We start from the raw sequence: 226364 nt of genomic DNA, 5'->3' as shown, positions 1-226364 counted from the left end.
GCAGCGAGCGGCACGACCTCCACCAGCAACTCGTCGAGCGGTGGCCAGACGATGGCCGGTGTCGTCGGGTTCGGTCACTTCACCGCGACCGATTCGGGCGCAGCGCTCGGCGCCGCCGGTGCAACGGCCGGTGGCGGCGCGAGCAGCTCGATCTCGTACACGAACCACATCAACACGTCGACGGTGAGCGGCTTCGGCTTCGGCGGCGCACAAGCTGGCGGTTCCAGCGGCGCGAACGCCGGTTCGACCGGCTGGACGATGTATCACTACTAAGCCGCGGCGCATAGCGTTCGTCATGGACAGGTGGCACGGATGCCGGGTTTCGTCCCGCGAGGGCGGACCCGGCGACCCGGCCACCGAACTTCCTCACAGCAAGGAATTGCTATGAAAGCCAACGTCATTTTAGCGACAGCGCTCACCGTCCTATCGTCAGCCGTGCTGGCGGCAGGTCCGACGACATTCAACCAGACGCAATCCGTCGCGGCAGGCGTCTCCGGTTCGGTGCTGGTCGGTACCGGCAGCTACACGAGCAACTCGACCTCGGTGGCGGGCGCGAACGCCGGAAGTACCGTGACACCCGCCGGCTCCATCGGCACGGCATCCGCCTATCACGACTCGACTTCGACGGCCAGCGGCTGGGGCACGAACGGAGGCGCGTTCGCGGCAGGCGGCGGTATCGGTGCCGCAGGCTCGTTCGGTGGAACCGGCAACACGAGCGAGAACGCCAATGCGCTGTCGGGAGGGGTGACCGCCACGATCGTACTCGGCGCGAACCACTACACGGCAACCGGCGCGAACGACAACGGCATTGCCAACGCAGGTGCCGCCGGCATGGCGGGCAGTGGGTGGTCGGGAACGGTCGCGGGCTCGAACCACTTCAACTCGTCGACGGTATGGGGCACCGGTCCGGCCGGATCGCCGTTCGCATCGGGCGGCAGCCAGGGCAGTTCCGGCGCGACCGCCGGAAGTCCCTGATCCGGGTGTCGGGGGGCCAGCTTCCCTACGACGCTGGTCTCTTTCCTCGCCTTGTTGTCACCGTAAGGAGTTGGCATGAAGCAGAAACTGATTGCCGCCGCTCTGATGCTCGCGTCTCTGACGGCGTATGGCGCTGACCGTGCTGCCGACGACGTGCAATCGAATGTGCAAACGTCAAACAACCCTGACCAGACAACCAAACCGTCACAACAACACACGCTTTCGTCGGGCAGTGCCATCGGCGCATCGGCGGCCCCGCAATGGCCGGGCATGTCGGGCGGTTCATGGTCCCAGCTGGGCAGTGGCTGGAAGCAGTTCGGGGAAGCAGGCAAAACTGAAGGAATTCAGGGGAATTAATACGGTTGCCTGGGTGGGAGGTCAAACCACGTCCGGAGATTGAAATGAACAGCAACAAGATCAGGGTGGCATGTGCGGCGATGTTCGCGATGGCCACGATCGGTGCCCAAGCGCAGACCGCCGACTCGACTTCAAGCGCGCAGTCCTCGACGTCGTCGACGGCGATCAGCCAGGGCGGTGGCTCGAGCATGAACACGAACACCACGAGTTCGCGCGGCGGGAGCGCCACCAGCAGCAGCGGGGTGCGTGGCAGCGGCAATTCGAGCGTGCAGGTGAACTTGAACTTGCCTTCTTCCACGAGCGGCGGCTCGAACGTGACACCGCAGAGCGTGAGCTCGCTCCAGTCGGCGGGCTCGCCGGGGACTAATCCGTTCAACACCCAGACGTCGGAAAACGTCAACTACTCGGGTACCCAGACGATCAAGACGAACCCCGCGATCCAGGCGCCGGGTCTCACGACCACGCTGTCCGATACCTGCATGGGCTCGGTGAGCGTCGGCGTGTCGTTTCCGGGCTTCGGCGCGACGGGCGGCACGACCCTGGTCGACCAGGCATGCGTGCGTCGTCTCGACGCGCGTGAATTCCGCGCGATGGGGCTGACCGACGTCGCGCTCGCGCTGCTTTGCCAGAGCGATGCGAACCGGCGTGCGGTGGAAGCGACCGGTCACCTGTGCCCGGGCACGACCGCGCCGCTCGCGCGCTCGAACGTGGCGCCCGCCGTCGAAGCGACCGTGGCCGACGACGTGAAGTATCGCGATCCGATCGTGCGCAGCCGCATGGGCCTGCCGCCGCTGGACGCCGCCGCGCCCGTGCAGACGCGCCCGGTGGCGACGACCGCGGTCCAGGCGGCGCCGATCCCGGTGTCGGTGCCCGCGCCGTCGATCGCCGCGCCGGCCGTCGGCGCGGTGCCTGCCGCAGCACAGGCGGCCGCCGTGAAGGCGACGCAAGCGGCTGCCGTCGTGCCTGCCGCCGTTGCCGCACCGGTTGCGGCGGCAGCACCGGCCGTGAGTGCCGCGCCTGCCGTTGCACCTGCCATGAGCGCTGCACCTGCCGTTGCACCGGCCGCGGTGAGTGCGGTGCCGGCTGCCGCCATCGTTGCGGCGCCGGCGGTTGCCGACAAGGCGCCGGCACCCGCGCCGGCCGCAACCGACACCACGGCGCAAGCCGCGGCGACGCCTGCGGTCGATACGAAGGCGCCGGAGCAACCCGCGCCGACGATTGCCGACAAGGCGCCGGAACCTGCACCGTCTGCAACCGACACCGCCGCGCAAGCCGCGGCAGCGCCCGCCGCCGACACGAAGACGCCGGACATCGCACAATCCGGACCGGCGGCGACCGACGCCGCATCGCGGACCGCGGACGCCGCAACGCCCGCGCCCGCAGCCGATGCGAAGGCCGCCGAACCGGCATCGCAGGCAGCAGCCGAGGCGCCCGCACCGGAAGCCGCGCAGCCCGCCGCAGCGGCCGCTGCCGACGCGCCGGCCGCCGATGCGAAGGCGACGGACGCGGTCGAATCCGCTGCCACGCCCGCACCGTCCGCCGACGTGCCGGCCACGGTTGACCAGCAGGCCGCCCCGGCCGCGCCGGTGATGCCGGTGCCGACCGTCATCTCGACGAGCACGTCGTCGTAAGCATGCGGACAAGGCGCCCGTGCGATCGGCATGCCGGTCGCACGGGCGCCGCCGGGATCCGCGACGCGACGCACGTCGCAAGTTTGACGGGTGTTGGTCCCTTCCCCGAGGTCAACACCTCTTTTTGCCTGACGAGGGTACAAGGAGGCCTCAATCATGAGGATCTTTTTGGTCGCGCTGCTGCTGGTCGGCACACAAGCCGCCGCGCAGTCGGTTTTCCAGAACCCTGCGGTCTTTGTCATCCTGAGCGAGCAGACCCTCGCGAATGCCGCGAGCGTCCAGCAGGCGCTGACGACGCTCGGCCGCCCGGACAACACGGCATGCGTGCCGATGATGATGGTCGGCGATCCGCAGATGATCTACATGATGCCGGCGGAGGGGCACGCACCGTCGTGGCAATCGCCGGTGTACGGTCGTGGCGCGCCGTTCGACGCGCAGAACGGGCCGACGCCGACCGGCAAGACGATCGGCGCGATGCAGCACGCGGAGGACATGCAGACGCAGCCGTGGAGCGACAGCAGCGCGATCACGCAGAAGATCGCCGGCGAGTCGAGCGTGTCGGCGTCGGCGCGGGTCAGCGACTGGCAGCGCAAAGGGCTGAACACGATCGAGACGGCGCCTGCGACGGCAGTGACGGTGAACGGCAAGACCTACCGTGCTTATCGCGAGGACCTCAACCAGGCCGCGAGGCCCGTCGTCGAACCGCAGATCTACATGCAGCGCGTCGTGTTCTGCCGATGACGAAACTTTCCCGAGCGGACATGCAGGCAGCGTCGCGCGTGGGCAGGGAGGCCTGCCGCGCATCGTTTCGCGCCGCCCGTTCCGCCAGACAACCCCATGCGGCGAGGCCATCGTGAACCATTGCTGCCCGATCAGACTGTCAGGCCCGCAGGAGGGTGAGCGGGCGCCGTGCACGCCACCGTTCGTCGCGGTCCGGCGTCACCATGGCGTGCCGTCACGCCCGCTCGTGTATCTGTCGCCGTGTCCCGATGCGGGGCTCGTCGACTGTCTCGCGTCGCGCGGCTGGGACGTGTGGCGCGCGAAATCCGTTGCGGACGCACTCAATCTCGTGAAGGCGAACCGCCTGCATGCGGGCATCGTCGATTTCGACGATTTCGCGTCGCCCGACGTTGCGTCGTTCGAGGCGCTGCTGCGCGATCCGCGGATCGGCTGGGTCGCGATCGCCGACGACGAGCGACTGCGCGACGCCACCATCGCGCGACTGATCCGCCAGTGCTGCTTCGGCTATGCCCGCGATGCGACGGCCGATACGACGATCGGTTATCTCGTCGGCCATGCGTACGGGATGCTGAAACTGGCGGAAGGCGATCCGGCCGTCGACGCCGCGCCGCCCGGCGGTACGATGATCGGCGCATGCGACGCGATGCGCCGTCTGTTCGCGACGATCCGCAAGGTCGCGAACACCGAGGCCACCGTGTTCATCGCCGGCGAATCCGGCACCGGCAAGGAGTTGACCGCGTCGGCGATCCATCAGCATTCGTCGCGCGCCGACGCGCCGTTCGTCGCCGTGAATTGCGCGGCGATTCCGACGACGCTGCTGCAGGCCGAGCTGTTCGGTCATGAGCGCGGCGCGTTCACCGGCGCGCATCAGCGCAAGATCGGCCGCATCGAGTCCGCGCACGGCGGCACGCTGTTCCTCGATGAAATCGGCGACATGCCGTTCGAGAGCCAGGCGAGCCTGCTGCGGTTCCTGCAGGAGGGCAAGATCGAGCGGCTCGGCGGACACACGTCGATTCCGGTGGATGTGCGGATCGTGTCCGCGACCCACGTCGATCTCGAGGCCGCGATGCAGGCGGGACGGTTCCGTGCGGACCTGTATTACCGGCTGTGCGTGCTGCGCATCGACGAGCCGCCGCTGCGCGCGCGCGGCCGCGACATCATGCTGCTCGCCGATCACATCTTGCGGCGCTATCGCGGCGACAGCGCGCACCGGATTCGCGGCTTCATGCCGTGCGCGATCGAGGCGATCCACAACTATGCATGGCCCGGCAACGTGCGCGAACTGATCAACCGGATCCGCTTCGCGGTCGTGATGACGAATGGCCCGCTGATCTCGGCCGTCGATCTCGAACTGAACCAGTACACGTCGCACCGGCCGCCGACGCTCGCGGAATTACGCCGCCAGGCCGAGCGGCGCACGATCGAGGAAACGCTGTTGCGGCATCGGCGCCAGCATGCCGACGTGGCGGCGGAACTCGGCGTCTCGCGCGCGACGCTGTACCGCCTGATGACCGCGCACGGCCTGCACGGCTGACGCGGATTGAGCGGGTAGCGCGGATTGCGCACGCGCGGACAGGTGGCCGGCATCGCGCGGGCGCCGGCCCGTGGCGTCAGGCCGGCCGTTCGAAGCCCGATTCGACCCAGCGTGCGGCACTGGCCTTGTTGAGCTTGAACCCGGCGGAGACCTTCGCGTCGGCCAGCAGCTCGCCGTACGGGTCGAACGCCTTCAGTTGCGCATACGGCTCGAACTCGTCCGGCACGATGTCGAGCGTGACCGATACATCCTGTCCGTCGTCGTCCTGCACTGTCACTTCCTTGTGCAGCATCGCACGGCGTTGCTGCTCGTGTCGCATCAACACCTCGGTCGCGGTCTTCACCAGCGTGCGGAACGCGTTCGCGTCCATCGGCTTCGGATTCTTCTTGTCGCGACCCATCGTCCACGGGCCGACGAGCGCGGGCTCGGCTTCACCGTCCTTGATCATCTCGACGGCCCAGCCGTCGTCGTCCTCATTCTTGATGATGCGGGCCGTCCAGCCGTTGTCGCGCCAGAGGCCGCCTTCGTGGATGGTGGTGTCGTCGGATTGCAGATCGGATTCGGTCATGGGGGAAGCGGGAGTACGGGCAGCCGGCGAACGGGCGGGCGCGCGGCCGGGAATGGCGCGCTGCCCCTGGCCGGTCGCCCGGAGTGGCATGCAAAGGCCGCAATTTTACCCCGCGGGCCGTCCGTGCGGCCCGCGCGACCCGCAACGTCGGCCGTCCGGCCGACCCCGGCTGCCGCCGGACGGTCTGACCGGTGCCGATATCAAACTCGTATCACGCAAGCACGGACCAATTCAGACGGCGCCCCATATCCCGGCCGTGCGTTGCTGCCTAGAATGATGTCCGGGATAAAAATATCCCGAACGTTGATTCAATGCCGATCCGCCGTGCACGCATTCCGCGACGTGCGGCCCGGCGAAACTTCTGGGACTGCGCATGGGGAAATTCAGAATTCGCACTGTTTTCGCGTACGACTCGCCGCTGACACTCGCGGGCATGGAGCACATTGCCGGCGACGCGTGCGCGATCGATCTGGTCGGCGTCTCCCGGACCCCGGGCGATCTGATCGAGGCGCTCGGCAGCGTCGACTGCGACATCGTGCTGGTCGACTATCCGATTCGCGGCGACGTGCAGATGGACGGTATCGCACTGTTCGACTGGCTGCACAGCACGCGCCCGAACGTCGGGGTCGTCGCGCTGGTGGGGAACGAGAATCCGGTGATTTTTCGCTCGATTCTCGCGAAGGGCGGCGCGAGCCTCGTCAGCAAGTTCGACGAAGTCGGTCACATCGTCACCGCGATCCATTCGAGCTACAGCGGCGGGCGCTATCAGTCGCCGCTCGTCCGGCGCGCGCTCGATGCGGTCGCCGAGCACGACCAGGCATCGGTGAAACTGTCGACGCGCGAGATCGAGGTGATGCGCCTTTATCTGGCCGGCCTGCCGATCAAGACGATCGCGCAGCGGTTGAACAAGGGCAAGCAGACGGTCAGCGCGCAGAAGATCAGCGCGATGAAGAAACTCGGCGTGACCAACGACATCGAGCTGGTCCAGCGGGCGGCCGGGATGGGGTTCGGCGGTTTCATGACCCTGAGCCGGCCGGGCGGAGCGGGGTAAGCGTGGAAGACGCGCGGAAGAGGCGACGTCAGGCCGGCAACGCGAATCGCGTGACGGCGTCGCGCAGCGCCTCGGCCTGGTCGCGCAGCGAATGCGCGGCGGCCGCGGCTTCCTCGACGAGGGCCGCGTTCTGCTGCGTGACCTGATCCATCTCGCCGACCGCGCGGTTGACCTGCTCGATCCCCGCGCTTTGCTCGCGCGACGCATGGCTGATCTCGTCGAGGATCTCGTTCACGCGCCGCACCGACTGCACGATCTCGGCCATCGTCTCGCCCGCGTGCGTGACGAGCGTCGCGCCGTGTTCGACAGTTTCGTTCGACGATACGATCAGCGACTTGATCTCCTTCGCGGCCGTCGCCGAGCGTTGCGCGAGCGAGCGCACCTCGGCCGCGACCACCGCGAAGCCGCGGCCCTGTTCGCCCGCGCGCGCCGCTTCGACAGCCGCGTTCAGCGCGAGGATGTTGGTCTGGAACGCGATCCCGTCGATCACGCCGATGATGTCGCCGATCTTGTGCGAGCGGTCGGTGATCTCGTTCATCGTCCGCACCACATCGTCGACCACCTCGCTGCCGCGCGTCGCGACCTGCGCGGCCTGGCCCGCGAGCGTCGCGGCCTGGGCGGCGCTGTCGGCGTTCTGCTTCACGTTCGCGGTCATCTGGTCCATGCTCGACGCGGTCTGCACGAGCGCGGCCGCCTGTTCCTCGGTGCGCTGCGACAGATCGGTGTTGCCCGACGCGATCTCGCTCGCGCCGACGTTGATGTTCTCCGTGCCCGTCCGCACGCGCGACACCATGTCGATCAGCCCGTTCTGCATCGTATGCAGTGCATGCAGCAGGCTGCCGCGGTCGTCTTGCTTTACGCTCACGCGCGCGGTCAGGTCGCCCTGCGCGATACGCTGCGCGGCGTCGAGCGCCACTTCGAGCTCGCCGCCGAGGTTCGCGCGCACGCTTTTCAGCACGAGCACCATCACGGCGGTCGCGATCGCGCCGAGCACGGCCGTGATCGCGAGCCAGCGGCCGACGCTCGCGAGCACGGCCGAACGCACGTCGTCCATGTACATGCCCGTCACGAGATACCAGTCCCACGGCGCGAAGCGCTGCACCGCGCTGGTCTTGTCCTGCGGCTTGTCGGCGCCCGGCTTCGGCCACAGATACTCGACGAAACCCTTGCCGCCGTCCACGTTGCCGGCCTTCACGATCTCGACGAACAGATGCTTGCCGTTCGGATCCGTGAAATTCGACACGTCCTTGCCGTTGAGCTCGGTCTTGATCGGATGCATCACGATCGCCGGCTTCGAATCGTTGATCGAGACATACCCGTCGGTGCCGTAGCGCATCGCCGCGATCGCCTCGAGCGCCTTCTGCTTCGCGTCGGCTTCCGGCAATGCGTTCTGTTGCGACAGCTTGTAGTAATGGTCGGCGACGTTCGTCGCCTGCGCGACCAGCGACGCAAGCTGGTCGCGGCGGTCCGTGATCATCGATGCGCGCGTCTGCCATGCGCCGATGCCGGCGATCACGAGCAGGCCGAGCCACAGGATGACGATCATCGAGGCGAGTTTCTGGTTCAGGGAAAGGGTGCGCATGGGTAGTGAGGTCGGTCGGTCGAACAAGCGCGCCGGAACGGCGTGACGGGATAATTCTTTGACGGCGTGAAACGGACGTTGCCGTAGGCGGGAAATCCCTTAGAAACGGCGGCGGCTCGATACCGCCGCGCGCGGTGCGGGTATCTATGCATATACATATTCGGCGTCGCTATACTGTCGGGCGATGGCGGTTGCGCGTCGTGCCCCGACGGTCGGGGCGAACGGCGGCGGCGTCGAACCAATCCGAAAGGAGGCAACGATGCGAATTCTGGTGGTGGGGGCCGGCGCGGTCGGCGGATACTTCGGCGGCCGGCTCGCGGCGGCGGGGCGCGACGTGACGTTTCTGGTGCGCGACGGCCGGGCGGCCGCGCTCGCGCGCGACGGGCTCCTGATCCGCAGCCCGCGCGGCGACCTGACGCTAGCGAACGTGCAGACGCTGCGCGCGAGCGACGCGGCCGCGCCGTTCGACCTGGTGCTGCTCAGCTGTAAGGCGTACAGCCTCGACGATGCGATCGCATCGTTCGCGCCGTTCGTCGGGCCGTCGACGCTGATCCTGCCGATGCTCAACGGGATGCGCCATCTCGACGTGCTGCGCGACCGGTTCGATGCCGCGCAGGTGCTCGGCGGCCTGTGCGTGATCGCGGCGACGCTCGATCGCGAGCAGCGGATCGTGCATCTGAACGACACGGCAGGGCTGTCGTTCGGCGAACTCGCCGGCGGAGAATCGGCGCGCGTGCGCGCGGTGGCCGACGTGCTCGGCGGCGCGGGTTTCGATGCGACGCTCAGCGACGACATCGCCGCGCGGATGTGGGACAAGTGGGTGTTCCTCGCGACGCTCGCGGCGAGCACGTCGCTGTTTCGCGGTTCGATCGGCGACATTCTCGCCGCGCCGGACGGCCGCCGCCTGCTCGAGACGATGCTCGACGAATGCAGCGCGATCGCCGCGCACAACGGTTACCGCCCCGATTCCGCCGCGGTCGAGCGGATGCAGCGGATGGTGCTGACGCCGTCGCCGCTGACCGCGTCGATGCTGCGCGACGTCGAAAACCGCGCACGGGTCGAAGCCGATCACGTGATCGGCGACCTGCTTGCGCGCCGCGACCCGCAGGCGGCGGATGCGTTGTCGTTGCTGCGGATCGCGTACAACCACCTGAAGGCGTACGAGGTGCGTGTCGCGCGGGAAAGCGCGGCGGCGTAGCCGCGGCAGCGGCCGTCGTCGACCCGCCTGGCGGCCGTGTTGCGGTGCGCGCGTACGTTCCGCCGGCGCTCGGTCGGCGAGGTGCCGCACTGCACAATTTTGCGTTTCGCGCCCCTTTCTACCCGCAACCCGCAAAAAAGTATCGAAAATCAGGCGTAAAGTTGGTGGAGCCGCGCACGCGATCGACCTACATTGCTTCCCATGCGACCGGTCGCGTTGCCGCACGACTCACGCGGCGAACGAGGCGAACCGCCGAGCGGCCCGGCCAGCGAGACATGGGAATGGAGACGCCAGGATGATGCATCCCGATCTGGAAGTGGTCGACGTGCGACGCGACGAGTCGTTCAAGGTCTGGTCGCACGGCTATCCGTATCGCACGATCCGCTGGCATTTCCATCCCGAATTCGAACTGCACCTGATCGTCGCGACGAGCGGCAAGTATTTCGTCGGCGACCATATCGGCTCGTTCGGCCCCGGCCATCTCGTGCTGCTCGGCCCGAACCTGCCGCACAACTGGGTCAGCGACATGGCCGAAGGCGAAACCGTCGAGCGCCGCAATCTGGTGATCCAGTTCGATCCGTCGTTCGTGCGCCGCTGCATGGACGCGTTTCCCGAATGCCGCGACGCGCAGGCGCTGCTCGACGACGCGCGGCGCGGCGTCGGCTTCGACGACGACACGAGCGCCGCGATCGCACCGCTGTTCGACGAGCTGCTGACCGCGCGCGGGATGCGTCGCATCGCGCTGTTCATGACGATCCTCGAGCGGTTGTGCGGCGCGGCCGAACGCACGCTGCTCGCAAGCCCCGCGTACGACCAGGCGCACGTGACGCCCACGCGGCTCAGCCACGCGCTGTCGTATATCGGCAAGAATCTCGCGTCCGAGCTGCGCGAATCCGATCTCGCGCAATTGACCGGGCAGAGCGTCAGCGCATTCTCGCGCGCGTTCCATCGCCATACCGGGTTGCCGTTCGTCCAGTACGTGAACCGGCTGCGGATCGAATCCGCATGCCAGATGCTGCTCGCCGACGACGCGAACATCACCGACATCTGCTTCCAGGCCGGCTTCAACAACGTGTCCAACTTCAACCGCCAGTTCCGCGCGGTGAAGGGGATGGCGCCGACCGAATTTCGCGCGCTGCAGCGGTTGAACGCACGCAGCCGCGAGCTGGCGCTGCATGCGGCGCCCACCGGCAACCCGATGCCGCCGCGCGTGGTCACGCCCGATGCACGCGGGCTCGTACCGCAGCCCGGATGATCGCCGGGCGTTCGCCCGACTGACTTTTCCTTGCCGTTTCACCCAGCCCATCGCGCCGTTCGCGTCGCGAGGGGCTCGCTCACCCACGAAAAAACCGCACATATCCGGAGACACCGTCATGACGCACGCATCGCCCGCTTCATCCCGCCGCCGCGCCGCACGCATCGCGGCCGTTGCCGCGGCAGCTGTCGCAGCCTGGTTCCCGATGGTCACGCATGCGGCGCCGCTGCGGATCGGCATGACCTTCCAGGAGCTGAACAATCCGTATTTCGTGACGATGCAGAAGGCGTTGAACGACGCGGCCGCGTCGATCGGCGCGCAGGTCGTCGTGACCGACGCGCATCACGACGTCAGCAAGCAGGTGAGCGACGTCGAGGACATGCTGCAGAAGAAGATCGACATCCTGCTCGTGAATCCGACCGATTCGACCGGCATCCAGTCGGCGATCACGCAGGCGAAGAAGGCCGGCGCGGTGGTTGTGGCCGTCGACGCGAACGCGAACGGCCCGGTCGATTCGTTTGTCGGCTCGAAGAATTACGACGCGGGCGTGATGTCGTGCGAATACCTCGCGAAGGCGATCGGCGGCAGCGGCGAGGTGGCGATCCTCGACGGCATTCCGGTCGTGCCGATTCTCGAACGTGTGCGCGGCTGCAAGGCCGGCCTCGCGAAATTCCCGAACGTGAAGCTGGTCGACACGCAGAACGGCAAGCAGGAGCGCGCGACCGCGTTGTCGGTGACGGAGAACATGATCTCCGCGCATCCGAACCTGAAGGGCATCTTCAGCGTGAACGACGGCGGGTCGATGGGCGCGCTCGCCGCGATCGAGGGATCGGGCAAGGACATCAAGCTGACCAGCGTTGACGGCGCGCCCGAGGCGATCGCGGCGATCCAGAAACCGAACTCGAAGTTCATCGAGACGACTGCGCAGTTCCCGGCCGACCAGGTGCGCATCGCGCTCGGCATCGCGATCGCGCGCAAGTGGGGTGCGACGGTGCCGAAGGCGATTCCGGTCGACGTGAAGGTCGTCGATCGCGGCAACGCGAAGGGATTCAGCTGGTGAGCGACGCGCAACGCGACGTGAAGGGCGGCGGCGCGGCCGACGCCCTTCGCACGGAGAAGCCGATGGACACGATACTGACGCTCAGTCACATCACGAAAAGCTTTCCGGGCGTGAAGGCGCTGTCGGACATTCACCTCGAGATCGCGCGCGGCGAGATTCATGCGCTGCTCGGCGAGAACGGGGCCGGCAAGTCGACGCTGATGAAGATCCTTTGCGGGATTCACCAGCCGGATACCGGCACGATCGAGATCGACGGCAGCGCGCGGCATTTCGCGAGTTATCACGACGCGGTCGCGGCCGGTGTCGGCATCGTGTTCCAGGAATTCAGCCTGATTCCGCACCTCGATGCCGTCGACAACCTGTTCCTCGGCCGCGAGCTGCGCACCCGCTGGGGCGTGCGCGATCGCGCGCGGATGCGGCGCGTCGCGGCCGGCATCTTCGCGAGGCTCGGCGTGACGATCGATCTCGACGCGCCGCTACGCACGCTGTCGGTCGCGCAGCAGCAATTCGTCGAGATCGGCAAGGCGCTGTCGCTCGACGCGCGCATCCTGATCCTCGACGAACCGACCGCCACGCTCACGCCGGCGGAGGCAGAACATCTGTTCTCGATCATGCGCGAGCTGAAGCGGCAGGGTGTCGCGATGATCTTCATCTCGCATCACCTCGACGAGATTTTCGCGGTGTGCGATCGCATCACGGTGCTGCGCGACGGTCAGTACGTCGCGACCACCGACGTCGCGCGCACGGACGTCGAGCAGCTGGTGCGGATGATGGTCGGCCGCCGGCTCGAAAGCAGCTTCCCGCCGAAGCCGGCGCGAGCCACGGATGCGCCTGCCGTGCTCGAAGTCGACGCGCTGCAGATCGAGCGCAACGGCCCGGTCAACCGCTTCGCGCTGCATGCGGGCGAGATTCTGGGCTTCGCGGGGCTCGTCGGTTCGGGCCGAACCGAGACCGCGCTCGCGGTGATCGGCGCGACGCGCGCGCACCGCAAGGACGTGCGCGTGCGCGGCGCGGCGGCGAAGCTCGCCGATCCGGCCGACGCGCTGCGTGCGGGCATCGGCCTTCTGCCGGAGAGCCGCAAGACGGAAGGGCTCGTCACGTCATTCTCGATTCGCGACAACATCTCGCTGAACAACCTCGGCAAGTACCGGTCGATGCGCTGGCTGATCGATCGCCGCGGCGAAGCGCGCACGACGCACGACGTGATGCGGCGCGTCGGCGTGAAGGCGCCGTCGATCCACACCGAGGTCGCGACGCTGTCCGGCGGCAACCAGCAGAAGGTCGTGATTGCGCGCTGGCTGAATCATCACGCGACGGTGCTGATCTTCGACGAGCCGACCCGCGGCATCGACGTCGGCGCGAAAGCGGAAATCTACGGGCTGATGCGCGAACTCACCGCGCGCGGCTACGCCATCATCATGATCTCGTCCGAGCTGCCGGAGATCGTCGGCATGTGCGATCGCGTCGCCGTGTTCCGGCAGGGCCGCATCGAGGCGACGCTCGAAGGCGACGAGATCGATCCCGACACGGTCATGACCCATGCCACGGCCGGCACGCGAGGAGCGACCCATGAACCTGCCTGATTCTTCTTCCCCGTCTTCCCCGACACTCGCGGCCGCGGCCGGCGAGATGCCGCCGCCGCGCGCGATGTGGACGCAACTGCGGCGCTCGACGCTGTTCTATCCGCTCGTCGGGCTGATCGTCGTGTGCATCGCGATGATGATCGCGAGCCCGAGCTTCCTGTCCGCCGCGAATCTCGAGAACGTGCTGCGCCAGGTGTCGATCAACGCGATCATCGCGGTCGGCATGACCTGCGTGATCCTGACCGGCGGGATCGACCTGTCGGTCGGCTCGGTCATGGCGCTGTCCGGTACGCTCGCGGCCGGGTTGATGGTCGCCGGCGTGAATGCGGTCGCCGCGCTCGCGATCGGTATCGCGGTGGGCTTCGGGTTCGGTTTCCTGAACGGCGTGTTCGTCGCGTTTGCGGGGATGCCGCCGATCATCGTCACGCTCGCGACGATGGGCATCGCACGCGGCCTCGCGCTGATCTATACGGGCGGCTATCCGATCGACGGGCTGCCCGACTGGGTCGCGTTCTTCGGCAGCGGCAAGGTGCTCGGCATCCAGGCGCCGGTGCTGATCATGCTGGTCGTCTATGCGATCGCGTGGCTGCTGCTCGATCGCATGCCGTTCGGCCGCTACGTGTATGCGATCGGCGGCAACGAACAGGCGACGCGGCTCACCGGCGTGCGCGTGGCGCGCGTGAAGCTGATCGTCTACACGCTGGCCGGGCTCACGTCGGCGCTTGCCGCGATCGTGCTGACCGGGCGCCTGATGAGCGGGCAGCCGAACGCCGGCGTCGGCTTCGAACTGGACGCGATCGCGGCCGTCGTGATGGGCGGCACGTCGATCTCCGGCGGGCGCGGCGCGATCCTCGGCACGCTCGTCGGTGCGTTGCTGCTCGGCGTGCTCAACAACGGGCTGAACATGATCGGCGTGAACCCGTATGTGCAGAACGTGATCAAGGGCGGAATCATCCTGCTCGCGATCTACATCAGCCGCGAACGGTCGCGGTAACGATTCATTCATCAGACATCCGAATCATCAACGGAAGAGACAACTCATGACGACACCCGAAGCCCAGCCGCGCATGACCGCGGTGGTTTGCCACGGCCCCGAGGATTACCGCGTCGAGCAGGTCGCGCAGCCGCGCGCGGGCGCGAACGAGCTCGTGATCCGCATCGCCGCGTGCGGGATCTGCGCGAGCGATTGCAAATGCTATACAGGCGCGAAGATGTTCTGGGGCGGCCCGAGCCCGTGGGTGAAGGCGCCCGTGATTCCCGGCCATGAATTCTTCGGCTACGTGGAAGCGCTCGGCGACGGCGCGGCCGAGCATTTCGGCGTCGCACTGGGCGATCGCGTGATCGCCGAACAGATCGTGCCGTGCGGCAAGTGCCGCTACTGCAAGTCCGGCCAGTACTGGATGTGCGAGGTGCACAACATCTTCGGCTTCCAGCGCGAGGTCGCCGACGGCGGGATGGCCGAGTACATGCGCATTCCGCCGACGGCCATCGTGCACCGGATTCCGCTCGGCGTGTCGCTCGAGGATGCGGCGATCATCGAGCCGCTGTCGTGCGCGATCCATACCGTGAACCGTGGCGACCTTCAGCTCGACGACGTCGTGGTGATCGCGGGCGCGGGCCCGCTCGGCCTGATGATGACGCAGGTCGCGCACCTGAAGACGCCGAAGAAGCTCGTCGTGATCGACCTGATCGACGAGCGGCTCGAACTTGCGCGGCAATACGGCGCGGACGTGACGATCAATCCGACGCGCGACGATGCGCGCGAGATCGTCCGCGCGCTGACCGACGGCTACGGATGCGACGTGTACATCGAGACGACGGGCGCGCCGGTCGGCGTGAACCAGGGGCTGGAACTGATCCGCAAGCTCGGCCGGTTCGTCGAGTTCAGCGTGTTCGGCGAGGACACGACCGCCGACTGGTCGATCATCGGCGATCGCAAGGAGCTCGACGTGCGCGGCGCGCACCTGGGGCCGTATTGTTATCCGGTCGCGATCGATTTGCTCGCGCGCGGGCTCGTCACGTCGAAAGGCATCGTTACGCACGGCTTCGCGCTGGAGGACTGGGACGAAGCGATCCGCGTCGCGAAGTCGCCCGAATCGATCAAGGTGCTGCTGAAGCCGGCGCGTTGAACGCCCGCTCGTGCGATCTCTCACCGGAGACATCATGGAATACGTGATAGGCGTCGACATCGGCACGCAGAGCACCAAGGCGCTGCTCGTCGACCGGCATGGCACGATCGTCGCGCGCCGTTCGGCCGGCTACCAGCCCGACACGCCGCGCCCGCTGTGGGCCGAGCAGTGGCCGCAGGTGTGGTTCGATGCGGTGCTCGACTGCATCGCGGGCTGCGTGAGCGACGCGCGCGCGCACGGCGTGCCGGCCGACGCGATCCGCGCCGTGTGCGTGAGCAGCCTGTATGGCGGCTCCGGCATTCCGGTCGACAGCGACATGCGGCCGCTGCACCCGTGCCTGATCTGGATGGACCGGCGCGCGACCGCGGAGGTCGACTGGGTGAACGAGAACGTGAACGTCGAGCGGCTGCGCGTGATCACGGGCAACGGCGTCGACAGCTACTACGGGTTCACCAAGATGCTGTGGCTGCGCGAGCAGCGCCCGGACGTGTGGGCGAACGTGCGTTATTTTCTGCCGCCGAACGCGTACGTGATCTATCTGCTGACCGGCGAAGTCGCGGTCGACCACAGTTCGGCCGGCAACATCGGCGGCGTGTACGACGTCGCGCGCCGCGAGTGGTCCGACGATGCGCTCGACATGCTCGGCATCCCCGCGACGATGATGCCGGAGCGGCTCGTCGAATCGACCGACGTCGTCGGCGGGCTGCTGTCGCAATGGACGGAACGGCTCGGCCTGCCGGCCGGCACGCCGGTCGTCGCGGGCGGCGTGGATGCGGCCGTCGCGACCTTCGCGGCCGGCGCGACGCGCACCGGCCAGCATGTCGCGATGATCGGCACCAGCATGTGCTGGGGCTACGTGAACCAGCACGTCGATGCGCGGCACGGGCTCGTCAGCATGCCGCACGTGTTCAACGGTCAGCGCGATCTGTACGTGTTCGGCGGCGCGATCACGGCCGGTGCATCGGTCGCGTGGTTCCGCGATCAGTTCTGTCATGCGGAGATCGATGCGGCGCGATTGCTGCCGCACGGCGACCCGCACGTGCTGCTCGAGGAGGCGGCCGAAAGCGTGCCGCCCGGCGCGGACGGCGTGCTGTTCCTGCCGTACCTGATGGGCGAACGCAGCCCGGTGTGGGACGCGAAGGCGAGCGGCTCATTCGTCGGGCTGAGCCTCGCGCACACGCGCGCGCACCTGTATCGCGCGGTGCTCGAAGGTGTCGCGTTCGCGCTGCGGCACAACATCGAGGCCGGCCGGCGCGGCGCGGCGGCGCTGGACGACCGGTTGATCGTCGTCGGCGGCGCCGCGCATTCGGCGCTGTGGATGCAGATCATCGCGGACGTGACCGGTTTCCCGGTATGGACGATCGAGCAGGACGTCGAAGCCGCGATGGGCGCCGCGCTGCTCGCGGGCGTCGGCGCGGGGCTGGTGTCGCACGACGACGCGCAGGGCGGCTGGGTCACGCTCGTCGAACGCGCGCGTCCCGATGCCGCGCGCGCGAATGCGTATGCGGCGCGCTTCGCGCTTTACACGGCGTTGTATCCGGCACTCAAGCCGATCATGCACGAACTGCGCACGTCATCATGAAGACACGATTCGATTTCAGCCGTGCGCGGGTGCTCGTCACCGGTGCGTCGAGCGGCATCGGGCGCGCTTGCGCGGTTGCGCTGGCCCATGCCGGCGCGCGGGTCGTCGCGGCGGGGCGCGATGCGGCCGCGCTCGATTCGCTGGCTGGCGAGATCGCATGCGAAACCTTGCGCATCGATATCGGCGGCGACGAACACGCGATCGATGCGGCGCTCGCCGTGCACGACGCGTTCGACGGGCTCGTCAACTGCGCGGGGATCGCGTCGCTCGAACCGGCGCTCGAGGTGAGTGCGGCGCACTTCGATCGCGTGATGGCCGTCAATGCGCGCGGCGCCGCGCTGGTCGCGCGGGCCGTCGCGCGGAAGATGATCGAACGTGCGGGGCGAGGCGCGGCACGCGCGCGGGGCAGCATCGTCAACGTATCGAGCCAGGCCGCGCTCGTCGGCCTGCCCGCACATCTGAGCTATTGCGCATCGAAGGCGGCGCTCGACGCGATGACGCGTGTGCTCTGCATCGAACTCGGCGCGCACGGAATTCGCGTGAACAGCGTGAACCCGACCGTCACGCTCACGCCAATGGCGCAGTTCGCGTGGAGCGAGCCGGAGAAGCGCGCGCCGATGCTCGCGGCGATTCCGCTCGGGCGCTTCGCGGAGCCGGACGAGGTGGTCGAGCCGATCCTGTTCCTGCTCAGCGACGCGGCGTCGATGATCAGCGGCGTGTCGCTGGCGATCGACGGCGGGTACACGGCGCGGTAGCAGACGGACGCTCGCGGCGGCACCGGCACGGCCGGTGGCCGTCGCGGGTCGGGGCGGACGCCGGCTAGACAGGGTCCTTGCTTGGCGGTCCGTCGGGTTGCTGCGGGTTGTCGTGAGGATGCCCCGGCGGTGGCGGTGACAACGGATCGTCTTCCGGATCGCGGTTCGGGTCGGCCGGGGGCTCGGGCATCGGGGTCGTGTGGTCCATGAGGAACTCGCGCAATGCGTGGCGGCGGTGGCGCGGCGGGCGCGCCTCGTCTCCGTTATAGGCAATCGGGCGGGTGTTTGCAGCGGGATTCTCGCGGCGGCATGCGGATTGCCGGCGACATGCGAGCCTCTGCAGGTATCGCGCCGGATCGCGCGAATGCCGGCATCCACGATGTGCGGTGCGGCCGGCGCGCGCCGATGTCAGCGCAGATCCGCGGGCGTGTCGACGTCGCGCAGGATGCCGGGATCGTCGACGCCGAGCAGGTTGACCGGTGCGCTCGCGAACAACGCGCGGGCGCCCGTATCGCCGTCGAGCGCGGCCAGTGCATCGTAATGGTGCGCGGCGAATCCGACCGGATGACCGCGCACGCCGCGATGAACGGGGGCGACGATCGATGCGTCGTCGGCGTCGAGCGCGCGCGTCACCGCTTCGTAGGTGGATGCCGCGATCCAGGGCATGTCGCCGAGCGCGACCAGCCAGCCGGTTGCTTCCGGCGTCGCGCGGACGCCCGCTGCGAGGCTCGCGCCCATGCCGCGCATCGCGTCGGGCGCATAGACGACCTGGCAGCCCGCTTCGTTCAGCAGAATCGCGAGTTTTTCCGCGCCGGGACGCACGACGGCGATCACGTCGGCCGTGGCCGCGGCGAGGCGACGCGCGGCCGCGACCGCAACCGGCGTGCCGTCGGGAAGCAGCGCGAGCAGCTTGCTGTGCAGACCGCTTGGGTCGAAGCGTTGACCGAGACCGCCGGCGAGCAGGACGCCGGTGGCGAGTGACGCATAGGACATCGGCGCGGGGGGAGGAAGGCAGGTGGCCCGATTGTGCGGGAGCGGGCGGGGATCGGCAAGTGCGGATGTTACCGATGCGGGGGCGTTGTCGTCGGAAAGAATGTCGGCGGGTGCGTTCGTTGCGGAAGGTTCCCTGGACGAGGCGTCATATCGCGGGCGATTCAACTTGCATCACGGCACAATGGCGCTCGCCGGACGACCCATGCCAACCATTCCGACGGTAATCGATGAAACCGTCGCCGGTGAATGCGGTGCAAGGCGCGTCGTCCGTCGTCGGCGATTTCGTTAGATGAATGCTGGCGCGCGGGGAGCGGGGCGATGGCCCGTGCACTTGCGCATGGCGCGTGCATAGCGGGCGTGATCGCCGCGACTACGCATCCGCCCACTTCCTCAACAGGTTGTGATAAATCCCCGTCAGTGAAATGACCATCGGATCATTCGCGCCTTTTTCCGCCGACAACGCCTGAATCTGCGTATCGAGCTGAAACAGCAACGTGCGATCGCCGTCGTCGCGCACCATGCTCTGGATCCAGAAGAACGACGCGACACGCTCGCCGCGCGTCACGGGCGTCACCCGATGCAGGCTCGACGCCGGATACAGCACGAGATCGCCCGCCGGCAGCTTCGCGCGATGCACGCCGTACGTATCTTCCACGCACAGCTCGCCGCCGTCGTACGCGTGCGGTTCCTCGAGAAACAACGTCGCCGACAGGTCGCTACGCACGCGAAAATCCGTGCCGCGCAGCAGCCGGATCGCGTTGTCGACATGCGTGCCGAACGCCTCGCCGCCTTCGTAGCGATTGAACAGCGGCGGAAACACCTTCAGCGGCAGCGCCGCCGAAAAGAACAGCGGATGTCGGGCCAGTGCATCCTGGATGGCATCGCCGACCGCGCGCGCGACCGGCGAACCTTCCGGCAACTGCCGGTTGCGTTTCGCGAGCGCCGACTGCGTGCCGGACGTCGCGTTACCGTCGACCCAGTCGGCGGCATCGAGCATCTCGCGGCATTGCGCGACCTGTGCCTGGGTCAGCACGCCGGGGATATGAAGCATCATGATTCGGATTCCATGCCATGAGACGGCAACTGCAGCGCCGCCGCGCGCAACGCGTCGAGCGGCGACGACGCGAGATACGCGCGCATCTTCGCGACGAACGCGGGGGTGGCGGTGGCCGGCACGCGCGCCAACCAGACGAGAGCTTCGTCGACGCGCCCGCGATCGGCGAGCAGCCGTGCGTAGTTGAACTGGCCGCGAAAATCGCCGGCCTCGGCGGCGCGGCGATAGTGGTCGAACGCGGCGTCGACATCGACGGCCACGACCCAGCCGTCCTCGTAGAAGCCGCCGATCAGGTTGATCGATTTCGCATGGCCGAGCGCGGCGGCGCGGCGAAACCAGTCGAGCGCGGCGGCGCGATCCTCGGCGACGCCGTTGCCGAGCGCGAGCGCCGTCGCAAGGTTGTACATGCCCCAGTCGAGGCCGGCCTGCGCGGCGAGCCGGTACCAGTACACGGCCACCGGCGCGCAGGCGGCCGTCCCCCAGCCGAACTCGTAGCAGCGACCGAGCATGTTCATCGCCATCGGGTGACCGGCCCGCGCCGCATGCCGGAACCAGCCGAATGCAGCGGCCGGATCGCGCGCGACACCGTGCCCGTCGAGCAGGTACTGGCCGTAGACGGCCTGCGCGTCGACGATCCCGTTGTCGGCAGCCGCCGCGACCCACGCGGCGGCGCGCTCGGGCGGGCCGGCCAGGATGTCGGCGAACGCGCGCGGCGACACCGACGCGAGCGCCTTCAGCGAGACGGTTTCCATCGATCAGTAGCGCGCGTTCAGCGTGATGAACGCCGAGCGGCCCGGCGCGATCGACGCGTAGTGCGCCGGATACGCCTGATCGAAGTACGTGCGGTTGAACAGGTTGTTCACGTTCAGCTGCAGGTCGAGCTTCTTGTTGATCCGGTATTGCGCCATCGCGTCGAAGCGCCAGTACGACGGCACCGCACGCAGGTTCGCGGGATCGCCGAACACTTCCGACATGTAGAACGCGCCGCCGCCGACGGTGAATTTCGGCGTCACGTCGTAGTTCGACCACATCGTCAGGCTGTGCTTCGGCGTATTGGGGAACCGGTGGCCGTTGTTCGCGGCATCCTTGCCGTTGTCGCGCAGCTCGCTCTTCATGTACGTGTAGCCGCCGAACACCTGCCACTGCTTCGTGATCTGGCCGGCGACACCGAGTTCGAGGCCCTGCACGCGCTTGTTGCCGACCATCGCGTACTGGTTGTTCGGCAGCGTCACGCGTGCATTCATCGTGTCGATCTGGAACAGCGCGGCGGTCATCGACAGCTTGTCGTTCAGCACGTTCCACTTCGTGCCGAGTTCGATGCTGCGGTTCTTCTCGGGGGCCATCTGATCGGCATTCGGGCCGACGCCGCCGCGGCCCGGCGTGAGCGACTGCGATTCGCTGCCTTCGCCGAGCAGCATGCCGGCCGGCGTCGACGACGTCGCATACGACGCGTAGATGCTGCCGTTCCGCGCGGGCTTGAACACGAGGCCGGCCTGCCAGTTGAAGAGCGTGTCGTCGCGCGTGTAGGTCTTGCTGCCGTTGGCCTTGGTGTCGGTGAAGCGGGTCGAATAATCGTCGACGCGCACGCCGGCGTTCACCTGCCAGCGCGGCGTGAGCTCGATCGTGTCGAAGCCGTAGATCGACTTGGTCGTGGTGCGCGCATGCGCATAGTCGTTGTTGCGCGTGACGGAACCGGCCCACGGATCGTTCGGGTTCGGTGACCACAGGCTCGTGCAGTTGTAGCCGGACGGCGCGCCGATGCCTTGCTGGCAGATGGTGCCCTTGTCGGTCGCGACCGTGTACGAATCGCGCTTGCCCCATTCGCGCGACAGCTCGATGCCGGTCGAGAAGCTGTGCTTGAACGGACCGGTGCGGAATTCGCCGAACAGTTCGGTCAGGTTCGCGAGGCTGTTGACCGAGCTGTTGCGGTTGTTGTTGCGGCGCCAGACCTTGCCGTTGACCACGTTGCCCTGGCTGTCGTCGGGCTGCGTCCAGATGTAGTCCTGCGTCGACTCCGTGTAGCGCGTGGTGTTGCGCACCGTCAGATTCTGCGTGATGTCGTGCTCGATCTTGATCGTGCTGATGTCCGACGTGGTCTTGCGGAAGTCGCGGTCGATCAGGCCGTAGAAATTGTGGCGGTCGACGGGCGCCGGATAGATCGTGTCGACGTTCGCGGGCTTGTTCGACGTCGTGTAGAAGTACGGAATGCCGCCGTCGGGCATGTCGTCGGTCGACAGGTGGTAGTAGCTCGCGGTCACGCGCGTCGGCGTGCCGAGACCGAACGCGATCGACGGCGCGACGCCCCAGCGCTCGTTGTTGACGGCGTCGCGGCCGGCGACGTCGTTGTTGTGGCTCATCAGGTTCAGGCGGAACGCCGCGTGGTCGGCGAACTGCCAGTTGCCGTCGGCGGTGAAGCGGCGGTAGCGGTCGGTGCCGAGGCCGGCGCTCGCGGCCGCCGTCGTGCCGAGGTGCGGCGCTTTCGTGATCAGGTTGATGCTGCCGCCCGCGCCGCCGCGGCCGCCGTATGCGCCGTCGGAGCCCTTGGTGATCTCGACGCGCTCGGTGTTGAAGATCTCGCGCGTGGTCGCGCCCGTGTCGCGCATCCCGTCGACGAACATGCTGCCTTGCGTGTCGTAGCCGCGGATGAACGGACGATCGCCGAGCGGGTTGCCGCCTTCGCCGGCGCCGAACGTGATGCCCGGCACGGTGCGCAACGCCTCGGTCAGCGTTGCCGCGCCGCTGCTCTGGATCAGCTCCTGCGGGATCACGGTCACGGACTTCGGCGTGTCGACGAGCGGCGCGGTGAATTTCGTGGAGGCGGAAAAGTCGGCCTTGTAGCTGTGCTCGGCCTTGCCCTGGACCTCGATCGGCGCGAGATGGCCTTCGGTGCCGACCGGTGCGGGCGGCGGCGTGCCGTCGGCGAACGCAGGGCTCGCGGCGAGCACGCTGCACAGGGTGGTGAATTTGCCGAGCTTCAGCTCTTCAGGACGGGACTTCATGATGCGCTTCGACCTCGCAGTGTGGCTCCCGGAACGACGCGCTACGGAAATGTGCACGCCGCCGGGAATTATTACGATTTGTTTTCAGGCGGCATTCTATTTAATTTTTCTTTAAATGAGAAGCGTTCTTGTTCGCATTTGTGATGAGAATGTTGACGAATGTTGCAGAGGGCTTGAACGCTTGCGGGGAGGGGCAGGATGGCCGAATGGGCGAGTGTGATGGGCGTGGCGGGCCGATTACAGTGGTCGCATCTTCGTTCGTTCAGAGTGACAGCAGGATGATAGTATGACTGCATTGAAAGCAATCTCAGTGAGGCGCATCATGCCCGTGATCACGGTTCGAAATTTGCCCGACGAGGTGCATCGCGCGCTTCGGGTCCGCGCAGCGCAACATGGCCGCAGTACCGAAGCCGAGGTGCGCGACATTCTGGAGCAGGCCGTGCAGCCCGACGGGCGGCCCAAGCTGGGCACGCTGCTGGCTGAAATCGGACGGGAGGCCGGCGGTATCGATTTCGAGGTTCGGCGTGACGGATCGCCCACCGACCCGATGAGCTTCGAATGATCCTGGTCGATACCAACGTCATTTCCGAGCCGTTGCGACGCGAGCCGAGCTTGGCCGTGATCGAATGGCTCGACGCGCAGAACGTCGAGACGCTGTTTCTTGCCGCAATCAGTCTCGCGGAAATGCGATTCGGCGTGGCGGCATTGCCCGAAGGGCGGAGGCGAGACTGGCTGCATCAAAGCATCGAGCAGCGCATCGTGCCGCTGTTTCGCGGCCGGGTCCTGCCGTTCGACGATGCAGCCAGCAAAGCGTATGCGAGCCTTCGTGCGAAGGCTCGTGCGACGGGCAACGCGCTGGCATCGGCAGATGGCTTTATCGCCGCAACAGCCGCAGCGAACGGTTTGATCGTGGCTACGCGCGACGTCGCGCCGTTCGAAGCGGCGGGCCTGCGCGTGATCGACCCGTGGGTCGGCTGACGCGGGGCCGGCCGCGCCCGCATCATCGGCATCGAAAATGAAAAACGCGCCGTGCAAGACGGCGCGTCGTGTGTATGACGTCCGCGGGTCAATCGATCCCGTGAAACACCGCATCCTCCGGCCCGAGGTACGCCGGCGGGCGCCATGTGGCGTCGCGCATCGAATGTTGAACCAGATTCTCGACGCCGAGCAGCACCGCGAAGATCGCCATCCGGACCGGAATGCCGTTGTCGGTCTGCCGGAAGATCGCGAGGCGCGGATCGCGGTTCAGGTCGACCGACAGGTCGTTCGCGCCGGGCCGGCTGTCGCGCGGCAGCGGGTGCATGATCAGCGTGTCGGGCTTGCAGACAGAGTCGACGAGCGCCTGATTGATCTGGAAATCCGGCGTGTAGCCTTCGAACGACTCGTCGGTGAAGCGCTCCTTCTGGATCCGCGTCGCGTAGACGACGTCCGCGCCGCGCAGCCCGGCCGCGAGGTCGTTCGTCTGCTCGATCACGTGGCCGTTCGTCGCGATCTGTTCGATGATGTATGCGGGCATTTCAAGCGTCGGCGGCGACACGAGCGTGAACTTGAGCCCGCGGTACAGCGCGAGCAGCTTGACGAGCGAGTGCACGGTGCGGCCGTATTTCAGGTCGCCGACGAGCGCGATATGCGCGCCGTCGACGATCTTGCCGAGGCGCGAGAACTCGCGCTGGATCGTATAGAGATCGAGGAGCGCCTGGCTCGGGTGCTCGCCCGGGCCGTCGCCGCCGTTGATCACCGGCAGGTTGGTCGCGCGCGCGAACTCCGCAACCGAGCCTTTCTCCGGGTGGCGGATCACGAGCGCGTCGACGTAGCCGGCCATCACGCGGCTCGTGTCATAGATCGATTCACCCTTGGCCATCGACGAGAACGTGAACCCGGTCGTGTCGCACACCGAGCCGCCGAGCCGGCAGAAAGCCGCGCCGAACGATACGCGAGTGCGCGTGCTGGCCTCGAAGAACAGGTTGCCGAGCACGGCGCCTTCGAGCACGCGCGAGATCTTGTGGCGACGCGCGATCGGCTGCATCACGTCGGCGACGCGGAACAGCGCCTCGACCGAATCCCGTGAAAACTGGTCCACGGAAATCAGTTGCGGCTTGCCTTCGAACAGGAATTGCTTCGCGAGCCCCTGCTTTTCTACGCTTTGCGTATAGTCTCCGCCATCCGGTGCCGGGCGTTCGACGATTTCCGACACGAAGCGCTCGACGATCTCGGGCATGCCGCGCGATTCCTGCGAGTCGTCGGGCAACAGCCACGTGTCCAGCGCACGACGGCTTACGCCGATGCGGTTCGCGAACGCTTCGCGGGTCATGTTGAGGCGGCGCATCGCGTCGCGCAGGAAGGCTTGTTGGGGAACGGTCATCGGCGGCACCTGATGAGAAATATACGCGGTGCGTATATTAGTTCGAGGCCCGCCGAAGTCAAGGAAAATCTGCGCGACGGCCCGTGTGGCCTGGGTTACGCCCGGCCCGGCGAACACTGGCGCGCGGCGGCCGTCTCCGTATAATCAGGTCAGGCCCCGTGTCCTGCGAGCCGCAGGGCGCCACGCCGCATACGATTCGCCCGGTCGGGCATGTTGACTCGAAGGAGAATGAGAATGACGCGTACGATTGCTGCAGTGCTGCTGGTGGTGACCGCCGCGCTCGCCGGTTGCAATACCGTTGCAGGCATGGGGCAGGACATTTCGAAGGGTGGTCAGGCAATTAGCGATACGGCCGAGAAGGCCAAGTAAGCCACCGGCTTCCGGAATGCAGAAGGCGCCGGGCCGTCCCGCGATCGCGGGGCGGCCCGGCGCCTTTTTCATGGCGCGCGGTCGACAGCGTCAGGCGCTTTCCACGAACGCGTAACGGCCCTCGACCTTGCGCGGCGTGAACCAGCCGAAGTCCGGGAACAGCCGGTTGCGGACGAACCAGACGTAGCCGACCAGGATGACCGTCACCCCGAGGGTCGGCAGCGCGGCCGACGGATCGCGGCCGAGATCGGCGATGGTCCTCGGCACTTGCAGCAGCGACAGAACGATGAACGCGTGATACGCGCCAACGCGATGAGTCGCGAAGCCCCAGATGAACAGCAGCGACAGCGGCACCGTCAACGCGAGGAACAGCACCGCGGCGCCGATGCTGAGCCCGTCCACCAGGAGCAGATAGGCGAGTGCGAGGCTGATCAGCAACTGCGCGATGCCGAGCGCGATCAGGATCCGGGTATGCACCTTGTTCTTTCGGCACAGTTCGGGGTCGGGGCGCGACGCGATCAGGCGCGCGAGCACGCGATCCTTGAGGCCCTGTCCGGCGAGCTCGGCGAGCACGTCGGCTTTCCTCGCGCCCGCGGACAGCAGCGCCGCGATTCTTGTTTTGGCTTCCTTCTTGTTCATGGCAATGCGAATTATTGTTCGATGGTGGTCAAATGGCCCGGCCACGCGAATATTGCATCTTGCGCGACGGTACGCAACGATTTTGCCGCGTGCGGACACATTCCTACAGTCGTCGTCGATGGCACGCGGTGACGGCCATCGATCGACGAACGGGTTAGCCATCGAGACAACCGGCTGACGCGATGCGTGCCGGCGGCTCGCGCCGCCGCGTCGCACCCACCAGCATTCCCGCGACGACGAGCGCGATGCCGAGCAATCGCGTGCCGCCGAGCGTCTCGCCAAACAGTGCGACCGCGAACAGCACGGCCGAGACCGGCGCGACCGCCGTGAACAGCGCGGCTTCGGTGCCGCTCGTGCGAGCCGAACCCGCGTACCAGCACAGATAGCCGAGCACGGTCGGCACCAGCGCGTAGTACGCGATCGCCGATACCGCGCCGATGTTCCAGCCGGTCGCGAGCGCGTGCCATTCGAACGCGGCCGGCACCAGCGCGAGCACGAAGCCGAGGCCCGACATCGCCGTCGACAGCACGAGCGGCGGCAACGGCGCCGACAGCCGCCGGTTGAGCAGGATGAACACGGCCTCGCAAGCGACGGCGGCCAGCACCAGCGCGTCGCCGGCGAGCGTCCGGAGCGACGGCATGGCCTGGCCGGGCGCGAACGTGACGAACAGCACGCCGGCGGTGGCCAGCGCGGCCGCGCCCCAGTCGCACGGCGTCTGCCGTTCGCGCAGCACGACCGCCGCGATCAGCGTCGACATCGCCGGCAGCGTGCCGAGCATCACGCCTGCATCGACGGGCGACGACAGCTTCGTGCCGCTGATCAGCAGCACCGTATAGCCGACACCGCCCGCCGCGGCCTGCACGACGAGCAGCACGGCGTCGCGTGCGGAGACCCGCGGCCATCGCATTCGCTGCGCTCGCATCAGCCCGAACAGCAGCGGGGTTGCGATCAGGAAGCGCAGCGCGGTGGCCGCGAACGGCGGAAGGCCGCCGGCCGCGAGGCGGCTCGCGATGACGGTGCTGCCGACGCCGGCCATTGCGGCGGCGAGATAGAGATAGCCGATCAGTCGTGTCTTCATGTGCCGCATCGTCGCGTGCGGCGGCGCGGGCGTCTTGAACGAAATTGCAGCGGAAATTGCAGCGGCGTCGGTGAGCGGGGCGGGTGAGCGGGAACGGCGATGTGTCCGGCGCCTCCGGTTGACCGGTAGCGCCGTCATCCGGAGCCGTTGCTGCCGGGCGGCGTAGATCGACATCGCCGCGCACCGGGTGGCCACGCCGCGAGGCGAGCCCGTCAGCCTGCCTGCGTGAATCGTCCCGGCGTGATCCCGAACTGGCGTGCGAATGCGCGCGTCAGGTGGCTCTGGTCGGCAAAACCGGCTTCGGCCGCGGCATCCGCGATCGGCCGGCCGCTGGCGATCAGGGCGCGCGCGAGCCGCGTGCGCGACTGCATCAGATACGCGTGCGGCGTGATGCCGAGTTCGCGCGCGAATCCGCGCAGCAGCTGGAAGCGGCTCACACCGCTCAGGCCGGCGAGTTCCGCCAGCGAAACGGGTGCGGCGGGCGCCGCATCGAGTCGCTCGCGGGCGACGCGGATCGCCGGTGCGACGCCGGCGGGCGGCAGCGCGCGGTTCGAGTGCCGCGCAAGCAGCCCGGCGACCAGCGTGACGAGCGCCTCGTCGCGGGCGAGCGGCAGCGTGTCTCCTGCGACGAGCCGTGCATGCAGCCGGCCGAACGCGGCCGCGAGCCGTGCGTCGCGCACGGCCGGATGCGCGAGCTCGACACCGCCGAGGCCTTCTTCCGCGGCGACGCCCGCGACCAGCGCGGGTGCGAGGTACAGCATCCGCCAGCGCCGGCCCGTGCCCGTTTCGATCGGCATGCCGTCGTGCATCTCGCCGGGATTGACCATGATCGCGTCGCCGGCCAGCGCATCGACCTGCCCGCGGCCGCTCCAGGACCGGTGCGCGCCGCTGACGATCACGCCGACCCCGAATTCGTCGTGCGCGTGCCGCGGAAACGTGCGGTCGGACTCGAGGCTGATTGCCTCGATGCCTTCATCGGTGCGTCGGTAATGGGTGACACGGTGCATGGGCGCTCCTCGCGCCGGCGGCGGCGCGGATCACGTGCACTTTAGCGCGTTCCGGCGCCGCGCGCCCTTCATCCTTTTGGCCGATACCGCGCGGCGCGCGCAGCCCGCACCATGTGCACATGAGCAGCGTACACGGCCCGCCGGGCCTGAAGCTGCGCGGGAGACGGCAGGTGGAACGACAGGACCCGGTATTCATTCAGGTTGGCGCGCTCGCGGACGGCTTCGCGCCGGACGCGAACGTCCTCGCGCCCGTGGACGCGCTCGTCGGGCGATCGCTGGCCCTCGGCGACGCATCGGGCGCATGGCGCGTCTATACGTTCGAGGCGGGCGCGCTGCAATTTCGCGACGCGGCGACCGACGCGGGCGGCCGTGCGCCGTGCCGTGTCACGCGGCTGCGCGACGACCTGTACTTCGTCGATTACATCGACCCGGCAGCGCGCGCGACGTCGGTCAGTCTCGTGATCGACGTCGGCGGTGGCGTGTGGACGTCGGTGATCGGCACGCTGCCGACCGAAGCCGACACGCAGGTCGACGCGTTCACGCGCGTCGCGCGCGGGCTGCCGCTGACGGGCGTCGATGCGACATTCAGGCACGGCACGCTCGGCGGCCATGCGCGGCCGGGCCCGCTGCACGGGCCCACGCGCGAATTGATCGGCAAGCGCACGATGTATCGCTACAGCCCGACCGAATGCTACGAGCACATCTACCTGAACGAGAACTTCTACGCATGGCAGTGTCTGCAGGGCGTCGAAGGCGGGCTGGCCGACGTGGACCGCTGCCATTACTTCAGGATCGCCGAGCAGCTGTATCTGTTCGTATGGCGCGAGAAGGTGGTGCCGACGCTCGGCGTCGTGCTGATCGACCTCGCGCAACGCAAGACGGACGGCAAGATCTTCGGCTACCAGGGCGGCGATTTCGGCACGCTGTCGAACTTCCCGATCGGCGCGCATGCGCAGGTGCTGAACGAAACCGTGTATCCGCTCGCCGGCGAGGCGCAGCGATGAGTGCCGTGCCGGGCAGCGGCCGCCTGCGTGCGGATTTCAGTGGCCGTGTCGTGCTCGTCACGGGCGCGGCGCAGGGAATCGGCGCGGCGATCGCGCGCCGTTTCGCGCAATCCGGTGCGTTCGTCGCGCTCGCCGATCTCAACGGCGATGCCGCTGCCGCGCAGGCGGATGCGCTTGCCAGCGCGGGCGGCGATGCGTGTGCGTATCGCGTCGACGCCGCGAGCCGCGACGAACTCGTCGCGCTGGTCGACGCGGTCGAGCGCGACGGCGGCCGGATCGACGTCGTCGTTCACAACGCCGCGTACTTCCCGCTGACTCCGTTCGAGCAGATCGATGTGCCGATGCTCGAGCGAACGCTGTCGGTCAACCTGTCGGCGCTGTTCTGGCTCGCACAGGCCGCGCTGCCGGCATTCGAACGTGCGGGGGCGGGGCGGCTGCTCGTCACGTCGTCGGTGACCGGGCCGCGCGTCGTCTATCCGGGGCTCGCGCACTACGCGGCGTCGAAGGCAGGCGTGAACGGCTTCATTCGCGCGGCGGCGCTCGAACTCGCGCGCCGCAACGTGACGGTCAACGGCGTCGAGCCGGGGATGATCCGCACGCCGGCGGCCGGCAATCTCGGCGATGCGTCGGTCGCCGCGCAGATCGCGCGCGACATTCCGCTCGCGCGAATGGGCGAGCCGGAGGACATTGCGAACGCGATGCTGTTTCTCGCGTCGGCCGATGCGGCGTACATCACCGGGCAGACGATCGTCGTCGACGGCGGGGCGACGTTGCCGGAAAGCGGGGCCGTGCTGGGTGACGGTTAAGAGGGCGCGTGCGCGATCGTGCGATCAGGGCCGTCGAGTGGGCCGGCGGGGGCCTCGCCGACGCGTCGCGCGCATCGTTGTGCTTACAGCCAACCGTTGTGAATGAACTCGACGATCGAGTACCGGCGAGGTTCGAGCTCGTGCTGCCGGACGGCCTCGACGATCCGCGACACGCCATCCGCGTAAGGCGACGCGCCGTATACGCGGGATTCGAATTGCAGGCTGCATGCGCCGTCCTCGATGCGGATCCGGTGGAACGCATGGCGGCCTAGTTGGTCGTCGGGAATCTGCAATGCGTCGCGCTGCTCGGCGGGGTCCCGCACGGAGTGGATGTCCTGCGCGGAAACGCCGAGCGACTGACCGATGCCGACCGCGGTGCCGGGCACGGACGTCTTGCTGGCCTGGTGCGATTCCGTCACGCTGATGTGGCAGTCGCGAAACAGATGCCCGCTGGTTTCCAGCATGCTCATGAACTTGAGCATCAGGATGTTCGTATTCGGACAGAGCACGACGGGGAAGTCGTGCGATCCGGTTTCGAGGTCTGAGCCGGTGGACAGCTCGACGAGCGGCGACCCCGTTGCGCGGCAGAATTCGATCGCGGCAGGCAGCTCGCGGCCGGAGCCGGCGTGAACGACGATCGAACGGACGTCGCCGCGTGCGGGGTCCGACCAGGCCATCACGCGACAGGTTGCCGGGTCGAGCCGGTGCGAGCCGAGCAGTTCGGTTGCCAGCTTGCCGGTGCCAACGACGAGTACTTGCATGGGATAGACGGGTTGAGGTTCGGGGTTCGGTACGCAAACGGCGCGATCACGGTGCATCGTGCGGCGCGCCGTGATCGCGCATTATGCCCGGCCACGCCGTCACGCGTGGTGTGCACCAGCACGGCCGCGGCGGATCGACGGATCGGCTCCGTCGGCGGCGACGCCTGTGTCGCCGTGCGCATGGAGGCGTGAACGGCGCTACGCTGTCGAAACGCCGGCCGTGGACGCCCGTGTCGCGGTCGGCATCGCACCGAACCGCGTATCATCCAACCCCCTTCGACTCAGGAGAGCACATCGATGGAACACGACCTGAAAGGCAAGGCAGTCGCGATCACCGGCGGATTCGGCCATCTCGGCGTCGCAACCGCCGCCTGGCTCGGCCGGCACGGCGCTCGCGTCGCGCTGATCGGCCGTGGCACGGCGCCGGACGCGCAGGCGTTGCCCGGCGTGCCGGCCGATGCGCTGCGCCTCGGCGGCATCGATCTCGTCGATCCGCAGGCGGCTGCGCGCGCGCTTGACACCGTGAATCGCGAATTCGGCCGGGTCGACGCGCTGCTGAACATTGCAGGCGCGTTCGTGTGGCAGACGATCGCCGATGGCGACGCGGCCACGTGGGACCGCATGTACGAATTGAACGTGAAGACGGCGCTGAATGCATCGAAGGCCGCGCTGCCGTATCTGGTGGCGAGCCCGGCGGGCCGCATCGTCAACATCGGCGCGGGCGCGGCGTTCAAGGCAGGCGCGGGAATGGGCGCGTATGCGGCCGCGAAGGCGGGCGTCGCGCGACTCACCGAGGCGCTGGCGGCGGAACTGCTCGATCGCGGCGTGACCGTGAATGCGCTGTTGCCGAGCATCATCGACACACCGCCGAACCGCGCGGACATGCCCGACGCGGATTTCACGCGCTGGGTCCAGCCCGAACAGATTGCCGCGACGATCGGGTTCCTGCTGTCGACTGACGCGCAGGCGATCACCGGTGCATCGATTCCGGTGAGCGGCCGCGTGGCGTAGCGGATGGCGGACGGTCGCACTCGCGTATGACGTCAGGGCATGCGAAATCGCGCACGCGGCGGTTGCGCGATCGTCGCGATTTCGATCAGCAGGTGGCGCGGCTGCATACGGTCGGCATGCCTGCATGCAACGGACCATCACCGTATACTGAACGTTCGACATCATGTGACTGAAGCCGTGACCAAGCCTGCCTCCGCGGAAACGCTCGCCGACGATCCGCGTCCCACCCCGCCCGAACAACCCGAACTGGAAGACTGCTGCAACAGCGGCTGCTCGCCGTGCGTTTTCGACCTGTACGACGAAGCGCTGGCGCGCTATCGCGTCGAGCTGGCCGAATGGGAAGCGCGGCACGCGCAACCCAGGCACCCCAAGTGAGCTCGATGCCGGCAAGCGATCGCGCATGCCCCGATTCGCTGCCGGCGATGTGTCGTCCGACCCGCGTCGTCACGCGCCGGCCCGCGCCCGGCGATGCATCGGCCCCAGCGCGGCCGACAACGCGGCGCACACGAGCAGCACGACCGTCAGCGCCCACATCGCCGTCCTGAACCCCTGCACGTAGTCGAGCGCGCCCGGCTGCGCGCCGAGCCGCGCGAAGAACAGCCCGCCGAGTGTCGCCGCCCCGACGGCCGCGCCGATCTGCAGCATCGTGCTGACCATGCCCGATGCGACCCCGGCGCGCGCCGCGTCGACTTCCGCGAGCACGATCCGTACGACCGACGGCAGCACGAGGCCTTGCCCGATGCCGATCGCCGCGATGCCCGCGTAAAAGCCCGGGCCGGGCGCGTGGTCGCCGGCCAGTGCGGCGGCGGTCGCGACGCCGGCCGCGAGCATCGCGAAGCCGAGCGTGAGCACGCGATGGCCGCTGAACCGGTCGACGAGGCGCGGCATCAGCAGCGGGCTCGCGAGGAAGCCGATGCCGAGCGGCAGGATCGCCAGCCCCGACGCGAGCGGCGACCAGTCGAAGCAACCCTGCAGATAGATCCCGTAGCTCAGGAAGAACGCGCTCAGCATGTAAAACAGGAACGCGAGCGTGAGCCCGAGCGCGACGACCGGATTGCGCAGCAGGCGCACGTCGAGCAGCGCATCGCGGCCGCCGGCGAGCCGGCGCGCTTCGACCGCCAGCAGCGCGCCGAGCATCGGCAGCGCTCCGGCGATGCACGCGATCATCCACAGCGGCCAGCCTGCCTCGCGTCCGTGCGTGAGCGGATAGACGAGCATCAGCAGGGACAGCGACAGCAGCACCGTGCCGGGCACGTCGATACCCTGGCCGCGCGGCGGCCGGCTTTCCGGGATGAAGCGCCAGCTGCCGAGCAGCGCGAGGATGCCGATCGGCACGTTGACCAGGAAGATCGCGCGCCAGCCGAGCCCGAACGGATGCAGGCTGATCAATGCGCCGCCGCCCAGCTGGCCGATCACGGCCGCGAGGCCGAACACGAAACCGTAGAAACCCATCACGCGCACCTGCTCCTGCGGGCTGAACACGCTGCGGATCGTCGCGAGCACCTGCGGCGCGAGGATCGCGGCGAACAGGCCCTGCAGCACGCGGCCGCCGACCAGCACCGCGCCGCTGCCGGCGAGCCCGCACAGCGTCGATGCGACGACGAAGCCGGCCATCCCGATCATGAACATCCGCTTGCGGCCGTACAGGTCGCCCAGACGCCCGCCGGTGATCTGCACGACCGCGTTCGCGCACGCGTAGGCCGACACGACGAGCTGCAGCTCGGACGGTCGTGCGCCGATGCCGTCGCGGATGGCCGGCAGCGCGAGATTCACGATGAAGTAGTCGAGCGGCGGCAGAATGGCGCCGACCAGCAGGACCACGAGCGCCCAGCCGTGATGGCTGCGCGGCGGCGCCGCGGCGGCCGTGCCGGCCGGCGCGCAAGGGGCGAGGGTGTTGTCGGTCATGAACGGAAGTCCGAAAGAATGAGGGCCGCACCGTAGGTCGAAACCCGTTGAACCGACATTCTGCGGATTGCCGATGAATCGGAAAAGCGGGAATTTGTGGTAGCATCCATCGGGTTATTCGATGGATGGAGAAGGCGATGCGCGGTTTCGATCTGGATCAGTTGCGCACTTTCGCGGCGGTGGCGGATGCGGGCAGCCTTACGGCGGCCGCGCCGTTGCTGCATCTGTCACAGTCGACGGTGAGCGAGCAGGTGCGCAAGCTCGAATCGCGCGCCGGCGTGCCGCTGTTCGTGCGCAGCAAGCGCGGCGTGGAGCCGACGCCGGCCGGCGCACGTTTGCTGCAGCATGCGCGCCGCATCGTCGCGCTGAACGAGGCCGCGTTCGACGAAGTCCGCGGACAGGCGATCAAGGGCGAGTTGCGCGTCGCGATCACCGATTACTACCGGACGCATGAAGTCGCGGGCCTGCTCGCGCGGTTGCGGGAGTGCTACCCGCAACTGAGCCTGCACGTGAGCGCGATGAAGAGCGCGGAGATCGAAGCCGCGCATGCGCGCGGACAGATCGATCTGGGCGTCGTGATGAACCTGTCGAGCGGGCCGTTCCGGCCCGCGTCGGCCGATACGCGCTGGGTGCTGCGGCGCGAGCCGCTGTCGTGGGTCGCGTCGCCCGCGCTCGCCGAGCAGTTGCCCGAACCGTTGCCGCTCGTGCTGCTGCCGGACGACTGCATGATGCATCAGATCGCCGTGCGCTCGCTCGACGAGCAGCACGCGCCGTATGTGCTCGTGCACAGCGCGTCGGGTGTCGCTGGGCTGCAGTCGATGCTCGCGGCGGGGCTCGGCGTCGGCTGCCTGTGCGCATCGGCGATCGGCGAGGGTCTCGTGCGGCTCGGCGCGAAACACCGGCTGCCGGCGCTGCCCGACGCCGTGTTCTCGCTGACGCCGCCAATGCCGGGCGAACGCGAGACGGTCACGCAGGCGCGCGAGGTGCTGTCGCGGCAGTTGCTGATGTGAAGCAGGCATGCGCATCGGCGCAGAGGCACGTATTCGACGCGAGTCGGTACCGATGAAAATATCGGGAGATTTCGGGATCATCGTTCGAGCGGCTCGGGCGGGTCCATTTCGACGATTTCTTCATCGTCGAGGAAACGTATCCCGGTTGGTGCGAGGTGGAAGCTTTCCGAACGTTGCGTAGCAGGGGGCGAGACGCATGAACGACGAACTGAAAAGCGAGATGGCCGCGCGGCTGCAGCACGCGCTGGAGCGGGTGGTCGACGAGCGCTCGCTGATCCACTTCCTGCGCGTGCTCGGCCACGACTGGCAAAAGGAGCGCCAGCTCGACGCCGACGTGCCGCCGTCGCCGTTCGCAGCCGCCGCGCTCGGCTGGGAAAACCGCTCGATCGGCGAGTACCTGGAGGCGATGGTCGACTGGGCCGAGGCGTCCGAGGACGGGCTGCGCTGCTACGACCTGCCCGACAACCCGTGGCGGCGCATGGCCGACATCCTGTTCGCCGGCAAGATCTACGAATAGCGCGTCGCGGCGATGCGCGGGCGCGGCGGGTTGGAGCGGCCTAGTCGGCCGTCCCTTCGGCATATGCGCGCAGCCCGTTCGCCAATGCATCGAACACGGCCCGGCAACGCGGGCTCGCCCGCAGATCCTCGTGCATGACCACCCAGGTTTCCAGTTTCGTCGCGGGCCCGTCCGGCAGCACGCGCACGAGCCGCGCATCGCGCTGCGCGAGCCGGTTCTGGCAGAAGCCGATCCCGTAGCCGGCGCGAATCATCGCGAGCTGCGCGAGATTGCTGTCGGTGCGCAGCGCGAACGCATCGCGCTTCCACAGCGGCATCCCGCGTCCCGCCGAACGGATGAACGGCGTCACCGTATCGAAACCGATCAGCGCGTGATGCGCGAGTTCGTCCGTCGACGACGGCGTCCCGTTGCGCGCCAGGTAGTCGTCGCGGGCATGCAGCGCGACGTCGATCTCGCCGATGCGCCGTGCGACGAGCGCTTCCTGCGCGGGCGGCGCCATCCGCACCGCGATGTCGGCCTCGCGTTTCAGTACGTCCTGGATGCGGTCGGTCGGCACCAGTTCGATGACGAGCCCCGGATGGTCGCGCCGCAACTGCGCAAGCATCGGCGGCAGCACCTCGACCGCGATCACGTCGCTGGCCGAGATCCGCACGGTGCCGCGCACGCCCGCGCCGTGACTCGCGGCCGCGCGCTCGAACGCGGCCGCCGCGCTGCGCAACGCCTCGGCATGGCCGCGCAGCGCGAGCGCTGCCTCGGTCGGCAGCAGCCCCGACGGCGAGCGCGTGAACAGCGTCTGGCCGAACGCGGCCTCCAGCGCCGCGACGTGACGGCCGGCCGTTGGCTGCGTGATGCCGAGCGCGCGCGCCGCGCCCGACAGCGAGCCTTCCGTCAGCACGGCGAGGAAGGTGCGGTAGCGTTCCCAGTTCAGATCGATGGTCATACATAAATGTATAGCTGATCGATTGGGTTCGGCAATTCCTTGTTAGGCGGCTCCGCGCCAGAATGCGTGCAGACAACGGTTCATTCACGGAGAGCGGCCATGACGGCAAACGCAGGCGGAACACAACGACAGGCACTCGTGCTCGGCGCGAGCGGAGGCATCGGCGGCGAGGTCGCGCGTCAGTTGCGCGATGTCGGCTGGCAGGTGCGCGCGCTCAAGCGCGGGCTCGACGCCGGGACGGTGGAACGCGACGGGATCGCATGGATGCGTGGCGACGCGCTCGACCGCGACGCGGTGGTCCGCGCGGCGCGCGGCTGCAGCGTGATCGTGCATGCGGTGAACCCACCCGGCTACCGGAACTGGTCGACGCAGGTGTTGCCGATGCTCGACAACACGATCGCGGCGGCGACGGTGGCGCAGGCGACCGTCGTGCTGCCGGGGACGATCTACAACTACGGCCCCGACGCGTTTCCCGAGTTGCGCGAAGACGCGCCGCAGCATCCGGTGACGCGCAAGGGCGCGATCCGCGTCGAGATGGAGCGGCGGTTGCAGGCGGCGACCGCGCAGGGCGTCCGGACGATCATCGTGCGGGCCGGCGATTTCTTCGGGGCGCATGCGGGCAACAACTGGTTCGGGCAGGGGCTCGTCAAGGCCGGGCGGCCCGTCGCGGCCATCAGCGTGCCGGGCCGCCCGGGCGTCGGCCATCAATGGGCGTACCTGCCGGACGTCGCGCGCACGATGATCGAGCTGCTCGAGCGACGCGACACGCTGGAGCCGTTCGCGCGCTTCCATTTCGGCGGGCACTGGGACGCGGACGGCACGCAGATGGCGCAGGCCGTGCGCCGCGTCGCGCAGCGGCACGGGATGCGGCCGACGGTGCGGCGCTTCCCGTGGTGGCTCGTGTGGGCCGCGGCGCCGTTCGTCACGACGATGCGCGAGATGCTCGAGATGCGCTATCTGTGGCGCGAGCCGCTCCGGATGGACAACGCGCGGGTGACGGCGGTGCTGGGCCGCGAGCCGGTGACGCCGCTCGATACCGCGGTGGAGACGGCGCTCGCGGGGCTGGGCTGCTTGCGATGACGGCGGGCCCCCGCATGCGGTTCATCCGCTCGATCGCATGCGCACCGGCCACCTTGCATTACGCGACTACCGGCACCACCTCGACCGCATGCCGATGCCGAAGACTGCGCCCGCGCACCGGATCGAGGCGCCACGCATCGCGGCCGAGCGGTTTCGCGCATAGCTGCCGGACACCGCGACGTGCGGGGACGAAGGCGGTCGTCCGAATGCCGGAAGGCACGCGCGCTCGACGTTGCGCGGCGTTCGCAACGCGGTGTCACGTGGGCTGCGTGTCTCCCGGCGTCACGGCGTGTCGAACGCGAGCGTCGGCACATCGACGACCATCGCGCCGCCATCCGCGACGAGCGTCGCGCCGGTCACGAACGACGCGTCGGGCGACGCCAGGAACGCGCACACGGCCGCGATTTCGTCCGGATCGGCCGCGCGCCGCAGCGGCACGTCGGCGCTCACGCGGGCATACGCGCCGTCGAGCGTATCGCCGTGAGCGGACATCAGCGGCGCCATTTCCGCATCGGCCATCGGCGTGCGGACCCAGCCCGGGCACACCGCATTCGCGCGCACGCCGTGCGGCCCGTAGTCGCGTGCGAGCGAACGCGCGAACCCGAGCAGCGCATGCTTGCCGACCGTATAGCCGCATACGCCGGGCCCGGCCGCCAGCGCGGCGATCGACGCGACCAGCACGATGCTGCCGCGCCGCGCGATCAGGTCGGGCAGGCACGCGCGTGCGCTGACGAACGCGGTGTCGAGATTCGCATGCAGCGCGTCGCGCCATTGCGCGTCGTCGGTTTCGTCCGCGCGGCCGAGACCGTGGCCGCCCGCGCATGCGACGAGCGCATCGACGGAGCCGAACCGTGCGGCGATCTCCGGCAGGAAGCGGGCCCAGTCGGCCGTGCTCGCGGCGTCGCCGGCGAGCGCGAGGCCGCCCGTCTCGGCGGAGAGCGCGTCGAGCAGCGCGCGACGCCGCCCGATCAGCACGACGCGATCGCCGCGGGCGGCGAAGCGGCGCGCGCACGCGGCGCCGATGCCGGTGCCGGCGCCGGTGATGGCGATCGTGCGGGGTTGCGGGTGCGTCATGGCGTTCTCCGGAAGGTGTCGTTTCCGGTCACTTTAGGCGGCGCCGACGCTCGCCGGTATCCGCCGAAAGGATGAACGCGCACCGGGGCGACCGGCCGGATCGCGGTCATTTTGCAAAGGCTGACGATGTTCGGCGCCGAATCGCTCTATCCTCCGTATTTTTGCGATGAGTCGCAAAAGCCCGGCAAAATGGCGCGGGCGCGCCCGCGCATCGGTGCGGGGCGCGACGGCCGCCGATTCCGTCGTGCAAGCGGAGCGGCAGGCGGCGAGATCGGCGCGGGCGTGCGACGGATATGGATACACCGCGTCCGCCGATGGCGCAGGCGCGATGGCTGATCGCCCGGTCGCGCATCGCGCGGCCGGACCATCGACAAGAACAGGGAGGGGCCGGCAATGAGGCTGGACGACGAAAGAGAAAGCGTGAACGTCGAGGATCGACGCGGTGGCGGCGGGTTCGGCGGCGGGCGCGCGACGATCGGCATCGGCACGATCGTGGTCGCGCTGGCCGCATCGTATTTTTTCGGGATCGACCCGCGCGTCGTGCTCGAAGGCGCGTCGGCGCTGCAGGGCCGGCAGCAGCAGGCGCAACCCGCGCCGACGCAGCATCAGGGCGCGCCGGCGAACGATCCCGGCGCGGTGTTCACGCGCAAGGTGCTCGGCAATATCGAGCGCACGTGGACGGGCGTGTTCAACACCCAGTTGCATGCGCAGTACCAAGCGCCGAAGCTCGTGATGTTCACGAACTCGACGCCGACCGCGTGCGGCACCGGCCAGACCGCGATGGGGCCGTTCTACTGTCCGGGTGACCGCAACGTGTACATCGATCTCGGTTTCTACGACGAACTGCGCAAGCGGTTCGGCGCGGGCGGCGATTTCGCGCAGGCCTACGTGATCGCGCACGAAGTCGGCCATCATGTGCAGAACCTGCTCGGCATTTCCGACAAGGTCGACGCCGCGCGCCGCCGTTCGAGCGAAGCGCGCTCGAACGCGTTGTCGGTGCGGATGGAACTGCAGGCCGACTGCTTCGCCGGCGTGTGGGCGAACAACGCGCAGCGCGCGAACCAGCGGCTGATGGAGCCCGGCGATTTCGAGCAGGGGCTGAAGGCGGCCGCCGCGATCGGCGACGATCGGCTGCAGCAGCAAGGCCAGGGCTACGTCGTGCCGGAGAGCTTCACGCACGGCACCAGCGAGCAGCGCGTGTACTGGCTGCGGCGCGGGATGGAGTCGGGCGAAGTGAGCGCCTGCGACACGTTCGCCGCGAACGCGCACTGATATTGACCGACGGGGCGGGGCGTGCACGTCGCCGCGCCTTCGTTTCGAGGCCGCACGCGCGGCCGCTCCGGAAATTTCGTCGATCGTTCCGATCGCGCCTGATCGGCGCGCGCGATGTTCCGCACCGTCTTCGACGTCCATTCCCGGTCCCGCGGCTCGCGGCGCATGTCTTCCCGATGCAGATTCCGTCGTCGAGACACGGCCAGCGCGTGCGATGTCTCGCGCGACCCTCGACGGCCATCGTCGACCGCAGGGTTCGCGGCGCATGATTGCCTGACGTGAATTCCGTTGTCGCAACACGGCCGGCGCGTCCGCCATCCACCTCGCAGACGAATTGCCGATTTGTGCTCACCGGCCCATTTCGGCGCCGGTAGGCTGGCCCGAACTTCGACGCGTTCGGCCGCCGGCCGCTCCCATCATGCCGACCTCACCCGTTCCCTCCGATCACGAAGCCGCCGACTGGCAGCGCGCGCTGCGCGCGTGCGTCGACGCGTTCGACGCGTTCGTGAGCCCGTCCGCGATCGTGTTCTACCGGCTCGACCTGAGCGGCGAGCCGGCCGATTTCGAGCTGTTCGGCATGCCCGAGTCGATGCATCGCACCTACATCGCACGCTACCGGATGCTCGATCCGCTGCATCCGTCGCGCTGCGCGGCAGGCGCTCAGGCGGTCGTGACGCTCGCTTCCCAATTGCCTGACGAAAGACGCGATGCGTCCGCATACTGGACCCGTTTCCTGCGGCGGCACGATGTTGCCGACGTCGTCGAGATCTGGCTGCGCGACGACGCGGGCCGGACGATCGGTGCGTTTTCGCTGCTGCGCTTCGGGAAGGGTGACGCGGGCGGTGGCGCGGGCAATAGCACGGCGGGCCGGTTCGCGCCGGGCGAGATCGACGCGCTGGCACGGTTGCAGCCCGTTGTCGAAGCCGCGCTGTGCCCGCTGCTGCGCGCGCGGCGCGGGATTCACCGGATCGATTGCGAGGAGCGGCTGACCCATCGCGAGGAGCAGATCGCCCGCCTCGTACGCGACGGCCGCTCGAACAAGGAGATCGCGCGCGATCTCGCGCTCGGCCAGCCGACCGTCAAGACGCATCTGATGCGGATGTACCGCAAGCTCGGCGTGTCGAACCGCACCGAGCTGGTCGGCACGTTGTTCCTGTAGTTTTTTCGCACCCGCCTCGCACCCGCATGCCCCCCGCGCGATTCATCCGACGATAGCGCGGCCCTCGCACGCCGCCGTTCCACGATCCCGCCTCGCGCGCGTGTCGATCCTCCGCGCGTTTGCCAATTTGCGCTCACAGGGCGCGATCCCTCGTCGATACAGTGGTTCGACACCCGCATGCCGGCGCGCACGCGGCCCAGCCATGACAATCATCGAGACGCCCATGAGCACCACGAACTTCGTCGCGGTCAGCGACACCGTGCGCACCTTCGTCGCACGCGATTTCGGCCTTTTCATCGACGGCGCCATGCAGCCCGCGCACGCGGCCGCGCGGCTCGACGTGTACGACCCGGCGACCGGCGAGCGGCTCGCGACGGTCGCGGATGCGGACGCGCACGACGTCGACCGCGCCGTCGCCAGCGCGAAACTCGCATTCGACACGCGCGTGTGGAGCGGGCTGCGCCCGGCCGACCGCGAGCGCATCCTGCTGAAGCTCGCCGACCTGATCGAAGCCGACGCCGAAACGCTCGCGCAGCTCGAAACGCTGAACCAGGGCAAGTCGATCCACGTGTCGCGCGCGATCGAGGTCGGCGCGAGCGTCGAATACGTGCGCTACATGGCCGGCTGGGCGACCAAGATCACCGGCCAGACGCTCGACGTGTCGATCCCGTTCCCGCCCGGCGCGCGCTATACGGCCTATACGCGCAAGGAGCCGGTCGGCGTGGTCGCCGCGATCGTGCCGTGGAATTTTCCGCTGATGATCGCCGTGTGGAAGCTGATTCCGGCGCTCGCGGCCGGCTGCACGATCGTGTTGAAGCCGTCGCCGGAAACGCCGCTCACCGCGCTGCGCCTCGCCGAACTCGCCCTCGACGCCGGCGTGCCGCCCGGCGTGTTCAACGTCGTCACCGGCGGGCGCACGTGCGGCGCCGCGCTGGCGAGCCACCCGTCGATCGCGAAGATCTCGTTCACGGGCTCGACCGCGACCGGCAAGCGGGTCGGCGCGGCGGCCGTGCAGAACATGACGCGCTTCTCGCTCGAACTCGGCGGCAAGAACCCGATCGTGATGCTCGACGACGTCGACGTCGCGCAGGCGCTCGACGGCGTCGCCGCCGGCGCGTTCTTCAACCAGGGACAGGTGTGCGCGGCCGCGTCGCGCATCTACGTGCATCGCAGCAAGTTCGCGCAGCTCGCGGACGGCCTCGCGGGCGTCGCGCAGTCGATGAAGCTCGGCGCGGGCCTCGACACGACCGCGCAGATCAACCCGCTCGTCTCCGCGCACCATCGCGACACGGTCGTCCAGCACATCGAGGGCGCGCGCCGCGCGGGCCTCACGTTCCTCGCGGGCGGCACGCCGGCCGACGACCTGCCCGGCTACTACGTGAAGCCGGCCGTGATCGCCGATCCGCATCCCGACAGCGCGATCGTGCGCGACGAGGTGTTCGGTCCGGTGATCGTCGTCGTGCCGTTCGACGATGCGGCCGATGCCGTGCGTCTCGCGAACGCGTCGCCGTACGGCCTCGCCGCGAGCATCTGGAGCAACGACCTGAAGCGCGTGATGAATCTCGTGCCGCAGATCGAGGCCGGCACCGTATGGGTGAACTGTCACATTCCGCTCGACCCGTCGATGCCGTTCGGCGGCTACAAGCAGTCGGGCATCGGCCGCGAGTTCGGCCAGTACGCGATCGAAGGCTTCACCGAAACCAAATCCGTGTGCATCGCGCACTGACGCGCGGCGCCCGTTCCGAACACCCCGACAACCTCGAACCTCGCCCGTCCACGGCCGAGGTTCGAACGATCCGAAAGTGGAGACTGCAATGAGCTACAACGAAGCGAAGTTCTGGCACCCGATGCTGCACCCGAACGAAATGAAACGGCGCAAGCCGATCCGCATCGTGCGCGGCGACGGCTGCTACGTGTTCGACGAAACCGGCAAGCAGCTGGTCGACGGCGTCGCGGGCCTGTGGAACGTGAACGTCGGGCACAACCGCCAGGAAGTGAAGGATGCGATCGTGCGCCAGCTCGACGAACTCGAATACTTCCAGCTGTTCGACGGCATCTCGCATCCGCGCGCGGAAGAACTGTCGAAGAAGCTGATCGACATGCTGGAGCCGGAAGGGATGCGCCGCGTGCTGTACAGCTCGGGCGGCTCCGACTCGATCGAGACCGCGCTGAAGATCGCGCGCCAATACTGGAAAGTGCGCGGCCAGGCCGACCGCACGAAGTTCATCTCGCTGAAACAGGGCTATCACGGCACGCACTTCGGCGGCGCGTCGGTGAACGGCAACACGGTGTTCCGCCGCAACTACGAACCGAACCTGCCCGGCTGCTTCCACGTCGAGACGCCGTGGCTGTACCGCAATCCGTTCACGCAGGATCCGGAGGAACTCGGCCGGATCTGCGCGGAAATGCTGGAGCGCGAGATACAGTTCCAGAGCCCCGACACGGTCGCCGCGTTCATCGCCGAGCCGGTGCAGGGCGCGGGCGGCGTGATCGTGCCGCCGGCCAACTACTGGCCGCTCGTGCGCGAGGTGTGCGACCGCTACGGCGTGCTGCTGATCGCCGACGAAGTCGTGACGGGCTTCGGCCGCAGCGGCAGCATGTTCGGCAGCCGCGGCTGGGGCGTGCGCCCGGACATCATGTGTCTCGCGAAGGGAATCTCGTCGGGCTACGTGCCGCTCGGCGCGACGGCCGTGAACGCGCGGATCGAGGATGCGTTCGCCGCGAACGCGGACTTCGGCGGCGCGATCATGCACGGCTACACGTACGCCGGGCACCCGGTCGCGTGCGCGGCCGCGCTCGCGAGCCTCGACATCGTCGTGAAGGAAGACCTGCCGGCGAACGCGGCGAAGCAGGGCGCGTATCTGCTCGAAGCGCTGCAGTCGTTCCCCGAACGCTTCGCGGCCGTCGGCGAGGTGCGCGGCAAGGGGCTGATGCTGGCGCTCGACCTCGTCGCGAACAAGCAGACCCGCGAGCCGATCGACCCGCTGTCCGGCTATGCGAACGCGGTCGCGGAAGTGGCGCGCGAGCACGGCGTGCTGGTGCGCCCGGTCGGCACGAAGATCATCCTGTCGCCGCCGCTCGTGATCCGGCGCGAGCAGCTCGACCGGATCGTCGACGCGCTCGCGGCGGGCTTCGAGGCCGTGCCATTCGCGTGAGGCCGTGACGGCTGAGCGCATGACTGCGAACCGGCGGTGGAGGGCGGGATAACCCGTTCGCCACCGCCGGTTTGCCGATTTGCGCTATGACCGGATTATTTTGCCTGCGTATTTTCTCGACATCGGATCCGGATTGGATCGACAGGGGCCGGGTGGCGACGCGCCGAAGCGCCGCCCCGGGCCGACCGCGAAGCACGGAACGGAGCGGGCGCCGCAGCGCCGGCGCCGGCCCAAAAAGGAAGGAGACGAAGATGTCGGGATGGTCTGGAGTGACCGGCGCCGCGGGCGAGACGCCCGCCGGTGCGTCGGCTGAAGCGGGCGGCGGCACGGTGCTGAAGGCGGGCGCGGTCGGTTTTCCGACCGCGCTGGCGAGCGCCGTCGGCCTCATCATGGCGAGCCCGGTGATTCTCACCGCGACGTCGGGCTTCGGAATGGGCGGCTGGGCGTTCGCGGTCGCGATGATCATCGCGTTCGTGATGATGCAGGCGCAGGCGACGACGTTCTCCGAAGCCGCCGCGATGCTGCCGACGGCGGGCTCGGTTTACGATTACCTGTCGTGCGGGCTCGGCCGCTTCTGGGCGATCACCGGCACGATTTCCGCGTATTTCCTCGTACACGTGTTCGCCGGCACGGCGGAGACGATCCTGAGCGGCATCATGGCGCTCGTGAACTTCGAGTCGCTGAACGCCGCGTTCGAGAAGCACAACAGCTCGTGGCTCGTCGGCGTCGGGCTCGTCGTCACGTTCGCGATCACCAACGTCGTCGGCATCAAGGTATTCAGCAAGCTCGAGATCGTGCTGACGGCCGGCATGTGGCTGTCGCTGATGATCTTCGGCATCCTGGGCCTCGCGGCGGCGCCGGCCGTGCATCTCGACGGCTGGTTCGGCGGCTCGGAAGTCGGCACGTCGGTGCCGGCGGTGCTGTCGCTGGTCGGGATGGCGATGTTCATGTTCGTCGGGTGCGAGTTCGTCACGCCGCTCGCGCCGGAAATGAAGGCGCCGGGCCGCACGATTCCGCGCGCGATGGCGCTCGGCCTCGTCGGCGTCGCGATCTGCATGTTCCTGTACGGCGCGGCGATCCGCCGCCAGGTCGCGAACGTGCCGGTGAGCCCGGACGGCCTCACGCATCTGCTCGACACGCCGGGCGCGATTCCCGCGTTCGCGTTGCAGGTGCTTGGGCCCTTCGGCCGCGTGTGGTTCGGCATCGCGTTCCTGTGCGCGGGCGCTGCGACGATCAACACGCTGATGGCCGGGCTGCCGCGCATCCTGTACGGGATGGCGATCGACGGCGCGCTGCCGCGCTGCTTCGCGTATCTGCATCCGCGCTTCAAGACGCCGGTGGTCGGCATCGTCGCGTCGGCGATCGTGCCGATCTTCCATGCGTGGTTGATCAACGGCAACCTCGACAGCATCCTGCATCTCGTGCTCGCCGCGACCTGCGCGTGGGGTACCGCGTATCTGCTCGTCACCGCGTCGGTCGTGATGCTGCGCATCCGCCGCCCGGACCTGCCGCGTCCGTATCGTTCGCCGTTGTTCCCGCTGCCGCAGATCGTGTCGAGCGTCGGCATCGTGCTCGCGATCTGGTACATCACGCCGCCCGGCATGAACGCGCGCGACATCTACGTGCCGTTCGGCGCGATGCTCGGGCTCACCGCGCTGTACGCGCTGTTCTGGACGCTCATCGTGCAGCGCCGGCATCCGTTCAAGCCGGTGCCGGTCGAGGAAGTGCTGCGCAACGAGCACGTCGCGTCGTGAGGCTCGCATTCGCCCGGTGGCGCGCGGCGACCGACACGCCGCCGCCCGGCCACCGGCCCGGTGCGATTGCCGCGCGCGTGCTGGCCGACCTCGGTGCGGCGCGCGATGCGAGCAGCGGCGCCGCCGAACCTCTGGCACGGCTGCCGAATGGCGTGCACGTGGCCATCGAAGAACGCGTCGACCGTCAGTTCCTGATGCATACGGTCAGCGTGCAGGTGTCGACCAGCGCGGACGGCCCGGCCGGGCAGGGCCATGCCCGCGTGCTGCAGACCGGCTGGCTGCGGCGCACCGGGGTCGCGGCCGAGCCCGCAGCGGGATGCAGCCCCGGATTCGTGCGGGCGGTGGCCGCGCTCGTCGCCGATTCGTCACTCGCCGACGCGCTGCGCCCGCTGCACCTGACCGACTGCACGATCGCCGCGCGCGACGGGCGCTGGACGCTCGCCGTCGTGCCGTTCGGCGGCAGCGAGATCGTGAACCGGATGCCGTCGTTTCGCCGCTATGTCCGCCTGACCGGCGAGCAGGCCGCCGCGCTGTCGGCGGCCTGCCTTGCATTCGAAACTGCACTGCGCGGAATTTTGCGGGGGTAAGCTGTGCCGTTGCGCGCCGTGCGGCGCAACGTGGATCCAGGGTTTCACCGGAGATGCCGATGCTGTTCCAGTCACGCTCACACGAAGACGTGCATGACCACGGGCTCGCGATCGCGGGTTGGCATCAGGTCTACCGCCAGATGACGCCGGGCCGGTTCAGGGGCACCGTCACGCAGGTGCTGTACGACGAGTTCCATTTCTTCCGCGAGACGACCAACCGGCGTGTCGCACAAACCGGCCTCGCGCCGGCCGGGCGCACGTCGCTCGCGGTGCCGCTGTCGATGCCGCTCGCCGGCACGTTCCAGGGCCAGCCGGTCGATGGCTATGCGCTGCTCGCGCTGCGTGCCGGCGAGGATTTCGAATTCCACACGCCGGAAGGGATGGGGCTCGTCGGGATCAGCGCCGCGTCGGACATGATCGACGAGCTGTGCGAAGCCGAGTTCGGTGCGGCCGGCGCGCGCAAGCTGCGGCACGTCACGCGGTTGTCGGACGCGCAAGGCGTCGCGCTCGGCGCGCGGCTGTCGTCGCTGATCGACGACGCGCAGCGCAACCCCGGCTGCCTCGAATACGCGGCCACCCGCAAGATGTTCCGGGACGCGATGCTCGGCATGTTCCTCGATGCGCTCGACCAGGGCATCGGCGTCGAGCGCCGCGACATCACGCACGCGACCTACAGCGATATCGTCAGCCGTTGCGAGAAACACCTGCGCGACCGGCCCGAGGAACCCGTCACCGTGCTCGAGCTGTGCCGCGCGCTGCGCTGCAGCCGCCGCACGCTGCAGACGAGCTTCCAGCGCGTCGCCGACGTCACGCCGGTCGGCTATCTGCGCACGATCCGGCTGAATGCGGTGCGGCGCCTGCTGCGCACGACCTCGGCGCAGCAACTCGGTGTCGGCGAGGCCGCCGCGAGCTGGGGCTTCACGCATCTCGGCTATTTCGCACGCGAGTATCGCGATTTGTTTGGCGAGCTGCCGTCGCAAACTTTGCGTCCCGAATGACGTCTGCGCATCGCGACGGTGCCGCGGGGCACGGTCGCGTGTCGCCCGTTCGCTTCATCGTTTGCTGATTTGGGATAGAGGTCCCGAATTTTCGCTGGATAGAGTCCTGTCACCCATATCGACAACACAATCGATCTGCACTGCGAATCGATGACATCAGAGGGGCGGGACATGAAGATCGGACGAAGACTGGCCGCGAGCGCGGCCGCGCTGGGTTGCATGCACGCACACGCGCAAACCTCGGGCAGCGTGACGCTGTACGGCACCGTGGACACCGGCATCATCTATTCGACAAACCAGCAGTTCACGCGCGCCGACGGCAGCACGGGCGGCGGCCACGCATGGCAGATGGGCGGCGGCAACCTCGTGCCGTCCCGCTTCGGATTCCAGGGCGCCGAGCCGCTCGGCGGCGGGCTGAACGCGGTGTTTTCGCTCGAGCAGCAGTTCCTGTCCGCGAACGGGCAGGCGCTGCAGGGCGGCACGGCGTTCAGCCGGCAGGCGTGGGTCGGGCTGCGCCAGGATTCGATCGGCACGCTGGGCGTCGGCCGCCAATACGACTCGTACACGGACATGCTCGGCGCGTACGTGTCGAGCAACAACTGGGCGACGCCGTACGGCTCGCATCTCGGCGACGTCGACAACCTGAACGCCGCGTTCAACTTCAACAACGCGGTGAAGTTCACCAGCGCGGACTTCAACGGCCTGACGTTCGGCGGCACGTTCAGCTTCGGCGGACAGGCCGGCGATTTTTCCGCGAAGCGCGGCTATGCGGTCGCCGCGACCTATACGCGCGCGCCGGTCGCGTTCTCGGTCGGCTATCTCGACCTGCACCAGCCGCTCGACGCGGCGCTCGGCGGCGCGAGCGGCTATATCGGCGACTTCGCGTGCAGCAATCCGGGCGCGATGTACTGCCTGCTCCAGGACGCCGGCTCGATGCGCGCGTTCGGCGCTGGCGGCTCAGTGACGCTCGGCGCGGCGACGGTCGCGCTGACCTACACGCACACGCGCCTCGGCGACAGCCGCTATTTCTCGACCGGCGCGCAGCCGCGCACGCAGGCGTTCACGTTCGACGTCGGCGAGCTGAACGTCACGTATATGTTCACGCCCGCGCTGCAGGGCGGCGTCGCGTACATCTTCAATGCCGCACACACCGACGGGCGCGGCACGACGCGCTTCCATCAGGTCAACGTCGGCACGAACTACAGCCTGTCGAAGCGCACTGCGCTGTATGCGGTCGCGATCGGCCAGATCGCGAGCGGCACGGGGCTCGGCACCGACGCGAACGGCAATGCGGTGAACTACGCGCAGATTCCGGTGCTCGCGAACAGCAATTCGAGCCGGCAACTCGCGGTGATGGCCGGGATTCGTGTGAACTTCTGACGGCGCGCACGTGGCGAAGCGGGCGGGGCGGCCGGCTGCGATGGCCGGCCGGTTCCGCCGCCTGCCACAAATTCTTAACGATCGACGTGAACAATGGCGTTCGCTTCAGGACGCCCGAAGCGTCGCCGGCGTTGCACACGTGTGCAACGCGAGGCCGACTCGCCACCACGCCGATCGAGAGAGACCACATGACCTTGCTGAGCCGCCTGCGCGCGCTGTCCGCCGCCGTTGCGCTGTCCCTTGCCGCCTCGCACGCCTTCGCGGCGGATCTCGTCATCGCGGGCCGCGACGACATCTACGGCAAGGGGCTCGCCGACGCCGTCGCCGGCTTCACCAAGCTGCATCCGGGCACCGACATCGAGCTGCTCAAGCTGCCGAACGCGAACCTGTACCAGAAGCTGAAGCTGTCGATGCGCGAAGGCACCGGCATGTACGACCTCGTGATGATGGACGACACGTGGGCGCCCGAATTCATCGGCAACGGCTGGCTGAAGCCGCTGCCGGCATCGCTCGCGGACGCCGATCTCGTGCCGTCGGCGGTCGCGCTCGGGCGCAACGCGGCGGGCGCGCTGTACGCGCTGCCGATCGTCGGCAACGTCGAGATGTTCGCGTACCGGAAGGATCTGCTCGCGAAATACAAGCTGCAGCCGCCGCGCAACTGGGACGACGTGCTGAAGATCGCGCAGACCGTCGGCGGCGCGGACAAGAGCGTGTCGGGCGTCGTGTTCCGCGGCACCAAGGGCAACCCGGTCGTGACGGGCTTCCTGCCGATCCTGTGGGCCTACGGCGGCGACGTGTTCGACCGCGCCGGCAACGTGACGATCGATTCGCGCGAGTCGCAGGCCGCGTTGAAGACGTTCCTCGCGCTGAAGGCCTCCGCGCCGAAGGACGTCGACGTGTACGGCGCCGCCGAAGTGCGCGATGCGCTTCAGCGCGGCACGGCCGCGCAGTCGATCGAGGTGTGGCCGGCGTGGATTCCGGCGCTCGACGATCCGAAGCAGTCGCGCGTGGTCGGGCAGATCGCGCTGCAGCCGCCGCCCGGGCAGACGGCCGGCCCGGCGCCGATGCTCGGCATCTGGCAGATGGGCATTGCGAAGGACGCGCCGCACGCGAAGCTCGCGCAGGACTTCCTGGCCTACCTGAGTTCGCGCGATACGCAAACGCGCCTCGCCGGGATCGGCATTCCGCCGACGCGCCGCAGCGTGTTCGCCGATCCGGCGCTGGTGCGCCAGTACCGCTGGTATCCCGATCAACTGAAGGCGCTCGAGGCCGGCCGTGCGCGGCCGCGCGTGAAGGACTGGCAGCAGGTCGAGAGCATTCTCGGCGACCAGCTGCAACTCGCGCTGACCGGGCAGGCCGCACCCGACGCCGCGCTGCGTCAGGCGCAGCAGAAGATCGCGCAGGCGATGGCCGCGGCCGGCAAGTGACGGCTCGTCGCCACGCTTCAGCCGGAATCCGCGCATGAAAGCCCTCGGCCGCAGCCTGCCGTTCGTCGCGCTGCTCGGACCCGCGCTCCTGGTGCTGGCCGCGCTCGCGCTGTACCCGGTCGCGCAGGTGCTGATCGACTCGTTCTGCCAGGTCGACTACACGGCCGGCCGCCGCGCGTTCGCGGGGCTCGCGAACTATCGCGCGGTGCTCGGCGACGACGCGTTCGCGGCCGGCTTCGGCAACACGCTGCGTTTCACGATTGCGGCATCGTTCGTCGAAGTCGCGCTCGGCTTCGGCCTCGCGCTGCTGTTCGTGCGCGCGTTTCCGGGGCGGCGCATCGCGCTGCCGCTCGCGATCCTGCCGATGATGCTGTCCACGCTCGTGTGCTCGGCGATCTGGCGCAACTGGCTCAATTTCGACGGCTTCCTCAACGCGCTGCTCGCCGTGTTCGGCATCGAAGGCGTGCGCTGGCTGTCCGATCCGCATCTCGCGCTGTGGTCGCTCGCGCTCGTCGACGTGTGGCAGTGGACGCCGATGGCGTTCCTGATCGTGCTGGCCGGGCTGCAATCGATCCCGCAGGAGCTGTACGAAGCCGCGCGCACCGACGGCGCGAGCGAGTGGCAGTGCCTGCGCGACGTCACGCTGCCGCTCGCGGCGCCGCAGATCGGCCTCGCGTTGCTGCTGCGTTCGATCGACACGTTCAAGTTGTTCGACAAGGTCTATGCGTTGACGGGCGGCGGCCCCGGCAACGCGACGCAGACGCTGTCGACCTACATCTACGACACGGGCTTCCGCTTCTTCAACGTCGGGCCGGCGAGCGCCGCGTCGGTGCTGATGCTCGCGGCGTCCGCGCTGCTTGTTTCGGGGTACGTATGGCAGACGGTTCGCAAGCGGCGCGCATGACGGCGCGATCCGCGGGTATCGCGCACGCGCGAACGGGGGCCGCATTCGGTCGCGCGGCGCCGTGGATTCTGCGCGCCGCCGCGCTCGCGCTGTTGCTGCTGCCGTGCCTGTGGATGGCCGGCGCGGCGTTCATGCCGACGCTCGAGCGCCTCGATCATCCGCTGCGGATCGTGCCGGCCGCGCCGACGCTCGAGCATTTTGCGTCGGTCTGGTCGAACGGCATCGGCGCGCCGCTCGCCAATTCGCTGCTGGTCGGGTTTGGCACGACGCTGCTCGCGCTGACGCTCGCGTTTCCGGCCGCGTATGCGCTCGTGCGGCTGCGGTTTCCGGCCCGGCTGGACTTGCTGTTCCTGATGCTCGTGCTGGCACTGAAGCTGATGCCGCCGATCACGATCGCGGTGCCGTTGTTCGCGCTCGCGAAGCGGCTGCATCTGCTCGATTCGACGCTCGGGCTGATGCTCGCTTACCAGATCTACGCGTTGCCGATGGCGATCTGGATGCTGCTCGCGTTCGTACGCGACGTGCCGGTCGAATACGAGGAGGCCGCGTGCATCGACGGTGCGGGGCTCGCGCGGCGGCTCGTGCAGATCGTGCTGCCGCTGTGCGCGCCGGGGTTGATCGCGACTGCGATCTTCGTGTTCATTGCCGCCTGGAACGAGTTCCTGATCGCGCTGCTGTTCGTGTCGACGCCGAGCCGCTTCACGCTGCCGCTCGCCATCGCCGGCTACGTGACGGAGAACGGCATCGACTGGGGCGACCTGATGAGCGCGGGGCTGCTGGCGTCGCTGCCGACGCTTGCCGTGGCCGGCTACGTGCAACGCTACCTGCTGCGCGGCTTCGCGGGCGGGCTGAAGTGACGCGACACGTTACGCGCAGCTGTGCCGGACCACGTGCGTAACCGGCACGACACGCGTGCGCGATACGCCGTCGAACGTCTGGATCCGGTCGGCGAGCAGGTCGACGGCCGCGTGCGCGAGGCCTTGCGTGTCCTGGCGCAGCGTCGTGAGGCGATACGCGCCGTATTCGGCGGCGGGAATGTCGTCGAAGCCGATCACCCGCACCTCGTCGGGCACGTGCAGGCCGAACGCGTCGCGGGCGGCGTCGATCACGCCGAGCGCGAGCAGGTCGGACGAGCAGAACACGCCGTCCGGGCGCTCGCCGGACGCGAACAGTTGCCGCGCGGCATCGATGCCGCATGCATGCGTATCGGAGTGCGTATCGATCACGTGGACGAGCGCCGCATCGAACGCGTCGCCGCGTTGCAGCGCCTGCTCGAACGCATCCGCACGTGCGCGTGCGCTGTAGCTCGCGGTGCGCGGCCCGACGAACGCGAGCCGGCGCGCACCGGCCCGCACGAGCCGTTGCGCGGCATGGGCGGCACCCGCCGCGTTGTCGCTGATGACGACGTCTGCGCCCGGCAGGTTCGCTTCTCGATTGATCATCACGACGGGAATCCGGTGATCGAGATACTGGCGCGCGACCGACAGCGGCGGCGACGCGGACGTCATCACGAGGCCCGCGATCCGGTAGCTGAGCAGCCGCTCGAGCGATTGCCGGACTTGATGCGGATCATCCGCATTGGTGACCAGCGGCGTGAACGCGCGCTGGCCGAGCGCGGCCATCAGGTCCGACAGCAGCCGCGCGCGGAACGGATTCTCGAACCCGGCCGTCACGACGCCGATCATGCTGCTGCGCTGCGTGATCATGTCGCGTGCGATCAGGTTGACCTGGTAGCCGAGCGCACGCGCGGCCACCATCACGCGTTCGCGCGTTTCGGGTGCGATGCTCGCCGTCGGCGAGAACGCGCGCGACACCGCGGAGCGCGACACGCCGGCCCGCACGGCGACATCCGACGCGGTCACCCACGTTTTTCTTTCCTTGTCAGTCATCGATTCATGATCCCTTCGCGATACGAAGCTTCCACGCCGCTGGCCGACTGGATGTCGGCGCTCGACGACGCGCGGCCGCTGCATACGCTGACCCTACCGGGAAGCCATGACACCTGTGCGTATACGGTCGACGATCCGCTCGTGCGCACGCAACGCGCGCCGCTCGCCGCGCAGCTCGCGCACGGCGTGCGGCTGCTCGACATCCGCTGCCGGCACCGCTGCGATGCGTTCGACATTCATCACGGCGGGATCGCGCTCGGCATGTCATTCGACGACGTGCTCGCGGACTGTGCGCGTTTTCTCGATGCGCATCCGCGCGAATGCATCGTGATGTCGGTGAAGGACGAATGGCCGGCGCAGGCGTGCACCCGCAGTTTCGATGCGACGTTCGATGCGCATCGTGCGCGGCACCCACGGTTGCGATGGCACGCGGGCGGCGCGCTGCCGGCGCTCGGCGACGTGCGCGGCGCGGTGGTGTTGCTGCGGCGGTTCCGCAGCAGCCGGCCGCTGGGCGTCGACCTGACCGCGTGGCCCGACAACGCGACCTTCACGATCGATCATCCCGATGCGGCGTTCGTGATCCAGGACGAATACCGCGTGCCCGTTGCCGGGTCGATCAACTACAAGTGGCGCGCGATCGATGCACTGTTGACCGGCATGCCGTCGCCGGAAAGCGGCCGCTGGGCGATCAATTTCTGCAGCGGTACGGGGATGGGCGCGAATCCGTCGGTGGTCGCGCGTGGCGACGGCAGGGTGCAGGGGATTCAGGCGCGGCTCGCGGAGCGGTTGAGCGCGCAAAGTGGTTCATATGGCGCGATGCTGCTCGATTTCTGCGACGACGATGACTGGGCATTGGTGCGGGCGCTGGTTGCGTGCAACGATCACGTGCCCGAGCCGGGTGGCGCGCGCAGGCTGGCCCGCAATTCCCGCTTCCCGTGAAGATCGGCACGTTGCCGAATGTGTGACGAGCGGTCCATGTTGCGAAACGAGGTGGATGGATAAGGTTGAACCGTCCGTGGCCGGCGCGGTTCGATCGAGTCCGTCGCGGATATCCGGATGTTTCTCAACTCGGCGGGAGGCAACGGGCACGTGTGCCCGGCATCGCGCCGGCCCATGAACGTCGTCGTGGCAAGCAGCGCCCGATTCGCCGCGAACCGTCCACGACGCAGGACTGCAAGGAGAGAGGTCATGGCAACGCTCGTCAACATCATGCAGGGCACCCCGAACGCGGTGCAGATCTGGGGCTTTCACGGCCCGTGCAATGTCAGGGACGTCGCAGCGGCATTGAATACCATCGCGTCGGGATTGAGCGGTGACGGCCACACGATTCACATCATGTCGGGAACGCACGGCTATTGCGCGGGGCAGGTCGGTGCAGTCGCCACGCGCGAACAGCGATTCGCCGCGGAAGACCGGGCGCTGGCTTCACCGAAGACGAAGGACAACAAGCCGGTCGCGGTTGCGGTACACGACTTCAATACGGCGAAGCTGCCCGCGCCGGATTACGTGACGGCGGCGATGGCGAAGCTGAACGGCGACATGCGCGCGATCGTGCAGGGCGACGCGGGCACCGCAACGTTCCTGCTTGCGTATTGCTGCAGCGCCGGGACGCCGTAACGCGCCGTCGTGCGCTGACGGGCGGGCGTGGCGGTCCGCCCCGTTTCGCAACGACGAGACGTCGTGCGGATGCGCGTGCGACCGCGCCGTTCAGCGCGTCGCGATCGCCACCGCCGCACCGGCCATCGCCGTCGCGCTGGTGCGGTTCGCGATCCGCTTCGCGCGTGCCGACGTGAGGAACGCACGCGCACGCGACGCGAGCAGCGACCAGAAGCAGTCGGCCAGGATCAGGACCGCGAGCATCGTGCCGACGAGCTCGGCCCACGCGATGACACCGACGTGCGTCAGGTCGACGATCGTCGGCAACAGTGCGAGATAGAAGAGCATGATCTTCGGATTGCCGAGCGTGACCAGCGTGCCCGCGACGAACATGCGCCACGGCGACTGGCCGCGCGGCAGGTCGCCGGCCTTCGTGTCGGTCGGCGCGGTCCACATCTTCCACGCGAGGAACAGCAGGTACGCGACACCGAGCAGCTTCAGCACGAGCAGCCCCGTCTCGAACGTGTGCGCGAACGCGGACAGCCCGGCAACCGCGAGCGTGAGCCACAGCGCCTCGCCGATCCACATCGCGGCGAGGAACGGCAGCACGTCTCGCACGCCGTTCGTCAGCACGCGCGCGACGAGCGCGGCGACGCTCGGGCCGGGCGTGCCGGCGGTGACGAGCAGGGCGATGGCGAACACGGTGAGCGCGGACAGCGTCATGACGAACCTCGTGGGCAGGGCGTTCGAAACGTATGAACTTTCGATTATAGTGACGGCCGTTCCCGCCTGCCTACCTCGTCGTGATGACAGTATCGATCTGGATTCGTCCCGCCACGCGGGAAGACGCGGCCGCGATGGCCGCCGTGGAAGTGGCCGCCGCCCAGCGCTTTCGCGACATCGGCATGCCAGACATCGCCGAAGGCGAGCCGACCGATGCGGCCGACGTGCGGATGCGCATCGACGACGGTCGCGCGTATGTCGCGACGGACGAAGCGGGGACGTGCGTGGGTTTTGCGTTCTACCGGCTGCTCGATGCGCAGCGGTTTTATCTGGAGGAGCTGGATGTCGCGCCGTCGCACGCGGGGCAGCGGATCGGCGCGCGCCTGATCGAACGGATCATGACGCGCGCCGCGCAAGACGGCATCGCCCAGGTCGTGCTTTCGACGTTCCGCGATGCGCCGTGGAATGCGCCGTACTACACGCGCCTCGGCTTCGGCATCATCGACGACGCATCGCTCGACGACACGTTGCGCGCGATTCGCGCGCATCACGTCGCACGCGGGCTCGACGAGACGCAGCGCGTGTTCATGCGCGCGGACGTGCGCGCATGAACACGCCGCCGGCCGTCAGGCCGCGTCGCTGAGCGCCGGGTAGTCGGTGTAACCCGTTTCGCCTTCGGCGTAGAACGTCTCCGGCACCGGCTTGTTCAGCGGAGCGCCGAGCTCGAGGCGGCGCGGCAGGTCCGGGTTCGCGATGAACAGCTTGCCCCACGCGATCGCGTCGGCGTGGCCGCTCGCGAGCGTTTCCTGCGCCGATTCGAGCGTGAACTGCTCGTTCGCGATCAGCGGGCCGCCGAACGCCTCCTTCAGACGCGGGCTCAACTGGTCGCCCGAATACGATTCACGCGTGAAGATGAACGCGATCTTGCGGCGGCCGAGTTCGCGCGCGACGTAACCGAACGTCGCGGCTGGGTCGGAATCGCCCATCGTATGCGCGTCGCCGCGCGGCGCGAGATGCACGCCGACACGGCCCGCACCCCACACGTCGATCGCCGCGTCGACCACTTCGAGCAGCAGGCGCGCGCGGTTCTCGATCGGGCCGCCGTACGCGTCGGTGCGGAGGTTGGTGCTGTCCTGCAGGAACTGGTCGAGCAGGTAGCCGTTCGCGCCGTGGATCTCGACGCCGTCGAAGCCGGCCTTCTTCGCGTTTTCGGCGCCCTTGCGGTATGCGGCGACGATGCCCGGAATTTCATCGAGTTCGAGCGCGCGCGGCGTCACGAACGGGCGCGGCGGCCGCACGAGGCTCACGTGACCGCCCGCGGCGATCGCGCTCGGCGCGACCGGCAGGTCGCCGTTCAAAAACACCGGATCCGAGATCCGGCCGACGTGCCAGAGTTGCAGCACGATGCGGCCGCCGGCCGCGTGCACGGCCTGCGTCACGCGCTTCCAGCCTTCCACCTGCTCGTCGGACCAGATGCCCGGCGTGTCCGCGTAGCCGACGCCCTGCGGCGTGACCGAAGTTGCTTCGCTGATGATCAAGCCGGCCGACGCGCGCTCGGCGTAATAGCGGGCCATCAGGTCGTTGGGCACGCGCGCGCTGCCTGCGCGGGCACGGGTGAGCGGCGCCATCACGACGCGGTTCGGCAGGGTCAGGTCGCCGAGGGTAACGGGATCGAACAGGGTGGGCATGGCAGATAACCTTTTCAGAAAGGCGGGCTTACGGCCGCGTCGTGCGCGGCGTGCGGCCCGCGCGGCCTGGGTCAGAGTTCGCGGCGCAGGGCGTCGAGAAATGCGTCGATGACGGCCTCGTTGCGCTGGAAGAACGCCCACTGGCCGATCCGCGTCGACGTCACGAGCCCCGCGCGCTGCAGCGTCGCAAGGTGCGCGGAGACGGTCGACTGCGACAGCCCGCAACGCGCGTCGATCTGCCCGGCACAGACGCCGTGGTCGTACGGCAGCGTCTGCTCCGGGAAATGCGCGCCCGGCGTTTTCAGCCAGACGAGGATTTCCCGGCGCACGGGGTTCGAAAGCGCTTTCAGGATCGCGTCGATGTCGAGTTCGGTCGGCATGGAAAGGTGTGGTGTTCGGAGCGTTCGGTCGGAAAGCCGGCGCAAACGGGTATCGTCGATGGGCGAATCATATATCGGAAAATTGCGATATGCGTGAAGGCACTGACGCGAGTGGGGTTGTCGATCGGCCGGAGCATCAGCGAATCACGCGCCCCCGTATTGCGCGAACAGCCAGCGGCGCATGGCCTCGAGCGCTTCCGAATGCGCATTGGCCTGCGGAAAGACGACGTAAAACCCGAGCGACATCGGAAACGAAAAATCGAACACGCGGCGCAGCCGGCCTTCCGCGATATCGCGTTCGACGAGCGGCTCGCTGGTCAGCGCGATGCCTTGACCCGCGACGGCGGCGTCGATGGCGAGCAGCGACTGGCTGAACCGCGGCCCTTTCGTCGGATCGGTCTGCCCCGTTCCGCCGAGCTTCTCGATGAACTCCGGCCACAGGTCGTGCGCGTCGTGCAACAACGCATGCTTCGACAAGTCCGCGGGAGTGCGGATCGGCGGGCCGCTGTCGAGCAGTGTCGGGCTGGCGACCGCGAAGATGTCGAGCGGAAACAGCAATTGCGCGACCAGGCCGGCCGGGAACGGGGGCTTGCCGAGCCGGATCGCGATGTCGACGCCGTCGGCGCGGAACGACGCAAGGCGCTCGTCGGCGATGACGCGAACCTCGATGTCGGGGTGCAGGCGACCGAAGTCCGACAGGCGCGGGATCAGCCACTTCGACGCGAACGACGGCGTCGTGCTGACCGCCAGGACCATGGGGCGCTGGCCCAGGGCGTCCGTGGCATCGGCGATGATCTGCAGCGCGCGCTGGACCGACGAAAAATACTCGAGCCCTTCGCGCGTCAGCGCCAGCCCCCTGGGCAGCCGCCGGAACAGCTGAATCTCCACGACGTCCTCCAGATGCCTGACCTGCTGCGCCACCGCGCCCTGGGTCACGCCGAGTTCGTCGGCGGCCAGCCGGAAATTGAGGTGGCGCGCGGCGGCCTCGAACGCGCGAAGCGCGTTGAGCGGCGGGAACCGGCGGGTACGCGATAGAGCTTTCATGCAGTAGAAAATCTACAGGGTGTGTGGAGAAATCATCGTTCGACAAGGCGATTATAGAGTTCTAGAGTTGGCGCTTTGGAACGACGATTGCGGCATTGGGCCGACCTATCCGGGAGAACAGCATGACTGTAGAGAAAGTGGCATTGGTGACGGCGGCGGGCAAGGGCATGGGCGCGGCGATCGCGCGGGATCTTGCGAGCAACGGTTATCGTGTCGCGCTGATGTCGCCGTCCGGCAGCGCGGTCGAGCTTGCCGGGGAACTCGGCGGTTTCGGCATGGCGGGGTCCGTCACCGAAGACGCCGATATCGAGCGCTTCGTGAACGGGACGCTCGCGAAGTACGGCCGCATCGACGCGGTCGTCAACAACACCGGGCATCCGCCGAAGGGAGACCTGCTCGCCATCGAGGACGACAAGTGGCACGCAGGGCTCGACCTGATCGTGCTCAACGTCGTTCGCGTGCTGCGCCGGGTGACGCCCGTCTTCCTGAAGCAGGGCGGCGGCGCGGTGGTCAACATTTCGAGCTTCGCGGCCGACGCGCCCGAGCAGGCGATGCCGGTGTCGTCCGCGCTGCGCGCTGCGCTGAGTTCCGTCACGCGCCTGTACGCCGATCGGTATGCGAAGGACAACATCCGCATCAATTCGGTGCTGCCCGGCTTCATCGACAGCTGGCCGGAGACGCCCGAGATCGTCGCCCGCATTCCAGTCGGCCGCTTCGGCAGGACGCAGGAGATCGCGCAGACCGTGACGTTCCTGCTGTCGGAAGGCGCCGGCTACATCACCGGGCAGAACATCCGCGTCGACGGCGGGATCGTGCGCGCACTGTAAGCGGAGGGCGGGGCGCGACGCCCGCGCCATCAGTTGTGCCGCTCGCCGATCCGGTTTTCTTCCGGACTCCAGACGCTGAGCCCTTCCGTCGGGTCCATCGGCACGTCCCAGGGCCGCGCGGCGATCGCCTGCATCGTCGCGTCGAACCCGGCCTGCCGGCGCGCCGCGATGCCGGCGGGTGTGAAATCGATGTCCTTCCACTGATCGTCGCCGTCGAGCCGCGGCGCCGCGAGCTTGATCACGTGCATCGTGGTCTGGCAGCCCCACGCGGCGAGTGCCTTCACATCGGCCGTCGTGCGCTCCGCCTCGGGCAGCCGCATGACCAGTTCCCGGATCACGTGGCGCAGCCGGTGAATCTGCTGCTGCCGCGCGATGTTGCTGTCGGTGCGGCTCGCGTACTGGATGTCCTTCTGCCGCTCCGACACCTGCCAGATGCTTTGCGGCTCCGGCCCGACCGGATTCCACATCTGCACCGAGAAGATGATCGAGCTGCGGCGCGGCGCGTCGTCCAGCACGACCTCGACCGGCGTATTCGAATAGATGCCGCCGTCCCAGTAGGGCGTGCCGTCGACCCGCACGGCCGGGAACGCGGGCGGCAGCGCGCCCGAACTCATCACATGGTCGATGCCGAGCGGCCGGTCGCGCGAATCGAAATAGCGCATCGTGCCCGTGCACGCGTTGACCGCGCCGACGGTCAGTCGCGGCCGGCCCGCGTTCAGCAGGTCGAGATCGACGAGCGACGCCAGCGTGTCGCGCAGCGGCTCGACCACGTAGTACGACGCGCGCTCGACGCCGACCCGCGCCAGCGGCCCGAACCACGCGGCGGGATTCGGCCGGAAGAATCCCGGGAGGCCCGCGCCGATGACCGCGAGTTCCGAGCCGATCTTGTCCCAGCTCGTCGGGAAGCCCGGCACGTTCACGGCGGGCCGTTCGGTGACGTGTCGCCAGAATTCGGCCATCCGTTGCGCGCGGTGTCCGGGCGCGTTGCCGGCGATCAGCGCCGCGTTGATCGCGCCGATCGACGTGCCGATGACCCAGTCGGGCTGAATGCCCGCCGCATCCATCGCCTCGAATACGCCGAGCTGGTACGCACCGAGCGCGCCGCCGCCCTGGAGCACGAGCACGACCTGGCCCGGCAGTTTCGGGTGTGCGGGTTGACTTGCCGTCATCGCTTGCCTCGTGGTCGGTGACGGCCGGCGGGGGCCGGCCGGATGGAACCAGTGTAGGCGATCGTCGGGCTTCGCTCCGCGATGTCGGATCTTCGCGCGTATGACGCGGCGCGCCGCGTCATTCCACGGTGATGGTCTCCTTCATGTACGGATGAATCCCGCAGAACACCTTGTAGACCCCCGGCTTGTCAAAACGGAACGAGTAGGTTTCGTCCTGGTCGAGCGCTTTCGAATGGAAGATGCCCGCGTCGTTGACGACGGTATGCGGTTCCGCGTCGAGGTTTTTCCACGTGACCGTCGTGCCGGCCTTGATCGTGGTCGACATCGGCGAAAACATGAAATTGCGGATCGTCACGAGCGGGCCGGCCGGAGTCTGCGCGCATGCGGCGACCGGCGTGCCGACGGCGGCCGCGCTCAGGATCAGTGTGGCTGCCAGCGTCGAGGGCTTGAGGAAGGTCATGTCGGTCTCCTTGTGTGTCGGCATCAGGCCAGCGTCGTGTCGTGCAGCGATGCCGCGACGGGATGGCCGGCGAAGTCGACGGTTGTCACGCCGAGCATCGCGGGCAGCCGGTCGCGCGGCACCGTGAGCGGCACCGGGCCCGGGCCGTTGCCGGCGGTCGGCTGCGGGAACGCGGTGGAGCGCGCGGTGTGGAACGTCACGTTGCCCTCGACCTTCGACACGATCTGGTGGATGTGTCCGTTCAGCACGGTGACCGAGCCGAAGCGGCGCAGCAGGGCCATCGTCTGCGGCGCGTCGCCGGTGCCCCAGCCCCACGGCTCGTAGATGGTCCACATCGGCATGTGCGAGAACACGACGATCGGCGTGCTCGACGATTGCCCCTTCAGATCCTGAGCGAGCCACGCGAGCTGTTCGTCGCCGAAGCTGCCGAGCCCGTTCGGCTTGAAGTGCATCACGTTGACGAGTGCGACGAAGTGCACGCCCGCGTGATCGAAGCTGTAGTAGCCGCGGTTGTCGGACGCCTTGCCGAACCGGCTGAAATATTCGGCGCCCGAGCCATCGGTCACGTCGTGTTCGCCGGGCACCGTGTGCAGCTCGGGCACGCGCAGCCCGGACAGCAGTTGCGACGCATGGTCGAATTCTTCCGCCTTGGACAAGTGCGTGATGTCGCCGGTATGGATCGCGAGCGCGGGCGTGGCAGGCATCCCATTGACCAGATCGATCGTCTGCCGCAGCGTGGCCGCGACGTCGGGATTCGCGTCCTTGTTGAAGCCGATGTGCGTGTCGCTGATCTGCACGAACAGCGGCCGGCCCGCATTCGCGGGGAGCGCGGCGCCGCTTTGCGCGAGCGCGAGATCGAACGGCGTGAGGATGCCGCCCGACAGCGTAAACAGCGTGCCGAGGCCGCCGAACGCCATGCATTGCAGGGCCTTGCGGCGCGACGGGCGGGTAGGAGTCGATGAAGACATGTTTGCCTCGCATTCGTATGACGGAACCGGACGGCCGGATCGTCCTGGAATTAGCCGGCGCCTTCGCATGCCATACCAATGCGGCGACGGATTTATTCCCGTTTATTTGCGAGGCCCGATGCGGCCGTTCGAGGCTTGCGGCGCGATGACGGATCGCTGACGGATGACCTGTCAATGTCCTGTAAGTGACACGTCACGTTTGCGTCATGTTCGCCCGATAGCCTGCGACACCGAATCACCTCTCCGGAGCCCCTCATGCCGAATCTCGCGGCAACGGAAACCCGTGGTGCGGGCGGTCGAAGCACGCGCACCATCGGCCTCGCATCGTTCTTTCCGAGCGTTGCCTGCGGCATCGTTCATGTCGACGCTCGCCTGAGCGCGGATCCCGGTCCCGTCAAGGAGCGTTCGGTCCTGCCGATCGTGCTGCGCTTCGTCGCGCTGTCGGCGGCACTGTACTGGGCGATTCACACGCTGTTCTGAGCCGCGCCGGCCGATGCCATACCCGGCCGTGCGGCACGCGGCCGATCCCATCGATTTTCAATTCGAACCAGACGCTACCGATGGATATCAGTTTCTTCGATCCGAATCGCACCGCCAACGCGTCCGCGTGGCGCGTGCTCCCCAACCGCTGGGATGCGGTCGCGTTTCCGCTGATCATCGGCCTACTCGCGATGGCGATCGTCGGCTTCCACGAGACGATGGCGCCGATCGCGACCCTGCAGACGCAGAAGATCTCGCTCGATCCGTCGAACCTGCCCGAATACGCGTTGCGCACCACGCTGCGAATGCTCGCCGCGATGGTCGCGTCGCTCGCGTTCACGCTCGTCTACGGCACGCTCGCCGCGAAAAGCCGTCGCGCCGGCATGGTGCTGATCCCGATTCTCGACATCCTGCAGTCGGTGCCGGTGCTCGGCTATATCTCGTTTACGGTCACGTTCTTCCTTGCACTGTTCCCGGGCCGCGTGCTCGGCGCCGAGCTCGCGGCGATCTTCGCGATCTTCACGAGCCAGGCCTGGAACATGACGTTCAGCTTCTATCAGTCGCTGCGCACGGTACCGCGCGACCTGAGCGAAGTGTCGCGCGGTTTTCACCTGACGTCGTGGCAGCGCTTCTGGAAGCTCGAGGTGCCGTTTTCGATGCCGGGGCTGATCTGGAACATGATGATGTCGATGTCGGGCGGCTGGTTCTTCGTCGTCGCATCGGAGGCCATCACCGTCGGCAACCAGACCATCACGCTGCCCGGGATCGGTGCGTATCTCGCGCAGGCGATCTCGGACAAGAACCTCGGCGCGGTGGGCTGGGTGATCGTCGCGATGTCGGTCGTGATCCTCGCGTACGACCAGTTGCTGTTCCGCCCGCTCGTCGCATGGGCCGACAAGTTCCGGATGGAGAACACCGCGTCGGGCGACGCGCCGCAGTCCTGGCTGCTCGACATGCTGCGCCGCACGCACCTGATCCATCAGCTGCTGGTGCCGGCCGGCTGGCTGCTGTCGCAGGCCGCACGGATTCCGCTGCGTGTGCCGTCGCTTGCGGGCAAGCGTTCGCGCGGCACGTCGGCGCGCGGGTCGTCGCGTGTCGGCGACATCGTGTGGGGAACATTCGTGATCCTGATGACCGTGTACGTCGCGTGGCGCGTCGTCAGCTTCGTCGCGACCGGCGTGACGATGAGCGAGGTCGGCCACGTGCTGACGCTCGGGTTGATCACGCTGCTGCGTGTGATCGTGCTGATCGCGATCGCATCGGTGGTCTGGGTGCCGCTCGGCGTGCTGATCGGGCTGCGCCCCGCGCTGGCCGAGAAGATCCAGCCGCTCGCGCAGTTCCTCGCCGCGTTCCCGGCGAACCTGCTGTTTCCGGTGTTCGTGATCGTGATCGTCCACTTCCATCTGAACGCGGACATCTGGCTGTCGCCGCTGATCGTGCTCGGCACGCAGTGGTACATCCTGTTCAACGTGATCGCGGGCGCGATGTCCTATCCGAACGACTACAAGGAGGCGACGAAGAATTTCCGCATTCGCGGCTGGCAGTGGTGGCGGCAGGCGATGCTGCCCGGCATCTTCCCGTATTACGTGACCGGCGCGATCACCGCGTCGGGCGGCGCGTGGAATGCGAGCATCGTGTCCGAGTTCGTGCAGTGGGGCGACACGAAGGTCGTCGCGCACGGCCTCGGTTCGTATATCGCACAGACGACCGCGGCCGGCGACTTCCCGAAGATCATCCTGGGCATCGCCGTGATGTCCCTGTTCGTCACCTTGTTCAACCGCCTGCTGTGGCGTCCGATGTATGCCTATGCGGAATCCCGGCTCCGTCTCGATTGAGAGTAAGCGCGATGCAAAATTCGATCGTAATCAACGCCCCCGCCCAGACGTCCCAGCCGCTTCAGCCGCCGCGCCTCGGTGAGGAAATCCTGCGCGTCGCACACGTGAACCGCGGCTTCAACAAGACGCAGGGCGAACTGCTCGTGCTCGACGACGCGAACCTGTCGCTGCGCGAAGGCGAGATCGTCGGACTGCTCGGCCGCTCCGGCTCGGGCAAGTCCACGCTGCTGCGGATCATCGCCGGGCTGATCGAGCCGACCGGCGGTGAAGTGACCTACCTCGGCAAGCCGCTGACCGGCCCGGCCGAAGGCGTCGCGATGGTGTTCCAGACCTTCGCGCTGTTCCCGTGGCTGACCGTGCTGCAGAACGTGGAGGCCGGGCTGGAAGCGCTTGGCGTCGGCGCGCGCGAGCGGCGCGAACGCGCGCTCGCCGCGATCGACCTGATCGGTCTCGACGGCTTCGAGAACGCATACCCGCGCGAGCTGTCGGGCGGCATGCGTCAGCGCGTGGGCTTCGCGCGCGCGCTCGTCGTCGACCCGACGATCCTGCTGATGGACGAGCCGTTCTCGGCGCTCGACGTGCTGACGGCCGAAACGCTGCGTACCGACCTGCTCGACCTGTGGACGCAAGGCCGCATGCCGATCAAGTCGGTGCTGATCGTCACGCACAACATCGAGGAAGCGGTGTTCATGTGCGACCGGATTCTCGTGCTGTCGTCGAACCCGGGCCGCGTGATCGCCGAGATCAAGGTGCCGTTCAAGCATCCGCGCAACCGTCTCGACCCGGCCTTCCGCAAGCTCGTCGACGACATCTACGCGAAGATGACCGCACGCCAGACCGGCGAGGCGACGAAGAAGGGGCTCGAGCTCGGCAGCTGGATGCCGCGCGTGTCGACCAACCTGATGGCCGGCCTGATCGAGACGCTCGCGATGGCGCCGTACCACGGTCGCGCCGACATGCCGGAAATCGCGCGCACGCTGCATCTGGAAGTGGACGAACTGTTTCCGATCGCCGAAGTGCTGCAATACCTCGGCTTCGCCGACGTGCGCGAAGGTGACGTGTTCCTCACGCCGCCCGCGCGCGTGTTCGCGGAGTTCGGCACGCAGGAGCGCAAGTTGATGTTCGCGGATCACCTGCTGAAGCACGTGCCGCTCGCCGCGCGAATCAGGAAGGTGCTGAACGAGCGCCCCGGACATCGCGCGCCGCGTGTGCGTTTCGAGCAGGAGCTGGAGGATTTCCTGTCGGACGAGGCGGCCGAGGAAACGCTCGACGCGGTGATCGACTGGGGCCGTTACGGCGAAGTCTTCTCGTACAACGACAAGACGGAGGTGTTCAGTCTCGAGGATGTCGAGAGCTGACGCCCGCGCCCGAATGATGGCCGACCGTCATTCGGGCAAATCCCACTGATTCGCATCCTGCTCGATCCCGCCCGTGCTAAGCCGCTCGATCTTTTCCATCCGCTGCCGCGCCAGTTCGGGAAGCCGGTTCGTCACGCCGATCACCAGCGCTTCGGCGAGTGCGAGCGCCGGCACATTGGTCTGCAGCATCGCGAACGGGCGCCCCTGGATCCGCAGCACGATCTCGGCGAACGCGCTGATCGGCGAGCGCCATTCGTCGGTGATCAGCAGCACCCGCGCGCCGAGCCGGTGCGCGGCCTGCGCGAACCGGATGCTGTCCTTCTGATAGCGGCGAAAATCGAAAATGACGAGCACGTCGCCGGGCCCCATGTCCGTCAGCGAGACCGACGCGAGATTCACGTTCGGCTCGACGTACTGCACATGCGGGCGCGCATACGCGAGCGTGAAGGAAAACAGCGACGCGAGCGGGGCGGTATAACGTCCGCCGCCGCAGAACACGCGGATATCCGGATCGGCCAGCAGCGTCACCGCTTCGTCGAACGCCGCCGCATCGAGTCCTTCGATCGTGGTGGCGAGCGATTGCGAAAGCCGCTGGAAGATCGCCGCATGGCTGTCGCGCATCCCCGATTCCGAGTGGAAGGCGTCCATCCGCGCGAGCGGCGAATTCATCGCGGTGTCGATCTCGTCGTGCAGCGCTTGCTGAAACGACGGGTAGTTCGGAAAGCCGATCCGCACGACGAAGCGAAACACGGTCGGGTCGCTGACTTCGGCTTGCTTCGCGAAGCTCGCGATCGGCCCGAGCCCGAGGCTCGGATAGCGATCCAGCAGCGCGTGCGCGACCTTCTGTTCCGACGGCGTGAAGCTATCCATCTGGGATAGCAGCAACGCCCTGATGCTTGTCCCCATCGGGCACTCCGGCTTGCTCTTATCTGAATGAACGACAAACGGCAGACATGCGTCTGCCGGCGACTCCATGCATGTTAGCCCATCGACAGGCCGCCAATCGCGTGAGGTAGCAGATTAGAGGGACGCATCACCCCGGGCATCAAACATTCATATGTGTAATAAAACGAACATCCCACGCAGTCGATCAGCGCGTGATCTCGCGCATAAGCTGAGTGATAACCCTAGGTTTTGAGATCAAAATGCCGATGTATGATCGCGGCCTCGCCGGAATGTATCGTTCATTACATGCCGGATCAGCAACGTCGACCGGCAAGGCCCGGTCATTCGTCTGGAGGATTCCGTCATGAGGCGGCTCGTCGTACTCACCCTGTTGTCGGCCCTGAGCGCAGGCGCGCTCGCCGCTTCGGAACCCGCGGTGGAAGCGAAGAACGGCATGGTCGTGTCGTCGCAGCACTTCGCGTCGCAGATCGGCGTCGACATCCTGAAGGAAGGCGGCAACGCGGTCGACGCCGCCGTGGCGGTCGGCTACGCGCAAGCGGTGACCAACCCGTGCTGCGGCAACATCGGCGGCGGCGGGTTCATGACCCTGCACCTGGCGGACGGCCGCGACCGCTTCATCAACTTCCGCGAGACCGCGCCGGCCGCGGCGTCCGCGAACATGTATCTCGATGCGAACGGCAACGTCATTCCGGACGACAGCCTGTACGGTTATCGCGCGGTCGGTGTGCCGGGCACGGTCGCGGGTCTCGACCTCGCGCAGCGCAAGTACGGCAAGCTGACGCGTCGGCAGGTGATGGCGCCGGCGATCCGGCTCGCGCGCGACGGCTTCGTGCTGACGCGCGGCGATACGGACATCCTCGACACGACGATCGACCGTTTCAAGAAGGACCCGGAAGCCGCGCGCATCTTCCTGCGCCCGGACGGTACGCCGCTGCAGCCGGGCGACCGCCTGGTGCAGAAGGACCTGGCGCGCACGCTCGAGCGCATCGCGGAGCAGGGCCCCGACGCGTTCTATCACGGCGAGATTCCGAAGATCGTCGAAGCGGCCGCGAAGCGCGGCGGCGGGCTGATCACGGCGGCCGACTTTGCGTCGTATCGTGCGCAGGACATGGCGCCGCTGACCTGCACGTATCGCGGCTACGAGTTCGTGTCGGCGCCGCCGCCGAGCTCGGGCGGCGTGACGATGTGCGAGACGCTGAACGTCCTCGAAGGGTATGACCTGCGCAAGTTCGGCTACCAGTCGGCTTCGGTGGTCCACTACATGACCGAAGCGATGCGCCACGCGTACGAGGATCGCAACACGCTGCTGGGCGACCCGAACTTCATCGACAATCCGGTCGCGAAGCTGACGAGCAAGACCTATGCGGCCGAGATCCGCAAGCAGATCAGCGGCGATACGGCGACGGCGTCGGTCGATGTGCAGCCGGGTGTCGGCGTGCACGAAAAGCCGGAGACGACTCACTATTCGATCATCGACCGCGACGGTAACGCGGTGTCGACCACGTACACGGTCAACGGCCGCTTCGGCGCCGTGGTGATCGCGCCGGGCACGGGCTTCTTCCTGAACGACGAGATGGACGACTTCACGGTCAAGGTCGGTGCGCAAAACCTGTTCGGCCTCGTGCAGGGCACGCGCAACTCGATCGCACCGGGCAAGCGTCCGCTGTCGTCGATGGCGCCGACGATCGTGAAGAAGGACGGCAAGGTGTTCATGGTGGTCGGCTCGCCGGGCGGCTCGCGCATTATCACGATCACGCTGCAGACCGTGCTGAACGTGATCGACTACGGAATGACGCCGCAGGATGCGGTCGGGGCGCCGCGCATCCATCATCAATGGCTGCCGGATCAGGTCTATTACGAAACCCGCGGCCTGTCGCCCGACACGCTCGCGATCCTGCGCAACATGGGCTACAAGATGGTCGAGCAGACGCCGTGGGGCGCAGCGGAGCTGATCTTGGTCGGCCTGCCCGGCACCGAGGCGGCGAGCCGTCAGAGTTCCGGCAACGACTCGTCGGTGTCCGGCAACGTGCGCGTCGGCTACATCTACGGCGTCAACGATCCGCGCCGGCCGGCCGGTTCGGCGATCGGCTACTGACCTGAGCGGATGAGATTCGATTTGATTGCATCAGGCTGAACGGTTGCCCCGGCGTTCGCCATCACGCGAGCGCCGCGGCAGCGACAGCGCGTCCGTTCTCGGACGTTCGCAGTATCGAGCGTGGCGGGTGCCCGGAGTCCCGGGCCCGCCTTGCTCGCAACGTGCGCCGTGGCACGGCATCGGTGCGCGTATTTTTTCTTTCACTCCTGCACCGTGCGTCGAGTTCCGTTATGAACAAACGAATGTCTGCGGCAGTCTGGATCCTGCTCGCGATGGCGGCCGGCATCTTCATCGGCTACATGATCTACACGCAGTTTCCCGACAAGCAGGCGGCGACTGAAATCGCCGGCTACATCTCCCTCGTGTCCGACGTGTTCCTGCGCCTGATCAAGATGGTGATCGGGCCGCTGGTGTTCTCCACGCTCGTCGTCGGCATCGCGCACATGGGCGACGCATCGTCGGTGGGGCGCGTGTTCGTGAAGGCGTTCGGCTGGTTCGTCACCGCGTCGCTGATCTCGCTGCTGCTCGGGCTGTTGATGGCGAACCTGCTGCGCCCCGGTGAGAACCTCGGCCTGCCGCTCCCGGACATCGGCGCATCCGCGCATCTCGCGACGTCCAAGTTCACGCTGAAGGATTTCGTCAGCCACATGGTGCCGAAGTCGATCGCCGAGGCGATGGCGAACAACGAGATCCTGCAGATCGTCGTGTTCTCGATGTTCTTCGGCGTCGCGCTCTCGGCGCTTGGCGAGCGCGGCAAGATCCTCGTGGCCGCGATCGACCAGCTGGCGCACGTGATGCTGAAGATCACCGGCTACGTGATGAAGCTCGCGCCGCTCGCGGTGCTGGCGGCGATGGCCGCGACCGTCGCGGTCAACGGGCTGTCGGTGCTGCTGAAGTTCGCGGTGTTCATGGGCGACTTCTACGTCAGCCTGTTCCTGCTGTGGAGCACGCTCGTGATCGCCGGCCTGCTGTTCCTCGGCCGCCGCGTATTCAAGCTGCTCGTGCTGATCAAGGAAGCGTTCATGCTGTCGTTCGCGACCGCGAGCTCCGAGGCCGCGTATCCGAAGATCCTCGACGCGCTCGACCGGTTCGGCGTGCGACGCAAGATCTCGAGCTTCGTGATGCCGATGGGCTATTCGTTCAACCTCGACGGCTCGATGATGTACTGCACGTTCGCGTCGCTGTTCATCGCACAGGCGTACAACATTCATCTGTCGCTCGGCACGCAGATCACGATGCTGCTGGTCCTGATGCTGACGTCGAAGGGGATGGCCGGCGTGCCGCGCGCATCGCTCGTCGTGATCGCGGCGACGCTGCATCAGTTCGATATCCCGGAAGCGGGGCTGCTGCTGATCCTCGGTGTCGACACGTTCCTCGACATGGGCCGCTCGGCCACCAATGCGGTCGGCAATTCGATCGCCAGCGCGGTGGTCGCGAAGTGGGAAGGCGAGCTGATGTCGGAGTCCGAAGCGCTGGCGCATGCCGCGCATCTCGATGCGGAACTGGAACGGCAGAACAGCGAACCGGCCTATGGTGCCGGTCAGGCGACGTCCGTTTAAGCGGCGCACGCCTCGTCGATGGACGCCGCCAGCACCATCGCGGCGGCGTTGCCCGGCGCCGAGCCGAGCAGTTGCGGCGCATACACGCTGTCGCCGGGCGCGATCGGCTGCCCCGACAGCGCACAGACGCCGCGCTTGCGCGTCGTGAACAGCCGCCACTTCTGATAACCGTAGTGGCCGGTGCACGCGTCGCGCCACGAAATCATCACGGTGTCGGTCGTGGGACGTTCGAGCACGCTGATCGTCGGTTGGCTCGTCGCGTCCCACGACGGCAGGCGATCGCGCGTGATGCTGCGCCGTCGCGGTGCGGCCCATGAGACGGACGGCATGTCGAAGCAGCCGATCGCGGCGACCGTCTTGAGCCAGGCTACTGCACTGTTGCTCATCTTTGTTTGTTTCCCTCGAAACGTTACGCGATGCCGCGACGTGCGGCATCACGACAGGCGGATGCGCGGCTGCACGCAGCCGTTGATCCGTTCGGCGATCCACAGCAGCGTCGCCTTGGAAAATCCGTGCAGCGCCTGCTGGTGGCGCCGATACAGCATCAGATGGCTGAATTGCGCGAAACGCCCCTGGATGAAGCCGCCGCGAAAGAACCCGAATTGCCCGAGTGTGCCGAACGCGTCGTAGTCGCTGATCGACACGAGCGCGCCGAAGTCGTGGAACGCGAACGGCGGCAGCGGTTTGCCGTCGAGCCATGCCGGCAAGTGCTTCGCGAGATGCTCCGCCTGCTGGGCCGCGACCTGCGCGGTGGGCGGCAGCGGCCGCTCGTGGCCGTCGAGCTGCAGGCTCGCGCAATCACCGATCGCGAACACGTGCTCGTCGACCGTGGCCTGCAACGTGGGCCCGACCAGGATCTGGTTCGCGCGGTTCGTGTCGAGCCCGCCCAGCGCCTGCATGAAATCGGGCGCCTTCACGCCGGCCGCCCACACCATCAGATCTGCTTCGGCAAACGAACCGTCGCCATGGTGGAAGCCGTTCGCATCGGCCGCCGTCACGCGCGTCGACGTCAGCACGTGAAAGCCGATCTGCTCGAGCCGCCGTTGCGCCGACGCGGAAATCCTCGGCGGAAACGCGGCGAGGATGCGCGGGCCGCTTTCGAGCAGCGTCAGCCGCAGCCGTTCGCGCACCGTCTCGTCGCCATATGCCTGCGCCACTTCCAGCAGCCGGCTCAGTTCCGCCGCCAGCTCCACGCCCGTCGCGCCCGCACCGACGATCGCGACGCGAAACGGCTCGTCGCGCGCGATGCTGCGAAACACGCGCATCCGCAACGCTTCGTTGAAGGTTTCGGCTTGCTGCTGGCTGTCGATGAAGTAGCAGTGCTCGCGCACGCCCGGCACGCCGAATTCGTTGGCCTGGCTGCCGAGCGCGAGGATCAGCACGTCGTATTCGAGCTCGCGCGCGTCGATCATTCGTTCGCCGTCCTGCGAGCGGATCTCGGCGAGCTGCACGCGGCGACGCGCACGATCGAGCCCCGTCAGTTCGCCGGGCTGGTACGTGTAGCCGTGATCGCGCGCATGGGCGAGGAAGATCACCTGCTGTTGCTGCACGTCGCGCGTGCCGGCCGCGATCGTGTGCAGCATCGGCTTCCAGATATGGGTCGGGCTGCGGTCGACGACGGTGACCTGGGCGCGCCCGGTGCGGCCGAGACGTTCGCCGAGGCGGGTCGCGAGCTGCAATCCGGCGATGCCGCCGCCGACGATCACGATGCGAGTAGGGGTTGTCATGGATAAATCATCACGTGATGAATAATGTATGATCCTAGCGCTTCCCGGCTTCGCGTGTCAACGGAGCGGGGCAGGCGACCCGGTTCTGGCGATGTGGAACCGGGGTCCGAACGCGGGCATTCGATTCATTCAACGGGAGCAGGAAAACGTGGCTGAAGTCACTGAGCGCGCGCCGTCGAAGCGGCGTACGCGGGGGCGGCCGCTGGCGGAGGCGTCCGTCGGTCCGGACGTGATATTGCGGGCCGCGCGTCGCACGTTCGCGAAGCGCGGCTACGATGCGACGAGCGTGCGCGAGGTCGCGCGCGAGCTGGGCATCGACGCCGCGCTGATCGCCCACCATTTCGGCGCGAAGGAAACGTTGTGGCTGGCCGTCGTCGAGCAGATCGTCGATCTCGCCGAGCCGCTGTTTAAAGCGTTGCGCGCGCTGCGCACGTCGTCATTGCCGCATCGCGAGCGCGTGCGGCGCGCGATCGAGCTGTGCGTCGACCACGAATTCGAGGAGCCGGACATCGGCATGTTCTTCTCGACGGCGGCGACCGAAGAGGGCGGGCGGCTCGACTGCCTGCAGCAGCGGATCGTGCGCCCGTATCACGACGCGATGTTTCCGCTGCTGGCCGACGCGGTCGAGGCCGGCGAAATCCGTCCGGTCGATCCGAACGTGCTGTTCTTCATGATCGCGAGCGCGGTCGGCACGACGGTGTCGTACAGCCACATGATGTTGGAGTTCACGTCGCTGCCCACGCGGCAGGATGCGTTCCGGCAGGCCGTGCTCGACGTCGCGCTCAGCATTCTGCGCGTCTGAGCGCCGCGCGCACGACGCGCGGTCACGTTGCCGCCACCAGCCCCAGTGCGTCGACCGCGTGCCGCGCGCTCTCGCGCAGCGCGTCGACGAGCGGCGACGGCGTCCGGTAGGCGATCGCCAGTTCGTATGCGAGCGGGCTGCCCGCGCCCGTCAGTTCGCAAAACGTAATGCCTTGCGGCTGCATCGGCACGAACAGCCGCGGCATCAGCGCGACGCCGATGCCGCCCGCGACGAGTCCGGCCGTCGTCTGCATCTGGCGCGGCTGCTGGATCACGCGCGGCGCGAAGCCGGCCTGCGCGCATGCCGTCACGATTCGCGCGTACATGCCGGGCCCGTGATGCGCGGCAAACAACACCCACGGTTCGTCCGCCAGCTCGGCCAGCGCGATGCGGCGGCGGCGCGCGAGCCGGTGACCGTCGGGTAGCGCGGCGACCATCCTGTCGCGCAGCAGCGGCTCGACGTGCAGCTCGCCCGCATCGGCTACCGGCAGCACGACGAGACCGACGTCCGTGCGATCCTGCCGCAGCGCGAGCACCTGCTCGGCGGTCGTGCCTTCTTCCAGCTGGAAATCGACATCCGGATGCCGTTGCTGGAACGCGCGGAGGATCAGCGGCAGCAGCCTATTGACCGTGCTGTCGACGAACCGCAACCGCAGCGTGCCGCCCAGCCCGGCACCGGCGCGGCGCGCCACTGCCACCGCACGCTCGGCCTGCTCGATCGCGCGGCGCGCTTCGAGCAGGAACGCATCGCCGGCCGGCGTGAGCGTCGAGCCGCGGTTGTCGCGCTCGAACAGCGCGACGCCCAGCTCTTCCTCGAGCTTGCGGATGGCCGCGCTGAGCGGCGGCTGCGCCATGTGCAGGCGCTCGGCGGCGCGCCGGAAGCTCAGCGTTTCGGCGACGGCAATGAATTGCCGGAACTGGCGCAGATCGATCATAGCGATACCTTTTACGTATCAGACGGTCATCGAATTCGTATTTTACCTATCGTCGTGCGTTGCCCAGACTGCCAGTGTTATCAACCGTCAACACCGAGGAAAGGAGGGTAGGCCATGACAGACGGCGAAATGCAACGCACGGCGATCGTCACGGGCGGGGCGAGCGGGATCGGCTTCGCGATCGCGAACCGGCTGGTGGAGGAAGGGTATCGCGTCGCGATCGTCGGACGCGACGCGCGGCGCCTGGAGGCGGCCGTCGCGCGCCTCGGCAATGCGGCGATCGGGCACGCGGCCGACCTGAGCGTGCGTCGCGACGCGGCGGCGGCGGTCGCCGCGATCGTCGCGCGCTGGCCGCGCATCGACGTGCTGGTCAACAACGCGGGGCTGACGGGGCGGGTCGGCGCGGACACGGACGCGGGCGATGCCGAGGCCGTGTGGGACGCCGTGCTCGAGGCGAACCTGAAAAGCGCGTTCATCACGACGCTGACCGTGCTGCCGCATCTGGCCGAGCGCGCCGCGCGGATCGTGAACATCGGGTCGATCGCGGCGCGCGCGGGCAGCCTGCTGCCGGGCGGCCTCGCCTATGCGGCGGCGAAGGCCGGTGTCGAAGGGTTCACCGTCGCGCTTGCGCGCGAACTCGGGGCGCGCGGCGTCACGGTCAATACGGTCGCGCCCGGCTATGTCGCCGATACGCGGTTCTTCGGCGATGCAGGCGTCGCGCCGGCCATCGCGGCGACGATTCGCGAACAGACGCCGGTCGGCCGCGCCGGCCAGCCGGACGACGTTGCGGACGCGGTCGCGTGGCTCGCCGGCCCGCGCGCGTCGTTCGTCACGGGCGCGACGATCGCGGTGAACGGCGGCTGGCGGGTCGGATGATGCGTGGAGCCGACGCGGCGACGGGCATCGCGTCGGCCGCCCGCGTCAGTCGAGATCGGGCGGCGCGTCGCCGAGCCAGCGCCGCGCGCCGGGCCCGTTGCGGCCCGCGCGGTCTTCGGGGTTGGTCAGCTTGCAGCGCTTCAGCGACAGGCAGCCGCATCCGATGCATTCGTCGAGGTTGATGTAGAGCCGCTGCAGTTCCTCGATCCGGTTCGCGACGCGCTGCTTCCAGCCGCGCGACAGCCGCTGCCAGTCCTTGTTGGTCGGCGCGGTGTCTTCCGGCAGGCTCACGAGCTGTTCGCCGATCTCGTCGAGCGAATAGCCGATCTTCTGCGCGAACACGATGAACGCGATCAGCCGCAGCACCGCACGCGAATAGTGACGATGGCTCGAGCCGTTGCGGTGCGACTTGATAAGCCCGCGCTTCTCGTAGAAGCGCAACGTCGATGCCGGCACGCCGCTGCGTGCGGCCACTTCGCGGATCGACATCAGCGGCCATTGCGGGGTTTCGTCGATACCCATGACGCCCTCCGGGAAAGCTTGACTTGAAGTTAACTTCAACTTTTATGCTACGCGGCAGTTTAACCCGTCGCGAGGCATCATGCTCTTCTTATCCCTACGCAGGACGTCGCCTTTGGGCGCGGCCTGCGCATTGCTGCTGGCGTTGTCGGGCTGTCACGACGGCAAAGGCGAATCGTCGGCCCATCCGCTGCCCGAAGTCGGCGTGACGACCGTCGCGCCGCGCACGATCCGCCTCGCGGACGAATTCAACGGACGCGTCGAAGCGGTCGACGCGGTCGAGCTGCGGCCACGCGTGAGCGGCTATCTGCAGCGCATCGCGTACAAGGAGGGCGACCTCGTCGCGCAGGGCGCGGTGCTGTTCGAGATCGATCCACGCCCGTACCGGATCGCGCTCGACCGCGCGAACGCGCAGCAGCAGCGGGCGCGCGCGGCCGCGAGCCTCGCGGATGTACAGCTCAAGCGCGTGCGGACGCTGATCGATGCGCATGCAACCTCCCAGGAGGAACTCGACAACGCGCGCGCGACCGCGGAGCAGGCGCGCGCCGACCTGCAGGCGGCCGACGCGGCCGTCGCCGACGCGAAGCTCAATCTCGGCTTCACCGAAGTGCGTGCGCCGATCGCGGGGCGCGTCGGCCGTGCGATCGCGACCGCCGGCAACCTCGCGCGCGCGGACGACACGCTGCTGACGACGGTCGTGTCGCAGGACCCCGTCTACGTGTATTTCGATTGCGACGAGCAGAGCTACCTGCGCTACAACACGCGGCGCGCCGACCCGAGGCATCGGGCGATCGGCGCGGATCCGGTGCGCGTGGGCCTCGCCAACGAGACGGGCTTCCCGCATGCGGGAACCGTCGATTTCCTCGACAACCGGCTCGATCCGCAAACCGGCACGATCCGCGCGCGCGTGCGGCTGACGAACGCGGATCACACGTTCACGCCGGGCCTCTATGCGCGCGTGCAGCTCGTCAGCGGCCGCGACCAGGATGCGCTGCTCGTCGACGACAAGGCAGTGCTCACCGACCAGGATCGTAAGTATGTCTACGTGATCGATGCCGGCGACAAGGCGATGCGTCGCGACGTGACGATCGACCGTGTGCTGGACGGCGAGCGGATCGTCGAAAAGGGGCTGCAGTCGGGCGATCGCGTGGTCGTCGACGGCGTGCAGCGGATCTACTATCCGGGTGCGCAGGTGAAGCCGAAGGCGCTGCCCGCACGCGCGGATGCGGGCAGCGGCGCCGGGCCGGGCAGCGGCACGCAGGCCGTGGCCGACGCCGGCGCGCCGGCCGCGCAATAACGGGAGACCTGCGATGGATTTCTCCCGATTCTTCATCGACCGGCCGATCTTCGCGGTCGTGCTGTCGATCGTCATCTTCGCGATCGGCCTGATCTCGATCCCGATGCTGCCGGCCGGCGAGTATCCGGAAGTCGTGCCGCCGAGCGTCGTGGTGCGTGCGACGTACCCTGGCGCGAACCCGAAGGAAATCGCCGAATCGGTCGCGGAGCCGCTGGAAGAAGCGATCAACGGCGTCGAAGGGATCATGTACATGAAGTCGGTCGCGGGCTCGGACGGCAGCCTGCAGGTCGTCGTCACGTTCCTGCAGGGCGTCGATCCCGACACGGCCGCCGTGCGCGTGCAGAACCGCGTGAGCCAGGCGCTGTCGCGTCTGCCCGACGAGGTGCGCCAGTACGGCGTGACCACGCAGAAGCAGTCGCCGACGCCGCTGATGTACGTGAGCCTTTATTCGCCGGACAACAGCCGCGATTCGCTGTATCTGCGCAACTACCTGACGCTGAACGTGAAGGACGAGCTGTCGCGCCTGACCGGCATCGGCGACGTCGGCGTGTACGGCTCCGGCGATTACGCGATGCGGCTCTGGCTCGACCCGAACCGGCTCGCATCGCGCGGGCTGACCGCGAGCGACGTGATCGCCGCGGTGCGCGAGCAGAACGTGCAGGTATCGGCCGGCCAGCTGGGTGCGGAGCCGACGCCGAAGAAGAACGATTTCCTCGTGTCGATCAACGTGCGCGGCCGGCTGCGCACGGTGCAGGAATTCGGCGACATCGTGCTGCGCAATGGCGACGACGGCCAGGTCGTGAAGCTGTCCGACGTCGCGCGCATCGAGCTCGGTGCGGGCGACTACACGCTGCGCTCGTATTTCAACGACCGGCATTCGGCCGTGGTCGGCATCTTCCTGTCACCGGGCGCGAACGCGCTCGACGTCGCGAAGTCCGTGTATGCAAAGCTCGACGAGCTGTCGAAGCGCTTCCCGCCGGGTATCGCGTATCGCCCGGTGTGGGACCCGACCGTGTTCGTGCGCGAATCGATCCGCGCGGTGCAGCACACGCTGATCGAGGCCGTCGTGCTGGTCGTGCTCGTCGTGATCCTGTTCCTGCAGACCTGGCGCGCGTCGATCATTCCGCTCGTCGCGGTGCCGGTGTCGGTGGTCGGCACGTTCGCATGGCTCTACCTGCTCGGCTATTCGATCAATACGCTGACGCTGTTCGGGCTCGTGCTCGCGATCGGGATCGTCGTCGACGATGCGATCGTGGTGGTCGAGAACGTCGAGCGCAACATCGCACAGGGGCTGAGCCCGCGCGACGCTGCACATCAGGCGATGCGCGAGGTGTCGGGGCCGATCGTCGCGATCGCGCTCGTGCTGTGCGCGGTGTTCGTGCCGATGGCGTTCATGTCGGGCGTGACCGGCCAGTTCTACAAGCAGTTCGCGGTGACGATCGCGATCTCGACGGTGATTTCCGCCGTCAATTCGCTCACGCTGTCACCCGCGCTCGCCGCGAAGCTGCTGCGCCCGCACGGCGCGCCGAAGGATGCGCTCACGCGTGCGCTCGACCGCGCATTCGGCTGGCTGTTTCATCCGTTCAACCGCTTCTTCGAGCGCAGTTCCGGTCGCTATCACGGCGTCGTCGCGCGCACGCTGAAGCGGCGCGGCGCGGTGTTCGCGGTCTATGCGGCCCTGCTCGCGGCGACCGCGCTGCTGTTCAACGCAGTGCCGGGCGGCTTCATTCCCGTGCAGGACAAGTTGTATCTGTTCGCCGGCGCGAAGTTGCCGGAAGGCGCGTCGCTCGCACGCACCAGCGCGGTGACCGAGCAGATGACGAAGATCGCGCTCGGCACCGACGGCGTCGAGATGGTGCCGGCGTTCGCCGGATTGAACGCGCTGCAGGGCGTGAATACACCGAACATCACGAACTCGTACGTAATCCTGAAGCCGTTCGACCAGCGTCACCGCAGCGCCGCGCAGATCAACGCGGACCTGAACGCGCGCTTCGCGGCGATCGGCGGCGGCATCACCTATGCGCTGATGCCGCCGCCGATCCAGGGCCTCGGAAACGGTTCGGGCTACTCGCTGTATCTCGAGGATCGCGGCGGGCTCGGCTACGGCGAATTGCAGAAGGCGTTGACGGCATTCCAGGCCGCGGTCGCGAAGACGCCGGGGATGAGCTACCCCGTGAGCGCGTACCAGGCGAACATCCCGCAGCTCGAGGTGAAGGTCGACCGGCTGAAGGCGAAGGCGCAGGGCGTCGCGCTGACCGATCTGTTCAACACGCTGCAGGTCTATCTGGGCTCGATGTACGTGAACGACTTCAATGCATTCGGCCGCGTGTACCGCGTGATGGCGCAGGCCGATGCCGGTCACCGGCAGACGGCCGCCGACATCGCGAACCTGCGCACGCGCAACGCGAAAGGCGAGATGGTGCCGATCGGCTCGATGGTGACGGTCGCGCCCGCGTACGGCCCGGATCCGGTCGTCCGCTACAACGGCTATCCGGCCGCGGACCTGATCGGCGACGCGGACCCGAAGGCGATGTCGTCGTCGCAGGCGATCGCGAAGCTGCAGCAGATCGCGAAAGACGTGCTGCCGCCGGGCATCACGCTCGAATGGACCGACCTCAGCTACCAGCAGGTCACGCAGAGCAACGCGGCGATCGTCGTGTTCCCGCTGGCGGTGATGCTCGTGTTCCTCGTGCTTGCGTCGCTGTACGAGAGCTGGACGCTGCCGCTCGCGGTGATCCTGATCGTGCCGGTGTGCATGTGCGCGGCGCTGTTCGGCGTATGGCTGTCCGGCGGCGACAACAACGTGTTCGTGCAGGTCGGTCTCGTCGTGCTGATGGGTCTCGCGTGCAAGAACGCGATCCTGATCGTCGAGTTTGCGCGCGAGCTCGAAATCCAGGGCAAGGTCGTGATCGACGCGGCGTTGGAGGCGTGCAGGCTGCGGTTGCGGCCGATCGTGATGACGTCGGTCGCGTTCATCGCGGGCTCGGTGCCGCTGCTGGTCGGCAGCGGCGCGGGCAGCGAGGTGCGCGCGGCCACCGGCGTCACCGTGTTCGCGGGGATGCTTGGCGTCACGTTGTTCGGGCTGTTCCTCACGCCGGTGTTCTATGTGGCGATCCGCAAGCTCGCGGGCGGCACGCCGGCCGTGTGGAGCGAACAGCATGGCACCCTCGAAGGAGAAAACCGATGAGCGCCGCTTTCCGTCTTTCCGCGCTCGCGATGTCGGTGACGCTCGCCGCGTGCGCGGTCGGCCCCGACTTCAAACGGCCCGACACCGCGGCTGCCGCGCGCTTCGCACGCGACGCGCATCCGGCCACGCAGGATGCGTCGTCGCCGGATGCGTCGGCGGCTGCCGATGCCACATTCTGGCGCGGCTTCGGCGACCCGGCGCTCACGCAGTTGATCGACGCGGCGCTCGCGGCGAACCAGGACCTGCAGGTCCTGGTTCGCGCTACGACGCATCGAACGCGCTGTTGTCGCAGGCCACGTTCGACCGCTATCCGACGATTACCGCGAGCGGCCGGATCGGCCACCAGCTGACGAGCAAGGACCAGGCGTTCGGCGCGCCGCGCAGCCAGCGCGATACGCCGATCTCCAATCTCGGGATCAACGCGGCGTGGGAACTGGACCTGTTCGGCCGCGTGCGCCGGTCGATCGAGTCGCAGCGCGCGGAAACGGCCGCGAGCGCGGCCGACGTGCGCGCGGTGCGTGTCGCGATCGCGGGCGAGGTCGCGAGCACGTACGTGGATCTGCGCGGCTCGCAGGAGCGGCTTCGGATCGCACGCGAGAACGCCGACAACCAGAAGCAGACGCTCGCGCTGATCAATGCGCGCGTCGGCGCGGGGCGCGGTTCCGAACTCGATGCGGCGCGGGCGCGCGCGCAGTTCGAATCGACGACGTCGCGGATCGCGGTGTACGAAGCGGCGATCGGCGTCGACGAGCACCGGCTCGCGGTGTTGACCGGACAGACGCCGGATGCGCTGATCGGCCGGTTCGACGTGCCGAACGCCGACGCATCGAAAGGCACGCCAGTGCCGCTGCCGGCGCTTGCCGTCGACGTCGATCCCGGCACGCCGGGCGACCTGCTGCGCAGGCGCCCCGACGTCGCGGCTGCCGAGGCGCGGCTGCATGCGGCCACCGCGCGGGTCGGCGTCGCGACGGCCGACTTGTTTCCGCGCTTCACGCTGTCGGGGCTGCTCGGCAGCGCGACGAGCAGCTATGGGTTCTTCCGTGCGGGCAGTGACACGAACCTGATCGCGCTCGGCGTCGACTGGTCGTTCCTCGACGTCGGCCGCGTGCGCGCGCGGATCGCGGCGAGCGACGCGGAGGCAGCCGGCCAGCTCGCGCAATACCGTCAGACCGTGCTCGGCGCACTGGAGGAAACCGAGAACGCGCTGCTGCGTGTCGCCCGCACGCGGGACGAGACCGCCCACCTCGTGCGGGCGGCGGACGACAGCGCACGCGCGGCGCAGCTCGCGCAGACGCGCTTCTCGGCGGGCGCGATCGACTATTACGAAGTGCTCGACGCACAGCGGACGCTGCTGCAGGCGCAGGACGCGGCGGCCGACGGGCGGATGCGCAGCGCGGCGTCGACGGTCGCGCTGTACAAGGCGCTCGCGGGCGGCTGGCCGGCGGGAACGGCGCAGGCCGCACCGGGGCCGCTCGCGCGATCGGTGCAGTAGCACGCCGGGCCGCGCGGCGGGCGGGCGCGGTGCGTCTGCCCGCCGTTCAGCAGGAGTGAGCGCCGGGCTGCGGTTCCGCTGTCCGCTGGCGGCGGCCCCGCGCTTCGCCGTCGTACCTGCCTTGCATCGCCCGCACCGCATGCGCGGCGCGGCACGCGGCCGATTTCCGGCCGAGAAACATTGTTCTCCTTCGTCGTAAACGTCTCGAATGCGTGATATTTGCGCCGCCCGATCCGGTTTAGAGTGGCCGCAAATTGATGACGATGTGTCGTATGGCCGAAGTCGCAGGCCGTACCGATGCACCAGAGGAGTTGGAGACAAATGGCTGAAGGCAGGATTACGCAAGTTGAATCGTTCGGTTTCGAGCGGATTCCCGACGCATCGCGCTATGCACGTCCGATCGATCTGTTCCGGTTGCTGTTCGGCGGCTGCAATACGTTTTCCACGTCGGTGCTCGGCAGCTTCCCCGTGCTGGTCGGGCTGTCGTTCAAGGCGGGCGTATGCGCGATCGTGCTCGGCGTGCTCGCCGGCACCTGCATCCTCGCGCCGATGAGCCTGTTCGGTCCGCGCAACGGTACGAGCGACCCCGTGTCGTCCGGCGCGCATTTCGGCATCCACGGCCGGATCGTCGGTTCGTTTCTCGCGCTGCTCACGTCGATCGCGTTCTTCTCGCTCGCGGTGTGGAGTTCCGGCGACGCGCTCGTCGGCGGCGCGCACAACATGGTCGGCGCGCCGGTCAACGGTTTCACGCTCGGCGCCGCGTACATGGTGTTCGCGGTGCTCGTGCTGATCGTCTGCGTCTACGGCTTTCGCTTCATGCTGTGGGTCAACAAGATCGCCGTGTGGGCGGCGAGCCTGTTGTTCGTCGCCGGCCTGTTCGCGTTCGCGGGGATGTTCGACATGAACTACGCGGGCACGCTGAGCCAGGGCAGTGCGGGTTTCTGGGCCGCGTTCGTCGGCGCGGTGCTGGTCGCGTTGAGCAACCCGGTGTCGTTCGCGTCGACGCTCGGCGACTGGGCGCGCTACATCCCGCAACAGACGCCGAAGCGGCACGTGATGGGCGCAGTTTTTGCCGCGCAGATCGCGACCTTCGTGCCGTTCTTCTTCGGCCTCGCGACCGCGACGATCATCGCGTCGAAGGCGCCCGCGTTCATCGCATCGAACGACTATGTCGGCGGGCTGCTCGCCGTATCGCCGCGCTGGTTTCTGCTGCCGATGTGCCTGATCGCGATCATCGGCGGGATGTCGACCGGCACGACCGCGCTGTACGGCACGGGCCTCGACGTGTCGAGCATGTTTCCGCGCGTCCTGAACCGTGTGCGCGCGACGCTGCTGATCGGCACGATCGCGATCGCGTTCATCTTCGTCGGGCGTTTCTGGTTCAACCTCGTCGAAAGCGTCGCGACGTTCTCGACGCTGATCGACACGTTCAGCTGCCCGTGGATGGCGATCATGGTGATCGGCTACGTGACGCGTCGCGGCTTCTATCTCGCCGACGACCTGCAGGTATTCAATCGCGGGCTGCGCGGCGGCCACTACTGGTTCACGCGCGGCTGGAACCTGCGCGCGATGGGCGCGTGGCTGCCGGCGGCGTTCATCGGGCTGTCGTTCGTGAATCTGCCGGGCCAGTTCGTCGGGCCGCTCGGCGCCCTGGCGGGCGGGCTCGATCTCAGCGTGCCGGTGTCGTTGCTGGTCGGCGGATTGCTGTATTTCGTGCTGCTGACGGTGCATCCGGAAGCGGACGGCGTGTACGGCCCAAACGGACGCTTCCTGGTGCGCGGCCGAGGGCAGGCGGCGCGTGCTGTCGGCGCGCCGGCGATCCAGCCGAAGGGGTATTGAGCGCCGCATCGTTGGCTGCTTCGTTTCGGAAACCATCATGCCGCCGCGCGGGAAAGCCGCCGGCGGCATGGTCGTTTTCGGACGCTTGATGGTCGGTGCGGATGAGCGGCCGGACCTGCCCGTCGATCCCGCTGCGGATCAGTGGAACGTGCTGCCCGCGAGCATTCCGCCGTCGACGATGAATTCCGAGCCCGTGCAATACGCGGATTCGTCGGACGCGAGAAACAGCACGAGGCTCGCCACTTCGTCGGGTTTGCCGATGCGCGCGATCGGCAGCCCGCTGTAGATCGAGGACGGGTCGAAATCGGCGTATTCCGGCGGGCGTGCCATCACGGTGTCGATGCCGCCCGGATGGACCGAGTTCACGCGGATTCCGTAGCGGCCGAACTCGAGCGCGGCGGCCTTCGTCATCCCGCGCACGGCGAACTTGCTCGACACATACGCGCTGCCGCCGGCCACGCCTTCCATCCCGGCCGTCGACGACACGTTGACGATCGAGCCGCCGCCCGCGTCCTTCAGCGCGGCCAATGCCGATTTCATGCCGAGCCAGCAGCCGACCTGGTTCACGTCGATCACCCTGCGATAGTCGTCGAGCGAACAGGACTCGATCGGCACGAGCTTCAGGATCGCCGCGTTGTTCACGAGGACGTCCAGCCGGCCGAAGTGCGCGAGCGTCGTGTGAACGGCGGTGTGCCAGTCGTCTTCGTTCGTCACGTCGAGATGCTGGTAGCGTGCGGCGTCGCCGAGTTCGGCCGCGACGCGTTGGCCGGCGTCGTCCAGCACGTCGGCGATCACCACGCGTGCGCCTTCGGCGACGAACCGGCGTGCCTCCGCCTCGCCCTGGCCGCGGGCACCGCCCGTGATCAGCGCCACTTTGCCTTCGAGTCGTTTCATCGTGTTGCTCCAGTGAGTGAAGGGGGACGCACGAGCCCGCTCATGCGGCGGCCGGCGCGTCGATGATGCGGACCGGATCGGCGCCATCCCATGCGCGTGCTTCGGCGATGCCGCGCGCGATCATGTCGCGCATGCCGGCGCCTTCGATCACTTCGACGCGCACGCCGGGATCGTCGGCGTCATCGAGGTAGGCGACGCGCGTGGCCGGGTTGCGCGCTTCGAACACGACGCGCAGGCCGCGCGCCGTGAGCCGCGCCACCGCGGCATCGAGATCGTCGACCACCCATGCGACGTGATGCAGGCCCGCGAGCGGTTGCCCGTGCGCGTCGCGGTATGGCGACGGCGCATCGTTCGTCACGTGGATCAGTTCGATCTGCACGTCGCCGAGATACGCGAGCCCGACATCCATCGTGACCGTCACAGCTTCACCGAGGTAGCGGCCGTCGAGACGCACGTCGCGGAACACGGTCCACGGGCCCGCATCGTGGCGGGCGCGCCAGCGCGCGATGCTGCGGTCGAGATCGGCGACCACGAAGCTGATCTGGTCGACGGGGCCGAGGACGGGGGCGTTCATGATGTCTCCGTGGCGGGGGCGCGAGCGTGCGCGGCGCCGTTCGATGCGGCATGCGGCGTGCGACGAATGACGGCCATGATGGCAATAAACCTGGCGCTTCGTGCCATCCAAACGGACTAGCCGCGGGGACGCGGCGCGGTGGGGGAGAAGCGAGTGGACGCGTCTGCGCGTTGTCGCGCGTTCGGGGCCTTGACCGTCAGCCCGCAGTTTTCGGGCGAGCCGCTCACGAACCTGCTGCCCGTATTCGGCGAGACCGGGCTGTTGTGGATCGGCGGCTCGGGCTTCCCGCTCAGCTTCGTGACGATGGTGCGCTAAGGGCGCGCGGCCGCGTTGTCGCAGACGGCTGTGTGCAGGTTGGCCCGATCCTGTCGGACGTTGTCCTGCGGGCCGCTGTCGCGCGGAGTCGCACGGCACGACACTGGCGCCTCGCGGTCACAGCAGGCCAGCCCACGCACGGTGGCGACCTGCCGCAAGGCTGCGTGCGGTGGCGCGGGCCTTGCCGGGCCGCCGTTTCGTTCGATGTGCCAACCTTGAGTAGAGAGCGACCCATGCAACATCTGACCATCCGTACCCTGGCCGGCGCGAGCGCGCCGACGTCGATCGATGCCGCCCGCACCGCGCTGCTGGTGATCGATTTCCAGAACGAATATTTCAGCGGCCGCCTGCCGATTCCGGAAGGGCCGCGCGCGTTGGGCAATGCGCGACGCGTGATCGCGTTCGCCGATCGCGCCGGCATCCCGGTATTCCACGTTCAGCACGTCGGCGCGGCCGGCGACCCGCTCTTCGCCGACGGCAGCGACGGCTTCCGCTTTCATGCGGACCTGCAGCCGGCGCCGCATCACGCGGTCGTGAAGAAGACGTCGGTGAGCGTGTTTCCGACGACGGACCTCGACGCGCGCCTGAAGGCGGCCGGCATCGACACGCTTATCGTCACCGGGCTGATGACGCATGCGTGTGTTGCCGGCGCGGCCCGCGATGCCGTGCCGCTCGGCTACGCGGTGATGGTCGTCGACGACGCGTGCGCGACGCGCGACCTCGATGTCGCGGACGGCGGCACGGTGCCGCACCGCGACCTTCACCGCGCCACGCTGGCCGCGCTGTCGGACACGTTCGGCGACGTGTTGACGACCGGGCAGGTGCTCGCGCTCGACGTCGCCTGATGCGCGCGGCCGGGCCCGAGCCGTGCTCGGCCGCGCGCAGGCGGATGACGGCCCTGGCACGGTCGGACGGGCGTGGCGGCGAAGCCCGATGTAGGGGCGTTCGCGCGTGCCGGGCAGCGTCGTGTCGCGAGGTCGGCCGGGCATCGGTCCACGGGCCGCCCGATCAGAACATCGTGTTCGCGTTCGCGGCCTTTTCGGGCACCGACTGGATCACGTCCCAGTGCTCGACGATCTTGCCGTCCTTCACGCGGAAGATGTCGACCACCGCGTCGCCGCGATCGCCCGGCCGCTCGGTCGCATGCACATGCAGATAGACGAGGTCGCCATCGGTCGAGCTGCGGACGATCTGCGCGCGTGATTCGGGGTTCTTCTGAAACGCGCCGACGAAGTACGACACGAACGGCTTCTTGCCGTCGGGCACGTGCGGGTTGTGCTGCTTGTAGTCGTCGGCGACGACGGCGGCAGCCTCGACCGCTTCGTGCTTGTTGAAGAAGCGGTCGTAGAACGTCAGCACGAGCTGGCGGTTGGCTTCCTCGGCGGCCGGGTCGCGCGTGACATGACCGGCGGCCGGCGCGGCGGTCGATGCGGCAAGCAGGACGAACGCGGCAACGGCGCGGACGGGGGAGCGGAGCGGTGACATGTGGCGGGTTCCTTGTCTGGGGGTTCGTGGGTGGGCGCACGGTGTGCGATCGCGGATGACGCCGATCGTCATCATCGGCGGGCGAAGGAGTGCCGACTGTGCGCATCCGTATGCTTCGCAGAACTTGAAAATCCGTGCGGCCATCGGGTCGATCGAATGGTACAGTTGCCGCGAACCCGTCACAAGAAGTCACCGCGGAGTGAGCAGGTCACGCCGCGGTGACCGTGCATCGCCCGTGAAAGAGAATCCCGTCATGCCGTTTACGTCCGCCGACGAATCCGTCGAACTCGATCAGCCGTGCCCGATCCGCGATGTGCTTGATCGCATCGGCGACCAATGGAGCCTGCTCGTGCTCGAGGCGCTGTCCGGCGGCACGATGCGTTTCAATGAACTCGCCCGCGCGATCGGCGACGTATCGAAGCAGATGCTGTCGCGCATGCTCAAGCGGCTCGAGCAGGACGGCTTCGTCAGCCGCACGCTGTATGCCGAGGTGCCGCCGCGCGTCGAATATGCGCTGACGGACCTCGGGCGTTCGTTCCTGACGCCGATGGACGCGATGATTCGCTGGGCCGACGAACATCATCGTGCGATATGCGCCGCACGTCGCCGCGCGTGCGAGCTGGAGAGCAACGGGCGTTGAGCGGAGTGCGTCGTGCGGGCGTGTGGCGATCCGCGACTGTATGCGTGTGTTGCGGCAGCATCGGATGATTTCGTTATCCGAATGTCTTGAGCGAATTGCTCACGCATGCGGCGTCGCGATGGGTGCGACGCACGCGCGGCGACCGGCGTATGACGGATATGAACTGTTGTGGCGGGGCGATCCGCCTCCGCTTGGTCGGTCGGTCGATTCGTATGCAGGACGGCGCGACGTGTCGATCGACAAGGCCGTGGAAGCAGCGGCACTGCGCCGGCCGATGGCCGGCGCGGGCGACTTATCGCCAGGTACCGTCGACGTAGACCCACACTTGCCCCTGGCGACGCCAGTATCCAGGCACCCACCTGCGCCCGGGGCGGCGAGCGACCCAGCGTCCGGGCACCCATATATAGCGGCCGCGCTGCCAGCGCCAGTAGCCGTCGGTCCAGATATAGCCATGCGGCCGCGGCGGCGGTGGCCGGCGATCATGTCGCAGTGCGGGTGGCGCGAAGCCCGGGCGATCGGAATAAGGCGGCCTGCCGGGGCCTGGAGGCGGCCCGGGAGGCCGATACCCGGGCGGTGCGGGTTGGGCCGAGGCGGTGCGCAGCCAACCGCCGGTGGCGGCGACGGCGGCGGTCAGTCCGATGGCGCGCAACAGCGAGCGTCGATTCATGGCGAGTCCTCTATCTAATAGGTATTCGGGCTGCCTTACGTTAGCTGGCTGGTCGCGGGGCCGGGTTACGCGGGGCGTTAAGGCTGTTACCGCATGTCACGACGACCTGCGGGCAGCCGGGGCGCCCGCCACCGATCCCACTCTGCAGGCGCTGGCGGTCCAACAGGGACGGCAAGGGCTGCACCGCCGCGTGTTTACAGTTCAGTCGCAGCGTTTTAGGCGGGTAGGCCCAATATTTGAGACTGATTCGGGTAAAAATTACCGGTTTTGCGTGGTTCCATCGATTCCGTTTGTTGTTTCTATGCAACCGTCAAGACGATGACATGAAAGAATGGTGCGATGAAAGCCTCCAAAAAGCATCCGTCAATCAGTCAAAAAAAGACGTTAAAACAAATACTTATAAGGTGCGCCCACTTTCATTATTTCTAGTTCTGGAAAAGCTTATTTCTTTATTTGCAGATCGCGGCCCTAGGGTACACCCCTAAACTCACGGTTCCCAAACGGGCAACTATCCGGGCGCGGCCAGAAGGACCGATGGCGCTCCCGGGCGGTTGCAGACCGTTTATGAACAAGGTCGCGAGACCTGCCTCTTTTTAGAAGGGAGCTCCACGAATGAACAAGACTCTGATCGTTGCAGCAGCTGCAGCATCGTTCGCTACCGTCGCTCACGCGCAAAGCAGCGTCACGCTGTACGGCGTGCTGGACGCAGGCATCACCTACCAAAGCAACGTCGCCGGCAAGTCGCTGTGGTCGATGGGCTCGGGCATCGACCAGAGCCGTTTCGGCCTGCGTGGCTCGGAAGACCTCGGTGGCGGCCTGAAGGCAATCTTCACGTTGGAAAGCGGCTTCGGCATCGGTAACGGCAAGCTGGGCAACAACGGCGGCATGTTCAACCGTCAAGCATTCGTTGGCCTGTCGAGCCAGTACGGCACGGTCACGCTGGGCAAGCAGTACGACGCAACGCAAGACTACCTGGCGCCGCTGACGGCAACGGGCACGTGGGGCGGCACGTACTTCGCGCACCGCGGCAACAACGACCGCCTGAGCACGAACGGCGACGTCGCACTGAACAACTCGGTCAAGTTCACGAGCGCTAACTACGCTGGCCTGCAGTTCGGCGGCACGTACTCGTTCTCGAACAACCAGAACTTCGGCAACAACCGTGCTTACAGCGGCGGTCTGTCGTACCAGTTCCAAGGCCTGAAGCTGGGTGCAGCGTACTCGCAAGCCAACCTCGGTGACGGTACCAACGCCAACGGCGCGACGAACATCGCTTCGCAAGGCCGTATCCGTACGTACGGTGCTGGTGCTGGCTACGCATTCGGCCCGGCACAAGTCGGTGCTGCATGGACGCAATCGCGTATCGATAACGTCCCGGGCCTGACCGGCGCGTTCCGCACGGACAACTACGAAGTCAACGCAAAGTACAACCTGACGCCGGCTCTCGGCCTGGGCGCAGCTTACACGTACACGAACACGAAGGTCGACGGTGGCAGCTCGCACTGGAACCAGTTCGGCGTGCAAGCTGACTACTCGCTGTCGAAGCGCACGGACGTGTACGCACAAGCTGTGTACCAACGTGGTGCGAAGGGCAACGCGATCGGCACGTCGATCTACAACGGCGACAACACGACGCCGGCAAGCTCGTCGATCAACCAAACCGCAGCAACGGTTGGTCTGCGTCACCGCTTCTAAGCGTGACGGCTGGGCAACCAGCTACGCAGCATCGAAAAAGGCGCCTTCGGGCGCCTTTTTTTCGCGTGTGAAATACGATGACGACAGTCCGGATCGTTGAGATGCAAAAAAGCGAGGCACAGGCCTCGCTTTTTGCATTCCGCGCAGGTTGCGGTTGAACGGTGGATCAGCGCGTGTATTCGCCATTGGCTTCCGGCTGGAACACGATCGCCGCGACCTTCATCAGCTTTTCAGCGCCGCTCGGCTGCAGCACCTTCACCAACTGGCCGCGTTGCGTGCCCAGCAGCGCCATGCCGACCGGCGAGAACACGTTCAGGCGTCCGAGTTCGAGATTGGCTGCATCCGGATAAACAATCGTCCAGGTGGCCTGTTCCTGGGACGCTTCGTCGAGCAGTGTGATCTGCGAGTTCATCGTGACGACGTTCGACTTGATGGCGTCGGGCTGCACGATGTCCGCGCGCTCGAGCAGCGTGTCGAGCATCGTCTGGAAGCGCGGGTTGTGTTCGGCGTGCTTCTCGAGACGAGCGACGTCGAGTTCGGTCAACTGATAAAGGCGTTGTTTCATGGCAGTTCTCCAAATGATCGGCATGGGGCAGGCGTGGCGTGCCTATGGGGATCGCCCGGAGCCTGTCTGACCTGGCTCCGGGAGGAGGCCGTGCTGTCAGATCAGGCGCCGGGCAGGGGCGAGCGGTGCCTGGGCCGTGCGTCGAAGGCAGGGGTGCGCCGGGTGGCCGGCGCGCGCGCGCACGCCGGACGGGCCGGACGGGCCGGACGGCGAAACCGAAAGAGGCGTGGGCGCGTGCATGGTGAATGGGGTATCGACAGGCGAATAAAACCTTTCGATTCTACAACACAACCTTCCGGGTCGGTGATCAGGCTGTCGGCTTTTCGTCAGGCATTGTTGTGGAAATGATTGAAGTAATCGCGATCTTGCGCGAGGGCACCGGTCTATTTTTTCCGAAAATGCAACGCTGTATGTTCAAGCCAAGGGTTTCCCCTTGGTATCGCGAGCACTACACTTGATCCATCGCTTCAGACAGTCCCGCCGGAAGCGACGCCAAAAGAGAACATATTTCGGAGGTCCCCATCATGAAGTCGATCATCTACGCAGCGATCGCTGCATCCGTCCTTGCCGCCCCGATCGCATCGTTCGCGCAGTCCGAGCAGGGCTTGACCCGCGATCAGGTCCGGGCCGAACTCGTGCAACTCGAACAGAACGGCTACAAGCCGCTCGCGAGCGACGCGCAATATCCGCAGAACATCCAGGCCGCAGAACAACGGAGCCAGCCGAATCAGCCGATGCTCGCCCAAGCCGACACGAGCGGCTATGGTGCGGTGGCGACGGGCGCAGGCCAGTCGGGCCGCCGCATGACGCGTGAAGCCCCGAATCCCGTGAACTCCGTCTACTTCGGCAACTGAACATCCCCGGGTCTGCCCGCGCACAGCATGTGACCGACGGGGCGCGCGCCACTCGCGCGCGTCCGCGTCAGCAGAGCAGAACCTCCGTCGCCGCATTCCGGCGGCTTTCCCGCCCAGACGCTCGCGCGTTTGGGCCTTTTTTGCTGGGATGGGTCAGGCGGACGTGACCGTCGGTGTGCCGTGGATGTAGTGTTCGAGCTGGCTGATCGTGAATTGCTGGTCGGCAATCACACTCTTCACGAGGTCACCGATCGAGATCAGGCCGATGAGCTTGCCGTCCTGCAGGACGGGCAGGTGGCGCATCCGGTGTTCGGTCATCAGCGCCATGCACTCGTCGGTGGATTGCGACGGCTCCACGTAGCGCACCTTGGCCGTCATGATTTCCTCGACGCGGGTGGCCTTCGACGAACGGTCCTGCAGCACGACCTTGCGCGCGTAATCGCGCTCGGTGACGATGCCCGCGATGTCGTCGCCGTCCATGACCAGCAATGCGCCGATTCCCTTTTCCGCCATCAGCTTGATGGCGTCATAGACGAAATCGGCTTTCGTGACGGTGTAGATCGTGCGGCCGGAATCCGGCTTGGCTTTGAGAATTTGCGCGACAGTCGTGCTCATTTGCTTTCTCCGTGTGCGGGACGATGCAGGGAAGGCAGGGCGTGATGCGCGGCACCCGACGGGCCCAGTATAGCCGGGCCCGTTGCGGCAGTCGCGTGACGTTTCCAGATTAGCGGTAAACTCCGGTCACGCACCATCCACACAATTCCTACATTCCTGATCGTTTCGATTGAATTCATGATGTCTTCGCGTCCCCAATCGCCCACGCCGGGCAATGGCCAGGCCGACGAGTGCGTGACGCTCGTCGCCACGGCGTCGCTGCCCACGCGCTACGGTACGTTCACGTCGTACGCCTTCCGCGTATCGGGCAGCGATGCCGAACATCTCGCGCTCGTGATGGGTGACGTCACCGGCGAACAGTCCGTGCTGACGCGGCTTCATTCCGAATGCCTGACCGGCGACGTGTTCGGTTCCTACCGCTGCGATTGCGGCGAGCAACTCGACCTCGCGCTGCGTTACATCGCGGCGGAAGACCGCGGCGTGCTGCTTTATTTGCGCGGCCACGAAGGGCGCGGCATCGGCCTGAGCAACAAGATCCGTGCATACGCGTTGCAGGAGCAGGGGCGCGACACCGTCGAGGCAAATCTCGACCTCGGCTTGCCCGACGACGCCCGCGAATACGACTCGGCCGCAGCGATCCTCCGGATCCTCGGCGTGACGTCGGTGCGACTGATGAGCAACAACCCGAAGAAATTCGATACGCTCGTGAAGCACGGCATTCCCGTCTGCGAACGCGTGGCGCTCGCGGTACCCGTACGCGAGGAAAACGAGCGTTACATCCGGACCAAGCAGGCGAAATTTGGGCATTACTTCGAGGAAAACGAGTAACGGAAACAAGGGGCTCTGCGGAGCCCCTTGTTCCATCTGGCTCCCACACATCGGAGCCTTTCTGGTAAAGGATTTGATCCGAAAGTTGCGTTTGTCAGGTGGCTTGTCTGCATTTGACGAAATGGGCGAAAACTTGGCACTTTGGCGTAACATTTTCCTACGCCAGACCAAAAAGCTACGCTGCGGTCTCGGCCTCCAACAAAAACCTACGCCGACCGCTGATGAGATTCGACGCACGAACTGCGAGCAAGCTTCCTGCGGGCCAGCATATGACCTTTGACGGATTCCCGGGGCTCCGCTTCCAGGCCAGCGAGAGCCGTCGTTCCTGGATCCACCGATACAAATCCCCCATTGACGACCGGATGCGTCAGGTGAAGCTCGGCGAGTGGCCGGCCATGGGGTTTCCCGCGGCGATTTCCGAATGGGAGCAAAGGCGAGCGGAGCGCGATGCGGGGGCCGATCCTGCTGCTGCAAAGCGCGAGAACCGTGCTGCGGTTGCCAATTCGCGCGCCGTCGACGCATACACCGTCAAGCAGGTGTGCTTCGACTATATGGGCGGCTATCTGGAGCCGAACCGCAAGGGCAAGGGCGTGATCGAGGTTAGACGGATGTTCAAGGCGATGCTCGGCCCGATCGAGAGCGTTCCGGCTGCGTCGATAACTCGTGCGCAGGCATTCGAATTCTTGAATTCCTATCGTGCCACGCCGGCGCTCGCTGCGCGCCTCCGCATGGAGTTAGGCGGAGCATGGGACTATGAGACGGACGCTGGGGGGCTGCCCGACGGCACGCCGAACTGGTGGCGAATGATCCTGCGCGGCAAGCTTCACAGCAAGGGGCGCACGATCGACGGCGTCGCCATGGGCACGAAAAAGCGGGTATTGAGCGAGGATGAGATCGGCACGCTGCTCCGCTGGCTGCCGAATATGAGCCTAACGGTTTCCGACGCGATCACGTTGTATCTGTGGACGGGCGCCCGCGGCGGCGAAATCATTTCGATGGAGTCGCACGAAATCGCCGACGAGGCGGACGGGCTCTGGTGGACGGTGCCGAAGGAAAAAACCAAGAACTCGTGGCGTGCGAAAGCAGGGGATCTGCGGGTGCCTCTCGTTGGTCGAGCCGAGGCCGTTGTCCGTCGACGCAAGGACCAGGCCGTGAACGGCTATCTGTTCCCGACGTCGACCGGCGAGATGATGAAGCAGACCGTCATTTCGCACGGCATTTACTATCATCAGCCGTACTGTAGGCAGGCGCCGAATCATAATCGGCCGCGGCTACCTATCACGCACTGGTCGCCTCACGATTTGCGGAGGACTGGACCGGCCAGAGTTTCATAGACACTCACGAGCCGTTTAACGCGTAGCGCCGCTCAAACTCAATCGGTGAAAGATCGCCGGCGGAACCATGCCGACGAACCGGGTTATAAAACATTTCGATGTAATCGAACAGGTCCGAGGTCGCCGTCGCCCGACTCGGATAGATGCGCCGCTTGATTCGCTCCTTTTTTAGGGTGCTGAAAAAGCTCTCGGCCACGGCATTGTCGTGGCAATTACCGCGCCGACTCATGCTTGGCACCATTTGGTGCGCCTCCAGGAATGACTGCCAGTCATCGCTCGTGAATTGACTGCCCTGGTCGGAATGCACCATGACACCGGGTCGCGGTTTGCGTTTCCAAACCGCAGCCAACAGCGCCTGTAAAACCAGATCGCCGGTCATCGTCGAGCGCGTAGCCCAACCGACGATCTGGCGCGAGTACAGATCCATAACAGCCGCCAGATACAGCCAGCCCTCGTAAGTCCGGATGTACGTGATGTCCGTTGCCCAGACCCGGTTCGGTGCAGTTGGCGCGAACTCACGGTTCAGCACGTTGGCGATTATGCCGACCGGACCATCCCGATAGCGGGGCTTGCTGCCATAGCCCACTTCTGCCCGCAGACCTTCGCCTTTCATGAGGCGATGGACGCGGTGACGGCTGCACGTTTCGCCCGATTCACGCAAATCCACCGTGACCTTGCGGTAGCCATAGACGCCGCCGCTGGCCAGCCGGGAATGCTTGATCAGACCAAGCAATCGATCATCCTCACGCTTGCGGACACCGACTGTCTGCCGCTGCCAGACGTAATAACCGCTGTGATGCACGCCAAGGACTCGGCACATCGAGTGCAGGCGGAACTCGCCGAGATGGGCTCGCATGAACGCGTACCTTGCCGCTATCCCTTTGCAAATCCGGGGCAGACCATACATTTTTTAGAATGTCGCGCTCCTCGGTCATGCGCTTGAGCTTGGCCTTCAGTTGCCGAACCTCGGCGCTCTGATCCGGTTCCGCCTGCCGCACGACGTCGGGCCTGCCGAACTTCAGTTTCCAGGCGTAAAGGCTATGGGGCGTGATGCCCAGCCGCTGCGCCACATCCGCCACCGAATGACCCCGTTCGGTTACCTGTTTGACTGCCTCGATCTTGAACTCATCCGTGTACCGCTTGCCGCTCATCCTGACCTCCTCGGTTGCCATAAATTATGGCTCGAAGATGTCTACGAAAGGCTGGCCGGTCCATTTTGCACAGGCGAATTCATATTTTTCTGACTTGTCAGATTGAATTTTATTGGAATGCACGCAACAGTGTACATTCTTTAAGTAAAATTTAGAATATTTGAATGAGCGAGAAGAATTATCAGAATTATCTCATTGGGTCTTGGTGCACTGATCGGCTACTTAATCTGACGGTCGCTTTCATGCTGCTTCTCGTCACATTTGGTGCGAGAGCGGATGATTGCTTCACACTTTATGCGAAATCGGGAGCCAGGCCAGGATCGCAGACGTGCGAGCTTGATGTGGCCAGCAATACTCCTGGCGGAATGGGAAATTATGCTTGTATAAACAATCTTGATCTGATTCGGCATTGGTGCCATGCAGGAGAGTCGGATCCCACACCGGAAAATACTTGTCCAGTTGCCGATCCAGTTTTTCCCGGGAGTGGCGCAGTTACGTTGGAAGCGACTGACTTCGTCAGCGGCGATGATTGGCCAATGTTATTTGCACGCACGTATAACTCGAAAGGAATCACAAAAAGCGGTGGCTCGATGGGAGCCGGCTGGTTTCATCGCTGGCAACGTCACCTCGATCTAACGAATGCGAACGGTGATAACTCGTCAAAGGTCATTGCTTACCGCGAGAATGGCCAGCCTGTTACATTCAATTGGTCGGGTGGTGCGTGGCGGGTTTCTGGAGTTCCTAGTCTGACTCTGGTGCAAAATTCGTCGGGGAACTGGATTCTTAAGGATCTTGAAACGGAATCTGTCGAATCATATTCGTTGCAAGGGATTCTCTTATCGGAGACAACATATTCCCACGCCACACGAACTTTGACCTATGACTCGTCGGGCCTTTTAACGACACTCACGCAACATGAGGCGGCCACAGCCGCTGGCCAAGACGTTACGCTTCGGTTTGAGTACGACAGTAAGCGTCGTCTATCACGTCTTACTGACCCTTTAGGGTATGTAACCCAGTACGGCTATGACGCAGACGATAATCTAATTTCCGTTACATGGCCGGATGGCTATGTATACCGGTATGTCTATGAAGATTCACGCTTCAAGAACGCTATAACCGGAGAAATCAACGAGATCGGCACACGAGTCGCAACATGGACGTATGACACGCAAGGCCGCGCAGTGACTGTCAGCCATCCTGATTCAGCTCGCGACGTGCAGTTTACATACAACACCGGTTCCACCGTAATCGCAGGTAGAACGGGCGCTACCACGCTGAACATGTCGTCGATTGGCGGCGTGCTTCGCCCCACTACCAGTACGTCGAACGTAGGCAATTCTAGCAATGAATGGGACGCATCCGGAAAGCTTACAAAGGATACTGATGCAAGCGGCGGTACGAGGGAATACAGCTACGATGACATCGGGCGCCCTATTCAGGTGACCTTTAAGAATGCATCGGCCAAGTCGATTACCACGATTCGCTATGCCGATGCCACGAGTTTGCGTCCTTCGATGATTGCGTCGCCGCATCTGATTCAGGCATTCGTGTACAACCCGTACTTCGGAAACGTAATGGCCATCAGCGAGACCCCGACCACCGATGCGACCGGGGCTAGTGGCTTTGGCGCGTTGAAGGCTGGCGGCGCTGCAACAATGGCTTACGGGATCGAATACGGTTCAGTCAATCGGCTTCAGGGTGTTCGCGAAACGGCGGACGGGAGTGAAACCAGACGATGGAGGATCATCCGGGACTACACCGGCAACGTATACAGAATCGATCAAACCATCGGCAATCGCTCTGCGTCGACAACGATGGAGTTGCGCGACGCTGCACACCGAGTCCTAAGAGGTAAGAACCCAACGGGAGAGTTCGATCTTAAGTACGACTCGCGGGGGCGAATCACTGATTTCAAATTTGACGAATATGCTAATCCGGCAAACGGCAACGTACGACGTGTATTCAAGGTTTCGTTCAGTTTTTCACCTGACGGTCGAGTCACCTCGCGCATCGGGACAGTTGCCACGAATGGCAGCGCGATCGGCGTTCCGATCAGTGACGAAGAGATTAACCAGTGGATCGATAACTATAACTATGGCGATTCGCCAATATGGCCGCTTGCCAACCTCCAAAGTGCCCGTCAACGCATGGGCAGCCCTTCGCTTCCCACTTCGACTGTCTGTAGCGACTGCCATTTCTCGGCGGGAGGTGGTGCGGCGCGTGGGATTGCCTTCATATGGAAGCTCGTCAAGAACCCAGCCATCAAACACGGTATCGGGCAGGGAGCAAGGAAGGCCAAGGAGGCTATCGCGCGCCTCAAGGCGAAGTGCCGGCCCGCCGCTGAGCAAATCCCCGGAATTCCGCCGGGACGCGCTGTCAAGGATATTACAATTGGACGAAGCGTCAGGAATGTTGAAACAGACGTTGGCCGAGCAGAGTTTGGGGCAAACTTGACCAAAGACGGATGGGCTCATAACCTCGCCAAAGATGGAAAGACCGACATCTTTGCGAAAAATGGTGAACGTTTCACGATCCGGAACGATTCGAATGCCGGCATGCCGACTGCCGAGTACATTCCCGCTGGCGCGAAGAAGGCCACACTCAAAATACGACTTCCCAATCCATGAATACAATTAACTTTCTGAGCGAACGAGCCGACTTCGTGCCGCTTTGGCAACGCGCGATTGCTGCTGTCGAAGCACTTCGTGACAAACCGTCAACAGATCTACTTTACTTCGATGCTATTGATCTACAGACCCAGAAATTTTTTGATCTAATTCAACACCTACTCGCGTTAACGGGAGCCACTGATTTCGCAACGTTGGTATTGAAGCCAGATCCATTTCGCTACTTCCATTTTCATTTCGGCAAGTACCCGGGCTTCATTCACCACTCTCACAACACCGCCGACGAGTTCTTTGAATTTTTGTTGGAGGATCCTGGAGCCAGTCCCGCAGACGCGCTAGGATCCAATTCTCAGCAATACGTTGTGTTGCCCTTGCCAGGTGACTGGATTGTATTTGGCGACAGGTGGTGGGAGACTGCTGTTTTGTCGGGGCCGCCGGATATCATGGAATGCGCGAAGCGCTTCTACCCGTTCTTCCTTGAGCCGCCTAGCGGCTTTCGGATCGAGCTATAACGACGTCGGTACCATTCCTTGTTGGGGCGTAGGAAGCGCCGTGTGGGCTCCTGAGGTCAGCCATCAAGCGGAGGACCGATATGCAACGTAACATTGAGCGTAGGTTTTTTGTTTATGCCTGCCCAGTAAAGGTGTGGTCATTACTTCGAGGAAAACGAGTAATCGCATTCGACGCGCTGGCGCCCGCGCGCGGGCGTCGTGCGCTCGTTCGGCGAACGACGGGCGGGACGACGCGTCGCGCTGCATTCAATTCCTGTCGCCGGTTCTTGCGGCCGTCGACGTTCCTTGCCGGCGCAGGTGGCGCTCGTGATTGACTCGTCTCGCCGCTGCGCCTTCGGGCGTGTTCTTTCGCTGCGAGAATTGCGTGCGCACGGCCCGGCGCATCCCGTGCCTCCTGCATATCCCGATCTCGGTTGAACCGGCCAGTGAAGATTGAAACCGAACGTTTGACTTTGCGTCGCTGGCGACCGGACGATGCCGGTGCGCTGGCTGCGATGCATGCGGATCCCGATGTGACCGCGTGGCTCGCGCGTGGCCCGATGTCCGTCGATGAGGCGGCGGCCACCATCGTGCGCTTCGAAGCGCATTTCGATGCGCACGGTTTCGGTGTGTGGGCGATCGAGCGTCGTGCGGATGGCGCGTTGATCGGGCTCTGCGGTTTGTCGCGCGAAGTTCGCGACGAGCACCCGATGGCGCCGTGTATCGAGATCATATGGCGCCAGGCCCGCTCATCGTGGGGGCATGGCCATGTTGGCGAAGCGGCCGCCGCGGTATTGGTCGACGGATTCGGCCGGATCGGGCTCGGCGAAATCTTCGCGTGGACGGCCGCCGCCAACTTGCGATCGCGGCACGTGGCGCAGCGGCTCGGGATGGCGCGACAGCCCTTGCGCGATTTCGATCATCCTGCGTTGCCGCGGGGACATGCCTTGCGGCAGCATGTGGTGTTCGTCAAGCATGCAACGTCCGTTCGTCTCGACGGCCACGTCAGCACATAACGGCCCGGGCATCTGCGCCCGTCAGCGCCACTGCGCGTTCTGCAGCGCGATCCGGTAACCGTTCGCATCCTCGAACGCCTGTCCGGATGCATCCAATACAGATTGAATGACGCCACTCGCATGAAGCCGTGCGCGGCGGCGCATGCGCGTGCATCCAGACATCTCGAAGGGCAATACACAGGTGGGCGCATGACGACATCGGCTATGTGTAAGCCGTTCGCCGATGGTAAGCCGCCGGGGCAGGCCCGCGCGTACTGGTAGCGGATGACAGGGCGCTTTGATGCGGCCCTCATAAATCGCGCAGGCAAGAAAAAGCCCGCTACTGGAGCGGGCTGAATCCATGTTTGGAGACATGGAGGAGACAGATGTAACTTTAAGGGAAAACCCGAGGGCTGGCAAGCCCTAGTTGTAATTGTGCAACGCAGCGCTGCCGGGCCTTCCCGACAAGGGTGGAGTGGCGCGCCATACAGCCCTTGCGGGTATCCCGCAGTGTCCTGCCGAAAAAACGGCGTCCCTCGGTGCGGCGACCTTCGCGTAACCGCGAAGCCGCCGGCGCATTCACATTCCGACCGCCCGCGCGTGCGCGGCAAACGCGCCGAACCGCTCCTGCGCGACCGGCACCGCGTACTTGTCGCGCATTTCCGTCTCGATCCACACGCAGGCCTCTCGCGCGCAGTCGGTCAGCGCGTGCCGCGTCGTGTGTCCGTCGATGTCGTAGACGAAGCGCACGCCCACCTCATCGTCGGTGACTTGCCGCTGCAGCTGCTTGAGTTGCAATTGCGGCCCGTGCCGTTGCGACAGCGCGCGCAGCTCGTCGAAGTGATATTCGAGCCAGTCGGCGAAGAACAGCGCATCGCTGTGGCAGCGCAGACGGAACGCCGCACTGCGCGACGGATGCTGCGCGGCGCCGCCGACGGCCTGGGGCTCGCCGTTCGGCGCCATGGCCGCATCAACGGGCGCAAGCGGCTGCCCGATCTGCCGGTATGGTTCGCGGTCGCGCAGCGCGTGCCACAGCAGTTCGTCGCCGGCGGCCCCGGACGGCTGCATCGTCAGGTCGTGCCGGCCGTCGCCGACAGCAGCGACGTCGCGGATCACGAGGCGCAGCGAGCAGAGCGGCTCGTCCGCAACCAGCAGCGTCGCCGCGCGCGGCAACCCGCACACGAGCGGTGCGGCGCCGGCCGCCCGGAACACGAGCCCGTGGCGATCGAGCCGCACGAGCGGAAGCGGCCGCGGAAACGACGGGTAGGTGACTGCGATGCGGGCGCCGCCTGCACCCGTCAACCCGGGCATCATCGCGCGAAAGACCTGAGACTGGTCCACGGTGGTTCTCCTTCGTTACGATGCCGCCCGGCCGGACTACGCGCGTTCCGGCTCAGGCGGCGATGGCCTGCCGGGTGGCCCGTCCCGGCTCGATTCCAAGTGCGGCAAACGTTTGCGGATCGATATCGATCCAGCACGCGACAACCAGACGACCGTCCACCGGTTTCGGGGGGCCTGCCCGGTGCGCGTGCACGCCGATCCGGCGGAACAGCCTTTCCATGCTCGCGAACGTCACGCCGATCAGCTGCCGCGCGCCCAGTTGCGCCGCGCATTCGACGACCGCGGCGAGCATCGGGCGGACGGCCCACTCGGCATTGCCCGGACCGCCTTCGTCGCCGGTCGCCGCGAACCGCGACAGCTCCCAGACGGCTGCCGATTGCGGCAGCGCGACGTCGTCGGCGATCAGGTCGGCGAACAGCGACTTCAGCAGATACGGGCGCGTGGTCGGCAACAGGCGCGCACATCCGCACACTTCGCCGCCAGCGTTTCTCGCGAACACGTAGACGGTATCGTCGCGATCGAACTGGTCGCGCTCGAAACTTTCGTTCGCCGACGGAAGCGCCCAACCGAGCTGCTCGACGAACACGCGGCGCCGATAGCGCCCGAGATCCGCTGCAAGTTCGTGTGGCAACCGCCCTTCCTCGTGAACGAAGGTCCGCATGGTGTCCTCGGATCTGTACTTTGGTATGCACGCATTACATCGCGCGTCCCGAGGGGGCGGTAACTGGTAACTCTTACAGGGTGAGGGGAGGCCGATACCATTCGACCGGTGGTATCGGTTTCTTGATCGGCGGGATTGAAATACGGGCGGCTTTTGCTTATAAAGAGCGCCAGTCTTGCGGAAATGTCAGAGGAAAGCGCGGCCGGTTGTCACTGGAGCGTGGGACCGGCATGATAGGCGTCGTTGCGACCGAGCAGCGACGACGCGACCGCGGCCGGCCAGTCGACGTGTACGAGCCGCGCGGCGAGCACGGCGGCGGTGCGGAACATGCCGAGGTCGGCGCCGGTGGCATCGACGGCCATGATGTTGCTGCGAACGTCGCCGCCCGCGATCACGAACGTGCCCGTCGCGCGCTCGAGATACCAGTCCCAGCCGACCGTCAGGTATGCGACGCCGGCACTGGCCGGGCGATGCCATTCGGTATAGCCGGCCAGGCGTGCGTCGATGGCGCTGTCGCGCAGTTCCGCGAGCAGCGATGCATCGAGGCCGCTTGCGACGTGGTCGAGCACGAGCGCGGCCAGTGCACTTTCGGACAGGCGCACGTAGCCGTCCGGAGACGGGCCGCGGACCGGATGCAACAAAGGTGAAGTCATGCGCGGAATGTATCAGCCCCGAACCGGTGCTGGCACCTGACAGGTATGACAGCGTAACGTTGTCGGAGAACGAATGGAACTGCGCTGGCAGGATGCCTACCAACAATTCAGCGCCGCGGAAGACGAGCAGCAACTCTTCCAGCGGATCGCCGCTTATTCTAAACGCCTCGGCTTCGAATATTGCTGTTACGGCATTCGCGTGCCGCTGCCGGTGTCGAAGCCGGCCGTCGCGATCTTCAATACTTATCCCGACGGCTGGATGGCGCACTATCAGGCGCAGAACTACATCGAGATCGATTCGACGGTTCGCGACGGCGCGCTCAGCACCAACATGATCGTCTGGCCGGACGTCGACCGGATCGATCCGTGCCCGCTGTGGCAGGACGCGCGCGATTACGGGCTGTCGGTGGGTGTCGCGCAGTCGAGCTGGGCGGCGCGCGGCGCGTTCGGGCTGTTGAGCATCGCGCGTCATGCGGACCGGCTCACGCCGGCCGAGATCAACATGCTGACGCTGCAGACCAACTGGCTCGCGAACCTGTCGCATTCGCTGATGAGCCGCTTCATGGTGCCGAAGCTGTCGCCCGAGTCGAGCGTCACGCTGACCGCGCGCGAGCGCGAGGTGCTGTGCTGGACGGCCGAAGGGAAGACCGCGTGCGAGATCGGCCAGATCCTTTGCATCTCGGAGCGCACGGTCAACTTCCACGTGAACAACATCCTCGAGAAACTCGGCGCGACCAACAAGGTCCAGGCGGTCGTCAAGGCGATCGCGGCCGGACTCATCGATACACCCTGACCCGGCGCTGGAGGCGGGGTGGTCGTGCCGCGCCGGCGGCCGCCGCTCACTCCATCATCGGCTCCGCTTCCTTCGCGGTCCAGCTCACGCTGGAAATGCTCTTCTCCATGCTCATCCGGCTCGCGATCTGCTCGAGCTTCTGCTGATCCTTCGGGTGCAGCTTCAGCGTCGCGGTCACCTTCAGGCGGTCCGGCTGCTCGGGCACGTCCTCGCTCGTCAGGCTCTGGAACGACAGCGGCTTCGCATACATCGCGTTCGACAGCAGCGTGCGGATGTGCACTTCGTCGTCGGCCAGGCAGATCACGGTGATCTGGTATTCGCGCACGAGGTCGGCGTTCGACACGGGGGTCGCGTTGATCGCCTGGCTGACGCCGCGCAGCACCGTGTTGGTGAGCAGCACGACGCCCGTGCCGGCCAGCGCCGGAACGAAGTGACCGGAGCCGGCCAGCACGCCGACGGCGGCCGAGCACCACAGCGTCGCGGCCGTGTTGATGCCCTGGATCGAGCCCTTGTCGCGCATGATCACGCCGCCGCCGAGAAAGCCGACGCCCGACACGACGTAAGCGGCGATCTGCGTGACGCCGGCCACGCCGTTGCCGGTCAGCACGCCGAGCGTGACGAACAGGCAGGCGCCGCTCGCGACGAGCGTGATCGTGCGCAGGCCCGCCGTGCGTTGCCGCATCTGGCGTTCGAGGCCGATCGCGACGCCGCAGGCGAACGCAGTGAAAAGACGGAGTGCGAAATCGAGAGTCATGTTTGTCCTGCCGTGCCAAGTGCGCATGCCGGCCCGCGTCGCGGCGGCGCGAGGCCGAACGCGGCACGATGGCCGTCATCGCGCGGTACTGTACCGCGCGAATGCGTCATTCAGTGTGAAACGGGGGGCGTGCGGGCTCGCGGAACGCGAGCCGCGGCAGGAGAACTGCGTCGGACAGGCGTTCAGGCGGCAAGCGGCGCACGCAACGGAGTGCTGCAACTGTCCACGATGGTTCCTGAAGGAAGAATGGGCGGCATTCTAGTGGCCCGCCCGCGCAGGCGTCAACCCGTCCGGCGGCCGGCCGCGAACGGCCGGTGCGTCACGGCGACGGTCATTGCGACGCGCCGATCGTCCCCGTCGCGAGCGCGAGCGCGGCGGCAGCCGACAGCGCGCCGGCATAGCTGTCGACTTCCGCATTGCGGGCCGCGAGCAGCTGGCTTTGCGCGATCGTCGCATCGGTGACCGAGCCGACGCCGTTGCGGTACGCGGTCAGCGCCGCGTCGTAGCTCGTCTGCGCGGCATCGACGAGTGCCTTGGCCGCGTCGTGCGACGCGAGGCTCGTCTGCACCGCGTTCTGCGCGGCGACGACCTGGCGGACGGCTTCCTCCTTGGTCCGCGTGAGGCGTGCGGATGCGCTTTGCGCATCGTTGCGCGCCTGCATCAGCACCGCCGAGCGCAGGCCGCCGTCGTACAACGGTATCGTCACGCCGAGGAACACGCCGCCGCCGTAGCGGCTGCCGTTCAGGTTCACGGTCGGCGCCTGGTCGCCGATCGCGGGCAGCGCGGTGATCGCCGTGCCGCCGCTCGCATACGACGTCGAGGCCGACAGGAAAATTTTCGGCATGAACGCGGCTTGCGCGGCCTTGATCTTCGCGCGGTTGGCCTGCTCGAGCGCATACGCGCCCTGCAGGTCGGGGCGGCGCGCGATCGCGTCCGACACGATCGCGTCGACCGACGAAGCGAGCGCGGGCGGCAGCGGACGCTTGGGCAGCGCGGCGATCGACGGCTTCGACAGCGGCGAGATGCCGAGTGCGGAAACCAGCGCGAGGTAGCCGTCGCTTTCCGCGCCGTTCGCCTGCACGAGCGCGAGATTCGCCTGCGCGCGATTCTGCGTCGCCTGCGCGAGTTCGACGACGGTGCCGACGCCTTGCCTGAGCCGCGCGCGCGACGCCGCGAGGATCGCGTCGGCGTTCACCAGGCCCTGCTGCGCGCTGGCCGCGCGCGAGCGGGCGGCTTCGTAGCGGTAATAGGCGACGGTCACGTCGTGAATCACCTGCTGGTGCACGGCCGTGAACGCGACGTTCGACGCGACCGACGCCTGCTCGGCCGCCTCGACACGCGCCGCGCGGCCGCCGAAATCGAACAGCAGCCATTGCAGCGACAGCGCCGAGATCGTGCCGTGCACGGTCGTGTTGCTCGACGCGTCGCCGAGGAGCGTCGACGTCGAGCCGTGGCTCGTCTGGTACGCGCCCATCGCGGTCGCGGACAGGTTCGGCAGGTACGCGGCCTTCGCGATGCCGACCGCGAGTGCGGCGTTGCGCGCGTCGTTCCATGCGATGCGGGTCAGCGGGTTCGTCGATTCGGCGAGATCGATCAGCTCGGGCAGCGTGTACGGATGCGCGGTGTCGAGCGCGGCGGGCGGCGACACCGACGCGAGCGCGGGCGAGGCCGGCAGCGTGTAGTCGTGCGGCGCGCGTTGAGCGGAAGCGAGCGGCGGGGCCGGCACGATGTCGCCGGCGGCCGACGTTTGCGGCTGCCACGGGCGGTCGGGTGCCTCCGGCGCCAGGTCGACCGACGACGTGGCGCAACCGGTCAGCGCGATGGCGGTCGCGAGCACGGTGGCGGCGATCGGCGCGGCCGGCGGTTCAGGGACGCGCATGAGGGGCAGACTCCTTCGGGGGGGCTGGACGCGCGGCGTCGGCGATGTGCGCGAGCCGCGTGTCGATCAGGTTGAGCAGCGCGTCGCGTGCAGGATCAGTGGAGGTGGCGGCCGGCGCGATTGCTGCGCCTGCCGTCGACGACGGTGGCGCCGAAGCGGCGTCGGCAATCGGGTCGCCGTCGCGCAGTTCGACCACGCGCGCGAGCCGCGCGCCGATCGCCGCATCGCCTGGCGTGCGTTCGGCGAGCAGGAACAGCGGGCCTTCGAGCGCGCCGAGTTCCGCAAGTGCGCGTCGCCGGGTCGCGAGCCACGCGGCGGCGGGGCGCACCCACGACGGTTCGTAATGGATCAGCCCGAGTTCCTGCGCGATCGCGCCGTGGCGCGCGAAGGCTTCAGCGGCGAGCGTGCGGCGTTCGGCCGGCTGCACGACCTGCGCGATACGGCGCCACTGGTCGAGCAGCGCCGCGAACGCGACGTCGATCTGCTTGCCGATGCTGACGGGCCAGATGCGTGTGAACACGAGATACACGACGACGTTGCCGAGCAGGATGCCGATCGTGCGATCGCGCGCGAGCGTGAGGTCGAAGCCGGGGCCTGCGCCCTGGATCACGCACAGGAAGAACGCGAACGCGACCTGGAAGCCTGCGTACGCGATGCGCGGCGAACCGAAGGCGACCCACGCGGACAGCCACGCGCCGACGAACACGAGGGCCATCAGCTCGCCGATCGACGACAGCGCCGGCACGACGAACACGAGCGCCGCGGTCCCGATCAGCGCGCCGACGATGCAGCCGGCGATCCGCAGCGTGAGTTTCTCGACCGTTTCGGCCGTCGAGCCGAGCGACACCATGTAGCAGGTGATGAAGCACGTGTGGATGCCCGACCAGTCGAGCTGCGAATACAGCAGGTAGCAGAACATCGCCGCGACGGTCGTCTTCAGTGCGTAGCGGATGTGGTCGGGGTTGGTGCGGGCGTCCGGCAGGAAGAAGCCGCCGCGCGGCGCGGGCGGTGCGGCGGGTGCGTTCGTCGGCGAAGCGGATGCGTCGGTCGGTGCCGCGGCCGGTGTAGCCGGTGTGGCCGGTGCGGTCGGCTCGGCGAAATGCGTGACGGCCGCGTGCAGGTCGGTTGCGACGACGCGCGCGAGCGGCTGCAGCGTATCGGCCGGCGGCAGTGCGAGCGTCACGTCGACCGGATAGCCGCCCTGATCGAGGATGCCGGCCATTTCGTCGAGCGTCGCCGCGGCCGGTTCCGCGAATGCGGTGGGCAGCCGCGCGTCCGGTTCCCGGTCGGCGAGCGCGACCGCGACGAGCAGTGCGGTGCTCGATGCGATGGCCTGTCGTAGCGCCGGTGCATCCGCGGCTCGCGTCGAGCCTTCGAGCGTCGACAGCTTGAGCCACGTGAGCAATTGCTTGTCGCCTTCGCGCAGGCTCGCGTCAAAGGCCGTGCGTGCGTCCTCGTCGCTGCGCAGCCGCCGCGCGGCGAGCCGCAGCCGTTTCGCGAGCTGCGCGAGCGCGAGCTTGCGCGGCGACGGCGCGATCAGCAGGTTGACGACGATCGCGACGCCGACCGGAATCGCGACCATCAGCCATGCGTAGAGCAGCGCGCGCGTCGCGGCTTCGCCGACCGGCGCGAGGCCGAGCTCGTCGAGCCCGAAGCCGACGATCATCGCGAGGATCGCGCCGACCGGGCGCAGCTTGCTCGCCGACGTGAGATACAGCAGCCCGACCGACAGCACGGCCATGCACGCGACGCGCAGCACCGAATACTCGATGCTGAAGATCGCGACGCCGATCACGAGCGCGATCACGACCGTGACGAGCAGCAGCATCGCGACCGCGAGCACGACGCTCGTCACGCGGTCGGCGCGATTCAGGAAGAACACGACGTAGGCGGAGATCGCGGCTTCCGGCGTGCCGTAGCCGCTCGTCACGAGCACGACGAGCGCGCAGATCAGCGCGACCCGCACGGCCATCGCGGCGCGCCCCGGAAACGGCGCGAGCAGTCGCAGGACTTCGCGCGGGCCGGGCGAGCGGACTTCAGCGGCAGGCCGAGCCATGCCGGACCTCGACGATCGCGCTCGCGCCGACACGCACGAGCTTGCCGTCGGGTTCGTCGAGCTTCACGCGCACCGGGAAGCGCTGCGCGACGTGCACCCAGTTCACCGAGCGCTGCACGATCGGCAGCGTGCGCGGCAGGTTGATGCGATCGCTGTCCGCGATGCCGGCGCCGATGCCGACGACCTTGCCCGTCAGCGGGCGGCTGCGGTCGATCATCGAATAGACCGTCGCGCAGTCGCCGACCGCGATGCGGTTCAACGACGTTTCGCGGAAATTGCCGACGGCGAACCATTCGCTCGCATCGATCAGCGTGAAGATCGACTGGTTCGGCGCGAGGGTTTCGCCGGCGAGCACGGTCAGGCCCGTCACGAGCCCGTCGTGCGGCGCGCGCACGACCGTATCGTCGAGCGCGTGCTGCGCGCGGGCGAGCGCGGCTTCGCGCGCATGGAGCGTGGCGATCGCGTCGGCGTCGTCGCCGATCGTCTGCGCGGACGAGCGCTGCAGTTCCTGCGCCTGCGCGAGCGACACGGCCGCGTCGCGCTGCCGGACCTTCGCCTGGTCGAACTGCTGCGCGCTGACGTAGCCCTGCGCGGCGAGCGGCGCGAGCCGGTTCACGTCGCGCGTCGCGAGATCGTGATTCTGCGTCGCGCGCTTGACCTGCTCGGCGGCCACGGCCGCGTTCGAGCGCTCGCCGATCAGCGACCGGCGGCGCGTGTCGAGCGACGCGCGCGCGAGCTCGAGATCGGCCTGCGCCTGCGCGACCGTCAGCCGGTACGGCACCGGATCGATTGCGTACAGCAGGTCGCCTTTCGCGACGCGCTGGTTTTCGTGTACCGCGAGCTGCACGATGCGGCCGCCGACGGGCGACGCGACGTGCACGACGTCCGCGTCGATCGACGCGTCGTCGGTGGACGGGTAGGCCGTCGTGCGGTGGTACGCGTACGCGAGCGCCGCGATGCCGAGCGCGACGATCGCCAGTGCGATCACGCGGCCTTTCGTGGACGGGTGGGCGATGCCGGCGGCCTTCATGCGAACGGCCCCGTGCCGGCGAGCCACACGATCACGGCGACCACGAGCCCGATCGCGGTGCAGACGGCGAGCTGGTAGGGCACCGTGGCGGCCCAGCCGGTCGCGACGAACACGCGGTGCGCGACGATCGCGCCGACGATGCCGACGATCGCGCTGACGAGCCAGAGCGGGAAATACGCGCCGAACAGGACGTACGACGGTGCGCCGCGCGACGTGCAGCCCGCGAGCGGCAGGGCTGGCACCAGGACGGCGGCGACGCGCAGGGGCGCGCGCGGCGTTGTTTTTCTCATGGTGTGACGAGCTCGACGTTGGGGGTGAATGCCGGGCGCGGCGCAATGCGGTGCGTCGCCGCGACGGCGATTCCGCGATACGGAGCCGATCATAAATCAGCGCGATGTGGACCGCCAGCGATGCCCGATGTGCCTGTCGCGCGCACGGGGCTGCCCGGTGGGTGCTTCGCTGCGATCGATGGCGGTTCGCGATTCTGCCAGCGCATGCCCTGGCAGGGTTGCTGACGAACTGTAAAGGATCGTCAGACGAAACCGGGCCGATGCCGTTTGTCTGCCGATGAAGCGGGAATCGGCGAGCCGAATGCGGCATTGACGCGCAGTCGCGGATGAATCCGCGTTCGGGCCGCGCCGTGCGTCCGCCGCGGCCGTGACCGGTCGTGCCGGCCGGTATCTGTGTACCATCGTGCGAAGAGCGCGACGCGTGACGTGTGACGAGGCCTGACGGCACGGTCCCGTCCGATGCGCGGCGCGGAAGCGGTACCGCAACGAGGAAGAGTGTTCCATGCGAAGTTTCTTTGTCCGGTTCATTGCGATCGGCGTGCTGTTCCACTTGTACGTCGGGCTGCGGATCATTCCCGACGCCTTCGCGTCGCCGCTCGCGCGCACGATCGCGGCGTTGGTGCTGGCGAGCTTCGTCGTGCTGATTCCGGTCGGCATGTTCTCGCGCCGCTTCGACGAAGGCTGGGCGGCGACGCTGGCCGGCTGGGCCGGTTCGATCGCGATGGGCTTCTTTTCGTCGCTGCTGGTGCTGACGTTCCTTCGCGAGCCGGTGCTGCTCGGCGTCGTCGCATGGCGGCATCTGGGACATGACGGCGCCTGGGGCGGCGCGGCGTCCGACACGGCGCTCGGCGTGCTGGCGGGCGCGGTGCTGATCAGCGCGATCGGATTCGTCGGCGCGCGCCGCACGGCCGCGGTCAAGCGCGTGTCGATTCCGGTCGACGGGCTGCCGGCCGCGCTCGACGGCCTGACGATCGTGCAACTGTCGGACATTCACGTCGGGCCGACGATCAAGCGGCCCTATATCGAGCGGATCGTGCGCGCGGTCAATGCGCTCGAGGCCGATCTCGTCGTCGTGACGGGCGACGTGGTCGACGGCTCGGTCAAGCGGCTGCGCGAGCACACGGCGCCGCTCGGCCGCATGCAGTCGCGGCACGGCAGCTTCCTCGTGACGGGCAACCACGAGTATTACGCCGGCGCGCACGCATGGATCGACGAGTTCCGGCGGATCGGTTTGACGGTGCTGCTCAACGAGCACGTGCTGATCGAGCACGACGGTGCGCGCGCGGTGCTCGCGGGCGTCACCGATTTCACGGCGGGCGGGTTCGATCCCGAACATCGCAGCGACCCCGAGCAGGCGCTCGCGGGCGCGCCGCACGACGTCGCCACGAAGATCCTGCTCGCGCACCAGCCGCGCAGCGCGGAAGCGGCGAGCCGCGCCGGGTTCACCGTGCAACTGTCCGGCCATACGCACGGCGGCCAGTTCCTGCCGTGGCCGCCGTTCGTGCGCCTGCAGCAGCCGGTGATCGGCGGGCTGAACCGGTTCGGCGCGATGTGGCTGTACACCAGCCGCGGCACCGGCTACTGGGGGCCGCCGAACCGTTTCGGCGTGCCGTCCGAAATCACGCTGATCCGGTTGGCGCGCGGCCGCTAGCGCGCGTCAGACGATGCGCGCGATATCGTCGAAATCGAAGCGCGGGCTGCGCGGGAACAGGCCCGCCGGGTCGCCGTAGCCGAGGTTCACGAGGAAGTTGGTGCGGATCGCGGTGCCGGCGAAGAATTCGGCATCGACCTTGGCGGCATCGAAGCCCGACATCGGGCCCGCGTCGAGGCCGAGCGCGCGCGCGGCGAGGATCAGATACGCGCCCTGCAGCGACGCGTTGCGGAACGCCGTGGCTTCGATCAGCGCGTCGTTGCCGGCGAACCAGCTGCGCGCGTCGGCGTGCGGGAACAGGCGCGGCAGGTGCTCGTGGAACGCGAAGTCCATGCCGACGATCACGGTGACGGGCGCGGCCATCGTCTTCGCGAGATTGCCTTCGGACAGCGCCGGTTTCAGGCGCGCCTTCGCTTCGGCCGACTTGACGAACACGAAGCGCGCGGGGCTCGAGTTCGCCGACGTCGGGCCGAATTTCGTCAGGTCGATCAGCCGGTGCAGCAGCGCATCGTCGACGGGTTTGTCCTGCCATGCGTTGTGGGTGCGCGCGGTGCGGAACAACTGGTCGAGGGCGGAATCGGAGAGCGTCATGGCGGGTCCTGGAAGAAATCGGCCGGGTCGCGCCGGCCGGCATTGCGGAAGAACGCAGCGTCGTGGATAAGGACGCGCTGCGACACGGCGCGATGATAGCGTGGCACGCGAAAACGCACCGGCTTCGCGATCGGCGATGCGAGCGCCCGGGCGTGTGACGCGCCGGAATGACAGCGCATGGCGGCGCGCGTCGCCGTTGGCTACCATGCAGGCATGGTTCGCCCGCATCGTTCACTCCTGCCTGATTCCGACATGTCGACGCCCGATTTTTTCGCCGATACGCCCGCGCCCGACGTGGACTGGTACCCGGACTGGCTCGCGCCGGCCGAGGCCGATCGCGTGCTGGCCGCGCTGATCGACGAGGTCGCGTGGCGGCAGGACACGATCCGCACGCCACGCGGACGCATTCCGCTGCCGCGGCTCACCGCGTGGCAGGGCGAGCCCGACGCCGTCTACGTGTATTCGGGAATCCGCAACGTGCCCGCGCCGTGGACGCCGGCCGTGCTCGACCTGAAGCGTGCCGTCGAGGCGACCTGCGGCGCGCGTTTCAACAGCGTGCTGCTCAATCGTTATCGCAACGGGCAGGACAGTCTCGGCTGGCATGCGGACAACGAGCCGGAGCTCGGCGACGCGCCGGTGATCGCGTCGGTGAGCCTTGGCGCGATGCGCGTGTTCGACCTGCGTCATCGTGCGACCGGCGTCGTGCATGCGTACCGGCTGACGCATGGCAGCCTGCTGGTGATGCGCGGCCGCACGCAGGCCGAATGGCAGCATCGCGTGCCGAAGGCGCCGGCCGTGCAGGGCGAGCGGGTCAATCTGACGTTCCGGCGGGTGGTGACGGCCGAGGCGGGCCCGTAAGCGCGCCGATCGAAGGGTTCACTAGCCGGGGTCGCGACCCGTTTTTAAACCGATCCGATTGATCTGCCGTCCATGCGGCACGTTGCCGCACACGTGGCGTACGCGCGGCGGAAATAGGCCCGTGAGGCCCGTGCCATAAGGATTTCAGGTGGATTTCATCGACCGCCGGGTTCTGATAGGCAGGTGTAAGCCCTGATGGTGCGTCGCAACATTCCTTGACTAGACTGTCGAATGGCTGAAACGCGCCGCGAACCGGCGCATCTTTTCGACATGCCCGACGCGTGGCCGATGCGACGCGCAGGGCAGGAGCACAACCCTTGACCGTACTGGACTCATCCCTCGAACCCTCGCTGCATGTCTTCGAACAAGACGGCGGATGGCAATGGGCGCTGACGGTGAAGCGGGCATCCGGCGTCGGTGTGAAAGTCGTCGCATTCAGCACGGACGGCTTCCGCGGCGAAGCCGACGCCTATGCCGCCGGCCAGCTCGCGCGCGCCGAGTATGACGCAGCAGTGACGGCCTGAACGCCGTCGCGCCGATCCCGTTCGCGGATCGGCGCGGTCGTGCATTGCCGGTCGCTTTTCCTCCTTCTTTCCGGTTTCCCCCCCGTTTCCCTCGCTTCGCCCTCGCGCATCGCGTGACGCGTGGCGTGCCTGCGTGGCGCCCGTCGCGCAAGCCGCCGCCACGTTCGCCGGTCGCGGATGCACCCGGCGACGTTCCGGTGGGCAGTCCTGTCTATCGCTGTTATTCTTTCGATCGCATCAGGCTATATGCCGCCCCGGCGGTTCGGTCGGGCGCATCGGGCCGTCGGCCGCGTGAGCCGGATCGTGTTGATCCGGTCCGGTCGAAAATCCATAATCAAGCATTGCGGGTCTTTCGTGAACGCTTCCATTCCGTCCATGTGCAGAGGGTCAATCCAACGATGAGCGGCGCATCGAAACCGCCGGCGAAGCCGGCAAGCGCGCCGCGCGCGACAGCGGGCGACGACGTCGACCACGACGCGCCGAAGCAGGGCGCGGGCGACGACGAATCGTCGGGCGGCGCGTCGTCGTATCTGGTCCCGGGCCTCGAACGCGGGCTGCGGATCCTCGCCGAATTCTCCGCGCGCGAGCCGGTGCTCGGCGCGCCCGAGCTGTCGAAGCGCATCGGCATCCCGCGCACGACCACCTTCCGCCTGCTGCAGACGCTCGAGGCGCTCGGCTTTCTCGAGCGCGTGAACGGCGACCGCTATTTCCGGCTCGGAGTCGGCGTGCTGCGGCTCGGCTTCGAATACCTGAATTCGCTGGAACTGACCGATCTCGGCACGCCCGTGCTCGAACGGCTGCGCGACGCGACGGGCCTGTCCACGCACCTGCTGATCCGCGACCAGCGCGATGTCGTGTTCGTCGCGAAGGCGCAGAGCAACACGTCGATGTTCGGTTCGGTGAAGGTGCACGTCGGCACGCGGCTGCCCGCGCACGCGACCGTGCACGGCCATGTGCTGATGGGCGACCTCACGCGCGACGCGTTGCGCCAGCTGTATCCGGAAAAACGGCTCGAACAGTTCACCGAGCGCACGCCTGGCACGGTCGACGAGCTGTACGAGCGCGTGCGTCACTACGCGCGGCTCGGCTATGCGGTCAGCGAGGCCGCGTTCGAGAGCGGCATCTCGGCCGTGACCGCGCCCGTGCGCGACCATTCGGGCGCGATCGTCGCGGCGATCACCGCGACGGTGCCGCGCTCGGAGATCGGCGAGGCGGGCGAGAAGGAGCGGCTCGTCGAAGCGGTGTGCGGTGCGGCGGTCGACCTGTCGCAGCGCCTGAACTACCGGCCGCTCGAAAGCGACCCGACGTTCGCGCATGCGCGCCACCGGGTCGCGATGTTCTGATCCGTCGCACGGGCCGCGTCGTGCGGCTTTATCGATCCATCGCCAATGAAAAAGAGCAGCCCGCGGGCTGCTCTTTTCGTTTCCGGCCTCGGGCGCGTGCGCCCGTCGCCGCTCAGAACGAATGGTGGATGCCGGTCAGCACGATCACCTGGTTCGCGGTGCTCGACGCGCCGGCCGTGAAGAACGCGGCCTTCGCGCCGCCCGAACCGTGCTCGTACAGCACGTTCGCATACAACTGCGTGCGCTTGGACAGCGAATAGATATCGCCGAGCTCGACCTGCGTCCAGCGGCGGCCGGCCAGCGTCGTGGTCGCCGCGCCGCCCGCGATCGTGTTGAACGCGCTGCTGCGGTAGTTCACACCTGCGTCGTAGCTCTGGAACGTGTCGGAAAACCCGTTCGACTGCATCTTCGTGCGCGTGTAGAGGCCGTGCACGAGGAAGTCGCCGAACTGGTAGGACGCGCCCGCGCCGATGTTCTCGACCTTGTTCGCGAGGTAGCCGTTCGCGGTGTTCTGCCCCTGGAACGACGTGATGCCCGTCTGGCCGATCAGGATCGCGCGGTCGTGCTCGTTCGAATACACGGCCGACGCCTTGAACGGCCCGTTCGCATAGTTCAGTGCGACACCGACCGACTTGCCGGTCGAGAAGTTCGTCGTGTTGCCGAGCGCCATCGCCGCTGCGGCCGAGAAGCCGGCGAAGCTCGGCGAACGGTACTTGACCGCGTTGTTGTACGGCACGTTGCCGGTCGCGGCGAGCCCGTCGATGTTGCCCGGGTGGAACGCATACCAGCTCATCGCGAGATACGCGGTGCTGAGCGGATCGAGGTAGTCGAACGACAGCGGCGTCTGCCGGCCGAGCGTCAGCGTGCCGTAGCGGTCGGAGCTGAGGCCGACGAACGCCGCGCGGTTCCAGATTGTGTTCGCGGTCGCGAACTGGCCGTTGTTCGTATAGAAGCCGTTTTCCAGCTGGAAGATCGCCGACAGGCCGCCGCCGAGGTCTTCCTTGCCTTTCAGGCCCCACCGGTCGGGCTGCGTGTTGCCCTGGATCATTGCCCACTTCGCATGGCCGCCGACGTTGTTCACATAGGCGACGCCGGCATCCATGCTGCCGTACAGCACAACGCTGCTCTGTGCCCAGGCGCCCGAGACCGCGCCCATTCCGATGATTGCTGCTGCTACCGCATGCTTGACCATTTGATCTCCTGACTCTCCAAACCTGATGAGAAACGTGCCGTGGCGGCGGGCACGAGGACGGCCGGCCGTCGCGCGCTTTCTTCACCACCGGCGGGCATTTTTGTGTTCCATATAAGGAACAATGTGCCTCTGATGGAATGGAGTATAGAGGTGTCACGCAAAGTATCAAAAATAAATTTATCGGGCCGGATGGGCTTGAAGACGATCCGCAACAGCAGGTCGGGAATCCTGGAAATCGAGCTTAAATCCCCGCAATAAAACAAAAAATCACAATTGGCGCGGGTGGCGGTGCCGACCGTCGACCGGGCGGTCGGTGTTTTCCCTAGGACGTGCAGCTTTTTGTTTTACTCGTGGAAAGTCGCTCCTATAATCACCATCCATAAACTGCTGTTCCGGATATGGAACAAATCCGGAGCGAACCGAGAGTCGATCAGAAGGAAGGGTGTGAGATGTCTGAACAATGGGTTTGTGCCGGGCACGCCGGCGCGCTGTCGGAAGACACGCCGATCGAGTTCAAGCGGACCGACGGCGTCGAAATCGGGATCTACCGCGTCGGCGACGAGGTGTATGCGCTCGAGAACGTGTGCCCGCATGCATACGCGCTGCTGACGCAGGGGTTCGTCGACGAAGGCACGGTCGAATGTCCGCTGCACGAGGCCGTGTTCGACATCAAGACGGGCGAATGCCTGAAGGGCCCGGGCGGGCGCGCGCTGAAGCAGTACGCGGTGCGGCTGGCCGGCGAGGAAATCCAGATCAAGGTGGAATGACATGAAAGAAGCGACCGTCAACTTCAATCCCTTCCTGAAGCCGTGGGTGGCGCCGCAGCCGAACAACGTCGCCGGCAAAGGGCAGATCGAGATCCCGGGCCAGGTCGAGAACCGCGTCTGGCAGAACCGCAAGGCCGAACCGACCCAATATGAAAACGACCTCGGCGATGCGCTCGAACGCGTGTTCGAGAGCGGCGCGACCGAGCTGGACGATGTCGTCGCGGGCCTGAACCGCATCGGCTTCCGCGCGCCGGACGGCACGGCGTGGACGCCTGAGCGCTTCCGCGCCGAAATGGCCTCGCTGGCGGAATGAGCGCGCGCGCCGCGTGACCGCCGACCCGACGACAACCGCATCCGGAGCACACTGATGACGTCCCCCGCACAACACGAAACACAACACGACCCGGTCCGCGACTATCTCGATCGCGGCATCAAGAACTACTGGTATCCCGTCGCCCCGAGCTGGCAGGTGTCGAACGCGCCCGTCGGCCTCACGCGCCTGTCCGAGCAGATCGTGCTGTGGCGCGATCACGAGGGCAAGGTTCACGCGCTGGAAGATCGCTGCCCGCATCGCGGCGCGCGCCTGTCGCTGGGCTGGAACCTCGGCGGCAACATCGCCTGCTGGTATCACGGCATCGAAGTCGACGGCGGCGGCACCGTCAATCGCGTGCCGGCGGTCGCGAACTGTCCGCTCGAAGGCATGAAGTGCGTGAAGTCGTATCCGGTCGAGGAGAAGGCCGGGGCGATCTTCCTGTGGTTCGGCGACGAGGCGCATGGCGAGCCGGCGCCGCTGAACCTGCCGGAAGAACTGGTCGCCGACGAATACGGCCACTTCCTGTGCGTGTCGAACTGGAAGTGCAATTACCAGTACGCGATCGACAACGTGATGGACCCGATGCACGGTGCGTATCTCCACGCGACGTCGCACTCGATGGCCGAAGGCGACAAGCAGGCCGACATGCGCGTGCGCAAGACGGAAACGGGCCTGATGTTCGAGAAGATCGGCCAGCGCGACGTGAACTTCGACTGGGTCGAGCTCGGCGAAACGGGCTGCCTGTGGATGCGTCTCGCGATTCCGTACAAGCAGAAGTTCGGCCCGGGCGGCAACTTCGGGATCATCGGTTTCGCGACGCCGGTCGACGGCGACAACTGCCAGGTCTACTTCTGGCGCACCCGCAAGGTCAGCGGCTGGCAGCGCGACGTGTGGCGCTTCATGTATCGCAACCGCCTCGAGGGCCTGCACTGGGACGTGCTCGAGCAGGACCGCTACGTCCTCGAAAGCCTCGCGCCGCACGCGCGCGATCACGAATACCTGTATCAGCACGACGTCGGCATCACGCGCGTGCGCCGGATGCTGCGCCAGCGCGCGCAGGAGCACCTGTCCGCGCTCGACGCGCACCGTGCGGCGCAGGCCGCGGCGGAGCCCGCGAATGGCTGAGTTCGCACCGGTGGTGTCGCTGCCGGGGCGCCGCGTGCTCGTCACGGGCGGCGCGCGCGGTCTGGGCGCGGCATTCGTGAAGGCGCTGGTCGCCGCGGGCGCGCGGGTCGCGTTCGGCGACGTGCTCGTCGAAGAGGGCCGTGCGCTGGCCGCGCAACTTACGCAAGCCGGCCACACCGCGCATTTCTTCGCGCTCGACCTGGCCGATCCGGCGAGCGTCGACGCATTCGTCGCGCAGGGCGCGGCGGCGCTCGGCGGCGTCGATGCGCTGATCAACAACGCGGCGATCACGAACTCGGGCGGCAAGCTGTCGACGGAACTCGACGTGTCGACCTGGGATGCCGTGATGAACGTGAACGTGCGCGGCGTGTGGCTCGTCAGCAATGCGGCGCTGCCGCACCTCGCGCAGTCGGGGCGCGGCGCGATCGTGAACCTCGCATCGGACACCGCGCTCTGGGGCGCGCCGAAGCTGCTCGCGTACGTCGCCAGCAAGGGCGCCGTGATCGCGATGACGCATGCGCAGGCACGCGAGTTCGGCGCGCACGGCGTGACGGTCAACGCGATCGCGCCGGGGCTCACCGAAGTCGAGGCGACGGCCTACGTGCCGGCCGAACGGCACGCGTTCTACATGCAGGGCCGCGCGCTGACGCGCGCGCAGGTGCCCGACGACGTGACGGGCCCCGTGCTGTTCCTGCTGTCGGACGGCGCGCGCTTCGTGACGGGTCAACTGCTGCCGGTGAACGGCGGCTTCGTAATGAATTGAATTGAAGTTTTCACTCTGAATGAAGGAGAGGACGATGGCGGACGCAGATCTCGAACGCAAGTCGTGGGACCAGCCGGACGGCGCAAGCTTCGGCGACTGGATGGAAGGGCGTGTCGCGCGCTACGCGACGCGGCGCTACGACTGGGACGCGCTGAAGTTCCAGGCCGACTACGACCCGAAGTATCGCCGTGCGCAGATGCGCTACGTCGGCACGGGCGGCACGGGCGTCGCGAAGGACGTCAACACGGTGCCGGCCGGCAACTTCACGTTTTCGACGATGGTCATTCCGGCCGGCAACATCGGCCCGAGCCACATCCACATCGACGTCGAGGAAATCTTCTTCGTGCTGCGCGGCAAGATGAAGGTGATCTGCGAGCGCGACGGCGAGACCTGGGAAGCGATCCTCGGCGAGCGCGACCTGATCTCGGTGCCGCCGGGCGTGTATCGCACGGAAATCAACATCGGCGAGGAAGACGCGCTGATGTGCGTGATGCTCGGTTCGCCGAAGCCCATCACGCCGACGTATCCGCCGGATTCGCCGCTCGCGAAGATCAAGCGCTGAGACGGGGCGGAGCAAGCAATGAGTGTCATCGACAAACGTGAACGCGACCGCACCGCGGCGTTCGCCGCGCTGCTCGGGCAGTTTCCCGAACAGCGCTGCGCGGCCGGCGCGGCGGGCACGATCGGTTATCGCGAGGCCGGCGCGCAACATGCGGGCCACGCGCTGCCCGTCGTGCTGCTGCACGGGATCGGCTCGGGCGCCGCATCGTGGGTGCGCCAGCTCGACGCGCTCGGCGCGTCGCGGCGCGTGCTCGCGTGGGATGCGCCCGGCTACGGCGTGTCGACGCCCGTGCACGGCGCGTCGCCGGCGGCCGCCGATTACGCGGCGTCGCTGAACGCGTGGCTCGAGGCACTCGGCATCGAACGCTGCGTGCTGGTCGGGCATTCGCTCGGTGCGATCGTCGCGGGCGGGTTGGCCCGCGTGATGCCCGCGCGGATCGCCGGCCTGCTGCTGATCTCGCCCGCGGGCGGTTACGGCAGCGCGCCCGCGGAAACGCGCGACACGCGCCGCGATGCACGCCTTGCCATGCTCGAGGAACTCGGCCCGGCCGGGCTCGCCGAGCAACGCAGCGGCAACATGCTGTCGGGATTCGCGAGCGAGGATGCGCGCGCGTGGGTGCGCTGGAACATGGCGCGTATCGTGCCGGCCGGCTATGAGCAGGCCACGCATCTGCTCGCGAACGCCGATCTCGCGTCCGATCTCGCCGGCTTTCGCGGCCGCACCGCGGTGGCGGTCGGCGCGAACGACGCGATCACGCCGCCTGCCGCGTGCGAGCGCATCGCGGCCGCCGCGCACGTCGGGTTGCAGGTGATTCCGCAGGCCGGTCATGCGGGTTACGTGGAAGCACCGGCGGTTTATTCGTCGCTGATCGACACGTTCTGCCGTCAATGCGATCGCCAACGGGGGCTGGAATGAGCGAACCGTTGCAACAACAGGATGCGGACGCCGCGAAGTCCGAGGCCAACTACGTGGTGCCGGGCCTCGAACGCGGTTTGCGAATCCTCGCCGAATTTTCGCCGCGCGAGCCGGTGCTCGGCGCGCCGGAGTTGTCCAAGCGGCTCGGCATTCCGCGCACGACGGTGTTCCGTCTGCTGCAGACGCTCGAATCGCTCGGCTTTCTCGAGCGCGCGGACAAGGACCGCAACTACAAGCTCGGCATCGCCGTGCTGCGGCTCGGCTTCGAATACCTGAGCTCGCTCGAGCTGACCGATCTCGGCCTGCCGGTGATCGAGAGCCTGCGCGACGCGACCGGCTTCACGACGCACATCGTGATCCGCGACGGCCGCGACGTGGTGTTCGTCGCGAAAGCGCAGAGCCAGTCGCCGGTGTTCAGCTCGATTCGCGTGAACGTCGGCACGCGGCTGCCCGCGCATGCGACGACCCACGGCCACGTGCTGATGGGCGATCTGTCGCTTCAGGCGCTGCGCGCGCTGTATCCGGAAGGCACGCTGAACCGGATGACGAGCGCGACGCCGGAGACGGTCGATGCGCTGTACGAAGTGATCCGCGAGGATGCGCTGCGCGGCTACGGCGTCAGCAATTCGTCGTTCGAACGCGGCATTTCGGTGGTCACGGCGCCGGTGCGCAACGACACGCAGCGGATCGTCGCGTGCATCACGGTGACGGTGCCTCGGCCGGAGATCGACGCGGCGCTGATCGCCGACGGCCTGATCGACAAGGTGCAGCGCGCGGCGGCGGAACTGTCGCGGCGGCTCAATTACCGCTCGGATGACGAGCACACGTTTATGAAGGCTTTAGGACTCCGATGATTGAGATCGATCTGACGGGGCAGGTGGCGGTGGTGACGGGCGGTTCGTCCGGCATCGGCCTCGCGACTGCCGAGCGGTTCCTGCAGGCCGGCGCGTCGGTCGCGATTTGCGGCCGTGACGGCGAACGCCTCGCGCGCGCGCAAGCGCTGCTCGGCGAGAAATATCCGGGCGCGCAACTTCTCGCCGTGCGCTGCAACGTGCTCGACGAAGCCGATGTGGCCGCGTTCGCGCAGGCCGTGTCAGACCGCTTCGGCCGCGCCGACATGCTGGTCAACAACGCGGGCCAGGGCCGCGTGTCGACCTTCGCCGACACGACCGACGACGCATGGCGCGAAGAGCTCGAACTGAAGTACTTCAGCATCATCCGCCCGACGCGCGCATTCCTGCCGCTGCTGCGCGACGCGCAGGCGCCGACGATCACCTGCGTGAATTCGCTGCTCGCGCTACAGCCGGAGCCGCACATGGTCGCGACGTCGTCGGCGCGCGCGGGCGTGCTGAGCCTCGTGAAGTCGCTCGCGACCGAACTCGCGCCGCAGCGCATCCGCGTGAACTCGATCCTGATCGGCATCGTCGAGTCGGGTCAGTGGCGCCGCCGCTACGAAGCACAGGCGCAGGCCGGCGAAAGCTGGGAGGACTGGACGGGTGCGCTCGCCCGCAAGAAGAACATTCCGCTGAACCGCTTCGGCAAGCCTGACGAGGCCGCCTGGGCACTTTTTTATCTCGCAACGCATCTGTCGTCCTATACGACGGGCAGCCATATCGACGTTTCTGGAGGCTTTGCACGCCATGTCTAAAAAAACCACGGTTGGCGAGCTGATTGCCGCCTTTCTCGAGCAGTGCGACGTCAAAACCGCATTCGGTGTCATCTCGATCCACAACATGCCGATCCTCGACGCGATCAACTCGCGCGGCAACATCCGGTATGTCGGCGCGCGCGGTGAAGCCGGCGCGGTGAACATGGCCGACGGCCTGGCCCGCGTGTCGGGCGGCCTCGGCGTCGCATTCACGAGCACGGGCACGGCGGCGGGCAACGCGGCCGGCGCGATGGTCGAGGCGCTGACGGCCGGCACGGCGCTGCTGCACATCACGGGGCAGATCGAGACGCCGTATCTCGATCAGGATCTGGCCTACATCCACGAAGCGCCGGATCAGCTCACGATGCTCGACGCGATCTCGAAGGCCGCGTTCCGCGTGCGCACGGTCGAGACCGTGCTGCCGACGATCCGCGAAGCGGTGCGCATCGCGCAGACCGCGCCGACGGGCCCCGTGTCGGTCGAGATTCCGATCGACATCCAGGCCGCCGAAATCGAATGGCCGGAAGACCTCGCACCCGCGCACGTCGCGGTGCGCGAGCACGACGCAGCACGCGTCGCGAAGCTCGCCGACGCGCTGGCGGCCAAGCGCCGTCCGCTGTTGTGGATCGGCGGCGGTGCACGCCACGCCCGTGCGGAAGTCGAACGCCTGGTGAAGCTCGGCTTCGGCGTCGTGACGAGCGTGCAGGGCCGCGGCGTGCTGCCGGAAGATCATCCGGCGACGCTCGGCGCGTTCAACGTGCATGCGTCCGTCGAGGCGTTCTACAAGACCTGCGACGCGCTCGTCGTGGTCGGCTCGCGCCTGCGCGGCAACGAGACGCTGAAGTACAAGCTCGCGCTGCCGCAGCCGCTGTTCCGCATCGACGCCGACGCGCTCGCCGACAACCGCGGCTATCGCAACGAGCTGTTCGTGCACGGCGATTCGAAGCGCGTGCTGGCCGAGCTGGCCGATCGCCTCGAAGGCCGCCTGTCCGTCGATCCGCGGTTCGCGTCCGATCTCGCGGCGGCGCGCGAGCAGGCCGTCGCCAGCGTGTCGGAAGGCCTCGGGCCCTACAAGAAGCTGGTCGATACGCTGCAGGGCGCGGTGGGCCGCGACTACAACTGGGTGCGCGACGTAACGATCTCGAACAGCACGTGGGGCAACCGCCTGCTGAAGATCTTCGAACCGCGCGCGGGCGTGCATGCGCTCGGCGGCGGCATCGGCCAGGGCATCCAGATGGGCATCGGCGCGGCGCTGGCCGGCGCGGCGGCGAAGACGGTCTGCCTGGTCGGCGACGGCGGCCTGATGGTCAACGTCGGCGAGCTCGTGACGGCCGTGCAGGAAAACGCGAACGTGATGATCGTGCTGATGAACGATCAGTGCTACGGCGTGATCCGCAACATCCAGGACGCGCACTATGGCGGCCGCCGCTGCTTCGTGCAGTTGCACCAGCCGGATTTCGCGCAGTTCTGCGCAAGTTTCGGCCTCACGCACTACCGGATCTCGTCGCTCGACCAAGCCGAAGCGATCGTGCGCGAAGGAATCGCGAAGGAAGGGCCGGTGATGGTCGAGGTCGACATGTTGTCGGTCGGCTCGTTCGCATCGGCATTCGCGGGCCCGCCGGTGAAGAAGGAAGAAACGCCGTCGGAGCGGCAGTATGCGTAACGGCCACGCCCGCGGGCATGCGCCCGTCGACATCGCGATGATCGGCTTCGGCGCGATCGGTGCGGCCGTGTATCGCGCGGTCGAGCACGACGCCTCGTTGCGCGTCGCGCACGTGATCGTGCCCGAGCACCAGCGCGACGCGGTGCAGCGTGAGCTCGGCGGCGCGGTGGAGGTCGTGTCGTCGGTCGACGCACTGGCCCGCCGCCCGGAGTTCGCGCTCGAGTGCGCGGGTCACAGCGCGCTCGTCGATCACGTCGTGCCGCTGCTGAAGGCCGGCACCGATTGCGCGGTGGCATCGATCGGCGCGCTGTCCGACCTCGCGCTGCTCGACGTGCTGTCGCAGGCCGCCGACGAAGGCGACGCGACGCTGACGCTGCTGTCCGGCGCGATCGGCGGAATCGACGCGCTGGCGTCGGCGAAGCAGGGCGGGCTCGACGAGGTGCTGTACGTCGGCCGCAAGCCGCCGCTCGGCTGGCTCGGCACACCCGCCGAGGCGTTGTGCGACTTGCGCGCGATGACCGAAGAGAAGGTCATCTTCGAAGGCACCGCACGCGACGCCGCGCGGCTGTATCCGAAGAACGCGAACGTCGCGGCGACGGTCGCGCTCGCGGGCCTCGGCCTCGACGCGACGCGCGTGCGCCTGATCGCCGATCCGGCCGTCGCGCGCAACGTGCACCGCATCACCGCACGCGGCGCGTTCGGCGAGATGTCGCTCGAAATGAGCGGCAAGCCGTTGCCCGACAACCCGAAGACGTCCGCGTTGACTGCGTACAGCGCGATCCGCGCGCTGCGCAACCGCGCGGCCCGCTGCGTAATCTGAGCGGGCGACGCAGCCATTCGGGCCATTGAACGGCCGCCGGCGCCACGGCGCGGGCGGCTGCGCAGAGACAGATTTGTGGGACTTGTGACATGACTCCATTCGATACGAGCCTCGTACCCAACGGCGACATCCTGATCGGCGGCGAGTGGCGGCGCGGTCGCGGCGCGCCTTACGCGAGCATCTATCCGGCCGACCAGTCGCTGAACATGGAAGTATCGACGGCGAACGCGGAAGACGCGGCCGACGCCGTCGTGGCCGCCGACGCCGCGTGGCGCCGCGCGGACTGGGCCGGCCTCAAGCCGCACCAGCGCGCGCTGGTGCTGTACCGGATCGCCGACCTGATCATGCAGCGTCACGAGGCGCTCGCGAACCTGCAGCGCCGCGACAACGGCAAGCCGATCGGCGAGACGCGCGTGCTGGTGGCGAGCGCGGCCAACACGTTCCGCTATTTCGCGGCGTGCCTGGAAACGCTCGACGAAGAACTGACGCCGTCGCGTGGCGACTACCTGACGATGAGCGTGCACGAGCCGATCGGCGTGATCGCGGCGATCACGCCGTGGAACTCGCCGATCGCATCCGACGCACAGAAGCTCGCGCCGGCGCTCGCCGGCGGCAACGCGGTGGTGCTCAAGCCGGCCGAAGTCACGCCGCTCGTGTCGCTCGCGCTGGCCCGCATCTGCGAGGAGGCCGGCGTGCCGAAGGGCGTGCTTAGCGTGCTGCCGGGCAAGGGCTCGGTGATCGGCGACGTGCTCGTGCGCCATCCGCTCGTGAAGAAGGTGTCGTTTACCGGCGGCACCGAAGTGGGCCGCGGCATCGCGCGCATTGCGGCGGAAAAGCTGATGCCCGTGTCGCTGGAGCTCGGCGGCAAGTCGCCGACGATCGTGTGCGACGACGCGGATCTCGACCACGCGGTCAACGGCGTGCTGTACGGCATCTTCAGTTCGTCGGGCGAGGCGTGCATCGCGGGTTCGCGGTTGTTCGTGCAGCGCTCGGTGTACGACGAATTCATGAAGCGGCTGGTGGCCGGCGCGCGCAAGCTGCGCGTGGGCGACCCGACGCGGCCCGACATGCAGATGGGCCCGCTGATCACCGCGAAGCATCGCGAATCGGTGGAGCGCTACGTCGCGCTCGGGCTGGAGGAAGGCGGCCGTCTGCTGTGCGGCGGCGAGCGTCCGTCGGGCGACGGGCGCGAGGACGGCTTCTTCTACCAGCCGACGATTCTCGAAGGCCTGCCGAACAGCGCGCGCATCTGCCAGGAAGAAATCTTCGGACCGGTGCTGGTCGCGATGCCGTTCGACGACGAAGCGTCGCTGATCGCGCAGGCGAACGACAGCGTGTTCGGCCTCGCCGCCGGCATCTGGACGCGCGACTACAAGCGCGCATGGCGCATCGCGCGCGCACTCGAGACGGGCACCGTCTGGATCAACACGTACAAGCTGTTTTCGATCTCCACGCCGTTCTCGGGCTGGAAGGAGAGCGGGATGGGCCGCGAGAAGGGCCGTCTCGGCATCCGCGAGTACATGCAGCAGAAGAGTCTCTACTGGGGCTTGAACGACGCGCCGCTGCCGTGGGCGAACTGAGCGAAGGGGAATGACGCAATGAGCATCTTGGGTATCGAGCAGATCACGTACGGTGTCGACGACCTCGCGACGTGCCGGCGCTTTTTCGCCGACTGGGGGCTGAAGGAAGTCGCGCACGACGACACGCGCGCACGCTTCGAAACGCTGAACGGCTGCACCGTGCTGGTCGTCAAGGCCGATGATCCGTCGCTGCCGCCCGCGTTCGAAGCGGGCCCGACGCTGCGCGAAGTCACGTGGGGCGTCGCGACGCAGCAGGAAGTCGACGCGCTGCGCGCGAAGCTGGCCGGCCAGCCCGGCTATTACGCGCAGGACGATGCGGTCGGTTGCATCGACCCGAACGGCATGGCGATCCGCATCGAGGTGACGCGCAAGCGCGCGCTCGACATCACCGGCTCGCCGTCGAACGTGTGGGGCCGGACGGCGCGGGTCGACCAGCCGAGCCCGATCTATGCGCGCGCCGAGCCGGTCGAGGTCGGCCACGTCGTGTTCTTCACGAACTGCCTCGACGCGCAGGAAAAGTTCTATCACGAGCTGCTCGGCTTCGAGACGTCGGATCGCTATCCGGGCCGCGGCGCGTTCATGCGCTGCGCGCCGCACGGCGGCCACCATGACCTGTTCCTGCTCGCGTTGCCGAACGGAAAGCGCGGCCTGAACCATGTCGCGTTCACCGTGCGCGATATCCACGAAGTGTTCGGCGGCGGCATGCACATCGACCGCTGCGGCTGGGAAACGCAACTCGGCCCGGGGCGTCATCCGGTGTCGTCTGCGTACTTCTGGTACTTCCAGAATCCGGCCGGCGCGTTGATCGAGTACTACGCGGACGAGGACGTGCTGACGCCCGAATGGCAGCCGCGCGAATTCGAACCGGGCCCGACCGTGTTCGCCGAATGGGCCGTCGACGGCGGCCTCGACGGCAATACGCGCCGGCAAAAGAACGCGAAGGCGCCGGAAGGCAAGTTCATGACGGAGCGCAAATCATGACCGAAGCGAACACGCAAGCGCCGGCCGTGCCGGGCACGGTCGTCGTGGTCGGCGGCGGCCAGGCCGCCGGCTGGGTGCTGAAGACGCTGCGCGCGGAAGGGTTCGCGGGCCGTCTCGTGATGATCGCGGACGAGCCGCACCTGCCGTACGAGCGCCCGCCGCTGTCGAAAGCCGTGCTGGCGGGCGACGCCGACATCGAAACGGTGCGCGTCGTGCGCCCGGACGAATTCGACGCGCTGAACGTCGAGGCGTGGCAGCCGGAACGCGCGGCGTCGATCGACCGTGCGCGCCGCGTGGTGAAGACCGAAAGCGGCCTCGTGATCGAATACGACCGTCTCGTGATCGCGACCGGCGGCACGTCGCGTCGCTTGCCCGACGCTATCGTCAGGACGCCGAATCTGCACTACCTGCGCACGCTCGACGAAGCGGCCGCGCTCGGCGAGAAGCTGCGTGCGAGCCGGCGTGTGCTCGTGATCGGCGGCGGCTGGATCGGCCTCGAAGTCGCCGCGACCGCACGCAAGCTCGGGGTCGAAGCGGTCGTCGTCGAAGGCGCGCCGCGTCTGTGCGGGCGTTCGGTGCCGCAGATCGTGTCGGATTTCCTGCTCGACCTGCATCGCGCGAACGGTGTCGACGTGCGCCTCGGCGCGGCGCTCGCATCGCTCGACGCGCAACCGGACGACGCGTCGAAGGTGCGCGCGACGCTGGCCGACGGCACGACGATCGACGCGGATTTCGCGGTAGCCGGCATCGGCCTCGCGCTGAACGCGACGCTGGCGAGCGACGCGGGCCTGGCGATCGACGACGGCATCGTCGTCGACGAATTCGGCGCGACCAGCGATCCGGCGATCTTCGCGTGCGGCGACGTTGCGAACCATCACAACGGCTGGCTGAAGCGGCGCGTGCGGCTCGAATCGTGGGCGAACGCGCAGAACCAGGCGATCGCGGCCGCGAAGGCCGTGCTCGGCGTGCGCGCGCCGTACGCGGAGATTCCGTGGTTCTGGTCCGATCAGTACGACGTGAACCTGCAGATCCTCGGCGATCTGCCGGCCGACGCGCAGCTCGTCGTGCGCGGCGATATCGCCGCGCGACGCGCGACGCTGTTTTTCGTAGGCGATGGGCATGTGAGAGGTGTCATCGCCATCAACAACGCACGCGAGCTCAAGCTCGCACGCAAGTGGATGAACCAGGGCCGGGCAGTGGATACGGAAGCCCTGGCGGACACGACCAAAGCGCTTGCCTGACCGGCGAACGATCCAGGAGACACCCCGCATGAGCACTTTCGACAACGTCGTGGCCGGCAGGGCCACGATGGAAGCTGCCGCCTCCACGCCCGGCGCGATCATCGCGCGGCTCGAGCGGCTTCCGGCCAACGCGATGCAGATTCGTGCACGCGTGCTGATCGGCACCGCCACGTTCTTCGACGGCTTCGACGTGATCACGATCGCGGCGACGCTGCCGCTGCTGATTCACAAGTGGGGGCTGTCGCCGACGCAGATCGGCATGCTGATCGCGTCCGGCGCGATCGGCCAGCTGATCGGCGCGTTCCTGTTTCCCGCGCTCGCGGAGAAGCATGGCCGTGTGAAGGCGATCGCGTGGAGTTCCGCCGTGATCGGCATCACGAGCATCGCGTGCGGTTTCGCGCCGACGTTCGAGGTGTTCGTGCTGCTGCGAATTTTGCAGGGGCTCGGTCTCGGCGGCGAACTGCCGGTCGCGGCCACGTACATCAACGAAATCACGCGTGCGCACGGCCGCGGCCGCTTCGTGCTGTTGTATGAAATCGTGTTTCCGATCGGTCTGCTGGTATCGATGGCGCTGGGCGCATGGCTCGTGCCGCGGTTCGGCTGGGAGATCATGTACTTCGTCGGCGGGCTGCCGTTGATCCTCGCGCTGGTGCTCACGCATCTCGTGCCGGAATCGCCGCGCTGGCTCGCCTCGCGCGGGCGCCTCCCGGAAGCCGGGCGCGCGGTCGGCGTGTTCGAATCGTCGGTGCGCGGCGAACTGCCGCCGGTCACGCAGGTGGCCGCGTACGACGAGATGGTCCGCCAGCACCCGAAGCGCCGGATGAGCGACCTGTTCAGCGCCGCGTATCGCAAGCGCACGCTCGCGGTGGCGACGCTGTGGGCGACGTGCGGGTTCATTCAGTACGGGCTGTCCACGTGGCTGCCGACGATCTACAAGAACTTCTATCACGCGCCGCTGCAGCTCGCGCTGAATCTCGCGGTGATCGGCTCGGTGATGGGCGTGCTCGGTTCGCTCGCGTCCGCGCTGCTGGTCGACAAGCTCGGCCGCAAGCCGGTGATCGTGTGGTCGTTCGTGATGTGCGCGCTGTCGCTGGCGTTCGCGGGCTTCTATCATGCGGCGTCGGTGTATGTCGTCGCGACCTTCTGCTCGCTGTCGCTGGGGCTGATGGCATCGGGCTTCATCACCGCATACGTCTATACGCCGGAGCAGTATCCGACGAGCATCCGTGCGTCGGGCTGCGGGCTCGGCAGCGCGTGGCTGAAGATCGCGTCGTTCGCGGCGCCGATGATCGTGCCGCACGCGATCATCGGCGGCAACCTCGCGCCGGCGTTCTACCTGATCGGCATCGTGCCGCTGATCGCGGCTGTGACCGTTCATTTCGTCGGAATCGAGACGAAGGGGAAAGTGCTCGAAGCGCTGGAGGCGTAAGCGCGGCCGGTCGCAACGGCTGACATGGGAGGCCCGGACATCGTCCGGGCCTTTCTGTTTTCCGGCGCTTGGGTTCGCGCCTGTTCGCGGACAGCTTGCGGCCGCGCTGGTTCGTCGCGGGCGGCACGGGGCTCGCGCCGGTCCTGTCGATGCTCAGGTGCATGGCCGAGTATCAGGAGATGGGTGACGCGCGGGAAATTGCCGTCGCGGCCGGCGTGCCGGATGCGCAATTCGCGAGCGAGCGATTCACTGCGTGATGCGCGTGCCGCACGTTGCGGTGACACAGGTGCGGCGCGTCATCCGGCGGGCGACTTGCCGAATGGCCGGGTCGAACGTACTCTTTGTCGACACCCGGCCCACCCGCAGGTTATCCACCATGCAAGCCCATCCTTTGCGTCTTTCCCCCGGCGACGATCTGCGCGCATCGATCGAGCAGGCGTTGCGTCGGTTCGACGCACACGCGGCATTCGTGATCCAGGGGATCGGCAGCCTGAATGTCGCGCAGCTTCGCTTTGCCGGTGTCGACGCGCCGACCGAACTGCGCGGCGACCTCGAAATCCTGACGCTGGCCGGCTCGGTCTCACCGGACGGCGCACACCTTCATATGTCGGTGTCCGACGCGAACGGCCGCGTATCGGGCGGACATGTCGCGCGCGGCTGCGTGGTGCGGACGACCGCCGAGATCCTGCTCGTGCTGTTGCCCGCACATCGTTTCTCGCGTGAACCAGATGCAGGGACCGGGTTCGACGAGCTGGTGATTCGTCCGGAGCCAGGCTGATCGTGCACACGGTCCGGCGCATGTGACCGATGCGGCCTACCCCGGCACGAACACCCCCATCGCCGCGATCGCCATGGCGAGCGTCGCGGCCCAGCCGCCCCACGCCAGCGCGCCCGTCACGGCGAACTTGCCCATGATGCGCCGGCTGCCGGCCATCAGCATCATCACGACCATGATCGGAACGGCGGTCACGCCGTTGATGACCGCACTCCAGTAGAGCGCGCGGATCGGGTCGAAATGCATGAACGTGATCGCGACGCCGCCGACGATCGCCAAGGCGATCACCGCATAGAATTCGGGCGCGACGCCGAGCCGCAGCGCGAGGCTGTTGCGCCAGCGGAAGCTGCCTGCGGCCGCATAGGCGGCCGAGCCGGCGAGCACCGGCAAGGCCAGCAGGCCGGTGCCGACGATCCCGAGCGCAAACAGCATGTACGCGAAGTGTCCGGCAATGGGCTCGAGCGCACGCGCGGCGTCGGCGGACGTCTTCACTTCGATGTGGTGCATGTAGAGCGTGGCCGCTGCCGTCAGCGTGATGAAGAACGCAATGACGTTCGATACGCCCATGCCGACCCAGGTATCGAAGTTGATTCGTCGCAACTGCGCGGGCGCCTGATGCGGTGCGCGCCGTAACGCATGCTGGCTCGGCTCCGCATGCAGTTCCTCGACCTCCTGCGACGCCTGCCAGAAAAACAGATACGGGCTGATCGTGGTGCCGAGCACGGCGATGACCGTGGTTAGATAGGCGGCGGTGAACTGGACATGCGGCCGCACGATCGCGCGGCCGACCTCGCCCCAGTGGACGGGCACGATGAGCGCCACCGCGACATACGCGAGCAGGACCAGCGCGATCCATTTGAGCAGACGCGCATAGCGGTCGTACGGCACGAAGATCTGCAGCACGACCGACACGCCGCCCAGGCAGACGACATAGAGTTCCTGAGGGCCGTGCAGCAGAAGATTGACCGCCGCGCCCATCGCCGACAGGTCGGCCGCGATGTTTATCACGTTCGCGATCAACAGCAAAGCCACGGCGCTGTAGAGCAACCATGGCGGGTAGTGCGCGCGCATGTTCGACGCGAGGCCCTTGCCCGTCACGCGGCCGATGCGCGCGCTGACCAGCTGGATCGCCGTCATCAGCGGGTAGGTCAGCAGCAGCGACCAGAGCAGTTCGAGTCCGAACTGCGCGCCTGCCTGCGAGTATGTTCCGATGCCTGACGGATCGTCGTCGGCGGCACCGGTGACGAGGCCCGGCCCGAGGCGCCGGAGCCATGTTGCCGCGCGCGGACGAGGCTGCACGGTATCGAGGGACTCGTTGTCGTTCATGGCGGCGACCCGTTGGGAGGGGCAGTCGAGTCGCAATCGGCGTGCCCGGGCCGGGGGCGGGCGGTGACGGTCGGTCAACGCGCTCTGAATACCGAACGCGGCGCAGCAGAAAACCGGCTTGGCCGATGTGGGGGAAGCCGGGGGATACGGGAGAAAACGGACTGCGCTCGTGAAAGCGTGCGGCCGGGCAGCGGCGAGAGCGACGCAGCAGCGGCGATACGCGTCGGCGTCAGCGAGCCGCCATCGCAACGTTCCGATCGCCGCGCCCGCTCACCAGGCAGCCGGACATGAACGCCTCGCGCTGGCTGTCGGCGGCCGCGTTGCCGAAGCCGCGGCTGAGCGCGTCGTATTTCACCTGCTCGGCGCCCTGCGAGCACACCATCGGGCTGGCGTCGCGGCCTTGCGCGTGCAGCAGTGCCCGATCGCCGATCAGGTAGGCCAGCAGCGCGAAAAAGGCGATGTGCACCACTCGTCTCATGATTCGTCTCCTTGTTACGCAAGCGTAACGCGGACACGTTTCGGGAAGCACTTGGGGCTTCCCCCGGTAAACGTCTGCGGAAATGGCGGCAGGCCGTGGCGCTCGCATACCGCTTTCTGGCACGCGAAACAAGGAAAGGAGCGGTGGCCGGCCGCACCGGCGCGCGATTGACGCGAGTTTGACGAATGTCAGGTTAGGGGCAGGGCGAGACGGTCGCGCCGGCAGTCAAAGCGATAGCATGAATGCATGTTTCAACGGAACGCGATGCGCGGCAAGCGATGGGCGCAGCGGCTCCGGACACAGCAGGTACGTGCCGAACATCGCTATCGAAATAGTGAGGAATCCAAATGCTTAACGTCTCTTCCGTCCTGATCAGTCTCGCGCCGCTGTGGGCCATTCTGCTGATTGCATCTTCCGCCGCGACCTACCTCGTGTTCTGGCGCAAGGTCATCAAGTAAGCGCCGCACCGTTCATCGCACTGCCGTCACCGGCACATTCGAGATCCGCACGAGCCGGTCCATCACGCTGCGACGGAACATCGAGAGCATCGCGTGAAACGGATCCTGCCGCGGCGCGACGACGACGATTTCGTCGCAGCCGGTCTCGGCCGCGACGGCCGCGATCGTGTCGGCCACCGGCCCGACCTTCTTCACGATGCTGTACCGGACACCGGCTTCCCGCAGCACCCGCTCCGCCATCGCCAGATCGTCGCACGCGAACTTGTCCTCGATCGACTGTAGCCGCGACAGCGGGTGAAACGCCTCGAGCCGCGTCGACTCGAGCGGCGCCTGCACGTTGATCAGCACGATTTCGGATGCACAGCGTTCGCGATACAGGAAGGTCGCGTGGCGGACCGCCTGCAGCGAGCGGGGTGAGTGTCCGACCGGAACCAGCAGTTTGAGCATGGAAAATGCTCCGTAGTCGAGATGTTCCCAGCGTAGTGCGCCGCCGGATCGCGCGACCTAAATAGATTGGGCGGGCGCGTAAAAATGTCGTCAACGTCCGTCGCCTCGTGTCGCGCCTATTAGAAATATAAGAAATTTTGGTTTATGCGCATAAACGTTTACACCAATCGGCCGGGCGGCAGCCCGAGGCTGGCAGTCGAGCGGCGCACCACCGCCGATTTAGTCGAATCCTCAATGAATCGCGGCGGAAAATATCGGAGGTCGAGCATCCGGCGTCGCGTAGAGTAGAGCATCGACCGCGCCGCGGCCCGCCGTTGCCTCTTCCCGGCGACATTCCGGCGCCTTCCCGGCCGTTCGCGACGGACCGCCGCCACCATGCGGCCCGCCATTCCATACCGATTCCAGGAGACCTCGCATGCCGCACGGCGCCCCGCAGCTTCTCGCTCCCGCTTCCATTACCGTCGACCCGGTCGTGCGCCTGTCGGCCGGCGAGCTCGCGTCGGCGATCCGCGGCAAGGCGGTTTCGTGCGTCGAGACGATGCGTGCATATCTCGATCACATCGAGCGCGTGAACGGCGCGGTGAACGCACTGGTCTCGCTGCGCGAGCGCGCCGTGCTGCTCGCCGAAGCCGCGGAAAAGGACGCCGCGCTGGCCCGCGGCGAGTATCACGGCTGGCTGCACGGGATGCCGCAGGCGCCGAAGGATCTCGCGATGACCAAAGGGCTGCGGACGACCTACGGCTCGCCGATCTTCCGCGAAAACGTGCCGCAGGCCGACTCGGTCGGCGTCGGGCGAATGCGTGCGGCGGGCGCGATCTTCATCGGCAAGACCAACACGCCGGAATTCGGCCTCGGCTCGCACACGTTCAACGAAATCCACGGCGCGACACGCAATCCGTACGACCTGACGAAGAGCGCGGGCGGCAGCAGCGGCGGCACGGCGGCGGCGCTCGCCGCGCGCATGCTGCCGGTCGCGGACGGCAGCGACTTCGGCGGCTCGCTGCGCAATCCGGCCGCGTTCTGCAACATCTACGGGTTCCGGCCGTCGCAGGGCCGCGTGCCGCGCTGGCCGGGCGTCGACGTGTTCATGCAGCAGCTCGGCATCGAAGGGCCGATGGGCCGCACGGTCGGCGACGTCGCGCAGCTGCTCGCGATTCAGGCCGGCTACGACCCGAACGATCCTCTGTCGCTTGCGGAGGATCCGGCCGTGTTTGCGAAGCCTCTCGACAAGGACCTGCGCGGCGAGCGCATCGCTTGGGTCGGCGACTGGAACGGTTATCTCGCGACCGAGCCGGGCGTGCTCGCGCAGTGTGAAAAGGGCCTCGCGACGCTGCGCGAGATCGGCTGCGACGTCGATGCGGCGCTGCCGGCGTTCGCGCCCGAGCGCATCTGGCGCCTGTGGCTCGCGCATCGGCATCTGTTGTCCGGTGGCGGGCTGCTCGCGCACTATCGCGATCCGGCACGGCGCGCGCTGCTGAAGCCCGAGGCGATCTACGAGGTCGAAGGGCTGCTCGCGATGCAGGGTGCCGAGGTGTTCGACGCGAGCATCGAGCGCACCGCGTGGCACCAGGCGGTGCTGAGCTTCTTCGATCGCTACGACTTCATCGCGGCACCGACCGCGCAGGTGTTCCCGTTCGACGTCGAGCAGCGCTGGCCGAAGGAGATCGCGGGCCGCGCGATGGACACTTACCACCGCTGGATGGAAACGGTCGTGCCGTGGACGCTGGCCGGCTGCCCCGTGATCAGCGTGCCGGTCGGCTTCAACGACGCGGGGCTACCGATGGGGATGCAACTGATCGGCCGGCCGCGCGCGGACCTCGCGGTGCTGCAGCTCGCGCGCGGCTACGAGCAGGCGGCCGACTGGGTCGGCCAGCGTCTGCCGGCGTGGATGGCTGCGTGATGCGCGCCGCGGCGTCGATCGCGGATTCCCGAAACAAGCGCTATTGATGCGGAAAAGGAACGAATCCGGACGCGTGCCCGGCATCGCGCGGCAAACGCGGACGAATGTGCGCGGCGAGTCGGGACGGCCGCGGAATTGCAAGCGGCCGCGGCGCGCGATTTCGTTTCGATGTGTTTCAGTCGTTGCGGCGGCGCGCGACGCGCTTCGACAATATCGGCCTCAATCATTCGGGCACGAGGCAAACAGATGAAGCATATTCGCGTGACGGGCAAGCAGCTGGCATCGGCGGGCATCGCACTCGGCATCCTGCTGGGCGCCAACGGCGCCGCGCATGCGCAGCTCGACCTGCAATCGATCGGCTCGGCGCTGCTCGGCGGCGGGGGGCAGCAACAGGCCGCACCCGCGCAGGGCGGCGTCGCGCAGCTGATGCAGGCATACGTCGGCGCGAATCAGCAGGTGCTGGCTGGCCAGTCGTCGCTCGCGTCGGCGATGGGGCTTACCGGCGCGGCCGGGCAGGCGCAGCAGGCCGCCAGCCTGCTCGGTGGCGGCAACGCGTTGACGCCGGCCGCGCTGTCGCAGATGGGCGGCGCGCAGCAGTCGGTGTCGCAGGCGCTCGGCCAGGCGTTCGCGAGCGGCGGCGCGACGCACGGCCCGGTCGACAAGCAGGCGTTCAGCAACGGCCTCGCATCGCTCGGCCAGGGCCTCACGCAGTATTCGCAGCTGCAATCGGGGCTCGGCAATCTCGGTTCGACCAGCGCCGCATCGCTGCTGCAGTCGGGCCTGAATCCGCAGAACATGCAGGCCGCGTCGTATATCGCGCAGAGCGCACCGGGTCAGTTGCAGTCGCTCGCATCGACGCTCAGCCAGGCCGTGCAGTTCGCGACGAGCCAGGGCATTTCGGTGCCGGCGGTCGCGTCGTCCGCGCTGAAGCTGCTGCCGTAACGTTGCCGCGAACCGCGCGCCGCGGTGCCGGCGGCGCGCGCGGATTCGGGATGGCCCTGCGCAACATGGGGATATCGCGCGATGCTATCGTTGCGTGTTCCCCGTTCCCGGTGCCGGTTCATGACTGACTCGTTCGACCTCCCGCGCTACTTCGCCCGCATTGGCTACGACGGCCCGGCCGAGCCGACGCTCGACGTGCTGCGCCGGCTGCATTTGCTGCATCCGCAGGCGATTCCGTTCGAAAACCTCAATCCGCTGACCGGCGCGCGTGTCGCGCTCGACGTGCCGGCGATCGTCGACAAGGTGATCGGGCGCCGCCGCGGCGGCTACTGCTTCGAACTCAACAAGCTCTTCCACACCGCGCTCACGACGATCGGTTTTCGCGTGACGCCGCTGATCGCGCGCGTGCGCTGGATGCGGCCGCCCGAGATCGTCACCGCGCAGACGCACATGCTGCTGCGCATCGATCTCGACGGCGCGGCGTGGCTCGCGGACATCGGCTTCGGCAGCGCGACGCTGACCGCGCCGCTGCGCTTCGTGCCGGGTGAGCGGCAGATGACGCCGCACGGCGCGTTTCGTGTTGTCGGTGCGCCGGTCGACGGCGAGTTCGACATGCAGTTCGAGATCCCCGACGGCTGGCAGACGACTTACCGCTTCTCGCTGAAACCGGCCGAGTGGATCGATTACGACGCCGCGAACTGGTTCACGTCGACCTATCCCGAATCGATCTTCGTGAACGACTTGATTGCCTGCCGCGTGCTGCCGGACGGCCGCGCGGCGCTGTTCAACACCGTGCTGACGCTGCGCGACGCGGCGGGCGCGGGGCGCACCGTCACCTTCGACGACGCGGCCGCGTGGGGCGCGTGCTTGCGCGACACGATCGGCATCGATACGACCGGCTTCGATCTCGACGCGCTGTTCGCGCGGGTGGCGGCGCGGGTGAACCCGATATAAGGGCGTTGCGAGCGGCGGGGCGATGGCGTGGGCGGGCGTCGACGTCCGCCGCGCCGCCGGCTCCGGTGTCCCGATTGACATTTGCTGGATTGCTAGCATGCTAGCGCGCATGACCGACGAGGAAGTGAAGCGATTCAACGTGTATCTGCCGCTGAGCCTGATCCGGTAGGTCAAGCATCGCGCCATCGAAACGCAGCAGTCGCTGTCCGCGCCGGTGGCCGACGCATTGCGCGCGTATCTGACGGCGCCGCAGCCGGGGGCCGGGCCGTCCACCACGGAGGAATGACATGTCATACGAGCGAATCGAAGCCGTGTTTCTGACGACGCACAACTGGGGCAAGTCCGCGAAGTTCTCCCAGGCGCCGGGCAAGCCGGGCGCGTGAGGCCGCGACGATGACCGACCTCCATCATGACGCCCCCGACAGCACCGCCGCACGCGTCGCGCTATGGCGCGCGCTGCACGTCGAACTCGATGCGCCGCCGCACGTGCTCGCCGACGAAGTCGGCCTGCGCCTGCTCGCGCCGGCGCCCGGCTGGCAGCAGCGCGGCGACATGGATCCGCGGTTCACGCGGCCGTTTCGCGCATCGATCGTCGCGCGGGCGCGCTTCATCGAGGATCTCGTCGTCGAGCAGGCCGCGCGGGGTGTGAGCCAGTACGTGATCCTCGGCGCGGGCCTCGACAGCTTCGTGCAGCGCCGGCCCGAGATGGCGTCGCGCCTGACCGTCTTCGAGGTCGATCCGCCCGCGCCGCAGGCGTGGAAGCGCCGCCGGCTGACCGAGCTCGGCTTCGGCGTGCCGGACTGGCTGCGGTTCGTGCCGGTCGATTTCGAGGCGAAGCAGTCGTGGCGCGACGCGCTCGTGTGCGCGGGCTTCGATCCGGGCAAGCCGGCGGTCGTCGTGTCCACCGGCGTCAGCATGTACCTGACGCGCGACGCGAACGCGGCGGCATTGCGCGAAGCCGCGTCGCTCGCGCCGGGTTCGACGTTCGCGATGACGTTCCTGCTGCCGCTGGAGCTTGCCGATCCGGACGTGCGTCCGGGGCTCGAGATGGCCGCGAAAGGCGCCCGCGCGAGCGGCACGCCGTTCATCAGCTTCTTCCTGCCGGCGGAGATCCGCGCGCTCGCGACGGAAGCCGGCTTCGCGCGGGCCGGGCACGTGTCGGCCGCGGAACTTGCACGTCGCTACTTCGCCGATCGCACAGACGGCCTGCGCCCGCCGGACAACGCGGAAGAGTTGCTCGTCGCGACGGTGTGATCCCGGCGCGACCCGGGGTCAACCGTCACGCGCGTTCGAGCACGGCCATCTCGCGCACGACCACCAGCAGCACCGCGAGGCTCGCGCCGCCCGACGCGCGCAGGTCGGCGAGCAGGTGCTCGTAGCGCTGCAGCGCGGCTTCGCGGCGTTCGCGCCATGCATGGACGATCGTCTCGGGCGCCGTCGAGTCGGGCGATTCCGCGAGCGCGCTGGTGGCGAGCGTACGCTTGAGCCGCGCGATTTCCGCGAGCGCGGCCGCGCGCGCCAGCATGTCCCAGTGCGTCGGGGTCGGCAGCGTGGCCGCGCGTTCGCCGATCCACCCGTAGTTCAGCAGCGTGCCGAGCGAGAAGTAGACGCCCGCGACCAGTTCGAGGCTGCGATCGCAGGTCGCGGCCACTTCGGCGATGTCGAGCAGCGCGGCGGAGATGTCGCCGCTCGCGACGCGCACCGCGAGCGCGCTGTCGACGCCGGCATCGACCAGCACGCGCTGCCGCTCGGACAGCGCTTCCAGATCGTCGGCCGGCAGCAGCGACGGCAATTGCGGCGCGATGCGCTGCACCGCGTCGCGGCAGCGCGCGATCAGCCCGGCGACGCCGCCGTCGGCCACCGCGCCCGACTGCAGCTGCCGCAGGAACCACAACGCCGCGCGCTCCAGCAGCCGCGCGACGTCGACGAACATGCGCGCCTGCACGTCGTCGGCGACGCGGTTGTCGAGTGCGTCGATGTCGCGCCATACCGCATCGAGATCGAACACGTCGCGCGCCATGATGCAGGCGCGCACGATGTCGCCCGGCTTCGCGTCGGTTTCCTCCATCAGCCGGTGCACGAACGCACAGCCGACCCGGTTGACGAGCGCGTTGGTCAGGTGCGTCGCGAGGATCTCGCGGCGCAGCGGGTGGCGATGCATCGGTTCGCTGAAGCGCTGCTGCAGCGGCTTCGGGAAATAGTCGACGAGCATCGCGGCGACGAGCGGATCCTCGGGCACGTCGGATTCGAGCAGCGCGTCGTACAGCCACATCTTGCTGTAGGCGAGGAGCACCGCGCGCTCCGGCGACGTGAGGCCCTGCTTCGCGGCCTGCCGCTCGGCGATCTCGTCGTCGGTCGGCAGGAACTCGATCACGCGGTTCAGGCGGCCCGCGCGTTCGAGCCAGCGCATCAGGCGCGCCTCGGCGTCGAGCAGCTCGACGCCGTAGCGGCCCGCGATCGACAGCGCCTGCGTCTGGTAGTAATTGTCGCGCAGCACGAGCAGCCCGACTTCGTCGGTCATTTCCGCGAGCAGGGCGTTGCGCTGCTTCTCGGTCATCTCGCCGTCGGTGACGACGAGCCCGAGCAGGATCTTGATGTTGACTTCGTGATCCGAACAATCGACGCCGGCCGAGTTGTCGATCGCGTCGGTGTTGATGCGGCCGCCGCGCTGCGCGAACTCGATGCGGCCGAACTGCGTGCAGCCGAGGTTGCCGCCTTCGCCGACGACCTTGCAGCGCAGGTCCGCGCCGTTTACGCGTACCGCGTCGTTCGCGCGATCGCCGACCTGCTGGTGGGTTTCGCGCGCGGCTTTCACGTAGGTGCCGATGCCGCCGTTGTACAGCAGGTCGACCGGCGCCTGCAGGATCGCGCGGATCAGCTCGGTCGGCGGCAGCGCGTGCGCATCGATGCCGAGCGCGGCCTGCACGGCCGGCGACAGCGGGATCGTCTTCGCGGTGCGCGGATAGACGCCGCCGCCCGCCGAGATCGCGGACGTGTCGTAGTCGGCCCAGCTCGAGCGTTCGAGCGCGAACATCCGCTGGCGCTCCGCGAAGCTCGTCGCCGGATCGGGGTTCGGGTCGAGGAACACGTGCCGGTGATCGAACGCCGCGACGAGCCGGATATGCGGCGACAGCAGCATCCCGTTGCCGAACACGTCGCCCGACATGTCGCCGACACCGACCACGGTGAAGTCGGTCGTCTGCGTGTCGACGCCCATCTCGCGGAAGTGCCGCTTCACCGATTCCCAGGCGCCGCGCGCGGTGATCGCCATCTTCTTGTGGTCGTAGCCGACCGAGCCGCCGGACGCGAATGCATCGTCGAGCCAGAAGCCGTATTCGTGCGAGATCGCATTTGCGTAGTCGGAGAACGTGGCCGTGCCCTTGTCGGCCGCGACGACGAGATACGGATCGTCGGGGTCGTGCCGTACCACGTCGGGCGGCGGCACGATTGCGTTGCCGGCGAGATTGTCGGTCAGGTCGAGCAGGCCGCGCAGGAACGTCTGGTAGCACGCGACGCCCTCGCGCATCCACGCTTCGCGATCGCTCGGCGGCGGCGGATTCTTCACGACGAAGCCGCCTTTCGACCCGACCGGCACGATCACGACGTTCTTCACCATCTGCGCCTTCATCAGCCCGAGCACCTCGGTGCGGAAGTCCTCGCGACGGTCGGACCAGCGCAGCCCGCCGCGCGCGACGCGCCCGCCGCGCAGGTGCACGCCCTCGACGCGCGGCGAGTACACCCAGATCTCGAACATCGGCTTCGGTTCGGGCAGGCCGGGCACCTTCGCCGGATTGAACTTGAACGACAGATATGGCTTCGATTCGCCGTTCGCGTCGTGCAGGAAATAGTTGGTGCGCTCGGTCGCGTTGATCACGCCGAGGAACTGGCGCAGGATCCGGTCCTCGTCGAGGTTGGGGACCTGGTCGAGCGCCGTCTCGATCGCCTTCAGCACGCGTTCGACCTGCACGTCGCGCGTGCCGCCGGTGGCCGGGTCGAAGCGCAGCAGGAACAGCTCGACGAGCTGCCGTGCGATCGCCGGGTTGCCGGTCAGCGCGCGCTCGATGTACGCGTCGCTGAAGGTCGAGCCGACCTGCCGCAGGTATTTCGCATACGCGCGCAGGATCGTGACCTCGCGTGCGCTCAGGTGCGCGCGCAACACGAGACGGTTGAAGTCGTCGTTCTCGATCCGGCCGCTCCAGATGCGGTCGAACGCGTCCTCGAACAGGTCCTTCACGCGCTCGATGTCGAATTCGGTATCGTCCGCGAGTTCAAGGCCGAAGTCGTGCACCCACGCGGGCGCGGCATCCTGCGTCTGAATCCGGTACGGCCGTTCCTCGTCGACGCGCACGCCGAGATGCTCGAGCATCGGCAGGCTGCGCGACAGCGCGATCGGGTCGCCCGCGCGATACACCTTGAAGCGGAACGCGCGGGCCTCGGCCTCGATCGGGCGATACAGGTTCATCGCGAGCTGGCCCGACTCCTTCACGCGCTCGATCAGTTCGATGTCGCGCACGGCCGTGCGCGCCGGGTAGTCGTCGCGATAGCCGGCCGGGAACGAGTCCGCATAGCGCTGCAGCAGGCGGTTGCCTTGTTCTTCTCCGAAAGCGTCGAGCAGCGCGTCGGCGAGATCGTCCTGCCAGCGGCGCGTGACTTGCACGAGCCGCGTTTCGAGTTCGCGCGTGTCGACGTCGGGCATCGTGCCCGGTTCGGCATGGACAACGAAATGAATTCGCGCGATCGCCGATTCCGACAGCAGTGGTGTGAATTCGACGTTTACGCCGTTGTACGCGTCGACGAGCAGCTTCGCGATGCGGCGGCGCAGGTCGGTGTTGTACTTGTCGCGCGGCACGAACGCGAGGCACGACACGAAGCGGTCGAAGCGGTCGCGCCGCACGAACAGCCGCGTGCGCTGGTGTTCCTGCAGGCGCAGGATGCCGAGCGCGATGTCGTAGAGCTGGTCTTCGTCGGCCTGGAACAGTTCGTCGCGCGGATAGGTTTCGAGCACCGTCACCAGCGACTTGCCGAGATGTCCCTTCGGCAGGAAGCCCGCACGCTTCACGATGTTCGCGCATTTGCGGCGCACGATCGGAATATCGGTGTACGAACCGAAATAGGACGTCGACGTGTACAGCCCGATGAAGCGGCGTTCGCCGCTCACCTTGCCGTCGGCGCCGACGAGTTTGACGCCGACGTAGTCGAGATAGCCGGGCCGGTGCACGGTCGCGCGCGAGTTCGCCTTGGTCAGGAAGATGGGCCAGGGGCCGGTGATGATCTCGGCGGCGGCCGGCGGCAGCGGCGTCACGTCGGGCGCGCCGGGTGCGCGCAGCGATTCGCGCAACAGGCCGAAGCCGGAGCCTTCGACGCCGCGCAGGCTGAAGCCCGTGCCGTCCGACACGAGCGCGTAGTCGCGCTGGCCGAGGAACGTGAAGTGATCGGCGGCCATCCATTCGAGGAACGCGCGCGCCTCGATGTCTTCCGCGGTGGATTCGCGGGCCTTCATGTCCTTGATCGTCGCGCGCGCGATGTCGACGATCTTCGGCCAGTCCTCGACCGACGCGCGCACGTCACCGAGCACGCGCGCGATGTCGTCGCGCAGCGTGTCGAGCAGCGCGGCGTCGCCGCAGCGGTCGACTTCGAAATGGATGAACGACGCGAGTTGCGACTGGCCGTCGCCGGGCGTCGCGCCACCGGCGTCGACGCGCTCGATTCCGCCGTTGCCGCCGCGCCAGATGCGGAACACCGGGTGCAGCGCGGAATGCAGCGCGAGCCCGAGGCGATTGACGGCCATCGTCACCGAGTCGACCAGGAACGGCATGTCGTCGTTGACGATCTCGATCACCGTGTGGTCCGAGTGCCAGCCGTGCTGTTCGAGGATCGGGTTGTAGACGCGCAGCCGCTCGCTGCCGGGCACGAATTTCTGGGCGGTCTGCCAGTGCGCCATCGCGGCGCCGTAGAGGTCGACGATGCTGCGATTCTGCAGATCATCAGCGTCGACGAAATCGTAGTAATGACGCAGGAACGGTTCGACGATCCGGAACGTGGCTTCGGGCAGGCGCCCGCGCGCGAATTCGACGACATCGGAGAGCAGGTGTGCGACGACTTCCTCGTTCTTCGCTTCCATGGCGGTCTCCCGGGTGGCCATTGGCTGCTGCGTGTGTTCGGCATTATGCGCCGATTGATGCGCCGGTTGCGTGACGGAGCGATGTGCGGGCGCACAACGCGGAGCAGGGAAGGGAGGCCGCATGTAACACCGGCAGCCGGCGTCGCATGGGAGGTCAGGCCGGCGCCGGCGGCTTCGGATCGGGGTGCCGCGCGGAGAGCGGATTCATGATGTCGGGCAGCATCGTGGGCCGCAGCGGCGACACGAATTTGCGACAGGCGACGGATTCGTGTCGCAGGCAGGCCTCGTCGACCTGCCGAAGCGATCGATCCGGTTGCGCGCCCATCGAAAGGATCATGTCGTTCAGTGCAGTGGCGATACGCTTGTCGTCGATCGGGCGGTTTCTCTGGCTTTGGTTGCTAATCGACGAAGCCGATCCGGTAGCGCACGCGCTTACCTGTCTCTCCATGCGGTTCATCGATCCAGACTGCCGAAATCAGGCAACGCTGGCCACTACGCCATGCCGGCCTGTACAGCGGCGACTTCCCGAGGTTGTCGTCGCGCACGTTCATTGTGTTGCGAATGATCAGAGGCTTACGCCCCGTTCCTTCGCCTTTTCGACATTTGCCTCCTGCAGCGCCAGCGGCCAGAAACCGAAGCCGGCAATCAGCGGAATGAACTACCCGTTGAAGCTCGCGACGATTGGCGCGGCATAATTTCTGATAGATCTCAGGCTTCCATGGCGTCCGACGATACAGATCGCCGAAGTTGTCGATCCGCAGCCCATTCAGGCCATTTCTTCCCTAGCGCGAGTTCCTACACGTGCACATCTCGCTCCAATTTCGCTCTTGACTGACCCATCGTACCGTGCGATAGGTCGTATATTCATACAGTATTGTGGCGATGGGTTCAGATGGTCGCGGCCTTTTTATCGGGACGATCAAGCCCCCTTGCTGGACCTACGACCACTGGTCCGGGATGCTTTTTGCGGTGACAGTTATGCTGTCTGCGTACAGCCTGGCCACGCTGCTGGCGTTGTGCCGGGCCGCAGTTGGGGCGCGTTTTGGATACGGGCGATCTTTCTAGACCAACTCGATGACGAAGCGTGCGACCAGCTGGCACGGAGCAGTTCGCCCGACCGAGACGTTATACGGTGACAAGGTGTAAGATCGCGCAACCATCAAGGCGAACGATCCCCGAGGGAATATAGCTCTGAACGTTCGAAACCTGCCGCGCCGGAGGCATTGCGGCAGGCCGCACAATCCCAAAGGGGTAACCGAGTTGCCTATCTCGATGCTCTGCGCGGCTGGGTTGCGTTTGGCATCACGTCCAGCACTAGGGACCGGATAAAATTGCGCAGGTCTAGTACCGGCGAGGAGATGCGGAAGTAAAATTCCGCCCATAAATAAAGCGAACACAAATGCTTTTTAGTTCACCAATATTTTTATTTGCATTTTTGCCAATATTTTTCACATCCTTTTATTTGGCAAAAGGAGTGTGGCGGGATGTCATTGTTCTCGTGGCAAGCGTTTTTTTCTATGCCTGGGGCGCTCCTTTATTTGTAATATTGGTTTTGGCGTCGGCAGCGTTTGATTACTGGTTGGGTGGGATAGTTTGGCGGAAAAGGAGCAGATTGGCTGTCTCAGTGGGGGTGGCTTCGAATTTGGCGATACTTTTCTATTTCAAATACACAAATTTCTTCATCGACAATATAAATGATGTTTTTTTGTCGAGCTTCGGATTGAAGATTGCGCATTTGAACATAATTTTGCCAATCGGCGTTTCGTTTATTGTGTTCGAGAAAATAACGTATCTCGTTGACCTTAAGCGAAATATAACCAAGCCCGCCGAAACTCTATCGAAGTACATTACGTACGTATTTCTATTTCCGAAAATATTGGCCGGCCCTATTATAAAATATCACGATATTCAGGAGCAGCTTTCGGGGCGCACGGTGTCATTTGACGACTTTGCTGCTGGCGCATTGCGATTCATGTTTGGCCTGTCCAAAAAGATACTCATCGCAGATACATGTGGGGAGATGGTGGATCGTGTATTTGGCGATGTGCCGCATATAAGCTCGTCCGGGGCGTGGATCGGCGCCCTTTGCTTTACCGTACAGATATACTTCGACTTCTCGGCATACTCGGATATGGCGATCGGCCTTGCTCGGATGATGGGGTTTAGGTTGATGGAGAACTTTAACTCCCCTTATATATCCCGCAGCTTCACTGAGTTCTGGCGACGATGGCATATTTCGCTGTCAACTTGGATACGCGAGTATCTATATATTCCTCTGGGCGGTAATAGGGGTGGCGTATGGCGAACAAATTTCAATTTGTGGATATGTTTTGTGTTGTCCGGGCTTTGGCATGGCAGCACATGGAATTTTGTTATCTGGGGTGCCTATAATGGGTGCTTTTTGATATTCGATAAATATTTTTGGTTGAAAAATCAGACCAGGCTAGCGCCCTGGCTGCAGGCAGGATTGACGTTGTTTTTTGTGATATTTGGTTGGGTGATATTTAGGTCGCCGACTGTTGATGTGGCGCTGGAAATGATAAAGAAGATGATTATTTTCCGTGCCGATGGAATAACGCCGTTTGTTGATAACGGAGTTAAATGGGCATTGATTTTGGGGCTGGCTGGCTCTCTTTTCACATGGAAATCTACAAACTCGATGCTCGAAAAGATCGGAGTTGATCGCGCCCTGGCTTTGTCGGCGGGTTCAATAGTGCTGTTGGCTATGGCGGCATTCTCTATCGGCAAGGCGGTGACCGTGTCTTTTCAGCCTTTCCTATATTTCCGATTCTGAGCATGAAGCGAACACCATTTATTGCTAAAGCAGTGACCATGGCGTTTGGCATTGCACTGTGTATGCCAATTGCTATATTGGCTGCGAAGGGAGTGGCAAACGTCAACCCAGCTGCGTATGATTTGCCATTGAAAGGTATGCAGCAAGCGGAAAAAATCGAGCCGCTGACATTGCGGACATGGATTTCTGGTGATTTCGAAGATTTTGCATCTAGACACTTCAGTGATCGACTTCCGCTACGGGGCTGGATGATTTCGGCATCCAATGAAATACTGTTTCGTGTATTTAGGAAGTCTTATATGGGGGATGGCTCGATCGTCATAGGAAAGCAAGGTATGCTTTTCGAAAAGACGTATACTGCAGCGTATTGCAGCACAAGGCATACCGATGCGGAGATAGATGGTTGGGCCAGAGATATTAAAGCCTTGCAGGAAAGGGTGGCCATTGAAGGCAGGACATTCGTATACTTGATAACGCCTTCGAAGGTTTCGTACTTCCCGGAAATGTTGCCTGATGGATATCCGTGTGATTTGAGAAATTCTCGATCCGACTACCGGCGTCTGGTGGGTGATTTGGCTGAGCATGGAGTTAATTTTGTTGATACCAGTGCGGCCATGATTGCAAGCAAGGGAAATTACAATGTGGATATGTTCTCTAACGGCGGAACGCATTGGAATCTTCTCGGTGCAGCTATCGGAACAAATTTATTGTTGAATAAGATACGAGCCGTAGGCGGGCCAGATTATTCGACGCTTTCGTATTCGTGGAAGGTTGAGAATGCCCCGAATGGGACAGATACCGATCTGTTTGATCTTCTGAATAGAGGGTTGGTGGCGCCCAATTATGCTGTTCCTCATTTAGATGTTCGGGCAAAATCATCTACTACTTCGCAGTCGAAGCAGATTGTGTTCGTGGGAGGGAGTTTCGTTGGGCAGGTTATCGAGCTTTTATATGGGACGCAAGCGGCGAAGGATATAGATTATTTTTATTATTTTAAATTGAATCACCAAGTGGCACAGGCGGGGCACCCCATCGTGGATAAGGCGGTGAATGTCAATGATCGTGATACGTACAAGACAATATTCACGTCACCGGTCATCGTTTTCGAAGAGAATGAGGCGAATCTGATTTCAAATCATGGGAAATTGCTGATGGAAAAATTTGGGGTCATCTAAATCGGTCTGCAAGGTTCATCGCACACGGCGCCACCTGAGTGCTGTAGTGGCCGTCCGCGTGCTGGTTGAGCAGTTTCCCTGCGCGGTGCCGTTGATCTCTGTACTGCATCGAGGGCGGGGATGTATCGTCCGCCGAAGGTAATCGCAGATGCACAGAATGCGATCGTCGACAGACGCGGGTCATCATCTGCGGTCGAGGGGGCGGGCGATCTTGTTGGACGTATTTAGGGAGGCAATCGAGCAGGGGAAAGCGGAGGTCGGAAAGAGCCCGATCGAATCGATCTTCGTGCTCGATGTGTCCATCACCCGTTCGCGCTTGACGCTTGACGATTACATGCGAATCCACGAGGAAGCACGCAAGGGTCCTGCGGAGCGATGGGGCGCGAACGCGACGATGCTCGCGCTTGTGAGTGGTTAGCGCCCGCAAGATATCTGGAAGACGGAACAGCCAGATTCAGATCGGGTTCCTTCCGATCCAACAATCGACGGGACGAGGGGGCGTGCAGGCATCTCGAAGCCGAGCGTTCAGCCACCAATCTCATACATCAGCACGGGGTTCGCAGTATTGCGCGATGCGGCGGAAGTCGAGGTTTCGGAAGGCAAGCCACTTTTGACCCTCCATGAGATCCGGTCGCTGCAGCATGCCTCTATACCGAGCAGTGTGAGGCGGAATTCGCACAAGCACTGTCACAGTCTGCCAAGATGCCTGCGTTGTATCGAGACAGTTGAGGGCGCGAGCGGACTGAGATCAATATCTGCGGTCGCTGATTTTGGATAGGTTTTGGAGAAACTCGGCGACCACCACCTCTTGAAATTGCCTCGAATCTTATTTGGCGTCGCTCCACAGCTTGCCGGCCGTCGCCCAGTTTTCCTTCTTCACGTCGGCGAGAATGATGTCGACGGAGCCCGGGTCGCAACCGAGCGTCTCGCACGTGACGCGCGTGATCGCTTCGACGAACGCGCGCTTCTGCTCGACCGTGCGGCCTTCGAACAACTGGATATTGAAAGTCGGCATGACTGAATGCTCCGATGGTTGGGGGTGAACGATTCGTCGGGAGAGTGGCGATTGCGCCGTCAGTCGCGATACGACGGATCGATCCGGTCGAGGCGGCGCAGCAGCGCCGGCCATTCCAGTTCGCCCTCGATCGCGCCGCCGTCGCGCAACTGCCCGGCCGTGCGGTCCGCGACGGCCGGCTCGGGCAGCACGAGCGGCCCGCCGCCTGCCTGCGCGCGTATCTGGATGTCGCAGGCCTTGATCAGCGTATCCATCAATACATACGCCTCGGCAACGGTCCGGCCGACCGTCAGCGTGCCGTGGTTGCGCAACAGCATCGCGGATTTCGCGCCGAGGCTGGCGGTCAGCCGCGCGCCTTCGGCCGGCGAGAACGCGAGCGCCTCGTAGTCGTGATACCCGAGATCGCCGTGAAACCGCAGCGCGTGCTGCGACGCGGGCAGCAGCCCGTCGCGCTGGATCGACACGGCGATGCCGGCCGTATTGTGCAGGTGCATCACGCAGACGGCGTCCGGCCGCGCGGCATGCACGGCCGCGTGGAGCGCGAAGCCGGTCACGTTGACCGCGTGTTCGCCGTCGCCGATCCGGTTGCCGGCCAGGTCGATCTTCACGAGATTCGAAGCGCGGACCTCGTCGAACGTGAGGCCGAACGGGTTGATCAGGAAATGCCCGGGTTCGCCCGGCACCGTCGCGGACAGATGCGTGTAGATCAGGTCGTCCCAGCCGTTCAGCGCAACGAGGCGATACGCGGCGGCGAGATCGACGCGCAGCCGGCGTTCGGCGTCCGAGATCGGGCCGCCGGGCTTCACGGTGTCAGGACGGTGTGCGAATGACGACATCGGGTTCTCCGAGGGTGAAGCGGCGCGTGACGAGCACTGTGGTCCATGACGCGAGTGCGAACGGGGCCGTGAACGCGGGGAGGCCCGCGCGCGTCGCGAGCCACTGGAGCAGCGCGGCGAGTGCGGCGGCCGCGAAAGCCGCGCGCGGGCCGCGCGACATCAGCGCAAGCGCGGCGAGCGCACCGTTGAAGCCGAACAGGCCGTCGGCGAACGACGCGCCGTTCGCGCCGGATGCGACCAGCAGCACCGTCGACACGATCGCGCCGCCGAGCGCGAAGGCGGCCGCGCGGCGCGACGCGACGGCGAGCCCGGCGACGATCAGCATGCCTGCCCACGGGCCTTGCGCGAAGGTGGTCTGTGCGATGCCCGAAAGCAGCGCATCGGGGAGGGAAGGCAGCGTAAGAGGTGCACCTGCCGTCGCGTCGCCGGCATGCTGCGGCGCGACAAACGGTAGCCACAGCGCGGTGATGACGAGGCACGGGCTCGAATATGGGCACTGACGCCAGCGGGCGAGCGGCACGCGCATCGCGCGCTGCACGAGCGCCGCGCCGATCGAGACCACCGGCACCAGCGCGATGGCGGCAAGCGACGACGGGGCGAACAGCACGGCGATCAGCGCGGCGAGCGCGCCGTTGAAGCCGTGAAGCCCCTGTTCGACGTCGCGGCGCTCCGTGCCCGTGAGCACGGCGGTCATGCTGGCGGCGGCCGAGCCGACCAGCGCCGCGGACGCAAGCCGCAAGTCGGTCAGCGCCAGCGCGGCGAGCAGCAGCGCGCCGGTGACTGCATTCGCCTGCAGGACGATCTGCCCGATGCCGCGCAGCAGTGTGCGCAGGTCGATCGACGGCGAGGCAGGGCGGGCGGTAGGCATGGCGGCGGTGGAGCAGGATGAGCCGCGAGCATAGGACACAATCCCGTGCACCGGAATAGGGAATTCTGGATAGTCAGGATTTGTGGCGGATGCCCCGAATTGGGGAATGGTGATGCTCGGGGGCTGTCGCATTGGCGTTTTCGGGCGAATTGCGGTTGCGGAAGTGAATTCGGGCAATGGCCGGTTCTTTTGGCCCAGGTGCGCGTCGGGGTTCACGTCTTCGATCGGGATTCGTGCGACGATCCCCTGCATCGGACCAACCGGGAGGCGAAGGAATGCGCGAGGTGCGTTGGGCGTCGCTCGAGGGCGACGGAGTCGAACATCTGACGTTCGACCGGAGTGGCGGCGGCATCGTCGTCGAAAGCGCGGTGGTCGGCCAGCGGTACGGCCGCGCATACGGGCTCGCGTATCGTGTCGAGTGCGATCCGCACTGGCGCGTGACGTACGCGGTGCTCAAGGTGATGGGCGGCGGCACGCTGGAGCTGCACGGCGACGGCGCCGGGCACTGGCGCGACGGGTCAGGCCGGGCGCTGCCGGAACTGGACGGCTGCGTCGACATCGACATCGCGGCGACGCCGTTCACGAACTCGCTGCCGATCGGCCGCCTTGGTCTTGCGCGCGGCGAGCGGCGGCCGATCGACGTCGCATACGTCTCGACGCCGGACCTGAAGGTGACGCCGGTCAAGCAGGCGTATACGTGCATCGAGCCTGGCCGGCGCTACCGCTACGAAGGCATTTTCCGGAACTTCACGGCGGAGATGGACATCGACGCCGATGGGCTCGTGATCGATTACGAAACGCTGTTCAAGCGCCTGCCCGCGCTGACGGGGCGTTGAACCGTGGCGTTCGCGACCGCCGGCCTTTCATGCGCCGCCGCGAACCGGTCGATCCGCGCCGCGATCAACTCCGGATTGCGCATGACGATCCAGTGCGCGCCGTCGATTTCCTCGCGCACGTGCTCGCCGAGCCAGCGATCGAGATCGATCGACATTTCGGGCGTCACGTAGCGGTCGCGCACCGGCACGAGGATCTGCACCGGCGCCTGCGCATACCGCTCGCGCGGCTTTCTCGCCCGCGCGAGGAAGTTCGCGCGGTAAAGCTGCAACCCGTTCAGCGCGTTCTTCAACTGCGCGGGGTCGCGCGCCGGCCGCACGCGCTCGGTCAATTGCAGCCAGCGCGGCCACAGCGCGGCGGCGCCGAGGCGCCACACCAGCGACGGCACGACCGGCAGGTGGAAGAACGCGATGTACCACGACTTCAGGCTTTGCCGGAGCCGCATTTTCGCGCGGAACACGTGGTCGAGGCACGGGCCGGAGATCGACGTGTACGACGCGATCCGGCCGCGGAACGCGGGATCGGTCACGGCCTCCCAGCACTGGATCGACCCCCAGTCGTGACCGACCAGATGGAACGGCCGGTTGCCGCAGGTCGCGTCGGCCACCGCCTTCAGGTCTTCCGCGAGCCGCGCAAGTGTGTAGTCCGCGCGGCGGCGCGGCGCATCGGACGCGCCGGCGCCCCGCACGTCATACGCGATCACGCGATAGCGCTTCGCGAGCCGCGCGCGGACCGATGCCCACACGGTCGCCGAATCGGGATAACCGTGCACGAGGATCAGCGGCGGCGCGCGCCGCGGTCCGCTGACGTAGACGGCGAGTTTCACGTCGCCGGAGCGGACGGTCAGCATCTCGTGTGCGCGCGCCATGACGTCATGCCTGCGGAACCGGATGCAGCGGCACGCGTCGCGGGGCGGCCTGCGCGGCATGGCGCGCGTTGGTCGCGTCGATGTTCGCGAGCAGCGTGTCGAGCCCCTGCAGGTACTGATGGTTGTCGTGGTCCCATGGATGGAAGCCCGGACGGAAGTAGTCGAGCCATTCGCGCGCGATGCTCGGGAACACGCCGGTCCTCGGGCTGTACAGATACTTCACGAGGCGCCACATGCCGCCGAATCTGCCGTGTTCGCGACGGTGCGCGCGCATCAGGCGAACGTGGAAGTCGAACACGATCGTCCAGAACAATACCGTCGTCGTCAGCATCGTGCCCGTGCGCAGCAGGTAGCTGCCGAGGCCCGGCTTCATCACGGCGTTCCATACGTCGTACGACACCGCTTTGTGCTCGGTTTCCTCCATCGCGTGCCACATCCACATCTGCTGATAGCCTTCGACCGATCCGTCGATCCGGTGTTCGTGGCCCGACAGCAGCTGGTTCGCGAGGATCGCCGTGTAGTGCTCGAGCGCGATCGTGATCGCGAGCTGCATCGAATGCGGCAGCGTCTTCTTGAAGAAGCCGAGGATCGTCCACAGCCGCTTGTCGAGCTTGTGCGCGGGCAGGCCGGACGACTGCAGCAGGTCGTTGTACTCGATGTGCTCGCGCGTGTGCATCGCTTCCTGGCCGATGAAGCCGAGCACCTGCTTCTTCAGCTCCGGATCCTCGATGCGGTCGCGGTAGTTGCGCACCGAATCCATGAAGAAGCGCTCGCCGGCCGGAAACAGCAGCGACAGCGCGTTCATGAAATGCGTGACGGGCACGCCCTGGACGTGCCAGTCCTTCGCGCGTTCGGGCGGCAGCGCGAAACGGATGTCGCGACGCACCGGCATCATGTTCGGGGTCGTCATGATTGTTCTACTCCCTGATTGCCTGCATTGTTGTAGGTGGCGTGAAGCGGTGCGGCCGCCGGTGCGCCGTAGCGCGCGGCCGCGCGGCGGGCCTTCGCGGCCTCGCGGCGCGTCGCGAGCACGACGAGCGCCTGGTACGCGGCCGGCAGGGTGCGCGCCATCCAGTCCGCGGCCTTCGCGTCGCGGCCGATCAGCACGCGGCGTTTGTTCTTGCGCACGCCGGCGAGGATCGTGCGCGCGGCGTCGTCGGCGGTCGTGATGAAGAACTTCTCGAAGCTGTCCTTGCCTTGCTGCTCGCTCTCGACGATGAAGCCGACCATGTTCTTCGCGACGCGGCTCGATTGCGCGATGTTGGTGCGGATGCCGCCCGGATGCACGCAGGTGGCCGACACGCCGCACTTCATCATGTCGAGTTCCTGCCGCAGCGATTCCGTGAAGCCGCGCACCGCGAACTTGGTCGCGTTGTAGCCGCTCATTCCCGGCTGCGCGAAGATTCCGAAGATGCTCGACGTGTTGATCACGTGACCGTCGCCCGATGCCTTCAGGTGCGGCAGGAACGCCTTCGTGCCGTGCACGACGCCCCAGAAGTTGATGTTCACGATCCACTCGAGATCGCCGTATTCCATGCCTTCGATCGTGCTCGACAGCGCGACGCCCGCGTTGTTGAAGATGAGGTTGACCTTGCCGTGTTCCTGCGCGGTGTCGTCGGCCCACGCGAACATCGCGTCGCGGTCGCCGACGTCGAGCACGTGCGTCGACACGCGCACGTTCGGCGCGATCGCGCGGACGATCCGTTCGGTTTCGGCGAGGCCGACGCCGTTCTTGTCCGCGAGCGACACGTGGCAGCCGGCCTGCGCGAGCTGCACGGCGAGCGAGCGGCCCATGCCCGAGCCCGCGCCCGTGATCGCGGCGACCTTGTTGGCGAAATCTCTCATGTCGGTGGCTCCTTGTCTGACTCAGGCCGCTTCGGCGGAAGCGGAAGCGGCAGGCGCGACGGCGGGCCGCGCGCTCGTGTCGTGGTGCGGCGCGCGATACGCGTGGTAATCGGCGATCGAGAAGTGCGCGGTCGCCTGGCGGAAGCGCCAGGTGAAGCCCGGCCACAGCGTCGTGTTCTTGCCGGTGCGCGGATCGAGGTACCAGCTCTTGCAGCCACCCGTCGACCAGATCGCCTTCTTCAGCTTGCCCTGCAGGTCGCTGTTGAACTGCGCCTCGACGAGCGGGCGCACCTCGATCGCATCCGCGCGTTCGCGGTGCATCGCGTTCAGCGCGCCGAGGATGTATTCGATCTGCGACTCGATCATGAACACCATCGAGTTGTGGCCGAGGCCGGTGTTCGGGCCGACGATCATGAAGAAGTTCGGGTAGCCCGGCAGCGTCGTGCCGAGATACGCGTGCGCGCCGTCGCGCCAGGCGTCGACGATGTCGAGGCCGCCGCGGCCGATGATCGCGCCGCGCGGAAACGGATCGGCGACCTGGAAGCCCGTGCCGTAGATCAGGCAATCGACTTCATGGCGCTTGCCGTCGGTCGTCACGACCGCGTCGGCTTCGATATGGTCGATGCCGGTCGTGATCACGTCGACGTTCTTGCGCGACAGCGCCGGGTAGTAGTCGTTCGAGATCAGCACGCGCTTGCAGCCGAGCGTGTAGTTCGGCGTGACGGTCTTGCGCAGTTCCGGATCGGGAATCTGCTTGCGGATATGGCGCAGCGCGAGCTTCTGCACGTTCTTCATCAGCGACGGATGGATCGCGAAGCCGAGCACGCGCGATTCGAGCATCCAGTAGATGCTGCTGCGCACCGCCTTCTGCGTGAACGGCAGCGTGCGGAACAGCCATTTCTCGAAGCCGGTCAGGTTGCGGTCGGGCTTCGGCATGATCCACGGCGGCGTGCGCTGGAACAGCGCGAGTTCCTTCACGCGCGGTGCGATCTGCGGCACGAACTGGATCGCGCTCGCGCCGGTGCCGATCACCGCGACGCGCTTGCCTTCGAGCGCGTAGTCGTGATCCCACTGCTGCGAATGGAACGCGCGCCCCTTGAAGTTCTCGACACCGGGAATCGCCGGCAGCGCGGCGCGCGACAGCCCGCCCATCCCCGACACCAGCACGCGTGCCGACAGCCGCTTGCCGTTCGCGAACGTGAGGCGCCAGCGTTGCGCGGCCTCGTCGTATTCGGCGCGCTGCAGCTCGTGGCTCAGGCGCAGATGCGGGCCGACGCCGAAGCGCTGCACGCAGTCTTCCAGGTAGGCGCGGATCTCCGGCTGCGGCGCGAACATGCGCGTCCAGCGCGGGTTCGGCGCGAACGAGAACGAATAGACGTGCGATTGCACGTCGCAGGCACACCCGGGGTAATGGTTGTCGCGCCATGTGCCGCCGACCGACGTCGCCTTCTCGAGCACGACGAAGTTGGTCACGCCTGTCTGCCGTAGGCGAATGGCCATCCCGAGACCGGCGAAGCCGGTGCCGATGATGGCGATGTCGGTGGTTTCGTCCGGGCCGTCGTGGCCGGGCGGGCCGAAAGGCAACGTGCGAGCATTCATCCGGGTGTCTCCGATTTGGCTCATTTTTGAATGTTACATTGCTTGATGTAACGATAGTGGGTGAACCCGGAAACCGCAAGAGGCTAGAAGCGGCGCTCTAAGGGCCGGAAACCGCGTGGGAAAAGGCTCAGCGGGGTTTGGAACGGAACGGTTTCCGCATTGCGGAATGAGGGGAAGCGGCCGTCGGCAGGGCGGGAGAGGCGGGAGACGAGGCCGCCGACGCACGGCGGCCTGTTTGAAACACTATCGGGGACGGATCGACCGGGCGGCCGTCTCATGGAAAACCCCGGCGACGATCGTGACCTGCGCGAGCGCATAGAGGCCCCAGATCAGGTAGTCGATGCCGGGAAAGCCGCCGAGGAAGCGCCCGACACCGATCAGCGTGTCGGAGCCCACGAAGATCAGGCTGCCGACGGCGATCAGCGGGCCGTGCGTGCGGGCCGCGAGCGCGAAGCTCGCCATCGCGCACAGCACGAGCATATAGACGGCGACCGGCGCGAGCAGCTCGCCCAGGTGCGGAAGAAATGCCGCGTAGAACGCCGGCGCGGCGATCCACAGCCCGATCAGCGCGAGGATGCGCCAGCCGTGCGGCCGCGCGCGCCAGTGCACGAAGATCGCGCAATAACACAGATGCGTGAGCAGGAACGCGCCGAGGCCGAGGACGAACGACAGCGGCCAGTCGGGCAGCGCGAGCAGCACGTCGCCGAGCACGGCCGTGGCGAGCGCCGCGCACAGCCACGCACGTTCGCGCGGTGCCGCGCAGGTGCTGCCGGCTGCCAGCAGCAGGATGCCCATCGCGGCTTTCGCGACGGCCTGGCCGGGATAGGGCGCAGCGGCGAGCGACAGGCCGTACAGCAGCGCGGCGGCGACCGCGAGCGGCCAGAGCCGGCGATAGGTGGCGGGAAGCATGGCGATCAAGGCGGGTGTCTCCGGATTGTTGTTGTCCGCGGCGGACGGCGCGCCGGCGTGGGCGCGGCTGCAGGCCATTATCCGGAAGAACGGGCGGGTAAAAACCGGCGAATCCTTCTAGGCGCGGCATGGCGACGGTGCGGCGATGAGGCGGTGCCGGTTCGGGGCATGCGGCGGCGGCGCACCTGCCGCCGCGCCGGTTGTTCCGATGCGTTTGCCCCGGTCGAACCGGGGCAACGCCGAGATTTCGGCTTGCTATCATCGCCGCGTATCGACGTTGTCCCGCCCGGCCGCGCTACAGGGTTCGCAGGCCGGCGCGACGGCCGCGCCCGACGAGCGCATGCCGCCGCGTTTTCAATGAATCCGTGCCGGGTCCCGCCAGCGCACCCGATGCAGTGGCTGGGCCCGGTCTTCATGATCAACAGGTTCGACATGACCGAACTGCTCCACGGCGACGGCGCGATCCGTCGCACGACGCCATACGGCTCCTCGATCGAAAACACCTATGCGGGCGTACTGTCGTTCATGCGCCGCAACTATTCGCGCGTGCTCGATGGCGTCGACGTCGCGATTTCCGGCGTGCCGCTCGACCTCGCCACGACCTATCGCTCGGGCGCGCGGCTCGGGCCGGCCGCGATCCGCGCGGCGAGCGTGCAGCTCGCGGAGCTCCATCCGTATCCGTGGGGCTTCAATCCGTTCGACGATCTCGCGGCCGTCGATTACGGCGATTGCTGGTTCGATGCGCACAACCCGCTGTCGATCAAGCCGGCGATCGTTGAGCATGCGCGCACGATCCTGCGCTCGGGCGCGAAGATGCTGACGCTCGGCGGCGATCACTACATCACGTATCCGCTACTGGTCGCGCACGCGGAGCGCTACGGCAAGCCGTTGTCGTTGATCCACTTCGATGCGCACTGCGATACGTGGGCCGACGACGAGCCGGACAGCCTCAATCACGGCACGATGTTCTACAAGGCGGTGAAGGAAGGGCTGATCGATCCGGCGACGTCGGTGCAGGTCGGCATCCGCACGTGGAACGACGATTTCCTCGGGATCGAGCGGCTCGATGCCGCATGGGTGCACGAGCATGGCCCGCGCGCGGCGGTGGAGCGGATCGTCGACATCGTCGGCGCGCGGCCCGCGTACCTGACGTTCGATATCGACTGTCTCGATCCGGCGTTCGCGCCCGGCACGGGGACGCCGGTCGCGGGCGGGTTGTCGTCCGCGCAGGCGCTCGCGATCGTGCGCGCGCTCGGTGCGGTGAATCTGGTCGGCGCGGATGTCGTCGAGGTTGCGCCTGCTTACGATCACGCGGACATCACCGCGATCGCCGCTGCGCATGTCGCGTGTGATTTGCTGTGTCTGTGGCGGCAGAAGAAGGTGGCGGGGCGTTGAAGCTGCGTAGGCCGGTGGGCAGCCGGCCTTCTTTCATGGGTTGCGCGCAACTGCGGCGGATCAATGGCGCTGGGTGGAATGCTTGTCGCGCATGTCCCGTGGAGGGTGCTTCCCGATTTACATGGCGTTGCCATTAACCCCGTGTGTCGACCCAGTTGCGTGCCCAGCGTGCCGAGTGTTGCAGCGCCTGTTTTTCGCTCGGGAAGTAATCGAGTGAATAGAATTGGTAGCGGCCTTCGCCGTACGAACTATCCGTGCGTTCGAGCAGCAGGTTGGATGAAAAGCTACCGTCGGGCAAGCGATGCGCCGAAGGTTGGACGGCATAGCCGTTGTACTGTTGAATTCGTTTGTTTTGCATTTTAATTTTAATGATGTTCGAGTGCGCGCGTGCCGTGCGAAATGTGCACCGATTCAAAGCCATTGCGAGCTGAATCTAAAGCAATCGGAAAGCGCAAAAAAAGGCGTTGCTGCCGGAGGGGAGAGTGAAGTGCAACGAGGCATGTGGCGCGTGGCAAGCATGCTGAACAAGCAGATGCAGCCAAGAGCGTTCGCGCCAACTTTAGGAGACGATGCTCCTTGAGGGTGTCGCTGCGACCCGGCATCCGTCGCGGGAGGCCGGGCCCTTCAAACTTACAGCGGCGTGATGTTGGCCGCTTGCAGACCCTTCGGGCCTTGCTTCGTTTCGAAGCTTACTTTTTGATTTTCAGCGAGCGTCTTGAAGCCGTCGGCTCGGATTTCGGAGAAGTGAGCGAAAAGGTCGTCACCGCCCTTGTCCGGCGTGATGAAGCCAAAGCCTTTGCTGTCGTTGAACCACTTGACGATACCGGTATCCATGATAATTCCTTGAGAAAACAATACGAAGATCAGCTCTGTTGAAGAGCGCTTGAAGCGTCAAGGAGGGAGAGGACAACGAATACCGCTGGGGGAGCGAGAAATTGATGAACAGCAATCGGACTTCTTGGACTTCGGCGTACACACTAACTTCCGGCGATTCCGGAGTCAATGGTTATCTTGTAACTGTGTTACTTGGCAGTCCGTTTGAAGGCAAGGAAGTCTGGCCCGACGCATAGCCGACGCGGAGAGAAGCACTCCGACCCTGGTTGTGGCCGAGTGCATCCCTTCCGATGTGCGTTTCCTGGAGTAGATGGCACCCGTCGGCCTGTTCCAAATGAGCAGCGCGCCGCGCGTTACTTCGCCGCCAGCGCAGTTGTCACGCGCTTGTCCGTCCACGCGTTATCCGCGACGCTCAGCTTCTGCGGAATCAGCTTCGCGGCGTAGAACGCATCGGCCACCCCCTGCTGCACCGCGACGATCTTCTCGTCGACCGGCACCGCACCGAACGGCACACGCTTGAGCCACGTTTCCACGAGCGGCAGCGGCAGCCCGACCTTCGGCGCGATCAGCGCGGCGGTTTCGGCCGGGTGCCCGTTGACCCACAGCCCCGTCTCACGCGCCTGCTTCAGGATCGCGCCGACCACGTCGGCATGTTGCTCCGCGAAATCACGCGTCGCCTCGTAGAAGTTGTTCGCGGGCGTGAGGCCCGTGTAGTCGGACAGCGTGCGGATCTTCAGCGAATTCTGCGCGGCTGCGTAGTACGGGTCCCACACGGCCCACGCGTCGACGTTGCCGCTCTCGAACGCGGCGCGCGCGTCGGCGGGCGGCAGGTACACGGGGCGGATTTCGTCGTAGCGCACGCCGGCCTTTTTCAGCGCTTCGAGCAGCAGGTAGTTCGCGCTCGAGCCTTTCTGCAGCGCGACCTTCTTGCCGCGCAAGTCGGCGAGCGAGCGGACCGGCGAATCGGCTTTCACGAACACGGCTTCGTTGTGCGGTGACGGCGGTTCCGCGCCGACGTACACGAAGCGCACGCCGGCCGCTTGCGCGAACACCGGCGGCGGCGCGCCCGTATAGCCGAAGTCGATGCTGTTCGCGTTCAGCGCCTCGAGCAGTTGCGGGCCGGCCGGGAATTCGAACCACTGGACGTTGTAGCCGAGCGGCTTGAGGCGCGCTTCGAGCGTCCCCTGCGCCTTGATGACCGACAGCAGGCCGGCCTTCTGATAACCGATGCGCACGACCTTGTCGGCGCCGCCCTGCGCGAACGCCGACGTGGCTGCGGCGGCGACGAGCGCCGTCGCGGCGGCGCGGGTGATCCAGCGGGTGAAACGAATCATCGAACGGACTCCATGCGAAACGTCTTCGGGGAGCGGCGCGTGCCGCTCGGTTGGAAGAATCGTCGCATGGGCGGTCGAGCCCGCAAACCAAGCATTGCCGATATGAATATGACGCCAGCGGTCCTATGCTTTGTCGCCGCCGTCTTGCGGATCCGGCGTGCCGGCCTGGCGCGCGGCTTCGTCGCTGAGCTTCTTGTCGAGGATCGTCGCGACGCGGCCGCCGAGATAGGCGCTTGCCGCGGTCTCGAGCGCGCGGTTCGTCTCGCCTTCGACGAACACGGCTGCGAGCGGGCGCAGGCGCCAGATCGCGTCGACGAGCGCGGGCACGTCGGTGACCGGCGGCAGCGTGCCGGCGTCGTAGCGGTCGAGGCGCTTCACGACGAGATCGACGAGCAGCCGCGCGATCGCGTCGAAATGCGGCCGCGCGAGGCTGATCACGTCGAGCAGCTCGCGCGGCGGGATGCCTTCCTTCGTCATCGCCGCGGCGGCTTCGAGCAGCGCGGGGCTTTTCGCGACGAACGACAGGCCGCGCCGTTCGAGCAGCCCGAGTTCGGTCACGCGCGACAGTTGCGACGCCGTCTGCGGGCCGAACATCTGCGCGAGTTGCGCGAGCGAATAGGTCTTCGGCAGTTCGTGCGACCAGCGGCCGCCGATCGCGTTTTCCAGGCCGAGGATCGAACGCAGGTCGTGACCTTCGTCGATCGCCATGATCAGGTCCTGGATGTTCGACAGCGTGTAGCCGCGCGCGAGCAGGTGGTTGATCAGCTTCAGGCGGGCGACGTGCGTGTCGTCGTAGATGCCGACGCGCCCGCGCTTCTCGGGCGGTGCGAGCAGTCCGCGATCCTGGTATGCGCGGACGTTGCGCACGGTCGTGTCGGACACGCGCGCGAGTTCGTCGACCGTGTACTCGTTGCGGGAATCCGGTGCGGCCTCGTCTGGCATGGTTTGAGTCTGTTTTGGCATGCGGCCATTCTAGCGCGACGCGACAGGCTCGGGCGAGGCGGGAAGGGTGCGTGCGCCGTCGCCGAGCGCGCGCTGCATCAGCGCGGTATCGATCCAGCGGCCGTGCTTGAACCCGACCGCTTTCAGCACGCCCGCGGGCTCGAAACCGAATGCGCTGTGCAGCGACGTCGAGCCGCCGCTGCCGCCGTCGGCGATCACCGCGATCATCTGCCGCCACGGGCCGGTCTCGCACCGCGCGATCAGCGCCGCGAGCAGCGCGCGGCCGATGCCGCGGCCGCGCTGCGCGTCGTCGATGTAGATCGAATCCTCGATCGTATGGCGGTACGCGCTGCGCGTGCGATACGGCGTCGCATACGCGTAGCCGGCGATGCGGCCGTCGCATTCCGCGACGAGATAGGGCAGCCCGTGACGCAGCACCGCGTCGCGGCGCGCGCGCAGTTCGTCGACGTCGGGCGGCGTCTCCTCGAACGACGCGACGCTGTGGCGCACATGATGTGCGTAGATCGCGTGAATGGCGGCAAGATCGGCGTCGGTCGCGTCGCGGACGACGCAGGCGGGGGCGGCGGGCATGATGGCGGAGCGGGCGGATGAAACCGTTACTATGCCCGCCGCGAGGCGGCGCCGTAAAGGCATGGGTCGCGTTGCGCGGTCAGGAGAAGCCGAGCCTACAAATGGCCGTCCGCGTCGCGAACCGCGTCGGCGATGGCATCCGCGACGCGTTGCACGCGCGGCGAGCGCCGCACGTCCGGGTGCACGACGAGCCAGATCTCGCGCTCGACATCGCAACGGGGCGCGGACGTCAACTCGACGAGCGCGGCGGCGGTCGACAGCGACGGATCGGCCAAAGCCGGCGTGCCCGCGTCCGCGTCCGCCTCCGTCGCCGACGTGTCGACGAGAAAGCGCGGCAGCAACGCGACGCCCGCGCCGGCCACGCACGCACGATGCAGCGCGGCGAGGTCGTTGGCGATGAACGCGAAGCGGCGCCCGGCCGCGAAGCGTTCGAGCCATTGCTGCTGCGGCATTTGCGCGAGGGCGTCGTCGTAGCCGAGGAATGCCCAGGTGTCGGGCGGCGCGCGGCCAGCCCCGGCTCGCTCGGCCGCGACAGGCGCACCGCGAGGTCGGCTTCTCGCGCGTACAGATTGGCCGCGTGCATCTCGCCCATCAGATCGATCCGCAGCGCGGGCCATGCGCGCTGCGCGCGGGCGAGCCGCGGCGCGAGAAAGTGGCTCGCGAACACCGGCGACGCCGACACGCGCACGACACCGTCGAGCGCCGCCGCCCCCTGCGCGGCGCGCGCGAATGCATGCACGTCGGCTTCGACGCGCGCGGCATGCTCGGCGAGGTGCAGGCCTTCGTCGGTCGGCGGCCAGCCGCGCGGCAGCCGGTCGAACAGCCGGATGCCGAGCGCGGACTCCAGCGCATCGATGCGCCGGGCGACCGTCGAGTGCTGCACCTGCAGCGCCCGCGCGGCGGCCGACAGGCTGCCGCCGCGCATCACCGCCAGGAAATAGCGGAGGTCGTCCCAGCTCATCGGCGGCGCGGGCGCCGGCGTCGGATCGGTCGAATTTTGCACGGTAAATGGGCGTGAAACGGGAATTCCGATCGATTATGCACGATGCGATGATCGTGTCACATCATTCGATTGCGAGGAACGTCATGACCCAAACTGCCACCGCCACCCGGATCGGGATCGACCGCTACGGCGACGCCGGCGTGCTGCGCCGCTTCGATGCGCCTGTGGTGCCGCCCGGCGCGGGCGAGGTGCGGATTCGCCAGACCGCCGTCGGCGTGAATTTCGTCGACATCTATTTCAGGACCGGCGCGCATCCGTTGCCGGCCCTGCCGGACGCGCTCGGTGTCGAGGCAGCCGGCGTGGTCGATGCGGTCGGGCCCGGCGTGACGGGGCTGGTGCCGGGCCAGCGCGTCGCGTATGCGGGGCTGCCGACCGGCAGCTACGCGAGCGTGCGCACGCTGCCTGCCGAGCGCGTGGTGCCGGTGCCCGACGGCGTGAGCGACGACGCGGTCGCGGCCGGGCTGCTGAAGGGCATCACGGTCTACATGCTGCTGCACCGCGTGCGCCAGGTGGCGGCCGGCGACACCGTCCTCGTGCACGCGGCGGCCGGCGGCGTCGGGTTGCTGGCGACGCAGTGGGCGCGCGCGCTCGGCGCGCGGGTGATCGGCACGGTCGGCTCGGCCGCGAAGGCGGCACTGGTGCGCGCGCGTGGGGCGGAAGTGGTGGTCGACTATCGCGAGGCGGATTTCGTCGCGGCGGCCCGTGCGTTCGGCGGCGGCGCGGGCGTCGACTATGCGATCGACGGGATCGGCGGCGACGTACTGACGCGTACGCTCGGCGCGGTTCGGCCGTTCGGGATGGTCGCGAGCATCGGGCAGGTTGCCGCGATCGGCACCCGGCAGACGATCGACCTCGACGAACTCGGCCCGGCCCGCTCGATCGCGCTGGCGCGGCCGAGCGTGCTGGGCTTCATCGCGCGTGACGTGGCGGGGTATCGCGAGGCGGCGCACGCGACGCTCGAGCGGTTCGCGGGCGGGATGCACGTGGAGATCGGCGCGCGACTGCCGCTCGAGCAGGCGGCCGACGCGCATCGCTTGCTGGAGTCGCGACAGACGACGGGCGGGGTGGTGCTGGTGCCGTGACGGCGGACCGCGCGTCCGTGAACGGTCGTCTCGGCGGGCAGGCGGCGGAGCCACGGTGCCGCTGCGTGCCCGCCGATCAGTGATGCTTGCGCAGCGGCGCGCTCTCGACGAACCACGCGAGCACGAAGGCGATCGCGATGACGCCCGCGGCCGAGAGATATACCACGTGCAGCGACCCGGCGAACGCATGCAGGTACGCGTCGCGCACCGCATCCGGCAACTGGTGCACGGCCGCCGGACCGAGGGCGGGCGGCAGCTCCGTGCCGGCCGGCAGTGCCTGCGTGATCCGCGACTGCAGCCCGTGCGAGAACAGCGCGCCGAAGGCGGCGACGCCGAGCGAGCCGCCGATCGAGCGGAACAGCGTCGCGCCCGACGTCGCGACTCCCATGTGCCGGAATTCGACGGTGTTCTGCACCGCGAGCGTGAGCACCGGCATCACCATGCCGAGCCCGATCCCGAGCAGCGCCATGTACGCGTACATCGTGTGCAGCGGCGTGTCGAGCGACAGCGTCGACAACAGCGCCATCGCGATGCCGCCGATCAGCGTCCCCGCGATCGGGAACGGCCGATACGTGCCGAGCCGCGAGATCAGCCGGCCGCTCGCGACCGACATCGCGAGCATCCCGCCCATCATCGGCAGCAGCTGCATTCCGGCCTGCGACGGCGTCGAGCCTTTCACGACCTGCAGATAGAGCGGAATGAACGTGACCGAACCGAACAGCGCGATGCCGACGACGAAGCCGATCAGGCTCATCAGCACGAAGGTGCGCTGGCGGAACAGTTCGAGCGGCATGATCGGCTCGGCCGCGAGCCGTTCCTCGTAGATGAAGCCGCCGACCGCGACGATGCCGAGCACCAGCGTCATCCACAGCTGCGGCGACGACCACGGCAGCAGCGAGCCGCCTTCGCTCGTGAACAGGATCACGCAGGTGAGGGCCGTCGCGAGGAACGCCGCGCCCATGTAGTCGATCCGGTGCTTCACGTGCGCGGTGTGCGGCCGGAACGCGATGCCGATCACCGCGAGCGCGACGAAACCGAGCGGCAGGTTGATCGTGAAGATCCAGCGCCACGACAGATGTTCGACCAGGAAGCCGCCGAGCAGCGGCCCGATGATCGTCGCGAGGCCGTACACGCCGCCGAACATCCCCTGATAGCGCGCCCGGCGGTCGGGCGGCACGAGGTCGCCGATCGCGGCCATCGTGACGACCATCAGCCCGCCGCCGCCGAGCCCTTGGAGCGCGCGCAGCACGATCAGTTGCGTCATGTCCTGCGCCATGCCGCACAGCGCGGAACCGGCGAGAAACAGCACGATCGCGGCCTGCAGCACGATCTTGCGGCCATACAGGTCGCCGAGCTTGCCGTACAGCGGCAGCACGACCGTCGACGACAGCAGGTAGGCGGTGACGACCCACGACAACTGGTCGAGGCCGCCGAGCTCGCCGACGATGGTCGGCAGCGCGGTCGATACGATCGTCTGGTCGAGCGCAGACAGCAGCATGACGAGCAGCAGCGCAGCGACGATCAGCCCGGTCGGTGCGTCGCGGCGGGCCGCTTCGGCGGCCGGTGGGGCAAGGAGGGTATCGGTTCTCATCGAGATATCTGCCGTGGCAGGGAATTGACCGGAATATAGAGGTAAGTCATTGCCTGGTCAATTTCTGCCGAGCCTTGATTTGTTGCATCGGTAACAGAAGATTGCCGACCGGAAAATTGATCGCGATCAGCCCGAGAAAGGACAGGGCTCAAGTTTTTTGCAGGCAAACCGTAATCCAGAGTGCCGCGGACCGATTGCCGCGGCACTCTTTACCGCTCACGTCCCGTCATGAACCTGAACGCCCTGTTTTCCCGCTTCTCGATCCGTACGCGGATTTTTTCCACGCTCGGCCTCGTTGCCGCGCTGCTCGTCGTATCGGGCCTGATCGGCCTGACCGGCATGCAGCGCTCGAACCGCGCGCTCGATGAAGCCTATACACGCGAGCTGGCCGCGAAGACCGCGCTGTCCGCTGCGAACCTGAACCTCACGATCGTGCGCACCACGCTCGACCGCGCGCTGCTGCATCCCGAGGCGCCCGAAGTGCCCGATCTCGTCAGCAAGGCCGAGAACTATCTCGCGAAGGCCGACGCCGCGTGGCGCACCTACGCGACGATGCCGCACGACGGCGACGAAGGCCCGCTCGCGACGCGGCTCGACACCGCGCGCCAGGCGCTGATCGGACAGGCGTTGAAGCCGATGATCGACGCGATCCGCGCGGGCCATCGCGACGATGCCGACCGGCTGCTGATGACGGTCGCGCCGCCGCTGTCGGTCGCGCTCACGCAGGCGACCGATGCGCTCGACGCGTACCAGGCCGCGCGCGGCAAGGACGTCTACGACACCGCGCAGACCTATTACGGGTGGATGCGCGCGGGCGCGATCGCCGGCATTGCGTTCGGTCTCGCCGCGTGCCTCGGCTGCGCGATCGGCCTGCATTTCGCGATCACGCAACCGGTGAACCGCCTGCTGTCGCATTTCCGCCGCCTGTCGGACGGCGACCTGACGTCGGAAGTGCGCTGGTCGTCGCGCGACGAGATGGCCGAGCTGGTCAAGGGCGTGACGGGCATGCAGCGCAGCCTCGCCGATACGGTGCGTCAGGTCACCCAGGGCTCCGAAGCGATCTCGACCGCGACGCACCAGATCGCGGCCGGCAACACCGACCTGTCGCAGCGCACCGAGGAGCAGGCGTCCGCGCTGCAGGAGACGGCCGCGAGCATGGAACAGCTGACGGCGACCGTGAAGCAGAACGCCGATCACGCGGTCGAGGCGCAGGCGTGCGCGGACAGCGCGAGCGAGATCGCGACGCGCGGCGCGACGGTCGTCGGCGAAGTGATCGGCACGATGAACGAGATCGACCAGAGTTCGCAGAAGGTGGCCGACATCATCGGCACGATCGAGGGCATCGCGTTCCAGACCAACATCCTTGCGCTGAATGCGGCGGTCGAAGCCGCGCGTGCGGGCGAGCAGGGCCGCGGCTTCGCCGTGGTCGCGGGCGAGGTGCGCACGCTCGCGCAGCGCTCGGCGTCGGCCGCGAAGGAGATCCGCACGCTGATCGGCGAGTCGGTCGAGCGTGTCGCGACGGGGTCGCGGCTGGTCGGCGTGGCCGGCGCGACGATGCAGGACATCCAGCAGGCGATCGGCCGCGTGACGGGCATCATGACCGAGATCGCGGCCGCGTCGAACGAGCAGCGCGACGGGATCGAGCAGGTGAATCGCGCGGTGTCGCAGATGGATCAGGTGTCGCAGCAGAACGCGGCGCTGGTCGAGCAGGCAGCGGCCGCCGCCGCTTCGCTCGAGGAGCAGGCCGACGGCTTGCGCCGGGCGGTGGGGGCGTTCCGCGTCGCGTGACGCGCTGGCGGGCGGGGCGTCGGTTCCAAGTGCACCCGCCGCCCGCTGACCGCCGCGTCAGCTGCTTGTGAGCTGCGCGGCCGAGCGCGCCGACGCGACGAGCAGCAGCTTCATCGTCGCGCGCGTCGCGCCGACGAACAGCTTGCGGGCCGCGCGCGCATCGAGCGTGTCGAAGTCGATCTCGGTGAGGATCACGCACGGCGCGGACTGCCCCTTGAAGCGATAGATCGAATCGAGCAGCACGTCGCCTTCGCGATATTCAGGGTTGCCGAACAGGTCGTACTTGCCCGTGAAGCGCTTGACCCGATGCGGGCCGAGCTGATCGAGCCGCGCGAGCACCGAGCTTTCGCGGCCGCGATACGACAGCACCGCGATGTCCTGCTTGCGGAAGCCGAGCGACAGCGCGTGCGTGATCGCGCGCTTGGTCGCGTCGATGCACGCGTCGGCGAGCGCGTCGCCCGCCGCGCCGTCTTCCCCGTATGACGACACCGACGGATCGGAACCGTCGAACGGGCTGCCCGAGCGCAGTTCGGCCGCGAGTGGCTCGACGCGGCCGACCACGTCGCGCACGAACTCGAGCAGGTCGCGCGGGCTGCGGTAGTTCGTCAGCGCCTTCAGCGTGACCCAGCCGGGCAGCGCGACGGGTTCGCGCAGATAAAGGTTCTGCAGCGGATCTTCCAGCCACCACCATGCGCCGTTCGGCGCCAGCAGGCGCTCCAGCGCCGCCGCCCACGGCGCGTGGAAATCCTGCCCCTCGTCGACGATCAGCACATCGAAGCGCCAGCGTTCCGGCACCGGCACTTCCGCGAAGCGCGCCTCGAGCCGCTCGAACGCGCCGGGCGCGTCGAAGTCGGGCGTATAGCCGCCGTCGCGGGCCACCCAGTCGCACAGCTGATGGTAGTTCGCGATCTTCGCGCCGGGCGGCGCGATGCGCGCGATGTAGTCGGCGAGCGGCCGGTTGAAGCATACGTAAAGCACGCGCTTGCCGGCCGCGACCGCGTCGCGCATCACCTGCACGGCGAGCTGCGTCTTGCCCGAACCCGCGGTGCCCGTCACACGCAAGCGGAACGGCGTGAACTCGAGCTGGCGCGCCCACGCGGCGAGCCCGCCCGACAGCCGCGTGACGAGCGTGCCGGCCTGCCCGACGAGCGCGCTCGTGTCGGGTGTGAGCGCCAGCTCGTCCGCGAAGAAATGATGCAGCTTCGCGGCGTTCGGCAACGGTTCGTCGTGCTCGGGCAGGATCTGCAGGATCGCCTGCGCGAGCTGCGCCTTGCGCGATGCGTCGACGATGCGGTCGGCCGCGACGCCGGCGATCGCCGTCTCGCGGATCGAGTAGTCGGGGCAGTACAGCAGCGCCTCGACGCCATAGACGCCCGCGCCGAGCGCGGCGGTCAGGCGCCTGTGCAGCGTCTCCTGCGTGCGCGCAAGCTGGATCGGGACGTTGCGCTCCTTCTGCAGGTAGACCTTCACGAGCCCCTTCGGCGTTTCGCGCAGGAAGCCGGCCTTCTGCTCGATCAGCAGCACGCGGCCGGACGGGCTCACGACGACGAACGCCGCTTCGCCGAACACCGAGAAGCCCTGGTCGGCACGCGTCCAGTGCACGCCGTGATAGACGGTGTAGCTGTCCGGCAGCGCGTGTTCAAGGGCGGCAAGCGTCTCGCGCTCGCGTTCGGCCGCACCGGTGGCGGCGAGGCTTTTCCAGTCGTCGGGAATGAGGCGGGCCATGAGGTCGGGCGGCTGAGGCCGGTCGTGAACAGGGTCCGGCTATTGTACTGAGGAACCTGTTCACGGCCGCCGCGCCGCGCGGGCGCCGGCCATGCGAAAGAGGGGGCGTGCGTGCGGGAATTACCCGCGTGCGAGCCGCTTCGCGAGATCGGCGCTGAGGATCGCCATGCGTGCGGGTTTTTCGTAGCAGACGACATCGAATGCGCGGATCACTTCGCTGATGTCCGCTTCGCTCGCGCGGCCCGTGAGCAGGTCGCCCGTCAGCACGAAGATGGGCGCGCCCGGATTGTCGGACGTGCGCACCGCCTTGATCGCGGTGGCGGCCGTGCTGTCGTCGAACAGCCATTCGGTGACGACCGCATCGAACGCCTGGCCCTGCAGCGCGTCGACGAACGGCGCGAGGCCGTCGAACGCGGCCGTCGCGAAACCTTGCCGCTCGAGATAGCGGCACAGCTCGGTCGCGCTGACGCGATCGGGATCGATCACCGCGACGACGAGCTTGTCGCTCTCCGCGCGGCGCGGATAGATCTCGATCTTGTGCACGTCGTACGCGTTCTGGTACAGCACGCCCGTGTGGCGCAGCACGCGCCAGCGGCCGTTCTGTTCGTACGCGACGAACTCGGGGCGTGCGCCGGCTTCGAGCGGCGCGCCGATCCAGGCGGTGCACGGAATTTCGGCGACACCGGCGTACAGGACGGCTTCCTGCGAATAGGCGCCGACCATGCCGGGGTCGAGCGTCTGCGCGCCGAACAGTTGAGCGGCGGGCTCGCCGTACGCTTCGGCGACTTTCTTGATCTGCGCGAGTGTCCAGGGGCTGCTGCCGCGCAGTTTGCGGTGACCTTGCGAAAAGCTCAGGTCGAGGATGCGGCACAGCTCGGTGGTTTGCTGGCGCTTGCCGATGCCGTTGCGAGTCATCAGCTCGCGCACGCGCTCGGCAACCGCGAGGGAATCCGTGGTGATTGCTTCAGTGGTCATGCTACGGGAACGGATCGTGACGTTCAGAACGACGCCTTGCGGCAGTCTCGGCGGACAGTCTTGACGACGTCCAGGGGGCGAGCCGACCGGCCACGCGCGGAAAAGATAACTTTACCGCAAAACGACTGCCATTCCATGTCGCGAAAGGTGCGTTTCTGTGAAAGGTGTGTCACGACGTTACGCGCGATCCGGCGGCGTGTGCCGCGCGCTGCTGGCCCGTTCGCAACCTTCAGGCGCGGATCGCGAGGGGCCGGGACAGGATTCCTCGTCCGGCAGTACGGAATCGCATCGCGCTGCCAACGAAATGCACCAGAGCAGGGCACGTTCGTGATCGGAATCGCGGCATCGTGCCATCCTGGGCGCGACAAATTTTTACAGGACGTCGTGCGTCGGGCTCGACGCAGCGCATCTTATACGCGGATCGTTTGACGGTTTACTCTAATGAAACCGATGCTGCCCCGTTTCGGGAGCGGGCGTGAATGCGGCGCAGGCCCATGCTACGATTTCGCCGTCTCAAAATAGTGTTGAAGCGATGCAGAAGAAATTTGTGATGCGCGGGTACGAGATGAACTGCGAACCGCGCGTGACGGAGGACGGCAAGTACGCCGCCCAGGTCGAGGTCACGAAGCTGGGTTTCAGCCGCGAGGCGGCATTCCGCAAGCTGGGCGAATTCGATACCGAAGCGGATGCTGTCGCCTATGCGAAGAAGTTCTCCGAAGAGTGGCTGAGCCGCTACGCGTAGCGCGTCGTTCGCCCGTGCAGGGCGGGCACGCTCATTCACGGCGAAAAACACGACGGACGTTCCGAATGCCCGGCGTGGATGGCATCGGCGAAGCACCGCAGGATCGTCGATTACACGGCGCTCCCCCATGTTCCACCTGTTGAGAAGTGCGAACCGATGAATCGACGCACGCGCCGGCGCGCCCATCGATCGATGGCAGCCGAATGCAGTCGACCTACGCCGGCATGTACGTGAACGGTTCGCCATCCTCCCGCTCGACCGACAGCAGCCGCTTGAGTTGATCGAGCGCGAACAGCTGTTTGCCTTCCGCCGCCGCTTCGGCTATCGCGGCATCGACGAGTTTCCTCGCGCGCGCGAGGACCACGGATCGCTGGCGCGCGATCTCGAGCACCATCCGCTGCTCGATGTTCTGGCGGGTCGATTGCTTGTCGCTCAGGTGACGCCAGCGATCGCGAAGCTCCGCCCAGGTGACGCGCTGAAATTCCGGAATCGCGCGCGGGAGCGTGCCGGCTTCCGCGGGCTCGGGCCGTGCACGCAATGCACAGCGCAGCGCTTCGCGGGCGCGCCACTCATCCGAAAACGGCGCATACACGTCGCGCGTGCGGCCGATCGGATTCGCGCGTTCGATCTCCTTGTCGAGCAGATAGCCGAGCCGCCGCAGCGCGGAGCCATGCGCGAGCATGGCCGGATCGAGCACGCGGATCCGGCGCGACGCATCCGCGACGTGCGCTTTCAGTTCCCACAGCGTCAGGCGAAGGTGCTGCACTTCGAGTATCAGGCGTTGTACGTCTGCGTAGGTGCACTTCGTCCACCATTCGGTGAGGTCGTTCAGCTTCGGGGGATCGAATGGGGGGAGGATCATTTTTACTGCAGCGATACTGTATGGATGTACAGTTTATCGCGCGGTAACATAGCGCCGTCAAGGCGAAAAAATGGGGACGGCCGATGAGCAAAAACGACCGGCGGCAGGGCCGATGCCGGACCGTTCATCGAGCGTCCAGCACATTCGCCAGCCTTGTCCGGGACCCGATCGCCTGATCCGGTGCACGCCATCGCGGACGTCGATGGATGCGCCCGACGTATCGACGCCAACAGAGAACAATGACGACAACCTATCCGCTGCATGACGCATTGACGCACGCCGACACGGCGTTTCCGGCCGAAGCCGACATCGTGATCGCCGGCGCCGGCATCATGGGCTGCGCGGCCGCCTATTACCTCGGCCTGCGCGGCCTGAAGGCCGTCGTGCTCGACAAGTCGCGCATCGCCGGCCAGCAATCGACACGTGCCTGGGGCTTCGTGCGGCAGCAGGGCCGCGAGTCCGCCGAAGTGCCGCTGATGATGGCCGGTATGCGGATCTGGGAAGGGCTCGAGCAGGCGCTCGGCTTCGATCTCGAATGGCGCCAGGGCGGTTGCCTCTATATGGCGGACAACGAAGACGACTGGGCATCGTTCCAGGCATGGCTCGCCGTCGCACGCGAACACGGGCTCGACACGCGCACGCTGACACGCGCGGAAATCGACGCGCGCGTGACCGGCCTGGCGACGCAAGCGCGCACGCTCGGCGGGCTGTATACGGCGACCGACGGGCAGGCCGAGCCGCGCCGCGTGGCTGCCGCGTTCGCGGCGCGCGCGACCGAAGCCGGCGCGCGTTTCTTCGAAGGCTGCGGCGTGACGGCGATCGAGACGGCCGGCGGCGCGGTCGTCGGCGTCGTGACCGAGCGCGGCACGATTCGCACCCGGCGCGTGATCTGCGCGGCCGGCGCGACCAGCTTCCGGCTGCTCGACGGCGTCGGCATCCGGCTGCCGCAACAGGCCGTGCGCGGCACCTGCATGCGCACCAACGTGCTGCCCGACGTGTCCGCATCGACGATCTGGGGCCACGGCCTCGGCATTCGGCAACGCAGGAACGGCACGATCAACCTTGCCGACGACATGCAGGTCGACGTCGACCTGACGCTCGGCCATCTGCGCGGCTTGAGCCTGTTCTGGCCGGAGTTCTGGTCGCAGCGCGAGAAGTTCCGGCTGCATCTGAATGCGGCGGCGTGGCGCGATGCCTGCGCGCGCATCGGCGGTGGCGGCGGCCCGATCGAGCCGCGCGATCCGCAGCCGCAGCCGAATCGCGCGCATGCGCCGCGCGCGCTCGCGAAGTTGAAGACGATCTTTCCCGCGCTGAAGGACGCGCAGATCGTCGAGGCCTGGGCCGGCCTGATCGACGTGCTGCCCGACGGGATTCCGGTGATCGACGCGCCCGGCACGCCGTCCGGGCTCGCGATCGCGACCGGCTTCTGCGGGCACGGCTTCGCGATGGGGCCGATCGTCGGGCGGCTGCTGGCCGAATGGGTCGATGCGGGCGAGCCGTCGCTCGACCTGTCGGCGTTCCGCGCACGGCGTTTCGCCGACGGCACGATGGTCCGGCCGCGCAGCATGCTGTAGCGGACGCGCCCGCGTGTTCCCGTCGTAGAATCGAGCCCGCAATCTTCAGGAGATTTCCCGTTGGCAACGCCCTCCGACAAGCGCCGCTCGCTGCGCTCGCGCCTGCGTCGTACCCGCGATCCGTGGCGGGCGCCGCGTGCGCGCACGCTGTTCACGCGTCCGGCGACGTCGCCGCGGCGTACGCTGCTGTTTCGTCTCGGCGCGGTCGTGGTGCTGTGCATGCTCGCGTTTCTCGTGCTGTATCTCGACCGCGACGGCCTGCGCGATTCGACCAAGAGCACGCCGATGAACGTCGCGGACCTCGTGTACTTCACGATGGTCACGGTCGCGACGGTCGGCTACGGCGACATCGTGCCGGTCACCGCGCGCGCGCGTCTGATCGACGCGTTCTTCATCGTGCCGATCCGCATCGGCATCTGGTTCATCTTTCTGGGCACGGCCTATCAGTTCGTGATCCAGCGCGTCATCGAGGAATTCCGCATGAAACGCTTGCAGAAGCAACTGTCCGATCACATCGTCGTATGCGGCTACGGCTTGTCGGGGTCGATCGCCGTGCGCGAGCTGCTCGAAAGCGGCGTCGATCCGTCGACGATCATCGTGATCGATGCGCAGCAACAAGCGCTCGAGGCCGCCACGTCGCTCGGCGTGACCGGGCTGCTCGGCGATCCCGCGCACGAGGATCTGCTGCAGCAGGCGCAGGTGCGCGCGGCGAAGGCCGTGATCATCTCGGTGACCGACGACCCGACCGCGATCCTGCTGACGCTGTCGGTGCGCAGCATCGCGCCGGAGACGAAGATCGTCGTGCGGATCCAGGAGAACCTGTATCAGCGGCAACTGCGCCAGGCGGGCGCGGACGTCATCGTGTCGTCGACGAAGATCGGCGCGCTGCTGCTCGCGGACGCGGTGCATAGCCGCTACATCGTGCCGTTCGTGAACGACATGCTGTCGACGCGCGGGCGGGCGACGCTGCTGGAGCGCGAGGCATTGCCGCACGAGATCGGCTGCATGACGAACGTCGTGCCGGGCGCGATCGTCGTCGGGCTCGATCGCTGCGGGAAGATTCATTCGTTCTACGAGGATCCGCCGTGCCGGATCGAGGCGGGCGATACGCTGGTCGTGATCCAGTCGGCGAGGATTCCGGACCCGGACGTGTGAGGGCCGGTTGGGCAACGCCCGCCATCGCATGCCTCTGGCGCGCCGTGACCGGTGGATCCCCCGCTTGATATGCCACCGCGCGTTATTTAGTATGAAGTAATCGCGTCGTGCGCCGCGCACGAGCGTGATCATGAGGAGACACATGCAATTCAGGTCGGCGGCTCCCCAGACGATCGTCGTGATCGGTATCGTGATCGCCTGTGCGCTCATGGGTCTGTGCGTGCTGCAATTGTTCCAGAGCCGCAACGACGCGCTCGAGCGGGCGAGCGAAACTTCCCGCAATCTGGGACTGATCGCCGAGCGCGACATCGAACGCAATTTCGAACTCTACGACCTGTCGCTGCAGGCGGTCATCGCCGGGCTTCAACGTCACGACGTGATGGCGGCGCCTGCGGGCCTGCGGCGCGCGGTGCTGTTCGATAACGCGATGACGGCACAGTTTCTCGGCTCGATGCTGGTGCTCGACGCCGGCGGCAACATCGTCCTCGATTCGGCCAACGACGTTCCGCGCCACGGCAATTTCGCCGATCGCAAGTACTTCACCGTCCACCGCGACAATCCGGATGCGGGGCTCTATGTCAGCGACCCGTTCACGTCCCGCCTGCGGGGTGGTTCGCCCAGCATCGGGCTCACGCGGCGGATCTCGAACCCCGACGGCTCGTTTGCCGGCGTCGTGCTCATCGCGGTCAACCTCGAGTATTTCCATCAACTGTTTGCCGGCCTGTCGCTCGGACAACATGGATCGATCTCGTTGATCGGCAACGACGGCGTGATGGTGATGCGTCAGCCGTACGACGTCCACACCATCGGTCGCAACATCAGCCAGGCCGCGACGTTCAAGCGGTTCCAGGCCGCGCGTGAGGGCGTGTTCTCCGAAACCTCGGTGCTCGACGGCGTGCGTCGTCTCTACTACTTCAGGCACTTGCCGAAGCTGCCGCTGATCATCATGGTCGCGGAAGCGGAGCAGGATATCTATGCGGCATGGCGGCACCGGGCCGTGACGATCGGCGCGCTGGTGGCGACCTTCGGCGCCGCGTTCATCGCGGTGTCCTTCATGCTCGGCACGCAGTTGCGGCACCGGATGCGCGCCGAGTCGGAACTCGTGCTGCTGGCCCGCACCGACGGTCTCACCGGCCTGAACAATCGCCGCAGCTTCGCGGAAGTGCTGGATCGCGAATGGCGTCGCGCGCGGCGGGCACGATCGGTTTTCTCGTTGCTGTTCGTCGATGTCGATCGCTTCAAGGCCTATAACGATACCTACGGCCATCAGGCAGGCGACGACGCGCTGGCCGCGGTCGCACGCTGCATCGGCGACAACATCCGACGGCCGGCCGATACCGCGGCCCGCTATGGCGGAGAGGAATTCGTCGTGCTGCTCCCCGATACATCCGAGCCGGGCGCCGCCCAGATTGCCGAGCGGATTCGCGCGGCGATCGACGGGCTGCCGCTCGAACACGCCGGCAGCGAACACGGGCACGTCACGGCCAGTATCGGCCTGGCGAGCTGGACGCCCGAGCACGATGCCGAGGCCGACGCCGTGATCAAGGCCGCCGACGAGGCGTTGTATTACGCGAAAGCGACTGGCCGGAACAAGGTCGTCGCCTTTCATCCGCCGGCATGACGCGCGTCACGACATGCGGCCGCAAGACTTCATGACGTACACCAGGCGTTGCCGGCGCCCGTAAAACAAGTTCGCCGCGATGCCGGCCTTCGCGCTACAGTGGGCGTCATTCGCCTTCCGCCGAAGGCCGACCCGAGGTCGAACCATGCAACTTCAAACCGGCAACCTGTTCAGCGTCGAAGGAACGCGCGGCGACGACGAGCGGGTCGATGTGCTCGTCACCGGCGCGCGCCTGAACGTCGAGCGGATCGTGTCGATGGGGCATACGAGCCCCGACGGGTTCTGGTATGACGATTCGCGTGCCGAATGGGTGGTGCTGCTGTCGGGCGCGGCGGTGCTCGAGTTCGAAGCGGACGCGACGCTGCACGACATGCGTCCCGGCGACTACGTGCTGATCGAACCGCATTGCCGGCATCGCGTCGCGTGGACGCACCCCGACGAGCCGAGCGTCTGGCTCGCGATCTATCACGACCGTTGAAGCGCGCGGCGGCTCATGTGCCTGACCGGCGCCGGCTGAAGCGCTGCTCGACGACGTTGGTTCCCCATTGCGCGCCCTCCGATTCGCTGGTCAGCGTAAAGCCGAACGATTCGTACAGGTGACGCGCCGAATCGAGCCCCCTGAACGTCCACAGGTATGTCTCGTCGAATTGCTGCTCGTCGACGAAATGCATTGCGCGCGTCATCAGTTGCCGCCCGATGCCGGAGCCGCGCAATCCATCGTCGACGATGAACCATCGCAAATGTGCGATTCCGGTGGCCTTGTTCCCGTCTATTGCGACGGACGCGAGCGCGCGGCCGTTTTCGGCATGGAGCCACAGGGCCTTGCCCTCTATTGGCAGGGTGCCGACAAATTCCGCGAGTTCCGTCGCAACCTTTTTCTCGAAGAACGCGCCGAACCCCCAGTGTTCCGAATAGAACCGTGCATGAAGGCTCGCTATGTCGCCAATACAGCCGGGCTGATAGCCGTCGACAATCTGCGTGGCGTCCGCTTTCGGCGGGGGCGCGTCGGCGGCATTGTCCTGCGCGAGCGCGTCGCTATAAAGCGCCAGCGAACGGACGAGGGTTTGCTGGTCCGCCGGGACCATCCGGCGCAACGCATTCGACACCTGACGCGTCGCGAACTGGTCGATCTTCCTGCGAAGTTTTTGCCCGTCGGCAGTCAGGAACAACGCCGTCGCACGCGCGTCGTCGGGCGAGATGCGGCGCGTGACGAAGCCAGCCGTTTCCAGCCGCGAAAGCTGCCTGCTCGTGTTCGATTTGTCGAGGCGCAGAATGCTGCCCAGATCCTTCGCGCTGATTCCGGGCGCCATGCCTATTTCGAGAACGGCGTGAACGGCGGACGGCGCCAGATCGCTGTCGGCCAGGGTCGCGCGCATGAAGCCCAGTTCGCGAACCAGCTTGCGGGAAAAATCGCGAAGCTCGAGGATCGTCGCTTCGCGAGTCTTCGGCGGAATATCGATGAGGTCCATGCCGGATCCGGGAAAGTTGCGTGTCGCAACTCATATTAGTTGCGATGCGCAACTTGTCAAGGACGATTGACGCCGGGCGGTCGGGTGGCTTGGCCGGCAGCGCGGCCGGGCCCGGCGGAAGCGGCGCGGCGTCCGGCGTTACCCGCGCCCCACGAACGGCATCGTGGTCGCCATGATCGTCATGTTCAGGATGTTCGTATCCAGCGGAAGGTTCGCCATCTGAACGACCGCATTCGCGACATGCGTGACGTCCATCCGCGCCTCGGGCGCCATGCGTCCATCGGCCTGCGGCACGCCTTCCGTCATGCGATCCGTCAGCGACGTCGCCGCGTTGCCGATGTCGATCTGACCGCACGCGATGTTGTATGCACGGCCGTCGAGCGCGAGCGACTTGGTGATGCCGGCCACCGCATGCTTGGTGGCCGTGTATGCGATCGTGTTCGGGCGCGGCGTATAGGCGGAGATCGAGCCGTTGTTGATGATCCGGCCACCCTGCGGCGTTTGCGCCTTCATCACGCGCCACGCGGCCCGCGCGCAGAGAAAGACGCCCGTCAGGTTCGTCGCGACGACGTCGTTCCATACGCCGAAATCGTGTTCGTCGAGCGGGACGGCCGGTGCATTGCGGCCGGCATTGTTGAAGAGGACGTCCAGCCGCCCGAACTGCTGTGCGATTTGCGCGAACGCGTGTTCGACCGATGCTTCGTCGGTGACATCGGCCGGAAAAACATGCGCGTCGCCGTGGGCGGCGACGATCGCTTCTTTCGTCTCACGCAGCGAGGCTTCCTTGCGTCCGATCAGTGCGACGGTATATCCGGCGTTCGCGAGTGCGATTGCCGCGGCGCGACCGATGCCGGATCCGGCGCCCGTGACGGTGGCGATCTTCTTCGAGACAGACATGGCTTGGTTCTCTGCGGATTGGGTGAGGGAGGCGGCGGCGGGCGCGCGATGCGCTCGCCGTGCGCCGGTCGAAGCGACATGCTACCGCGCACGCCGGATTTCGCGACGCGCGCGACTATTTCGATGCGCTCGCCGACGAGCCGCACGAGCGGCAGGGGGGACGTGGCTTTGACCTGACAGGCGCGGCGCAAGCGGCGGCAGTGCGCCGGGCGACCGGTGCGGCGGTGACGCGTTCGTCCGTCGGGAATGCGGTCCGGCCGCGATGCCGTCACGCGTAGTCGGCCACCTGTTGCGCATCGCGCTTGACCTGTTCGATGTCGCGAAACCGCGCGGCCGGATGCGCGTCCGGCAGCCGCGCCGAACCGCCGAACAGCTTCTCGCGCAGCGTGCCCGGCACGTATTCGGTCGGGTAGACACCGCGCCGCTGCAACTCCGGCACGAGGTAGCGCACGATGTCCTCGAAGGTTTCGTGCGCAACGACATACGCGAGATTGAAGCCGTCGACGTCGGTCGCGGCGACCCATTCCTGCAGGATGTCCGCGACGGTCCGCGCGGAACCGACGAACACCGGCCCCATCCCGCCGATGCCGCCCCAGGCCGCCAGCTCCTCGATCGTCCACGCGGTATCGCCGCCGGCCAGATGCTCGACGGCCGACACGATCGCATTCGTCTCGACGCGCCGCACGGGATCGGTCGGCGCGTACTGGCCGAAATCGATGCCGGTCCAGCCGGACATGAACACGAGCGAGCCGTCGTATGACACATAGCGGCGATACTCGTCGAATTTCGCCTGTGCCTTCTCGTCGGTCTCGTCGACGATCACGGTGACGAGGTTGTAGATCAGCACGTCGTGCGGGTCGCGGCCCGCGGCCGCGGCTTGCGCGCGCACGTCGGCGACATACCGTGCGAGTTGCGGTTGCGTCGGCGCGGCGACGAACACGCATTCGGCGTGTCGAGCGGCGAACGCCTTGCCGGGGCCCGACGCGCCGGCCTGGAACAGCACCGGCGTGCGCTGCGGCGACGGTTCGCACAGGTGATAGCCGGGCACGTCGAAGAAGCGCCCCTTGTGGCCGATCTCGTGCACCTTTTCCGGATGCGTGAACACGCGGCCGTCGCGATCGCGCACGACCGCGCCGTCTTCCCAGCTGCCTTCGAGCAGCTTGTACAGCACCTCGACGTATTCGGCCGCGACCGCATAGCGGTCGTCGTGCGTGCGCAGCCCGTTGTCGCCGACGTTCTTCGCGCCGCTCTCCAGATACGACGTGACGATATTCCACGCGAGCCGGCCCTTCGTGTGATGGTCGGCGGTCGACAGCCGGCGCGCGAACGTGTACGGATGCTCGAATGTTGTCGACGCGGTGATGCCGATGCCGAGATGCTCGGTCGCCATCGCAATCGGCGCGGCGAGCTGCAGCGGATCGTTGACCGGAATCTGCGCGGCCTGATGCAGCGCGTGATAGTTGCTGCCTTGGTAGACGTCGTAATAGCCGATCACGTCCGCGATGAAGATCGCATCGAAGATCCCGCGTTCGAGCACGCGCGCGAGATCGGTCCAGTAGTCGAGATCCTTGTACTGCCACGAACGATCGCGCGGATGCGCCCACAGGCCGGGTGACTGATGGCCGACGCAATTCATCTCGAACGCGTTGAAGCGAATGGTCTTGCTCATCGTGCGGCTCCCGGCTCCGCGTCTGCGCCAGCACTTGCACCGTTGCCGACGCGCCAGACGAACGGCGGCGTGCGTCCGTTGATGATCCAGTCGCCGACGATCCGCGCCTTGTAGACGAGCGGATTGTGCGACGACACCGTGCGTGCATTGCGCCAGTGACGATCGAGCGCGGTCGTGCTGCGCGTCGCGGACGCGCCGAGCGCGTCGAACAGGCGCGTCGCCGCGCGCAGCACGAGTTCCGACACGACGAGCTGGCTTTGCGCGGATTCGATTTCGGCCGCGACGTTCGCGGCATGCTCGGCCTCGTCGTCGCCGCCGAAGCGTGCGACGTACGCCTGCTGCAGCGGCTGCGCGGCGCGCAGCGCGAGCGCATCGGCCGCATAGGCCCACGACGCGATTTCGCCGATCACCTGCTGAAGTTGCGGGTCGTCGCCGGCGCGCGCTGCGTTGCCATGGCTGTATACGCGCGAGCGGTTGCGCACGAGTTCGCCCGCGTCGCGCACGATCGCATGGCCGATGCCGGCCAGCGTGGCGACATGGAACAGCTGGTAGAACGCGGTCTGGTATTTGAAGCGGCGGGCAAAATCGATCACGTTGTCGGCATCGACTGCGGCATTCTCGAAGCGTGTCGTGCCGCTGCCGGTCGTCGTCTGGCCGAAGCCGTCCCAGTCGTCGTCGCGGATCACGCCGGGCTGCGCGGTGGCGACCGCGACGATCACGTCGCTGCCGTCGTGCGCGCGCTGCGCGAATACGTCGATCCAGTCCGCGAACAAACTGCCGGTGCTGTAGAACTTGCGGCCGTTCAGCACGAACCGGCCGTTCTGCTCCGACACCTTGGTGAGCGTCTGACCGAGCGGGACGTCGCCCGCTTCCGACCATGCGTTGCCGACGAGCTGACCGCTCGCGAAGCGGTCGAACCACGTCGTGCGCAGCGGCCCGGGCGGCGCGTTCAGCCAGTCTTCGACGAACGCGAAGTGTCCGCGCAACGCCTGCGGCAGATTGGAATCGGCGGCGGCGAGTTCGGTCAGCAGCCGGAACAGCTGCGGCAGCGACGCGCCGGCGCCGCCGTCGCGCACCGGCAGCCGTATCGCGCCGAAGCCGGCGGCCTTGAGCCAGCCGATCGCTTCGTGCGGCAGTTCGCGGCGGCGCTCGCGCTCGGCGGTGCCGGCGGCGATGCGCTCGAAGAGGGGGCGAAACCGGTTCGCGAGTGCGTCGTAGTCGGTGCCGGTGGAAAGATCGGTATCTGCGTGCGACGAAGTCATGCAGTGTTCCTCGAAGGGCGGGGCCGTTTGCACCGGGAGGCCAGTATAGGAAGCACGACGCGCGCGTTCCAATAACGGATTCGCAGATCGTTATCGTCGCTGTGCATTACGTGGATCAACGACGGGAAGTGTCGACGCCCGGGCATCGATTGCGATGTCGAAACGTGGAAACGGATGTCGTTCAATGCTATGTCGTTTGTTATCCGAAGGAATATCGTTACGAGAATCGCTCGGTTTGACGGCCTGCGGGGCGCTGCTAGATTGAATGCTTTCGTCATTCGACAGGAGAACCCGATGTCAGATACGAGTGCGACGATTCAGGAGCGCCCGGCCGACGCAAGACCGCAGGTGGCCCGCGTGATCGCCGACGACGCGCAGGCGATCGCGGTCGCGCATGCGCTTGCGCAGCGGCTGGCCGAAGGGGCGGCCGAACGCGATCGCGAGCGCCGGCTGCCGCGCGACGAGATCGAATGGTTCTCGCAGTCTGGGCTGTGGGCGATCACGGTGCCGAAGGCATACGGCGGCGCGGGTGTATCGCACGTGACGCTCACCGAGGTGATCAAGATCGTTTCCGCGGCCGATGCGTCGCTCGGGCAGTTGCCGCAGAACCATTTCGGGCTGGTCGACGTGATCGCGCTGACCGGCACGGACGCGCAGAAGCGTCACTTCTTCGCGGAAATCCTCAGCGGCAAGCGTTTCGGCAACGGTTTCTCGGAGAAGGGCACGAAGCACGTGCTCGACCTGAAGACGCGCGTGCGGCGCGACGGCGACGACTATGTCGTCGACGGCACGAAGTTCTACTCCACCGGCGCACTGTTCGCGCACTACGTGCCGGTGCTCGGCCTCGACGATGCGGGGCAGGCGTGGCTCGCGTACGTCCCGCAGCCGACGCCCGGGCTGACCGTGATCGACGACTGGTCGGGTTTCGGGCAGCGCACGACCGCGAGCGGCACGGTGGTGCTCGACGGCGTGCGCGTGCCCGCTTCGCATGTGCTGAACGCGCAGCGCGTATCGGATGAACCGACGCTCAACGGCCCGCTGTCGCAGATCATCCAGGCGGCGATCGATGCCGGCATCGCGAAGGCCGCGATCGCCGATACGGAGGCGTTCGTGCGCACGCGCACGCGGCCCTGGGTCGACAGCGGCGTCGAGCGGGCGGCCGACGATCCGTTGATCGTCCGCGAGATCGGCCGTCTGCACATCCAGCTGCATGCAGCGGAAGCGCTGCTCGAACGCGCGGCGCGCACGCTCGACGAGATCGGCGCGCGCGGCGCGGTGACCGACGACGATGTCGCGCGTGCGTCGGTCGCGGTCGGCGAGGCGAAGGTGCTCACGACCGAGATCGCGCTGCTCGCGGGCGAGAAGCTGTTCGAGCTGGCAGGCACGCAGTCGACGCTCGCCGAGCACAATCTCGACCGGCACTGGCGCAATGCGCGCACGCACACGCTGCACGATCCGGTGCGATGGAAGTATCACCTCGTCGGCAACTACTACCTGAACGGGGTGCGGCCGGCGCGTCATGCGTGGAATTGAACCGACCGGGATCCGTCGCGACAGCGTGGCGCGCGGGTCGGGCCGGTGACGCCGGCGCAGCGAAGGGCGCGGCGTCAGGCAATCGTCGTGCGACGGCCTGACGTGTCGACCGGCCTCGTTACTTCACGCATTCCAGTGCGTACTTCAACCCCTGTCCGAGCAGCCCGCGCCACACTTCCCACGTGTGCCCGCCGTCGACGACGCGAAGTTCCGCCGGGTTCTGCGCGCGGCGCAGTTGCGTGTACAGCACGCTCGATTCGGCCTGGATCGTCAGGTCGTCGTCGCCCACCGCGATGAACATCGGCACGCGCCAGTTGCGCGCGAAATAGCCGCGCAGCAGCGCCGGGTAGTTCAACTCGTGCCACACGCGCGAGTCGAACTGCCGGTCGCCGAACACGCCGACATACCGCGCGGCGGAATTGAGCGGCGGCTCGTTCGCGTAGATCGCGGGGCTCAGCAGCATCGCGCCGCAGAACAGGCCCGGCTCGAGCAGCGAGAAACGCAGTGCGCCGAAGCCGCCCATCGACACGCCCCCGATCGCGCGTCCCGCGCGCTGGTTCGACACCGCGAAGTGCGCCTCGACTTCAGGCAGCAGGTCGTTGAGGAACGCGCTCTGCATCTTCTCCTTGCGGTCGACGTACCAGTCGGTGCCGCCTTGCGGCATCACGATCACGACGGGCGGGATCTCGCGGCGCTCGATCAGCGTGTCGGCGGTGGCCTGCAGCCGGCCCTGCGTGATCCAGTCGTTTGCGTTGCCGGCGTTGCCGTGCAGCAGGTACAGCACCGGATAGCGCGCGCCTTCCGGGTTGTAGCCGGGCGGCAGGTAGACCGTGTAAGACCAGTCGCGCTTCAGCGACGCCGACCGGAACGCGCGCAGCACGACGCTGCTGCCCGGATTGACCGGCGGTTCCTGGGCGGCCGGCGCGATCGTTGCGGGCGGGACGGTCGCGGCCGCGGACGACGCCGTTGAAATCGTGGGCCCGCCCGTCGTGGCGTGGGCGGTGGCGATGGCGCCGGCGATCAAGGCGGCGGCGAACGGAAGGGCGAGTCGGCGCATGGTGAATCGTTTCAGGAGAGGCGCCCGCTATCGTAGCAGCGGCGCATGACGGCGCGGCGCATCATCACCGCGAACGGAACGGGAACGGCAGCCGCGACACGAGCGGCGCATAGAGTTTCGCGACGAGGTACAGCAAGCCCATCGCGACGGCGTCGGCGGTCAGGCCGAGCGGCACGTTCAGATAGCCTTCGGTCGCCTGGTAAAGCAGCGAATCGACCGCGAGCGAGATGCCGGTGCCGGCGACGAAGCACAGCAGCCCCTGGCGGCCGATCGTGCCGATCCACGGCATCGCGTGCGCGACCTTCTTCATCCACCCGAGGTGCACGAGCTTGGCCGCGAGCCATGCGATCGCGAGGAAGTTCGCGAGCCGCAGCGCGCCGAGATTTTGCTTGATCGACGGATCGGTCGGGAACGGCTCGATGCGCAGCCGGTAATACGCGCCCGCCGCGACGATCGCGAGCGACACGGCCGTCAGCAGCCAGCCCTGCGGTTTCGGCGCGAGCGTTTGGTAGACGGGCTGGCAGCGCGCGATCACGCCGAGCACGAACAGGAACTGCCACGCGAACGGATTGAAGTCCCACGGCGCGCCTTCGACGGTCGGCAAGAAGCGCGCGATGTGCGGCGCCGCGTACCAGAGCGAGCCGCTGAACGCGAGCATCAGCCACGGCTGCGTGCGCGTGAGCGGCAGCGCGAGCGGCACCAGCAGCGCGAAGAACGCATACATCGGCAGCACCGACGCGAGATACGGCTGGCGGCGGAACAGCAGGATGTCGCGCAGCGCGGCGAGCGGCTTGTGGAGCAGGCCGTCGAGATCGTTGGTCGGCATGTTCGGGCCGTCGATCGAGAATGCGTTCAGCACGGCGGTGATGAGCAGCATCAAGCCGGCCGTCACGAGGAAAGCACGGTAGATCTCGAAGGCACGGCGGATGAAACGCTGGCGCGCGGCCGCCTCGTCGTGGCGCTCGGCGAGCGAGTTGTACGCGATGGCGGTCGCGAAACCGCCGAGGAACACGAACACCTCGGCCGCGTCGCACAGCGCGTACGCGTGCAGCGTCACGCGCGACAGGATGCTGCCGCCGATGTGGTCGACGACGATCACCAGCAGCACGAGGCCGCGGAAGAAATCGAGCTCGGCGTAGCGGCCGGCCCGGGCGGCGGCGGTCATCGGGCCGCCTCCGGGAGCGAGCCGAGTGCGCGGCCGGCACCTGCCGCGCATGAATCGGGGTGAAGCATGACTTCGTGAAGAAATGAAGAACGGATGCGCATTGTGCCACCGATGTGACGCCGTCCGGGTTTACGCGGATGGCAGGCCGGCCAGCCGTTGCCGGCAAGCCTGATCGGGCCATGGTGAGAACAGGGCAGTTGGACGAGCGCAACGCTTTGCGAGCCGGTCCCACGCCCCGATGGACGGGCGATTTGCGACGTGACACCATTTTGTCCGCGCGGCCGCACACCGCGTAGTCCGCCCTGCGGGCCACCTCGATAAAACAGATCAAACAAATCGCCGGGCGCATGGCCTGCCCGGCCCGGCTCCGGAGATCCGTCATGAAGAAGCACGTCATTTTTGCCGCCGCGCTGGCCGCTTTTGCCGCGCCGGCCTTCGCGCAGGACAGCGTGACGTTGTACGGCCTGATCGACGAGGGCTTCAACTACACGAACAACGTGAACGTAAACGGGGTCGGAAAAACGAATTACCAGCTCGCGAGCGGCTACGCGCAGGGCAGCCGCTGGGGCCTGAAGGGCAGCGAGGATCTGGGCGGCGGGCTGAAGGCGATCTTCACGCTGGAAAACGGCTTCGACGTGAACAACGGCCGGCTCAACCAGGGCGGCCGGATGTTCGGCCGTCAGGCGTTCGTCGGGCTGAGCGCGTCGCGCTTCGGCACGTTGACATTCGGCCGCCAGTACGATTCCGTCGTCGACTATCTCGCGCCGCTGACCGCGAACGGCAACTGGGGCGGCACGCTGTTCTCGCACCCGTTCGACAACGACAACACGGACAATTCGTTCCGCGTCAACAACACGGTCAAGTACGCGAGCCCCGACTGGAACGGGCTGTCGTTCGGCGGCACCTACAGCTTCAGCAACAGCACGGGCTTCTCGACCAACCGCCAGTACAGCATCGGCGCGCAGTATTCGCTGGCCGGCCTGCAGGTCGCGGCTGCATACCTGCAGGCGAACAGCCCGGGCGTCGGCAACGCGGGCGCGATCGCGGCCGACGATGCGAACTTCGTCGCCGACCGCCTGCGCATCTTCGGCGGCGGCGTCAACTACACGTTCGGCCCGGCGACGGTCGGCTTCGTCTATACGAAGACCGACGTGAAGAACCCGGTGTCGACCGTTTACCTGCCGGCGTCGACGTTCTCGGGCCTCGGGCTGAGCGCGACCAAGTTCCAGAACTTCGAGATCAACGGCAAGTACCAGCTCACGTCCGATTTCTATCTCGGCGCGCAGTACGTGTACACGGACGGCAAGTTCGACGCCGCGGCCGGTTCGTTCAAGCCGAAGTACCACACCGTCGGGCTGATGGCCGATTACAGCCTGTCCAAGCGCACCGACGTCTACCTGCAGGGCGCATGGCAGAAGGTCGCCGGCGACAAGACCGGCACCGCGGCCGACGGCGGCTACGTGGTCGGGACGGACGGCCCGTCGTCGTCGGCCAACCAGTTCGCGGTGCGCGCCGCGATTCGCCACAAGTTCTGATGTCGACCTGCCGGCGCCCGGGGCGGGTTGCCCCGGCGCCGGCTTTCGTCACGCGGGCCGCCGCGCGTCGTCGTCGAGCGTTTGCGCGAGCCAGTCGACGAAGATCCGCACGCGCGGCGCCAGATGCCGGCTGTTCGGAAACACGACCGACACCGGCAGCGGCGCGGCATGCCACTCCGGCAGCACCTCGACCAGCGAGCCGTCCTCGAGCAGCGGCGCGAGCCCGTCGCGCGGCGCCTGGATCAGCCCGAGGCCCGCGATGCAGCACGCGAGATACGCCTGCGAGCTGTTCACCGCGACCACGCTGCGCATCTTCACCGTCTGCAGCGCGCCCGAATCCATGTCCGCATATTCCCAGTCCAGCTCGCGGCCCGTGCGGCTCGAGAAATAGCCGACCGCGACGTGGTCGGGCAGATCGTCCGGCGAGCGCGGCGTGCCGTATCGCGCGAGATACGCGGGCGACGCGCAATTGATCTGCGCCATCTCGCCGACGCGGCGCGCGACCAGCGACGTGTCGGACAGCACGCCGACCCGCACCGCGCAGTCGATGCCGTCGGCGACGAGATCGACGAAGCGGTCGGTCGTGCTCAGCACGACGCGCAGGTCGGGATAGCGCGCGTGGAAATCCGGCAGCGCCGGAATCACCTTGTTCAGCGCGAAGCGTTCGGGCAGGTCGACGCGGATCGCGCCGCGCGGCGCGGCGCCGGCGTCGTCGAACAGCGTCTCGGCATCGTCCAGATCGGCCAGCAGCCGCGTGCAGCGCTCGTAATAGGTGGCGCCCTCGGCGGTGAGCGCGACGCGCCGGGTGGTTCGCTGCAGCAGGCGCACCCTCAGGTGTTTTTCCAGATACTGGACGGCATTGCTGACCGTCGGGCGCGGCAATTGCAGCTGCTCGGCCGCTTTCGTGAAGCTGCCGAGGTGGGCGACGCGCGCAAAGATGCGCATTGCATGCAGATGGTCCATGCGGGGCGGGAGCGTGGGCGAATTGGGACAGGCTCCATTGTTAATCAGCGTCGAATGAATTGGTTGGGCGTTTCGCGTTTATCGCGCGCCGCGATGCGTCCAGAATCCGGTTCATTCACTCACCACTGCAAGGAAACGGACATGGACAAGCGTCAACTGGGCCGCACGGGCCCGCAGGTGTCGGCGATCGGGCTCGGCTGCATGGGGATGTCGGATCTGTACGGGCCGGCGGATCGCGACGAAAGCATCGCGACGCTGCACGCGGCGCTCGACAACGGGATCACGCTGCTGGACACGGGCGACTTCTACGGGATGGGCGACAACGAGATGCTGATCCGCGATGCGCTGCGCGGCCGCGCGCGCGACCAGGTGATGATCAGCGTGAAATTCGGCGCGCTGCGCGACCCGGCCGGCGCGTTCGTCGGCTACGACGCGCGGCCGCAGGCGATCCGCAATTTCGTCGCGTATTCGCTGAAGCGGCTCGGCACCGACCACATCGACATCTACCGGCCGGCGCGCGTCGATCCGACGGTGCCGATCGAGGAGACGGTCGGCGCGATCGCCGATCTCGTGAAGGCCGGTCATGTGCGCCATATCGGCCTGTCGGAGGTGGGTGCCGACACGATTCGCCGCGCGGCGGCCGTCGCGCCGATCGCCGACCTGCAGATCGAATACTCGCTGCTGTCGCGCGGGATCGAGGCGGACATCCTGCCCGTGTGCCGCGAACTCGGGATCGGCGTGACCGCGTACGGCGTGCTGTCGCGCGGGCTGCTCGGCGGCGGCTGGAGCGCGGCGCGGCAGGGCGAGCGCGACTTCCGCGCGGCCAGCCCGCGCTTCCAGGGCGAGAACCTCGCGCACAATCTCGCGCTGGTCGACGCGCTGCGTGCGATCGCCGACGAGAAGGGCAGCAACCCGGCGCAGATCGCGATCGCATGGGCGCTGTCGCGCGGCGACGACATCGTGCCGCTGATCGGTGCGCGCAAGCGCACGCAACTCCAGGACGCATTGCAGGCGTCTAAGTTGCAACTAACGGTCGATGATCTGGCGCGCATCGAAACGGCGGTTCCCGCCGGGGCGGCTGCCGGCGAGCGTTATCCGGCCCCCCAGATGGCGCACCTCGACAGCGAGCAGGGCCGGGGGCCCGCTCACGGAGCCTGAACGGCGGGCATGGCGGGATGACGAGGCGACGAGGCCGGCCGGGCGGGCCCGAGCCAGCCTCAGGCAAAGCCAGATGGCCGGCGGCGTGACGGTGGTTCATCATCGCGCCGTCTTCAACCGGACGGAACACCCTCCATGCAAACCCATATGCTGACGATCATCGTGCTGGTCTTTCTGCTGGCCGGCGCGGTCAAGGGCATGATCGGCCTCGGCCTGCCGACGATCGCGATGGGGCTCTTGACGCTCGCGATGCCGCCGTCGGCCGCCGCGAGTCTGCTGCTCGTGCCGTCGTTCATCACCAATGTTTGGCAGCTGTGGCTCGGCCCTTCGTTCGGGCCGTTGCTGCGGCGTCTGTGGCCGCTGCTCGCCGGGCTGACGATCGGCACGCTGACGGGCGGGCTGCCCGCGCTTGCCGCCGGCAGCGCGTGGACCCACGCGGCACTCGGCGTCGTGCTGGCCGCATACGGCTGCTGGGGGCTCGCCGCCGCGCGATTGCCCGCGCCGCGGCGATACGAGAAGTGGTTGTCGGCCGCGGTCGGCTATCTGACGGGCGTCGTGACGGCCGCGACCGGCGTGTTCGTCGTGCCGGCGGTGCCGTACCTGCAGGCGCTGCGGCTGTCGAAGGACGACCTGATCCAGGCGCTCGGGCTGTCGTTTACCGCGTCGACGATCGCGCTCGGGCTGCAGTTGCGCGTGACGGGCGCGCTGCAGACGATCGATCTCGGCGTATCGGCGCTGGCGCTCGTGCCGGCACTCGCGGGGATGATCGGCGGGCAATATGCGCGGCGCGTGATGAGCGAGAAGGCGTTCAAGCGCTGCTTCTTCGTCGGGATGATCGCGCTCGGCGCCTACATGGCCGCTTCGGCGTGGCTGTGAACGGGCATCGCCGACACGCGCACCGCGCGCCCGGCGTGAATGCCCCGAAGCCGGTTTCGAGAGCCGGCTTCGAGGACGCTCACGACGCGGCGGCCATGCCGCTCAGGCCGGGTCGGCGTACTTCAGCGTCCACCCGAACGTGCGGGTGACGCCCGCGCCGAGCGCGAACGGAGTGGTCTTGCACGCGAAGTTCGAATGCAGCTGGCCGATCGGCGTCGTCGACAGCGGGTTCGTCGCGCCGTTGACCGTGTCGAAGGCGGACAGCGCGCAGGTGTCGAACCCGGACGCCGCATAGCCGGTCGCGGTGCTGTTCGCGTACGTCACCGATGTGCCGTCGCCGTTCGCTTGCGTGGACGCGAAGTCCGCGAACGACGCGAAGTCCGTCTCGACCGACAGGTTGCCGGCGAGCGTGCCCGAGGCAAGCGTGTCGCTGCGCGAGATCGTGCCGTGCGCGAACGTCAGCACGGTATGCACCTGCAGGTCGAGATCCGTCGTGTACGCCGCGTTCTTCGACGCGAGACGGAACTTCGCCGTGTCGAACGACACGACCACCTGTCCGTTGGCCTGCTGGACGTCGAGGTTCTTGTAGTACGTGACGGGAACGTAGGTCTTCCCGTTGTACGACACCTGCGGCACCAGCAGTGCGTAGCCCAGATCGGTCGTCCCGTAGATCAGCTTGTCGGAGAACGGCACCGGATAGTACGGCGTGAACGAGTTGTAGTCGGGCGCCTGGCTGAGATTCAGGTTGACCACGCGGCGGCCGTCGCGCACGGTGAGCAGCGCCGCGTTGTACGGATGCGCGGTATCGGCGGGCTGGTTGTACCAGGCGAGCGTGTAGCGCGGCAGCGCGTCGAGCCACGCATCGTAGGCCGCATCGTCCATCGGCGCCTTGCCGCCGAAGCCGAGCTTGTTCCACCACGCGTTCACGTACAGGTACTGATGCAGCAGGCTGAAATTCTCGCCCATCACGCGCGGCTTGCCGCGATAGGCGTCCGTGCCGCGACCCTTGACCCACATGTTCACCGACGGCGTCGGCAGCGACGGGTCGTACCAGTACGTGTCGAAGCGCCGCGCGGCCCGGTAGATGAACGCGTACGCAACCTGCTTTTCCTGGTCGGTCAGCACGCCCGCGTTGGCGGCCGCCGTCAGCACCTCCATGAACGCGGAATCGCCGTACGGGCCGATCGAACGGCCGTAGTTGAAGCCCTGGCCGTCGGCGTTCAGCTGCGGCAGGATCAGGTCGACCGACTTGCGCAGATAGCCCTTCAGTTCCGGCGTGAGGTTCGCCTCGTTGCCCATCTCGAACGTGCGCTCGGTCACTTCGCCGATCAGCAGCGTGCTGTAGCGGTCGTAGCGCGCCCGGTCGTAATAGGTCGTGTGCGTGTTCGACGCTTCGTCGGAGAACCCGCCCGACGAATCGTTGCGGATGTGGTTCGTCACGGTATAGAGCAGCGCATCGCGCGCGCCCATCGTCGCGACGGCCGGATCGGTCGCCGACGAGAACGACGGATTGCTCCAGCCGAGCTTCTGCCGCAGTCCGGCGATTCCGTAGGACACCGCATAATAATTCTGCGCGGTGTTGAGCGACGCAATGTCGATCGGCGTGCCGGCGGCCGGGCAGGTGCTGGTCTTGCCGCTTGCATCGGGGCCGAACATGTCGCAGAAGGTGAGCCGTTGCTGCAGCGTCGCGAGCATCGCGTCGCTGAAGACCTCGTTGAGCATGCCGTGCGCCTTCAGGTTGTTCAGCGCGACGAGATAGTAGTACTCGCCCCACGACGTATTTGCATACGTGTAGTCGCTGCCCGACTGCGCCATCATCGCGGTCGTGATCGTCTGGTACGTCGCGAGATAGCTCGCGTATTGCGGGTCGCCCTTCGACTTCATGTCGATCAGGATGTACGACAGGCCGAGCGCGAGCTTGCCGGGCAGGAATTTGTCGCCGGTGTTCGTGTCGAGCACGTGAACCGGCGAACCGTCGCCGAGATCCATGACGACCTGCGTGAAGTCGGGCGACTTCCGGATCAGGTCGAACAGCGCGCGCATCTGTCCCATCATCGTGACCGGAATGCGCGTGCCCGCCGGCACGCTGGTGTCGGGTGCGCCGTAGACGAGCGCCTGCAACGAGTTCGGCGCGAGCGCCGGTGTCGACGGCGGGGCGGTCACGTCGTTGCCGCCGCATGCGCTGATGAACAGGACGGAAAGGGCGCTGAACGCTGCGCCGAGCGCGAATCTGCTGCGCATATGCATCGTGTCTCCAGGTTCGAATAGTGATGAAGTCTTGAATCGCAACTCGAGCAGGCAAGCGTTCTCCCTGCGCGGGCCATGGTCGCGTCGCGCTGACAGTGCGGGAAAACGTTTTCCAAATTTAGGCATCGATTGCTTCGATGTCAATGCGCTTTCACGCCGGATGCGACCGTGAAAACCCGGATGGTCAACGCACGAGGTGTGATGAGAGAGGGCTATGCGTGCGGGAATTTCTGCGATTTATGATTATTTTCGCTGCGGCGCAGCGTGGCATATCGGCAGTGACGGCAATGTCGGAAAGGCGTTCGTGCGGCGCGCCTTCCGGTGAGATATGAAAGAAAACGTTACCCTTGGAAATCGGATTCAAGCCGGATATCGACTCGTCGATCCCGTCCGGTGGCCGTCTCGCGGCGATGCTAAAGCTGCGCTTCGATCGCGGCCTTGTCGATCACCGACCACACCTGCCGGATCTTGCCGTCGTGAAATTCGTAGAACACGTTCTCGGCGAACGTGACGCGCGTGCCGTCGACGGCGAGCCCCATGAACGTCCCGCTCGGCGCACACGCGAAGCGCAGCCGGCATGCGATGCGCGGCGGTTCGCACACCAGCAGCCGGATCTCGAAATGGAGATCCGGAATGTCGCGGAAATCCTGCTCCAGCATCGCGCGGTAGCCGGCCAGGCCGAGCGGCCGGTCGTTGTGGATCACGTTGTCGGCGACGTACCGGCCGAGCGCCGGCCAGTCCTGGCGGTTCAGGCAGTCGATGTAGGCGCGGTAGTGCGTGGCGAGATCGGGTGTCGTCATGGCGGCGGTGCCTCCTCGTGTATCGCCCGGCCGTTGCGGACGGCGCGCGGCGTTCAGCGCGATGGCGTTTCGCCCGACAGATACGACACGAACGCCTGCGTATATTTGGGCAGCGCATCGAACGATCGCGCGCAGAGCGTCAGCTTGCGGTGGCTCCACGCGTCGGACAGCTCGACGAGCCGCACGTCCATCGTCTGCATCGCGCGCTCGGCCGCGTGGCGCGACACGATGCCGATCCCCACGCCGCTTTCGATCACGCGGCAGATCGCGTCGAAACTCTTCAGCTGCACACGGTAGCGGATCCGCTTGCCGAGCGCACGTGCCTGGTCGCCGAGATGGACCTGCAGCGCGCTGCCGTCGGTCAGCCCGACGAAATCCGCGTCGGCGATCTCGTCGAACGCGACCTCGTCGCGCGCGGCGAGCGGATGCCCGGCCGGCACGACCGCGATCAGCCAATCCTCGCGGAACGGCTTCTGCTCGAGTCCGCCGAGCCCGACCGAATCGGCGACGATGCCGACCTCGGCCGTCTTGTTGCGGATCGCGTGCACGATTTCCTGGCTCGAGCGCTCCTCGACGCTGATCGACAGTTTCGGATGATGCGGCAGATACGCGGCGAGCGCGTCGGGCAGGTATTCGCTCAGCGACGCCGTGTTGCAGAGCAGCCGGATATGCCCGCGCAGCCCCTGGCCGTATTGCTGCAGTTCGCCGCGCATTTGGTCGATCTGCTGCAGCACCGTGCGTGCGTGGTGCTCGAGCGCGCGGCCGGCGTCGGTCGCCTGCGCGCCGGACTTGGTCCGGTGCAGCAGCGGCACGCCGAGTTCGTCTTCCATCCCGCGAATGCGCTCGCTTGCTGCCTGCAGCGTGATGTGGGTGCGCTCGGCGCCGCCCGTGATCGTGCCGGCCTCGCAGATGTTCAGGAAGAGCCGCAGGTCGGTCAGGTCGAAGCGCATGGCGGGTGAGGGCGCGTAAGAATGGATATGGCCGATAAGTTAGCAGGAACCGCCGCGCCGGTCTCAGGCTGCGCCTGAGACCCCGTTCGCCGGTTCCGCATTTTCGGGGCGGGATCGATGCCGGATCATGGCCGCATATCAACCGGGGGAGATTGTCATGCGGGTCGATTCGTCGTGGGGCGTGTCGTTCAAGATCGCGTTGCACCTGTTGTTCCTGTGCATCGGCGTCGCGTGGGCCTGCGCGGAGCTGGTCGACTGGCTGCGCTGAGCGGGCGGCCGTCGCAGACCGCATCGGCTGTCCGACGCGGCCATGGGAGATTGAAAGCCATTCGAAATATCGGCGCATCCTGAAATTTCTTCCGCATCTCGCGTCCAAAACCGTCAAGTTTTTCCGAAATCGACCGTATTACCGGTAACGAGTGTCCGCCGGCGCCCGGTTCGTGATCGTTTGTCATCATTGTTTGCATCCGGTTACACGTCGGCCGTTCCGTTTTTGAGATGCTTGAAAGATTGTCAAACCGGAGTCGATCGTCCATGAATCAGCGCGAGATTTGCCGCAAGTCGGCGTGGCTGTCCGGCCTGGCCGCGGTGCTCGTCATGGCCGGTTGTGCCAGTACGCCGCCCGTCCCGCCGAGCGACACGCTGGCGGGCTCGCCGTCGGGCCAGCCCGCCGCAACGCCCGCGACGCCGCCGCCCGCACCCATTCTCGTCGCGCAGAAGTACGTGGTGAAACGCGGCGACACGCTGTCGGGCATCGCGTCCGCGAACGACTGCAGCGTCGCCGACCTGCGCACCTGGAACAAGCTCGACGGGCGCGGCAGGCTGCGCATGGGGCAGGTGCTGCGCATCGTCCGCCAGCAGCCGTTGCAGGCATCGGGCGGGAATGGCAGTGCACAGGCCGCCGCGCCAGCCGCCGCGAGCAATGCACTACCCGCCGCGCAGGCGAGCGCGTCGACGGCGAGCGACCGGCAGGTCGTGAAGGAAACCAGGCGGCATGCGGGCGGTGTGGCGCTTACGTGGCCCGCGCGCGGCAAGATCGTCGACGCGTTCCGGCCGGGGCAGAACCGCGGCATCCAGATCGCCGGCCGGCCGGGCGACCCGGTTCGCGCGGCGGCCGACGGCCGCGTAATGTACGCGGGCAGCGGCCTGAACGATTACGGCACCCTGATCATCGTCCAGCACAACGCGGATTTCCTCACCGCCTATGCGCACAACCGCAAAGTGCTCGTGAAAACCGGCGACATCGTGCGCCGGGGCGACGAGATCGCCGAGATGGGCGACCTCGACAACTCGCGTGTCGCGCTGCTGTTCGAAGTGCGACGCGACGGCAAGCCCGTCAATCCGATGCCGTACCTGCCTTCGTCGCAAGGCTGACGCGGGGCGCGCTCGCTGCTACGCTAGGGTCTGTTCATGTGCGTCCCGCCGCATGCGGGGCCGACGGACGTCTTCGGGGATGCGCGGCGTATGCCGTCGCGAGCCGGCCGTCGGCGCGAATGCGTGTGCGTCGTCGATGCGCACGTGCGTTGCTCCATGTCACCGTTTCCGACAGAACGCCCTTCATCCATGGAACATTCTCCGACACGTCGCTCGCTGTTGCTCGCCGCCGTCGCCGCGCCGTTCGTTGCCGCGTGCTCGTCGGCACCCGTCGCCGAGCAGGGGCGCGCACATGCCGCCCAGGCCGAACTCACCGCGCTTGAAAAAGCGTCGAACGGCCGGCTCGGCGTCGCCGCACTCGATACGTCGAGCGGCGCGCGCATCGCACATCACGCGCGCGAGCGCTTCCCGCTGTGCGGCACCTATGCGGTCGTCGCCGCCGCCGCGATACTCGCGCGCGGCTCGCTCGACGCGTCGCTGTTGCCGCGCCGCATCCTGTATCGCCGCTATGAAGTCGTGGCCGGCTCGCCGGTGACGGAAAGCCACGTCGACACGGGGATGACGATCGCGCAGCTCTGCACGGCGATGCTGCAGTCGGGCGACAAGGGCGCCGGGAACCTGCTGATGGGCGTGCTCGGCGGCCCGCAGGCCGTCACGTCGTTCGCGCACGAAAGCGGCGACACCGTGTTCCGGCTCGATCGCTGGGAACCCGAACTGAACCAGGCGGCGCCTCGCGACGAGCGTGATACGTCGACACCGGTTGCGATGGTCGACACGCTGCAGCGGTTGCTGCTCGGCGATACGCTGCGCGAACCGCAGCGTGCGCAGCTCACGGAATGGATGACCGGCGGCGCGCGCGGCGCGACCGGGATCGCGGCCGGCGTGCCGCCCGGCTGGCGCATCGCGGACAAGACCGGCACCGGCGGCTACGGCACGACGACCGACGTCGCGGTGCTGTGGCCGCCGTCGCGCGCGCCGATCGTGCTGGCCGTGTCGTTCACGCAGCCGCGTGCCGACGCGGCCGCACGCGCGGACGTCGTCGCGTCGGCGGCGCGCATCGCGACGGGCGCGTTCGCCGCCACGGCCTGAGCGCGCGACGCACCTCGCGTAAAGCCGGCGTTTGGCTTATCGTGTCGATCAGCGCGCGCCGGTGTCGGCGCGCGGCCTTGCCGCGCCGTCGTTCGGTGCGGTCGATCCGTCTACCCCCTTCGTCATGCGCCGACTTCCGCCCCTGCACGCGCTGCAGATCTTCTCGACGGTGGCCCGCCACCGCAGCTTCACGCGCGCGGCCGAGCAGCTGTGCCTCACGCAGGGTGCGGTGAGCCGGCAGATCCAGACACTCGAGGCGCACTACGGCTTTCCGCTGTTCAAACGGCACGCGAAGGGCCTCACGCTGACGGCGGAGGGCGAGCAATTGCTGCCGGTGGTCAACGAGAGCTTCGCGCGGATCGAGGACATCTCGATGAAGCTCACGCGGCAGCGCACCGATCTCGCGCTGAAGGTGCCGACCTGCGTGATGCGCTGGATGCTGCCGCGCATCATGCGCTTCCAGGGCGAGCATCCCGAGCTCCACGTGCAGATCACGACCGCGTGGCAGCACGTCGTCGATTTCTCGACCGAGCCGTTCGATGCGGCGGTCGTCTACGGTACGTCGCCGGGCGCGGGCGTATTCGCGCTGCCGCTGTTCGACGAACGCTTGACGCCGGTGTGCGCGCCCGAGCTGCGGCAGGCCGCGCCGCTCGATGCGGTCGGCGATCTCGCGCACCATACGCTGCTGCATCCGACGCGCGACCACCGCGACTGGCGCGCGTGGCTCGATCACGCGGGCGAGCGCGCCGTCGACGCGGAGCGCGGGCCGACCTTCGACACGCTCGATCTCGCGACGAACGCGGCGATGCAGGGCTTCGGCGTCGCGATCGGCGACGTGACGCTCGTCGACGACGACGTCAGCGCGCGCCGGCTCGAACGGCCGTTCGACATCGTGCTCGAGACCGGCGCCCGTTATTTCTTCGTCTACCCGGAGAGCATCGGCAGCCAGCAGAAGATCCGCGCGTTCAGCGACTGGATCGCCTGCCATCGCGACTGACGCGCGACGCCTCCGGCAGCGGGCGTTACTGGTACGTCACGATGGCGATCATCGGCGCATGCGTGTCGCCCGCACGGCCAGGTAAAACGATTGCGCGCGAGGCCTGCGTAAAGGTCGTGGTCTTGATCGTGCGCAGGCTGGCCGCGTCGACGAATGCGACTTGCCCGCTCGCCGGGCGCGGGCAGTCGGGGCGCACGTGCGCGTGCGCGGCGTCGGCGGTGTCGAGCGCGAACGAGCACGGCGGCTCGACGATCATGCCGGTGAAGTGGATAACGCCGGACGCGCCGGCGGCAAAAGATGAGGACGACGCCAGAAGCGAGGCAGCCAGGGCAAACGAGGCGGCAAACAGGCGATGCTTCATGACAGGCTCCAGAGAGGAAGCGCGTCGCAGCGGGGCCGCTCGAATGGCAGTCCGTCAACGCTGCGGTGCTGTATGCGTAAACGGCAATTCCATTGGACCTCTTGAATGAAAAACGGGAAATAACGGCAACGATCAAATGACGCCGTATTCCTCCAATCAATTTATCCCAAATTTGTGCGGCCGCAAGTCAGGGTATTGCCGATGGCGTAAGGGCGCGGCGATCCGGCCAGTGAACCGGGGGTTTGCGAGTGAATCGTTGAGGACTCAACGATTCGACGAAGGTGCGAATTGCGGCGTGCATAAAGAAAACGGCCGCTCGTGTAACGAGCGGCCGTTGCGTATCGACGCGGGCGATGCGGCGGTCAGCCCGCGCGCTTGCGTACCGCGCCGACGATCACGAGCAGCACGATCGCGCCGATGATCGACGCGATCCAGCCGGCGCCCTGGCCCGGCGCATACCAGCCGGCGGCGCGGCCGACGTAGCCCGCGACGAGCGAGCCGACGACGCCGAGCACGACGGTCATCAGGATGCCCATCTTGTCGTCGCCGGGCTTGAGCGCACGGGCGAGGAGGCCGACGATGAGCCCGACCACCAGGGTTTCGATGAATTGCAGCATGAACGCCTCCCTATTGCTGTTGAGCTGTTGACGAAAGGAAATGGACCCGCGCGGCGCGCGAGGGTTCCATCCGTCGGCGCGCCGATGCACGGGGTGCCGAGTATCGCACGCCCGCGCGTCGCGCACATGTCAGGCAACCGGATCGAGGCGTCGATAGCCTTCGGTCGCGCGCAGCAGCGTGCGCGTGTAGTCGCGTGCGACCTGTCCGGCGCGAACGTCCTCGATCCGCAGCTGTTCGACGATCTCGCCATGCTGCATCACCGCGACGCGCTGGCACAGGAAGCCGATCACCGCGAGGTTGTGGCTCACGAGGATCATCGTCAGGTTGCGTTCGCGATGCAGGCGGCGCAGCAGGTTCAGGATCTCGGCCTGCACCGATACGTCGAGCGCGGAGGTCGGCTCGTCGAGCAGCAGCACGCGCGGCTCGACGATCAGCGCGCGCGCGATCGCGACACGCTGGCGCTGGCCACCCGACAGCTGGTGCGGATAGCGGAAGCGGAACGCCGGGCCGAGCCCGACTTCGGACAGCGCGCGGGCGATGCGCGCGTCGGCGTCGTCGATCCGGTGGATCGACAGCGGTTCGCGCAGCGTCTGGTCGACCGTGAAGCGCGGATGCAGCGACGCGTACGGATCCTGGAACACCATCTGCACGTGGCGGCGGAATGCGCGGTCGGGCGTGCCGCCGACGGGCCGGCCGTCGATCGACAGGCTGCCGCCCGCGAGCGGCACGAGGCCGGTCAGCGCGCGCAGCAGCGTCGACTTGCCGGAGCCCGATTCGCCGACGAGCCCGAAGACTTCGCCGTCGCGTACCGCGAAGCTGGCATCGCGCACGGCGTCGACATGGCCGGTGCGGGTCGGAAAACGGATCGAGGCGTGATCGACGTCGATCATCGTGCGGCCTCCCTGGATTCGGCCGACGACGATGCGGGCGAAGCGGCGTCGAGCCACGCCGGGTCGCGCCGCAGCACAGGCAGTTCGTCGGGCGGGTTTGCGAGCGGCGGATTCGCCGCGAGCAGCCCGCGGGTGTATGGATGCGTCGCGTCGCGCAGGTCGCGCGCGGCACAGGTTTCGACGACGCGGCCCGCATACATCACCGCGACGCGATCGCAGAACGACATCACGAGCGGCAGGTCGTGGCTGATGAACATCAGGCCCGTGCCGTGCCGCGCAATCATCGCGTCGAGCACCGCGAGCACCTGCATCGACACCGCGACGTCGAGCGCGGACGTCGGCTCGTCGGCGATCAGCAGGCGCGGGCCGGTCGACACCATCATCGCGATCATCACGCGCTGGCCCATGCCGCCCGACAGCTCGTGCGGATACGCATCGGCGACGCGCGCCGGATCGCGAATCTGCACGGCGGCGAGCGCCTCGACGATCCGCTCGCGCAGCGCGCGGCCGCGCAACCCCGGCTCGTGCAGCCGGAATGCTTCGCCCATCTGCTTCGCGACGGTCATCACCGGGTTCAGCGAATATTTCGGATCCTGCAGGATCATCCCCATCTGGCTGCCGCACAGGCGCCGGCGTTCGCTCGCCGACATCGCGAGCAGGTCGCGGCCGGCGAAGCGCATCGTGCGGGCCGACCAGCGCGCGGCTTCGGGGAGCAGGCCGAGCAGCGCGCGGCCCGTCAGCGATTTGCCGGAGCCGGATTCGCCGACGATGCCGAGCCGTTCGCCGGGCGCGAGCGTCAGCGACAGGTCGCGCACCGCGTCGGACACGACGCCGTCGTGCCCGCGAAACCCGATCTTCAGGCCGTCGATCTCGCAGAGCGGCGCGGGTGCGTTGACGGAATTCAGTGGCATGTCACGCTCCATGACGCGGATCGAAGACGTCGCGCAGCCCGTCGCCGAGCAGGTTGAACGCTAGGCTGACGAGCAGGATTGCCGCGCCGGGCAGCGTCGCGACCCACCACGCGTCGAGCAGCACGTTGCGGCCCGACGCGACCATGAAGCCCCATTCGGGGCTCGGCGGCTGCGCGCCGAGGCCGAGGAAGCCGAGGCCCGCGACGGTCAGGATGATGCCGGCCATATCGAGCGTCGCGCGCACGATCACCGACGACATGCACAGCGGCACGATATAGCGCAGCAAGATCCGCGGGCCCGATGCGCCTTGCAGGCGCGCCGCGTGGATGTAATCGGCCTGCGCGATGCGGATCGTCTCCGCGCGCGCGAGCCGCGCGTACGCGGGCCACGCGGTGATCGAGATCGCGACGACCGCGTTGATCACGCCGGGCCCGAGCGCGGCCGCGAATGCGAGCGCGAGCACGATCTTCGGGAACGCCAGCGCGATGTCGGTGATGCGCATCAGCGCGCTGTCGACGAAACCGCCGCAATAACCGGCCGTCGTACCGATCAGGAGTCCGATCGGCACGACGATCACGACGACGAGCATCGCGATGCCGAGCGTGAGGCGCGAGCCGTCGATCAGCCGCGAGAGGATGTCGCGGCCGAGCTGGTCGGTGCCGAGCCAGTGCGACGGCGAGCCGGGCGGCAGCAGGCGGTCGGACAGCACCTGGCGCAGCGGATCGTGCGGCATGATCAGCGGGCCGACGAGGGCGACGACGATCAGCGCGACCAGGATCGCGAGCCCGAACAGGTTGAGCGGATTGGCGGCGAAGCGGCGCCAGCGGCGATATGCGAGGCCGAACGCGGCCTGCGAGCGCGACGCGGGCGCATCGGAAAGCAGCCACGCGCGCAGCGTGAGACGCTCGGCATTCATGATCGGACGACCTTCGGCATGGACGGTGAAAGAAGCAGGGTGGAAGCGGTCATGTCGCGGCGGCCCTCAGCGCGCACGCGGATCGAACACGCGGTACAGCGCGTCGGTCAGCAGGTTGACGATGATGAACATCGCGCCGATCACGAGCGTCGCGCCGAGCACCGCGTTCATGTCGGCGTTCAGCAGCGCACCCGTCAGGTACGAGCCGAGCCCCGGCCACGCGAACACGATCTCGGTGAGCACCGAGCCCTCGAGCAGGTTGCTGTACGTGAGCGCGATCACGGTCAGGAGCGGCACCGCGATGTTGCCGAACGCATGCCGCCAGATCACGCGGCGCTCGGACAGGCCCTTCGCGCGCGCGGTGACGATGTATTCCTGGCTCAGCTGGTCGAGCATGAAGGAGCGCGTCATCCGGCTCAGGTACGCGACCGAGTAGTAGCCGAGGATCGCGGCCGGCAGCGCGATGTGCGACACCGCGTTGCGGAACACGTCCCACTCGCCCGCGAGCGCCGAGTCGATCAGCAGGCTGCCCGTGCGCGGGTCGACCATGCCGTCGTACACGGGATCGAGCCGGCCGGGGCCGCCGACCCAGTGCAGCCGCGCATAGAACAGCAGCAGCCCCATCAGCCCGAGCCAGAACACCGGCACCGAATTGCCGATCAGGCCGACGAAGCGCGCGATGTGGTCGATCGGCCGGTTGTGCTTCACCGCGGCCGCGACGCCGAGCGGCACGCCGATCGCGATGCCGATCAACGTCGCGATCGTCGCGAGTTCGAGCGTGGCGGGGAACACGCGTCGGATATCGTCGAGCACCGGGTTCGACGTCAGCAGCGACATCCCGAGATTGCCGTGCAGCACGTCGCGCGCGTAGATCAGGAATTGCGTGGCGAGCGGCTTGTCGAGGCCGAGCGCGATGCGCTCGGCCGCGTAAGCCTCGGCCGACGCGCGATCGCCGAGGATCGCGAGCACGGGATCGATCGGCACCTTGCGGCCGATCACGAACGTCAGCGCGAGCAGCCCCGCGAACGTGACGGCGAGCGTGAGCGCCCAGCGCAGCACGCGCAGCGCCCAGCGTACGGCCGGGCGCCGCGCGGGCAGCGTGCGCAGCGCTTCGAGGGAGGAGGCGGGAGTCGACATGCGGTGAATCTTATTGCTTCGTCAGGTTACGGTACGACACGAGATCGTTGATCGGTCCGACTTCGAGTCCGCTCACGCCGGGCCGCGTCGCGACCTGGGCGACCTTCTGGAACATGATCACGAACGGCGAATGCGCGAGCATGTCCTTCTGCATCGCCTGATACCGTTGCGCGCGTTGCGCGGCGGTCGGCTCGGCGAGCGCGGTGTCGGTCTCCTTCGTCAGTTGCGGAATGTCCCAGCTGTTGCGCCAGGCCAGCATTTTATAGCTCGACTTGTCGGAGTTGTCGGGGTTCCATGCAAAACCCTGCGCGTTGCTGTGCGGGTCGATGTAGTCGGCCGACCATTCGCCGATGTAGATGTCGTGCTGGCGCGCGCGGTATTTCGCGAGCGTCTGCTTGTTGTCGCCGGGGATCAGCTGCACCTTGACGCCCGCCTGCGCGAAGTTCGCCTGCACGGCCTGCGCGATCTCCGTGTACGGATAGTCGTTGCGCACGTCCATCGTCACCGCGAAGCCGTTCGCCACGCCGGCCTTCGCGAGCAGCGCCTTCGCCTTCGCGACGTCGAGCTTGTACGGATTCGCATTCAGCGTGCCGAGGAAGCCTTCGGGCAGGAAAGTCTGGTGCACCTTGTAGGTCGTCTTCACGACGTTGGTCTGGATTCCGGAATAGTCGACCAGCCACTTCAGCGCTTCCTGAACGTCGGGCTTCGCGAGCGTCGGGTTCTTCGTGTTCAGGCCGAGATACAGCAGCGTCGCCTGCGGCGATGCCGCGACCTTCGCCTTGCCGGATTTCACGACCGACGCGAGATCGTCCGGGCTCAGGTCGCGCGCCGCGTCGACGTCGCCGTTTTCCAGCAGCAGGCGCTGGCTCGCCGCTTCGGGCACGTGGCGCAGCACGATGCGTTTCATCGCGAGCGGCAGGCGGTAGCCGTCGAAGCGTTGCAGCACGATGCTGTCGCCGGCCGACCACTTGACCAGCTTGTACGCGCCGGAGCCGGCCTCGTTGGTCTTCAGCCACGCATTGCCGAAGTCGTTGCCTTGCTGGTGCGACAGCAGCAGCTTCCTGTCGAGCACCGACGCGGGCCATGAGCCGAGCACGTTCAGCACGAAGGTCGGCGCGTATTTGTGGTCGGTCGTGATCGACACCGTCTGATCGTCGAGCTTCTTCACGTTCGCGGCGACGTTCGCCTTCGTGAGGCCGATGCCGGTCAGCACGGCGGCCGGCCCCTTGTCGAGCAGCACCGCGCGCTGGATCGACCATGCGACGTCGTCGGCCGTCAGCGGGTTGCCCGAGTGGAACTTGAGGCCCGAGCGCAGCTTGAACGTATAGGTCAACCCGTCGGCGCTCACCGTCCACGACTGCGCGACGTCGCCGTTGAATTTCGATGGATCGCGCAGGTCGACGCGCACGAGCCGGTCGTACGTGTTCGCGACGTATTCCTCCGGCACCAGTTCGTAGATCTCGCCGGGATCGAGCGTCGTGAATTCGTCGAGCAGCGTGGCCATCACGAACATGTCCTTCGGCGTTTCCGCGCGTGCGGCGGAAAGCGGAACGGCGGCGAGCACGGATGCGGCGGCGAGTGCCGCGACGAGCCGGGAGGTCAGGGGTTGCATGTGCGCTTCTCCATGTGTCGTTGAGGTCGTTGAACGGGAACGGTGAAAGAAACGTGCATCGTCGTTACATCAGGCGCCACGGGCCGCTCGCCGCGTTGTCGATCTGCGGCAAGGCATGCGAACCGGGCAGTTCGTAGTGCCACCATTCGCTGTCGATATGCGCGAAGCCGGCCGCCTGCATCACGCCGAGCAGCAGCAGCCGGTTGCGTTGCACGGCTTCGGGCAGCCCCGGATGGAAGTGGCCCGACGCTGCCACCATCTCGTCGAAGCCGGTGCCCATATCGAGCGGCTCGCCGTTCGCACCGACGAGCGTCAGGTCGAGCGCGGTGCCGCGGCTGTGGTTCGAGCCGCGGCCGAGATCGGCGACGAAGTTCGGATCGGGCAGGAAATCCCACAGCACCTGTTGCGCCTGCGGCGGCCGGTACGCGTCGTAGATGCGCAGCGTGAAGCCGGCTTGTGCTGCGACGTCGACCGCGCGGCGCAGCGCGGCCTCGGCCGGCTCGAGCAGCAGGCAGTGCGCGCGACGGTAGATCGCCTTGCCGGTCAGGTTGCGCTCGGTCGCGTAGACGAGATCGATCTCGACGCGATGCGTGGCGGGCGTGATTTCAACGAGGCGGGGAGACGGCATCGGCATTCGGGGCGCTCAGGATTCGAATTGGTCGAAGGCGCGCTGCAGTTCGCGGTTGCGCGCGACGCGCCGGTCGATCGCGGGACCGAGGCGGTCGACCACGGCGGTGATCAGCAGGTTGAACAGGCACGTGAGCGGCGCGAGCGAATCCCAGAACTGGCCGACGTCGGTCTTCACCTGCAGCAGGTCGGCCGGCCATTCGCGCGCCCACGGGCAATAGAGATCGGTGACCAGCGCGAACGGCTGGCCGCGTTCGGCGGCCGCCTGGCAATAGCGGCGCGCGCTGCGCGAATAGGCGCGCGTATCGGTGACGATGCAGTACGGCCGCTCGAATTCGGAATTCAGCGAATCGACGTACGAGCCCGACTGGCCGTCGGAATAGAACACGCGCGGGCGGATGTATTCCAGATAACTGCTGAACGCGTTGCTGATGCCGCGGGTCGACTGGATGCCGAGGATGAATACGGCGTCGGCATGCGCGATCCGGTCCGCGACCTGCGCGAACACGGGTTCTTCCGCGAGCCGGTAGACGTGGCGGATCGCATCGAGCTCGCGATCGAGCGATGATGCAAGCGTGCCGTCGCCATGGTCGCTGTCGCCGGCGTTCGCGTGCGCGCCGGCGGTGCGGCGGTATTCGTCGAGGCGGTCGGTGATCATCCACGGGCGGTCGCTGCCGCCGCGCAGTTCGCGTTTCAGGTCGTCGAGGTTGCGGTAGCCGATGCTGCGCAGGAAACGACCGACGGAGATGCCGCTGGTGCCGGTCTGCTGCGCGATCTGGTCGGCCGTTTCGAGCCCGAGACGGTCGAGGTTCGCGAGCATGTAGCTCGCGATGCGCTTCGCGGTCGGCGTCAGGTCGGCAAAGCGGGATTCGACGGTATGGGCGAACGCGCAGGTCATCGGGCTGTTAGATATTTGTCATCGGATGATTCGGTGTCATCCATCTAACAAAGCCAAAATCATTCGCGCCAGCGGATAAAAACTATGGTTTGGCGGAGGCTGATAGGGGAGAGTGTGCGCGCCCGACGACAGGATCGCGATGGGCGGCAGAGAAATTTATCCCTGTCACGCATGTTCCGCATTCGTGCATGACAGGGATAATTTGCGGGGTGTTTCGCCGTGCAGCGCGTCGACGAAATGCCGCGGGAAGCCGGCCTTATTTTGCCAGCGTCCGGTACGACACGAGGTCGTTGATCGGTCCGATCTCCGGCCCGGTCGTGCCGGGGCGCGTCGCGACCTGCACGACCTTCTCGAACATGATGATGAACGGCGAGTTCGCGAGCACGGCCTTCTGCAGAGCCTCGTAACGCTGTGCGCGCTTCGCGGGCGACGGCTCGACGAGCGCGGCCTCGGTGTCCTTCGTCAATTGCGGGATGTCCCAGCTGTTGCGCCATGCGAGCATCTTCGTCTTCGACTGGTCGGAATTGTCAGGATTCCAGGCGAAGCCGCGCGCGTTGCTGTTCGGGTCCATGTAGTCGGGCGACCATTCGCCGATGAAGATGTCGTGCTGGCGTGCGCGGTACTTGCCGATCGCCTGCTTCGCATCGCCCGGGATCAGCTTCACGCGGATGCCGCCCTGCGCGAAGTTCGCCTGCAGTGCCTGTGCGATCTCGAGGTACGGATAATCGTTCGGCATGTCCATCGTCACGTCGAAGCCGTTCGGCAAGCCGGCTTTCGCGAGCAGCGCCTTCGCCTTCGCGACGTTGAGCTTGTACGGATTCGAATTCAGCGTGCCGAGGAAGCCTTCGGGCAGGAAGGTCTCGTGCACTTTGTACGTCGTGCTGACGATATTGCGCTGGATGCCGTCGTAGTCGACCAGCCACTTCATCGCCTGTTGCACGTCGGGCTTCGCGAGATTCGGGTTCTTCGTATTCAGGCTCAGGTACAGCAGCGCGGACACCGGCCACGACGCGACCTTGATCTTGCCGGCCTTGGTCAGCGAGGCGAGGCTGTCGGGGCTCAGGTTGCGCGCGGCGTCGACGTCGCCGTTTTCCAGCAGCAACCGCTGCGCGGAGGCCTCGGGCACGTGGCGCAGCACGACGCGTTTCATCGGGTACGGCGCCCGGTACTTGTCGAAACGCTGCAGCACGATGCTTTCGTTCGGCGTCCACTTGACGAGCTGGTACGGGCCCGAGCCCGCGTCGTTGGTCTTCAGCCAGGCGCTGCCGAAATCGCTGCCTTGCTGATGTGACATCAGCAGCTTCTTGTCGAGCACCGACGCCGGACACGCGCTCAGCACGTTGAGCACGAAGCTCGGCGCGTACTTGCGGTCGGTTTCGAGCACGAAGGTCTGCGGGTCGACCGCGCGCACCTTCTGCATCACGTTCGCCTTCGTGAGGCCGAGATCGGCGAGCACGCCGGCCGGGCCCTTGTCGAGCAGGATGGTGCGCTGCAGTGACCACGCGACGTCGTCGGCGGTGACCGGGTTGCCGGAATGGAACGTGAGACCGGGGCGCAGCTTGAACGTGTAGGTGACGCCGTCGGCGCCGACCGACCAGGATTGCGCGATCTGCCCGTCGAAGCGCGTCGGGTCCTTCAGGTCGACCCGCACGAGCCGTTCGTAGGTGTTCGCGACGTACTCGGACGGCACGAGCTCGTAGATTTCGCTCGGGTCGAGAGTCGTGAATTCGCCGAGCTGGGTGGCGACGACGAAGATGCCGGGCGGCGTCGCGGCCTGCGCCGGCAGCGCCGGAACAAGCGCGACGAGCGCGGCGCTGACGAACAGCCGGGACAGCAGATGCTTCATGCGGGCTCCGTGGAAAGGGAATCGTGCTGCGATTCTCTCATCGACGGCGGCCCGGATGAAAAAATTCGACGGGCGCGCATGACGGCGCCCGGATGACGCGGCTTGCGGGCCGGGCGGGTGCCCGGCGCCGGCGGCGGTCAGATCACGCAGCGCGCGATCGCGAAGCGCATCGCTTCCTCGGCCGGCTCGCTGCCCGAGCCGCGCACGACCTTGACGACCGACCCGTTGCCCGACGGCGTGAGCGTGACGAAGTACGAGCGCGACCCGACGGTGATGTCGGTCACGCCGTTGTGCTGCGATTGCTCGGTGCCGGACAGGCGGCTGTCGAGGCAGTTGGCGATCGCGTGGGCCGGGCGCGCGGACGACACGTAGATCATCGGCGCCGAGCCGGACGCGGCCGAATCGGACGAGGGCGTCGAGCCGCAGGCGGCGAGCAGGGCGGCGGGAAGGAGCAGCAGGAATCGTTTCATGATCGGGATCGTCGTGTGTCTCGTGTCGAGGCTGGGGCGCGGGGTACGCGAAACGCGGAGCTTCGCGACGAAACCGCCGGAATCGTGCCGTTCTTGACGGTCGATGCGGGTGGCGGCTGACGTCGGAGTATACCCGCGGCACTTGACGCGAACGGCCTGCTGAAACGATTCGATACAACAACAAGCGCCCGCTGTCGCACGGCGGCAGCGGGCGTTTCAAGCGATGGCGAATCGACGCTTGCCGGCGTTACTGGCCGATCTTGTGGCTGACCGCGTTTTCCTGCTGGTTCAGCACGTGCTTTTCGCTCTGCGTAATGTGGCCGTGATCCTGCGCGGCCATGTCCCGCTCTTCCTGGCGGATCTTGCGGTCGTCACGGTGCAGGCGCGCGGCCTGGGCGTGCGACATCTCGCCTTCCTTCACTTCGTGATGGATCCGGCGATTCTGGTTGGCGAGACGCTGGTTGACCTCTTCGCGGCGCGGATGCGCTTGCTGCCACGGCGTTTCGGCGAACGCGGTGCCGGTCAGTACCGACATCAGGGTGGCGGCGATCGCGAGATGGCGGGTAAGGGCTCGCATGACGTTTTCTCCTGTCGTTGCGCGTCACGAAACGTGCGCGCTTGTCGAAAAAAACGCTGTGCGGGCCCCGGCTGTTGACGTTTCCGGCTGTATCGATTGCAAGTCTTTATTACGGCGTCGATGCGATGCGCTCGCAGCCGCTCGCCATCGACACGAGATCGTCGAGGCGAGCATCGAGCATCCGCAGCCAGTGCTCGCGCGGCCGAACGATCATCGCGGCGCTCCGTCAGGCGGCGGCCGACGCCGGCGCGGCCGCGCGATGCAGCAGCACGGGCACCGACTTCGACGTCGGCGTGTTGCACACGTCGCCAACGCTGTCGAGCGGCACCAGCGGGTTCGTTTCCGGGTAGTACGCGCCGATGCAGCCGCGCGGGATGTCGTATTCGACGAGCAGGAAACCGTCCGCGCGCCGCTCGATGCCGTCGTGCCACACGGTTTCCATGTCGACCCATTCGCCGGCCTTCAGGCCGAGCATCGCGAGGTCGTCGCGGTTGACGAACACCACGCGGCGCTGGCCGAATACGCCGCGATAGCGGTCGTCCAGCCCGTAGACGGTCGTGTTGTACTGGTCGTGCGAACGCGTCGTCATCAGCGTCATCAGGCGCTCGCCGTGCAGCGCGCGGGCGCGCTGGATCGGCGTGTCGGTCGGCAGCGCGTGCGCGATGAAGTTCGCCTTGCCCGTCGGCGTCAGCCATTCGCGGTCGCGCGACGCGACGCGCAGGTGGAAACCGCCCGGCCGCGCGATGCGCGTGTTGTAGTCGTAGAAGCCGTCGACGGTCGCCTCGATCGCGTCGCGGATCTTCGCGTAGTCGTCCTTGTACGCGAGCCAGTCGATCTCGCCGCTGCCGAACAGCGCATGGCCGATGTGCGCGACGATCGCGGGCTCCGACATCAGGTTCGGCGACGCCGGTTTGTTCATCCCGTACGACACGTGGACCATGCTCATCGAATCCTCGACCGTCACGCCCTGCGCGACGTTGTCCTGCAGGTCGATCTCGGTGCGGCCGAGCGTCGGCAGGATCAGCGCATCGCGGCCGTGGATCAGGTGGCTGCGGTTCAGCTTGGTCGTGATGTGCACGGAGAGATCGCAGCGGCGCATGCCTTCCCACGTGCGCGGCGTGTCGGGCGTCGCCATCGCGAAGTTGCCGCCGAGACCGATCAGCACTTTCACGTGGCCTTCGAGCATACCTTCGATGGTTTCGACGACGTCGTAGCCGTGCTCGCGCGGCGGCTCGAAGTCGAACACGTGGCCGAGCCGGTCGAGGAACGCCTGCGACGGTTTTTCCTCGATACCGACCGTGCGGTTGCCCTGCACGTTCGAGTGGCCGCGCACCGGGCACAGGCCCACACCGGGGCGGCCGATGTTGCCGCGCATCAGCATCAGGTTCGTCAGCATCTGCACGGTCGCGACCGAATGCTTGTGCTGGGTGATGCCCATCCCCCAGGTCGCGATCACGCGCTCGCTGCGTGCATAGCGTTGCGCGAGGCCGTCGATCTGCGCGTACGACACGCCGCTTTCGGCCGTCAGCGCGGACCAGCTTTCGTTGCGCAGATCGTCGGCGAACGCATCGAAGCCGGCCGTGTGCTCGCCGATGAACGCCGTGTCGAGCACGCGTGGCGCACCGGTGGCGCGCGCGGCATCGTCGAGTTCGAGTACGCGCTTCGCCATTCCCTTGATCAGCGCGAAATCGCCGCCGATCGTCGGCTGGATGAAGGTCGACGCGATGTTGGTGCCCGACATCGTCAGCATCTCGAGCGGGCTTTGCGGATCGGCGAAGCGCTCGAGCCCGCGTTCCTTCAGCGGGTTGATCGACACGATCGTCGCGCCGCGCTTCGCGCATTCGCGCAGTTCGCCCATCATCCGCGGATGGTTGGTCGCCGGATTCTGGCCGAAGATCAGCAGCATGTCCGCGTGCTCGAAATCGTCGAGCGTGACGGTGCCCTTGCCGACGCCGACCGACGCCGGCAGCCCGCGGCTCGTCGCCTCGTGGCACATGTTCGAGCAGTCGGGGAAGTTGTTGGTGCCGTAGCGCCGCACCAGCAGCTGATACAGGAACGCCGCCTCGTTGCTCGCGCGGCCGGACGTGTAGAACGCCGCCTGGTTCGGGTCCGGCAGCGCGCGCAGGTGACGTGCGATCAGCTCGAACGCGTCGTCCCACGCGATCGGCACGTAGCGGTCGGTCCGCGCGTCGTACACCATCGGGTCGGTCAGGCGGCCGTGCTGTTCGAGTTCGAAATCCGTCTGTTCGAGCAGCTCGGCGACGGTGTGCGCGGCGAAGAATTCGGGCGTCACGCGCTTGCTCGTCGCCTCGGCGGCCACGGCCTTCACGCCGTTCTCGCAGAATTCGAACGTCGACGCATGCTGGCGGTCGGGCCACGCGCAGCCCGGGCAGTCGAAGCCGTCCGGCTGGTTCTGGCGCAGCAGCGTGCGGTAGTTGCCGCCGCTGACCTTTTCCTTGATCAGGTTGATCGTGACGGCTTTCAGCGCGCCCCAGCCGGCGGCCGGGTGGGTGTACGGTTCGATGCGCGCGGCGGCGGATTTCTTTTTCATGATGCGTGTGTCGGGGTCGATGCACGGAGAGTACGCGCGGTGCGGCGGCCGCTGTGTGTACACCTTTCGTCTTCAAAAAAGAGTACAGTTGCGGCCAGTCAGGTGGTGGCGGCCGCAACTGTGTTGTTGAAGGGATGTTGAAAGGGAGGCGCGTGAAGCGTTACGAACAACTGGCCGACGATCTGCAGGCGCAGATCGAGCGCGGCGTGTACCGGCCCGGCGAGCGGATTCCGTCGGTGCGCCAGGCGAGCCGGCAGCAGCAGCTCAGCGTCACGACCGTGCTGCGCGCGTATCTCGTGCTCGAGAGCCGTGGGCTGATCGAGAGCCGGCCGCAGTCGGGCTACTTCGTGCGGGCGCGGGCCACGGCGCCGGCGCAGGCCGAGCTGCACGTGTCGGCGCCGACCGCCGAACCGTCGGCGGTGGACGTGAGCCGGCTCGTGCTGTCGACGCTGCGCTCGATCGCGCGCGACGACGCGGTGCCGCTCGGTTCGCCGTATCCCGATGCGTCGCAGTTCCCGGTGCAGCGTCTCGCGCGCTACGCACAGGCGATTGGCCGGCGCCGCACGCGCTGGGGCGTGATCGACGACCTGCCGCCCGGCAACCAGGAGCTGATCCGCCAGATCGCGCGGCGCTACGCGGAGCGCGGGATCCCGGTCGAGCCGGGCGAGATCGTGGTGACGATCGGCGCGACGGAGGCAATCAACCTGTGCCTGCAGGCCGTTGCAAAGCCCGGCGACACGATCGCGGTGGAGTCGCCGACGTTCTACGCGATGCTGCATGCGATCGAGCGGATGGGCATGCGCGCGCTCGAGGTGGCGACCCATCCGGGCGACGGCATCGATCTCGACGCGCTCGAACGGATTCTCGCGCGCGAGCGCATCGCCGCATGCATGGTGATGCCGAATTTCCACAATCCGCTCGGCTTCCAGATGCCCGATGCGCGCAAGCGCGCGCTCGTCGAGCTGCTCGCGAAGCATGACGTGCCCGCGATCGAGAGCGACGTCTATCACGAGCTGCATTACGGCGACACGACGCCGAGCGCGCTGAAGTCGTACGATCGCGACGGCCTCGTGCTGCATTGCGCGTCGTTCACCAAGAGCCTGTCGCCGCGCTACCGGATCGGCTGGGCGATGCCCGGCCGCTACCGCGACCAGGTCGAGAAGCTGAAATTCCTGAACACGCTCGCGACGCCCGCGATCGAGCAGCTCGCGATCGCCGAATACCTGAAGCACGACGGCTACGATTTCCACCTGCGGCGGATGCGCAAGCAGTATGCGCAGCAGGCGAGCCTGATGAGCGCGATGGTGCGGCGCTTCTTCCCGGAAGGTACGCGATTGTCGCAGCCGCAGGGCGGGTACGTGCTGTGGGTCGAACTGCCGCCGCAGGTCGACGCGATGAAGCTGTATGGGCGCGCGCTCGCGCAGGGGATCACGATCGGGCCTGGCCACATGTTCTCGGCGACCGCCGATTACCGGCACTTCATCCGGCTCAACTACAGCTATCCGTGGTCGCGGCAGATCGAGGACGCGTTGAAGGTGGTGGGGCGGCTCGCGGCCGAGTGCGCGGGGCGGTGAGCGGCAGCACGCGCGCCGCGATGCCGCGTTGCCGGCGGCGACCCGTTGCAGGCCGCCGCGGCGAGCCCTAGCGCGCGTGCGGCGCCGACAGTTCGGCTTGCGCCGCGCCGGCCATCCGGCGCATGTCGAAGCCCGACGGATGCTGGTACACGCGCAGCCCGAACTCGGGCAGCACCGCGATCAGGTGATCGAACAGATCGGACTGGATCGCCTCGTAGTCGACCCAGGTCGTCGTGTCGGTGAAGCAGTACAGTTCGAGCGGAATGCCCTCGGCCGTCAGCGGCAGCTGGCGCGCCATGCACGTCATGTCGCGGCGGATTCGCGGATGGCCTTTCAGATAGTTCGCGACGTACGCGCGGAACGTGCCGAGATTCGTCAACTGGCGGCGGTTCGCCTGGCATTCGCCGGCCGCGCCGAGCGTGCCGTTCCATTGCGCGATCGCATCGACCTTGTCTTCCAGGTACTCCTTCAGGAGCGTCAGGCGTTCGAGCCGTTCGATCTCGTCGTTGCCAAGAAAGCGCACGCTCGTCGCGTCGATGAACAGCGCGCGCTTGATGCGGCGCCCGCCGGCCTCGGTCATCCCGCGCCAGTTCTGGTAGCTCTCGGTGATCAGCTTCCAGGTCGGCACCGTGATGATCGTGTGATCGAAGTTCGCGATCTTGACCGTGTTCAACGTGATGTCGATGACGGTGCCGTCCGCGCCGGCCGATGGCATCGTGATCCAGTCGCCGATCCGCAGCATGTCGTTCGACGACAGTTGCACGCCGGCGACGAGGCCGAGCAGCGTGTCCTTGAAGATCAGCATCAGCACCGCCGACATCGCGCCGATGCCCGACAGCAGCAGGCCGATCTGCTTGCCGGTCGCGTCGCCGATCACGACGAGCGCGGCCGTGATGAACATCACGAGCTTGACGAGCTGCATCGCGCCTTTCAGCGACAGGCGCGGCTGGTCGCGCCGGCTCGTGCGATGCGTGTGCTCGAGCGCGGACAGCGTCGCGCTGATCGTCATCGACACCAGGAACACGATCAGCGCGAACAGCACCTTGTCGGCGGCTTGCGCGGCCACGGCGGGGATGCCCGGCACCGCGCCGAGGCCGAGCTTGATCACGACGAACGGCACGATGCGGTTCAGCCACTTGAATGCGCCGAACTCGAACAGCGCGTCGTCGATGCGGGTGGCCGACAGCCGCGCAAGACGCGCGACCACGCGGAACAGGAGGAAATGGGCGGTGGCCGTGATCGCGCCGGCGGCAGCGAGCAGGATGAGGATGCCGACGAGCGGCGCAAACCAGGATTCGTTCAGGGTCATAAGGTCAGGCAGGGTCCTTCTCGTGTGTTGAATCTGCGCCGCGATGCGGCGTGCGCCCGATGAAGGGCACATGTAAGGGACCGTGATTGTGCCATCGGGTTCCGGCCTGATGTCGCGAACGCATGACGTAGGGCTCCGGAACATTTTCAGCGTTACGTCGCACTGCGTTGTTTTCATGCGGCGCAACACATTGCGCGTTCGCCATGCAGTGCCCGCGCGAGGCTCATGTCGCGTGGCGGCGAGCGGGGAAGAAGGCTAGGCAGCCGCGCGCACGCGCGCGAAGCCGTTGCGCAGGTGACGGGCCAGTTCCGCCGCAGCCGGCGTGTGCTGGCCGCGCGGCAGATGGAGGTTGATTGCGAAGTTCGGCAGCGCGGGCAGGCCGCAGTCGGCGGGCAGGATGTCGAGATCGGCCGGCACGGTGGACGCGAGCCAGACGGTCACCGCGAGATCGGAGCGCACGGTCGCGGCCGTCGCGTCGATGCTGCCGTTCTCGAACACCGTGCGCCACGCGCGGTCGCAGGCACGCAATGCGTCGAGAACGGTCGGGCGGAACGCGCAGGTCCGGTCGACCATCGACACGGGCAGCGGCGTCCGCAAGTGGGCGCTGCCGCCTTTCGCGCCGACCCAGACCAGACGGTCGACGGCGACGCATTCGCCGCGCGACGGGCCGACCGGCGCCTCGATCAACGCGACATCGATCTCGCCCTGCCTGAGCGACTTGCGCAGTTCGGGCGACGCCGCGCACACGAGCGACAGCGCGACTTGCGGATGCGCGTACGCATAGCCTTTCAGGATCGGCGCGAGACAGCTGCCGACGAGATCCTGCGGCGCGCCGATCCGGACGGCGCCTTCCATCGCTCCGGCCGTCATGTCGGTCAGCAGCGCGTCGTGCGCGGCGAGCAGCCGGCGCGCCTGCGCGAGCAGACGTTCGCCGTCCGCCGTGAGCAGCAGGTTGCGATGCTCGCGCACGAACAGCGGGCCGGACAGCGTTTCGAGCCGCGCGACCTGCTGGCTGATCGCGCCTTGCGTCAGATGCAGCGCGCGGCTCGCCGCTGTCATGCTGCCGTGATCGGCGACCGTGACGAAGGCGCGAAGCAGGGCGATGTCGAGGTTACGTACCATGGATCGCATTATGGATGCTAATGACAGGCATAAAAAGCTTTCGCTGTCGTAATGCATGGATCGCGGGTAAAACGGGGCTTCGACGACCACGACCGGGAGCCCGCGTGCCGCTTCAAGACTACTTGCCGCTGATGCTGTTCGTGATCGTGTCCACGGTGACGCCGGGTGGCGCGACGACGCTGGCGACCGCATCGGGCGCGCATTTCGGCTATCGGCGTTCGTTGCCGATGATGGCGGGCATCGCGGCCGGCCTGGCATCGATGGCCGCCGCCGCGGCTGCCGGGCTCGGCAGCGTGTTGCTGGCGCTGCCTGCGCTGCAGCTCGGGATGAAGGTGCTCGGCTCGCTGTATCTGCTGTGGCTGGCCACGCGCATCGCGCGCGGCGGCAAGCCGGGCGCCGCAGCGGCCGTGCAACGGCCGCAAGGGTTCGTCAGCGGCGTCTGGATGCTGTGGCACAACCCGAAGGGCTGGGCGATGACGCTCGGCGCGGCCGCGTCGTTCGCTGCGCTGGCGTCCGGCCCCGTGAGGCTCGGTGCGTTGCTCGGGCTGGCATTCGGCATGGCGGCGATGGCGTCGCTGTCGCTCTGGTGTTGTGCCGGGCTGCTGTTCGCGCGCGTGCTGCGTACGGAGCGGCAGTGGCGTTGCGTGAATGCCGGGTTGGGCATCCTGCTCGCGGCGTCGATCGTGCCGATGTGGATGCAGTAGCGGCCCCGGCATTCACCGCGAACCGGCCCGCGCGGCCCCCGCCGGCCGTCCGCCCGCGCCGCTCGACCATCGCGGCAGCCGCAGCGTCGTCACGAAGCTCGCCGCATGCAGTGCGCAAAGCATGCCGAACGCCCACGCGTAGGCGGCCCCGTGCGTGCCGCCCGTCGACGCGGATTCGGCCTGCAGCCGCCACGCGAGAAACAGCGTGCACATCGTCGTGAACGTCGGGCCGCCGAGGCGCTGGACGATATTGAGCGACGTCGTCGCCATCGGCAGGTTGCGCCGCTCGACCGACGCATACGCGGCGGAAATCGACGGTGCGCCGATCGCGCTTTGGCCCATTCCGCGCAGAAACAGCGCGGGCACCAGCACGTAGGGATCGTAGCCGGCCAGCGCCAGATACACGAACGGCAGCGTCGCGGCGAGCGCGAGCAGCGCGCCGGCGGCGGCCAGCCGGCGCACGCCGAACCGGCTGGTCAGCGCGCCCATCGACGGATAGGTGACGAGCATGCCGAGCCCGAGCGGCGCCAGCAGCCAGCCCATCTCGCCGGGCGAGCGGCCGCACGCTTTGATCAGGAACACCGGAATCAGCATCTGGCCCGCGTAGATCGCGCCGTTCGACAGGAACTGCGTGGCAGCGGCCGCGCCGAATACGCGCGAGCGAAACAGCGCGAGGTCGATCAGCGCATGCTCGCCTTTGCGCCGCTCGACGCGCAGGAACGCGGCGAGCAGCAGCACCGAACCCATGATCGCGGCGATGCCGGGCTCCGCGTCGATGCGCTCGGCGCCATACAGGAACAGCACGAGCGCTGGCGACAGCAGCGCGAGGCCGACCCAGTCGAGTTCGCGCCGCTGCGTTTCGTCGCGGTCGCCGGGCAGGAACCATACGGCCAGCGCAAGCGCCAGTGCACCGACCGGCAGATTCACGAGAAACAGCCAGCGCCACGAGGCGTGCTGCAGGATCGCACCGGCGACGACCGGCCCGAGGATCGGCGCGATCAGCACGGGCACCGCCGCATAACCGATCACGCGTGCCATCTGCTGCCCGGCCACGCGCGCGATCATCATCTGCGCCATCGGTGCGAGCAGCCCGCCGCTGACGCCCTGCAGCACGCGGAATGCGATCAGCGACGGCGCGGACCACGCGAGCCCGCACAGCGCCGACGTGAACGTGAACGCGGAGAAACACCACAGGTACAGCGCCTTCGCGCCGATGCGGTCGACCAGCCAGCCGTTGAGCGGCAACACCAGCGTGAGGGCGAGCAGGTAGCCGCTCGTCACCCACTGGATCGTCGACAGGCTTGCGTGCAGATCGGTCGCGAGGCTCGCCAGCGATACGTTGACGATCGTCGCGTCGAGTTGCGACAGCAGCGAGCCGAGCGTCGCGACGGCGCTGACTTTCCAGATCGACGGATCGAGCCGGCCGGCCGCATGGCCCGGCGCCGGCGGAGCGCGTTTGTCGCTCACGCGCCGCGCCGGTCGAGCAGCGCGAGGATTGCTTGCGTCGGACCCGTCTCGCCCAGGCGCGGGAACAGCCGTTCGATGCTGTTCGTATGCGCGTCGGCGTTGAGGTCGGTCATCGCGTCGACCGCGAGCGTCACGTTGTAACCGAGTTCGTGCGCCTGGCGGGCTGTCGATTCGACGCCGATGCTCGTCGCGATGCCGGCCAGCACGATCTGCGTGACGCCGGCGGCTTTCAGGTGCGCGTCGAGACCGGTGCCGGTGAACGCGCCCCAGGTCTTCTTCGTCACGACATGGTCGCTTGGCTGGCGGTTCAGCTCGGGCAGAAGATCGGCCCAATCGGCGGGAAGGGCATCCAGACGCACCTGCTGCTGCGTGCGGCCCGGCGCGCTGCCGGCGACGTTGACGAGCACGACCGGCAGGCCGCGGCTACGGAAGGCGTCGAGCAGCTCGCGCGTCCGTTCGATCACCGGTGCGACCGGGTGGGCGGTGGGCAGCGCGACGATGCCCTTCTGCAGGTCGATGACGACGAGTGCCGTTTGCGTGTCGAGACGGGTCGTGCTCATGGCGTGATGCTCCGTGAAGTGGGCAAAGGAAAGCGTGCGCGCGGATGCCGCGCGGCACGCATGCGGGTCATTGCTCGCCGATGCGCCGGATCAGCGGAATCGCGGCGGCGAGCGTGCGGATGTCTTCGGGGGCGAGCTTCTCGATCGCGGCACCGAGCCACTTGTGCTTCGCGGTGTCGCGCTTGCGACGCGCCGCGAGGCCGGCCGCGGTCAGCAGGAACAGGATCTGGCGGCCGTCGGTCGGATGAGGCTCGCGTTCGACGAGCCCGTCTTCCTCGAGGCTCGCGAGAATTGCCTTCATCGATTGCGGCTTCATCGCCTCGGCGCGGGCGAGATCGGCGGTCGTCATCGGGCCTTGTCGTTCTAGTCGCGCGAGCGCGCTCGTCTGCGACATGCCGAGCCCTTCGGATTCGATCTCGGAACGCAGCCGGCGGATCAACTGCCCGACCGCGAGGGTCAGATCGGCGGCGACGGTATCGGCGGAAACGCCGGGTATGCGTGGCGGTGTCATGCGGCGAATCATAGAACACGACAGTTTAACTTGCAAGTTTAGCTGTCGAGTTTGGCGGGCGTGCGAGATGCGCGGTGTGTCGGTGCGGCGGGAGTGGGCAGCGCGTTACGTGCGGCGCGGCGACGGAATCGGCACGACGTCGTTGTACTTCGGCGATGCATTCTCGTGCAGCAGGTCGCCGAGATATTGCGCGAGTTCGTCCGCGGCGAGCGCGGACGGAATCTGCAGGTTGGCCGGCCGTCGCTTGCCGTCGGTGCCGAGATCGAACACGGTCCAGCGGCCGTTCGAACGCACGACGGCGAGCAGGCGCCCGAATGCGTTGAAACGGTATTCGTCCGGCATGGCATCGCTCCTTCGTGGATGAGTACGCGGGCCGCGCGCGTCGTGCTTACTGGATCGAGCAGGCCAGCCAGCGATGGATCTTCAGGGCATCGCTCGACACGCCGGCGCGCGTCGGCGCGCCGAGCAGCACGACCGTTTCGCGGCGGCCCTTCACGTGCATGCGCATGACGACGCCGTGCCCCGATTCGTTGATGAAGCCGGTTTTCTGCAACCGGATCGGCAGGCGGCCGTGGCGGACGAGCGGATCGGAGTTCACGTACAGCAGCTCGCCGTCGCCGGCTTGCACGGTGGTCGACGTGTCCGTCGAGAAATAGCGGATCAGCGGATCCTGCGCGGCCGCGGCGACGAGCCGCGCGAGATCCTCGGCGGTCGACACGTTGTGCGGCGACAGGCCGGTCGGTTCGCGGAAATGCGTATGACGCATCCCGAGCAGGCGCGCCTCGCGGTTCATCGCCTTCACGAACGCGGCGCGGCCGCCCGGATAGTCGCGGCTCAGCGCGGCGGCCGCGCGATTTTCCGACGACATCAGCGCGATATGGAACATCTGGCGGCGCGACAGTTCGGCGCCGATCGGCAGCCGCGAACCGGTGAACTTGATCGTGTCGCGGTCGCGCGAGGTGACGCGCAGCACGCCGTTCAGCGGACGGTCCGCGTCGCGCGCGACGACGGCGGTCATCAGCTTCGAGATCGACGCGATCGGCCGCACCGTGCGCGCGTTGCGGGCCAGCAGCGGCGTGCCGGAGTCGACATCGAGCACGTAGGCCGCGCGCGAGTGCAGCGAGCGTACCGCGCGCGGGCTATAGCCGCAGCTTGCGAGCAGGCGCGGCTTCGCGGCGGGGCGAGGGCGAACCGCATTCGTGCGTTTCGCGCGCCGCTGCGGTGCGGGCGCCGCGTGACGCTTGACCGCATGATGCTTCACGCGCGGGCGGCGATGCTTGACGGCCTTGTGCTTGCGGGGAGCGGGCTTTTTCTTGACGACTTTCGCATGCGCATGCGCATGCGCATGCGGCGACGCGGTGCGATGCGGCTGCGCGGACGCGTTCGTCGCGAACGCGAGTGTCAGGAACGAGAGGGCGATGATCAGGGTGGTCCGGGCGCGAGGCAGGCGCGCGATGAGGCCGGTCAAGCGAAAGTCTCCTTTTCGCGCGCGTTGCGGCGGCGCGAAATGCGTGGGCGGTCAGCGGGTGCGGGAAATTATAAGGTCGATCGCGTGGCGATGACGATGGATGTGCGCGCAATGATGCGTGATGTGCGCGGATTCCTGCTGTTTTTTTGCGGAGGATCGAACGCGTGCGTTCGGCGGCGGGCGCCTGGCGTCGCGATTCAACGCGGCCAGTTCCGCCGCGACACGACCGCGAAGCTGATCGCGATCGAACCGGTGACGGCACGTGGCCGCACGTCGTCCAGCGCATCGCCGAAGCGCAAGCGGCGGCTGCGTCCGTCGGCGCGCGCGGTGCGACGCTCGGGCGCCGGCGCGTCGGGCTCGGCATCGCTTGCGTCGATGACGACCGTGTCGCACGACACGTCGGTCAGGCACTCGGTCGCATGATCGAAAGGCATGGTGGGTAACTCCGAAAGGGGCGTTTCCGTATTGAACGTCACGCCATTCGATCAGTAAAATGAATGTTTCGATCGATACGATTCCTTTGAAGAATGGAATTGAAACTGCTGCGCACTTTCCTGACGGTCACCGAACTCAGCCATTTCAGCCGTGCGGCCGACACGCTGCACATGAGCCAGCCGGCGCTGAGCAAGCAGATCGGCGCGCTCGAGGCGAGCCTCGGCGGCAAGCTGTTCGAGCGCGGTCGGCACGGCGCGGAGCTGACGCCGTTCGGTGAACGCTTCCTGCCGGACGCGCAGGCGCTCGTGCGCGACGCCGACGAGATTCTCGCGCGTGCACGGGAGGCGACCAGCGGGCAACGCGGGCATTTGCGGCTCGGCATCTGCCTGTCCGTGCTGACGCTCGTGCCGAAACTCGTCGCGGAATTCCGGCGCTGCAATCCGGGCATCGCGGTCACGCTGAGCGACCTGTCGTCGTCCGAGCAAACTCGTCGGCTCCGCTCGGGCAAGCTCGACGCGGGGTTCCTGCGTTTGCCGTCGGATGAAGGATTGTCGTCGTTCAAGGTGATCGACGAGGGGCTGGCGCTCGCGGTGCCGCCGCACCTCGGCTTCAAGCGCGTGCCGGCCGATCTCGACGTGCTCAACGAGATCGGCTTCATCGCGCTGCAGCGCGCACGCGGCCCCGGGCTTGCCGCACAGATCGACCGGTGGTGCGTCGAGCGGCGCTTCGTGCCGCAGGTCACGCAGCAGGCGGAGGACGTGCAATCGGTGCTCACGTCGGTTGCGGCCGGGGTCGGCGTCGCGTTCATTCCTTCGCGTGCGCAATATCTGCTGCGCGACGCGACCGTATTGCCGCTCGCCGGCCGGGACGCGAAATGGCGCGTCGGGCTGGCATGGCTGTCCGGCCGTGACGATCCCGTAACCACGCGTTTCGTATCGTTCATGCGCGCCGCGATCAAGGGCGCGTAACCGGGCGTATAGTGTCCGCGATTGCATCCTTCCTGAATGCCGGTCCCGCGCCGGCACGCGAACCCGAACCGATGACTTCAGAATCCGACGACGCCCCGCTCGATCCCGCACTCGTTGCGACGCTCGCGACGCTGCACGACGCCGCGGCCGATCCGTCCGGCAAGACGTGGTCGCTGCCGAAAATCGCGAAGCGCACGCAATTGCCGATGAGCACGCTGCGCCGCGTGCTGACGCAACTCGACGCCGCCGGCCTGAGCGCGACGACGCTGAACGACGACGGCACCGGCAGCGCCGCATTGACCGAAGCGGGGCGCGCCGTGTGCGCGCAACTGTTCGGCGCGAACGACGGCAAATGAGAAAACGGGCCGCCCGAAGGCGGCCCGTCGCGGTACGGTCAGACATGCGGCGTCGGCCGCATCGTCACGGCATCACCACCGCGCCGTTACCCCACCCATGACGGAACGACGGTAGGTCTGGTCGTTCAGCCCGTGCCGGTAGCCGATGTCGAGATCGAGCCAGCGCCTCGGCGAGTAGATCGCACCCGCGATCACGAACGCCGGATTTGCGCCGGTCGTGCTTTCGGTGTTGCGCGACAGGCCGATGTCCGCGACGAACTGCAGCTTGTCGGTTGCCTTGTAGAGCGCCGCGGCCGACACGGCCCAGAACGAGCGCAGATCGCCCTGGCGATTCGGCTGGTAGGCGAGGCCCGCATTCGCGAGCAGCGAAAAGCGTGCGACGTCGGCTTGCGCGAGCAGCGTCGCGCCGGCGCCGACACGGCCGGTGCCGAGCCCGCGACCGTCGTTGCCGGTCGGCATCGTCACCTTCGGTTTCAGCGCGAGCGACAGCGGCCCGCGTTCGACGAAGCGCCATTTCATGCCGATCTCGACATCGCCGATGCCCGCGCCGTTGTCGTCGGTGCGCGTTTGGAGATGTGTGTAAGGCGCGCTCACGTAGAGATCGACGTGCTCTCCGAACCCGCGCGTGAGCGTCGCGTTCCACAACTGATGGCGGCCGTTCTCGTCCTGTTTCGAGGTTTCCTCGCCGTTGAATTCGAACTGCCAATTTGTATTGCCCTGCGTGCCCGTGTCGTCGCTGACGAGCGGATGCGCCGCGTAGGCATCCAGCGGCGCGAGGAGGGCGCTCGCGGCCGCGAGCGGAAGCATTCTTCTTTTCATCACGTCACCTGTAGTGCGTCGTGGGCGTGCCGCCCATGCGGGCCGGCACGCCGTCGTTCGGAGGAAATCAGAACCACTGCTTGTAGCGACGCACATAGATCGTCTTGACGATCTGCGCGAGCAGGATGTAGCCGACCATCGTCGCGGAGAGCCACAGCCAGTAGGTGCCCGGCAGGTGCATGAAGCCGAGCGAATCAGCGAACGGCGAGAACGGCAGCCAGCAGCCGATCGCGATCGCGGTGAACGTCGACAGCAGCACCGGCAGCGCGGCCGTGCTCTGCAGGAACGGAATCTTCTGCGTGCGCAGCAGGTGCACGACGAGCGTCTGCGATACAAGGCTCTCGATGAACCAGCCCGAGTTCATCACGATCTGGCCGCCCGAGGCGCCGTGCAGGTGATACATCGCGCCCGCGCCGAACACGGTCCACATCAGCACGTAGGTCGTGATGTCGAACACCGACGACGTCGGCCCGACCCACAGCATGAAGCGGCCGATGTTGCCGGCTTCCCACTTGCGCGGCTTCTTCAGGAACTCCGGATCCATCTTGTCCCACGGCAGCAGCATCTGCGATGTGTCGTAGATCAGGTTCAGCACGAGCAACTGGGTCGCGAGCATCGGCTCCCACGGCAGGAACGCGCTGGCGACGAGCACCGAGAACACGTTGCCGAAGTTCGAGCTGGCCGTCATGTTCAGGTACTTCAGGATGTTGCCGAACGTCTCGCGGCCCTTGATCACGCCTTCCTCGAGCACCATCAGGCTCTTTTCGAGCAGGATGATGTCGGCGGTTTCCTTCGCGATGTCGGCGCCGCTGTCGACCGAAATGCCGACGTCGGCGTCGCGCAGCGCGGGTGCGTCGTTGATGCCGTCGCCGAGGAAGCCGACCGTGTGGCCGTTCGCCTGCAGCGCCTTCACGATGCGCGCCTTCTGCAACGGCGTGAGCTTCGCGAACACCGTCGTGCGTTCGACGACCTGCGCGAGCGTCGCGTCGTCGAGCGTCTCGATTTCAGCGCCGAGCACCGGCTTGCCCGGTTCGAGGCCGACCTGGCGGCACACCTTCATCGTGACGGTCGGGTTGTCGCCCGTCAGCACCTTCACCGACACGCCGTTCTCGCGCAGCGCGGCGAGCGCCGGTGCGGCCGATTCCTTCGGCGGATCGAGGAAGGTCAGGAAGCCGCGCACGACGAGGTCGCGCTCGTCGGCGGTGCGGTACTGTTCGCGTTCGTCGCCGCGCGGGATCGCGCGCGTCGCGAGCACCAGCACGCGGAAGCCGTCCTCGTTGTAGGCGTTTGCCTGTTCGAGCAGCCGCTTGCGCGCGACGAAGTCGAGCGGACGCACGCCATGCTCGTCCTGCACGTGGGTCGATACCGCGAGCATTTCCTCCACCGCGCCCTTGCAGATCAGCAGGTGTGCGCCGTGCGTGTCCTCGACAACGACCGACAGGCGGCGGCGCACGAAGTCGAACGGCAACTCGTCGATCTTCCTGTAGCCCTGCGGCTTCACGCGCTCGCCGATCTCGTCGGCGCGCGCGACCACCGCGATGTCGATCAGGTTCTTCTGGCCGCTCTGATGGAAGCTGTTCAGCCAGCCGAGCCGCAGGATGTCCTCGTTCCGGTGGCCGGACAGGTCGAGATGATGTTCGAGGATGATCTTGTCCTGCGTGAGCGTGCCGGTCTTGTCGGTGCACAGCACGTCCATCGCGCCGAAGTTCTGCACGGAGTTCAGCCGCTTCACGACGACCTTGCGGCGCGCCATCGCGATCGCGCCGCGCGCGAGGTTCGCGCTGACGATCATCGGCAGCATCTCGGGCGTGAGGCCGACGGCCACCGCGAGCGCGAACGTGAGCGCGCTCAGCCAGTCGCCCTTGGTCAGGCCGTTGATCATGAACACGATCGGCACCATCACGAACATGAACCTGATCAGCAGCCAGCTCACGCTCGCGACGCCGCGGTCAAAGCTCGTCTCGATACGCTTGTGGCTCACGACGTTGCGCGCGAGCGATCCGAAATACGTGTCCTCGCCGGTCGCGACGACCACGGCCGTCGCCGTGCCGCTGACCACGTTGGTGCCCATGAAGCACACGTTCTCGAGATCGAGCAGCGACGTCGACGCGTCGTTCGCCGCGCCCGGCGCGCCCGCCATGCCCGCGTGGGCCGACTTGCCGGCGACCGCGCCGAGCGTGTCGTATTTCTCGACCGGCAGCGCTTCGCCGGTCAGCACGGCCTGGCTGATGAACAGGTCGCGCGACGCGAGCAGACGCACGTCGGCGGGGATCATGTCGCCGGCCGACAGATGCACGATGTCTCCGACCACCACTTCGCGCATCGGCACCTCGCGGCGCGCCGGCTCGGACGTGTCGGTCACCGCGCGCTGCACGGTCGCCGTCGTGCGGACCATCGCCTTGAGCTTTTCGGCCGCGCGCAGCGACCGGAATTCCTGCACGAAGCGCAGCAACGCGCTGATCGTGACCATCGCCAGCAGGATCGTCATGCCGACGTAGTCGCGATCGTCAGGTGCCGCGAAATAGACGTCGGTGAAGAAGCTGATCGCGGCCAGCACCAGCAGCACGTAGACGAACGGATTGTGGAACGCATGCAGCAACTGACGCGTCCAGTGCGGTGGCTTGTCGTGCGCGATTTCGTTCGGGCCGTCGTGCTGCAGACGGTCGGCGGCCTGCCCGTAGGTGAGACCGCGCATGCTGGTATGCAGCGACTTGAAGGTTTCTTCGAGCGGGCGGGCCGCTTCCTGCGCGGCGCGCATGACACGCGGTTCGTTCTGCTGACCGGGGCCGGCGTTGATGAAGCCGCGCTGTTTCTTTTGCGAGGTGTTTCGTTGTGTCATGAATCGCTCCTTGCGCACGCGGCGGCGGGCGGGAAGCGACCGTGACGTTATCGACGCACGAACGCTCCCCGCCGCGTCGCGCCGGGCGCGATCGGCTGTGGATCGGTGAAGGGAGGAAGGCTCGCCGGCGCGCGGAGTGCGGTCCGAGGGACGAAGCGCGGCGTCGCACCGGCGAGCGGTAATCGACTACTGTCGTCTGAGTTCATCTGCACTCCTGTCGGTTGCGGGTGGGCGGCACGGGCGATCGGTAGCCGCGCACGCGTGAGGGCGCGCGGCCGGACGGCACGCGAACGGAACACGCACGCAGCGTGCGCTGCGTGCGGCGCGAACGTATGCGCGCGACAACGCACGGTTGCGCAGCGCGAACGTTCGGCGATATCGAAAAAATCGGCGGGGGATTCTGGCCGGTCAGGCCGGAAGGGCGCCGCATCCTGCTTCCCGGGATGCGGCAGAAGACGAGGCTCTGCGCGGTTTCCTCAGGCAGCAGTCAAGTTGGTCGAGGACCAACTACAACTCGCATCGGTGTTCACAGAACACTCCATGTAATCAGACGGGGGCGATGGTAATGGGTCGTCGTGCGAAGCGTCAACCCTTTTTCCGCCCTTTTTTCAGGCAATTTCTGCAATACGTCGGTGCGACGACGCTGGCTTTGCGAACGAAAAAAACGCGCGCATGCCAGGCAGGCATGCGCGCGGTTGCATCGGGGCGACGTACCGGTTACTGCGTGGACGCCGTGACGGCAGCGCCCGCATCCGCGATACCGGAACCGGCCGGCAGCGCGGTGCACGACGTGCTGGCCGGCAGCATCGCCGCACGTGCGCCGCCTTGCAGCTTCTGCTGGATCTGCGCGGGCGTGAGGTTGCCGTTCACCGACAGCATCAGCCCGACGATGCCCGTCACCTGCGGTGTCGCGAGGCTCGTGCCGCTCGCGGTGCCGTACGTGTCCGTGTCCGGTGTCGTCTTACCGCTATTGGCCGTCGACAGGATGTTGACGCCCGGCGCGCTCAGCGCGACGTCGGAGCCGAAGTTGCTGAACGACGCGCGGCGCCCGGTCGCGTCGGTCGCGGCGACGGTGATCACGCCGCGGCAGTTCGCCGGCTGGTCGAGCGCGGTCGACAGGCCATCGTTGCCGGCGGCGACGACGACGGTCACGCCCTTCGCGTTCACATCGTCGATCGCCTGCTGGAACGTCGCGCTGCACGCGCCGACGCCGCCCAGGCTCAGGTTGATGATCTTCGCGGGATTCGGGTTCGTCGGCACGCCGGCGACCGGGATGCCGGCTGCCCAGCGCATCGCGTCCGCGATGTCGCTCGTCTTGCCGCCGCACTTGCCGAGCACGCGCACCGGCAGGATCCGGCCGAGCCACGACACGCCGGCGACGCCGATGCCGTTGTTGGCGGCGGCGCCGATCACGCCCATCACGCGCGTGCCGTGCCAGCTGCTGGTGCTCGGCTCGCTCGCGCAGTGATAGTACGGGCCGCTGGTGTCGTCCAGTTCCTGCTGCGTGACCCAGTCGCCCGGATCGGTTGCATCGGTGCCGCGCGTCTGACCGTTGTTGCTGGTGTTGGCGTTCGAGATGAAGCTGTAGCCGGGCAGCAGATTGCCGACGAGGTCGGGGTGCGGCCGGTAGCCGGTGTCGAGCACGGCCGTGACGACGGTCGGTGCACCCTTGGTCCGCGTCCACGCGGGCGGCGCGTTGATGCCGACGCTGGCGTCGGACAGATACCACTGCTGGGCATATGCGGGGTCGCTCGGCGTGTCGCGGATTCGCATCGGGTGATCGGGTTCCGCGTAGTCGACGTCGCCGTCGGCCGCGAACGCCTGCGCGAGCGCCGCCGCGTCGTCGGATGCGATGCGCTGGCCGATGGACAGCACGGCCGCGCCGTCCGACAGGGTTCGCTCGACCTGCACGTTCAGCGGTGCCTGCGATGTCGTCACGGCGGCATACGTCCGTGCGGCGCCGGTCGACGTCGGCGCTGTCCAGCGCGTCATCGAGCGATGGATCACCGCGTCGAGCCGCGTGCCGGTGTCGAGGGCCGCCATCGCGCGCGCGGCAGTCGGCGTCTTCAGCCGGACGATCAGGTGATCGACCGGCGGCTCGATGGGCACGGTCGTCTGGGCGGCCATCTGCACGGCGGCCTGCTGCGTCGTGCATGCATTGTTGCCGTTGGTCGCGGGCGGGGTCGTCGGGGTTGGGGAGGGCGCCGGCGAGGGGGCCGGCGCTGCATTGGAAGAAGAGGGATTGCTGCCGTCGCCGCCACCGCCGCCGCAACCGGCGATCGGAAGCAGGGCCGCGGCAGACAGCATGCCGGCGAGCATGCGCGCATGAGCGGAGCGGGCCAGCGCGAAATTGAATCGTTTGGCTCTCATGGTGAAACTCGATCCTCGTAGATGACCGTCGTGCTGGCGGCCGTGCCTGCCCGGCGTAAACCGGACCTGTTTTTTATCGGGCACGTGCAGACTGCTGCGACGCGCCATGCACTGGGTAACGGCCGATGAGGCGGCTTCTTGAATATGTTTTGTGTGAAAAATGCGCGACACGCAAACGATTGCCTCGCTGCATTGCAGCATGAACGCGCGTTTGGAACGGATGATCTGTTCACGCAGTGCAAGATTGGAGGCGGTTGACCGGGCGAAACGCGCGGCGCGGGCGCTTTTGCGCGCCACGGAAACGATTGTTCGCCGGTGGCATCGACGGAGGGCGCTTTGCGCTTTCCCTGATGAGGTGCGAATTTTGTCGGGCGTACGATCGCGATTCGATCAACGTTTCGTCAGGAGAAAAGCATGGATCGCCGCTTCCGTTGGCTGGCCGTCGCACTGACCTGCGCGCTGGCGGGCACCGCGCACGCGCAGGCGCTCACCGGCACGCTGAAGAAGATCAAGGACACGGGCATCGTGTCGCTGGGTATCCGCGAATCGTCGGTGCCGTTCTCGTATTCGGACAACCAGCAGAAGAACATCGGTTACTCGCGCGACATCGCGGCGCGCATCATCGACGCGCTCAAGGCCGAGCTGAAGGCGCCGGACCTGACGGTGAAGGAAATCCCGATCACGTCGCAGAACCGGATTCCACTGCTGCAGAACGGCACGATCGACTTCGAGTGCGGGTCGACGACCAACACGCTGGAGCGGCAGAAGCAGGCCGCGTTCTCGAACAGTATTTTTTTGTACGGAATCCGCTTCAGCACGCGCAAGGATTCCGGCGTGAAGGACTTTGCGGACCTGGCCGGCAAGACGGTCGCGACGACGGCCGGTACGTCGGACGAGCGCCTGCTGCGCAAGCTCAACGAGGAGAAGGGGATGAACATGACGATCATCAGCGCGAAGGACCACGCCGAAGCGTTCATGAACGTCACGACGGGGCGCGCGGTCGCGTTCGTGATGGACGAGCCGCTGCTGTACGGCGAGATCGCGAAGGACCGCAATCCGGGTGCGTACACGGTGACGGGCACGCCGCTCGTTCACGAAAACTACGCATGTATGATGCGCAAGGACGATCCGGCGTTCAAGCACGTGGTCGATGGCGTGATCGCGAAGATGCAGACCTCCGGCGCGGCCGAGAAGCTCTACGACCAGTGGTTCATGCAGCCGATTCCGCCGAAGGGCGTGAGCCTCAATTATCCGCTGTCGCCGGAGATGAAGCAGCTGTTCAGGAATCCGACGGATCAGGCACAGTACTGATCGACGCGTCGTCGGCGTATCGCACCGCAAATAAAAAGACCGCCGGCACCTGCCGGCGGCTTCCGTTTCTGGCCCGATCCCTGGCGCGGCGCAAGCGTGCGTGAGACCTTGATTTCCGGCCGGCGCAATGCCGGTTCGTCAGTTGCCGACTGTGCCGAAATCGGCATTCAACCGTGCCCGCGCCATGGGATTCCTGTCGCGCTGCGCAACAACAGGCACAATACGCACTTCGCCGCGCACCGTTGTTCGTCGTTCGAACAGCACGGCGCGTGCCGCCGCCGTCCGAATCTTTCCCGGTTGTCATGAACGCCTCGCTCACCCCCGCGCGCGAATCGAACTCGCCGCGCTTCCTGTTGTTCCTGATCTGCCTGTTCGCCTCCGCCGGCCAACTCGCGATCGACATCTATGTGCCCGCGCTGCCCGACATGGCGCGCTCGTTCGCGACGACGCCGCAGGCGATCCAGTCGAGCGTATCCGGCTACATGGCCGCCTATGCGCTCGGCCAGCTGATCTTCGGCCCCGTCGCCGATGCGTACGGGCGCAAGCGCGTGCTCGCGTTCGGGCTCGTCATCTACACGATCGGCTGCCTGCTGTCGCTCGGCGCGCCGAACCTGGAGACGTTCGTGCTCGCGCGCTGCCTGCAGGGCTTCGGGATCGCGACCACGAACCTGCTCGCGAAGGCGATC

The 226364-nt window shown here is 67.0% G+C and carries 210 protein-coding genes and 6 pseudogenes (2 of these 216 cut by a window edge); 113 read left to right on the top strand and 103 right to left on the bottom strand.

What is annotated here, in order from left to right; all coding sequences use genetic code 11:
* The 6 genes from WS87_RS25305 to WS87_RS25280 all read left to right on the top strand — a co-directional run.
* Positions 1 to 273: the 3' portion of a hypothetical protein gene (locus tag WS87_RS25305; protein ID WP_059819692.1), read on the top strand. Its footprint begins 54 nt before the window's first position; the window shows 273 of its 327 coding nt (coding positions 55-327); its start codon lies off the left edge, out of view; it ends in the stop codon at positions 271 to 273.
* A 111-nt stretch (positions 274 to 384) separates the two neighbouring features.
* Entirely contained in the window at positions 385 to 975 is a 591-nt protein-coding gene (locus WS87_RS25300; protein WP_059526722.1) for a hypothetical protein, read from the top strand.
* A 75-nt stretch (positions 976 to 1050) separates the two neighbouring features.
* Complete coding sequence (locus WS87_RS25295; RefSeq protein WP_082750668.1) at positions 1051 to 1332, top strand: hypothetical protein; 282 nt, start codon at positions 1051 to 1053, stop codon at positions 1330 to 1332.
* A gap of 44 nt (positions 1333 to 1376) precedes the next feature.
* Positions 1377 to 2963 carry a hypothetical protein gene (locus WS87_RS25290; RefSeq protein ID WP_059819407.1) on the top strand — a complete coding sequence of 529 codons (1587 nt, stop codon included), beginning with the start codon at positions 1377 to 1379 and terminating at the stop codon, positions 2961 to 2963.
* A gap of 156 nt (positions 2964 to 3119) precedes the next feature.
* Positions 3120 to 3704: a hypothetical protein gene (locus tag WS87_RS25285; protein WP_059819406.1), complete on the top strand. Its 585-nt coding sequence runs from the start codon at positions 3120 to 3122 to the stop codon at positions 3702 to 3704.
* A 112-nt stretch (positions 3705 to 3816) separates the two neighbouring features.
* Positions 3817 to 5238: a sigma-54 dependent transcriptional regulator gene (locus WS87_RS25280; RefSeq protein WP_059819405.1), complete on the top strand. Its 1422-nt coding sequence runs from the start codon at positions 3817 to 3819 to the stop codon at positions 5236 to 5238.
* Positions 5239 to 5314: 76 nt separating this feature from the next.
* Here WS87_RS25280 and WS87_RS25275 read toward each other — a convergent pair whose 3' ends face one another.
* A complete protein-coding gene (locus WS87_RS25275; protein ID WP_059819404.1) occupies positions 5315 to 5806 on the bottom strand; it encodes a hypothetical protein in 492 nt (163 codons plus the stop codon).
* A 373-nt stretch (positions 5807 to 6179) separates the two neighbouring features.
* On the opposite strand from WS87_RS25275, the gene WS87_RS25270 reads away from it, so the two are divergent.
* Positions 6180 to 6857: a response regulator transcription factor gene (locus WS87_RS25270; protein ID WP_059819403.1), complete on the top strand. Its 678-nt coding sequence runs from the start codon at positions 6180 to 6182 to the stop codon at positions 6855 to 6857.
* 28 nt (positions 6858 to 6885) lie between these two features.
* Here WS87_RS25270 and WS87_RS25265 read toward each other — a convergent pair whose 3' ends face one another.
* Positions 6886 to 8439 (bottom strand): methyl-accepting chemotaxis protein, encoded by a 1554-nt coding sequence (locus WS87_RS25265; protein ID WP_059526701.1) that lies wholly within the window; start codon positions 8437 to 8439, stop codon positions 6886 to 6888.
* Positions 8440 to 8698: 259 nt separating this feature from the next.
* Here WS87_RS25265 and panE point away from each other — a divergent pair, with 259 nt between their 5' ends.
* The 8 genes from panE (at position 8699) to WS87_RS25225 (ending at position 18001) form a co-directional block, all read left to right on the top strand.
* Complete coding sequence (gene panE, locus WS87_RS25260; RefSeq protein WP_059526697.1) at positions 8699 to 9637, top strand: 2-dehydropantoate 2-reductase; 939 nt, start codon at positions 8699 to 8701, stop codon at positions 9635 to 9637.
* Positions 9638 to 9932: 295 nt separating this feature from the next.
* On the top strand, positions 9933 to 10892 hold the full coding sequence (locus WS87_RS25255) for an AraC family transcriptional regulator (RefSeq protein ID WP_059819402.1): 960 nt from the start codon (positions 9933 to 9935) through the stop codon (positions 10890 to 10892).
* 118 nt (positions 10893 to 11010) lie between these two features.
* Positions 11011 to 11952, top strand: coding sequence for an ABC transporter substrate-binding protein (locus tag WS87_RS25250; protein WP_059819401.1), 942 nt, complete (start codon positions 11011 to 11013; stop codon positions 11950 to 11952).
* Positions 11949 to 13535: a sugar ABC transporter ATP-binding protein gene (locus tag WS87_RS25245; RefSeq protein ID WP_442861411.1), complete on the top strand. Its 1587-nt coding sequence runs from the start codon at positions 11949 to 11951 to the stop codon at positions 13533 to 13535. The genes WS87_RS25250 and WS87_RS25245 overlap by 4 nt, the downstream gene beginning before the upstream one ends.
* Positions 13522 to 14529: an ABC transporter permease gene (locus WS87_RS25240; RefSeq protein WP_059819400.1), complete on the top strand. Its 1008-nt coding sequence runs from the start codon at positions 13522 to 13524 to the stop codon at positions 14527 to 14529. The genes WS87_RS25245 and WS87_RS25240 overlap by 14 nt, the downstream gene beginning before the upstream one ends.
* Before the next feature lie 46 nt (positions 14530 to 14575).
* On the top strand, positions 14576 to 15664 hold the full coding sequence (locus tag WS87_RS25235; protein ID WP_059819399.1) for an alcohol dehydrogenase catalytic domain-containing protein: 1089 nt from the start codon (positions 14576 to 14578) through the stop codon (positions 15662 to 15664).
* A gap of 34 nt (positions 15665 to 15698) precedes the next feature.
* Complete coding sequence (locus WS87_RS25230) at positions 15699 to 17246, top strand: FGGY-family carbohydrate kinase (protein WP_059819398.1); 1548 nt, start codon at positions 15699 to 15701, stop codon at positions 17244 to 17246.
* Positions 17243 to 18001 (top strand): SDR family oxidoreductase, encoded by a 759-nt coding sequence (locus WS87_RS25225; RefSeq protein ID WP_059692157.1) that lies wholly within the window; start codon positions 17243 to 17245, stop codon positions 17999 to 18001. Before WS87_RS25230 ends, WS87_RS25225 begins: the two co-directional genes overlap by 4 nt.
* A 408-nt stretch (positions 18002 to 18409) precedes the next feature.
* Here the strand turns inward: WS87_RS25225 and WS87_RS25220 are convergent, their stop codons facing one another.
* From WS87_RS25220 to WS87_RS25205, 4 genes are all read right to left on the bottom strand, one after another.
* A complete protein-coding gene (locus WS87_RS25220; RefSeq protein WP_059526676.1) occupies positions 18410 to 18994 on the bottom strand; it encodes a nucleotidyltransferase family protein in 585 nt (194 codons plus the stop codon).
* 370 nt (positions 18995 to 19364) lie between these two features.
* Positions 19365 to 20048 carry a Fe2+-dependent dioxygenase gene (locus WS87_RS25215; RefSeq protein ID WP_059819397.1) on the bottom strand — a complete coding sequence of 228 codons (684 nt, stop codon included), beginning with the start codon at positions 20046 to 20048 and terminating at the stop codon, positions 19365 to 19367.
* Entirely contained in the window at positions 20045 to 20800 is a 756-nt protein-coding gene (locus WS87_RS25210; RefSeq protein WP_059819396.1) for a tetratricopeptide repeat protein, read from the bottom strand. The genes WS87_RS25215 and WS87_RS25210 overlap by 4 nt, the downstream gene beginning before the upstream one ends.
* A 3-nt stretch (positions 20801 to 20803) precedes the next feature.
* Positions 20804 to 23047 (bottom strand): TonB-dependent receptor, encoded by a 2244-nt coding sequence (locus tag WS87_RS25205; RefSeq protein WP_059819395.1) that lies wholly within the window; start codon positions 23045 to 23047, stop codon positions 20804 to 20806.
* A 322-nt stretch (positions 23048 to 23369) separates the two neighbouring features.
* Here WS87_RS25205 and WS87_RS25200 point away from each other — a divergent pair, with 322 nt between their 5' ends.
* Positions 23370 to 23609: a FitA-like ribbon-helix-helix domain-containing protein gene (locus tag WS87_RS25200; protein ID WP_059819394.1), complete on the top strand. Its 240-nt coding sequence runs from the start codon at positions 23370 to 23372 to the stop codon at positions 23607 to 23609.
* On the top strand, positions 23606 to 24025 hold the full coding sequence (locus WS87_RS25195) for a type II toxin-antitoxin system VapC family toxin (protein WP_059819393.1): 420 nt from the start codon (positions 23606 to 23608) through the stop codon (positions 24023 to 24025). The genes WS87_RS25200 and WS87_RS25195 overlap by 4 nt, the downstream gene beginning before the upstream one ends.
* Before the next feature lie 88 nt (positions 24026 to 24113).
* On the opposite strand, the gene WS87_RS25190 is transcribed toward WS87_RS25195, so the two are convergent.
* Positions 24114 to 25409, bottom strand: coding sequence for an aspartate carbamoyltransferase (locus WS87_RS25190; protein ID WP_059819392.1), 1296 nt, complete (start codon positions 25407 to 25409; stop codon positions 24114 to 24116).
* A 234-nt stretch (positions 25410 to 25643) separates the two neighbouring features.
* Between WS87_RS25190 and WS87_RS25185 the strand changes: the two genes are divergently transcribed.
* On the top strand, positions 25644 to 25778 hold the full coding sequence (locus WS87_RS25185) for an entericidin A/B family lipoprotein (RefSeq protein WP_059449563.1): 135 nt from the start codon (positions 25644 to 25646) through the stop codon (positions 25776 to 25778).
* A 90-nt stretch (positions 25779 to 25868) separates the two neighbouring features.
* Here WS87_RS25185 and WS87_RS25180 read toward each other — a convergent pair whose 3' ends face one another.
* The 3 genes from WS87_RS25180 to WS87_RS25170 all read right to left on the bottom strand — a co-directional run bounded on the left by WS87_RS25180 (position 25869) and on the right by WS87_RS25170 (position 28502).
* Positions 25869 to 26417, bottom strand: coding sequence for a hypothetical protein (locus WS87_RS25180; RefSeq protein WP_059819391.1), 549 nt, complete (start codon positions 26415 to 26417; stop codon positions 25869 to 25871).
* Between the two features lie 154 nt (positions 26418 to 26571).
* Positions 26572 to 27495, bottom strand: a complete 924-nt coding sequence (locus WS87_RS25175; protein ID WP_059819690.1) for a DMT family transporter — start codon at positions 27493 to 27495, stop codon at positions 26572 to 26574.
* 212 nt (positions 27496 to 27707) lie between these two features.
* Positions 27708 to 28502 carry an AraC family transcriptional regulator gene (locus WS87_RS25170; RefSeq protein ID WP_059526657.1) on the bottom strand — a complete coding sequence of 265 codons (795 nt, stop codon included), beginning with the start codon at positions 28500 to 28502 and terminating at the stop codon, positions 27708 to 27710.
* A gap of 170 nt (positions 28503 to 28672) precedes the next feature.
* Here WS87_RS25170 and WS87_RS25165 point away from each other — a divergent pair, with 170 nt between their 5' ends.
* Entirely contained in the window at positions 28673 to 29506 is an 834-nt protein-coding gene (locus WS87_RS25165; RefSeq protein WP_059819689.1) for a molybdenum cofactor biosynthesis F family protein, read from the top strand.
* A complete protein-coding gene (locus WS87_RS25160; protein ID WP_059819390.1) occupies positions 29503 to 30312 on the top strand; it encodes an SDR family oxidoreductase in 810 nt (269 codons plus the stop codon). Before WS87_RS25165 ends, WS87_RS25160 begins: the two co-directional genes overlap by 4 nt.
* An 83-nt stretch (positions 30313 to 30395) precedes the next feature.
* On the opposite strand, the gene WS87_RS25155 is transcribed toward WS87_RS25160, so the two are convergent.
* Entirely contained in the window at positions 30396 to 31073 is a 678-nt protein-coding gene (locus WS87_RS25155) for a dihydrodipicolinate reductase C-terminal domain-containing protein (protein WP_059819389.1), read from the bottom strand.
* 297 nt (positions 31074 to 31370) lie between these two features.
* Here WS87_RS25155 and WS87_RS25150 point away from each other — a divergent pair, with 297 nt between their 5' ends.
* Both WS87_RS25150 and WS87_RS25145 read left to right on the top strand, forming a co-directional pair.
* Positions 31371 to 32084, top strand: a complete 714-nt coding sequence (locus tag WS87_RS25150) for an SDR family NAD(P)-dependent oxidoreductase (RefSeq protein WP_059819388.1) — start codon at positions 31371 to 31373, stop codon at positions 32082 to 32084.
* Positions 32085 to 32261: 177 nt separating this feature from the next.
* The gene (locus tag WS87_RS25145) at positions 32262 to 32459 is read left to right on the top strand and encodes an oxidoreductase-like domain-containing protein (protein WP_059819387.1); all 198 of its coding nucleotides are present in this window, start codon (positions 32262 to 32264) and stop codon (positions 32457 to 32459) included.
* 69 nt (positions 32460 to 32528) lie between these two features.
* Here WS87_RS25145 and WS87_RS25140 read toward each other — a convergent pair whose 3' ends face one another.
* Positions 32529 to 33989, bottom strand: coding sequence for an MFS transporter (locus WS87_RS25140; RefSeq protein ID WP_059819386.1), 1461 nt, complete (start codon positions 33987 to 33989; stop codon positions 32529 to 32531).
* A gap of 137 nt (positions 33990 to 34126) precedes the next feature.
* Here WS87_RS25140 and WS87_RS25135 point away from each other — a divergent pair, with 137 nt between their 5' ends.
* Both WS87_RS25135 and WS87_RS25130 read left to right on the top strand, forming a co-directional pair.
* A complete protein-coding gene (locus tag WS87_RS25135; RefSeq protein WP_059819688.1) occupies positions 34127 to 34999 on the top strand; it encodes a LysR family transcriptional regulator in 873 nt (290 codons plus the stop codon).
* A gap of 196 nt (positions 35000 to 35195) precedes the next feature.
* A complete protein-coding gene (locus tag WS87_RS25130; protein WP_059692167.1) occupies positions 35196 to 35516 on the top strand; it encodes a DUF7660 family protein in 321 nt (106 codons plus the stop codon).
* Between the two features lie 40 nt (positions 35517 to 35556).
* Here the strand turns inward: WS87_RS25130 and WS87_RS25125 are convergent, their stop codons facing one another.
* Positions 35557 to 36456, bottom strand: a complete 900-nt coding sequence (locus WS87_RS25125) for a LysR family transcriptional regulator (protein WP_059819385.1) — start codon at positions 36454 to 36456, stop codon at positions 35557 to 35559.
* A 99-nt stretch (positions 36457 to 36555) separates the two neighbouring features.
* Here WS87_RS25125 and WS87_RS25120 point away from each other — a divergent pair, with 99 nt between their 5' ends.
* A complete protein-coding gene (locus tag WS87_RS25120) occupies positions 36556 to 37536 on the top strand; it encodes an NAD-dependent epimerase/dehydratase family protein (protein ID WP_059819384.1) in 981 nt (326 codons plus the stop codon).
* Positions 37537 to 37818: 282 nt separating this feature from the next.
* Here WS87_RS25120 and WS87_RS25110 read toward each other — a convergent pair whose 3' ends face one another.
* The gene (locus WS87_RS25110) at positions 37819 to 38610 is read right to left on the bottom strand and encodes an SDR family NAD(P)-dependent oxidoreductase (protein ID WP_059819383.1); all 792 of its coding nucleotides are present in this window, start codon (positions 38608 to 38610) and stop codon (positions 37819 to 37821) included.
* Between the two features lie 393 nt (positions 38611 to 39003).
* Between WS87_RS25110 and ypfJ the strand changes: the two genes are divergently transcribed.
* From ypfJ to WS87_RS25055, 11 genes are all read left to right on the top strand, one after another.
* On the top strand, positions 39004 to 39882 hold the full coding sequence (ypfJ, locus tag WS87_RS25105; protein WP_059819382.1) for a KPN_02809 family neutral zinc metallopeptidase: 879 nt from the start codon (positions 39004 to 39006) through the stop codon (positions 39880 to 39882).
* A 418-nt stretch (positions 39883 to 40300) separates the two neighbouring features.
* Positions 40301 to 41041: a helix-turn-helix transcriptional regulator gene (locus WS87_RS25100; RefSeq protein ID WP_059819381.1), complete on the top strand. Its 741-nt coding sequence runs from the start codon at positions 40301 to 40303 to the stop codon at positions 41039 to 41041.
* A gap of 223 nt (positions 41042 to 41264) precedes the next feature.
* Positions 41265 to 42767, top strand: a complete 1503-nt coding sequence (locus tag WS87_RS25095) for an aldehyde dehydrogenase family protein (RefSeq protein ID WP_059819687.1) — start codon at positions 41265 to 41267, stop codon at positions 42765 to 42767.
* A gap of 88 nt (positions 42768 to 42855) precedes the next feature.
* The gene (locus tag WS87_RS25090; RefSeq protein ID WP_059819380.1) at positions 42856 to 44196 is read left to right on the top strand and encodes an aspartate aminotransferase family protein; all 1341 of its coding nucleotides are present in this window, start codon (positions 42856 to 42858) and stop codon (positions 44194 to 44196) included.
* 251 nt (positions 44197 to 44447) lie between these two features.
* Positions 44448 to 45950, top strand: a complete 1503-nt coding sequence (locus WS87_RS25085) for an APC family permease (protein ID WP_059819379.1) — start codon at positions 44448 to 44450, stop codon at positions 45948 to 45950.
* On the top strand, positions 45947 to 46537 hold the full coding sequence (locus WS87_RS25080; protein WP_059819378.1) for a DUF3156 family protein: 591 nt from the start codon (positions 45947 to 45949) through the stop codon (positions 46535 to 46537). The genes WS87_RS25085 and WS87_RS25080 overlap by 4 nt, the downstream gene beginning before the upstream one ends.
* 59 nt (positions 46538 to 46596) lie before the next feature.
* Complete coding sequence (locus WS87_RS25075; protein WP_059819686.1) at positions 46597 to 47535, top strand: helix-turn-helix domain-containing protein; 939 nt, start codon at positions 46597 to 46599, stop codon at positions 47533 to 47535.
* Between the two features lie 171 nt (positions 47536 to 47706).
* The gene (locus tag WS87_RS25070; RefSeq protein ID WP_059819377.1) at positions 47707 to 48915 is read left to right on the top strand and encodes a porin; all 1209 of its coding nucleotides are present in this window, start codon (positions 47707 to 47709) and stop codon (positions 48913 to 48915) included.
* A 188-nt stretch (positions 48916 to 49103) separates the two neighbouring features.
* Entirely contained in the window at positions 49104 to 50342 is a 1239-nt protein-coding gene (locus WS87_RS25065) for an ABC transporter substrate-binding protein (RefSeq protein ID WP_059819376.1), read from the top strand.
* A gap of 34 nt (positions 50343 to 50376) precedes the next feature.
* Positions 50377 to 51246 carry a carbohydrate ABC transporter permease gene (locus WS87_RS25060; protein WP_059819375.1) on the top strand — a complete coding sequence of 290 codons (870 nt, stop codon included), beginning with the start codon at positions 50377 to 50379 and terminating at the stop codon, positions 51244 to 51246.
* Positions 51243 to 52103 carry a carbohydrate ABC transporter permease gene (locus WS87_RS25055; RefSeq protein WP_059819685.1) on the top strand — a complete coding sequence of 287 codons (861 nt, stop codon included), beginning with the start codon at positions 51243 to 51245 and terminating at the stop codon, positions 52101 to 52103. The genes WS87_RS25060 and WS87_RS25055 overlap by 4 nt, the downstream gene beginning before the upstream one ends.
* 9 nt (positions 52104 to 52112) lie before the next feature.
* On the opposite strand, the gene WS87_RS25050 is transcribed toward WS87_RS25055, so the two are convergent.
* Positions 52113 to 53135 carry a LacI family DNA-binding transcriptional regulator gene (locus WS87_RS25050; protein ID WP_059819374.1) on the bottom strand — a complete coding sequence of 341 codons (1023 nt, stop codon included), beginning with the start codon at positions 53133 to 53135 and terminating at the stop codon, positions 52113 to 52115.
* Positions 53136 to 53141: 6 nt separating this feature from the next.
* Here WS87_RS25050 and WS87_RS25045 point away from each other — a divergent pair, with 6 nt between their 5' ends.
* Together WS87_RS25045 and WS87_RS25040 are read left to right on the top strand one after the other, a co-directional pair.
* Positions 53142 to 54074: a phosphatidylinositol-specific phospholipase C gene (locus tag WS87_RS25045; protein ID WP_159085705.1), complete on the top strand. Its 933-nt coding sequence runs from the start codon at positions 53142 to 53144 to the stop codon at positions 54072 to 54074.
* Between the two features lie 249 nt (positions 54075 to 54323).
* The gene (locus WS87_RS25040) at positions 54324 to 54752 is read left to right on the top strand and encodes a hypothetical protein (RefSeq protein WP_059526591.1); all 429 of its coding nucleotides are present in this window, start codon (positions 54324 to 54326) and stop codon (positions 54750 to 54752) included.
* A gap of 90 nt (positions 54753 to 54842) precedes the next feature.
* Here the strand turns inward: WS87_RS25040 and WS87_RS25035 are convergent, their stop codons facing one another.
* Positions 54843 to 55454: a LysE family translocator gene (locus tag WS87_RS25035; RefSeq protein WP_059819373.1), complete on the bottom strand. Its 612-nt coding sequence runs from the start codon at positions 55452 to 55454 to the stop codon at positions 54843 to 54845.
* A gap of 83 nt (positions 55455 to 55537) precedes the next feature.
* On the opposite strand from WS87_RS25035, the gene WS87_RS25030 reads away from it, so the two are divergent.
* Positions 55538 to 56065 carry a GNAT family N-acetyltransferase gene (locus tag WS87_RS25030; RefSeq protein WP_059819372.1) on the top strand — a complete coding sequence of 176 codons (528 nt, stop codon included), beginning with the start codon at positions 55538 to 55540 and terminating at the stop codon, positions 56063 to 56065.
* A gap of 15 nt (positions 56066 to 56080) precedes the next feature.
* Here WS87_RS25030 and WS87_RS25025 read toward each other — a convergent pair whose 3' ends face one another.
* From WS87_RS25025 to gcvA, 3 genes are all read right to left on the bottom strand, one after another.
* On the bottom strand, positions 56081 to 57142 hold the full coding sequence (locus WS87_RS25025) for an alkene reductase (RefSeq protein WP_059819371.1): 1062 nt from the start codon (positions 57140 to 57142) through the stop codon (positions 56081 to 56083).
* Positions 57143 to 57213: 71 nt separating this feature from the next.
* Positions 57214 to 57522, bottom strand: a complete 309-nt coding sequence (locus WS87_RS25020) for an ArsR/SmtB family transcription factor (RefSeq protein ID WP_044846683.1) — start codon at positions 57520 to 57522, stop codon at positions 57214 to 57216.
* Positions 57523 to 57666: 144 nt separating this feature from the next.
* Complete coding sequence (gene gcvA, locus WS87_RS25015; RefSeq protein ID WP_059692181.1) at positions 57667 to 58566, bottom strand: transcriptional regulator GcvA; 900 nt, start codon at positions 58564 to 58566, stop codon at positions 57667 to 57669.
* A gap of 122 nt (positions 58567 to 58688) precedes the next feature.
* On the opposite strand from gcvA, the gene WS87_RS25010 reads away from it, so the two are divergent.
* Positions 58689 to 59393 (top strand): SDR family oxidoreductase, encoded by a 705-nt coding sequence (locus WS87_RS25010; RefSeq protein WP_059819370.1) that lies wholly within the window; start codon positions 58689 to 58691, stop codon positions 59391 to 59393.
* A gap of 29 nt (positions 59394 to 59422) precedes the next feature.
* Here WS87_RS25010 and WS87_RS25005 read toward each other — a convergent pair whose 3' ends face one another.
* From WS87_RS25005 to WS87_RS24995, 3 genes are all read right to left on the bottom strand, one after another.
* Positions 59423 to 60562, bottom strand: coding sequence for a patatin-like phospholipase family protein (locus tag WS87_RS25005; protein WP_059698998.1), 1140 nt, complete (start codon positions 60560 to 60562; stop codon positions 59423 to 59425).
* A 118-nt stretch (positions 60563 to 60680) separates the two neighbouring features.
* Entirely contained in the window at positions 60681 to 61022 is a 342-nt protein-coding gene (locus WS87_RS25000; RefSeq protein WP_059819683.1) for a cupredoxin domain-containing protein, read from the bottom strand.
* 23 nt (positions 61023 to 61045) lie between these two features.
* Positions 61046 to 61990 carry a metallophosphoesterase family protein gene (locus WS87_RS24995; protein WP_059819369.1) on the bottom strand — a complete coding sequence of 315 codons (945 nt, stop codon included), beginning with the start codon at positions 61988 to 61990 and terminating at the stop codon, positions 61046 to 61048.
* A gap of 255 nt (positions 61991 to 62245) precedes the next feature.
* On the opposite strand from WS87_RS24995, the gene WS87_RS24990 reads away from it, so the two are divergent.
* The 3 genes from WS87_RS24990 to WS87_RS24980 all read left to right on the top strand — a co-directional run bounded on the left by WS87_RS24990 (position 62246) and on the right by WS87_RS24980 (position 65663).
* Positions 62246 to 62470 carry a hypothetical protein gene (locus WS87_RS24990; RefSeq protein WP_059819368.1) on the top strand — a complete coding sequence of 75 codons (225 nt, stop codon included), beginning with the start codon at positions 62246 to 62248 and terminating at the stop codon, positions 62468 to 62470.
* Between the two features lie 80 nt (positions 62471 to 62550).
* Positions 62551 to 64305, top strand: coding sequence for an ABC transporter permease (locus WS87_RS24985; RefSeq protein WP_059819367.1), 1755 nt, complete (start codon positions 62551 to 62553; stop codon positions 64303 to 64305).
* An 11-nt stretch (positions 64306 to 64316) separates the two neighbouring features.
* Positions 64317 to 65663: an ABC transporter ATP-binding protein gene (locus WS87_RS24980; RefSeq protein WP_059819366.1), complete on the top strand. Its 1347-nt coding sequence runs from the start codon at positions 64317 to 64319 to the stop codon at positions 65661 to 65663.
* Between the two features lie 27 nt (positions 65664 to 65690).
* On the opposite strand, the gene WS87_RS24975 is transcribed toward WS87_RS24980, so the two are convergent.
* Complete coding sequence (locus WS87_RS24975) at positions 65691 to 66569, bottom strand: MurR/RpiR family transcriptional regulator (protein ID WP_059691842.1); 879 nt, start codon at positions 66567 to 66569, stop codon at positions 65691 to 65693.
* Between the two features lie 343 nt (positions 66570 to 66912).
* On the opposite strand from WS87_RS24975, the gene ggt reads away from it, so the two are divergent.
* The gene (gene ggt, locus WS87_RS24970) at positions 66913 to 68664 is read left to right on the top strand and encodes a gamma-glutamyltransferase (RefSeq protein WP_059819365.1); all 1752 of its coding nucleotides are present in this window, start codon (positions 66913 to 66915) and stop codon (positions 68662 to 68664) included.
* A 230-nt stretch (positions 68665 to 68894) separates the two neighbouring features.
* Entirely contained in the window at positions 68895 to 70223 is a 1329-nt protein-coding gene (locus WS87_RS24965; protein WP_059526554.1) for a dicarboxylate/amino acid:cation symporter, read from the top strand.
* Here WS87_RS24965 and WS87_RS24960 read toward each other — a convergent pair.
* The gene (locus WS87_RS24960) at positions 70220 to 70609 is read right to left on the bottom strand and encodes a DUF3331 domain-containing protein (protein WP_059819364.1); all 390 of its coding nucleotides are present in this window, start codon (positions 70607 to 70609) and stop codon (positions 70220 to 70222) included. The genes WS87_RS24965 and WS87_RS24960 overlap by 4 nt on opposite strands.
* Before the next feature lie 48 nt (positions 70610 to 70657).
* The gene (locus WS87_RS24955; protein WP_059819363.1) at positions 70658 to 71950 is read right to left on the bottom strand and encodes an NAD(P)/FAD-dependent oxidoreductase; all 1293 of its coding nucleotides are present in this window, start codon (positions 71948 to 71950) and stop codon (positions 70658 to 70660) included.
* Between the two features lie 148 nt (positions 71951 to 72098).
* On the opposite strand from WS87_RS24955, the gene WS87_RS24950 reads away from it, so the two are divergent.
* Positions 72099 to 72752: a TetR/AcrR family transcriptional regulator gene (locus WS87_RS24950; protein WP_059819362.1), complete on the top strand. Its 654-nt coding sequence runs from the start codon at positions 72099 to 72101 to the stop codon at positions 72750 to 72752.
* 22 nt (positions 72753 to 72774) lie between these two features.
* Here the strand turns inward: WS87_RS24950 and WS87_RS24945 are convergent, their stop codons facing one another.
* A complete protein-coding gene (locus WS87_RS24945; RefSeq protein WP_059819361.1) occupies positions 72775 to 73686 on the bottom strand; it encodes a LysR family transcriptional regulator in 912 nt (303 codons plus the stop codon).
* Positions 73687 to 73800: 114 nt separating this feature from the next.
* Between WS87_RS24945 and WS87_RS24940 the strand changes: the two genes are divergently transcribed.
* Positions 73801 to 74562: an SDR family NAD(P)-dependent oxidoreductase gene (locus WS87_RS24940; protein WP_059819360.1), complete on the top strand. Its 762-nt coding sequence runs from the start codon at positions 73801 to 73803 to the stop codon at positions 74560 to 74562.
* Between the two features lie 45 nt (positions 74563 to 74607).
* Here the strand turns inward: WS87_RS24940 and soxR are convergent, their stop codons facing one another.
* A complete protein-coding gene (soxR, locus tag WS87_RS24935) occupies positions 74608 to 75084 on the bottom strand; it encodes a redox-sensitive transcriptional activator SoxR (RefSeq protein ID WP_059819359.1) in 477 nt (158 codons plus the stop codon).
* Positions 75085 to 75163: 79 nt separating this feature from the next.
* On the opposite strand from soxR, the gene WS87_RS24930 reads away from it, so the two are divergent.
* The 4 genes and pseudogenes from WS87_RS24930 (at position 75164) to WS87_RS24915 (ending at position 82896) form a co-directional block, all read left to right on the top strand.
* Complete coding sequence (locus tag WS87_RS24930) at positions 75164 to 76378, top strand: efflux RND transporter periplasmic adaptor subunit (protein WP_059819358.1); 1215 nt, start codon at positions 75164 to 75166, stop codon at positions 76376 to 76378.
* Positions 76379 to 76391: 13 nt separating this feature from the next.
* Positions 76392 to 79565 carry an efflux RND transporter permease subunit gene (locus WS87_RS24925; RefSeq protein ID WP_059819357.1) on the top strand — a complete coding sequence of 1058 codons (3174 nt, stop codon included), beginning with the start codon at positions 76392 to 76394 and terminating at the stop codon, positions 79563 to 79565.
* Positions 79562 to 81057, top strand: a pseudogene (locus WS87_RS24920) (efflux transporter outer membrane subunit). The gene WS87_RS24925 and the pseudogene WS87_RS24920 overlap by 4 nt, the downstream one beginning before the upstream one ends.
* A gap of 321 nt (positions 81058 to 81378) precedes the next feature.
* Positions 81379 to 82896, top strand: coding sequence for a purine-cytosine permease family protein (locus WS87_RS24915; protein ID WP_236873241.1), 1518 nt, complete (start codon positions 81379 to 81381; stop codon positions 82894 to 82896).
* A gap of 138 nt (positions 82897 to 83034) precedes the next feature.
* Here the strand turns inward: WS87_RS24915 and WS87_RS24910 are convergent, their stop codons facing one another.
* Both WS87_RS24910 and WS87_RS24905 read right to left on the bottom strand, forming a co-directional pair.
* A complete protein-coding gene (locus tag WS87_RS24910) occupies positions 83035 to 83790 on the bottom strand; it encodes a glucose 1-dehydrogenase (RefSeq protein WP_059819355.1) in 756 nt (251 codons plus the stop codon).
* Between the two features lie 40 nt (positions 83791 to 83830).
* Positions 83831 to 84364, bottom strand: coding sequence for a VOC family protein (locus WS87_RS24905; protein WP_059819682.1), 534 nt, complete (start codon positions 84362 to 84364; stop codon positions 83831 to 83833).
* 189 nt (positions 84365 to 84553) lie between these two features.
* On the opposite strand from WS87_RS24905, the gene WS87_RS34485 reads away from it, so the two are divergent.
* Positions 84554 to 84679: a hypothetical protein gene (locus tag WS87_RS34485; RefSeq protein ID WP_257792236.1), complete on the top strand. Its 126-nt coding sequence runs from the start codon at positions 84554 to 84556 to the stop codon at positions 84677 to 84679.
* A 233-nt stretch (positions 84680 to 84912) separates the two neighbouring features.
* Complete coding sequence (locus tag WS87_RS24900) at positions 84913 to 85524, top strand: cysteine hydrolase family protein (RefSeq protein WP_059819354.1); 612 nt, start codon at positions 84913 to 84915, stop codon at positions 85522 to 85524.
* Positions 85525 to 85687: 163 nt separating this feature from the next.
* Here WS87_RS24900 and WS87_RS24895 read toward each other — a convergent pair whose 3' ends face one another.
* The gene (locus WS87_RS24895) at positions 85688 to 86164 is read right to left on the bottom strand and encodes a nuclear transport factor 2 family protein (RefSeq protein ID WP_059819353.1); all 477 of its coding nucleotides are present in this window, start codon (positions 86162 to 86164) and stop codon (positions 85688 to 85690) included.
* 253 nt (positions 86165 to 86417) lie between these two features.
* Between WS87_RS24895 and WS87_RS24890 the strand changes: the two genes are divergently transcribed.
* Complete coding sequence (locus tag WS87_RS24890) at positions 86418 to 86804, top strand: winged helix-turn-helix transcriptional regulator (protein WP_059819352.1); 387 nt, start codon at positions 86418 to 86420, stop codon at positions 86802 to 86804.
* Positions 86805 to 87096: 292 nt separating this feature from the next.
* Here WS87_RS24890 and WS87_RS24885 read toward each other — a convergent pair whose 3' ends face one another.
* Positions 87097 to 87471, bottom strand: a complete 375-nt coding sequence (locus tag WS87_RS24885; RefSeq protein WP_082750667.1) for a YXWGXW repeat-containing protein — start codon at positions 87469 to 87471, stop codon at positions 87097 to 87099.
* Between the two features lie 612 nt (positions 87472 to 88083).
* Between WS87_RS24885 and WS87_RS24875 the strand changes: the two genes are divergently transcribed.
* Positions 88084 to 89166: a porin gene (locus WS87_RS24875; protein ID WP_059507688.1), complete on the top strand. Its 1083-nt coding sequence runs from the start codon at positions 88084 to 88086 to the stop codon at positions 89164 to 89166.
* Between the two features lie 166 nt (positions 89167 to 89332).
* Here WS87_RS24875 and WS87_RS24870 read toward each other — a convergent pair whose 3' ends face one another.
* Positions 89333 to 89731: a GreA/GreB family elongation factor gene (locus WS87_RS24870; RefSeq protein WP_059526516.1), complete on the bottom strand. Its 399-nt coding sequence runs from the start codon at positions 89729 to 89731 to the stop codon at positions 89333 to 89335.
* A 524-nt stretch (positions 89732 to 90255) separates the two neighbouring features.
* Between WS87_RS24870 and WS87_RS24865 the strand changes: the two genes are divergently transcribed.
* Complete coding sequence (locus WS87_RS24865; protein WP_059526514.1) at positions 90256 to 90585, top strand: DUF4148 domain-containing protein; 330 nt, start codon at positions 90256 to 90258, stop codon at positions 90583 to 90585.
* 153 nt (positions 90586 to 90738) lie between these two features.
* On the opposite strand, the gene WS87_RS24860 is transcribed toward WS87_RS24865, so the two are convergent.
* A complete protein-coding gene (locus WS87_RS24860) occupies positions 90739 to 91200 on the bottom strand; it encodes a CBS domain-containing protein (protein ID WP_059468448.1) in 462 nt (153 codons plus the stop codon).
* A gap of 177 nt (positions 91201 to 91377) precedes the next feature.
* Between WS87_RS24860 and ribA the strand changes: the two genes are divergently transcribed.
* The gene (gene ribA, locus WS87_RS24855; RefSeq protein ID WP_059819351.1) at positions 91378 to 92028 is read left to right on the top strand and encodes a GTP cyclohydrolase II; all 651 of its coding nucleotides are present in this window, start codon (positions 91378 to 91380) and stop codon (positions 92026 to 92028) included.
* 221 nt (positions 92029 to 92249) lie between these two features.
* Entirely contained in the window at positions 92250 to 93362 is a 1113-nt protein-coding gene (locus WS87_RS24850; RefSeq protein ID WP_236873240.1) for a tyrosine-type recombinase/integrase, read from the top strand.
* Positions 93363 to 93366: 4 nt separating this feature from the next.
* Here the strand turns inward: WS87_RS24850 and WS87_RS24845 are convergent.
* A protein-coding gene (locus tag WS87_RS24845) for an IS3 family transposase (RefSeq protein ID WP_236873239.1) occupies positions 93367 to 94513 on the bottom strand; the annotation gives its coding sequence in 2 pieces (ribosomal slippage) (positions 93367 to 94267 and positions 94266 to 94513; 1149 coding nt in all).
* A gap of 164 nt (positions 94514 to 94677) precedes the next feature.
* On the opposite strand from WS87_RS24845, the gene WS87_RS24840 reads away from it, so the two are divergent.
* The 3 genes from WS87_RS24840 (at position 94678) to WS87_RS24830 (ending at position 98650) form a co-directional block, all read left to right on the top strand.
* A complete protein-coding gene (locus WS87_RS24840; RefSeq protein WP_082750666.1) occupies positions 94678 to 97143 on the top strand; it encodes a DUF6531 domain-containing protein in 2466 nt (821 codons plus the stop codon).
* Entirely contained in the window at positions 97140 to 97655 is a 516-nt protein-coding gene (locus WS87_RS24835) for a hypothetical protein (RefSeq protein ID WP_059819349.1), read from the top strand. Before WS87_RS24840 ends, WS87_RS24835 begins: the two co-directional genes overlap by 4 nt.
* A 425-nt stretch (positions 97656 to 98080) precedes the next feature.
* Positions 98081 to 98650 (top strand): GNAT family N-acetyltransferase, encoded by a 570-nt coding sequence (locus WS87_RS24830; RefSeq protein ID WP_236873238.1) that lies wholly within the window; start codon positions 98081 to 98083, stop codon positions 98648 to 98650.
* Between the two features lie 558 nt (positions 98651 to 99208).
* On the opposite strand, the gene WS87_RS24820 is transcribed toward WS87_RS24830, so the two are convergent.
* From WS87_RS24820 to WS87_RS24810, 3 genes are all read right to left on the bottom strand, one after another.
* Complete coding sequence (locus WS87_RS24820; protein WP_179952348.1) at positions 99209 to 99970, bottom strand: hypothetical protein; 762 nt, start codon at positions 99968 to 99970, stop codon at positions 99209 to 99211.
* Positions 99971 to 100022: 52 nt separating this feature from the next.
* Positions 100023 to 100631, bottom strand: a complete 609-nt coding sequence (locus WS87_RS24815; RefSeq protein WP_059526508.1) for an acyl-homoserine-lactone synthase — start codon at positions 100629 to 100631, stop codon at positions 100023 to 100025.
* Positions 100632 to 100840: 209 nt separating this feature from the next.
* Positions 100841 to 101284: a DUF4902 domain-containing protein gene (locus WS87_RS24810; protein ID WP_059686171.1), complete on the bottom strand. Its 444-nt coding sequence runs from the start codon at positions 101282 to 101284 to the stop codon at positions 100841 to 100843.
* Positions 101285 to 101357: 73 nt separating this feature from the next.
* On the opposite strand from WS87_RS24810, the gene WS87_RS24805 reads away from it, so the two are divergent.
* A complete protein-coding gene (locus WS87_RS24805) occupies positions 101358 to 102077 on the top strand; it encodes an autoinducer binding domain-containing protein (RefSeq protein WP_059526503.1) in 720 nt (239 codons plus the stop codon).
* A gap of 46 nt (positions 102078 to 102123) precedes the next feature.
* On the opposite strand, the gene WS87_RS24800 is transcribed toward WS87_RS24805, so the two are convergent.
* The 5 genes from WS87_RS24800 to WS87_RS24775 all read right to left on the bottom strand — a co-directional run bounded on the left by WS87_RS24800 (position 102124) and on the right by WS87_RS24775 (position 108086).
* A complete protein-coding gene (locus WS87_RS24800) occupies positions 102124 to 102831 on the bottom strand; it encodes an MgtC/SapB family protein (protein WP_059526501.1) in 708 nt (235 codons plus the stop codon).
* A 331-nt stretch (positions 102832 to 103162) separates the two neighbouring features.
* Entirely contained in the window at positions 103163 to 104710 is a 1548-nt protein-coding gene (locus WS87_RS24790) for a TolC family protein (protein ID WP_059819346.1), read from the bottom strand.
* On the bottom strand, positions 104697 to 106766 hold the full coding sequence (locus WS87_RS24785; RefSeq protein ID WP_059819345.1) for an FUSC family protein: 2070 nt from the start codon (positions 106764 to 106766) through the stop codon (positions 104697 to 104699). Before WS87_RS24785 ends, WS87_RS24790 begins: the two co-directional genes overlap by 14 nt.
* Positions 106747 to 107796 carry a multidrug transporter subunit MdtN gene (gene mdtN, locus WS87_RS24780; RefSeq protein ID WP_059819344.1) on the bottom strand — a complete coding sequence of 350 codons (1050 nt, stop codon included), beginning with the start codon at positions 107794 to 107796 and terminating at the stop codon, positions 106747 to 106749. Before mdtN ends, WS87_RS24785 begins: the two co-directional genes overlap by 20 nt.
* Positions 107793 to 108086 carry a hypothetical protein gene (locus WS87_RS24775; RefSeq protein ID WP_059819343.1) on the bottom strand — a complete coding sequence of 98 codons (294 nt, stop codon included), beginning with the start codon at positions 108084 to 108086 and terminating at the stop codon, positions 107793 to 107795. Before WS87_RS24775 ends, mdtN begins: the two co-directional genes overlap by 4 nt.
* Before the next feature lie 502 nt (positions 108087 to 108588).
* Between WS87_RS24775 and WS87_RS24770 the strand changes: the two genes are divergently transcribed.
* Entirely contained in the window at positions 108589 to 109737 is a 1149-nt protein-coding gene (locus WS87_RS24770; RefSeq protein ID WP_059819342.1) for a metallophosphoesterase, read from the top strand.
* A gap of 6 nt (positions 109738 to 109743) precedes the next feature.
* Here the strand turns inward: WS87_RS24770 and WS87_RS24765 are convergent, their stop codons facing one another.
* Entirely contained in the window at positions 109744 to 110328 is a 585-nt protein-coding gene (locus WS87_RS24765) for a malonic semialdehyde reductase (RefSeq protein ID WP_059526477.1), read from the bottom strand.
* A gap of 252 nt (positions 110329 to 110580) precedes the next feature.
* On the opposite strand from WS87_RS24765, the gene WS87_RS24755 reads away from it, so the two are divergent.
* From WS87_RS24755 to WS87_RS24745, 3 genes are all read left to right on the top strand, one after another.
* Complete coding sequence (locus WS87_RS24755; RefSeq protein WP_059819340.1) at positions 110581 to 111186, top strand: alpha-ketoglutarate-dependent dioxygenase AlkB family protein; 606 nt, start codon at positions 110581 to 110583, stop codon at positions 111184 to 111186.
* Between the two features lie 317 nt (positions 111187 to 111503).
* Complete coding sequence (locus WS87_RS24750; protein ID WP_044843168.1) at positions 111504 to 111710, top strand: hypothetical protein; 207 nt, start codon at positions 111504 to 111506, stop codon at positions 111708 to 111710.
* A gap of 398 nt (positions 111711 to 112108) precedes the next feature.
* Positions 112109 to 113053 carry an IclR family transcriptional regulator gene (locus tag WS87_RS24745; RefSeq protein WP_059526468.1) on the top strand — a complete coding sequence of 315 codons (945 nt, stop codon included), beginning with the start codon at positions 112109 to 112111 and terminating at the stop codon, positions 113051 to 113053.
* A gap of 112 nt (positions 113054 to 113165) precedes the next feature.
* On the opposite strand, the gene WS87_RS24740 is transcribed toward WS87_RS24745, so the two are convergent.
* A complete protein-coding gene (locus WS87_RS24740) occupies positions 113166 to 114245 on the bottom strand; it encodes a porin (RefSeq protein WP_059819339.1) in 1080 nt (359 codons plus the stop codon).
* Between the two features lie 449 nt (positions 114246 to 114694).
* Between WS87_RS24740 and WS87_RS24735 the strand changes: the two genes are divergently transcribed.
* From WS87_RS24735 to WS87_RS24660, 16 genes and pseudogenes are all read left to right on the top strand, one after another.
* Entirely contained in the window at positions 114695 to 115012 is a 318-nt protein-coding gene (locus tag WS87_RS24735; RefSeq protein WP_006758060.1) for a non-heme iron oxygenase ferredoxin subunit, read from the top strand.
* Position 115013: 1 nt separating this feature from the next.
* Entirely contained in the window at positions 115014 to 115325 is a 312-nt protein-coding gene (locus WS87_RS24730; RefSeq protein WP_059526461.1) for a recombinase-like helix-turn-helix domain-containing protein, read from the top strand.
* Positions 115326 to 115379: 54 nt separating this feature from the next.
* Positions 115380 to 116450, top strand: a complete 1071-nt coding sequence (locus tag WS87_RS24725; protein ID WP_059819338.1) for an aromatic ring-hydroxylating dioxygenase subunit alpha — start codon at positions 115380 to 115382, stop codon at positions 116448 to 116450.
* Positions 116443 to 117213: an SDR family oxidoreductase gene (locus WS87_RS24720; protein ID WP_059526455.1), complete on the top strand. Its 771-nt coding sequence runs from the start codon at positions 116443 to 116445 to the stop codon at positions 117211 to 117213. The genes WS87_RS24725 and WS87_RS24720 overlap by 8 nt, the downstream gene beginning before the upstream one ends.
* A gap of 34 nt (positions 117214 to 117247) precedes the next feature.
* Positions 117248 to 117775, top strand: a complete 528-nt coding sequence (locus tag WS87_RS24715; protein WP_059526452.1) for a cupin domain-containing protein — start codon at positions 117248 to 117250, stop codon at positions 117773 to 117775.
* Between the two features lie 18 nt (positions 117776 to 117793).
* Positions 117794 to 118690, top strand: coding sequence for an alpha/beta fold hydrolase (locus WS87_RS24710; protein WP_059819337.1), 897 nt, complete (start codon positions 117794 to 117796; stop codon positions 118688 to 118690).
* Positions 118687 to 119544 (top strand): IclR family transcriptional regulator, encoded by an 858-nt coding sequence (locus WS87_RS24705; protein ID WP_059819336.1) that lies wholly within the window; start codon positions 118687 to 118689, stop codon positions 119542 to 119544. Before WS87_RS24710 ends, WS87_RS24705 begins: the two co-directional genes overlap by 4 nt.
* Positions 119541 to 120338 carry an SDR family oxidoreductase gene (locus WS87_RS24700; protein WP_059526445.1) on the top strand — a complete coding sequence of 266 codons (798 nt, stop codon included), beginning with the start codon at positions 119541 to 119543 and terminating at the stop codon, positions 120336 to 120338. The genes WS87_RS24705 and WS87_RS24700 overlap by 4 nt, the downstream gene beginning before the upstream one ends.
* On the top strand, positions 120331 to 122001 hold the full coding sequence (locus tag WS87_RS24695; RefSeq protein WP_059819335.1) for a thiamine pyrophosphate-binding protein: 1671 nt from the start codon (positions 120331 to 120333) through the stop codon (positions 121999 to 122001). The genes WS87_RS24700 and WS87_RS24695 overlap by 8 nt, the downstream gene beginning before the upstream one ends.
* Complete coding sequence (locus WS87_RS24690; protein WP_059819334.1) at positions 121994 to 122821, top strand: aspartate dehydrogenase; 828 nt, start codon at positions 121994 to 121996, stop codon at positions 122819 to 122821. Before WS87_RS24695 ends, WS87_RS24690 begins: the two co-directional genes overlap by 8 nt.
* Positions 122822 to 122910: 89 nt before the next feature.
* Positions 122911 to 124401 carry an aldehyde dehydrogenase gene (locus WS87_RS24685; protein WP_059819333.1) on the top strand — a complete coding sequence of 497 codons (1491 nt, stop codon included), beginning with the start codon at positions 122911 to 122913 and terminating at the stop codon, positions 124399 to 124401.
* Between the two features lie 18 nt (positions 124402 to 124419).
* A complete protein-coding gene (locus WS87_RS24680) occupies positions 124420 to 125382 on the top strand; it encodes a VOC family protein (RefSeq protein WP_059698302.1) in 963 nt (320 codons plus the stop codon).
* Complete coding sequence (locus WS87_RS24675; protein WP_059819332.1) at positions 125379 to 126623, top strand: NAD(P)/FAD-dependent oxidoreductase; 1245 nt, start codon at positions 125379 to 125381, stop codon at positions 126621 to 126623. The genes WS87_RS24680 and WS87_RS24675 overlap by 4 nt, the downstream gene beginning before the upstream one ends.
* A 28-nt stretch (positions 126624 to 126651) precedes the next feature.
* Positions 126652 to 128052, top strand: coding sequence for an MFS transporter (locus tag WS87_RS24670; RefSeq protein WP_059819331.1), 1401 nt, complete (start codon positions 126652 to 126654; stop codon positions 128050 to 128052).
* A gap of 41 nt (positions 128053 to 128093) precedes the next feature.
* Positions 128094 to 128309 (top strand): annotated as a pseudogene (locus WS87_RS24665) (hypothetical protein); the annotation flags it as partial.
* 119 nt (positions 128310 to 128428) lie between these two features.
* Positions 128429 to 128830, top strand: a complete 402-nt coding sequence (locus tag WS87_RS24660; protein ID WP_059819329.1) for a PPC domain-containing DNA-binding protein — start codon at positions 128429 to 128431, stop codon at positions 128828 to 128830.
* A gap of 36 nt (positions 128831 to 128866) precedes the next feature.
* Here WS87_RS24660 and WS87_RS24655 read toward each other — a convergent pair whose 3' ends face one another.
* The 3 genes from WS87_RS24655 to WS87_RS24645 all read right to left on the bottom strand — a co-directional run bounded on the left by WS87_RS24655 (position 128867) and on the right by WS87_RS24645 (position 131536).
* Complete coding sequence (locus WS87_RS24655; RefSeq protein ID WP_059819328.1) at positions 128867 to 130153, bottom strand: Nramp family divalent metal transporter; 1287 nt, start codon at positions 130151 to 130153, stop codon at positions 128867 to 128869.
* 229 nt (positions 130154 to 130382) lie between these two features.
* On the bottom strand, positions 130383 to 130631 hold the full coding sequence (locus WS87_RS24650; RefSeq protein ID WP_059819327.1) for a hypothetical protein: 249 nt from the start codon (positions 130629 to 130631) through the stop codon (positions 130383 to 130385).
* A 470-nt stretch (positions 130632 to 131101) separates the two neighbouring features.
* On the bottom strand, positions 131102 to 131536 hold the full coding sequence (locus WS87_RS24645) for a universal stress protein (protein WP_059526413.1): 435 nt from the start codon (positions 131534 to 131536) through the stop codon (positions 131102 to 131104).
* 415 nt (positions 131537 to 131951) lie between these two features.
* Between WS87_RS24645 and WS87_RS24640 the strand changes: the two genes are divergently transcribed.
* From WS87_RS24640 to WS87_RS24610, 6 genes and pseudogenes are all read left to right on the top strand, one after another.
* A complete protein-coding gene (locus tag WS87_RS24640; RefSeq protein ID WP_059819326.1) occupies positions 131952 to 133436 on the top strand; it encodes an amidase in 1485 nt (494 codons plus the stop codon).
* Positions 133437 to 133682: 246 nt separating this feature from the next.
* The gene (locus tag WS87_RS24630; RefSeq protein ID WP_059526404.1) at positions 133683 to 134378 is read left to right on the top strand and encodes a hypothetical protein; all 696 of its coding nucleotides are present in this window, start codon (positions 133683 to 133685) and stop codon (positions 134376 to 134378) included.
* Between the two features lie 120 nt (positions 134379 to 134498).
* Positions 134499 to 135332, top strand: a complete 834-nt coding sequence (locus WS87_RS24625; RefSeq protein WP_059819325.1) for an arylamine N-acetyltransferase family protein — start codon at positions 134499 to 134501, stop codon at positions 135330 to 135332.
* Between the two features lie 109 nt (positions 135333 to 135441).
* Positions 135442 to 135618, top strand: a pseudogene (locus WS87_RS34600) (CopG family transcriptional regulator).
* Between the two features lies 1 nt (position 135619).
* Positions 135620 to 135700: pseudogene (locus tag WS87_RS24615) on the top strand (VOC family protein); the annotation flags it as partial.
* Positions 135701 to 135725: 25 nt separating this feature from the next.
* Positions 135726 to 136586, top strand: a complete 861-nt coding sequence (locus tag WS87_RS24610) for a class I SAM-dependent methyltransferase (protein ID WP_059819324.1) — start codon at positions 135726 to 135728, stop codon at positions 136584 to 136586.
* Positions 136587 to 136611: 25 nt separating this feature from the next.
* Here WS87_RS24610 and WS87_RS24605 read toward each other — a convergent pair whose 3' ends face one another.
* From WS87_RS24605 to WS87_RS34320, 3 genes and pseudogenes are all read right to left on the bottom strand, one after another.
* Complete coding sequence (locus WS87_RS24605) at positions 136612 to 141453, bottom strand: NAD-glutamate dehydrogenase (RefSeq protein WP_059819323.1); 4842 nt, start codon at positions 141451 to 141453, stop codon at positions 136612 to 136614.
* Positions 141454 to 141607: 154 nt separating this feature from the next.
* Positions 141608 to 141910 carry a hypothetical protein gene (locus WS87_RS34720; RefSeq protein WP_236873237.1) on the bottom strand — a complete coding sequence of 101 codons (303 nt, stop codon included), beginning with the start codon at positions 141908 to 141910 and terminating at the stop codon, positions 141608 to 141610.
* A pseudogene (locus WS87_RS34320) lies at positions 141864 to 142223 on the bottom strand (SOS response-associated peptidase family protein); the annotation flags it as partial. The pseudogene WS87_RS34320 and the gene WS87_RS34720, both read right to left, overlap by 47 nt.
* A 629-nt stretch (positions 142224 to 142852) precedes the next feature.
* Here WS87_RS34320 and WS87_RS24590 point away from each other — a divergent pair.
* A complete protein-coding gene (locus WS87_RS24590) occupies positions 142853 to 144247 on the top strand; it encodes an MBOAT family O-acyltransferase (RefSeq protein ID WP_082750664.1) in 1395 nt (464 codons plus the stop codon).
* Positions 144248 to 144249: 2 nt separating this feature from the next.
* Positions 144250 to 145422 (top strand): alginate O-acetyltransferase AlgX-related protein, encoded by a 1173-nt coding sequence (locus WS87_RS24585; protein ID WP_082750663.1) that lies wholly within the window; start codon positions 144250 to 144252, stop codon positions 145420 to 145422.
* A gap of 826 nt (positions 145423 to 146248) precedes the next feature.
* On the opposite strand, the gene WS87_RS24575 is transcribed toward WS87_RS24585, so the two are convergent.
* From WS87_RS24575 to WS87_RS24565, 3 genes are read right to left on the bottom strand one after another with little or no spacing between them, the layout of a single operon-like run.
* On the bottom strand, positions 146249 to 146437 hold the full coding sequence (locus WS87_RS24575) for a 4-oxalocrotonate tautomerase (RefSeq protein ID WP_059819317.1): 189 nt from the start codon (positions 146435 to 146437) through the stop codon (positions 146249 to 146251).
* Positions 146438 to 146496: 59 nt separating this feature from the next.
* Positions 146497 to 147273 carry a class II aldolase/adducin family protein gene (locus WS87_RS24570; protein ID WP_059526390.1) on the bottom strand — a complete coding sequence of 259 codons (777 nt, stop codon included), beginning with the start codon at positions 147271 to 147273 and terminating at the stop codon, positions 146497 to 146499.
* A complete protein-coding gene (locus WS87_RS24565) occupies positions 147248 to 148141 on the bottom strand; it encodes an urea transporter (RefSeq protein ID WP_059819316.1) in 894 nt (297 codons plus the stop codon). Before WS87_RS24565 ends, WS87_RS24570 begins: the two co-directional genes overlap by 26 nt.
* Positions 148142 to 148416: 275 nt before the next feature.
* Between WS87_RS24565 and WS87_RS24560 the strand changes: the two genes are divergently transcribed.
* Positions 148417 to 148977: a putative glycolipid-binding domain-containing protein gene (locus tag WS87_RS24560; RefSeq protein ID WP_059819315.1), complete on the top strand. Its 561-nt coding sequence runs from the start codon at positions 148417 to 148419 to the stop codon at positions 148975 to 148977.
* Here the strand turns inward: WS87_RS24560 and WS87_RS24555 are convergent.
* The 5 genes from WS87_RS24555 to WS87_RS24535 all read right to left on the bottom strand — a co-directional run bounded on the left by WS87_RS24555 (position 148932) and on the right by WS87_RS24535 (position 154205).
* On the bottom strand, positions 148932 to 149843 hold the full coding sequence (locus WS87_RS24555; RefSeq protein ID WP_059819314.1) for an alpha/beta fold hydrolase: 912 nt from the start codon (positions 149841 to 149843) through the stop codon (positions 148932 to 148934). The two genes, WS87_RS24560 and WS87_RS24555, sit on opposite strands and share 46 nt — an antisense overlap.
* Before the next feature lie 4 nt (positions 149844 to 149847).
* Positions 149848 to 150753, bottom strand: a complete 906-nt coding sequence (locus WS87_RS24550; RefSeq protein ID WP_059819313.1) for a metal-dependent hydrolase — start codon at positions 150751 to 150753, stop codon at positions 149848 to 149850.
* Positions 150750 to 151688, bottom strand: coding sequence for an SDR family NAD(P)-dependent oxidoreductase (locus tag WS87_RS24545; protein WP_059819312.1), 939 nt, complete (start codon positions 151686 to 151688; stop codon positions 150750 to 150752). Before WS87_RS24545 ends, WS87_RS24550 begins: the two co-directional genes overlap by 4 nt.
* A 21-nt stretch (positions 151689 to 151709) precedes the next feature.
* On the bottom strand, positions 151710 to 153287 hold the full coding sequence (locus tag WS87_RS24540; protein ID WP_059819311.1) for a flavin-containing monooxygenase: 1578 nt from the start codon (positions 153285 to 153287) through the stop codon (positions 151710 to 151712).
* A gap of 243 nt (positions 153288 to 153530) precedes the next feature.
* The gene (locus tag WS87_RS24535) at positions 153531 to 154205 is read right to left on the bottom strand and encodes a lysoplasmalogenase (RefSeq protein WP_059819681.1); all 675 of its coding nucleotides are present in this window, start codon (positions 154203 to 154205) and stop codon (positions 153531 to 153533) included.
* Here WS87_RS24535 and WS87_RS34480 point away from each other — a divergent pair.
* Both WS87_RS34480 and speB read left to right on the top strand, forming a co-directional pair.
* A complete protein-coding gene (locus tag WS87_RS34480; RefSeq protein WP_257792235.1) occupies positions 154195 to 154317 on the top strand; it encodes a hypothetical protein in 123 nt (40 codons plus the stop codon). The genes WS87_RS24535 and WS87_RS34480 overlap by 11 nt on opposite strands.
* Before the next feature lie 311 nt (positions 154318 to 154628).
* A complete protein-coding gene (speB, locus tag WS87_RS24530; protein WP_059691893.1) occupies positions 154629 to 155591 on the top strand; it encodes an agmatinase in 963 nt (320 codons plus the stop codon).
* A 133-nt stretch (positions 155592 to 155724) separates the two neighbouring features.
* Here the strand turns inward: speB and WS87_RS24525 are convergent, their stop codons facing one another.
* The 6 genes and pseudogenes from WS87_RS24525 to WS87_RS24500 form a co-directional block, all read right to left on the bottom strand.
* On the bottom strand, positions 155725 to 155949 hold the full coding sequence (locus WS87_RS24525) for a hypothetical protein (RefSeq protein ID WP_059819310.1): 225 nt from the start codon (positions 155947 to 155949) through the stop codon (positions 155725 to 155727).
* A 272-nt stretch (positions 155950 to 156221) separates the two neighbouring features.
* Complete coding sequence (locus WS87_RS24520) at positions 156222 to 156425, bottom strand: cold-shock protein (protein ID WP_059691886.1); 204 nt, start codon at positions 156423 to 156425, stop codon at positions 156222 to 156224.
* 353 nt (positions 156426 to 156778) lie between these two features.
* Positions 156779 to 157759 (bottom strand): sulfonate ABC transporter substrate-binding protein, encoded by a 981-nt coding sequence (locus WS87_RS24515; protein WP_059819309.1) that lies wholly within the window; start codon positions 157757 to 157759, stop codon positions 156779 to 156781.
* Positions 157760 to 157882: 123 nt separating this feature from the next.
* Positions 157883 to 158722 (bottom strand): MerR family transcriptional regulator, encoded by an 840-nt coding sequence (locus WS87_RS24510; protein WP_059819308.1) that lies wholly within the window; start codon positions 158720 to 158722, stop codon positions 157883 to 157885.
* 9 nt (positions 158723 to 158731) lie between these two features.
* The gene (locus tag WS87_RS24505; protein WP_059819307.1) at positions 158732 to 159292 is read right to left on the bottom strand and encodes a GNAT family N-acetyltransferase; all 561 of its coding nucleotides are present in this window, start codon (positions 159290 to 159292) and stop codon (positions 158732 to 158734) included.
* Between the two features lie 95 nt (positions 159293 to 159387).
* A pseudogene (locus tag WS87_RS24500) lies at positions 159388 to 160253 on the bottom strand (LysR family transcriptional regulator).
* Between the two features lie 125 nt (positions 160254 to 160378).
* Here WS87_RS24500 and WS87_RS24495 point away from each other — a divergent pair.
* Positions 160379 to 161377, top strand: a complete 999-nt coding sequence (locus tag WS87_RS24495) for a quinone oxidoreductase family protein (protein ID WP_059819680.1) — start codon at positions 160379 to 160381, stop codon at positions 161375 to 161377.
* Positions 161378 to 161453: 76 nt separating this feature from the next.
* Here the strand turns inward: WS87_RS24495 and WS87_RS24490 are convergent, their stop codons facing one another.
* The gene (locus tag WS87_RS24490) at positions 161454 to 162968 is read right to left on the bottom strand and encodes an MDR family MFS transporter (protein WP_059819306.1); all 1515 of its coding nucleotides are present in this window, start codon (positions 162966 to 162968) and stop codon (positions 161454 to 161456) included.
* 228 nt (positions 162969 to 163196) lie between these two features.
* Here WS87_RS24490 and WS87_RS24485 point away from each other — a divergent pair, with 228 nt between their 5' ends.
* Positions 163197 to 164756 carry a methyl-accepting chemotaxis protein gene (locus tag WS87_RS24485; RefSeq protein ID WP_059819305.1) on the top strand — a complete coding sequence of 520 codons (1560 nt, stop codon included), beginning with the start codon at positions 163197 to 163199 and terminating at the stop codon, positions 164754 to 164756.
* 57 nt (positions 164757 to 164813) lie between these two features.
* On the opposite strand, the gene WS87_RS24480 is transcribed toward WS87_RS24485, so the two are convergent.
* Together WS87_RS24480 and WS87_RS24475 are read right to left on the bottom strand one after the other, a co-directional pair.
* Positions 164814 to 166481, bottom strand: coding sequence for an ATP-binding domain-containing protein (locus tag WS87_RS24480; protein ID WP_059819304.1), 1668 nt, complete (start codon positions 166479 to 166481; stop codon positions 164814 to 164816).
* A gap of 120 nt (positions 166482 to 166601) precedes the next feature.
* A complete protein-coding gene (locus WS87_RS24475; protein WP_059464640.1) occupies positions 166602 to 167456 on the bottom strand; it encodes a helix-turn-helix domain-containing protein in 855 nt (284 codons plus the stop codon).
* A gap of 532 nt (positions 167457 to 167988) precedes the next feature.
* On the opposite strand from WS87_RS24475, the gene WS87_RS24470 reads away from it, so the two are divergent.
* The gene (locus WS87_RS24470; RefSeq protein WP_059464641.1) at positions 167989 to 168198 is read left to right on the top strand and encodes a hypothetical protein; all 210 of its coding nucleotides are present in this window, start codon (positions 167989 to 167991) and stop codon (positions 168196 to 168198) included.
* 214 nt (positions 168199 to 168412) lie between these two features.
* Here WS87_RS24470 and WS87_RS24465 read toward each other — a convergent pair whose 3' ends face one another.
* Positions 168413 to 169060 (bottom strand): hypothetical protein, encoded by a 648-nt coding sequence (locus WS87_RS24465; protein ID WP_059533981.1) that lies wholly within the window; start codon positions 169058 to 169060, stop codon positions 168413 to 168415.
* A gap of 239 nt (positions 169061 to 169299) precedes the next feature.
* On the opposite strand from WS87_RS24465, the gene WS87_RS24455 reads away from it, so the two are divergent.
* From WS87_RS24455 to WS87_RS24440, 4 genes are all read left to right on the top strand, one after another.
* A complete protein-coding gene (locus WS87_RS24455; protein WP_059819303.1) occupies positions 169300 to 170634 on the top strand; it encodes an NAD(P)/FAD-dependent oxidoreductase in 1335 nt (444 codons plus the stop codon).
* Between the two features lie 60 nt (positions 170635 to 170694).
* The gene (locus WS87_RS24450; protein WP_059819302.1) at positions 170695 to 171789 is read left to right on the top strand and encodes a potassium channel family protein; all 1095 of its coding nucleotides are present in this window, start codon (positions 170695 to 170697) and stop codon (positions 171787 to 171789) included.
* Positions 171790 to 171931: 142 nt separating this feature from the next.
* Positions 171932 to 173410 (top strand): sensor domain-containing diguanylate cyclase, encoded by a 1479-nt coding sequence (locus WS87_RS24445; protein ID WP_059819301.1) that lies wholly within the window; start codon positions 171932 to 171934, stop codon positions 173408 to 173410.
* Positions 173411 to 173555: 145 nt separating this feature from the next.
* On the top strand, positions 173556 to 173888 hold the full coding sequence (locus WS87_RS24440) for a cupin domain-containing protein (protein WP_059819300.1): 333 nt from the start codon (positions 173556 to 173558) through the stop codon (positions 173886 to 173888).
* A gap of 13 nt (positions 173889 to 173901) precedes the next feature.
* Here WS87_RS24440 and WS87_RS24435 read toward each other — a convergent pair whose 3' ends face one another.
* The 4 genes from WS87_RS24435 to WS87_RS24415 form a co-directional block, all read right to left on the bottom strand.
* Positions 173902 to 174879, bottom strand: coding sequence for a bifunctional helix-turn-helix transcriptional regulator/GNAT family N-acetyltransferase (locus tag WS87_RS24435; protein ID WP_059819299.1), 978 nt, complete (start codon positions 174877 to 174879; stop codon positions 173902 to 173904).
* Between the two features lie 138 nt (positions 174880 to 175017).
* Complete coding sequence (locus WS87_RS24430; RefSeq protein ID WP_059819298.1) at positions 175018 to 175776, bottom strand: SDR family oxidoreductase; 759 nt, start codon at positions 175774 to 175776, stop codon at positions 175018 to 175020.
* A 268-nt stretch (positions 175777 to 176044) separates the two neighbouring features.
* Positions 176045 to 177445 (bottom strand): LLM class flavin-dependent oxidoreductase, encoded by a 1401-nt coding sequence (locus WS87_RS24420; RefSeq protein WP_059819297.1) that lies wholly within the window; start codon positions 177443 to 177445, stop codon positions 176045 to 176047.
* A complete protein-coding gene (locus tag WS87_RS24415; protein ID WP_059819296.1) occupies positions 177442 to 178707 on the bottom strand; it encodes an acyl-CoA dehydrogenase family protein in 1266 nt (421 codons plus the stop codon). Before WS87_RS24415 ends, WS87_RS24420 begins: the two co-directional genes overlap by 4 nt.
* 294 nt (positions 178708 to 179001) lie before the next feature.
* Here WS87_RS24415 and WS87_RS24410 point away from each other — a divergent pair, with 294 nt between their 5' ends.
* Positions 179002 to 180240, top strand: coding sequence for an SfnB family sulfur acquisition oxidoreductase (locus tag WS87_RS24410; protein WP_059819295.1), 1239 nt, complete (start codon positions 179002 to 179004; stop codon positions 180238 to 180240).
* 118 nt (positions 180241 to 180358) lie between these two features.
* Here WS87_RS24410 and WS87_RS24405 read toward each other — a convergent pair whose 3' ends face one another.
* A complete protein-coding gene (locus tag WS87_RS24405) occupies positions 180359 to 181297 on the bottom strand; it encodes an alpha/beta hydrolase (RefSeq protein WP_059819294.1) in 939 nt (312 codons plus the stop codon).
* Between the two features lie 64 nt (positions 181298 to 181361).
* Complete coding sequence (locus WS87_RS24400; RefSeq protein ID WP_059819293.1) at positions 181362 to 182462, bottom strand: OpgC domain-containing protein; 1101 nt, start codon at positions 182460 to 182462, stop codon at positions 181362 to 181364.
* A 380-nt stretch (positions 182463 to 182842) separates the two neighbouring features.
* Between WS87_RS24400 and WS87_RS24395 the strand changes: the two genes are divergently transcribed.
* Positions 182843 to 183997: a porin gene (locus tag WS87_RS24395; protein ID WP_059690862.1), complete on the top strand. Its 1155-nt coding sequence runs from the start codon at positions 182843 to 182845 to the stop codon at positions 183995 to 183997.
* Between the two features lie 48 nt (positions 183998 to 184045).
* Here the strand turns inward: WS87_RS24395 and WS87_RS24390 are convergent, their stop codons facing one another.
* Positions 184046 to 184960 carry a LysR family transcriptional regulator gene (locus WS87_RS24390; RefSeq protein WP_059819292.1) on the bottom strand — a complete coding sequence of 305 codons (915 nt, stop codon included), beginning with the start codon at positions 184958 to 184960 and terminating at the stop codon, positions 184046 to 184048.
* A gap of 141 nt (positions 184961 to 185101) precedes the next feature.
* Between WS87_RS24390 and WS87_RS24385 the strand changes: the two genes are divergently transcribed.
* Together WS87_RS24385 and WS87_RS24380 are read left to right on the top strand one after the other, a co-directional pair.
* Positions 185102 to 186118 (top strand): aldo/keto reductase, encoded by a 1017-nt coding sequence (locus tag WS87_RS24385; protein ID WP_059819291.1) that lies wholly within the window; start codon positions 185102 to 185104, stop codon positions 186116 to 186118.
* 135 nt (positions 186119 to 186253) lie between these two features.
* Positions 186254 to 186994: a sulfite exporter TauE/SafE family protein gene (locus WS87_RS24380; RefSeq protein WP_059819290.1), complete on the top strand. Its 741-nt coding sequence runs from the start codon at positions 186254 to 186256 to the stop codon at positions 186992 to 186994.
* Positions 186995 to 187096: 102 nt separating this feature from the next.
* Here the strand turns inward: WS87_RS24380 and WS87_RS24375 are convergent, their stop codons facing one another.
* The 3 genes from WS87_RS24375 to WS87_RS24365 form a co-directional block, all read right to left on the bottom strand.
* Positions 187097 to 189241: a hypothetical protein gene (locus WS87_RS24375; protein ID WP_059819289.1), complete on the bottom strand. Its 2145-nt coding sequence runs from the start codon at positions 189239 to 189241 to the stop codon at positions 187097 to 187099.
* A gap of 413 nt (positions 189242 to 189654) precedes the next feature.
* Positions 189655 to 190041 (bottom strand): ester cyclase, encoded by a 387-nt coding sequence (locus WS87_RS24370; protein WP_059533953.1) that lies wholly within the window; start codon positions 190039 to 190041, stop codon positions 189655 to 189657.
* A 53-nt stretch (positions 190042 to 190094) separates the two neighbouring features.
* Positions 190095 to 190991, bottom strand: coding sequence for a LysR substrate-binding domain-containing protein (locus WS87_RS24365; protein WP_059819288.1), 897 nt, complete (start codon positions 190989 to 190991; stop codon positions 190095 to 190097).
* Positions 190992 to 191525: 534 nt separating this feature from the next.
* Here WS87_RS24365 and WS87_RS24360 point away from each other — a divergent pair.
* The 3 genes from WS87_RS24360 to WS87_RS24350 all read left to right on the top strand — a co-directional run bounded on the left by WS87_RS24360 (position 191526) and on the right by WS87_RS24350 (position 194451).
* Positions 191526 to 192365, top strand: coding sequence for a peptidoglycan DD-metalloendopeptidase family protein (locus WS87_RS24360; RefSeq protein WP_059819287.1), 840 nt, complete (start codon positions 191526 to 191528; stop codon positions 192363 to 192365).
* A gap of 189 nt (positions 192366 to 192554) precedes the next feature.
* Complete coding sequence (gene bla, locus WS87_RS24355; RefSeq protein WP_059819286.1) at positions 192555 to 193454, top strand: class A beta-lactamase; 900 nt, start codon at positions 192555 to 192557, stop codon at positions 193452 to 193454.
* 124 nt (positions 193455 to 193578) lie between these two features.
* Positions 193579 to 194451 (top strand): LysR substrate-binding domain-containing protein, encoded by an 873-nt coding sequence (locus WS87_RS24350; protein ID WP_059819679.1) that lies wholly within the window; start codon positions 193579 to 193581, stop codon positions 194449 to 194451.
* Positions 194452 to 194476: 25 nt separating this feature from the next.
* On the opposite strand, the gene WS87_RS24345 is transcribed toward WS87_RS24350, so the two are convergent.
* The 13 genes from WS87_RS24345 to WS87_RS24280 form a co-directional block, all read right to left on the bottom strand.
* Positions 194477 to 194812 (bottom strand): hypothetical protein, encoded by a 336-nt coding sequence (locus WS87_RS24345; protein WP_059691316.1) that lies wholly within the window; start codon positions 194810 to 194812, stop codon positions 194477 to 194479.
* Positions 194813 to 195174: 362 nt separating this feature from the next.
* Positions 195175 to 195429: a GlsB/YeaQ/YmgE family stress response membrane protein gene (locus WS87_RS24340; protein ID WP_057924918.1), complete on the bottom strand. Its 255-nt coding sequence runs from the start codon at positions 195427 to 195429 to the stop codon at positions 195175 to 195177.
* A 129-nt stretch (positions 195430 to 195558) separates the two neighbouring features.
* A complete protein-coding gene (locus tag WS87_RS24335; protein WP_044843242.1) occupies positions 195559 to 196320 on the bottom strand; it encodes an ABC transporter ATP-binding protein in 762 nt (253 codons plus the stop codon).
* Entirely contained in the window at positions 196317 to 197231 is a 915-nt protein-coding gene (locus WS87_RS24330; protein ID WP_059819285.1) for an ABC transporter ATP-binding protein, read from the bottom strand. Before WS87_RS24330 ends, WS87_RS24335 begins: the two co-directional genes overlap by 4 nt.
* 1 nt (position 197232) lies before the next feature.
* The gene (nikC, locus tag WS87_RS24325; RefSeq protein WP_059819284.1) at positions 197233 to 198147 is read right to left on the bottom strand and encodes a nickel transporter permease; all 915 of its coding nucleotides are present in this window, start codon (positions 198145 to 198147) and stop codon (positions 197233 to 197235) included.
* A gap of 66 nt (positions 198148 to 198213) precedes the next feature.
* Positions 198214 to 199284 carry an ABC transporter permease gene (locus WS87_RS24320; protein WP_059819283.1) on the bottom strand — a complete coding sequence of 357 codons (1071 nt, stop codon included), beginning with the start codon at positions 199282 to 199284 and terminating at the stop codon, positions 198214 to 198216.
* Positions 199285 to 199294: 10 nt separating this feature from the next.
* Positions 199295 to 200896: an ABC transporter substrate-binding protein gene (locus WS87_RS24315; protein ID WP_059819282.1), complete on the bottom strand. Its 1602-nt coding sequence runs from the start codon at positions 200894 to 200896 to the stop codon at positions 199295 to 199297.
* A 64-nt stretch (positions 200897 to 200960) separates the two neighbouring features.
* On the bottom strand, positions 200961 to 201524 hold the full coding sequence (gene ddpX / locus WS87_RS24310) for a D-alanyl-D-alanine dipeptidase (RefSeq protein ID WP_082750685.1): 564 nt from the start codon (positions 201522 to 201524) through the stop codon (positions 200961 to 200963).
* Positions 201525 to 201539: 15 nt separating this feature from the next.
* The gene (sapR, locus tag WS87_RS24305) at positions 201540 to 202421 is read right to left on the bottom strand and encodes a sap1 transcriptional regulator SapR (RefSeq protein ID WP_059819280.1); all 882 of its coding nucleotides are present in this window, start codon (positions 202419 to 202421) and stop codon (positions 201540 to 201542) included.
* Between the two features lie 256 nt (positions 202422 to 202677).
* Positions 202678 to 204267 carry an ABC transporter substrate-binding protein gene (locus tag WS87_RS24300; RefSeq protein WP_059819279.1) on the bottom strand — a complete coding sequence of 530 codons (1590 nt, stop codon included), beginning with the start codon at positions 204265 to 204267 and terminating at the stop codon, positions 202678 to 202680.
* A gap of 137 nt (positions 204268 to 204404) precedes the next feature.
* On the bottom strand, positions 204405 to 204737 hold the full coding sequence (locus WS87_RS24295) for a hypothetical protein (protein ID WP_059819278.1): 333 nt from the start codon (positions 204735 to 204737) through the stop codon (positions 204405 to 204407).
* A gap of 247 nt (positions 204738 to 204984) precedes the next feature.
* Positions 204985 to 205314 (bottom strand): hypothetical protein, encoded by a 330-nt coding sequence (locus WS87_RS24285; RefSeq protein WP_059691307.1) that lies wholly within the window; start codon positions 205312 to 205314, stop codon positions 204985 to 204987.
* A 226-nt stretch (positions 205315 to 205540) separates the two neighbouring features.
* Positions 205541 to 207865: an FdhF/YdeP family oxidoreductase gene (locus WS87_RS24280; protein ID WP_059819277.1), complete on the bottom strand. Its 2325-nt coding sequence runs from the start codon at positions 207863 to 207865 to the stop codon at positions 205541 to 205543.
* A gap of 152 nt (positions 207866 to 208017) precedes the next feature.
* On the opposite strand from WS87_RS24280, the gene WS87_RS24270 reads away from it, so the two are divergent.
* Positions 208018 to 209439: an aminotransferase-like domain-containing protein gene (locus tag WS87_RS24270; protein WP_059819276.1), complete on the top strand. Its 1422-nt coding sequence runs from the start codon at positions 208018 to 208020 to the stop codon at positions 209437 to 209439.
* Between the two features lie 67 nt (positions 209440 to 209506).
* On the opposite strand, the gene WS87_RS24265 is transcribed toward WS87_RS24270, so the two are convergent.
* The gene (locus WS87_RS24265; protein ID WP_059819275.1) at positions 209507 to 210748 is read right to left on the bottom strand and encodes a mechanosensitive ion channel family protein; all 1242 of its coding nucleotides are present in this window, start codon (positions 210746 to 210748) and stop codon (positions 209507 to 209509) included.
* 255 nt (positions 210749 to 211003) lie between these two features.
* Entirely contained in the window at positions 211004 to 211879 is an 876-nt protein-coding gene (locus tag WS87_RS24260; protein WP_059819274.1) for a LysR substrate-binding domain-containing protein, read from the bottom strand.
* Positions 211880 to 211974: 95 nt separating this feature from the next.
* On the opposite strand from WS87_RS24260, the gene WS87_RS24255 reads away from it, so the two are divergent.
* Positions 211975 to 212574: a LysE family translocator gene (locus tag WS87_RS24255; RefSeq protein WP_082750662.1), complete on the top strand. Its 600-nt coding sequence runs from the start codon at positions 211975 to 211977 to the stop codon at positions 212572 to 212574.
* Between the two features lie 12 nt (positions 212575 to 212586).
* Here WS87_RS24255 and WS87_RS24250 read toward each other — a convergent pair whose 3' ends face one another.
* The 6 genes from WS87_RS24250 to WS87_RS24225 form a co-directional block, all read right to left on the bottom strand.
* Complete coding sequence (locus WS87_RS24250; RefSeq protein WP_059819273.1) at positions 212587 to 214041, bottom strand: DHA2 family efflux MFS transporter permease subunit; 1455 nt, start codon at positions 214039 to 214041, stop codon at positions 212587 to 212589.
* Entirely contained in the window at positions 214038 to 214601 is a 564-nt protein-coding gene (locus tag WS87_RS24245; RefSeq protein ID WP_059819272.1) for an isochorismatase family protein, read from the bottom strand. The genes WS87_RS24250 and WS87_RS24245 overlap by 4 nt, the downstream gene beginning before the upstream one ends.
* 67 nt (positions 214602 to 214668) lie before the next feature.
* A complete protein-coding gene (locus WS87_RS24240) occupies positions 214669 to 215124 on the bottom strand; it encodes a MarR family winged helix-turn-helix transcriptional regulator (protein ID WP_059819271.1) in 456 nt (151 codons plus the stop codon).
* Positions 215125 to 215217: 93 nt separating this feature from the next.
* The gene (locus tag WS87_RS24235) at positions 215218 to 215454 is read right to left on the bottom strand and encodes a DUF7661 family protein (RefSeq protein ID WP_059819270.1); all 237 of its coding nucleotides are present in this window, start codon (positions 215452 to 215454) and stop codon (positions 215218 to 215220) included.
* 46 nt (positions 215455 to 215500) lie between these two features.
* Positions 215501 to 216580: a serine hydrolase gene (locus WS87_RS24230; protein WP_059819269.1), complete on the bottom strand. Its 1080-nt coding sequence runs from the start codon at positions 216578 to 216580 to the stop codon at positions 215501 to 215503.
* Between the two features lie 197 nt (positions 216581 to 216777).
* Positions 216778 to 217014, bottom strand: coding sequence for a hypothetical protein (locus WS87_RS24225; RefSeq protein WP_082750661.1), 237 nt, complete (start codon positions 217012 to 217014; stop codon positions 216778 to 216780).
* A gap of 93 nt (positions 217015 to 217107) precedes the next feature.
* On the opposite strand from WS87_RS24225, the gene WS87_RS24220 reads away from it, so the two are divergent.
* Positions 217108 to 217983, top strand: coding sequence for a LysR family transcriptional regulator (locus tag WS87_RS24220; RefSeq protein ID WP_059819267.1), 876 nt, complete (start codon positions 217108 to 217110; stop codon positions 217981 to 217983).
* 71 nt (positions 217984 to 218054) lie between these two features.
* On the top strand, positions 218055 to 218339 hold the full coding sequence (locus tag WS87_RS24215; RefSeq protein WP_059819677.1) for a hypothetical protein: 285 nt from the start codon (positions 218055 to 218057) through the stop codon (positions 218337 to 218339).
* Positions 218340 to 218411: 72 nt separating this feature from the next.
* Here the strand turns inward: WS87_RS24215 and WS87_RS24210 are convergent, their stop codons facing one another.
* From WS87_RS24210 to WS87_RS24195, 3 genes are all read right to left on the bottom strand, one after another.
* Complete coding sequence (locus tag WS87_RS24210; RefSeq protein WP_082750660.1) at positions 218412 to 219158, bottom strand: transporter; 747 nt, start codon at positions 219156 to 219158, stop codon at positions 218412 to 218414.
* A 67-nt stretch (positions 219159 to 219225) separates the two neighbouring features.
* Positions 219226 to 221997 (bottom strand): magnesium-translocating P-type ATPase, encoded by a 2772-nt coding sequence (gene mgtA / locus WS87_RS24205; RefSeq protein ID WP_082750659.1) that lies wholly within the window; start codon positions 221995 to 221997, stop codon positions 219226 to 219228.
* Between the two features lie 717 nt (positions 221998 to 222714).
* A complete protein-coding gene (locus WS87_RS24195; RefSeq protein ID WP_059819265.1) occupies positions 222715 to 224367 on the bottom strand; it encodes a S8 family peptidase in 1653 nt (550 codons plus the stop codon).
* Positions 224368 to 224781: 414 nt separating this feature from the next.
* Here WS87_RS24195 and WS87_RS24190 point away from each other — a divergent pair, with 414 nt between their 5' ends.
* On the top strand, positions 224782 to 225678 hold the full coding sequence (locus tag WS87_RS24190; protein ID WP_059819264.1) for a glutamate/aspartate ABC transporter substrate-binding protein: 897 nt from the start codon (positions 224782 to 224784) through the stop codon (positions 225676 to 225678).
* A 138-nt stretch (positions 225679 to 225816) separates the two neighbouring features.
* Here the strand turns inward: WS87_RS24190 and WS87_RS34475 are convergent, their stop codons facing one another.
* The gene (locus tag WS87_RS34475) at positions 225817 to 225942 is read right to left on the bottom strand and encodes a hypothetical protein (RefSeq protein ID WP_257792234.1); all 126 of its coding nucleotides are present in this window, start codon (positions 225940 to 225942) and stop codon (positions 225817 to 225819) included.
* A gap of 38 nt (positions 225943 to 225980) precedes the next feature.
* On the opposite strand from WS87_RS34475, the gene WS87_RS24185 reads away from it, so the two are divergent.
* A protein-coding gene (locus WS87_RS24185; protein WP_059819263.1) for a multidrug effflux MFS transporter crosses the window boundary here: on the top strand, positions 225981 to 226364 show its start. It continues 864 nt past the right edge of the window; only the first 384 of its 1248 coding nucleotides appear in the window; the start codon lies at positions 225981 to 225983; its stop codon lies off the right edge, out of view.

Origin of the sequence: Burkholderia sp. MSMB0856, from assembly GCF_001524645.2 — a bacterium.
GTDB lineage: Bacteria > Pseudomonadota > Gammaproteobacteria > Burkholderiales > Burkholderiaceae > Burkholderia > Burkholderia diffusa.
Note: the sequence above shows the minus strand (reverse complement) of the source record. Positions and strands in the feature narration are given on the sequence as shown.

Bases quoted from the DNA above. Each gene is read 5' to 3' on its own strand.
- WS87_RS24265 (WP_059819275.1), bottom strand. From the start codon at position 210,748: ATGACCCTGAACGAATCCTGGTTTGCGCCGCTCGTCGGCATCCTCATC.
- WS87_RS24995 (WP_059819369.1), bottom strand. From the start codon at position 61,990: ATGTCTTCATCGACTCCTACCCGCCCGTCGCGCCGCAAGGCCCTGCAA.
- WS87_RS24755 (WP_059819340.1), top strand. From the start codon at position 110,581: ATGTCGACGCCCGATTTTTTCGCCGATACGCCCGCGCCCGACGTGGAC.
- WS87_RS25050 (WP_059819374.1), bottom strand. From the start codon at position 53,135: ATGACTGACAAGGAAAGAAAAACGTGGGTGACCGCGTCGGATGTCGCC.
- WS87_RS24235 (WP_059819270.1), bottom strand. From the start codon at position 215,454: ATGCCGGACGAATACCGTTTCAACGCATTCGGGCGCCTGCTCGCCGTC.
- WS87_RS25220 (WP_059526676.1), bottom strand. From the start codon at position 18,994: ATGTCCTATGCGTCACTCGCCACCGGCGTCCTGCTCGCCGGCGGTCTC.
- WS87_RS24465 (WP_059533981.1), bottom strand. From the start codon at position 169,060: ATGATCCTCCCCCCATTCGATCCCCCGAAGCTGAACGACCTCACCGAA.
- WS87_RS24420 (WP_059819297.1), bottom strand. From the start codon at position 177,445: ATGAGCAAGACCATTCGCTTCAACGCGTTCGAGATGAATTGCGTCGGC.
- mdtN (WP_059819344.1), bottom strand. From the start codon at position 107,796: ATGAAGGCCGCCGGCATCGCCCACCCGTCCACGAAAGGCCGCGTGATC.
- WS87_RS25035 (WP_059819373.1), bottom strand. From the start codon at position 55,454: ATGACGCTGTCCGCGCTCACCGTGTTCGCCATCGCCCTGCTCGTCACC.
- WS87_RS24705 (WP_059819336.1), top strand. From the start codon at position 118,687: ATGAGCGAACCGTTGCAACAACAGGATGCGGACGCCGCGAAGTCCGAG.
- WS87_RS25235 (WP_059819399.1), top strand. From the start codon at position 14,576: ATGACGACACCCGAAGCCCAGCCGCGCATGACCGCGGTGGTTTGCCAC.
- WS87_RS24190 (WP_059819264.1), top strand. From the start codon at position 224,782: ATGGATCGCCGCTTCCGTTGGCTGGCCGTCGCACTGACCTGCGCGCTG.
- WS87_RS24220 (WP_059819267.1), top strand. From the start codon at position 217,108: ATGGAATTGAAACTGCTGCGCACTTTCCTGACGGTCACCGAACTCAGC.
- WS87_RS34720 (WP_236873237.1), bottom strand. From the start codon at position 141,910: ATGAACCGCATGGAGAGACAGGTAAGCGCGTGCGCTACCGGATCGGCT.
- WS87_RS24625 (WP_059819325.1), top strand. From the start codon at position 134,499: ATGACTGACTCGTTCGACCTCCCGCGCTACTTCGCCCGCATTGGCTAC.
- WS87_RS24335 (WP_044843242.1), bottom strand. From the start codon at position 196,320: ATGATCGACGTCGATCACGCCTCGATCCGTTTTCCGACCCGCACCGGC.
- nikC (WP_059819284.1), bottom strand. From the start codon at position 198,147: ATGAATGCCGAGCGTCTCACGCTGCGCGCGTGGCTGCTTTCCGATGCG.
- WS87_RS34480 (WP_257792235.1), top strand. From the start codon at position 154,195: ATGGCGATCAAGGCGGGTGTCTCCGGATTGTTGTTGTCCGCGGCGGAC.
- WS87_RS24925 (WP_059819357.1), top strand. From the start codon at position 76,392: ATGGATTTCTCCCGATTCTTCATCGACCGGCCGATCTTCGCGGTCGTG.
- WS87_RS24360 (WP_059819287.1), top strand. From the start codon at position 191,526: ATGAATCAGCGCGAGATTTGCCGCAAGTCGGCGTGGCTGTCCGGCCTG.
- WS87_RS24590 (WP_082750664.1), top strand. From the start codon at position 142,853: ATGCTTTTTAGTTCACCAATATTTTTATTTGCATTTTTGCCAATATTT.
- WS87_RS24475 (WP_059464640.1), bottom strand. From the start codon at position 167,456: ATGACCACTGAAGCAATCACCACGGATTCCCTCGCGGTTGCCGAGCGC.
- WS87_RS24775 (WP_059819343.1), bottom strand. From the start codon at position 108,086: ATGAGAAAAACAACGCCGCGCGCGCCCCTGCGCGTCGCCGCCGTCCTG.
- WS87_RS24365 (WP_059819288.1), bottom strand. From the start codon at position 190,991: ATGCGCTTCGACCTGACCGACCTGCGGCTCTTCCTGAACATCTGCGAG.
- WS87_RS24295 (WP_059819278.1), bottom strand. From the start codon at position 204,737: ATGAAACGATTCCTGCTGCTCCTTCCCGCCGCCCTGCTCGCCGCCTGC.
- WS87_RS24985 (WP_059819367.1), top strand. From the start codon at position 62,551: ATGGATATCAGTTTCTTCGATCCGAATCGCACCGCCAACGCGTCCGCG.
- WS87_RS24565 (WP_059819316.1), bottom strand. From the start codon at position 148,141: ATGCCTACCGCCCGCCCTGCCTCGCCGTCGATCGACCTGCGCACACTG.
- WS87_RS25180 (WP_059819391.1), bottom strand. From the start codon at position 26,417: ATGAACAAGAAGGAAGCCAAAACAAGAATCGCGGCGCTGCTGTCCGCG.
- WS87_RS24915 (WP_236873241.1), top strand. From the start codon at position 81,379: ATGGCTGAAGGCAGGATTACGCAAGTTGAATCGTTCGGTTTCGAGCGG.
- WS87_RS25225 (WP_059692157.1), top strand. From the start codon at position 17,243: ATGAAGACACGATTCGATTTCAGCCGTGCGCGGGTGCTCGTCACCGGT.
- WS87_RS24285 (WP_059691307.1), bottom strand. From the start codon at position 205,314: ATGCGAGCCCTTACCCGCCATCTCGCGATCGCCGCCACCCTGATGTCG.
- WS87_RS25250 (WP_059819401.1), top strand. From the start codon at position 11,011: ATGACGCACGCATCGCCCGCTTCATCCCGCCGCCGCGCCGCACGCATC.
- WS87_RS24545 (WP_059819312.1), bottom strand. From the start codon at position 151,688: ATGAGAGATTTCGCCAACAAGGTCGCCGCGATCACGGGCGCGGGCTCG.
- WS87_RS25195 (WP_059819393.1), top strand. From the start codon at position 23,606: ATGATCCTGGTCGATACCAACGTCATTTCCGAGCCGTTGCGACGCGAG.
- WS87_RS24860 (WP_059468448.1), bottom strand. From the start codon at position 91,200: ATGAGCACGACTGTCGCGCAAATTCTCAAAGCCAAGCCGGATTCCGGC.
- ribA (WP_059819351.1), top strand. From the start codon at position 91,378: ATGATGTCTTCGCGTCCCCAATCGCCCACGCCGGGCAATGGCCAGGCC.
- WS87_RS24725 (WP_059819338.1), top strand. From the start codon at position 115,380: ATGACGTCCCCCGCACAACACGAAACACAACACGACCCGGTCCGCGAC.
- WS87_RS24650 (WP_059819327.1), bottom strand. From the start codon at position 130,631: ATGAGACGAGTGGTGCACATCGCCTTTTTCGCGCTGCTGGCCTACCTG.
- WS87_RS24805 (WP_059526503.1), top strand. From the start codon at position 101,358: ATGGAACTGCGCTGGCAGGATGCCTACCAACAATTCAGCGCCGCGGAA.
- WS87_RS24910 (WP_059819355.1), bottom strand. From the start codon at position 83,790: ATGAAACGACTCGAAGGCAAAGTGGCGCTGATCACGGGCGGTGCCCGC.
- WS87_RS24890 (WP_059819352.1), top strand. From the start codon at position 86,418: ATGCCGTTTACGTCCGCCGACGAATCCGTCGAACTCGATCAGCCGTGC.
- WS87_RS24445 (WP_059819301.1), top strand. From the start codon at position 171,932: ATGCAATTCAGGTCGGCGGCTCCCCAGACGATCGTCGTGATCGGTATC.
- WS87_RS24735 (WP_006758060.1), top strand. From the start codon at position 114,695: ATGTCTGAACAATGGGTTTGTGCCGGGCACGCCGGCGCGCTGTCGGAA.
- WS87_RS24670 (WP_059819331.1), top strand. From the start codon at position 126,652: ATGAGCACTTTCGACAACGTCGTGGCCGGCAGGGCCACGATGGAAGCT.
- WS87_RS24240 (WP_059819271.1), bottom strand. From the start codon at position 215,124: ATGATTCGCCGCATGACACCGCCACGCATACCCGGCGTTTCCGCCGAT.
- soxR (WP_059819359.1), bottom strand. From the start codon at position 75,084: ATGGGTATCGACGAAACCCCGCAATGGCCGCTGATGTCGATCCGCGAA.
- WS87_RS24410 (WP_059819295.1), top strand. From the start codon at position 179,002: ATGTCAGATACGAGTGCGACGATTCAGGAGCGCCCGGCCGACGCAAGA.
- WS87_RS25285 (WP_059819406.1), top strand. From the start codon at position 3,120: ATGAGGATCTTTTTGGTCGCGCTGCTGCTGGTCGGCACACAAGCCGCC.
- WS87_RS25135 (WP_059819688.1), top strand. From the start codon at position 34,127: ATGCGCGGTTTCGATCTGGATCAGTTGCGCACTTTCGCGGCGGTGGCG.
- WS87_RS24320 (WP_059819283.1), bottom strand. From the start codon at position 199,284: ATGTCGACTCCCGCCTCCTCCCTCGAAGCGCTGCGCACGCTGCCCGCG.
- WS87_RS24800 (WP_059526501.1), bottom strand. From the start codon at position 102,831: ATGACTCTCGATTTCGCACTCCGTCTTTTCACTGCGTTCGCCTGCGGC.
- WS87_RS24730 (WP_059526461.1), top strand. From the start codon at position 115,014: ATGAAAGAAGCGACCGTCAACTTCAATCCCTTCCTGAAGCCGTGGGTG.
- WS87_RS24610 (WP_059819324.1), top strand. From the start codon at position 135,726: ATGACCGACCTCCATCATGACGCCCCCGACAGCACCGCCGCACGCGTC.
- WS87_RS25070 (WP_059819377.1), top strand. From the start codon at position 47,707: ATGAAGATCGGACGAAGACTGGCCGCGAGCGCGGCCGCGCTGGGTTGC.
- WS87_RS24700 (WP_059526445.1), top strand. From the start codon at position 119,541: ATGATTGAGATCGATCTGACGGGGCAGGTGGCGGTGGTGACGGGCGGT.
- WS87_RS24930 (WP_059819358.1), top strand. From the start codon at position 75,164: ATGCTCTTCTTATCCCTACGCAGGACGTCGCCTTTGGGCGCGGCCTGC.
- WS87_RS24975 (WP_059691842.1), bottom strand. From the start codon at position 66,569: ATGGGGACAAGCATCAGGGCGTTGCTGCTATCCCAGATGGATAGCTTC.
- WS87_RS24785 (WP_059819345.1), bottom strand. From the start codon at position 106,766: ATGGCTCGGCCTGCCGCTGAAGTCCGCTCGCCCGGCCCGCGCGAAGTC.
- WS87_RS24515 (WP_059819309.1), bottom strand. From the start codon at position 157,759: ATGATTCGTTTCACCCGCTGGATCACCCGCGCCGCCGCGACGGCGCTC.
- WS87_RS24575 (WP_059819317.1), bottom strand. From the start codon at position 146,437: ATGCCGACTTTCAATATCCAGTTGTTCGAAGGCCGCACGGTCGAGCAG.
- WS87_RS25055 (WP_059819685.1), top strand. From the start codon at position 51,243: ATGACGGCGCGATCCGCGGGTATCGCGCACGCGCGAACGGGGGCCGCA.
- WS87_RS25110 (WP_059819383.1), bottom strand. From the start codon at position 38,610: ATGACGCACCCGCAACCCCGCACGATCGCCATCACCGGCGCCGGCACC.
- WS87_RS24195 (WP_059819265.1), bottom strand. From the start codon at position 224,367: ATGAGAGCCAAACGATTCAATTTCGCGCTGGCCCGCTCCGCTCATGCG.
- WS87_RS24695 (WP_059819335.1), top strand. From the start codon at position 120,331: ATGTCTAAAAAAACCACGGTTGGCGAGCTGATTGCCGCCTTTCTCGAG.
- WS87_RS24520 (WP_059691886.1), bottom strand. From the start codon at position 156,425: ATGGATACCGGTATCGTCAAGTGGTTCAACGACAGCAAAGGCTTTGGC.
- WS87_RS25190 (WP_059819392.1), bottom strand. From the start codon at position 25,409: ATGACCGTTCCCCAACAAGCCTTCCTGCGCGACGCGATGCGCCGCCTC.
- WS87_RS24440 (WP_059819300.1), top strand. From the start codon at position 173,556: ATGCAACTTCAAACCGGCAACCTGTTCAGCGTCGAAGGAACGCGCGGC.
- WS87_RS25240 (WP_059819400.1), top strand. From the start codon at position 13,522: ATGAACCTGCCTGATTCTTCTTCCCCGTCTTCCCCGACACTCGCGGCC.
- WS87_RS25160 (WP_059819390.1), top strand. From the start codon at position 29,503: ATGAGTGCCGTGCCGGGCAGCGGCCGCCTGCGTGCGGATTTCAGTGGC.
- WS87_RS24645 (WP_059526413.1), bottom strand. From the start codon at position 131,536: ATGCTCAAACTGCTGGTTCCGGTCGGACACTCACCCCGCTCGCTGCAG.
- WS87_RS24560 (WP_059819315.1), top strand. From the start codon at position 148,417: ATGCGCGAGGTGCGTTGGGCGTCGCTCGAGGGCGACGGAGTCGAACAT.
- WS87_RS24485 (WP_059819305.1), top strand. From the start codon at position 163,197: ATGAACCTGAACGCCCTGTTTTCCCGCTTCTCGATCCGTACGCGGATT.
- WS87_RS24770 (WP_059819342.1), top strand. From the start codon at position 108,589: ATGCGAAGTTTCTTTGTCCGGTTCATTGCGATCGGCGTGCTGTTCCAC.
- WS87_RS24870 (WP_059526516.1), bottom strand. From the start codon at position 89,731: ATGAAACAACGCCTTTATCAGTTGACCGAACTCGACGTCGCTCGTCTC.
- WS87_RS24490 (WP_059819306.1), bottom strand. From the start codon at position 162,968: ATGAGAACCGATACCCTCCTTGCCCCACCGGCCGCCGAAGCGGCCCGC.
- WS87_RS24550 (WP_059819313.1), bottom strand. From the start codon at position 150,753: ATGACGACCCCGAACATGATGCCGGTGCGTCGCGACATCCGTTTCGCG.
- WS87_RS24210 (WP_082750660.1), bottom strand. From the start codon at position 219,158: ATGAAAAGAAGAATGCTTCCGCTCGCGGCCGCGAGCGCCCTCCTCGCG.
- WS87_RS24765 (WP_059526477.1), bottom strand. From the start codon at position 110,328: ATGACGCTCTCCGATTCCGCCCTCGACCAGTTGTTCCGCACCGCGCGC.
- WS87_RS24630 (WP_059526404.1), top strand. From the start codon at position 133,683: ATGAAGCATATTCGCGTGACGGGCAAGCAGCTGGCATCGGCGGGCATC.
- WS87_RS25020 (WP_044846683.1), bottom strand. From the start codon at position 57,522: ATGCCGACCGAACTCGACATCGACGCGATCCTGAAAGCGCTTTCGAAC.
- WS87_RS24905 (WP_059819682.1), bottom strand. From the start codon at position 84,364: ATGAACGCCCCCGTCCTCGGCCCCGTCGACCAGATCAGCTTCGTGGTC.
- WS87_RS24685 (WP_059819333.1), top strand. From the start codon at position 122,911: ATGACTCCATTCGATACGAGCCTCGTACCCAACGGCGACATCCTGATC.
- WS87_RS24330 (WP_059819285.1), bottom strand. From the start codon at position 197,231: ATGCCACTGAATTCCGTCAACGCACCCGCGCCGCTCTGCGAGATCGAC.
- WS87_RS25140 (WP_059819386.1), bottom strand. From the start codon at position 33,989: ATGACCGACAACACCCTCGCCCCTTGCGCGCCGGCCGGCACGGCCGCC.
- WS87_RS24885 (WP_082750667.1), bottom strand. From the start codon at position 87,471: ATGAATCGACGCTCGCTGTTGCGCGCCATCGGACTGACCGCCGCCGTC.
- WS87_RS24965 (WP_059526554.1), top strand. From the start codon at position 68,895: ATGAACAAACGAATGTCTGCGGCAGTCTGGATCCTGCTCGCGATGGCG.
- mgtA (WP_082750659.1), bottom strand. From the start codon at position 221,997: ATGACACAACGAAACACCTCGCAAAAGAAACAGCGCGGCTTCATCAAC.
- WS87_RS25045 (WP_159085705.1), top strand. From the start codon at position 53,142: ATGATCCCTTCGCGATACGAAGCTTCCACGCCGCTGGCCGACTGGATG.
- WS87_RS24280 (WP_059819277.1), bottom strand. From the start codon at position 207,865: ATGAAAAAGAAATCCGCCGCCGCGCGCATCGAACCGTACACCCACCCG.
- WS87_RS24540 (WP_059819311.1), bottom strand. From the start codon at position 153,287: ATGAATGCTCGCACGTTGCCTTTCGGCCCGCCCGGCCACGACGGCCCG.
- WS87_RS24430 (WP_059819298.1), bottom strand. From the start codon at position 175,776: ATGTCTGTCTCGAAGAAGATCGCCACCGTCACGGGCGCCGGATCCGGC.
- WS87_RS24350 (WP_059819679.1), top strand. From the start codon at position 193,579: ATGCGCCGACTTCCGCCCCTGCACGCGCTGCAGATCTTCTCGACGGTG.
- WS87_RS24640 (WP_059819326.1), top strand. From the start codon at position 131,952: ATGCCGCACGGCGCCCCGCAGCTTCTCGCTCCCGCTTCCATTACCGTC.
- WS87_RS24660 (WP_059819329.1), top strand. From the start codon at position 128,429: ATGCAAGCCCATCCTTTGCGTCTTTCCCCCGGCGACGATCTGCGCGCA.
- WS87_RS25060 (WP_059819375.1), top strand. From the start codon at position 50,377: ATGAAAGCCCTCGGCCGCAGCCTGCCGTTCGTCGCGCTGCTCGGACCC.
- ggt (WP_059819365.1), top strand. From the start codon at position 66,913: ATGAGGCGGCTCGTCGTACTCACCCTGTTGTCGGCCCTGAGCGCAGGC.
- WS87_RS24480 (WP_059819304.1), bottom strand. From the start codon at position 166,481: ATGGCCCGCCTCATTCCCGACGACTGGAAAAGCCTCGCCGCCACCGGT.
- WS87_RS25100 (WP_059819381.1), top strand. From the start codon at position 40,301: ATGCCGACCTCACCCGTTCCCTCCGATCACGAAGCCGCCGACTGGCAG.
- WS87_RS24400 (WP_059819293.1), bottom strand. From the start codon at position 182,462: ATGACCGCCGCCGCCCGGGCCGGCCGCTACGCCGAGCTCGATTTCTTC.
- WS87_RS24555 (WP_059819314.1), bottom strand. From the start codon at position 149,843: ATGGCGCGCGCACACGAGATGCTGACCGTCCGCTCCGGCGACGTGAAA.
- WS87_RS24900 (WP_059819354.1), top strand. From the start codon at position 84,913: ATGCAACATCTGACCATCCGTACCCTGGCCGGCGCGAGCGCGCCGACG.
- WS87_RS24225 (WP_082750661.1), bottom strand. From the start codon at position 217,014: ATGCCTTTCGATCATGCGACCGAGTGCCTGACCGACGTGTCGTGCGAC.
- WS87_RS24710 (WP_059819337.1), top strand. From the start codon at position 117,794: ATGAGTGTCATCGACAAACGTGAACGCGACCGCACCGCGGCGTTCGCC.
- WS87_RS24990 (WP_059819368.1), top strand. From the start codon at position 62,246: ATGCCGAATCTCGCGGCAACGGAAACCCGTGGTGCGGGCGGTCGAAGC.
- ypfJ (WP_059819382.1), top strand. From the start codon at position 39,004: ATGAGGCTGGACGACGAAAGAGAAAGCGTGAACGTCGAGGATCGACGC.
- WS87_RS24260 (WP_059819274.1), bottom strand. From the start codon at position 211,879: ATGCGATCCATGGTACGTAACCTCGACATCGCCCTGCTTCGCGCCTTC.
- WS87_RS25275 (WP_059819404.1), bottom strand. From the start codon at position 5,806: ATGACCGAATCCGATCTGCAATCCGACGACACCACCATCCACGAAGGC.
- WS87_RS24940 (WP_059819360.1), top strand. From the start codon at position 73,801: ATGACAGACGGCGAAATGCAACGCACGGCGATCGTCACGGGCGGGGCG.
- WS87_RS24675 (WP_059819332.1), top strand. From the start codon at position 125,379: ATGACCGAAGCGAACACGCAAGCGCCGGCCGTGCCGGGCACGGTCGTC.
- WS87_RS24470 (WP_059464641.1), top strand. From the start codon at position 167,989: ATGCAGAAGAAATTTGTGATGCGCGGGTACGAGATGAACTGCGAACCG.
- WS87_RS25095 (WP_059819687.1), top strand. From the start codon at position 41,265: ATGAGCACCACGAACTTCGTCGCGGTCAGCGACACCGTGCGCACCTTC.
- WS87_RS25175 (WP_059819690.1), bottom strand. From the start codon at position 27,495: ATGAAGACACGACTGATCGGCTATCTCTATCTCGCCGCCGCAATGGCC.
- WS87_RS25170 (WP_059526657.1), bottom strand. From the start codon at position 28,502: ATGCACCGTGTCACCCATTACCGACGCACCGATGAAGGCATCGAGGCA.
- gcvA (WP_059692181.1), bottom strand. From the start codon at position 58,566: ATGAAAGCTCTATCGCGTACCCGCCGGTTCCCGCCGCTCAACGCGCTT.
- WS87_RS24680 (WP_059698302.1), top strand. From the start codon at position 124,420: ATGAGCATCTTGGGTATCGAGCAGATCACGTACGGTGTCGACGACCTC.
- WS87_RS24525 (WP_059819310.1), bottom strand. From the start codon at position 155,949: ATGCAAAACAAACGAATTCAACAGTACAACGGCTATGCCGTCCAACCT.
- WS87_RS25300 (WP_059526722.1), top strand. From the start codon at position 385: ATGAAAGCCAACGTCATTTTAGCGACAGCGCTCACCGTCCTATCGTCA.
- WS87_RS24740 (WP_059819339.1), bottom strand. From the start codon at position 114,245: ATGGTCAAGCATGCGGTAGCAGCAGCAATCATCGGAATGGGCGCGGTC.
- WS87_RS24245 (WP_059819272.1), bottom strand. From the start codon at position 214,601: ATGAGCACGACCCGTCTCGACACGCAAACGGCACTCGTCGTCATCGAC.
- WS87_RS25010 (WP_059819370.1), top strand. From the start codon at position 58,689: ATGACTGTAGAGAAAGTGGCATTGGTGACGGCGGCGGGCAAGGGCATG.
- WS87_RS24385 (WP_059819291.1), top strand. From the start codon at position 185,102: ATGGACAAGCGTCAACTGGGCCGCACGGGCCCGCAGGTGTCGGCGATC.
- WS87_RS24415 (WP_059819296.1), bottom strand. From the start codon at position 178,707: ATGACTTCGTCGCACGCAGATACCGATCTTTCCACCGGCACCGACTAC.
- WS87_RS24375 (WP_059819289.1), bottom strand. From the start codon at position 189,241: ATGCATATGCGCAGCAGATTCGCGCTCGGCGCAGCGTTCAGCGCCCTT.
- WS87_RS24895 (WP_059819353.1), bottom strand. From the start codon at position 86,164: ATGTCACCGCTCCGCTCCCCCGTCCGCGCCGTTGCCGCGTTCGTCCTG.
- WS87_RS25125 (WP_059819385.1), bottom strand. From the start codon at position 36,456: ATGACCATCGATCTGAACTGGGAACGCTACCGCACCTTCCTCGCCGTG.
- WS87_RS24455 (WP_059819303.1), top strand. From the start codon at position 169,300: ATGACGACAACCTATCCGCTGCATGACGCATTGACGCACGCCGACACG.
- WS87_RS24875 (WP_059507688.1), top strand. From the start codon at position 88,084: ATGAACAAGACTCTGATCGTTGCAGCAGCTGCAGCATCGTTCGCTACC.
- WS87_RS25255 (WP_059819402.1), top strand. From the start codon at position 9,933: ATGATGCATCCCGATCTGGAAGTGGTCGACGTGCGACGCGACGAGTCG.
- WS87_RS24945 (WP_059819361.1), bottom strand. From the start codon at position 73,686: ATGATCGATCTGCGCCAGTTCCGGCAATTCATTGCCGTCGCCGAAACG.
- WS87_RS24345 (WP_059691316.1), bottom strand. From the start codon at position 194,812: ATGAAGCATCGCCTGTTTGCCGCCTCGTTTGCCCTGGCTGCCTCGCTT.
- WS87_RS25185 (WP_059449563.1), top strand. From the start codon at position 25,644: ATGACGCGTACGATTGCTGCAGTGCTGCTGGTGGTGACCGCCGCGCTC.
- WS87_RS24655 (WP_059819328.1), bottom strand. From the start codon at position 130,153: ATGAACGACAACGAGTCCCTCGATACCGTGCAGCCTCGTCCGCGCGCG.
- WS87_RS24435 (WP_059819299.1), bottom strand. From the start codon at position 174,879: ATGGACCTCATCGATATTCCGCCGAAGACTCGCGAAGCGACGATCCTC.
- WS87_RS24605 (WP_059819323.1), bottom strand. From the start codon at position 141,453: ATGGAAGCGAAGAACGAGGAAGTCGTCGCACACCTGCTCTCCGATGTC.
- WS87_RS24405 (WP_059819294.1), bottom strand. From the start codon at position 181,297: ATGCGCCGACTCGCCCTTCCGTTCGCCGCCGCCTTGATCGCCGGCGCC.
- WS87_RS25120 (WP_059819384.1), top strand. From the start codon at position 36,556: ATGACGGCAAACGCAGGCGGAACACAACGACAGGCACTCGTGCTCGGC.
- WS87_RS25090 (WP_059819380.1), top strand. From the start codon at position 42,856: ATGAGCTACAACGAAGCGAAGTTCTGGCACCCGATGCTGCACCCGAAC.
- WS87_RS24380 (WP_059819290.1), top strand. From the start codon at position 186,254: ATGCAAACCCATATGCTGACGATCATCGTGCTGGTCTTTCTGCTGGCC.
- WS87_RS24790 (WP_059819346.1), bottom strand. From the start codon at position 104,710: ATGCGCGTCCCTGAACCGCCGGCCGCGCCGATCGCCGCCACCGTGCTC.
- WS87_RS25075 (WP_059819686.1), top strand. From the start codon at position 46,597: ATGCTGTTCCAGTCACGCTCACACGAAGACGTGCATGACCACGGGCTC.
- WS87_RS25270 (WP_059819403.1), top strand. From the start codon at position 6,180: ATGGGGAAATTCAGAATTCGCACTGTTTTCGCGTACGACTCGCCGCTG.
- WS87_RS24395 (WP_059690862.1), top strand. From the start codon at position 182,843: ATGAAGAAGCACGTCATTTTTGCCGCCGCGCTGGCCGCTTTTGCCGCG.
- WS87_RS25030 (WP_059819372.1), top strand. From the start codon at position 55,538: ATGACAGTATCGATCTGGATTCGTCCCGCCACGCGGGAAGACGCGGCC.
- ddpX (WP_082750685.1), bottom strand. From the start codon at position 201,524: ATGCCGTCTCCCCGCCTCGTTGAAATCACGCCCGCCACGCATCGCGTC.
- WS87_RS24955 (WP_059819363.1), bottom strand. From the start codon at position 71,950: ATGACAACCCCTACTCGCATCGTGATCGTCGGCGGCGGCATCGCCGGA.
- WS87_RS25025 (WP_059819371.1), bottom strand. From the start codon at position 57,142: ATGCCCACCCTGTTCGATCCCGTTACCCTCGGCGACCTGACCCTGCCG.
- WS87_RS24720 (WP_059526455.1), top strand. From the start codon at position 116,443: ATGGCTGAGTTCGCACCGGTGGTGTCGCTGCCGGGGCGCCGCGTGCTC.
- WS87_RS24570 (WP_059526390.1), bottom strand. From the start codon at position 147,273: ATGTCGTCATTCGCACACCGTCCTGACACCGTGAAGCCCGGCGGCCCG.
- WS87_RS24850 (WP_236873240.1), top strand. From the start codon at position 92,250: ATGAGATTCGACGCACGAACTGCGAGCAAGCTTCCTGCGGGCCAGCAT.
- WS87_RS24495 (WP_059819680.1), top strand. From the start codon at position 160,379: ATGACCCAAACTGCCACCGCCACCCGGATCGGGATCGACCGCTACGGC.
- WS87_RS25085 (WP_059819379.1), top strand. From the start codon at position 44,448: ATGTCGGGATGGTCTGGAGTGACCGGCGCCGCGGGCGAGACGCCCGCC.
- WS87_RS25130 (WP_059692167.1), top strand. From the start codon at position 35,196: ATGAACGACGAACTGAAAAGCGAGATGGCCGCGCGGCTGCAGCACGCG.
- WS87_RS25290 (WP_059819407.1), top strand. From the start codon at position 1,377: ATGAACAGCAACAAGATCAGGGTGGCATGTGCGGCGATGTTCGCGATG.
- WS87_RS24715 (WP_059526452.1), top strand. From the start codon at position 117,248: ATGGCGGACGCAGATCTCGAACGCAAGTCGTGGGACCAGCCGGACGGC.
- WS87_RS25230 (WP_059819398.1), top strand. From the start codon at position 15,699: ATGGAATACGTGATAGGCGTCGACATCGGCACGCAGAGCACCAAGGCG.
- WS87_RS24370 (WP_059533953.1), bottom strand. From the start codon at position 190,041: ATGACGACACCCGATCTCGCCACGCACTACCGCGCCTACATCGACTGC.
- WS87_RS24300 (WP_059819279.1), bottom strand. From the start codon at position 204,267: ATGAAGCATCTGCTGTCCCGGCTGTTCGTCAGCGCCGCGCTCGTCGCG.
- sapR (WP_059819280.1), bottom strand. From the start codon at position 202,421: ATGACCTGCGCGTTCGCCCATACCGTCGAATCCCGCTTTGCCGACCTG.
- WS87_RS24865 (WP_059526514.1), top strand. From the start codon at position 90,256: ATGAAGTCGATCATCTACGCAGCGATCGCTGCATCCGTCCTTGCCGCC.
- WS87_RS24690 (WP_059819334.1), top strand. From the start codon at position 121,994: ATGCGTAACGGCCACGCCCGCGGGCATGCGCCCGTCGACATCGCGATG.
- WS87_RS24835 (WP_059819349.1), top strand. From the start codon at position 97,140: ATGAATACAATTAACTTTCTGAGCGAACGAGCCGACTTCGTGCCGCTT.
- WS87_RS24315 (WP_059819282.1), bottom strand. From the start codon at position 200,896: ATGCAACCCCTGACCTCCCGGCTCGTCGCGGCACTCGCCGCCGCATCC.
- WS87_RS25155 (WP_059819389.1), bottom strand. From the start codon at position 31,073: ATGCAAGTACTCGTCGTTGGCACCGGCAAGCTGGCAACCGAACTGCTC.
- WS87_RS24810 (WP_059686171.1), bottom strand. From the start codon at position 101,284: ATGACTTCACCTTTGTTGCATCCGGTCCGCGGCCCGTCTCCGGACGGC.
- WS87_RS24840 (WP_082750666.1), top strand. From the start codon at position 94,678: ATGAGCGAGAAGAATTATCAGAATTATCTCATTGGGTCTTGGTGCACT.
- WS87_RS25295 (WP_082750668.1), top strand. From the start codon at position 1,051: ATGAAGCAGAAACTGATTGCCGCCGCTCTGATGCTCGCGTCTCTGACG.
- WS87_RS25205 (WP_059819395.1), bottom strand. From the start codon at position 23,047: ATGAAGTCCCGTCCTGAAGAGCTGAAGCTCGGCAAATTCACCACCCTG.
- speB (WP_059691893.1), top strand. From the start codon at position 154,629: ATGACCGAACTGCTCCACGGCGACGGCGCGATCCGTCGCACGACGCCA.
- WS87_RS25000 (WP_059819683.1), bottom strand. From the start codon at position 61,022: ATGACCTTCCTCAAGCCCTCGACGCTGGCAGCCACACTGATCCTGAGC.
- WS87_RS25215 (WP_059819397.1), bottom strand. From the start codon at position 20,048: ATGATGCTTCATATCCCCGGCGTGCTGACCCAGGCACAGGTCGCGCAA.
- bla (WP_059819286.1), top strand. From the start codon at position 192,555: ATGGAACATTCTCCGACACGTCGCTCGCTGTTGCTCGCCGCCGTCGCC.
- WS87_RS24815 (WP_059526508.1), bottom strand. From the start codon at position 100,631: ATGCGGACCTTCGTTCACGAGGAAGGGCGGTTGCCACACGAACTTGCA.
- WS87_RS24510 (WP_059819308.1), bottom strand. From the start codon at position 158,722: ATGCCAAAACAGACTCAAACCATGCCAGACGAGGCCGCACCGGATTCC.
- WS87_RS24390 (WP_059819292.1), bottom strand. From the start codon at position 184,960: ATGGACCATCTGCATGCAATGCGCATCTTTGCGCGCGTCGCCCACCTC.
- WS87_RS24585 (WP_082750663.1), top strand. From the start codon at position 144,250: ATGAAGCGAACACCATTTATTGCTAAAGCAGTGACCATGGCGTTTGGC.
- WS87_RS24745 (WP_059526468.1), top strand. From the start codon at position 112,109: ATGAGCGGCGCATCGAAACCGCCGGCGAAGCCGGCAAGCGCGCCGCGC.
- WS87_RS25065 (WP_059819376.1), top strand. From the start codon at position 49,104: ATGACCTTGCTGAGCCGCCTGCGCGCGCTGTCCGCCGCCGTTGCGCTG.
- WS87_RS24215 (WP_059819677.1), top strand. From the start codon at position 218,055: ATGACTTCAGAATCCGACGACGCCCCGCTCGATCCCGCACTCGTTGCG.
- WS87_RS25210 (WP_059819396.1), bottom strand. From the start codon at position 20,800: ATGGAAACCGTCTCGCTGAAGGCGCTCGCGTCGGTGTCGCCGCGCGCG.
- WS87_RS25150 (WP_059819388.1), top strand. From the start codon at position 31,371: ATGGAACACGACCTGAAAGGCAAGGCAGTCGCGATCACCGGCGGATTC.
- WS87_RS25005 (WP_059698998.1), bottom strand. From the start codon at position 60,562: ATGACGGCAAGTCAACCCGCACACCCGAAACTGCCGGGCCAGGTCGTG.
- WS87_RS24340 (WP_057924918.1), bottom strand. From the start codon at position 195,429: ATGCTGCAATTCATCGAAACCCTGGTGGTCGGGCTCATCGTCGGCCTC.
- WS87_RS25040 (WP_059526591.1), top strand. From the start codon at position 54,324: ATGGCAACGCTCGTCAACATCATGCAGGGCACCCCGAACGCGGTGCAG.
- WS87_RS25265 (WP_059526701.1), bottom strand. From the start codon at position 8,439: ATGCGCACCCTTTCCCTGAACCAGAAACTCGCCTCGATGATCGTCATC.
- WS87_RS24960 (WP_059819364.1), bottom strand. From the start codon at position 70,609: ATGAGCAACAGTGCAGTAGCCTGGCTCAAGACGGTCGCCGCGATCGGC.
- panE (WP_059526697.1), top strand. From the start codon at position 8,699: ATGCGAATTCTGGTGGTGGGGGCCGGCGCGGTCGGCGGATACTTCGGC.
- WS87_RS24505 (WP_059819307.1), bottom strand. From the start codon at position 159,292: ATGCCCGCCGCCCCCGCCTGCGTCGTCCGCGACGCGACCGACGCCGAT.
- WS87_RS24980 (WP_059819366.1), top strand. From the start codon at position 64,317: ATGCAAAATTCGATCGTAATCAACGCCCCCGCCCAGACGTCCCAGCCG.
- WS87_RS25200 (WP_059819394.1), top strand. From the start codon at position 23,370: ATGCCCGTGATCACGGTTCGAAATTTGCCCGACGAGGTGCATCGCGCG.